Origin of the sequence: Paludibacter sp. (genome assembly GCF_009712605.1) — a bacterium.
In the GTDB taxonomy this organism is placed as follows: Bacteria; Bacteroidota; Bacteroidia; order Bacteroidales; family Paludibacteraceae; genus Microbacter.
The window spans coordinates 63,870-279,307 of the sequence record NZ_WASO01000009.1; the positions used below are offsets into that span (position 1 = coordinate 63,870).

Annotated in this window: 180 protein-coding genes, 8 tRNA genes, 1 pseudogene and 1 riboswitch; of the genes and pseudogenes, 80 read left to right on the forward strand and 109 right to left on the reverse strand. The window is 42.4% G+C overall.

Annotated features, from left to right (window positions below; genetic code table 11):
* Window positions 1–1,301 (forward strand): MBG domain-containing protein (locus F8N35_RS07380; RefSeq protein WP_293050815.1); only part of this gene is annotated, 1,301 nt, incomplete at its 5' end.
* A 104-nt stretch (window positions 1,302–1,405) separates the two neighbouring features.
* On the opposite strand, the gene pafA is transcribed toward F8N35_RS07380, so the two are convergent.
* The 17 genes from pafA to F8N35_RS07465 all read right to left on the reverse strand — a co-directional run bounded on the left by pafA (window position 1,406) and on the right by F8N35_RS07465 (window position 27,914).
* Entirely contained in the window at window positions 1,406–3,064 is a 1,659-nt protein-coding gene (gene pafA, locus F8N35_RS07385) for an alkaline phosphatase PafA (protein WP_363928368.1), read from the reverse strand.
* An 82-nt stretch (window positions 3,065–3,146) separates the two neighbouring features.
* Complete coding sequence (locus tag F8N35_RS07390; RefSeq protein WP_293050817.1) at window positions 3,147–5,432, reverse strand: GH92 family glycosyl hydrolase; 2,286 nt, start codon at window positions 5,430–5,432, stop codon at window positions 3,147–3,149.
* A gap of 96 nt (window positions 5,433–5,528) precedes the next feature.
* Complete coding sequence (locus F8N35_RS07395; protein ID WP_293050819.1) at window positions 5,529–7,925, reverse strand: GH92 family glycosyl hydrolase; 2,397 nt, start codon at window positions 7,923–7,925, stop codon at window positions 5,529–5,531.
* A gap of 145 nt (window positions 7,926–8,070) precedes the next feature.
* Window positions 8,071–9,618, reverse strand: coding sequence for a glycoside hydrolase family 28 protein (locus F8N35_RS07400; protein ID WP_293050821.1), 1,548 nt, complete (start codon window positions 9,616–9,618; stop codon window positions 8,071–8,073).
* Window positions 9,619–9,621: 3 nt separating this feature from the next.
* Window positions 9,622–11,832 carry an alpha-N-acetylglucosaminidase gene (locus F8N35_RS07405; protein ID WP_293050823.1) on the reverse strand — a complete coding sequence of 737 codons (2,211 nt, stop codon included), beginning with the start codon at window positions 11,830–11,832 and terminating at the stop codon, window positions 9,622–9,624.
* Window positions 11,833–11,915: 83 nt separating this feature from the next.
* Window positions 11,916–13,058 carry a DUF5009 domain-containing protein gene (locus F8N35_RS07410; protein ID WP_293050825.1) on the reverse strand — a complete coding sequence of 381 codons (1,143 nt, stop codon included), beginning with the start codon at window positions 13,056–13,058 and terminating at the stop codon, window positions 11,916–11,918.
* A 398-nt stretch (window positions 13,059–13,456) separates the two neighbouring features.
* Complete coding sequence (locus F8N35_RS07415; protein ID WP_293050827.1) at window positions 13,457–15,073, reverse strand: RagB/SusD family nutrient uptake outer membrane protein; 1,617 nt, start codon at window positions 15,071–15,073, stop codon at window positions 13,457–13,459.
* Between the two features lie 46 nt (window positions 15,074–15,119).
* A complete protein-coding gene (locus tag F8N35_RS07420; protein ID WP_293050828.1) occupies window positions 15,120–18,392 on the reverse strand; it encodes a TonB-dependent receptor in 3,273 nt (1,090 codons plus the stop codon).
* 397 nt (window positions 18,393–18,789) lie between these two features.
* The gene (locus F8N35_RS07425) at window positions 18,790–19,311 is read right to left on the reverse strand and encodes a FecR family protein (RefSeq protein WP_363928374.1); all 522 of its coding nucleotides are present in this window, start codon (window positions 19,309–19,311) and stop codon (window positions 18,790–18,792) included.
* A gap of 252 nt (window positions 19,312–19,563) precedes the next feature.
* Window positions 19,564–20,094 carry a hypothetical protein gene (locus F8N35_RS07430; protein WP_293050830.1) on the reverse strand — a complete coding sequence of 177 codons (531 nt, stop codon included), beginning with the start codon at window positions 20,092–20,094 and terminating at the stop codon, window positions 19,564–19,566.
* Window positions 20,091–20,654, reverse strand: a complete 564-nt coding sequence (locus tag F8N35_RS07435; protein ID WP_293050831.1) for a phage virion morphogenesis protein — start codon at window positions 20,652–20,654, stop codon at window positions 20,091–20,093. Before F8N35_RS07435 ends, F8N35_RS07430 begins: the two co-directional genes overlap by 4 nt.
* A gap of 2 nt (window positions 20,655–20,656) precedes the next feature.
* Window positions 20,657–22,510 carry a phage tail tape measure protein gene (locus F8N35_RS07440; RefSeq protein WP_293050833.1) on the reverse strand — a complete coding sequence of 618 codons (1,854 nt, stop codon included), beginning with the start codon at window positions 22,508–22,510 and terminating at the stop codon, window positions 20,657–20,659.
* A gap of 131 nt (window positions 22,511–22,641) precedes the next feature.
* Window positions 22,642–25,164, reverse strand: a complete 2,523-nt coding sequence (locus tag F8N35_RS07445) for a DUF935 family protein (protein WP_293050835.1) — start codon at window positions 25,162–25,164, stop codon at window positions 22,642–22,644.
* An 18-nt stretch (window positions 25,165–25,182) separates the two neighbouring features.
* Window positions 25,183–25,653 carry a phage protein Gp36 family protein gene (locus F8N35_RS07450; protein WP_293050837.1) on the reverse strand — a complete coding sequence of 157 codons (471 nt, stop codon included), beginning with the start codon at window positions 25,651–25,653 and terminating at the stop codon, window positions 25,183–25,185.
* Window positions 25,653–25,859, reverse strand: coding sequence for a hypothetical protein (locus F8N35_RS07455; RefSeq protein WP_293050839.1), 207 nt, complete (start codon window positions 25,857–25,859; stop codon window positions 25,653–25,655). The genes F8N35_RS07450 and F8N35_RS07455 overlap by 1 nt, the downstream gene beginning before the upstream one ends.
* A gap of 1 nt (window position 25,860) precedes the next feature.
* Window positions 25,861–27,432, reverse strand: coding sequence for a hypothetical protein (locus tag F8N35_RS07460; protein WP_293050841.1), 1,572 nt, complete (start codon window positions 27,430–27,432; stop codon window positions 25,861–25,863).
* Entirely contained in the window at window positions 27,432–27,914 is a 483-nt protein-coding gene (locus F8N35_RS07465) for a hypothetical protein (protein ID WP_293050843.1), read from the reverse strand. The genes F8N35_RS07460 and F8N35_RS07465 overlap by 1 nt, the downstream gene beginning before the upstream one ends.
* A gap of 166 nt (window positions 27,915–28,080) precedes the next feature.
* Here F8N35_RS07465 and F8N35_RS07470 point away from each other — a divergent pair.
* From F8N35_RS07470 to F8N35_RS07580, 23 genes are all read left to right on the forward strand, one after another.
* Window positions 28,081–28,155, forward strand: a tRNA-Met gene (locus tag F8N35_RS07470).
* A 17-nt stretch (window positions 28,156–28,172) separates the two neighbouring features.
* Window positions 28,173–29,312: a Clp protease ClpP gene (locus tag F8N35_RS07475; RefSeq protein ID WP_293050845.1), complete on the forward strand. Its 1,140-nt coding sequence runs from the start codon at window positions 28,173–28,175 to the stop codon at window positions 29,310–29,312.
* Between the two features lie 6 nt (window positions 29,313–29,318).
* Entirely contained in the window at window positions 29,319–30,248 is a 930-nt protein-coding gene (locus F8N35_RS07480) for a hypothetical protein (RefSeq protein ID WP_293050847.1), read from the forward strand.
* A gap of 18 nt (window positions 30,249–30,266) precedes the next feature.
* Window positions 30,267–30,488, forward strand: a complete 222-nt coding sequence (locus F8N35_RS07485; protein WP_293050849.1) for a hypothetical protein — start codon at window positions 30,267–30,269, stop codon at window positions 30,486–30,488.
* An 11-nt stretch (window positions 30,489–30,499) separates the two neighbouring features.
* Window positions 30,500–31,735 (forward strand): DUF2586 family protein, encoded by a 1,236-nt coding sequence (locus F8N35_RS07490; protein ID WP_293050851.1) that lies wholly within the window; start codon window positions 30,500–30,502, stop codon window positions 31,733–31,735.
* A 2-nt stretch (window positions 31,736–31,737) separates the two neighbouring features.
* Window positions 31,738–32,148: a hypothetical protein gene (locus F8N35_RS07495; protein WP_293050853.1), complete on the forward strand. Its 411-nt coding sequence runs from the start codon at window positions 31,738–31,740 to the stop codon at window positions 32,146–32,148.
* A 71-nt stretch (window positions 32,149–32,219) separates the two neighbouring features.
* Complete coding sequence (locus F8N35_RS07500; protein WP_293050855.1) at window positions 32,220–32,612, forward strand: hypothetical protein; 393 nt, start codon at window positions 32,220–32,222, stop codon at window positions 32,610–32,612.
* Between the two features lie 193 nt (window positions 32,613–32,805).
* Window positions 32,806–33,417 (forward strand): DUF6046 domain-containing protein, encoded by a 612-nt coding sequence (locus F8N35_RS07505; RefSeq protein WP_293050857.1) that lies wholly within the window; start codon window positions 32,806–32,808, stop codon window positions 33,415–33,417.
* Between the two features lie 3 nt (window positions 33,418–33,420).
* A complete protein-coding gene (locus tag F8N35_RS07510) occupies window positions 33,421–34,425 on the forward strand; it encodes a hypothetical protein (RefSeq protein WP_293050859.1) in 1,005 nt (334 codons plus the stop codon).
* A 35-nt stretch (window positions 34,426–34,460) separates the two neighbouring features.
* Window positions 34,461–35,021 (forward strand): hypothetical protein, encoded by a 561-nt coding sequence (locus F8N35_RS07515; protein WP_293050861.1) that lies wholly within the window; start codon window positions 34,461–34,463, stop codon window positions 35,019–35,021.
* The gene (locus F8N35_RS07520; RefSeq protein WP_293050863.1) at window positions 35,021–35,332 is read left to right on the forward strand and encodes a hypothetical protein; all 312 of its coding nucleotides are present in this window, start codon (window positions 35,021–35,023) and stop codon (window positions 35,330–35,332) included. Before F8N35_RS07515 ends, F8N35_RS07520 begins: the two co-directional genes overlap by 1 nt.
* Entirely contained in the window at window positions 35,332–35,859 is a 528-nt protein-coding gene (locus F8N35_RS07525; protein ID WP_293050865.1) for a glycosyl hydrolase 108 family protein, read from the forward strand. The genes F8N35_RS07520 and F8N35_RS07525 overlap by 1 nt, the downstream gene beginning before the upstream one ends.
* Window positions 35,856–36,080 carry a hypothetical protein gene (locus F8N35_RS07530; RefSeq protein WP_293050867.1) on the forward strand — a complete coding sequence of 75 codons (225 nt, stop codon included), beginning with the start codon at window positions 35,856–35,858 and terminating at the stop codon, window positions 36,078–36,080. The genes F8N35_RS07525 and F8N35_RS07530 overlap by 4 nt, the downstream gene beginning before the upstream one ends.
* Window positions 36,081–36,082: 2 nt before the next feature.
* Window positions 36,083–36,439 carry a hypothetical protein gene (locus tag F8N35_RS07535; protein WP_293050869.1) on the forward strand — a complete coding sequence of 119 codons (357 nt, stop codon included), beginning with the start codon at window positions 36,083–36,085 and terminating at the stop codon, window positions 36,437–36,439.
* Window positions 36,384–36,923 carry a hypothetical protein gene (locus F8N35_RS07540; protein WP_293050871.1) on the forward strand — a complete coding sequence of 180 codons (540 nt, stop codon included), beginning with the start codon at window positions 36,384–36,386 and terminating at the stop codon, window positions 36,921–36,923. The genes F8N35_RS07535 and F8N35_RS07540 overlap by 56 nt, the downstream gene beginning before the upstream one ends.
* A 26-nt stretch (window positions 36,924–36,949) precedes the next feature.
* Window positions 36,950–37,234, forward strand: a complete 285-nt coding sequence (locus tag F8N35_RS07545; protein ID WP_293050873.1) for a hypothetical protein — start codon at window positions 36,950–36,952, stop codon at window positions 37,232–37,234.
* A gap of 69 nt (window positions 37,235–37,303) precedes the next feature.
* On the forward strand, window positions 37,304–38,176 hold the full coding sequence (locus tag F8N35_RS07550; RefSeq protein WP_293050875.1) for a hypothetical protein: 873 nt from the start codon (window positions 37,304–37,306) through the stop codon (window positions 38,174–38,176).
* Window positions 38,176–38,667 carry a hypothetical protein gene (locus F8N35_RS07555; RefSeq protein ID WP_293050877.1) on the forward strand — a complete coding sequence of 164 codons (492 nt, stop codon included), beginning with the start codon at window positions 38,176–38,178 and terminating at the stop codon, window positions 38,665–38,667. Before F8N35_RS07550 ends, F8N35_RS07555 begins: the two co-directional genes overlap by 1 nt.
* Window positions 38,667–39,530, forward strand: a complete 864-nt coding sequence (locus tag F8N35_RS07560; RefSeq protein ID WP_293050879.1) for a hypothetical protein — start codon at window positions 38,667–38,669, stop codon at window positions 39,528–39,530. Before F8N35_RS07555 ends, F8N35_RS07560 begins: the two co-directional genes overlap by 1 nt.
* 2 nt (window positions 39,531–39,532) lie before the next feature.
* Complete coding sequence (locus F8N35_RS07565; RefSeq protein ID WP_293050881.1) at window positions 39,533–40,315, forward strand: hypothetical protein; 783 nt, start codon at window positions 39,533–39,535, stop codon at window positions 40,313–40,315.
* Window positions 40,316–40,324: 9 nt separating this feature from the next.
* The gene (locus tag F8N35_RS07570; RefSeq protein WP_293050883.1) at window positions 40,325–41,965 is read left to right on the forward strand and encodes a hypothetical protein; all 1,641 of its coding nucleotides are present in this window, start codon (window positions 40,325–40,327) and stop codon (window positions 41,963–41,965) included.
* A gap of 1 nt (window position 41,966) precedes the next feature.
* Entirely contained in the window at window positions 41,967–42,293 is a 327-nt protein-coding gene (locus F8N35_RS07575; RefSeq protein WP_293050885.1) for a hypothetical protein, read from the forward strand.
* Window positions 42,294–42,464: 171 nt separating this feature from the next.
* On the forward strand, window positions 42,465–43,292 hold the full coding sequence (locus F8N35_RS07580; RefSeq protein WP_293050887.1) for a DNA adenine methylase: 828 nt from the start codon (window positions 42,465–42,467) through the stop codon (window positions 43,290–43,292).
* A 38-nt stretch (window positions 43,293–43,330) separates the two neighbouring features.
* Here the strand turns inward: F8N35_RS07580 and F8N35_RS07585 are convergent, their stop codons facing one another.
* From F8N35_RS07585 to F8N35_RS07680, 20 genes are all read right to left on the reverse strand, one after another.
* Entirely contained in the window at window positions 43,331–43,807 is a 477-nt protein-coding gene (locus F8N35_RS07585; RefSeq protein ID WP_293050890.1) for a hypothetical protein, read from the reverse strand.
* A gap of 60 nt (window positions 43,808–43,867) precedes the next feature.
* Entirely contained in the window at window positions 43,868–44,488 is a 621-nt protein-coding gene (locus F8N35_RS07590; protein WP_293050893.1) for an ATPase domain-containing protein, read from the reverse strand.
* 21 nt (window positions 44,489–44,509) lie between these two features.
* Complete coding sequence (locus F8N35_RS07595) at window positions 44,510–44,704, reverse strand: hypothetical protein (RefSeq protein ID WP_293050896.1); 195 nt, start codon at window positions 44,702–44,704, stop codon at window positions 44,510–44,512.
* A gap of 11 nt (window positions 44,705–44,715) precedes the next feature.
* Window positions 44,716–45,090 (reverse strand): hypothetical protein, encoded by a 375-nt coding sequence (locus tag F8N35_RS07600; protein ID WP_293050898.1) that lies wholly within the window; start codon window positions 45,088–45,090, stop codon window positions 44,716–44,718.
* Window positions 45,077–45,367 (reverse strand): hypothetical protein, encoded by a 291-nt coding sequence (locus F8N35_RS07605; protein ID WP_293050900.1) that lies wholly within the window; start codon window positions 45,365–45,367, stop codon window positions 45,077–45,079. Before F8N35_RS07605 ends, F8N35_RS07600 begins: the two co-directional genes overlap by 14 nt.
* 3 nt (window positions 45,368–45,370) lie before the next feature.
* Complete coding sequence (locus F8N35_RS07610) at window positions 45,371–45,655, reverse strand: hypothetical protein (protein WP_293050902.1); 285 nt, start codon at window positions 45,653–45,655, stop codon at window positions 45,371–45,373.
* Complete coding sequence (locus tag F8N35_RS07615) at window positions 45,639–45,956, reverse strand: hypothetical protein (RefSeq protein ID WP_293050904.1); 318 nt, start codon at window positions 45,954–45,956, stop codon at window positions 45,639–45,641. The genes F8N35_RS07610 and F8N35_RS07615 overlap by 17 nt, the downstream gene beginning before the upstream one ends.
* Entirely contained in the window at window positions 45,934–46,140 is a 207-nt protein-coding gene (locus F8N35_RS07620; RefSeq protein WP_293050906.1) for a hypothetical protein, read from the reverse strand. The genes F8N35_RS07615 and F8N35_RS07620 overlap by 23 nt, the downstream gene beginning before the upstream one ends.
* Window positions 46,141–46,338: 198 nt before the next feature.
* Window positions 46,339–46,599: a hypothetical protein gene (locus F8N35_RS07625; protein WP_293050909.1), complete on the reverse strand. Its 261-nt coding sequence runs from the start codon at window positions 46,597–46,599 to the stop codon at window positions 46,339–46,341.
* 46 nt (window positions 46,600–46,645) lie between these two features.
* Complete coding sequence (locus F8N35_RS07630; protein ID WP_293050912.1) at window positions 46,646–46,849, reverse strand: hypothetical protein; 204 nt, start codon at window positions 46,847–46,849, stop codon at window positions 46,646–46,648.
* Entirely contained in the window at window positions 46,846–47,505 is a 660-nt protein-coding gene (locus F8N35_RS07635; protein ID WP_293050915.1) for a DUF3164 family protein, read from the reverse strand. The genes F8N35_RS07630 and F8N35_RS07635 overlap by 4 nt, the downstream gene beginning before the upstream one ends.
* Window positions 47,506–47,523: 18 nt before the next feature.
* Window positions 47,524–47,742, reverse strand: coding sequence for a hypothetical protein (locus F8N35_RS07640; protein WP_293050918.1), 219 nt, complete (start codon window positions 47,740–47,742; stop codon window positions 47,524–47,526).
* 23 nt (window positions 47,743–47,765) lie between these two features.
* Window positions 47,766–48,230 (reverse strand): hypothetical protein, encoded by a 465-nt coding sequence (locus tag F8N35_RS07645; protein WP_293050921.1) that lies wholly within the window; start codon window positions 48,228–48,230, stop codon window positions 47,766–47,768.
* Window positions 48,227–49,147 (reverse strand): ATP-binding protein, encoded by a 921-nt coding sequence (locus F8N35_RS07650; RefSeq protein WP_293050924.1) that lies wholly within the window; start codon window positions 49,145–49,147, stop codon window positions 48,227–48,229. Before F8N35_RS07650 ends, F8N35_RS07645 begins: the two co-directional genes overlap by 4 nt.
* Window positions 49,148–49,169: 22 nt before the next feature.
* A complete protein-coding gene (locus tag F8N35_RS07655) occupies window positions 49,170–51,161 on the reverse strand; it encodes a transposase family protein (protein ID WP_293050927.1) in 1,992 nt (663 codons plus the stop codon).
* A gap of 5 nt (window positions 51,162–51,166) precedes the next feature.
* Entirely contained in the window at window positions 51,167–51,394 is a 228-nt protein-coding gene (locus F8N35_RS07660) for a hypothetical protein (RefSeq protein ID WP_293050930.1), read from the reverse strand.
* A 19-nt stretch (window positions 51,395–51,413) separates the two neighbouring features.
* Window positions 51,414–51,497: transfer RNA gene (locus F8N35_RS07665), tRNA-OTHER, on the reverse strand.
* Between the two features lie 80 nt (window positions 51,498–51,577).
* Window positions 51,578–51,862 (reverse strand): hypothetical protein, encoded by a 285-nt coding sequence (locus F8N35_RS07670; RefSeq protein WP_293050933.1) that lies wholly within the window; start codon window positions 51,860–51,862, stop codon window positions 51,578–51,580.
* 158 nt (window positions 51,863–52,020) lie between these two features.
* On the reverse strand, window positions 52,021–52,179 hold the full coding sequence (locus tag F8N35_RS07675; protein ID WP_293050936.1) for a hypothetical protein: 159 nt from the start codon (window positions 52,177–52,179) through the stop codon (window positions 52,021–52,023).
* Complete coding sequence (locus F8N35_RS07680) at window positions 52,176–52,385, reverse strand: hypothetical protein (RefSeq protein WP_293050938.1); 210 nt, start codon at window positions 52,383–52,385, stop codon at window positions 52,176–52,178. The genes F8N35_RS07675 and F8N35_RS07680 overlap by 4 nt, the downstream gene beginning before the upstream one ends.
* A gap of 56 nt (window positions 52,386–52,441) precedes the next feature.
* Between F8N35_RS07680 and F8N35_RS07685 the strand changes: the two genes are divergently transcribed.
* Both F8N35_RS07685 and F8N35_RS07690 read left to right on the forward strand, forming a co-directional pair.
* Window positions 52,442–53,221 carry a S24 family peptidase gene (locus F8N35_RS07685; protein ID WP_293050940.1) on the forward strand — a complete coding sequence of 260 codons (780 nt, stop codon included), beginning with the start codon at window positions 52,442–52,444 and terminating at the stop codon, window positions 53,219–53,221.
* A gap of 195 nt (window positions 53,222–53,416) precedes the next feature.
* Window positions 53,417–53,956 carry an epoxyqueuosine reductase QueH gene (locus F8N35_RS07690; protein ID WP_293050942.1) on the forward strand — a complete coding sequence of 180 codons (540 nt, stop codon included), beginning with the start codon at window positions 53,417–53,419 and terminating at the stop codon, window positions 53,954–53,956.
* A gap of 247 nt (window positions 53,957–54,203) precedes the next feature.
* On the opposite strand, the gene F8N35_RS07695 is transcribed toward F8N35_RS07690, so the two are convergent.
* The 7 genes from F8N35_RS07695 to F8N35_RS07725 form a co-directional block, all read right to left on the reverse strand.
* Entirely contained in the window at window positions 54,204–54,770 is a 567-nt protein-coding gene (locus F8N35_RS07695; RefSeq protein WP_293050943.1) for a hypothetical protein, read from the reverse strand.
* Window positions 54,771–54,779: 9 nt separating this feature from the next.
* Window positions 54,780–55,484: a hypothetical protein gene (locus F8N35_RS07700; RefSeq protein WP_293050945.1), complete on the reverse strand. Its 705-nt coding sequence runs from the start codon at window positions 55,482–55,484 to the stop codon at window positions 54,780–54,782.
* A gap of 135 nt (window positions 55,485–55,619) precedes the next feature.
* A complete protein-coding gene (locus F8N35_RS07705; protein WP_293050947.1) occupies window positions 55,620–56,036 on the reverse strand; it encodes a DUF3997 domain-containing protein in 417 nt (138 codons plus the stop codon).
* Window positions 56,033–56,842, reverse strand: coding sequence for a hypothetical protein (locus tag F8N35_RS07710; RefSeq protein WP_293050949.1), 810 nt, complete (start codon window positions 56,840–56,842; stop codon window positions 56,033–56,035). Before F8N35_RS07710 ends, F8N35_RS07705 begins: the two co-directional genes overlap by 4 nt.
* Window positions 56,843–57,113: 271 nt before the next feature.
* Window positions 57,114–57,620 (reverse strand): hypothetical protein, encoded by a 507-nt coding sequence (locus F8N35_RS07715; protein WP_293050951.1) that lies wholly within the window; start codon window positions 57,618–57,620, stop codon window positions 57,114–57,116.
* Window positions 57,621–57,630: 10 nt separating this feature from the next.
* Window positions 57,631–63,744 (reverse strand): RHS repeat-associated core domain-containing protein, encoded by a 6,114-nt coding sequence (locus F8N35_RS07720; RefSeq protein ID WP_293050953.1) that lies wholly within the window; start codon window positions 63,742–63,744, stop codon window positions 57,631–57,633.
* Between the two features lie 83 nt (window positions 63,745–63,827).
* A complete protein-coding gene (locus tag F8N35_RS07725; RefSeq protein ID WP_293050955.1) occupies window positions 63,828–64,262 on the reverse strand; it encodes a T9SS type A sorting domain-containing protein in 435 nt (144 codons plus the stop codon).
* Between the two features lie 113 nt (window positions 64,263–64,375).
* Here F8N35_RS07725 and F8N35_RS07730 point away from each other — a divergent pair.
* Window positions 64,376–64,525: pseudogene (locus tag F8N35_RS07730) on the forward strand (epoxyqueuosine reductase QueH); the annotation flags it as partial.
* A gap of 198 nt (window positions 64,526–64,723) precedes the next feature.
* On the opposite strand, the gene pckA reads toward F8N35_RS07730, so the two are convergent.
* The 14 genes from pckA to F8N35_RS07800 all read right to left on the reverse strand — a co-directional run bounded on the left by pckA (window position 64,724) and on the right by F8N35_RS07800 (window position 84,303).
* A complete protein-coding gene (pckA, locus tag F8N35_RS07735) occupies window positions 64,724–66,337 on the reverse strand; it encodes a phosphoenolpyruvate carboxykinase (ATP) (RefSeq protein ID WP_293050956.1) in 1,614 nt (537 codons plus the stop codon).
* Window positions 66,338–66,947: 610 nt separating this feature from the next.
* A riboswitch (cobalamin riboswitch) is annotated at window positions 66,948–67,163 on the reverse strand.
* Between the two features lie 80 nt (window positions 67,164–67,243).
* The gene (locus F8N35_RS07740) at window positions 67,244–72,757 is read right to left on the reverse strand and encodes a helicase-related protein (RefSeq protein WP_293050958.1); all 5,514 of its coding nucleotides are present in this window, start codon (window positions 72,755–72,757) and stop codon (window positions 67,244–67,246) included.
* On the reverse strand, window positions 72,747–73,187 hold the full coding sequence (locus F8N35_RS07745; RefSeq protein WP_293050960.1) for a DUF1896 domain-containing protein: 441 nt from the start codon (window positions 73,185–73,187) through the stop codon (window positions 72,747–72,749). Before F8N35_RS07745 ends, F8N35_RS07740 begins: the two co-directional genes overlap by 11 nt.
* Window positions 73,188–73,338: 151 nt before the next feature.
* Window positions 73,339–75,423 (reverse strand): type IA DNA topoisomerase, encoded by a 2,085-nt coding sequence (locus F8N35_RS07750; RefSeq protein WP_293050962.1) that lies wholly within the window; start codon window positions 75,421–75,423, stop codon window positions 73,339–73,341.
* 41 nt (window positions 75,424–75,464) lie between these two features.
* Window positions 75,465–76,937 (reverse strand): DUF3945 domain-containing protein, encoded by a 1,473-nt coding sequence (locus tag F8N35_RS07755; RefSeq protein ID WP_293050964.1) that lies wholly within the window; start codon window positions 76,935–76,937, stop codon window positions 75,465–75,467.
* 50 nt (window positions 76,938–76,987) lie between these two features.
* Entirely contained in the window at window positions 76,988–77,320 is a 333-nt protein-coding gene (locus F8N35_RS07760) for a helix-turn-helix domain-containing protein (RefSeq protein WP_293050966.1), read from the reverse strand.
* Window positions 77,317–77,658 (reverse strand): helix-turn-helix domain-containing protein, encoded by a 342-nt coding sequence (locus F8N35_RS07765; RefSeq protein ID WP_293050968.1) that lies wholly within the window; start codon window positions 77,656–77,658, stop codon window positions 77,317–77,319. The genes F8N35_RS07760 and F8N35_RS07765 overlap by 4 nt, the downstream gene beginning before the upstream one ends.
* 186 nt (window positions 77,659–77,844) lie before the next feature.
* The gene (locus F8N35_RS07770; RefSeq protein WP_293050969.1) at window positions 77,845–78,243 is read right to left on the reverse strand and encodes a hypothetical protein; all 399 of its coding nucleotides are present in this window, start codon (window positions 78,241–78,243) and stop codon (window positions 77,845–77,847) included.
* Window positions 78,243–79,481 (reverse strand): site-specific integrase, encoded by a 1,239-nt coding sequence (locus tag F8N35_RS07775; protein WP_293050971.1) that lies wholly within the window; start codon window positions 79,479–79,481, stop codon window positions 78,243–78,245. The genes F8N35_RS07770 and F8N35_RS07775 overlap by 1 nt, the downstream gene beginning before the upstream one ends.
* Before the next feature lie 302 nt (window positions 79,482–79,783).
* A tRNA-Ser gene (locus F8N35_RS07780) sits at window positions 79,784–79,870 on the reverse strand.
* Window positions 79,871–79,940: 70 nt separating this feature from the next.
* Window positions 79,941–80,978, reverse strand: a complete 1,038-nt coding sequence (gene hisC, locus F8N35_RS07785) for a histidinol-phosphate transaminase (protein ID WP_293050973.1) — start codon at window positions 80,976–80,978, stop codon at window positions 79,941–79,943.
* A gap of 213 nt (window positions 80,979–81,191) precedes the next feature.
* Window positions 81,192–82,319, reverse strand: coding sequence for a nitronate monooxygenase (locus F8N35_RS07790; RefSeq protein ID WP_293050975.1), 1,128 nt, complete (start codon window positions 82,317–82,319; stop codon window positions 81,192–81,194).
* A 189-nt stretch (window positions 82,320–82,508) separates the two neighbouring features.
* Window positions 82,509–83,345, reverse strand: a complete 837-nt coding sequence (locus tag F8N35_RS07795; protein ID WP_293050977.1) for a LytTR family DNA-binding domain-containing protein — start codon at window positions 83,343–83,345, stop codon at window positions 82,509–82,511.
* A gap of 76 nt (window positions 83,346–83,421) precedes the next feature.
* Window positions 83,422–84,303 (reverse strand): homocysteine S-methyltransferase family protein, encoded by an 882-nt coding sequence (locus tag F8N35_RS07800; protein WP_293050978.1) that lies wholly within the window; start codon window positions 84,301–84,303, stop codon window positions 83,422–83,424.
* 208 nt (window positions 84,304–84,511) lie between these two features.
* Between F8N35_RS07800 and F8N35_RS07805 the strand changes: the two genes are divergently transcribed.
* Both F8N35_RS07805 and F8N35_RS07810 read left to right on the forward strand, forming a co-directional pair.
* Entirely contained in the window at window positions 84,512–85,474 is a 963-nt protein-coding gene (locus tag F8N35_RS07805) for a hypothetical protein (protein WP_293050980.1), read from the forward strand.
* 30 nt (window positions 85,475–85,504) lie between these two features.
* Entirely contained in the window at window positions 85,505–85,963 is a 459-nt protein-coding gene (locus tag F8N35_RS07810) for a hypothetical protein (RefSeq protein ID WP_293050982.1), read from the forward strand.
* Window positions 85,964–85,969: 6 nt separating this feature from the next.
* Here F8N35_RS07810 and F8N35_RS07815 read toward each other — a convergent pair whose 3' ends face one another.
* On the reverse strand, window positions 85,970–87,337 hold the full coding sequence (locus F8N35_RS07815; RefSeq protein ID WP_293050984.1) for a dipeptidase: 1,368 nt from the start codon (window positions 87,335–87,337) through the stop codon (window positions 85,970–85,972).
* 598 nt (window positions 87,338–87,935) lie between these two features.
* Between F8N35_RS07815 and F8N35_RS07820 the strand changes: the two genes are divergently transcribed.
* Window positions 87,936–89,570, forward strand: a complete 1,635-nt coding sequence (locus F8N35_RS07820; RefSeq protein ID WP_293050986.1) for a hypothetical protein — start codon at window positions 87,936–87,938, stop codon at window positions 89,568–89,570.
* A 158-nt stretch (window positions 89,571–89,728) separates the two neighbouring features.
* A complete protein-coding gene (locus F8N35_RS07825) occupies window positions 89,729–91,051 on the forward strand; it encodes a DUF5723 family protein (RefSeq protein WP_293050988.1) in 1,323 nt (440 codons plus the stop codon).
* Between the two features lie 294 nt (window positions 91,052–91,345).
* Here the strand turns inward: F8N35_RS07825 and F8N35_RS07830 are convergent, their stop codons facing one another.
* Entirely contained in the window at window positions 91,346–92,194 is an 849-nt protein-coding gene (locus F8N35_RS07830) for a bifunctional methionine sulfoxide reductase B/A protein (protein ID WP_293050990.1), read from the reverse strand.
* 541 nt (window positions 92,195–92,735) lie between these two features.
* On the opposite strand from F8N35_RS07830, the gene F8N35_RS07835 reads away from it, so the two are divergent.
* The 8 genes from F8N35_RS07835 to coaD all read left to right on the forward strand — a co-directional run bounded on the left by F8N35_RS07835 (window position 92,736) and on the right by coaD (window position 100,195).
* On the forward strand, window positions 92,736–93,638 hold the full coding sequence (locus tag F8N35_RS07835) for a GIY-YIG nuclease family protein (RefSeq protein WP_293050992.1): 903 nt from the start codon (window positions 92,736–92,738) through the stop codon (window positions 93,636–93,638).
* Window positions 93,639–93,651: 13 nt separating this feature from the next.
* Window positions 93,652–93,999 carry a hypothetical protein gene (locus F8N35_RS07840; RefSeq protein ID WP_293050994.1) on the forward strand — a complete coding sequence of 116 codons (348 nt, stop codon included), beginning with the start codon at window positions 93,652–93,654 and terminating at the stop codon, window positions 93,997–93,999.
* 339 nt (window positions 94,000–94,338) lie between these two features.
* The gene (tnpA, locus tag F8N35_RS07845; protein ID WP_293050996.1) at window positions 94,339–94,785 is read left to right on the forward strand and encodes an IS200/IS605 family transposase; all 447 of its coding nucleotides are present in this window, start codon (window positions 94,339–94,341) and stop codon (window positions 94,783–94,785) included.
* Window positions 94,786–95,148: 363 nt separating this feature from the next.
* Window positions 95,149–96,873, forward strand: a complete 1,725-nt coding sequence (gene lysS, locus F8N35_RS07850) for a lysine--tRNA ligase (RefSeq protein ID WP_293050998.1) — start codon at window positions 95,149–95,151, stop codon at window positions 96,871–96,873.
* 1 nt (window position 96,874) lies between these two features.
* Complete coding sequence (locus F8N35_RS07855; RefSeq protein WP_293051000.1) at window positions 96,875–97,900, forward strand: NAD(P)H-dependent glycerol-3-phosphate dehydrogenase; 1,026 nt, start codon at window positions 96,875–96,877, stop codon at window positions 97,898–97,900.
* 41 nt (window positions 97,901–97,941) lie between these two features.
* Window positions 97,942–99,285, forward strand: coding sequence for a glucose-6-phosphate isomerase (locus tag F8N35_RS07860; RefSeq protein ID WP_293051002.1), 1,344 nt, complete (start codon window positions 97,942–97,944; stop codon window positions 99,283–99,285).
* 45 nt (window positions 99,286–99,330) lie between these two features.
* Window positions 99,331–99,687 (forward strand): four helix bundle protein, encoded by a 357-nt coding sequence (locus F8N35_RS07865; RefSeq protein ID WP_293051004.1) that lies wholly within the window; start codon window positions 99,331–99,333, stop codon window positions 99,685–99,687.
* 55 nt (window positions 99,688–99,742) lie between these two features.
* Window positions 99,743–100,195 (forward strand): pantetheine-phosphate adenylyltransferase, encoded by a 453-nt coding sequence (coaD, locus tag F8N35_RS07870; protein ID WP_293051006.1) that lies wholly within the window; start codon window positions 99,743–99,745, stop codon window positions 100,193–100,195.
* Between the two features lie 13 nt (window positions 100,196–100,208).
* On the opposite strand, the gene F8N35_RS07875 is transcribed toward coaD, so the two are convergent.
* The 7 genes from F8N35_RS07875 to F8N35_RS07905 form a co-directional block, all read right to left on the reverse strand.
* Window positions 100,209–100,409, reverse strand: coding sequence for a twin-arginine translocase TatA/TatE family subunit (locus F8N35_RS07875; RefSeq protein WP_293051008.1), 201 nt, complete (start codon window positions 100,407–100,409; stop codon window positions 100,209–100,211).
* A gap of 167 nt (window positions 100,410–100,576) precedes the next feature.
* Complete coding sequence (gene metA / locus F8N35_RS07880) at window positions 100,577–101,494, reverse strand: homoserine O-succinyltransferase (protein ID WP_293051010.1); 918 nt, start codon at window positions 101,492–101,494, stop codon at window positions 100,577–100,579.
* A gap of 91 nt (window positions 101,495–101,585) precedes the next feature.
* Entirely contained in the window at window positions 101,586–102,431 is an 846-nt protein-coding gene (murI, locus tag F8N35_RS07885; protein ID WP_293051012.1) for a glutamate racemase, read from the reverse strand.
* 76 nt (window positions 102,432–102,507) lie between these two features.
* Complete coding sequence (locus F8N35_RS07890) at window positions 102,508–104,169, reverse strand: C69 family dipeptidase (protein ID WP_293051014.1); 1,662 nt, start codon at window positions 104,167–104,169, stop codon at window positions 102,508–102,510.
* Between the two features lie 7 nt (window positions 104,170–104,176).
* The gene (locus F8N35_RS07895; RefSeq protein ID WP_293051016.1) at window positions 104,177–104,782 is read right to left on the reverse strand and encodes a riboflavin synthase; all 606 of its coding nucleotides are present in this window, start codon (window positions 104,780–104,782) and stop codon (window positions 104,177–104,179) included.
* Window positions 104,783–104,937: 155 nt separating this feature from the next.
* Window positions 104,938–105,195, reverse strand: coding sequence for a 30S ribosomal protein S20 (gene rpsT, locus F8N35_RS07900; protein WP_068705830.1), 258 nt, complete (start codon window positions 105,193–105,195; stop codon window positions 104,938–104,940).
* Window positions 105,196–105,222: 27 nt separating this feature from the next.
* Window positions 105,223–105,294: transfer RNA gene (locus tag F8N35_RS07905), tRNA-Glu, on the reverse strand.
* Between the two features lie 333 nt (window positions 105,295–105,627).
* On the opposite strand from F8N35_RS07905, the gene lon reads away from it, so the two are divergent.
* The 3 genes from lon to F8N35_RS07920 all read left to right on the forward strand — a co-directional run bounded on the left by lon (window position 105,628) and on the right by F8N35_RS07920 (window position 111,070).
* Window positions 105,628–108,045, forward strand: a complete 2,418-nt coding sequence (gene lon, locus F8N35_RS07910; protein ID WP_293051020.1) for an endopeptidase La — start codon at window positions 105,628–105,630, stop codon at window positions 108,043–108,045.
* A gap of 146 nt (window positions 108,046–108,191) precedes the next feature.
* A complete protein-coding gene (eno, locus tag F8N35_RS07915; RefSeq protein WP_293051021.1) occupies window positions 108,192–109,481 on the forward strand; it encodes a phosphopyruvate hydratase in 1,290 nt (429 codons plus the stop codon).
* Window positions 109,482–109,573: 92 nt separating this feature from the next.
* The gene (locus F8N35_RS07920) at window positions 109,574–111,070 is read left to right on the forward strand and encodes a TlpA family protein disulfide reductase (protein ID WP_293051022.1); all 1,497 of its coding nucleotides are present in this window, start codon (window positions 109,574–109,576) and stop codon (window positions 111,068–111,070) included.
* A 90-nt stretch (window positions 111,071–111,160) separates the two neighbouring features.
* On the opposite strand, the gene F8N35_RS07925 is transcribed toward F8N35_RS07920, so the two are convergent.
* Entirely contained in the window at window positions 111,161–113,080 is a 1,920-nt protein-coding gene (locus tag F8N35_RS07925; RefSeq protein WP_293051024.1) for an SPFH domain-containing protein, read from the reverse strand.
* Window positions 113,081–113,412: 332 nt separating this feature from the next.
* Between F8N35_RS07925 and F8N35_RS07930 the strand changes: the two genes are divergently transcribed.
* From F8N35_RS07930 to thrA, 3 genes are all read left to right on the forward strand, one after another.
* On the forward strand, window positions 113,413–114,036 hold the full coding sequence (locus F8N35_RS07930) for a VTT domain-containing protein (protein WP_293051026.1): 624 nt from the start codon (window positions 113,413–113,415) through the stop codon (window positions 114,034–114,036).
* A 55-nt stretch (window positions 114,037–114,091) separates the two neighbouring features.
* Window positions 114,092–115,144 (forward strand): glycosyltransferase family 4 protein, encoded by a 1,053-nt coding sequence (locus F8N35_RS07935; RefSeq protein WP_293051028.1) that lies wholly within the window; start codon window positions 114,092–114,094, stop codon window positions 115,142–115,144.
* Window positions 115,145–115,408: 264 nt separating this feature from the next.
* Window positions 115,409–117,844, forward strand: coding sequence for a bifunctional aspartate kinase/homoserine dehydrogenase I (thrA, locus tag F8N35_RS07940; protein WP_293051030.1), 2,436 nt, complete (start codon window positions 115,409–115,411; stop codon window positions 117,842–117,844).
* Between the two features lie 93 nt (window positions 117,845–117,937).
* On the opposite strand, the gene F8N35_RS07945 is transcribed toward thrA, so the two are convergent.
* From F8N35_RS07945 to F8N35_RS07955, 3 genes are all read right to left on the reverse strand, one after another.
* A complete protein-coding gene (locus tag F8N35_RS07945) occupies window positions 117,938–118,993 on the reverse strand; it encodes an AbiH family protein (RefSeq protein ID WP_293051032.1) in 1,056 nt (351 codons plus the stop codon).
* Between the two features lie 313 nt (window positions 118,994–119,306).
* Complete coding sequence (locus F8N35_RS07950) at window positions 119,307–121,352, reverse strand: M13 family metallopeptidase (protein ID WP_293051034.1); 2,046 nt, start codon at window positions 121,350–121,352, stop codon at window positions 119,307–119,309.
* A 242-nt stretch (window positions 121,353–121,594) separates the two neighbouring features.
* Window positions 121,595–122,137 (reverse strand): hypothetical protein, encoded by a 543-nt coding sequence (locus F8N35_RS07955; protein ID WP_293051037.1) that lies wholly within the window; start codon window positions 122,135–122,137, stop codon window positions 121,595–121,597.
* A 196-nt stretch (window positions 122,138–122,333) separates the two neighbouring features.
* On the opposite strand from F8N35_RS07955, the gene F8N35_RS07960 reads away from it, so the two are divergent.
* The 10 genes from F8N35_RS07960 (at window position 122,334) to F8N35_RS08005 (ending at window position 131,908) form a co-directional block, all read left to right on the forward strand.
* Window positions 122,334–124,082: a DNA polymerase III subunit gamma/tau gene (locus tag F8N35_RS07960; protein ID WP_293051039.1), complete on the forward strand. Its 1,749-nt coding sequence runs from the start codon at window positions 122,334–122,336 to the stop codon at window positions 124,080–124,082.
* 185 nt (window positions 124,083–124,267) lie between these two features.
* The gene (locus F8N35_RS07965) at window positions 124,268–124,858 is read left to right on the forward strand and encodes a T9SS type A sorting domain-containing protein (RefSeq protein ID WP_293051042.1); all 591 of its coding nucleotides are present in this window, start codon (window positions 124,268–124,270) and stop codon (window positions 124,856–124,858) included.
* A 28-nt stretch (window positions 124,859–124,886) separates the two neighbouring features.
* A complete protein-coding gene (locus F8N35_RS07970; RefSeq protein WP_293051044.1) occupies window positions 124,887–125,831 on the forward strand; it encodes a hypothetical protein in 945 nt (314 codons plus the stop codon).
* 63 nt (window positions 125,832–125,894) lie between these two features.
* Complete coding sequence (locus tag F8N35_RS07975) at window positions 125,895–126,605, forward strand: YebC/PmpR family DNA-binding transcriptional regulator (RefSeq protein ID WP_293051047.1); 711 nt, start codon at window positions 125,895–125,897, stop codon at window positions 126,603–126,605.
* Window positions 126,606–126,670: 65 nt separating this feature from the next.
* Window positions 126,671–127,504, forward strand: coding sequence for a hypothetical protein (locus tag F8N35_RS07980; protein WP_293051050.1), 834 nt, complete (start codon window positions 126,671–126,673; stop codon window positions 127,502–127,504).
* Between the two features lie 140 nt (window positions 127,505–127,644).
* Window positions 127,645–127,992 (forward strand): 50S ribosomal protein L19, encoded by a 348-nt coding sequence (gene rplS, locus F8N35_RS07985; protein ID WP_068705856.1) that lies wholly within the window; start codon window positions 127,645–127,647, stop codon window positions 127,990–127,992.
* Window positions 127,993–128,071: 79 nt separating this feature from the next.
* A complete protein-coding gene (locus tag F8N35_RS07990; protein ID WP_293051053.1) occupies window positions 128,072–128,800 on the forward strand; it encodes a type III pantothenate kinase in 729 nt (242 codons plus the stop codon).
* Window positions 128,787–130,046, forward strand: a complete 1,260-nt coding sequence (locus tag F8N35_RS07995; RefSeq protein WP_293051056.1) for a hypothetical protein — start codon at window positions 128,787–128,789, stop codon at window positions 130,044–130,046. The genes F8N35_RS07990 and F8N35_RS07995 overlap by 14 nt, the downstream gene beginning before the upstream one ends.
* A 22-nt stretch (window positions 130,047–130,068) precedes the next feature.
* Window positions 130,069–130,647, forward strand: coding sequence for an LPS export ABC transporter periplasmic protein LptC (lptC, locus tag F8N35_RS08000; protein WP_293051058.1), 579 nt, complete (start codon window positions 130,069–130,071; stop codon window positions 130,645–130,647).
* A 7-nt stretch (window positions 130,648–130,654) separates the two neighbouring features.
* Entirely contained in the window at window positions 130,655–131,908 is a 1,254-nt protein-coding gene (locus F8N35_RS08005; protein ID WP_293051061.1) for a hemolysin family protein, read from the forward strand.
* On the opposite strand, the gene F8N35_RS08010 is transcribed toward F8N35_RS08005, so the two are convergent.
* From F8N35_RS08010 to F8N35_RS08020, 3 genes are all read right to left on the reverse strand, one after another.
* The gene (locus F8N35_RS08010) at window positions 131,901–132,446 is read right to left on the reverse strand and encodes an RsmD family RNA methyltransferase (protein WP_293051064.1); all 546 of its coding nucleotides are present in this window, start codon (window positions 132,444–132,446) and stop codon (window positions 131,901–131,903) included. The two genes, F8N35_RS08005 and F8N35_RS08010, sit on opposite strands and share 8 nt — an antisense overlap.
* Window positions 132,434–133,261 carry a DUF3822 family protein gene (locus F8N35_RS08015; protein ID WP_293051067.1) on the reverse strand — a complete coding sequence of 276 codons (828 nt, stop codon included), beginning with the start codon at window positions 133,259–133,261 and terminating at the stop codon, window positions 132,434–132,436. The genes F8N35_RS08010 and F8N35_RS08015 overlap by 13 nt, the downstream gene beginning before the upstream one ends.
* 89 nt (window positions 133,262–133,350) lie before the next feature.
* Complete coding sequence (locus F8N35_RS08020) at window positions 133,351–134,124, reverse strand: UDP-2,3-diacylglucosamine diphosphatase (RefSeq protein WP_293051421.1); 774 nt, start codon at window positions 134,122–134,124, stop codon at window positions 133,351–133,353.
* 361 nt (window positions 134,125–134,485) lie between these two features.
* On the opposite strand from F8N35_RS08020, the gene F8N35_RS08025 reads away from it, so the two are divergent.
* Window positions 134,486–134,561, forward strand: a tRNA-Pro gene (locus F8N35_RS08025).
* A 46-nt stretch (window positions 134,562–134,607) separates the two neighbouring features.
* Window positions 134,608–134,682: transfer RNA gene (locus tag F8N35_RS08030), tRNA-Val, on the forward strand.
* A 58-nt stretch (window positions 134,683–134,740) separates the two neighbouring features.
* On the opposite strand, the gene F8N35_RS08035 is transcribed toward F8N35_RS08030, so the two are convergent.
* The 5 genes from F8N35_RS08035 to F8N35_RS08055 form a co-directional block, all read right to left on the reverse strand.
* Window positions 134,741–135,229: a hypothetical protein gene (locus tag F8N35_RS08035; RefSeq protein ID WP_293051070.1), complete on the reverse strand. Its 489-nt coding sequence runs from the start codon at window positions 135,227–135,229 to the stop codon at window positions 134,741–134,743.
* A 183-nt stretch (window positions 135,230–135,412) separates the two neighbouring features.
* Window positions 135,413–137,320 carry a DUF3857 domain-containing protein gene (locus tag F8N35_RS08040; protein ID WP_293051073.1) on the reverse strand — a complete coding sequence of 636 codons (1,908 nt, stop codon included), beginning with the start codon at window positions 137,318–137,320 and terminating at the stop codon, window positions 135,413–135,415.
* A gap of 11 nt (window positions 137,321–137,331) precedes the next feature.
* Window positions 137,332–139,308 (reverse strand): DUF3857 domain-containing protein, encoded by a 1,977-nt coding sequence (locus F8N35_RS08045; protein ID WP_293051075.1) that lies wholly within the window; start codon window positions 139,306–139,308, stop codon window positions 137,332–137,334.
* Window positions 139,309–139,585: 277 nt separating this feature from the next.
* Window positions 139,586–140,791: a cofactor-independent phosphoglycerate mutase gene (locus F8N35_RS08050; RefSeq protein WP_293051076.1), complete on the reverse strand. Its 1,206-nt coding sequence runs from the start codon at window positions 140,789–140,791 to the stop codon at window positions 139,586–139,588.
* Window positions 140,792–141,032: 241 nt separating this feature from the next.
* Window positions 141,033–142,763 (reverse strand): DUF4153 domain-containing protein, encoded by a 1,731-nt coding sequence (locus F8N35_RS08055; RefSeq protein WP_293051079.1) that lies wholly within the window; start codon window positions 142,761–142,763, stop codon window positions 141,033–141,035.
* A gap of 210 nt (window positions 142,764–142,973) precedes the next feature.
* On the opposite strand from F8N35_RS08055, the gene F8N35_RS08060 reads away from it, so the two are divergent.
* The 5 genes from F8N35_RS08060 (at window position 142,974) to F8N35_RS08080 (ending at window position 152,501) form a co-directional block, all read left to right on the forward strand.
* Entirely contained in the window at window positions 142,974–144,245 is a 1,272-nt protein-coding gene (locus F8N35_RS08060) for a DUF2851 family protein (RefSeq protein ID WP_293051081.1), read from the forward strand.
* A 133-nt stretch (window positions 144,246–144,378) separates the two neighbouring features.
* Window positions 144,379–147,282, forward strand: a complete 2,904-nt coding sequence (locus F8N35_RS08065) for a TonB-dependent receptor (protein WP_293051084.1) — start codon at window positions 144,379–144,381, stop codon at window positions 147,280–147,282.
* Between the two features lie 288 nt (window positions 147,283–147,570).
* Window positions 147,571–150,477 (forward strand): TonB-dependent receptor, encoded by a 2,907-nt coding sequence (locus F8N35_RS08070; protein ID WP_293051087.1) that lies wholly within the window; start codon window positions 147,571–147,573, stop codon window positions 150,475–150,477.
* 120 nt (window positions 150,478–150,597) lie between these two features.
* On the forward strand, window positions 150,598–151,326 hold the full coding sequence (locus F8N35_RS08075) for a carbon-nitrogen hydrolase family protein (protein WP_293051090.1): 729 nt from the start codon (window positions 150,598–150,600) through the stop codon (window positions 151,324–151,326).
* 8 nt (window positions 151,327–151,334) lie between these two features.
* A complete protein-coding gene (locus F8N35_RS08080) occupies window positions 151,335–152,501 on the forward strand; it encodes a transglutaminase domain-containing protein (protein ID WP_293051091.1) in 1,167 nt (388 codons plus the stop codon).
* A gap of 8 nt (window positions 152,502–152,509) precedes the next feature.
* Here the strand turns inward: F8N35_RS08080 and F8N35_RS08085 are convergent, their stop codons facing one another.
* The 3 genes from F8N35_RS08085 to F8N35_RS08095 all read right to left on the reverse strand — a co-directional run bounded on the left by F8N35_RS08085 (window position 152,510) and on the right by F8N35_RS08095 (window position 155,740).
* Window positions 152,510–154,312, reverse strand: coding sequence for an LTA synthase family protein (locus F8N35_RS08085; protein ID WP_293051093.1), 1,803 nt, complete (start codon window positions 154,310–154,312; stop codon window positions 152,510–152,512).
* A 141-nt stretch (window positions 154,313–154,453) separates the two neighbouring features.
* Window positions 154,454–155,404 (reverse strand): aldolase catalytic domain-containing protein, encoded by a 951-nt coding sequence (locus tag F8N35_RS08090; RefSeq protein ID WP_293051096.1) that lies wholly within the window; start codon window positions 155,402–155,404, stop codon window positions 154,454–154,456.
* A gap of 39 nt (window positions 155,405–155,443) precedes the next feature.
* Window positions 155,444–155,740 (reverse strand): chorismate mutase, encoded by a 297-nt coding sequence (locus F8N35_RS08095; RefSeq protein WP_293051098.1) that lies wholly within the window; start codon window positions 155,738–155,740, stop codon window positions 155,444–155,446.
* 287 nt (window positions 155,741–156,027) lie between these two features.
* Between F8N35_RS08095 and F8N35_RS08100 the strand changes: the two genes are divergently transcribed.
* Together F8N35_RS08100 and F8N35_RS08105 are read left to right on the forward strand one after the other, a co-directional pair.
* A complete protein-coding gene (locus F8N35_RS08100; protein WP_293051101.1) occupies window positions 156,028–156,903 on the forward strand; it encodes a glycoside hydrolase family 16 protein in 876 nt (291 codons plus the stop codon).
* 85 nt (window positions 156,904–156,988) lie between these two features.
* Complete coding sequence (locus tag F8N35_RS08105; protein WP_293051104.1) at window positions 156,989–158,326, forward strand: NADP-specific glutamate dehydrogenase; 1,338 nt, start codon at window positions 156,989–156,991, stop codon at window positions 158,324–158,326.
* A gap of 255 nt (window positions 158,327–158,581) precedes the next feature.
* Here F8N35_RS08105 and F8N35_RS08110 read toward each other — a convergent pair whose 3' ends face one another.
* Complete coding sequence (locus F8N35_RS08110; RefSeq protein WP_293051107.1) at window positions 158,582–159,157, reverse strand: transposase; 576 nt, start codon at window positions 159,155–159,157, stop codon at window positions 158,582–158,584.
* 385 nt (window positions 159,158–159,542) lie between these two features.
* On the opposite strand from F8N35_RS08110, the gene F8N35_RS08115 reads away from it, so the two are divergent.
* Window positions 159,543–161,951: a TonB-dependent receptor gene (locus F8N35_RS08115; RefSeq protein ID WP_293051110.1), complete on the forward strand. Its 2,409-nt coding sequence runs from the start codon at window positions 159,543–159,545 to the stop codon at window positions 161,949–161,951.
* Window positions 161,952–162,002: 51 nt separating this feature from the next.
* Here the strand turns inward: F8N35_RS08115 and F8N35_RS08120 are convergent, their stop codons facing one another.
* Window positions 162,003–165,896: a Pls/PosA family non-ribosomal peptide synthetase gene (locus tag F8N35_RS08120; protein WP_293051112.1), complete on the reverse strand. Its 3,894-nt coding sequence runs from the start codon at window positions 165,894–165,896 to the stop codon at window positions 162,003–162,005.
* Window positions 165,897–166,070: 174 nt separating this feature from the next.
* Here F8N35_RS08120 and F8N35_RS08125 point away from each other — a divergent pair, with 174 nt between their 5' ends.
* The 3 genes from F8N35_RS08125 (at window position 166,071) to F8N35_RS08135 (ending at window position 168,652) form a co-directional block, all read left to right on the forward strand.
* Window positions 166,071–167,414: a deoxyribodipyrimidine photo-lyase gene (locus F8N35_RS08125; protein ID WP_293051115.1), complete on the forward strand. Its 1,344-nt coding sequence runs from the start codon at window positions 166,071–166,073 to the stop codon at window positions 167,412–167,414.
* Between the two features lie 210 nt (window positions 167,415–167,624).
* Complete coding sequence (locus tag F8N35_RS08130; protein WP_293051118.1) at window positions 167,625–168,362, forward strand: hypothetical protein; 738 nt, start codon at window positions 167,625–167,627, stop codon at window positions 168,360–168,362.
* A gap of 134 nt (window positions 168,363–168,496) precedes the next feature.
* Window positions 168,497–168,652 carry a hypothetical protein gene (locus tag F8N35_RS08135; protein WP_293051121.1) on the forward strand — a complete coding sequence of 52 codons (156 nt, stop codon included), beginning with the start codon at window positions 168,497–168,499 and terminating at the stop codon, window positions 168,650–168,652.
* 196 nt (window positions 168,653–168,848) lie between these two features.
* Here F8N35_RS08135 and F8N35_RS08140 read toward each other — a convergent pair whose 3' ends face one another.
* The 8 genes from F8N35_RS08140 to F8N35_RS08175 form a co-directional block, all read right to left on the reverse strand.
* Entirely contained in the window at window positions 168,849–170,156 is a 1,308-nt protein-coding gene (locus F8N35_RS08140) for a carbohydrate porin (protein ID WP_293051123.1), read from the reverse strand.
* Window positions 170,157–170,495: 339 nt separating this feature from the next.
* A complete protein-coding gene (locus F8N35_RS08145; protein WP_293051126.1) occupies window positions 170,496–173,684 on the reverse strand; it encodes a CusA/CzcA family heavy metal efflux RND transporter in 3,189 nt (1,062 codons plus the stop codon).
* Between the two features lie 121 nt (window positions 173,685–173,805).
* Window positions 173,806–174,909: an efflux RND transporter periplasmic adaptor subunit gene (locus F8N35_RS08150; RefSeq protein WP_293051129.1), complete on the reverse strand. Its 1,104-nt coding sequence runs from the start codon at window positions 174,907–174,909 to the stop codon at window positions 173,806–173,808.
* Window positions 174,910–174,930: 21 nt separating this feature from the next.
* On the reverse strand, window positions 174,931–176,223 hold the full coding sequence (locus F8N35_RS08155; protein ID WP_293051132.1) for a TolC family protein: 1,293 nt from the start codon (window positions 176,221–176,223) through the stop codon (window positions 174,931–174,933).
* Window positions 176,224–176,396: 173 nt separating this feature from the next.
* Complete coding sequence (locus tag F8N35_RS08160; protein ID WP_293051134.1) at window positions 176,397–176,801, reverse strand: hypothetical protein; 405 nt, start codon at window positions 176,799–176,801, stop codon at window positions 176,397–176,399.
* A 230-nt stretch (window positions 176,802–177,031) separates the two neighbouring features.
* Window positions 177,032–179,302 (reverse strand): cation:proton antiporter, encoded by a 2,271-nt coding sequence (locus F8N35_RS08165; RefSeq protein ID WP_293051137.1) that lies wholly within the window; start codon window positions 179,300–179,302, stop codon window positions 177,032–177,034.
* A gap of 110 nt (window positions 179,303–179,412) precedes the next feature.
* A complete protein-coding gene (locus F8N35_RS08170) occupies window positions 179,413–180,129 on the reverse strand; it encodes a response regulator transcription factor (RefSeq protein WP_293051140.1) in 717 nt (238 codons plus the stop codon).
* Window positions 180,095–180,880 (reverse strand): histidine kinase, encoded by a 786-nt coding sequence (locus F8N35_RS08175; RefSeq protein WP_293051142.1) that lies wholly within the window; start codon window positions 180,878–180,880, stop codon window positions 180,095–180,097. Before F8N35_RS08175 ends, F8N35_RS08170 begins: the two co-directional genes overlap by 35 nt.
* A 176-nt stretch (window positions 180,881–181,056) precedes the next feature.
* On the opposite strand from F8N35_RS08175, the gene kdpA reads away from it, so the two are divergent.
* From kdpA to F8N35_RS08210, 7 genes are all read left to right on the forward strand, one after another.
* Complete coding sequence (gene kdpA, locus F8N35_RS08180; protein WP_293051144.1) at window positions 181,057–182,742, forward strand: potassium-transporting ATPase subunit KdpA; 1,686 nt, start codon at window positions 181,057–181,059, stop codon at window positions 182,740–182,742.
* 72 nt (window positions 182,743–182,814) lie between these two features.
* Window positions 182,815–184,899, forward strand: coding sequence for a potassium-transporting ATPase subunit KdpB (gene kdpB, locus F8N35_RS08185; protein ID WP_293051146.1), 2,085 nt, complete (start codon window positions 182,815–182,817; stop codon window positions 184,897–184,899).
* Between the two features lie 19 nt (window positions 184,900–184,918).
* Window positions 184,919–185,359 (forward strand): META domain-containing protein, encoded by a 441-nt coding sequence (locus F8N35_RS08190; RefSeq protein WP_293051148.1) that lies wholly within the window; start codon window positions 184,919–184,921, stop codon window positions 185,357–185,359.
* Between the two features lie 54 nt (window positions 185,360–185,413).
* Window positions 185,414–186,148, forward strand: a complete 735-nt coding sequence (locus F8N35_RS08195) for a hypothetical protein (protein WP_293051149.1) — start codon at window positions 185,414–185,416, stop codon at window positions 186,146–186,148.
* Window positions 186,149–186,167: 19 nt separating this feature from the next.
* Window positions 186,168–186,743, forward strand: coding sequence for a potassium-transporting ATPase subunit KdpC (gene kdpC, locus F8N35_RS08200; protein WP_293051151.1), 576 nt, complete (start codon window positions 186,168–186,170; stop codon window positions 186,741–186,743).
* A 122-nt stretch (window positions 186,744–186,865) separates the two neighbouring features.
* Window positions 186,866–189,565: a sensor histidine kinase KdpD gene (locus F8N35_RS08205; RefSeq protein WP_293051154.1), complete on the forward strand. Its 2,700-nt coding sequence runs from the start codon at window positions 186,866–186,868 to the stop codon at window positions 189,563–189,565.
* A gap of 86 nt (window positions 189,566–189,651) precedes the next feature.
* Window positions 189,652–190,332 (forward strand): response regulator, encoded by a 681-nt coding sequence (locus F8N35_RS08210; protein ID WP_293051157.1) that lies wholly within the window; start codon window positions 189,652–189,654, stop codon window positions 190,330–190,332.
* 144 nt (window positions 190,333–190,476) lie between these two features.
* On the opposite strand, the gene F8N35_RS08215 is transcribed toward F8N35_RS08210, so the two are convergent.
* The 16 genes from F8N35_RS08215 to F8N35_RS08290 all read right to left on the reverse strand — a co-directional run bounded on the left by F8N35_RS08215 (window position 190,477) and on the right by F8N35_RS08290 (window position 210,568).
* Window positions 190,477–190,560: transfer RNA gene (locus F8N35_RS08215), tRNA-Leu, on the reverse strand.
* 167 nt (window positions 190,561–190,727) lie between these two features.
* Complete coding sequence (locus tag F8N35_RS08220) at window positions 190,728–191,105, reverse strand: RidA family protein (RefSeq protein WP_293051160.1); 378 nt, start codon at window positions 191,103–191,105, stop codon at window positions 190,728–190,730.
* A 6-nt stretch (window positions 191,106–191,111) separates the two neighbouring features.
* The gene (locus F8N35_RS08225; protein WP_293051163.1) at window positions 191,112–192,032 is read right to left on the reverse strand and encodes a 3-phosphoglycerate dehydrogenase; all 921 of its coding nucleotides are present in this window, start codon (window positions 192,030–192,032) and stop codon (window positions 191,112–191,114) included.
* Between the two features lie 93 nt (window positions 192,033–192,125).
* Entirely contained in the window at window positions 192,126–193,193 is a 1,068-nt protein-coding gene (serC, locus tag F8N35_RS08230) for a 3-phosphoserine/phosphohydroxythreonine transaminase (protein WP_293051166.1), read from the reverse strand.
* Between the two features lie 442 nt (window positions 193,194–193,635).
* Window positions 193,636–195,306: an alpha-amylase family glycosyl hydrolase gene (locus F8N35_RS08235; RefSeq protein WP_293051169.1), complete on the reverse strand. Its 1,671-nt coding sequence runs from the start codon at window positions 195,304–195,306 to the stop codon at window positions 193,636–193,638.
* Window positions 195,307–195,412: 106 nt separating this feature from the next.
* Window positions 195,413–196,987, reverse strand: coding sequence for a RagB/SusD family nutrient uptake outer membrane protein (locus F8N35_RS08240; RefSeq protein WP_293051172.1), 1,575 nt, complete (start codon window positions 196,985–196,987; stop codon window positions 195,413–195,415).
* 24 nt (window positions 196,988–197,011) lie between these two features.
* Complete coding sequence (locus F8N35_RS08245) at window positions 197,012–200,320, reverse strand: TonB-dependent receptor (RefSeq protein ID WP_293051175.1); 3,309 nt, start codon at window positions 200,318–200,320, stop codon at window positions 197,012–197,014.
* A gap of 141 nt (window positions 200,321–200,461) precedes the next feature.
* Window positions 200,462–201,655, reverse strand: a complete 1,194-nt coding sequence (locus tag F8N35_RS08250; RefSeq protein WP_293051178.1) for a FecR domain-containing protein — start codon at window positions 201,653–201,655, stop codon at window positions 200,462–200,464.
* Window positions 201,656–201,809: 154 nt separating this feature from the next.
* On the reverse strand, window positions 201,810–202,385 hold the full coding sequence (locus F8N35_RS08255; protein ID WP_293051181.1) for a sigma-70 family RNA polymerase sigma factor: 576 nt from the start codon (window positions 202,383–202,385) through the stop codon (window positions 201,810–201,812).
* A 199-nt stretch (window positions 202,386–202,584) separates the two neighbouring features.
* Window positions 202,585–204,777: a S9 family peptidase gene (locus F8N35_RS08260; protein ID WP_293051184.1), complete on the reverse strand. Its 2,193-nt coding sequence runs from the start codon at window positions 204,775–204,777 to the stop codon at window positions 202,585–202,587.
* A gap of 94 nt (window positions 204,778–204,871) precedes the next feature.
* Entirely contained in the window at window positions 204,872–205,498 is a 627-nt protein-coding gene (locus F8N35_RS08265) for a ribonuclease HII (RefSeq protein WP_293051187.1), read from the reverse strand.
* Window positions 205,480–206,802, reverse strand: coding sequence for an NAD(P)/FAD-dependent oxidoreductase (locus tag F8N35_RS08270; protein ID WP_293051190.1), 1,323 nt, complete (start codon window positions 206,800–206,802; stop codon window positions 205,480–205,482). Before F8N35_RS08270 ends, F8N35_RS08265 begins: the two co-directional genes overlap by 19 nt.
* 151 nt (window positions 206,803–206,953) lie before the next feature.
* Window positions 206,954–207,027, reverse strand: a tRNA-Met gene (locus tag F8N35_RS08275).
* A 267-nt stretch (window positions 207,028–207,294) separates the two neighbouring features.
* On the reverse strand, window positions 207,295–207,945 hold the full coding sequence (locus F8N35_RS08280) for a YiiX/YebB-like N1pC/P60 family cysteine hydrolase (protein WP_293051193.1): 651 nt from the start codon (window positions 207,943–207,945) through the stop codon (window positions 207,295–207,297).
* A 46-nt stretch (window positions 207,946–207,991) separates the two neighbouring features.
* A complete protein-coding gene (locus tag F8N35_RS08285; RefSeq protein WP_293051196.1) occupies window positions 207,992–208,975 on the reverse strand; it encodes an alpha/beta hydrolase in 984 nt (327 codons plus the stop codon).
* 123 nt (window positions 208,976–209,098) lie between these two features.
* Window positions 209,099–210,568: a tryptophanase gene (locus F8N35_RS08290; protein ID WP_293051199.1), complete on the reverse strand. Its 1,470-nt coding sequence runs from the start codon at window positions 210,566–210,568 to the stop codon at window positions 209,099–209,101.
* 340 nt (window positions 210,569–210,908) lie between these two features.
* Here F8N35_RS08290 and F8N35_RS08295 point away from each other — a divergent pair, with 340 nt between their 5' ends.
* The 5 genes from F8N35_RS08295 (at window position 210,909) to F8N35_RS08315 (ending at window position 214,600) form a co-directional block, all read left to right on the forward strand.
* Complete coding sequence (locus F8N35_RS08295; protein WP_068705917.1) at window positions 210,909–211,499, forward strand: FKBP-type peptidyl-prolyl cis-trans isomerase; 591 nt, start codon at window positions 210,909–210,911, stop codon at window positions 211,497–211,499.
* Between the two features lie 168 nt (window positions 211,500–211,667).
* A complete protein-coding gene (aroC, locus tag F8N35_RS08300) occupies window positions 211,668–212,741 on the forward strand; it encodes a chorismate synthase (protein WP_293051204.1) in 1,074 nt (357 codons plus the stop codon).
* Window positions 212,742–212,816: 75 nt separating this feature from the next.
* On the forward strand, window positions 212,817–213,506 hold the full coding sequence (locus tag F8N35_RS08305; RefSeq protein WP_293051207.1) for an SGNH/GDSL hydrolase family protein: 690 nt from the start codon (window positions 212,817–212,819) through the stop codon (window positions 213,504–213,506).
* Window positions 213,507–213,518: 12 nt separating this feature from the next.
* Complete coding sequence (locus tag F8N35_RS08310) at window positions 213,519–214,061, forward strand: O-acetyl-ADP-ribose deacetylase (protein WP_293051209.1); 543 nt, start codon at window positions 213,519–213,521, stop codon at window positions 214,059–214,061.
* Entirely contained in the window at window positions 214,049–214,600 is a 552-nt protein-coding gene (locus F8N35_RS08315; protein ID WP_293051211.1) for a nucleosidase, read from the forward strand. The genes F8N35_RS08310 and F8N35_RS08315 overlap by 13 nt, the downstream gene beginning before the upstream one ends.
* A 311-nt stretch (window positions 214,601–214,911) precedes the next feature.
* Here F8N35_RS08315 and F8N35_RS08320 read toward each other — a convergent pair whose 3' ends face one another.
* A complete protein-coding gene (locus F8N35_RS08320) occupies window positions 214,912–215,283 on the reverse strand; it encodes a DUF559 domain-containing protein (RefSeq protein WP_293051214.1) in 372 nt (123 codons plus the stop codon).
* Window positions 215,284–215,438: the final 155 nt, after the last annotated feature.

The following is a 215,438-nucleotide window of genomic DNA, read 5'->3' on the forward strand; positions in this document are numbered from 1 at the left end:
CTATTTCGGTAACGTTGGGAAGCAATCCGAATTACAGCATCACGAAAACAGACAATACACTGACGATAAATACCAAAGCAGCAACAATCACAACAAACCATCTATCCAAAACATACGGAGATGATAATCCAACACTGACGGCCACGATCAACGGTATTGTTACTGGTGGTGATGCTGTAAACTATTCATTGGCGACTACTGCTGTAAAACTCTCCGATGTTGGTGATTATCCTATCTCAATAACGTTAGGAAGCAATCCGAATTACAGCATAACGAAAACTGACAATACGTTAACCATAACTACAAAGAGTATTTCTGTAACCGCAAACGCACAGAGTAAAACGCACGGAGACCCGGATCCTGCTCTTACGTTTACGAATGCTCCTGAATTGGCAGGTAGTGACACATTTAGCGGATCATTAGTGCGCGATGCCGGAGAAAGTGTGGGTAGTTATGCTATCAGACAGGGTAGCTTAACGCTGAGCAGTAATTATTCGATCATTTTTACGGGTGCTATGCTCACGATAACTTCTGCTACTTCCGCAATTACCGTAACAGGCGTCAATAGCTACACCTACAATGGTTCTCCGCAAGGTCCGTCAACGTCCACACATACAGGATCAACCGGAGCAATCTCTTATGCATACAAAGGCACAGGTTCTACCTCATACAGCGAAAGCTCAACACCTCCGACTAATGCTGGCACGTATCAGGTTGTGGCTACCCTTGCAGCTGACGAAAATTATAGCGGAGCATCGTCTGTGCCTTTCAATTTTACGATTTCCAAAGCCAATGCCACTATCTCTGTCGTTCCTTACGATGTCAAATTCGACAACAATGAGCATATTGCAACGGGAACTGCTACCGGGGTAGTTGGCGAAGATTTGAGCAGTTGGCTTGATCTGAGTTTGACCAGACATACAACGGTAGATACATATACCGACACTTGGTCATTTGCAGGAAACAGCAACTATAATAGCGATTCGGGCACAATAACAGATCGCATTAATTTGCCTACAGGGATAATCACAACGGAAGCTCAACCCATGAAAGTTATTGTTTATCAAACGCCGGGAAGTTCTGTTGTTAATTTCAAGTTTACGCCAAAGCATTCGGGGAAGGTTACTGTGGTCATCTATAACACAACAGGCTCTGAAATAATCAGATTGGCGAATAATGAAGCTACAGCTGATCAGGAGACAATCATTCAATGCTTCTCGAGTCTTCCTTTGGGCTTGTACACTTATCGGTTAGCATGCGAAACCTATTATTATTCAGGCAAATTTATAATTTCAAGATAAAACAATCCAGTCTGGACTCTTCGCTTGAATCGACGAAAGAGGCTGCCTCAATTGAATTTGAGACAGCCTCTTGATTTTATGAACCGGCAATTATTTTTGACTTATCACTTTTCGTCCGTCACCTCCGTAACCGGCAATCCCACACACCCACTTGGCATCTGAATGTGTAATAAAGCGGCAACCGTGGCAGCAATATCCGTTATATTTACCCTACGGTTCAATGCTCCGTGTTTGATCTTCCAACCCATAAACAGCAATGGAATATGTGTATCATACGGATTCCAAAGGCTGTGATTGGCACCTTTTGTATACGAAGAGGGAGTCCATCCGGCCTGAGGTATAAACACTACAGAACCGCTACGTTGCGGATTATAACCGTTTATTGCCATTGTTTTGATGGGTTCGGGGATAGAACTAATAGCCAGTTTGTTCTGATCAGCAGCATACAAAATACCGTCCTGACGTTTTAGAAAATCAACGACAAAAACATTCAGTTTTTCTCTATCGATCTGCAAACTATCCACCACGTGATTGTTGAATGTCACCTGAAAAGTACCGACACGCGCAATAAGCTTGTCTGAACCAAACTCCTTCCCCACTCTTTTCTTAAGAGTTCCGGCAATACCTTCATCCAGCAAACCCGTCGGCATTTTATGTTCTGCCAGGTAGCCTTCCGAATTTGCTCCGGCATGGTCGGCCGTAAGGAAAACCAGATAATTGCCCTTTCCTACTTTTGTGTCCAGATAGCTGAAGAAGGAGGTCAAGTCACGATCAAGACGCAGGTAGACATCCTCCAATTCAATTGAATTCGGGCCGTATAAATGAGCCGCATGGTCTGTTGATGCGCAATTAATTGTCAGGAAATCGGTGGTACCCGATTGTCCCAGCTGATAACCGTCTACTGCTGCACGCGCAAACTGCAAGGTCACGGTATTTCCGAACGGGGTCTGTTCAAACGAACTACGATCCTGAGCGAACGCTTTTTTCAAATCGTATGGAAAGACCGGTTTTTCGGCCCCTTTCAACAAACCCTCCCAGGGCGAATCGTCTGGTGTGCTTTCTGTATATTGATTAATCGGCAATAGTGTATTCCAACCGTTTTCAATCAGTTTTTCCACCGGTTTTGTCGCATTAAAATTCTGAACCCATTCGGGCAGTTGTTGCAGGTAGTAGTTACTGGTAATAAATTGTTCGCTTGCCTCATCGAACCAAAAAGCGGCTGTAGGATTATGCCCTGCAGGCAAAATAGCAGCCCGGTCTTTTAACGACACCCCTACCACTTTAGACTGGAAATTGGTAGCCATGCGCAATTCGTCGGTAATGGTGGTTGCCATCAGGTTGCGTGGCGACATTTTACCTTTCGGCGAAGAAGCGACACCTACCGCATCGACAGTGGAATCATCCGTACAATAGACCGATTTGCCCGAAACCGGATCAATCCACGAATTACCGGCAATGCCATGAATAGAGGGTACCGAGCCGGTAAAGATTGATGCGTGTCCAACTCCTGTAATAGAAGGAATATAATTGAGCATGGTATTTTCGCACGAAAATCCTTCGTTGAGTAAACGTTTGAACCCGCCTTCTCCATATTTGTTGTAATAACGGTAGAGGTAATCCCACCGCATCTGATCGACTACAATGCCCACCACCAGCTTGGGACGTCCGAGTTGAGCTGACTGCTTGTGTGTCGTTTGAGCCGGCACCAAACCGACCATCGTCAGGGATAAAATAGTCAATAAAAAATATCGTTTGCAAAACATATCTGATTGTTTAAATAATGAATATCAATTTTATACACCAACTCCACTTATGGAAAATTGATGCAATTATGGAACGTTATACTTAAAACTCTCCAGAGGGTGGCAATTGCATTGTGCCCCACTGCGAGGGTTTATCTCCCATTTCGAGCAACAGTTCACCTCCTGCAGCCACGTCGGCATGTTCAATCCAAGCTTTATCGTATTTCACTCCATTCAATGTTGCCGCTTTGACAAAACGGTTTTTCTCGGAAAGATTCTTTGCCGTAATAACAAAGGTTTTACCGTTCTCCATATGCATTTTTGTTTGGCGGAAAAACGGTGAAGTAATCAGGTAATACGACTGTCCGGCATTGGGATAAAGACCCATCAGGTGAAAATCGAGCCACGATGACATAGCTCCCGAATCGTCATTTCCGGGAATACCACATGAGGTAGCATCGTAATTGTCGGTGATGATTTTGCGCGTCCGTTCGCTGCTCAGGTCAGGTCGGCCGATCCAGTGATAAAGGCATGAAGTGAGAAACGATGGCTCATTGCCTACGTTATAAAAGCCATTCTCGAACAATGTGTCCAGTCGCTTACGAAACATCTCTTCGCCACCACATTTCTCAATGAGTTTCTTTACATTATGTGGAATCGAGAACGAGTATTCCCACGAACCCGCTTCATAGAAAAATCCACACCACCAGCAAAGGCAGTTGGGCCAATCCTGCGCCGTGGGAGTGTATAAAAGAAACTCCCGTTGCCCGTTCGTAATATCGCAGGGTATGCTATCAATCCATCGCCCAGAGGCATCTTTGGGCATAATAAAACCACGTGCCCCGTGATCTTCGATATCGCGCCACAGATTCTGCCAGTTATCCGACTGTTTCAGAAAACGACGGTATTCGCTCATGCGATTCAGACCTTTTGCCACACGGGCAATGCAATAATCGTCGTAAGCATATTCGAGGGTACGGTTACCGGCACGCACAAAGCGGTCGGAGACATAACCCAGCGTGTTGTAATCGGTGAGGCCACCCCGACCCTCTTTCTCTTCATTTCCACCCGGAGGTACAGTAGCATCTTTGAGCATTGCCTGCAACCCAAGACCGTAATCAATCCCTTTCAACCCTTTCACATACGCATCGGCAATCAGTACTTCGGCGTTGGAACCGCCCTGCGTGCGACCGTTGCAGTTACCGCTACGGGCATCGGGCAGATAGCCGTCACGTTTGTAAATATCGAGCAGCGCTTTCACAATATCCACCTGTCGCGATTCGGCAATCAGCGTAATGAGCGGATGCGATGAACGATAGGTATCCCAAATAGCATAAAAATCGTCGTAATAAGGCTGGTCAGATGTCCATTTCGGATTCTCGCCCGTGCGGTCGACCGGCATCAGCATGGTGTGGTACAAGGCCGTGTAGAACATTTTCTTCTGGTCGGGTGTCGCCTCATCAGAGAATTCAATGCGTTTCAGCAAATTCTCCCAGCGGTTTTCCGTTTCGGCACGCAGTTGTTCAAAACTCCAGTGAGGAACCTCCTGTTCAAGGTTTTGTTTTGCCTTTTGAGTACTGATAAACGATATAGCAATCTTCAAATGCACGGTATCGCCGGAAGCATCGTCGAAATAGAGCAAAGCTCCGGTTTTCTCACCGGTATCAACCTGTACTTTTGCTCCGTTGCTCAGCTTATTTCCTTTCCATGTGGTAAAACGGACAAACGGACGATCGATTACGGCATAGAAATAGACCGTGTAAGCATCGCCATTGTTCCAGCCTCCACGAATGCGCGAATAGCCGCTAACGGCACAATCCGACTCCACCCGCACCTCCGAGCCCACAAACTGCTGCGCTTCCCGTGAATCAGGGATCGGTTTCTCACCAAGAAAATCGCCTGCGTCAATTTTCAGACTTTTTGTTTTATTTCCGTACACAAAACGGTAAAATGCCACTTTCGGAGAAACAGTAATCTCCGTCCGGATATTCCATTTTTTGAGCAACACGCTGTAATAACCGGCTTTGGCTACTTCGTTTGTCCGTAAAGAAGTTTGCTGGATGGATTCCGCTTCGCCAGAGAAAGGCATCACGGAAATATTGCCGTATTTCGGTCCACCGCCGGTACCGCTAACATGCGTCTGGCTGAAACCGTAAATCGGTTGCAAGGTATCGGCTAAATAGCCACTATTGGATCCCTTGTTGTTATCTGGTCCCGGCTTTATCATTCCGAACGGACACGACGGCCCGATGGTTACGTTTCCCAGACCGCCTTTCCCTTTGCCCGTACCGATAAACGGATCAACATATTGGAAATGGTTTCCGGCCATTAGCAATTGACCGAAAGCAATAACTCCAAGCAGGCTCAAGATCAAAAATAGACGTTTCATTTTGTAAGCAAATTAATTACGATTACAACAACAAACCATTAAGGCATTAAGCTAGTTGAGAAATCTCCTTAACACTCTTAATTTCTTAATGGTAAATCATTCTTTGCCCCAGTTTTTATTGGGTTCAGGTCCCATATCTATCAGCAAATGGGCACCGTTCACAATATCCGAGTGGCGAAAATAGAATTTATTCAACGGCTTCCCATTCAACATCACCGACTGAATATACGGCGACTGGCTATCGTTATGAGATGTTTCGATAACAAACTGTTTGGCTTTATAGTAATTGGGATTCAGCGAAATCGTTACCTTTGAAAACAGCGGGCTACCCAGTTCATATTTTGGATCAGCTTCGCAACCGCCGGTCATCTGAAACAATCCCAGTTTCATCAATACACTGAGCGAACCCATCATTCCCTGATCTTCGTCACCGTTGTAACCATAGTAAGGCGACACCTTGCTGTAAGCGCTATCCACCACCATACGACTCCAGTATTGCGTAAGCCATGGAGCACCTGCATAGTTAAAAATAAAGGCCATCTGCGTACCCGGTTGGTTGGAATAGTTGGTCCATGTGCGTTGATCGTTGATAAATTTGCGGGCTGCCGACGGTGCTTTTACGGCTCCGAATTCTACCACTCCAGGTTCTGCCATTTCCGTATGTTCGTTACTGAAACGATGCCATTCGGAGACTTCAAACTGTTTATTCAACCGTACGACTGCCGAATCGGCTCCGCCCATCAAGGTAAACAATCCCGGTAAATCATGCGGCACAAACCAGGTATATTCTGCACTGTTACCCTCCTCAAAACCTTTGTTGGTAATCAGCGGATCAAACGGTTTCTGCCAGTTGCCGTTTTTATCTTTCGGCACCATAAACCGTTCTTTCGCGTTATAGATATTCCGGTAATTTTCAGAACGAAGGGTAAAATAAGCAGCATCCTCCGTTTTGCCCAATGCCTTTGCTAACAGAGCCAGACACCAGTCCTGATAGGCATTTTCGAGCGTGATGGTACCTCCATCCTGATGCATGCCGTAAATAGTATCGGAAAGCGGATACGGAACATAACCATGCTCAATATAAAATTCCAGTCCGCCTCCTTTAGCTGTATTGTGCTCATAGCCGATCTTGCTCATCATACCGCCTGGTAAATGGTTCTTTTTCAGGCCTGCATATGCCGTTTCGATATCGAATCCACGAATTCCTTTTTGCCAGGCTGCCACAAAGAATGGTGTGGACGAGGCTCCCGTCATCACGAAGGTATAATTGCCGCCCGACGGTCCGCGGGGAATGAGCCCCCCGTTTTTGTAATATTCCACGAACGAATTGCAAAACTCTTCGGCCACTTCGGGATAAACCAATTGCCACAGCGTGTTCAACGTCCATTGGGCACCCCAGAAAGCATCGGAATTGTACATATTGAACTTCGGCTTTCCGGTTACATCTAATGGCAGTTGACTCACCTTCGGTTGCTGTCCGGTACAATCGGTATATTTTCCGTCGGCATCGCTGATGATGCGTCGCCCCTGAATAGCATGCCAAAGATCGGTATAGAAACGCTGCTGTTGTAAATCGGTTCCGCCCTCAATCTGAATACGCGACAACATGCTGTTCCATTGATTTTCGGCATCCTGCCGCACAGCATCGAAATTCCATTCCGGAGCTTCCACTTTCATGTTTTTAGCGGCACCCTCTTCGCTGGTGTAAGAGATGCCCACTTTCAGCAACAAAGGTTCTTTCAATTGATTGGCAAAGGTGAGCAGAATCACTCCCTTTTTTCCACTCCATTTGCTGATACTGTTTCGTTGTTCGGCTCCTTCTTTCAGAATAATTTCTTTGACAGGCCGATTGAAAACTGCCGAAAAATAAACGGTTGCGCTGCGACTCCGGCGAAAAGTAGGAGCATTTACCACATAGCCACGAATTTCGTAATCGCTTACCTTTACAAAGCCGCCTTCCGAAATATCCGAAGGTCCAAGATGCTTTCCAAGGTCCAAGATAATGCCTTGTTGTTTTGTATTCTGAAACGTATAACGGTGAAAACCGACCCGGTTAGTAGCTGTTAATTCGGCCCGAAGTTGATACTTTTCCAAAAATACGGAATGATAGCCCGGACGAACGGTTTCCTTTGAATGCAAGAAATGCGAAGAATAGTCGTTGAAGAGTTTGGCTTTGTCTCGTATATCAAAACTTACCGGCATAACAGCGACTCCTGCCAGTTGCCACTCGTGTACATGACTGAAATCCTGAATAGAATCTACCTCGTAGCGATAACCGCTATCCCAGTCCTCATCGGTTCTGTTGTCGGGAAAGAGGCTCACCATACCAAAAGGACGGCAAGCCGACGAAAAATAGAACCAGCGCGAATGAGCCGAATCGAGCCAGGGATAGACACGATCGACAGGACGTTGAGCAAATGCCATGAACGGAAGTATAATCCACAGCAATATTGCTAATAGACGATTCCTAAATTCCCAAAAACGTGTTGACATCGGACGACTGCTTATATGCAAACTTTTGTACTTTCTCCTAATATTCTGATCTAACCGGGTGATGCGAGTTCCAACTCGCATATCTCTTTCAGCGACTTGGAAGTCGCTGGACCCAAATGGATGACATTCCGAGGCAAAATCCAAATTATTTCAGCGTCACAATTCCCGTTGCATTATCAAACGGCAACTGCACGTTACGGGTATCGAAGCCTTTCACATTGCTGAGAACCACAGCCGGAGCTGCTTTGCCGCTCATCACATTAACATTGTCTAATTGCAACTGTTTCACATCGTCAAAAACAAATGCCGGACGGAAATCTTCCTCTTTGTAGGAGACACGCACGTTCGACAGTTGCAAACCTTCCACGTGGCGGCTGTAAAATGCCCACGAAGGCAGTTCGCCGAACATCGAGAATTCAGGATAGCCGGCGGGATTCTCGGGAACCTTCGCCAAAGAATCGATAGCAACACAAGCCACGTTTTTGTCTCCGCCACCAGGGTAAACAATTTCGATATTTTCCAGTTTTACGTTCTGTACCGGATGATTCGGAAGACCTGTCACAGAAGATGGAAATACATTGTGCGGATAGCGCAACGCCGGGCCTTCCATCGGATAACCTTTGTCCGGCTTTTCTTTAGGCACCTCCACAGTCATGTTGCGGATAGAAACATTGCGCACCTGACTGACTACCTCATCCTTGTTACGATGCCCAAGACGAACCACAAACGCATTCCCGGTATTTACCGCCTTGATGTTGTTCACGTCGATGTTTTCCAGAATGCCACCGTCAACCGATTCAATGGCTACGGCAGAGCGGAAGGTATCGTACACTTTGATGTTGCGGATAGAGATATTTTTGAAACCGCCATGAGAGGCCGTTCCCAGTTTCACGGCATTGGCACTTGAACGGACAATGCAATTTTCAACCGTAATATTCTCGCAACAGTGATTCCGTTTTTCCGATTTCAGGCAAATTCCATCATCATCGGCATTGAAAAAGCTATTTGTAACAAGCGCATTCACACAATCCACCAGATCAATTCCGTCGTTATTCCAGTAGGTGTTACTTTCCACCTTAATACCGTCGAATACCATGTTGCGGCAATTTTCGTACCGTTGCACCCAGCACGAACCGTTTTTGAGTTCAATGTTGCGAACCTGCACATCGTTACAATCCTCAAAATTAATCAACATCGGACGATTTATTTCTGCCGAACGCACCTGATGCCAGGGGTTTTCTGTTTTCCATTCATTGTCCTGTATGATTCCGGCCTCAAGCAATACCTGAAGATCTTTCAGCACACCTTCCCCTTGCCCGTCGATAACTCCATAGCCGGTTAGTGCAATATGCTCTGCTTTATCAGCAACAATAAGTGCCGAGGCAGGCCCTTTTCCATAATCAATCCGCTGGGTTGTGGCGAGCAGGTAAGCACCTTTCTCCAGATGAAGATCCACATTCGATTTCAGTTTTATCACACCGGTTACAAAACGACCGGCAGGAATAATTACCTGTCCGCCATCGGCAGCGGAAACCTGATCGATCGCTTTCTGAATCACCACCGTATTTTTTGTAACACCGTCACCTTTTGCACCTAACGAGGTAACGTTTACTATCTTCGATTGAGCAGACAAGCATACCGGTAACGATAGCATAAGAACGCATAATCCGTTTTTCAAGGTTCTTCGTATCATATTTTATTTGTTAATAAGTTGATTTCTGTATTTTTTGTATAATCGTTGCGCTTCCAGCACACTATTGCCCGAAACCTGAATAGGAAAATCCTTGTGTTGGTTTACCCATTGCCACTCCCATTGAGAGATCTCTTTCCCGAAGGCTTTCACATCTATTTCTTTTCCCGCAGCCATCGCTTTTTCGGTTTCGGCAAAGAATTTCTGCCAACGCACTTTGTAAAAGTCGTTCAGCAAGCCGCTCCACTGACGGCAGGAATATTCGTGCAGGGGACTGTCGGCATCGCCCCAAAGCGTAATCAGGTCGCGGGCGTTGCGTTCGTAAAGGGCTTTTTCCGATTCTGTCGTTCCGCAACTGCGAGCATCAGCCAGCCATTTTCCCAACAAGAAATCGGTACGGGTAGCCAGCAAACGATCCATGTCGCTTATCAGCTCCAGATAAGCATCACTTTGTTTTTTGAACGCAGCCAAATCTTTATCCTGATATGCTTTCGTCCATTTTACCTGCAACGGACGGGCATAATTAGCCAGCACCTGACGAGTCAGGTCGACCAGATCGTAACGGAAACCGTCGCTATTTGCGTAGAGCGGAGCATTTTTCACAAACAAATCCCAAGCCGGAATCAGCTCCTCGCGTTTGTAGTTAAGGCGTGTCTTTGTCCAAACGGTTGCCGAGTCGAAAGTCGGGCGACCGGTCAGGATCGATTCGGCACCATCGCGAATATCCTTGCCGTTGTACACGGTACTCTTTAATACCTGCCATGCTTTGAACATATCGGCGTTGGAAGCTGTAGTTCCCTTTCCATAACGATTGCGTATATACGATTTCAACCATTGGTCAAGATTGATAGCAGACGTACGCCAGGTATTTTCCATCATCAGTTCGTACAACACCGGAGTCTGCTCGATGGCTTCCATCGTCAGACCGATGCCTTTCAATTTGCCTGCATTTTGATCGGCAAGAGCTGCTGCCGGCTGTGTGGCGACTCTATCCATTTGTCCGAAAAGGCTGATATTGCCCCCAAAGTTGTGCAGCATGTTCCAAATCCAGGGCTTTCCGTAGTAGGCTTCGGTTCGTTTCCACACCGGCTCATACTCGGTAATCAAGTCAAGCAGAATCATCTTGTCGTTAGGCACGGCATCCAACAAAGCTTTTACTTGTGGTGCGTTCCAGAATTTACGATCACTGAAAAAGAGCCAGCCCTGCATCACCCAGACAGCCTCTGGGTCAGCCTGACGCATACCTTCATACACCCGGGCGCTCAGTTTGGAGAGAAATTCCGGTTCATTGGACGGTGGTTCGTTTTCGTTGAACGTATCGGCAGAATAGAGATGATCGGTACCGAAAAGTTCAGTCTGCTTTTGCAGGTATTTCTTCCCGATTTCAGCAAACAACGGATCTTCCGAATCGAGAATATAGGTATCGGCAAAACCGTTGTTCCAATTGGTTTGTTTCAGTTTGGCATTGGGGAAACGTTCTTTGAAAGCTGCCGGCACATGACCGGTAAAGGCTGAGAGCACGGGCTTCATGCCAAGTTCGCGTTCGCGTTGCAGAATTTTTAGTTGAAGATCCTTCTGACGATTCATCCACGACTGAGGCAGTGGGCCACCCCACCCATCCAGATTGCCCATCCAAAACCACGAGAAATAAGCCGGACCGCAGAAAAAGTTTTCCAGTTCCTTACCGGTAAAACCCATCTCTTTGTACACCTCGTTCCAAACGTATTCTTCGCCCGTGATGGCCAGCGGCATATTGATACCGTGCAATGCCATCCAGTCGATCTCCTTCTCCCAACGTTTCCAGTCCCACCAGCTCATGCTGTAGTTGTAGGTGCAATAATTTAGGTAATAGCGATAGTCGTAAGGAGATGATTTCGTTATTTTTTTTTCGATCTTCGGCAGTTGTGCCGGAAGATGCATGTTCACGCCATTCCATGTAATCTGACAATGGCAATATTCGTTCAGGTAGTAGTAAAGCGCCGAAGCGACGGCAACACCGTCGTTACCTGCCAGCACAATTTTATTGCCGCGAGACGACAATTCAAAACCGTCTTTCCCATCATTGACAGTCAACGGTTCCACTATAAATTTGTCGGCATGAGCCGGCACAATACGCTTAATCAATGCCCGGGAAGCATCCACAGACAAACCGGCAGCCTGGACAGCTAATCCGACCATCAGTAATAAACACAAAAAGAGGTTTCTGAAAGTTGTCATAAATAGCAAATTGATGATTCGAAACGCAAGGTTCAATTTTTGGTTAGATGCAAAGAAAAACAATTTTGGTTAGTGTAAAAGACCTACACTTTCAGAAACCATCTCTTTTTGTACAGAAAATAAAGCAAGGTCAGTTGCAAGGCCAGCATTCCGGTACCGATCCACACCTCCTGCCAAGCCTCTGACAAAGATTGAACCATGCCTCCGAACAGGAATGTAGAAGTATATTTGAAATCGATGACTCCGTGAGCAGCCATGTAGATAAGAATGGAATTAGTGCCGATCCATACGAATGGCATGCTCCATTTTTTCAGACCCCACACGTCAATAACCAGATAAAATACAAAGAGGAACACCAGACTCAGTCCTCCGGCAAAGAGTACGAACGAGCTGGTCCACATATTTTTATTGATTGGAAAAACGATATCCCAAAGCAGGCCGAGACCCATCAGCACCACACCGGCTCCGCCAATCATCAGACTCTTCTTAAACGGTGTGATGGAGGCAAACTCCCTGCGCAGAAACTGTCCGGTGAATACTCCCAGCATAGCAGTTCCGATAGCCGGGATGGTTGAAAGGATTCCTTCGGGGTCGTACACCACACGGTGCAACTTGCCCGGCAAAAAGAGCCGGTCGATATACCCTTCCAAATTTCCTTCCTTCGTCAAATCTCCGGCACCATAACCCGGCACCGGCACTGTTATCATTAAAATCCAGTAACCTATCAGCAATGTAAGAAAAATAACAATCTGCGTTCGCAACCCGCAGTTCATAAAAATAATAGCGGCAAAGAAACAGGACAAAGCGATACGCCCCAGCACGCTGGCAAAACGGGTTTGTTCGTAACCGTTGAATTGAAGGGCTTTATTCACCACCATACCACATAGAATCAAAATCAGTGTTCGTTTGATTAAATCTCTGTATGCATGTCGTTTGGCAATTTTCAAAACTTCATTTTCTTTCCCTTCCAGTTTTTTACCGTAAGAATACGGCATTGATACCCCGGCAATCAGGATAAACAACGGGAAGATCATGTCGTAGAAGGTAAATCCATTCCACGGCGTATGATGCAACTGGTCGGACATCCATTGAGATACGGGATCGCCGGAAGCTTTTGCCAAAGCATGAATAATAATTTCGCCACTGATAATCCACATCATATCGAAACCACGAAGTGCATCCAGCGATAAAAGACGTGAAGATTGTATCCCCTTTTCCTGTCTCATAATCAAATCAATATATAAATACCGTTTAATTTATTTCTTAAATTCAGCGTTTGACCTCTCCCCAACCCCTCTCCCTAAGAGAGGGGCTTTGCATCTGTATTAATGAGTTTTATCTCATATTTTTACTGTCGTGTTCCGCCTCTCCTTGGGAGAGGAGGCTAGGTCAGACGATAAATATCTGACTCCGACACGAAGTCGTCGTGAGAGGAGAGGTCTGAACAAAATAGTATTAATCAATATCGTAATAATTCTATTCGATACATACTCTAATATATAAACACCTTTAGCTTAAATCAGTAATAATTCTGCAAAATTTTCGATAAATAAAAGGCTGCCGACCTGCAACAACACAACTCAGCATCACACAGTCGACAGCCTTAAATATTAAATCAGTCTAATTAATAACCCGGGTTTTGGGTCAGTTTTGGATTCTTGATCATTGCAGCAGTCGGTATCGGGAAAATACGGCGATACACACTGGCATCTTTTTTAAAGCCCCATTTGCCTTCAAATTTACCGAAACGAATCATGTCGTTACGACGCCATGTTTCATACGCAAATTCGCGAGCTCTTTCTTTGTACAAATCATCCAGAGTAACAGCTGTCCACGGAGTAGACGTTGTTCTCTTACTGCGTACATCGTTCACCAATGACAAAGCTGTTTGTCCGTTTGTTGCATTGCCACCGCGAAGGATAGCTTCGGCTTTCATCAACAGAATGTCCGAATAACGGAACACCGGCATATCGTTGTTTTGGTTACGGCTGGTCGATGAAGCATCAGGATAGAACTTGATGTTACGATAACCCATATTCCAGGCAATCTCGTCGTTTCCGCAATCAAACAGGATAGAATCCTGACGTAAAACAATGTTCGGAGTTAAATTAACCTGATAAGTCATATTAGCATCAGGATCACTTCCTGAATAATATTGATCGTATGCTTTTTTCTTAACGGTTAACATAATTGGAGTAACACCATCGTTCATGTACTGCAATCCGGTCAACCATTGTTTGTTGCGAATATCATTCGGATCATCAAAGTTGGCATAAAACTCAGGCAAAGTACTTTCAGGAGCACTTGGAGTAAATGGCAATCCGAACTTCGCCTTTTCCGAACGGGGAACATCGTAACGTGCACGATACATCATACCATTAGTTCCTCCTAAAGCCGTATATGACGGATCGAAAGGAATAGCAAAGATGAACTCCGGAGTAGAAGGTCCGTTGTTCGGATAGAACATTTGCAAATAGTTGCTCGGAGTTGCCAGTGTGTATTTACCTGAAGTAATAACATTATCGCAGGCAGCAATACAATCATCATAACGTTTTGTACCTGTATAGTATTCTGCATTCAGATACATCTTAGCCAACAACGCATAAGCCATATACTTGGTAGGATAACCATATGTAACTGCGTTCACATTCGTTGTCAGATTAGGCAAACAAGCTTTGATTTCACTCTCTATAAAATTGAACACCTCTTTACGATCCGTTTTGGCTTTTTGTTCAAAATCGCCATAGGTTGTTACAATAGGTACATTACCATAAAGATCCATCATATAAAAATATGCCAATGCACGTACCATTCTCAATTCCGACAACATCCGGTTTTTGGTCGTTCCTTCCGGCATATTTGATTGCAGAATATACATGGTCTGATTGTCATATCCGATAATACGAGACAACCAGTCCCAGCAACTTACAGCCCAACCGTAGTCAGGAGTCCATTCATGATAGTGAAAATTCCGGTATCCCTTATTATCATACCAGTTACCACCGCGAGCGGGTAATATGGCTTCATCGGTACTAAGCTCCGTAACAAAATAATAATCCATCGCGTAGTTGCCTCTCAAAGCAGCATACACAACACCTGCAGACGCTACAAACTGAGCGGAATCTTTCGGATATGTATCCGGAGTAATCTGGGTTGTGACAGGCACATCCAAATCATAACATGATACCAGAAGAGTCGACATTAAAGCCGAAAACAATATGTATTTAAATCTCTTTTTCATGTGTTTATATTTTATTTTTATACTAATGCCACAAGGACTTCATATATTAAAAATTGACATTGACTCCAAACAAAATAGTTCTTGTTTTGGGATAGAAGTTGTTAGAATCAATACCCGGGGACATACCACCCATATTTACTTCAGGATCCACTCCTTTGTACTTGGTGATTACAAACAGGTTGTTTACTGTGCTGTAAAGACGAACGTTTTCGATATACTTGATCGGTTTCTTGAAGGTATATCCTAATGTCATGTTTTCCAAACGCAGATAGCTGCCACTTTCAATAAAGCGGGAAGAATATCTGAACGCATTTCCATCTTTAGCCGATTCATTTGCGGCGTCAACCAAAATATTGGTGTAAGCAGCTGTTGAAGGACGGAACAAATCTGCACGTGTTGCATTGAATATTTTGTTGCCATAAACACCGCGCAGGAAGATGCTCAAATCAAAGTTTTTATAAGTAAAGCTGTTAGACCAGCCATAGTTCAGCTTCGGTTGAGGACTGCCGGCATAACGATAATCAGATGTAGTAGGATTGGTTGTTAAAGTTCCGTCTTTTGCCAGGTATTGAGATACTCCTGCACTGTTCTTTCCCTGATAAATAAGTGTAAAGAACTGTCCAAGCGGATATCCTGTCTTACGAATCTGCAAAGTACTTCCTGTTTGTCCACCGCCGTCAGGCTGTGTATAACGAATGGAGTCTCCACCTGAAAAATAGGGATTAGAAAGACTGGTAATCGTATTTTTGTTGTGAGCCAGGTTAAGGCTTGTTTTCCAGGTAAACGATCTTGTTTTCACCGGAGTAGCCGAAACACTCAATTCAATACCCTTATTATTAATGCTACCGCCATTAGCCCAAAGACCTCCTGCAGGAACAAGAAGAATATCTGCATCGTACCAGTAAATCATATCGGTAGTATTTTTGTTGTACCAGTCAAATGTAAAGCTCAATTTCCCTTGCAAAACTGATGCATCCAACCCGAAGTTGGTTGTTGCTGTTTTTTCCCATTTCAAATCAGGATTAGCCGCTTTGTTAGGACCATACGACATCATTGAACCTCCGTTGTAATTGAAGCTACCCATTGGTCCGGAAAGGAACTGTGCGGTATAAGCACTGAAACCTGTTGAGTTACCGGTAACCCCATAGCTACCTCTGAATTTCAGGTCGTAGAAGATATTCATTTTCTGAATAAAGCTTTCCTGACCGGCTCTCCAGGATACACCCACTGATGGGAAGTAACCCCAACGGTTGTTTTTACCAAATACAGATCCACCATCACGACGCAATGACCCTTGCAGATAATATTTGTCGTTGTAGTTATAGTTCAAACGGGCAAAATTTGAAATCAAACGAGTCTTAGAGTAAGCCTGATCATAGCCAAAATCAACTCTGTAGCCATTAATTGTGGAATAGTTACCAAGTGCAAGGTTGTTAAAGCTCATATTGTTTACAGGGAAGTTTGCATTTGTTGCTTGAAAACCATCACCGTAAATATCGTTCTGGAAAGAATACCCCAAAACTGCATTGATAGAATGAGCGCCAAAAGTACGATTCCATGTCAACCAGTTTTCAAACACGGTGTTCGTGGTCTGATAATTATTTCTCAAAGCAGAACCACCCGGTTGGAATGTTACAATTGAACGTGTGCTGGGGGGATCAGGGTTGTTATAGAACACAGAACCATTGTATTGATACAAATAGGAGTTGTAGTATTCACCGTACAGTGCATTATAATTCTGGTATGACAAACTCATGTCATAAGTAAGACCGAAAGGTAATTTTGCATTGATGGTAAATGCTGCAATCAGGTTATTATTTTTAGATTGGCTCTGAGCATTATTAATAATAGCTGAAGGATTGAAATAGCCATTCTTTGTGAAGTTTTCAAAATAAGAACCATCTGCATTTTTTACCGGAGAGGTTGGCAAGTGATAAGCTGTTTGGTACAACACGGCACCCAACAATGGCACATAATCAGACACCACTCTTGCGTTTGCAACTGACAAACCGAATTTTACCTTGTCGTTGATAGCATATTGGTCGAAAGTCACACGGGCTACAACCTTGCTTTGATTACTTGTCTGGATAATACCCTGTTTGTTAGAGTAGTTCAAACTTGCACTGTAACTGTTATGCTCGCTACCACCGTTAAACGAAAGGTTGTGATTGGTAGAGTAAGCAGTGCTACGCTGAATGGCCTTTTGCCAATCTGTGTCGGCACCGGTATCTTCTGTCAGGTTCTGACCGGTTGTTTTACAGAAATCGCGCAGTTGAGATCCGTTCATAAGTTTCAGGCTGTTGGTCACATTTTCGATACCGGCATATCCATTGTATGAAATATGTGTCACCCCTTTTTTACCTTTTTTTGTGGTTACCATAATAATACCATTGGCAGCACGGTTACCATAAATAGAAGTAGCAGCAGCATCTTTCAATACGTCGATAGTTTCAATATCGTCGGGAGCTACCAGCGAAATATCTGCTCCGGGAATTCCATCGATTACATAAAATGGTTCCATCGAGCTGTTCAATGTGGATGTACCACGCAGGATAACACTTGATTTGCGGGTAGGGTCACCACTTACCGTTACGTTCAAACCGGCAGCTTTACCCTGCAACAACTGACCGACATCGGTAATGGCACCTTTGTTCAGTTCGTCTGTCTTCACAGAAGTAACAGATGACACGAGGCCTTTTTTAGTAGTTGTTCCATAACCTACAACTACGATTTCATTCAGCTTGGTATCCATTTCCTTCAGGGAAACATTCAGAATGGATTGCGAGCCAACTTTTACGCTTTGGTTGGTCATCCCCACAAAAGAGAATTCCAAAACAGCACCGGCAGGCACTTTGCTTAACTCGTAATGTCCGTTCACGTCCGAAATTGTCCCCGCAGAAGTACCTTTTACCATTACCGTTACGCCCGGCAACAGATTCCCTTTTTCATCGGTGATTTTTCCTGATACTCTTCGGGGTTCTCCGAAAGCCTGTGATTCAGAGGCTTTTTGAGATTGTGCAGTTACTTTTGTAATAACAATATGGTCGTTCTTCACTTCGAAACGAACATCTTGTCCCTGTAGGATCACTTTTAATGCTTCGTCAACCGATTTACCGTTTACGTTGACGGAAACAACTTTTTGCATATTGACATCGTTGGCATCAAACCAGTACGACAGTCCACTCTGTGATTTCAAAGCTTCTAAAGCCGCTTTTACCGTCACTTTTTCAAGCGAAAGCGTTACTTTTTTTTGCTGAGCAAACGCAGATGTTGCCATAACGAGCACCAGCAAAAATAAAAAATACCTGAGTTTTTTCATACGAAAATGATTTTGTGTTAATGAAGTTTGAAATACTTATCGCTTTATCTGTATAAAAATAAGTTGATATGATAAGAATTTCGCTACCTAATCAATTAATAGACTGAAATTTAATTATTCATCCAGATACTTACCTGATCACTTCGGAATAGGCAAGGAAATACCAGTCCGTTTCAGGGAGAGCCCCTGTCGGATAATCCAATAAATTGATGTTGATTGAGTTTCGGAAAGTTTTTGTAGCTTTGCGGAATCTAAAACAACAATCGTTCGCCAGAACGAGCCTGCCGGGGGATGCTGCAACATCGTCCGGCATTTTTTTATGAGGAAGGGTTATGTCTTTGGCATAAGTTGAGTGTTTTTATAAGGTTAGTATTCAATTATAAGGTAGATAATAAAGCTATTTGGTAACGGTAATCACACTTTCTTTAAATTTATAATGAAACTGATTACCTGCTGTCATAATATCAAAAATTTCCTGTATCGACTGTGCCTTGCGGAAATCACCGTAAAATTTACGATTCAGCAAATCACTGTCTTTTACATTGATGCTTACATTGTATTCTCTCTCCAGACGACGGATGATCTGACCGAAGCGTTCTGCGTCAAACACCAACTTGCCGCGTGTCCATTCACTCCAGTCGGAAGCCTGTACTTTTTCAATTGTCATCTGGCCGTTTTGTTTGTTCAGGGTCGCCTTCTCATTGGGCTTCAGCAAACAAGGAACCGAATTGTCAGCCAAATGATTTGTAAGACTGATTGACCCTTCGAGCAACGTAATATCCACCGTGGGATCTTCTCTGTACGAACGCACATTGAATTTTGTTCCCAGCACTTTTACCGCCATCTCTTTACCATTGACCGTAAAAGGCATATGCGGATTTTTTGCCACTTCAAAATAAGCTTCCTTAAGGGGCAGAATAAAAGAGACATTTTAATATCTAATATAAAAACCTTGATTATTTGATAGATACAAAGGTACAGAAAAAAAAGGCATTGGATATTTGATGGTAAAAGAGCGGATAAAAAACGCCTAAAAACCTCATAAATAAAGCATTTCTGCGGATACCAATAGGTAAAAGCAAAAATGCTTATTTTGTTTTGCCGAATGATAACACCTGTTATCATCAATGTATGCACAAAAGGACAAAAGACAATGATAACAAAAGTGCGTTTATTGTTTTGCTATATTTGAGCCGATTTTAAATAGACTTCCATAAATGTTCAGCCTCTTTATTTCACCCAAAACATTTGAGGCATTGCCACACATTGAACTTAAATACGCATTAAAACTATATGATTGGGTATGATAATTAACCACCGGTATTTCAACCGGAGCTTCGTCAATAAAAACGAGTCCTGTTGTGTCGCCCAATTTTGCACCTTCTAATATCTGTTGAAGCTTGTACAGATACAAAAAGCGGTTTAATCCATCATCCTTTTGCTCTGAAATATTAGAGCAATCAGGCATAGTATCCGTAATTATATGCAAGGTTAATGTAATGGTACGAGGGTTTCCTTTTCCCTGTCCGCGCATAGTGTAATCTACAAATATAGCAGGAATACCAAAGTATTCGTATAGTTCCGGGTGTAAGGGTTGACCTCTGAAAATGTCTATGTAGAAGTCAGGTGATAACCCGGCATCCGAAAACGATGCTTTTTTGCTGTCGATGAGCTTGTATAACTCTAATAATTGATTGATCATTTCAGTGCTTTTATAAATTGAACTGTCATGTGTAAATAACATCTTTGTGTCAGTGTATAACTTGGGGCTAAATAAGTACGTGCCGTTATTGTGAGATTCATCTTTCGCTGATGTGATTGTACTACATGAGCCTTAACGGTACCGGCTTTAATCTTCTCTGTACGTCCTTTTCTAGTTCGACTATATGCCTTACGTTTGTAAGCTGCTACATTATGCTGCTTGACGGTCACAGTCTCTTTAATAGTGCCTCCATTATTGTGAATTTCTGCATAAGGAACATCAGTACCGATAATGACACGATTTGTATCTGCGTAAATCTTACGAATGCTACGTTTAAGCCGTCCTGTTGCAACTAAAACGGTATTACTTCTATTCCCTTTTCTTTTGCGTTTTAATGGCCTCCATTTGGTTTTGGTTACATCCAACCATGCTTGTTCAACAAATCGTTCTTTGCTGAAATTTACGGCAATTGCGGCCACTTCGTTAGGCATACGGCTGTATGCTTTTGAAATGGCATCGCATTTGCGTATAAAGTCGCGTGTGTCTACTACTATTGACATGATTAATTAGCTAATTCTGCGCTACGTACAACACGCATAAACATTTCAGTGAGCCAACGTTCTAACTCATCGCGATTCATGCCATTTATAGACTGACTTTGCGGACTGAATTTGTCAATAAACGAACCGATATTAATAGTCGTATTCTTGGTTTGGCTGCCTCTGCTGATGGTTTTTGCATCTGCACCTGCGGCACTACTTGCAAATGAGTTATCATTACCTTTCTTACCGGTTCCTTCAGTTGCATCTGGAACTCCGTTGGCATTGGCGTCTGTCAACTGATCTGCTTTGCCTTGTGCTTTTAACTGGTGGGTTTTATCATCGGCAGCAAGTTTCTTCCTTATTTCATCAATGGACATATTTCGGATGCTATTAACGCCTCCTTTTATGTCGTTCATGTTGAAAGTTACAATGCCTCTTAGTACCTGTAATATTCCGGTAAGAAACTCTTTAATCCATACCAGATAAGGACGTATTTTGTTGTACATTGTCGTGAATCCTCCACTCATACCCGGTATTAATGAGATAACCCAATTTATTATACCTCCAAGAACTTGAAACCATCCGACAATAGCTTTCATAGGCACTAAAGCCATGTTAAACGAGAATTTAGCCACAGTACCTATAAATCCAATTATATCACGGAATGCTGCCGAAGTATTCCACAAGTTCTTAAACCAATTTATCATATCAAGGATACCCTGACCTAAAGAATTGATTAATGGTAGCGCCGATTGTCCTATTTCGATCATAGTTCCCTTTATCATATTTTGAATGATGTGGAAATTGTCAAGTGGCGTCATGGAATTTTTGTATGCTTCATTCAATTGTCCCTGACTATTGGTTACAAAGTCAATGGTTTCCCTTAATCCTTTCATGTCTTGTGTAGCGGATGAAAAGAACGAAGCCGCTTCCATGTCAAGCCCAATCTTACCAAAGAACTTTGCGCGCGAAAGGTCGCTCATGTTCTTTGTTTTGACTGAAAGTTGATCAATGATGTTGATTAATGGCTTTATTTGTCCCTGTGAATCATACAGCGATATACCCAGTTTTTTGAATGCTTTTATTTTACTTGGGTCTGCAAGTGATTTGAAAGCATTTTCGGCCAGCGTTGTAGCTCTTTCGGCGGTCATTCCGTGCGCCGTCAAAAACGCCCATGCTCCGGCGGTTTCTTCAAGTGCTAACCCGGCACTTCTAGCACCGGGTATAATTTTGGGCAAATACTGCGCTACGTCTTTAAATTCTGCCTTACCTTTATTTACAGTTGCAAAAAGAGCATCATAGACTGTATTAATGTTCCGCCCGGAAGCATTCATAACGCCTACTGCCGCATCCGCAGTTACTCCTACGTCTGTAAATCCGGCTTTGGCAGCTCTTAATGTCGGTTCTAATACCTTGAGAGATGTATTTACGTCGAGGCCGGCCGAAATAATTTTGTTGAAAGCATCCGGTATTTGCTCAATGGGCGCAACGTTCCTTTCTCCAATCTCCAAAAGTTTGTCTGATAGATTTCCCAGTTCTTTTTGCGAAAGTTGCGCTGTTACATTGATCTTTGCAAGCCCCTGTTGCCAATTCAACGCCATATCAACACATTGGTAGTACGCGACTCCGAGGGCAACCACGGCGGCAGCTATGGCCACGTATGGATTGGTAAGCATAGACAAAGCAGAACCAACGCCCGGTACTTCACTCTTTATAGCGTCAAAAACTTCAATGTTTTTCGACTTCAAAGAGCTGAGTTTGTCCTGCATACCTCCACAGGATTTGTCTACCATCTTTTTTGCTTTGTCAAGTCCTGCCGAAAGGTTATTTTTCAGGTCGATAAGTAGTTGTAGTTTGGCTATTCCTCCTGCCATGAGTATAATTTTTGAAAAGTTATCGTATATTTGTGGTCTGAAAAACGTTTGAGAGTATGATCGCGGAGGTTAATGCGTAAGCAACCACTGCGAAAGAACAACATTTAATGTTGACACTTTCAAGCGTTTTTTCATTTTATGTACAATCCCGCCCGGGCTTGTTCCTCCGGTATTTTTCTTTCATACCACGTCTGAACCTCCAAACCATCACCGGTAATAGTTGCATCAACGATTAACGTCTTATCTTTCCAGAACTTGATATAACGTATTTGCTCGCTGTCTCCTTTGGGATAATTGCGCAAATAGACTTCATCAGGGTTGGCCAAAACATCCTTTACAAATGGGAATAAACGGTGTCTATTCTCTGCTTCAGTTACATATTTACCTGTGATGTGGCTTTCAAACGTCTTTTCTTTGAGTATTACCTTGCGTTTAAGGTAATCATCAAAGCCCATTGCATTATAGCCTTTTGATGCTGCATTATTGGTATAGAACTCCCGTACATTGTCGGAAGTAATGCTTTTATCTAACTTTAGAGAGTCGAGCGTACCGTTAAAGTCTTTCCACGGCTTCAAACCGTAGTTTGCATAGGTATAATCGTTCGTTTTCTTGCTCTTTTCACCAGATAAATCGTTTAAATACATCTGATTTTGACGAAATACCACACCCGATTCGGCTCTGTTTACGGCAAAATTTTCTTTCATTTTGGGCGTTGTAAACACTTTATCAATGTAATCTTTACCCGCAACAAGATTTTTGCACGGGTCTCCCGGTTCCTGCAAGCCTTCACAGCGACATTTATAGCCATTTGGTGGCCACAATCGGCGACCATCGCCGTCGTCAAACGAGAATATACGGCCATTTAACAGCCTGTGTGAATCACGTACATGGTCATCACCAACGGTCTGATACCTCCAGTTGTGTATCTGATTCTTTTCGGCAATGAACTCGAACCAGCGTGCTGACGTTTGTCCTGTAGCTATACAAAACTCCCGTTCAGTGGCTAAATAGGTCTGATTAAAGTCCTTGTTGATCTTCAAAGCCTCGTTAATGAAGTCACGTTCCGAACGTATCTCCAGTTTATCACGGTCAATCAACAGTCGGTTGATCAGCATGGCTTCCGCTTGCGTTTTGGCCTCTGAAAAACGGAAAAGATTCATTTCCATCATTGCCAAAGCGCGGTTATCCGGTGCGTTCCAAGCTACATCTACACGACTTTTACCCCATCCTCCAAACAGACCATCTCGTAAGTCTTCTCCTATTCGTTTGGCCTTTAATAATCGTACAGTTTCGGCTTTGTCAGCATCTCCATTCCATAACAACTTGTGAAACTGTTCATCGAACCTAATAAGTTCGTCAAGCAGTTCCTTGTCAATACCAGAAGCTATAGGATAACGCATTACCGGATAGTCGGGCAGTGTGATAGCGCACGCCACCGCCATTGCCCGCACGTCGGTGGCTTTCTTAAAATTTACCGGAGGCTGTGTTGCTTTTTTGCCGATTATTGGCAACCTGAATGTTTTGGATACTTCTTGTTCGTCAAGTTCCCAAATATCAGCAGCATCTTTCACAATGCTCCAATGTTCCAACATGGTGAGTTCTTCCGTCATATCGAACTCAAAGGACATGGTTGTGTTATCGAACGGAAAACCGAGCATCTGCAACACCGGTAAAAGTTTACCGTTTACAACGAACTGCGCAAAACGTTTGTCACGGATGGATATTTTATCATCCAATGTACGTTCGTGCACTTCCGTTTGACTACGATTTGCACCCTGATCGGCCATTGTGGTGGAACCTACAAACCGCTTGCTTATCTGCTGATCGTGCAATGTGGTTTGTTTCAAGTAGCACTTTTCTGGGTCGCCTGCATTGGCAAGGTCGTGCACTTGGATGGTAGTTCCGTTTGGCAATACTGCCTGAGCGGCTTCACCCAACGTTTTTAGCTGGTTCTGAATACGCGCAATGTCCTGTTTGTTGGATGTGGTAGCCGTAATCAGAGGTTGCCCGAATTTTTCGGAAAACTCTGCCCACGATTGCAGTGCGTTTCGTTTCCAAATGATATTAGGGACTACCTCCGTTGTGATGCCAAACGGTGATTTATGCACAATTTCAATCACCGTAGGGTCGCTTTTGTAGTCAACAAACTTGTTACCTGCTACTTCTGTGTACATATATCCCTTTTGAATACATACGTTACGCCGTGGAATAATCGACAAAACGGGTTTTTCGACGTCTCTCAATACTTGGATAACGGAGTATTTTCGATACACAGCAGTCATTACCTCCTCAAGAAAATCAAAAAACCATTCTGCATTAAAAAATTCGGTTTGTTCCGGGAGCTCTTCACCTGTCTTTTTGTCTTTTACATAAAAGCGATGGTTTAGCGTTGCTGCGTTGCGGATGTCGATAACAGATGTTATTTGAGCATCCAGCATAATATCGTCATACAAGTCCTGAAGGACGTACCAGCGTGGGTCGTCAGGGTTTTCGGCTGCAAGAATGGCATTGCGCCACTTTTTAATGTCCTTTCGACTTCGGTCGGTAAATTCCTGAGCGATTTGTATTGCAATCTCGCTTGTAAATGTTTTTGCCGGTGCCGTGCTTTTTGCTTCTGCTACCGGTGTTTTCCTGAATATGTCTTTAAATGCCATTTAAATGCAGTTTACAGATTACCATTTATGATTGTTTGGTGCGTTTTGGCTCCATATACGCACATCCGACACAGCTTCCTCCGTATCTGGGTCGATGATGGCCGGAAGGTCGCACGGTGTATCACCATTTCCAACATCCTTAAGCCAGTCTATTGCGTCCTGATAGCGTTGTGAACGGTGTTCCGGTACGTCCTTACTGCCTGTTTGCGAATAGAGGTGATACAGCGTGATGTCGATGGTGATGGTCACTATCCACTGGTCGCGTGTGTCTATCTGCTCGCCTCCATTTTCAGCCGGTGATAGTAATGGTTGAAATATAGTTGCACAGTCGTATCGTGCACCAATACGGTTTTTAATTTGGGCAATAGCGGTGTTTTCGGCTCTTACCAGCTTAGCGTTTTGGTAGAAGTCGGTTTGTGCGGTAAGCAGTCGCAAAATCTCTGTGCGTATCTGCATCGCGTAGTCTGATTGAAGTATAAAGCGTGCCATTAAAAAATGTTAGGTATTAATATTAAATATCTGTCGAGTTCATTCCCTGAATAATCTTTTATGAAATCTTCAATACATGTCCATGTTTGGCTTCCGCCAAATGTTTCAAAACAATCCCTTACAGTATCGTAAAATGCAAACTCTCTTTCTCCTGAATCATAATCAATGTTGCCTGTCTGATTACCAAGGTCAATAAATCGTTTCATATTAAAAATATCTTTTACGGGTTGAACTTCGTGAGGTTGATTGAATGTCGAAATTGCCTACAAATGTTGCCACATTCACTTCTGTAAATGCTCCGTGCAAAGCATCTAAAAAGTCTTTTGGTATGCTTGCTCCTTTTTCAAATGCGAGATAAGTATCTTTAGCTAACACCATATCTGAATTATCTTTTTCAGCTTCATTTGCATAAACATTTCGACGTTCAAAAAAACCAGATATTCCCTCTATACGATCATCTTTATCTCCTTTGGCTCGATTGGATGGAACAATAGGAATGTAATAGCCTCTGACATCACCCTCTTCGTCAAAATCGTTTTGAAACTCTGACATAGCAAACATACCTTCAAACATGTATTGAATGTTTTCTTTGCTAAGATGCTTGTCCTCATACAAATCATACAGCCATTGAGCCATTTGAGTACGTGATGTTTGCCTGAAGAAAACGTGTAGAATATGAAACTGTCGGCCAATCTTACCAAGACAAACCATGGATTTATGACAAGCCGCATCTTTCCACGATAAGTCGCCATAAAATATAATAGCATCGTATTTATGATATGGTAAAATTTTAGTCCATTGCCACCACTCTGCCTTGAAAACTTTTCCCTCTTCTATGTGAGTATTCATGTATTCGCGCATGAAAGAGCGGTAAGGCATGTCTTCATACTTGTTTCTCCAATACTGAGCCGTTGTTTTTTCCGGCCAGTTTGGTTCAAATGTATTCATGTCCTTAACGGCATCAACACGTAAGTGAAAGAAGTTATGTACACGTCCTTTTTCTTTTCCCTCTTTGATTTTGTGTTTGAAATACTCTACAAGTCTATTGGTAAGAGAGTTTTTGTGAAAGTTGTTATTTGCATACACAAACCTCTCTACGGCATCATCTTCAGCATCAAAACATCCCCACACATCTTCTGTAATAAAGTCCAACGCTTCGGACATTATTTCATTGTTTTTGAGGTGCTTTTTGCTGTCGCAGTCATCTACCACAATGTAGTCAGGACGTTCGGCATCTTCGCGAGCTCCACGCGGGTCAGAACCAAATCCTAAAGAAGAAAAGCGAACGCCATCAGTGGTTAAGAATTCGCCTTCAGCCCAGTCACCGTTTGAATATTTATTGCCATAGTCATTGATAATTCTATGGTTATACCTTAACTGAGCCTGTATGCCTGATAACAGCTTCTTCGCTTTTTTGTCGGTCTGGCCGATTAAAAGCATGTAGTGTAACTCGCCTTTTACAAGGTATAAATACAATGGAATACCGAGGTCGATGTGAACGGACTTACCAGATGACCTGTAGGCCTCCATTAATGCCTTTATTTGCTTGTTGTCGCAAATGGCCTTTGCAAGTTTCTTATGAAACCATGCTGATTTTTTCTTTGCGTAGTTAGGAAAATAGTATTCAAACCAACGTATGTAATCCTTTTCGTTGAATTTGATACGGCTCAACTTATCGGCATGTTTTTCATTTATGTCGATAGATGTTGCCCGGGCAATCAACAAACAATGTTTGTCGTAGTCTGCTAATAACTTCTGATAATTGTTAGTCTTAGCCATCAAATTTCCATGTTAATACGTTCCTGTAAGAACATTTTATGATACTTGGTAAAATCATACGCCAGCTTAGGGTCTATTCCTGCCATAAACTTGTCAAACTCAATGAAAGCATCGCGAATTACCTCTACTGATAGCTTTTGAGTCATGTAATCATACGCTTTCATAACCTTGCTTAAAGAATCGGCATCAATCGGCTTTACCTCATTGCCATTATCATCAAGTCTCTTTTCTCCTTTTGCTATTCGGGTAGCCTCTTTAAGCAGAATTTTACGCAATTCAGATGGTCCGGTATCGAATAAAGCCCGGGTATCGTTCCAATTGTACTTATCCCGCCATGCGTATATGGTTTTGATGTCTCTCTTTAACTCTTCAGCAATAGATTCTGGAGCCATTCCCTTTTCGCAATAGAGCGACTCCGCGTAGTTTATTTCAGCCGGTGTGGCCTTTTGTACATTCTTCCGTGGTTTGGTTTGATTTGCCATTTTTTTATGTTTTGGAGCACAATTTTACGGCTCTTTTCCTGTACGCGCGTGGTAGGGTTTAAAGTGGCTTTAATGGTGTATAAAATAAACATAGTGTTTTATAAACGCCATTAATTAAGCATGGTGTAGATATGTGTATGTGTGTATAATTTCGCAGCATCAATATCGCGGGGTAGAGCAATTTGGTAGCTCGCCGGGCTCATAACCCGGAGGTTGTCGGTTCGAGTCCGACCCACCGCAACAAAGAATTTTCACAGTATGCTTATCAGAGAAATTGACAAAAAAACGGTAGAAGTAAAGCTGTACGGTAATATCGGCGGTTGGTTTGCAAATGGCGAAACAATCAGTGATATGCTCGACGGCTTTGAGGCGCAGGGATATGAAAACGTGAATTTTCGCCTGCATTGCTACGGCGGCAGCGTCATAGAGGGAAATGTTATTTTCAATGCCTTCCTTCGGTCAACGCTAAACATATCGGCTATTATCGACGGTGTAGCCGCTTCTATGGGTTGTTTCATTCTACCGTCTATTGCTACCGTGAAAATTGCCGATAACGCTTTCGGTATGATTCATCGCCCGACATCGCCTGCTGGCGGAACTGCCGACGACTTACTTGCAACTGCAAAATTGCTTCAAGACATGGAAGCAAATTTTGTCAAACGCGTTTCGGAACGTTCCGGGATGAGCGAAGATGAAGTAAAGGCGAAATGGTTCGACGGTGCAGATCACTGGCTGAATGCTTCCGAAATGGTAGCGATTGGATTGGCTACCGAAGTAATACCGGCAACGGCCAAGAACATGAAAGAACTCGATTCGTCGATGGTTCTGGATTTGGGTGTAGAAGGCGTATTTAATCAATTCGTTGCCTATTTGGGCGACGGCAAGGATAAACCTCAAAGTAAATTACAAATGGACAAAAAAGAACTTATTCAGACTTTAGGTCTGGAAGGGGTTGACGAAAACAGCCCCGATTCGCTTGTACTGGCAAAGGCAAAAGAAAAACAGGATGCGTTGACATCTCAAGTTGCCACTGCGCAAGCTACAGCAAAGGCTCAACGCGATGCCTCTATTAAAACTATGCTTGATAAAGCAGTTGCCGAAGGCAGGCTTATTCCTCAGGCAGGTCAAACACTCGAACAGTTGCGCGGTTCGTACGAAACTATCGGGCAAACTGCCGGTGTTGATGTGTTGGCTACCGCTTTGGCAGGTTTGGGAACAAAACAGCCTATTGCAGGTGTTATCGTGAAAGAAGGCAAAGAAGGTGTGGAAACCGACCCGAAAACATGGGCTGAAGTGATGGCTTTAGAGCCTACCGCGCTGGCAACTTTCCGTAGTGAGAAAAAAGAATTGTATGCAAATCTGTACAAGGCCGAATACGGTCATGCACCTAAATTCTAATTGAAAATGGCAAAGAATTTTCCTGAAATTTGGTTAGGCAGGGTTGAAAAACTGCTGACATCTGCCGATCAGGCTCCATGGCTTGACGGTATTCCTGAAATTGCGAGCGAAGTGGTAACATTCGGCGAAGGTACACAGACCGAAAAGAACACGATCTACATTCCGCTAACCTCGTTTGAACCTACCGTGTTGATTAACAACAACACGTATCCTATGGCACTCGAAGAGTATGATGACGAAACGGCTACTGTCAACCTCGACAAATATCAGTCGTTGCCTACATCTATCAGCGATGATGAAGCTATGGGCGCAAGCTACGACAAAATCGACGCTGCAACTCAATCGCACGTTACTGCTATCGCAAAGAAGAAATACGCGAAAGCCATCCACGCTATTGCTCCTACCTCTCACGTTGCCGGTTCTACTCCGGTAATCAAAACAACCGGAGCCGATGACGGTGAAGGTCGTAAAATGATTATTCGTGCTGACATCCGTAAGATGAAAAAGCAATTCGACGTGATGGAAGTTCCGGGAGACGGTCGCCGTTTGGTACTGAGCTCCGATCACGTAAACGACTTGCTCGAAAACGATCAGAAGTTTGCCGACCAGTATTACAACTATGCTACAGGTAAGATTGCTAACCTGTACAGCTTTCAAGTGTTTGAATACGTGTCTAACCCGTATTTCAATGCTACCACAGCTACGAAGAAAAGTTTCGGTTCTATTCCGGGTACTGGCGACTATCAGGCTTCAGTTGCCTTCTATGCTCCTAACATTGCGAAAAAGACGGGTAATACCAAACAGTATTTTACTGATGCTAAAACCGACACAAAAACTCAGGCAAACAGCATCAACTACCGTCACTATTTCATCTGTGTTCCAAAGCGTGCTAAATACATCGGAGCCATCATTTCTGATGTGGTTACAGCCGGTTAATTAAAGGAGGATTAAAGGATGAAACCAACGAAAGAACATATTGAGAAGGGTAAATACTTGGCAAAAAAACATGGCCTTAAACAGCTTTTTGTGAATGAAAGTAGCGAGTTTTTTACATCGCATAATGCGGCCTCTTTGTCGGTAGGTCACGACAAAGATAAGTTTGCCGAAGTGCCTCTGACCGGAGGAAAAGAAAAGCCTGCTAAAGGCGAAAAAGAACCCGCCAACGACGGCGAATAAACCTAATAACGATGAGTTTAAGAGGTGTTTCAATAAAAAATGGCAGTGTTGGAGCTAACTCCGACGAGGTTCGTGCATTCGGCCTCGTCGGAAATGGCATAGCTGTTGTGGGTGGTGTCCAGTTGGGCACTGCTTACAAACTGCTTCGCCCTTCCGATGCTGTTGCAATAGGCATAACGGCGGCTTATGATACGGCAAACAGCGTGAATGTTTACCGTCATATCAGCGAGTTCTACCGTCGTGCCGGTGAAGGAATAGCCTTGCATATCATTCTCGTTGACCAAACCGTAAAACCCGAAAACATGGTGGAATCCGCTAAGGTTTTAGCGGTTGAAGCCGAGGGCGCAATCAGCGACTTCGGGTTTGTGTATAATCCTGCCGTAGGTTACACTTCGGTATTGGTGGATGGTCTTGAAACTGATATTAAAGCTGCTATTCCGGCGTTACAGGGGTTTGCCGATTGGGCTGATGAGCATGACATGCCATGTCATACCATTATCGAAGGTCGCGGAATTAGCGACACGCTTTCATCGCTGGCCGATTTGCGTGCGTTAAAGGCCGGAACTGAAGATTTGGAAGCCGAAAAGGTAACGCTTGTTGTGGGTCAGGACTGGACATATGCAGACGGTTTGTGGGCTGTAGGTAAAAAGTTTGCCGATGTGGGTACGTTCCTGGGCGTAATTGCTTCGCAGGATTGGAACCGCAACCCGGGCGAACAGGCAACACAGAACCTTACCAATGCCACAAAAGGCATCTGGACGATTGGCGGACTTAGCAACCACAAGAAGTACAGCGAAGTGTACGGAAGTCTCGAAACGATGGATGCAAAGGGCTATGTATTCCCGATTAAGTACACCGGAGTTTCTGGTTACTTCTGGAATGACGGTCATTGCTGCTGTCCTATCAAGGTAGATGACGAGGGCAATATGAACCAGTACGAAATTTACTACAGCCATACTATCGACGAAAGCAAACGCGCTTTGCGTGCAGTCTATTTGCCTGAAGTAAAATCGACTGTTCTGCTTGATGATGGTAAATTGCCAGCTACGAAAGTGGATTATTACGATTCTATTGGTGATCTTGAATTTGATAAACTGGCGGGAAAAGGGCTTATCTCTGGAGGTAGCACTACCACCGACCCGGACAGTGATCTGATTACTGCTAAAACATTGAACATTGCCTTTAAGGTTGTACCTACAGGCTGTGTCGGCGAAATTGCAGGTACTATTAATCTCTCAAATAGTTGATTATGATAATTAGAAGATTAGGCGAAGAATATTCGGCTGGCGACGTAGTGGTAACTGTGGCCGGATTGGTAGATGTTGACCCATCGGCTATTGAATACGACTACAAGTATGCACACACTGCCCGTTACGGCATTAAACGCAAACCCCGTGGCTGGAATATGGGCAAAGTGGAATATACCGGCAAAATTACGCTTCCTCTCGATGTGGTTGCCGAATTTGAAAAGGTAAGTGGTGGCGACATTGCCAAAATTCGACCTTTCCCCATAAACGTGACTTTCGCAAACGAAGAAAACGACATGATTCACGACTACATTTTAGCCAAGTTTACAGGCAATGGGCGTAGCGTGAAGGGGGATGACGGGCTTGAGAAAGAACTTGATTTGTTCGTTCTCGACATGAAACTGAACCAGTAACAAAACTACATTCACCCTTCCGGGATAAACGCCCGGAAGGTTATTTAAAATCACTTTAAAATAACTTCAAAATGACACAGAAAGAAAAAACCTTGCCTGAAGGTACTACTCAGGACATGATTGACGAAGCAAAACAAACCTTGCCTGAAGGTATTACTCAGGACATGATTGATAAAGCAAAAGTAAAATACGGAGCCGACAAGGTAAAATTTGTTGACATATTAAATGAGGAAGAAAATGCGGTTGAGCTTACCGTGTTGGCTATTGTTCCTTCTCGTAATGTTACAGGTCAATACCGCAGATACAGCGACACAGACCCGAAGAAAGCCGATGAAATTCTTGTTAAAGCCTGCCTTTTAAGCCATAAAGAACAAGTCCTTGCTAATGATGCTCTTTTTTACGGGGCACTTAACGGAATTGCGGAACTTATTCCTATCCGTAAGGCTAACGTAAAAAACTGTTAGAGCAACTTCCCGACATTAAGCCGATTGAACAGTCGGTTAGTTGCGATATAGAAGAACTGATTAAAATGCACAACGCCATGATACGTTTTTTCTTTAAGGAAAATCCCGAGGCGTTAAGTGACGAAGATTTTGCACAAAGAGTAAAGGAACTGAAATGGCTCGCTGATGGCGGGTTTTTATCCGGGATACGATTATGAGTGTTGTAGAGATTGAACAGTTAGCGGGACGTTTTAAGGCTGCATTCGGATTTGTAACTGCAAACATACGCAATCGAACGGATGCAGCCGGTAACGCCTCTGTAAGTAAGCAACTCGCTTCCAACATATCGGTGTATGTGATGGATAAAAACACCGACATTGAAGATATAACGCTTAGTTACGGCAATACGGTTTATTCGTTTGGTGATTGCAGCCTTGATGGTGAATTTGCTAATGTTATTGCTACGGCTCCGATGATTAGTTTCAAACGTTCAAAGCGGCTGGTTACTACTCCTATTGACAACACAGACATTGAAGTGGTAGAGCGGTATTCTACGGAACCGTATGAAATGACATGGCGCGGCCTGCTGATTGACATGGAAAATCATTCGTTCCCACTCGACAAAATGGAGACGCTAAACCAGATTTTTGAGGTAAACGATGTGTGGAATGTGGCAAGCAAGATACTCAACAAACTAAAGGTATCGGCTATCTACATCAAAGACATCAGTATCGAATTTGTGGAGGGATACGAGGACACTGTTTCTTACACCATGACAACCCGGGCGATGCGTCCGGTTAATTATCAAATAATCAATAACAACTAACTTATGAAACGATTTATTTTAATTGCATCGCTTATGCTTTTGTATTTGAACATGACTTCTCAGGTCAGACTTGGTAATGTATTGCTTGACAATATTTCGGGTTTTGAAGTGAACGAGAATATTCTCGAAATGAGCAATACAGCAAAGATTACCATCCCGAAAAACTATGGTAAGCTGGCTGGTAAAACCATTTTGGAACAATTCAAAGTAGGAGATAAAGTAACGATTGATGCCGGATACAACGGCGAATTAGGCCGTGATTTTACAGGTTATGTCCGGGAAATAGGCACAGACTTGCCTCTCGTTATCGAATGCGATGACGAAACATATCCGCTCCGGCAAACTAATTACATTAAGAGTTATAAGAATGCCACATTAAAGCAGGTTCTTACCGATATTATACCGCCTTCCATCACATTTGAATGCCCGGCAGTAACCCTCGGAAAATTGCAGATTGATAACGCCAGTGCATTTGTTGTATTACAGGATTTGATTCAGAAATACGGGCTTTATAGCCGCTTACATGATGGTCATTTGCGCGTTGGACTTGCCTACGATTTTGGCGGAGCATCTAAGCAATATAACTACTACCTAAACGACCCGGAACATGGCAATGTAAAGAAGAATAACCTGAAGTATAAGCGTAAAGAAGACTATAAGATACGCTTTAAGGCTATTGCTATCAGTCCGAACGGAAAGAAAACAACCGTAACAGTCGGGAGTAAAGAGACAGATGCCAACGAGAGAACGCTGAATTTTGCCGGGCCGATGACAGAGGTGCAATTGCGCGAACGAGCGTTGGCTGTTATGTCAAAAACGGTGTTTGACGGATATACGGGAGATATTACAGGCTTTGGCCGACCTGCTGTACATGCAGGCGACAGTTTGGTTATTCATAATGCGGATAATTCCGAAATGGCCGGTAACTATCTTATCGAAAAAGTGGATATAACATACAACGACAGCGACGGTTACAGTCGAAAAAGTACGTTAGGATATAAGATTTAGTGTTGTGTAAGGTGTTTTTTAAGGTGATTTGATGGATGGGAGCTCTTGATCAGGCAATAGAAATGGCAATGCGTAAACATGCCGATAAGCGACAGATTAAACAGGTGTTAGTCGGAGTCGCAAAGGATGTTACGGATACTACCTGCACCGTTGAACGTGACGGAGCTCCCACCCTCAATGATGTTCGCCTGAATGCAATTGATGACAACCTCGAAACGTATCTGACCGTTTACCCGGCAGAAGGCAGCAATGTGATTGTTGCCATAATCGAAAACCTTGTAACAGAAGCGGTGGTTATCCGCTGTAGTGAAGTTGCCAAAATAGGCCTTAAAATAGGCGCTATCACGTTGGTGATTGACAAAGATGGTATTGTGATGAACGGTGGTTCATTAGGCGGATTGATCAAGATTGAGGAACTGAAAACGCAACTTGAAAAAGTTACCGACCGCATCGACGCGGTGATTAATGCTATAAAAACAGCGACTGTTACTCCGGGTGATGGCGGGGCGGCTTACAAACTGGCCATGACTGCCCAGCTTTCAACTCTTTCCAAAGAGAATTTCGATAAAATTGAAGATGATAAAATAAAGCACTGATGCAGGGAATATTACTGACAGACACCAACGACTTGCAACTATCTGTTGTAAAGGATAGCACCGGGCTAATTACGTCCGGGATGGTTGTTGGCAATAGCGACTACCAGCGTGCCCGCCTTATCACAATGTTCCGAAAAGGAGAGGTGAAGGAATACCCTACGCTTGGATTCGGTATTGAGCAATACAACAAAGCTGTAGTAAATACACAAAAATTTGCGAGCGAACTGGAGACGGAACTGAATGCCGACGGGTTTAAAAACCCACGGGTGACTGTAACCGAAAACTTAGAAACTTTTGAAATTGAATTGTAATGGCTAAAAAGGAATTATTAGCGCCCATTCTTTTTAAGTGGGAAGGCGGCTACCAATGCGATGCTTCAGACAAAGGAAACTACAACAGCCGGGGCGAACTGGTTGGAACAAAATACGGTGTTTCAGCACTTGCGTATGAGACACAGTTTGGTGTTGTCCCAACGAAAGAGACAATGCAAGGCCTCACTCCGGAACAAGCATCTTTTGTGTTGCAAGATTATTGGGATAAGTGCAAAGCCGATCAGATAACAAACCAATCTATTGCAAACGTGTTAGTAGACTGGTTCTATAATTGCGGCATTCGTGGAGTTCAGGCAGCGCAAAAAGCTCTCAACCTTACTGCTGATGGAATGGTAGGTGCCAAAACACTGGCGGCCATCAATGGAGGTGAGCAATCGGAAGTATTTGCAAAGTTGTGGAGAGCAAGAAAGCAATACTATCAGGATATTGCTACGGCTAAACCCGGATTGAAAGTGTATCTGAAAGGCTGGTTAAACAGACTAAACGATTTTAAGTTTTCCGCATGATGAAACGATTATTCTCTTTCATAGGCAACATGCTCTCTTCTGCGAGCGACACCAGTTCAAAGCGGTTTATTGCCGTCGGTTCGTTCTTTACTCTTATTGGTTGCGCTGTTGCCAGTTCGTTCGGACATACTCCAGATTTACATATTATTGATGTTTTTGCCGTTCTGGCATTGGGCTCTTCGGCTCTTACGGTAGCCGATAAACTTATCAAAAAACCCTAATTATGGAAACGTTTACGGCCTTTGGTATTGCCTTTGTGAGTGGAGGCGGTTTAGTAGCAGTTATTAACTGGTGGCAAAAGCGAAAGCTTACTACAAAACAAGAACGACAGGCAGATGCTAAAACAGATGAAATTGCCGTCAATACGTTGGCTAAGGCTTTAGAGACTGTAAACAAGCAAATAGTAGAACCGCTCAAGCAAGAACTTGAACGGGAACAAGAACAAAAAGCAAAAATCCTTAATAAACTAAACAATGAACTTACAAAACTTCGGAGAGCAATTGAAAAGATACCGGCTTGCGATCATGCTTCTGCTTGTCCTGTCAGTCGTCAGTTGCAAAACGACAAAAACGGCGACTAAAGAGACGGTTCATGTTGCTACCGAGCAACGCAACGATCTGTCGGCTGTGAATAACAATCACACCGTTTCCCACATTGAAACAAATCTAAGTGATCAGTCTTCCGAGAATGATTCTACCGTTACAACTATCGTGAATGAGCTGCTTTCTGCGCCTGATTCCGTAGGCAAACAGCATCCGACACAGCGAACCACTACAACTAAAAAACAGTACAGGAACAAAAAGAACGACGTTAAAAGTGGCTCGAAGGCAAACGTTGACAATACGAATAAATCAAAGCTGAATAAGAAGTCAGACTCAAAATCTGATGCAGATTTATTGCTCAACAAAAAAGAAGAAATAAAAACAGCTATGCCCGCATGGGCTCAAAAGGGCATAGCTGTTTTAGTAGCTCTTTTGGTTATTTCCGCATTTTGCATTTTAAGGCGCTACGGTGTGATTGAAAAGCTGCGTGGGGTAATTGGTCGTATTTTTGGCAAAAAGTGATTTTAAAGGCACGTTAAAGGCAAATTATGAAGATTCAGGAGGGACAATCGTATGTTGATGCGGCAATGTTGGCCTGTGGTGAAGCTACAGCCGCTTTTGAGCTGGCACTACTCAACGGGGTGTCGTTTACTGATGACCCTGTAGCAGATGCCGAAATTGCGACGCCTGGCATTTATCGGAAAGATGTTGCAGCCTACTATTCCAACAACGCCATTATTCCCGCTACCGGCATAACAACAGTCGCTGAAAATGCATTGATAGAGGAAGGCGTAGAGTTTTGGGCAATTGAGTATGATTTTGTAGTTAGCTGACATTTTGATTTTGGATCCCGCCAATAAAACCTCGGTACCGTAGATAAAAAGTAACAAAAAGACAGAATGATGGCAAGAACAATAAAAGAAATAAAAGCAGACCTCACAACGCAGTTCATGGCTAACAGTACGCTGGCGGCTGTATATGGTTTCACGGTAGGAGATTCTTTCGACGCTGCATTTTCAAAGGTCAGCTTTGAAAGCATCTGGCTATACATATGCGCCTACTGTGCGTATGTTATTGAAGTGTTGTTTGACACGCACAAAGAAGAAATTGACAATATTATCGTTCAATTAAAGCCAGGTGGGCGTACATGGCATGAAGGCATGGCAAAAGGCTTCATGTTTGGTTACTCATTAGTAACGGATGAAGACTACTACGATATTACTGGGTTGACAGATGCTCAAATAACTGCCGCGCATGTTGTGAAGTATTCCGCTGCCGTTGAAAAAAAGGGCGTTGTTTACATAAAAGTGGCAGGTGAAGATACTTCCGGGAACCGTCAGCCTATCACCGCTGCTCAACAAACTGCCTTTGAGGCTTACATGAAAGAAATAAAATATGCAGGTGTAGTTATTGAGGTAGTTAACTCCGACCCACAATATTTCAGACTGAGCATGACGCTATACTATGACCCGATGGTACTCGACGCTAACGGCATGAACCTTTCCGACGGCACTTATCCGGTTACGGATGCTATTAAGTCGTTTATTTCTAACCTGAAATTTAACGGCGAGTACCGAAATGCCTCGTTGGTTGACACCTTACAGGAAATCGCCGGTGTGGTTATCCCGGAACTGCATCTTTCGGAACTGTCGAGCGACGGCGTAACTTGGACTCCTGTTGATGCAAAGGCAACGCCCGACAGCGGCTATTGCAAAGTGTATGCCGATGCTGATCTGAACATTACTTACACGGCCTATCAATCTATCAGTGTATAATGAGTAGCAGACATTACATAGTAAACTTCAAAAAGCTGGTTGTTTTGCTTCTACCGGTATCGCTTCGGCAAAGCACTATCGTTGCGTTGCTTCAGGTGTCAGTTGGTGGTTTAATAACCATTTATAACAGGTTTATTACCAACCGAACAAGCAACCTGTACAAGCTAAAAATAACCGGACAAGTGTGCTATTTGCGGAAGATGCTGAACGATGCGTTCCCGGCAGGTGGCGGACAGATCACAATAGAGGACGGCTCGGCGGTGGGCGTTTGGCAATTCGCGTGGGACAAAGATTATGACCCGTATCGAAAATATCTTTTGGCCTCTGATGAAACCCTGTTGTGGGATTTGAGTGCTATTCAGGAAGGTGTTACAGGTTTTATCGTTCGTGTGCCTGTTGCCCTTAAAAATGTCAACAATGAGGCTAAGATGCGCAGTCTGTTGAACTATTACAAATTGATTTCAAGAAGTTACACGATAATTTATTTCTAATGAATAGAGCACAATACACAGGATGGCCGTCGAGCAATTTCCCTGTATCAACTTTTGGCCTCGACTTTATCCAAACTCAGATAATGACAGCGGCCGCGTTTGCCAATTCTGCCGGTGGAAATTATATACTTTCCGGTTGCTCCGTTACCGGCACAACAGCGGCCTCCGGCTTAATGGTGTTGAATGGGGAGGTAATCACATTCACCGGCGGCACTATTCAAACAACTATTCGGGTAAAGGAAACGGCAAGTGACATAACCGCAAAAGATGTTACCTATACCGGGGCATACAAAACCCGTATCGCTGAATTTGGCAGCAATGTTGGTGGCGCAGATACGTACAACTGGGCTGATATTGTGGTTTTTCCTACTGCGGCTTATTTGGCTGCTAACAAAGCCGACAAAACCGACGTGGAGGCATTGCGTAACCTTATAATGCCGAAAGGGTTTATAGGAATGTGGAGCGGAGCAATTTCGGATATTCCTACGGGATTCGCACTTTGCGACGGTTCAACGGTTAGCGGTGTTGTAACGCCAAATTTATCCGGGCGTTTTATTGTTGGCTACGATGCCGCTTCTGCCAATATTCCCGCAAATGCGACCGATACAACGGAGAATTACGGTAAAGTAGGTAATACAGGTGGTAAAGGTAGTGTGACGCTTACTATCAATGAAATGCCTTCTCATGATCATACAGCTGACAATGTTTGTGGACAGGGTGACGGGTCATATTCGGCTGACAGAGGCAGTAGCAGATGGTCAGAAGATAGAGCAACTATTAAAACAAATAAAACAGGTGGCGATCAAGCACATGAAAACCGTCCTCCTTATTACGTTTTAGCATTCATCATGAAAGTAGTATAATTATGGCAACAGATAAAAATACATTGATAGGATGGTTTGTGAAAGGCGCAAAGCCTTTAGCTTCACAATTTGCTGCGTGGATTAACTCGTATTGGCATAAAGATGAACAAATACCCGTCTCTTCTATTGAAGGTTTACAGAATGAATTTGACAAGAAAGAAAATGTCGGAGTAGCTGCATCTCTTGTATCCGAAGAAGCAACTGCAAGGCAGCAGGCCGATGAAACATTGCAGACTAATATTAACGCAAAGGCTAATTCGTCTGACGTTTATACAAAAACGGAAGTGAACAATAAGCTTGCTTCAGTTTACAAGTTTAAAGGCAATGTAGCCGATGAAGCTTCTTTGCCATCCGCTGATCAGGAAGTAGGAGATGTGTATAACTGCGCCGACACAGGAATGAATTTCGCGTGGAATGGAACGGCGTGGGATGCGTTAGGAGAATTTGCTACCGGTTTTGTTAGTTATTTGAATTATCAAAACTTAACTACTGAGCAAAAGATGAATGCAATTTGGAATACAGGGACATTTCCTAAAATGGTTCGTGCAAGTATGAATGGAAATGTTTGTACTGAATCTTCATTTATGCCAGATGATATTTTATTTCAGACTTTAAATGTGTATCTGAATGGAGTATTACAATTCCCCGGATTAGATTATGATATTGATACCACTGATACCACAAAAATAAAGGTTGTTTTTAAGGGCACATCACCTGCAAATAACCTATCAATGACAGATATAGTAGTTTTTAAATTTCTCGGTGGAACTCCATCAGGTTTATAATACAACATCATGAATTTAAGAAAAGAACAAATAAAAGGACTTACGGAGTTGTTTGGCTCTTCTTACATTTTTGTTCCCGGTAACGGAACGGCATCTGCAAACGCAACCGATTTGCAAAATGCTTATAATACTGCCAAGGCTATGACTCCATACGGTGCGGCATTATCGGCAACAAATCGCGTTAAGATAATTTGCGGGGCTGGTACGTATACTTTTGGTTCTACTTTCACTTTGAACACACAATACATTGATGTCATTTCGCTAACCGGCAATGCTGATGTAATGATTAACGGTATTGCTGTGACTGCCAATGATGTTTTTGTTAAAGGAATCAATTGCGGAACATCGGCATTTACTATAGCGAATAACCTTAATCTGCTTGTATGTGAAAAATGTATTGCTGGTGATAGTTCATTTGGAGGCCAACAATGTAATGCTTCTGGAACTTTTGTTGATTGTACAGCCGGCAATAATTCATTTGGTGGTGGATGGGTAGGTATAGCCTCCGGAACATTTATCAGATGTACTGCCGGAAATAGATCTTTTGCTGGTTATAATGATACCGGTTGGGGAAACACTGCTTCTGGCATATTCATTGATTGCACTTGTACTGGATATGGTTCTTTTGGTGGTGAAGGTACTGCATCAGGGACTTTTACTAATTGTATAGCGAAAGATATTTATTCATTTGGTAATAATGGGATTGCTTCAGGTGTATTTAGAAACTGTGTAGCAAATGGTCGTTCCTTTGGATATAATCAACCTGCTGCATCCACAGGTAACTTTTACAATTGCATTAATTCTGGAGGTTCCGGTTTTGGAGGTTCCGGTAAATTTGTAAATTGTACTAATACTGGTGATTTTGGATTTAATGATAACATATCAGGAGTCCGTACTGCTTCTGGTACTTTTACAAATTGTGCCAGTGAATCTCACTCTTTTGGTTCAGGGGATGCTGATGCTTTAGGTAGTGCATCAGGTACTTTTACAGGGTGTATAGCTACAGGAGAATGTTCTTTTGGTTCCCGAGGAACTGCTTCGGGCACTTTTGTAAACTGTGTGGGAGAGACTTATGCCTTTGGTGGATGGTGGGCCAATGAAGGAACTGGTACAACAGGTGTATTTATTAACTGTAAAGGTGGAGATAGTTCTTTTGGTTCTCATGTTACAGCTTATGGAACTTTTATAAATTGTAGAGCTACTAATTATTCTTTTGGAGCTTATGGTACAGCTTCTGGAAACTTTAATCGTTGTATAGGAGGCACAAGAAGTTTTGGTGGATATGGAGGAACGGCCTCAGGTATATTTATAGATTGCATAGGGACAGATAATTGTTTTGGTGGTACAGCAGCTCCTGGAACTTTTACTAATTGCAATGCCGGATTTTGGAGTTTTGGAGCAGGGGGTACCGCAAGCGGAACTTTCAATAATTGTACAGTGGTAGATAATGGTTTTGGTGCTTATGGAGCAGCTTCCGGCACATTTAATCGTTGCACTGCAGGTACAAATAGTTTTGGAGGAGCTACGGGAGGTACGATTACCGGAAAGTTATTTTTCTGCCGCCTATCTTCTGGCACATTTACAGTACCGACAGGATCAGGAAAATTGACTTTGTGTATAGACGGAAACAATTCAATTCAAACAACATAATATGAAGAATTTACATACAGATGACGGGCAGTTATGGAAAGAACTCAAACAAGTGACTCTTACACCGGAACAGACTGCCGTATTAGAATCCGGAAATAGCGATAAAATATCTCAAGTGATGGATTTTGTGAGAGATAACAGTATGACAGATGCCTCCGATTCTGATGTATCTGTTGCAAATGCAGCCTATGAAGCTAATAAACCGGTATTGAAAGAAAAGGATGTTTATCAGCTTATTGCAATCGATGTGACAATTGCAGATAATACGGCAAAATCCGGCATCATTAACTGTCGTATTAATGACGAACACCAACAAGTCAGGTTTTAATTGAAAGCAGGGGGTAAAACGAAGCCCCCAGCTCCATATAGCGGTTCCGACGCCGCTATATAGTAAAGGTGCAGACACACCAAGCCAGAGGCCGTTAGCCTTTGAGCGGTGTGTCTGCACCTGTTTATTTTAAATTGTCGGAAGCGCAAAGGTATTAATTTTTTTAGATATATGATGAACTATGTACAGGCTCCCCTGCCTTTTCAGGGGCAAAAGAGGCGGTTTATTACGCCATTTAAAGAGGCTTTAAACGGCTTTCAAAGTAAAACAACGTTTGTCGATCTGTTTGGCGGGAGCGGTTTGCTTTCCCATACGGTTAAACAGGCCATTCCGGGCGCACACGTGGTGTATAATGACTTTGATAACTATACGCAGCGGCTTGCCAATATAGCGCGCACAAATGCCATTTTGGACGATTTAAGGGTGTTGCTGGCCGATTACCCTGCGGATAAAAAGTTAAGCGATCAGCAACGCGCTAAAGTGCTCGAGCGGTTAAGTAAAGAGATGGGATTCGTTGACTATATCACGCTTTCGAGTAGTCTGTTATTCAGCATGAATTACGCTACAAGTTTTGAAGAGTTGGCAAAACAAACCATGTACAATGTGATCCGAAAGAGCGGTTATGCGCTTGCTCCGGAATATTTGCAAGGAGTTGATGTGGTGCAGATGGACTATAAAGAGCTGTACCGGCAGTATAAGGATGTGCAGGGCGTTGTCTTTCTCGTAGACCCTCCGTATCTGAGTACGGATGTGTCGACCTATAACAAAGAGGACTATTGGAAGCTATCGGATTATCTCGACGTATTGCAAGTTGTTCAGCATCATTCGTATTTTTACTTCACGTCGAATAAGAGTGAGATCATAGAGTTATGCGATTGGATGGAAAAGAACTTAGGACTTGACAACCCGTTCCGGGAGGCGGTGATTAAAGAGGTGTACGCGAAGCTAACACCGAATAGCGGCTATACTGACATAATGCTTTACAGACAGTTGGTATAGGTACAAAAAAAGGCAAGCAGATCTGCTCGCCTTTTTTGTTACTTTTTCAACCGGTTCCGCTTTATCCGGTACACTTCATCGTAGCTCTTTTTATCCCGGAACAGGTAGGTAAGTTCGATGTACTTTTCTTTCCAGTTCTGCGCGTATTTGGCGGCCTCTGCGGCATTCAAATAGGCACGATCGGCCATTGTGTCGAAGTTCTTTTGCATCACCACAAACACGCTCTTTTTGGCTAAAGAAGCATCGTTTAGTGGTTGCGGGTTCTGCCGGTCGTCAAGGGCAACGGCGTTGGATGGGTGCCACTCGGAACTATCAGCCTGAAAGTATAAGTTTACCTGCTGGTTGGAATAGCCTGTACGGCTGCAAAAGTGAATGCAATCTTCGGATGCGGCGTAAACCTTCACCGGTTTGTGTTGCTTGTCGAACACTACCCACACGGGCTTTGTCTGCATAGACTGACACCATGTGGAGGCTGCAAATGCAGCTATTAAAAGAAGGGTAAATAAGCGTTTCATTTTGTATGTGTTTGAGTTGCAAATGTACAAAAGCCTGTTGAAAAAACAACAGGCTTTTGATTAGAAGATAGAAGTTTGCAGTGTCTTTCGCTGTGGACTAAATAGCCTTACTTTTGTCGTTTCGCCTTTATACCTGCTGTCGATAGTGGCCACTCCGGCATCGAAGAATATCTTAATGTCGCAGGCGTGCATGATGTCGACACTGCACTTTGGCTTTTTATAACCTGTGCCGAAACTTACAAATACCCATACTATTTTTCTTTTGCGAAACGTCTCGTTAAGCTGCTTTTGCTGTGCAGGTGTAAATTCGGCAAACTGCACGCTGTCAATAATTACCATTCGATAATGGTTTTTTGTGATCTTATCTACAAGCCACTCAAAATTGGCATATTCGCAAACGTATAGCTTTGTACTTGAGATATTGAAGTTTTTAGCTCTTTCTCTCATTGTTTTCTTAAGAGCCTCCTCGTATGAACAATAAAGAGATTTGCGAGTTTTCCCGGCAAAATGATCTGCAAATTGCATTGTGAATACGGATTTTCCGCTACCGGATGTTCCGTAAATAAAGATGCTTGTTTTGCTCTCTATGTTTCCAAGAAGGCCGTTGTAGTAATCGCCCAAATCCAACTCGTCATAAGTCTTGTCTTTGAGCGTTTGAATGTTTACTAATTTGGGTTTCATGTTGTGTTGGTGTGTTGATGTTTATAAAGATCGCAATTGATTCTTTAGTTCCTCAATTCTTTGAGTTATCATTCCGTGACATGCTTCCAATACTTCTTTTACTTCCGATTCTTGTTCAAAATTAGGATGTAACTTCAGTATTTTCCGCATCAGCTCTCTATTTCGTGCAATAGCTTCCATAAGATTGGTTGCTTTTTGGTATGTTTCTTCGGTCATGTGTGTAGTATTTAGTGTGTTCCGTAAACTTCCTGAGCGCATTTGCCGCAATATCCGAATTCAGATACTAAAGGGTGTTGCTTGCCGCAATGGGGACAAATGGTGCTTTTCTTTTGTTGCTCTGGTTCGTCTATTTCCGATTGCTTTATTTCGTATTTAACAGGCTCGAATTTTACCGTAACCACAGCATCCAACCAGACAGAACCTTTGCAATTTGGGCACTCTGTTATGTCGTATTGCTCATCCTGACGGTATGGATAAATAAGAGTTCTAAGGGTTCCTTCTCCTTTGCAAAAGTTGCATTTCAAACGCATTACAGTACTTTGAGTGTCAAGGCCTGCATTTTCAGGTGTGGTTATCTCAACAAAGTGTTTATTTTGTAACATGCCAGTAGCTTTTTTCTATTGATTCAAGCATTCTCATACACATAGCGGCTGTTTGTATAACTTCATCTTTGAGTAACATCAACAATTCTGCTTTGTCTCCTTTTTCGTAAACAAAATCGTTTGCCGCTTTCACAACTTCTCCAGCCTCTTCCATCATGATACATGTTTGTTCAAAAACATTTGTCGGGAAGGTTGGATATAATTTCTTTGCCCGTATTAATTCACGGTCAATTGCTTCGTATTTAAGCAATCTATCCTCTGTACTATTTAGTTCCATGTTCTAAATAGTTAGTAAGTGTTTGAAAGCCTCCAACTGTGTGTTTACCTGTGATACTATGGAAGCATCTTCGCAGGTAGTTTTCACATTGAGCATACCGGCTATTTTATGCATGATGGTCTCATTGTCGGCATTTTCACTATCATTGCCGATAATGGCTGTTTTGTACAGCAGTTTGCCCTTTCCGGTACGTGGGTTCTCAACACATACTACGCCGTAAAACTTGTTGTCACGGCTTTTGATTGGCACAAAACGGGGCACTTTCTTTAGTTTAGTTTTCGTTGTCATCTTCTTCGTTATTAAAAAATTGTTGAATGAATTCGTTTAGTTGTCCACTGCGTTTGTTACTCACTATGCAGTGATATTTTCGTTGTCCTGATCGGTCGTCACGTTCACATATACACCCTCTGTTTTGAGGTATCAGAAGTATTAACCTCATTCTTAGCCCGGGTGCGATTTCGTAAACCTTGCCATATCCGTCCGGGTGATTGTCCCAGCAGATAAACTTCCAGCTTTCGGGAACTTTTACAGCAGCAAAAAACTCTTCAGGGGTTTCTTCAGGTTGCTTAATTCTCTTTTTTATAGTCATAAATGAAACTACCAAAGAGAAATAGCGTAAAAATGGCTATGATTGTCTCGAACATTACACACATTGCCCATTTGTCGCCATCGATGCGCCAAGGCATGTGCTTGAATAAAAAGAAACAACCTACCATCAGGCTGATGCCGCCAATAGCAGTAATAACTGCAAGGATAATACTTGTTTTTCTCATGTTTAAATAGGGTTTAAATGTGGTTTAAATGGATGCCAACATAGGGGCACACGTACTGAAATATATTGTGGAGTCGGCGAGAGTCGAACCCGCGTCCAATCCGACATTGACGGCTCCGGGTTCCGGCTTCCGCTTCACAGCGTAGGCCGGATGAGTTCAAAAAATCAAAAAAAAGAGTTTGGTTAGTGGAGGCAGAGGTTAGGATTTATCTTCACAAACTATAAATTCTTCAGGTAGCTTTTTAACTGTTATCTCGATTAGGTTAGCAATAATTTGAGGACGCTTTTTGTCAAATATGCGTGGCTGAATGTATTCCCAAACCTGCTTTTTAATCTTTGCTATTGCAGGGGGGTGTTGGCGATCTTTTTCTACATAAATCCCTTCAATAACTCCTTTTTGAAACTTGTTTGTTTCGTCGGTAGGGTCGACTGGTTGATAGATTACTCTTACCTTATACATGGTGTTGATTGTTTTAGAGAGACGCATGCAATGCGTCTCTACGGGGTTACCATCCTATTGATTTTGATATTTCGGGGGTAAATCCTCCGAAATGATTCCAAAGGCGTTCTGTGAAATATTGTCCAGCTGGATGTGTTCCATCTTTCCATTCCGATTTTCTTGTTCCAAAACGCCACATTCGGCACATCTCTTCATGTGATAAAGCATCGATATCGGCTTTATCTTCCGGTGTTAATCCTTCTATACTCATGCCTGGCTCATTGAAAGTTGTAGGTTTATTTTTTTGCCATTCTCGTCTTTATACTTGGCCAGTATATATGTGCTTGATCTTTCGGGGCGATAAGCCTCTTGAATCATCTGGACGGCTTCAATGAGTTCCTGATCTCCGTATTCTTTTGCTTGATTAGCCAAGTCTAATATTCGTGACGCTTTTAATACTCCATTTTTGTCTGGCTTAAGCAATGCCCTTGTTATATTCACAAAGCTTTCCTGATTGCCCTCTTTTATCTTATTGCTAAGCCAATCATTGATACGGGAAACCCCTGCATTAGTTACATCAATATCCCATCCATCTGTATAGTTAAAACCAAGTGTGATGGTTTTGCTATAATCAGCATTGCTAATGTCATGGCTTTGCTGTTTTCCCCATGCTTCGGCTGAAATGTTGAACACTTGTTTTTTTAGCTCAAAAATGGCAGCCGCACTTTCGAATAAATCTGCTTTTGCCAATGTGAGGTCTGATGCTATTTGTGTCAGCTTTGGGAAAAACTTCTCAACAAAATCGCTCATCAAAGCCTTGTAAGCTTGTTTGTCCTGTTGTGCTTTGATTTTGTCGGCTTTTTCTTCTGCGGCCAATTGTGCCTTTAGGGAGGCTTTTTCTTCGGGTGTTAAGTTTTTAATGTCCATAATGAAAATGTTAAGTAATTAAAGTTGTTGTAGTTGACTGTCTATTTGTTCCAATTGAAGGCGCGGGTTGGGCTCGTTAAGCATATTGTTGAAGGCTGTGTAACTGACACGAATAACAGGTTGTATGTGCTTTATAAACACACGGCGGCGAACGGTAGTTTCGTCCTCGTATTTGTCGATAAGGTCGGCCACTTCAACGCATCTGCGCAAGTATGCTGCGCGACGTCCTAACTGCATCTTCAATTGTTTTTTTTCGTCCATTAGTTCCAGTGTGCTAATCGGTTGTGTTCTTCTTTGACGGCTTCCTCTTTTTTCAGGATGCTTTCAAGCTTTTTGGTGAGAGTTTCCATCTCGGGGATGGTCATTTCGTACAGCAGTTTACCGGCTATTTTGGGCTGTTTCATAAAGGCATTGACTTTGTTCCAGTCTGTGGTATCAACCCCGTATTTTTGCAACCTTTTCAATATGCCCGACCTGAGTTTCTTTATCCGTTTTTCTTCAGCTTCTGACATCGCTACAGCCCGGTTTTTTGCTTCTTTTTGGTCATTTACAAGCCGTTTAAGGTCGTATATCATTTTGTCGTAACCTGCCTTATTCGTATTGTAGAACTCGCTGAGCGATGTGGTGAGCATTCCGCTGTATTCCCATACCACATCCTCTTTGTTCATCCTCGGCAACTGATTGATCAGTGCGAAGAATACCGAATGTGATACCGTCGCTTTCATGCTACCTGTAGTTTGATGCGTTCGCGCTTGATGACACGTTTGATGCGCCGGATGTCCTCTATCACTTTGATGGTTCTGCCGCCTTCTAGGGCGTGCTGCACCGGGTTGCATTCGTTGAAGATGGCCAGTTGTGTTTCTGCCTCTTCAATGCCGTTAACGGCGCAAATTTTGCGGGTATCTTCGAGAGATGAGCCGCGCAGGTGCAGATAGTTGCGACCAAAACGGCTGTCGAGTTCATCGTATCCATCCTTGTTGAAGCGAACACCGCGTTTAATCTCCTGTTCGAGGTTTTCGGTACCAAGAATTACGCAACCTAAAACATCTTCGAGTTCGTTGTACAGGTGAATGAGGGCAATAAGAGCCGACGGGCGCAATGAGTTTGCCTGATCAAGAATAAGTAACGGACGTATGTTTGTTTTGCCTTTGAACGCAATTGCAATAGCTTCTAATAGGTCGTTTTTGCGAGCAATGCCTTTTGGCATGTCTGCGCCCACTTCAATGGCCAGCTTGGCGAGGAACTCGCGACCGCTCCACTCTTTACAAGCGAGGTAATACACTCCTTTTGTCCGGTTGTTTTCGAGATATACAGAAGCCGGTGTAGTCTTGCCTCCGCCAGCTTTATGACTGATGCCGATAAAAAGAGCCTCACGCTTTGCATCTTCCAGTACCATGTACACGCTACGGAAGTCGTGTGTTTCGGCAATGTTCCATTTTCCTCCGCCAAAGTCGTAGCCCAAAGCCACTGCAATGGTGGAATATATGTCGTCGCCTTTGGCGGCATACACGCCTTTGCGGAGCTGGCTCAGTGCGGTTTCGCTGATAACGCATTTCTTTGCTACCTGTGCCGCTGAACCCATTCGCAAAATCTCTTCCTCGATGAGTCGGAGAATGTCGTTTTTTTGTGTTTGTGTTAGCATTTAAATTGAGTTTAAAGGTGATTTAATACTGATTTCTGATGTTTGTTTCTTCTGTCTCAGCCGCCCATTCTTCTTTTTGGAAGGCCGTTTCGGCATCTTCGTAGTTGTACTTCGGTATGCGACCGGCTGTGAGTATGCCAATCTCCGGGCTTACCTCTTCGGGTTCTGTCGGCATAGCTGCCTCTTTCCGGTTGTGAATAGCCTGTTTGCGTTTGGCTCTGTGGCTCTCCATCTTTTCGTTGATGGCTTTCAGCTTGCCAACAGCCCGCATATCTTTATCGGGGCCGAAGCGTTGTGCCGGGGTGATGGCATCGAATGAGCCCACGTATTGCGCACCATCGTAGAGGTGCACCCGGCTGTAGTCGTCGTAATCAAAGCAGTTGGTGAGTTTAACACCGGTATATCGTTCGGCTACCTCACACTCGTCAATTCCGTAGTAGTAAGGCGCGTTGTCGATTTGCGTCTGTATCATGTAGTTCCGTATCGAAACCTCTTTGCGAATGCCAAACATGTAGCAAAACTCATGTAGCTGTACAGGATAGGTGTTCGGCTTGTCGCTTGTTTCGTGCAACTGTGCCGGTGTTTGCTCAATGTTGGCAAACTTGCGGCTGTAGTTGCTGTATGGGGTGTTGCTGTAAGCATCCAGGAAACCGTCTGTTTCGCGAATTGCATCATCAAAATTGAATCCGTTTTTAATTGCCCACTGGCGCATGGCCGTAACGTATTCTTTGCTCCGGTGCGCCCAGCGGCGTGTGGAGCGAACGCCCTGACCATAGTACAGGTCACTATTCATCATAAACACGTCCTGAAGTGTACCAAACCAACGTTCGATGTTTGCCTTTGCGTTCGGGTCGTGGCTCACGGTCATTATCACGCCTTTGGTACGCATCTGCCCTTCAATCCATGCCCATTCGGCGGTATTGTGCCCGGGAAAACGGTCATAAATAAATTCGTATGGCAAATAGCCTGTATTGCGTACAGCGGCGGCCAGAGCGTTGATAACAGCCTGCGCATTTTCTTCGTAGCAATATTCCCAACCGAGTGGCATACCGCTCATCACGTCACGCACGGCAACGATGTACAGGAACTTTTGACCTGTAACCTTTTTGCCATTGCGGTCGGTGTAGGTGCCTCGATGGTCGATGATATTGACACGGGTACCGTCTATCTGCCAGCAGTCGCCTGCGTAGATGGCCGATTGCATTGGTGTGTAACCACGGTATTTGTTATTGAAGCGGCTTCCGGCTCCGTAACGCTGTTGTGCAAGGAAGTTCATTTCGCTGCTTCCACAGGCATCGCTCACCCATCGTGGTGATGGGCATTCCTTCAGATTGTATTGTGAGCAAAGAAGCCGTATTTTGCGATAAATAAAGGCGTGTGAGTAGTTGCGTTGCGTGTCCATCAATTCGAGCAACCAGCCTTTTAATAAGTCGTTATTCTTGTAGGTGGCACGGTTGGCGTTGCCTTCGTTCTTGGTGTTTACCAGTTCGTTGATGGCTGTGCCTTCGGTATATTCTCGCACTTTGTCGCGGAGGTTACGCCATGTTTTCGGCAGGTATTTCAAGCCCTGAAGGTTTATCTCTGTGGCCAACTTTTCAAAGAACGCGCTCTTTTTGAATGATATGCCGTTTTGTTGGCAATAGCGACTTGCTTCGGTAACAACAGCGGCTGACATTGCAAGCTCCATGTTGCGCGAATAGATGGAAAGAAGCTGCTTGTAGCCTTCGGTGCGAGCTGTATTAATGATTGTCTGTACATCGTTGCTGTAAGTGATTGCGACCGCCTGAAGGCTTTGGCGTGTAGGCAGCATGTTGCGGACGTTTGCTGGTAGCGCAGTGTAGTAGAAGTAACACCGGTTAAGCAGCTGTTCGTGTTTCCATGTACCGCCCGTTTTGTTGGCTCTCGACTTTGCTACACGCAGGTAGTTGTAGTCGGTTGCCTTCATGTCAAGGATATAATCCTGTGACAATAGCAATTCGGAGTCGTAATTAATTATGTGGCCTGATGTAAGCATTCAGTTCAAATATCAAATTTCTTCAGGATGTTTTTTGCATCTTTTGAAATTGGAAGATTGTAAGTGGCTACCTTCTTGATAAAGGCTAATATCTCATTTCCATTATCGACAAGTATATCAGCTCTTGTTATAGCTTTGTTTTTCTTGCTACCACATTCAGAACAAAGGATTCCAGACGGGTAATTGTAGTATCCACCAATAATTTCTTTACCGCATTTAGTACAATGTATCATACCGTTTAATATTAATTTGTGCCTTATATCGGACTCGAACCGATTACCTCCTCCGGACAATACCTGCCAGCATTAAGGCGCTCTCCCCATGAGCTAATAAGGCAATTTGCCGGGCGGTTAAAACTCACAATCGTGCTAACTATTCACATTCAATTCTCAAAAGACGCCCGGCTTTCTCTCTCTTTAGATGTGTTTTGTTGACCGCGGCAAAAAACCTTTCGTTAATTGTCCGGTTACCTTATTTATATGTTTTTCAATCCCAAATATGTCGTGAGCAAAATTTGACTCGTCGAATTCTAGAAGCTTAATAAGGTCAAGAGTGCAACCATTCAAATGCGTTGCCGTGATGTTCATTTGTGTATTAACTACATCATTGCATTTAAGCTCTTCTTTTGCTCTTAATGCAATCTTTACTATTAGTGGTATTTCTTCGTCAGAAATATCCCAATTGATTGTGTTTGGTTCCATGTGTGAGTAGTATTTAAATGGTGATTAAAATTGCCTGCTGTTCATTTACATATATGTCGATCATCTTCTTACTGTTTCTTATTCCGTCCCTTTAGACTATTGCTTTTACGCAGTCGCCGTATTATCTCTATAAGTTTTGCAGCAGGCAATTGTTTGTATTAAACCCGTTTTGATTCGCGCCAGTAGGCACGACTTAATAAATAGAGAGCACTCCCGGTGCCAATATGAAACCATGCACCTGATACAACAGCCGTAATTATCACCGCTGTTCCCATAACAGCCGCTGTAATGGAGAAGTGTTTGTCGTACGTTTTCATTTGTTTGTAGTTGATTTTGGTTTAAGTAAAACGTTCATAGTCTCTATGTATAGATCGGCAGCCTCTTTTACGTCATCTTTCAGCGTTCGGGTGCCTTTCAGTTGCGCCTCCACAGTGGCGCGCGCATACTTCCCGCCAAGCATCTCGGTGATCTTGGTGTAGTCTCCTTTTCGGAGTTTTTCTGAGTAAGGTGTTACATTGTTCATTTTTTGATATATCTTTGTCGGTGATAACGCTACAAATATACAAATGATTTCGCCACATGCAACAGGAAGTACAAAAATTTTCGCCAATCAAACAAAGAATTTTGCAATATGTTGATACATTAGGTATTAGCAAGCGAGAATTTTATGCAAAAACGGGTATTTCTAGGGGCACATTGGAGAGTCCAACCGGAATAACAGAGGAAACACTTACAAAATTTTTCGCCACATTCAAAGATGTAGACCCATTATGGATTATTAGTGGCGAAAAGAATAAGCGGAATGAATATGTAATTAAAAGCAACAATGAGGCGTTAGTTTATGATACGGATTCTATCATACGGATACCTGTCTTTGACGCTTCCTTTGCTGCTGGGCTATCCGGGTGCATTAATGGAGCTCAACCTAATGTAGAAGAATATTTGGCTATACCTCAGACAATGTTGAAGAGAGGGGCTGTATATGCAGGAATAAGAAGTAAAGGACAATCTATGTCGCCTACAATATTTGATTCTGATAGATTGATTGTAAGAATGTTGGATAAGAGTGAGTGGATGGACATGAGAGATGAGCACGTATATGCCATCATAGATAATGAAAGTCGCGGCTTTTTGAAACGTGTTAAGAATAGGTTTGAGCAAGGATTCATTGTGTGTATGTCCGATAACCTTGATAAGATAAACTATCCGAACTTCACCATGCGAGCCGATGAAGTTGTTAGCATTTGGCACGCAGACCTACACGTGTCGGCATTAATGCCCAACATAAATGAGACGTATTACAACCGCTTAAAACGCTTAGAAGATAAGGTAGATACTATTTTCGGCAAGTTGTTGTGATTTGCTTTCAGAAAAGACAAAGGCGCTTTGTTAAAATGATAACAAAAGCGCCTATTTTGTACCCCTAAAAGATAACATTTTTGCGATTATTGAACTGCCGATTGATAACAAAACGGAGTCAGATTTTTGCGATTATTGAACTGCCGATTAAGAAAGGCTATCTTTGCACTCATGCAAAAATATACTGTAAAAATTATGCAGAAGGTCTTACTTCATACCTGCTGTGCTCCCTGTTCAGCCCCAATCATTGAATGGCTACTAAACAATGAATATATACCAACACTATTTTTCTTTAATCCCAATATTTATCCGACAGAAGAGTATTTAAAGCGCAAAAAGGAATGCATTGCTTATGCTCAATTGCACAATATTGATTTTGTTGACGGAGATTATGACCATGAACGATGGTTACAACAAATTGTCGGATTGGAAGAAGAACCGGAAAGAGGCACACGATGCCTGCAATGTTTCAAGATTCGGATGAAAGCAACAGCTATTGTTGCTTCTGAAATGCACTTTTCAGTATTTACAACAACCCTTGCCGGTTCACGCTGGAAGAGCCTGTCGCAAATTACAGAAGCTGGAATATGGGCTGCCTCACACTACAAAAATGTAGATTTTTGGGATAAAGACTGGAAAAAAGCCGGCTTAACAGAACGTCGGAAAATATTATTGCAGGAAAATAATTTTTACAATCAACAATATTGCGGATGCGAATTCAGCATCCGAAAATAGAATGTATTGATAGCCACGTATTCCCCGAAGGATGGCTGTAGAGTAACGGGTTGTTCAGGCAGCAACTGTCCGATTGAAGTTTTGCTCCATGCATCGTGCCAGTAACGCGCCGCCATGTTCTTGCCGGTATCGGGCAGTGGACGAAACTACAAACAACAGCAGGCAAACCACCTGCTGTTACTTTCTTCAACTAGTCAATTATTGTTGATTTTCAGCATTTTATTAATGCAACAACAATTCTGATACATTACCATCCTTGTCTACCAAGACCTTTATTTCTATATTTCAATTTTTGTTGAGCCATTTTATATTTCAACTCATAAGAAGATGGTAATTTCTGCCTATCTGTTGTGTCTATATGTTTTATAAAACTCTCATAATCGCCCTCTTTCCAAGCCTTGTTTGCAGCATCTAAATTTTGATTGTTTCTCAATTCTGCTGTGTATTTATTGCTTTTGTTTAGGATATATTTTTCTACTGCATCTAAAATACTTATGTCTCCAATTATTAATGGATATCCCTCACCATCAAGAAAAAGTGCAAGATTATTTACAAAGACATTCGGCGTTACATGGTCAATTTTTAAAGCAGAGTTAAAAACAGTCCTGAGAATATTCTCATCAATTGGATATAAAGAGCTATTTTTTTTACCAATATAAAAAGAATTAGAGTTTTCCCTTTTATCATGGCTAACGATAAGTACGATATCGTCTGACTCTATTTTTACATAATTACTAAACTGCTCAATGATACGTAGATCGTTTTTATGAAAAATCTGCTTAAACCTATCTATTACAATTTTATTAAATTCCATAATTCTATATTAAAATGGCGGCATCCAAGCTCCCATATTGGGATTATATACCCAGCCTCGGGTTTGTAAAGTAAATCTCTCAGCATTTAAAAAGCCGCCTGTAGGAATTAGATCCCCATTTGGTAACCTATACGAATCAAAAATTGGATTCCCTAAATTCATTTCATAGCGAAGAGCACTATAGTTAGCGTTCCAGTTCAATTTAGGAGTTCCTTTATCTGGAAGATGCAGCATATAATCTCCCGCTTTCCAACCAGTAGATTCTCCTGTTTGTTCTACTCCCCACTTAAATAAATTTAGTCCACTTTCAGTACTTGTTTCTGTAGCCATCATCCCTCGCGTCATTCCTCCCATAAAAGGAGCGACCATCAGTATTGAATTTACTCCTGCATCCCGGAGTTCGTTATCGTTAGCCGATACTCCCGAAAGATGCCGACTGCCTCCACTTGAGAGATTGGTGCCCCAGACATAAAAACCGTCAAGAACGTTGTACGCTATACGGCTGACAATATTGTCATCCCTAAATTTTTCCCATCCATTAGACTGAGACGCACTTATGCTGCCATACTGCGCTATCATTGCCTGGGTTTGTGCAGCTACTCCGGCATACTGTCTCTGCAATGCGGCTTCCTGTCCCGGATACACACGCGGGTTATTGCCTACGTAATAGAACCCTCCCTGGGAAGAGTTATCTCCGGTGCCAAAACTGGGCACTCCCCATTTTTGCAACGTTTGGCTTGCACCGCCCGTGTACACGCCGGGATGACCTTTATCCGTACCGTTAAGCCAGCTCCAGGGGGTATCTCAAAATGTTTTCTTTACCTGCAATTACAAATAATACAACACAATTTATTTTGAAAAATCGAATTCAGACCTAAAAGGAATATTTACAATATTTAATTCTTTACATTTATCATTAAATTGTTGTAAGGTCAGAGGCCCCATTAGCCCATTTCTAGTCCTCCAATTCATTCCTTTCCTTAACGGTAAAATGTAATAATTAGTCTTGGCTGTGTCTGGTGGATTTGGAAATGTTCTTGGGTGTTGTTTCACTATCATGTATTTGTCATTATATCCAATTGCAAAAACCATAGCATCAATAATAGTACCAGAATTATTCACCTCTTCTTCCCTATAGTTTAATTCCAAATCATCTACAACATCTGCTGCTATTAAATAATAATGATCAACAACATGCTTTTTTATCGCAAAATCACAACTGTATATTATACAAATCAAACTGCAAAATAATACTGTATTTCTCATTTTTGGGTTCTTAAAGGTTCGGTAAAAATATACGTTTGTATCATTGTTCCCATCGGTCCATTTATCCAATTCCATTTATAAGGCCATAAATGATATGCAGCAGAACCAAATGTAGTTTGATTTGTTATCGTATATTGCAGATTATTTCCTACAACATCTATTTTATAATGATAAGAACCAACAAACTGTTCTATAGGGTCTAATCCGGCTTGAAATAATCCTTTTAATCCAAAACCGGGTGAATCTTCAGTTTTTCCGTTTCTATAATACTCTTCACGGGCTTTAACGATACCAGCAGCATTTCTAAATGAATTTGCAATATCATCATTATTATAAGACAAACTCTCGTTATCTCCAATAATCCACGCGCAAGTCATATTTACAGCTCTGTCAAATTTGTTCATATACGACCTGAATTGATCGTCAAAACTCATACCGTCCTCTATCCCGGAACTTGTTTCCACATTAGCTACATTCGTTACCTGCAACCAGCTTTGCCAAGCTATGTCTGTACCTCTTTGCTCTCTTTCCCTTGCTATCATTGCTTGTGTCTGTGCAGCTACTCCGGCATATTGCCTTTGCAATGCAGCTTCCTGTCCCGGATACACACGCGGGTTATTGCCCACGTAATAGAACCCTCCCTGAGAAGAGTTATATCCGACACCAAAACCGGGTACTCCCCATTTTTGCAACGTTTGGCTTGCACCGCCCGTGTACACGCCGGGATGACCTTTATCCGTGCCGTTGAGCCAGCTCCAGGGCGTATCCCAAAATGTTTTCTTTAACCATTTTAGCGCATCCCCCACCCACGAATCGAAGATTAGCGCCAGCTAATTTCCCAAAAGATCAAAGTCCAGTCTAAGTCAAAAAACTACAAACAACAGCAGGCAACACTACCTGCTGTTATTTTCTTCAACTAGCCAATTATTGTTGATTTTCAGTATTGTATTTATGCAACAACAATTCTGACACATTACCATTTTTGCCCCATATCGGGAACCGCTCTACGGTATGGCATAGGCACGCTTTGCAAAAGCGCACCAGCCACATATCCGCGCCATCAAGGAGGCTTTTGTATTATTCATATCCGGGATAATTAATTGGATATTTATTGCCTTTTAGAAGTTCTATAATTCCCAATGGATTTATTACTATACCGATATATGATTTTTGGTTTTCTCCTTCTAATTTTCCAACTCGGGTAAAATCCTTGTCATTGATATGCCATACATACCAATTGTTAGATACTTTGATTGGCTTTTCTCCAGCTTTCGAACCATAGTTGCTTGTATCTCTGAACAAAATATCTTTAATAGTTCCAATTTCAGTGATATTTCCAACGTTTTCCCAAAAATTCATTTTTAAACCCAACTTAGTAATACAATGAGCATAGAACTCAACTGCTCCATTTACAACTTCTACTAAATCAGGCGTTGCATTAATTGGGTATACTGTTTTAAAAGCCCTGATTACATCACTGTTTAGTTGTGTTAAATCAAATGCGATTAATTGAAAATACTTTTTACTGTTGTCATCCAGTTTAACCGAAAATACGTCTCCTATTTTTGTGTTTGCTCTTGCCATTATTTTATAATTAAGGGTAAATACCAAACATTGACCAGTTCTTAGGTGCTATTGAATTAATCTTGTTCAATAACAATCCTCCATCTTTTCCTAATCCATATTGGTTGATTAATGTCTGTTCCCAGACTCGGGCTTCTGTCCTATTTAGATTTGTAGCACCTTCAACTACACGATAATCTAATAATGACCTTGCTGTGCCAGAATTTAAATGTTCCGCAAATCTCACAGCTGCTTCCCTTTCTGTAATGCCAACATACCGGACTGTACCGGCTGCGTCAAGCCCTTCATAAACAAGGTTAGTCCCTGTTTTAGCAGCTTCAGTTCCTCGGGCAATAGAGTTAACCTCGCCACCTACTCCATCAGTAAATACCCAAAGTGCCCCCAAACACATGTTATTGACCATACTCAGATAATTACCTTGAGCATGATCCCTTCCAGCACGCATGAAGTCACCGACAAAAGGAATGTTGTAATACCATACCTCACTTACCGCTTGTTGCTCCCTTTCCCCTGTTATCATCTGTTGTGTTTGTGCAGCTACTCCGGCATACTGTCTCTGCAATGCGGCTTCCTGTCCCGGATACACACGCGGGTTATTGCCTACGTAATAGAACCCTCCCTGAGAAGAGTTATATCCGACCCCAAAACTGGGTACTCCCCATTTTTGCAACGCTTGGCTTGCACCGCCCGTGTACACGCCGGGATGACCTTTATCCGTACCATTTATCCAACCCACGGGCGTATCCCAAAATGTTTTCTTTAACCATCTAAAAATTTGCCACGTATTTCCCGAAGGGTCGCTGTAGAGTAACGGGTTGTTCATGCAGTAGCTGTACCGGTTGAAGTTTTGCCCCATGTCCGGGTCTTGCACAAACGGATCGAGCCCCAGGAATTGTGCTAGTTTGGGATCATAAAGTCGTGCATTGAGGTTGATGACTCCGAATTTATCCAGATGCTCCTGCCCGGTGTAACCCCGGTTGGTAATGTCGGTTCCGGTGGTTAGTGTCTGGTTGCCCCACGCATCGTAAAAATAGCGTGACACGATATTACCACTTGCGTCTGTTATTGTGCGGAGACTGCCCAAGTGGTCGGTGCCTACCGTATAGAAAGAACGCGTGCCTCCGGAAGTTATCGCTATGGCAGCCATCCCGTCGGGCGTGTAAATATAGTCAAATTCTTTGGTTACGCCTCCTGCTATTTCCTTCTCGTAGTTACCGTAATAGTACTGGGTCGCAGTTAAGGCATCATTGGCGCATGATGTCATTTTGTTGCGCTGGTCATCGGGATTGTAAGTGAAATTCAGACGATAGTTGACACCCCCGACATTCTGCTTCAATTCACTAATACGGTTGGACGAGGTATAAGTATTTGTACCTTGCTCCTGCGAAAAGGTCGGTTCCACGCAATTTGTTACCTTCAGCACTTGTTGCTTGCCAGTATCATATTGGTAAGTTCCTACATCACTTTTGGTATTTATACGCCCGTCGGTATAATACCTAACGGACTGCGTAACCCCGCCACATGTTACATCTGTAAGACGCAACAGATTATCATAAACAAAACCCTCGTCACGCCCGTTACTTATATCGTTGCGGCGGGTGAGCGTGCCTTTAATGCCATCGAAGGTATACTGCACCTCGTCTATGGAGGTTCCCCCGTTAAGCAATCGGATATTCTGCGGCAGGTTGTAGGTGTCATAATCATTTTTCCGTATCAATCCATTGGCGAGCTGGCTCTCGGTAACTTTACCAAGGGCATTCACTGCATTGGCCTGCCACAGGACGTTGTTGGTCGCTTTATCGCGCATCCGTTGCAGAATGCCGTAAGCGTCATACTCGTATTTCACGGTTAAACCCGATGGCGAGGAGACTTCGGATAGGCGGCTGTAGCCATCATAACTGTTGGAGGTTGTGTAGCCGGAGCCATCGATGGTTTCGGTTACTGCCGCCGGTTGCCCGTATTGCGAGTAGTTATATTGCCGAACGGTAGCTCCCCCTTGCAGTATGGCAGCCAACTGCCCGGCTCCATAACCCGTGGCGGGTTTGTAGCTATAGGAATAGGCCGCTTCGGGGGTATTTTTTGTCAACAACCGCCCCGCGGCATCGTAGGTCATGGTGGTAGTTTCACCCTTCGGCGTGGTTTGCGAAGCCAACTGCCCGTAGGCATTATAATCGTAACCCATGTTGGCGGTCATATTGGGGTCGGTAAGCGAGTTTTGGTAGCTGCGGTTGTCATACCCCAGCGTGGTGGTGAACCCGTTAGCTGTGATGGTTCTGGGTTTACCCAGGCTGGTGTAGGTATACGACACGGTACTGCCCTCCGGTTCGGTCTTCGAATCGGTGAGTCCGCTACTGTTGAGCAAGGTGGTTTCCGTGTTGCCATCGGGGCGGGTAACGGTAGTGGTTAAACCATTGTAAGCATAAGAAGTAATACGGCTTTGAAAAGTTTCGGCATTTAACCGTCCGTAGTCGTCGTACCCGTAACTCGTTTTTCTTGGGCTTTCTCCCGAATAATAAGGCAGGGAGGCGTATTCCAATTGCCCCTTAGCGTTGTAACTTTTGGTGGAGATAATAGTAACCCCGTTAAAGCCGGTGGTCTGACGCTGTACTTCGCGGGCCAGGGCATCGTACCACACGGTGGTAGTAGGAGATCCTTCCTGTGTAGTCTGGGTATAGTAAAGCCCCGTGCCGCTACCATCCCAGTTAATGGCAGTTGTTATGGTCTTACCCGTTGGTGGAGTTACTGCTGTTACCGCTCCAAACCCGTCGTACAGGTAGCCGGTAGTTTCATTATCAGGCAGTTGTTTCGACACTAACCGACCCAACGGATTATAACCGTATGTAGTTGTCAGCGAGGCAGCATCGGTCTGTGTAAAAGGGAAACGGCCAGTCGATTCAAACACTGTGGATGCAGTAGCCGAGAGTAGTCCGTTGGCCGAAATCCGGGTGGAATTGACATTGCCGAAATTGTCGTAACCGTACCCATAATTCACCGCTTTGGGGTTGCCATAAAAGTCCGTTTTACCGGTCAATCGTCCCAGTCCGTCGTATGCATAGGTCGTGGTTGAACTGTAAGTACCATACAATCCGCTATTGGTAACTGTCGACTGCGTAGCGCGGTTTTTGTAACTGCTGTTGTAAGCGCCATACAAGAAGGAGGAGGTGGTCGTAAGACTGCCCTTTGTTTCGGTTACTGAAGTAGGATTGCCATCGTTGCCCGATTCATACACAAAACTTTTAGTGGTCGAGAGCCCGGTCAGGTTATCGGTCGTAGTTTGAGCAGAGAGGTAAGGGTATATTCGTATCCCCCCCAGTGAATATACGCCGTTTGTATAGGCTGTTGTTGATATCGGCTTTCCGTCGGCAGTGGTTACTGTTTGCTGAGTGAGGTATGTATTGAAATACGTAGGGTCGAAACCAAATTGTTGTACTATTTTTCTGTTCTGGTTCGTATTAATTGCCGTAATCTCATCAAACCCCAAAAGCCCTTTTCCCTGCATGTGTATTTTCAGGTTCTTGTATTGATATGTAGTTGTTGATATATTATTCCCAGCTGTTGTCGTCAGACTGTCAACCGCAAAATATCCCATACGCAGAGTCTGTAACGGATAGGTATACTGTTTGTCTGAAGTGCCAAAATTTGGTCTGCTTAAAGTTTTATATGAAAAAGTAGTTGTATTATTATATCCATCAATAATTTTACCTACGCGCAAATAACAGTCATTGGATTTATGAGTAAATAAACCTAGTATACATCTCTGTTTTTCATTCGTATATGGTTTTGGATAGCAAATAAATGCGAGGCTCGACCTTCCTCGTTCTTTGAAATCACCAACTCCCAAATTGTCATAATATAGAGTATGATTGAAATACGTATTGGCATCACCCGGTACAATATCTGGAGTAAATTTACCTTGCCCGTCACTAATCAAATAATGAACATAGAAGGTTCTGTTGTCTGCTTGCTGTAAATCTGTATAATACCCATTACTACCTATTGGTCCCACCAAAGTAGCAAGATCTGATTTGCCATCTCCATTAAAATCACCAACAAACAACTGAGAATTATATTTATACAGATCTGGCAAAGCCAATGCTTTCTCAAATGTTTTTCCATTTGAGACGAATAGAGAGTCATTGTACGAATTCTGTCCGTTTAATGCAATGATATCGGTTTTGCCATCTCCATTAAAATCGCCGGTACATATATAATTACTAAAGTCGAAACTTGACTGATTGAGGTCATCAAGATTGGTATAAACACCGATGTTCTTATTATGAAAATTTCCCTGAGCTACAGGTTGAAATACAGGAGTTGTTCCAGCTGCAGCAGAGGATAAATGATATATAGCATATGTTGGAGAAAATTCAGCTGCAAAGATACTAGCATTGGGATTGAACTGAATGATTTTTTTTGCAACATCAATCTTCATTAAGTCGGATTTACCGTCTCCATCAAAATCTACAACTTTAAAATTAGCTGTACTTGAAAAAGAGTCTATTCCTCCCGCTCCACATATAGAAACTGAGAGATCATTATTCACTTTATATAGATTACTTGCTAATGGAGAATTATTCAAGATCAAAATTTCATATTTTCCATCTCCATTAAAATCAGCACAAAAAGCATTCTCTGAATCTGAAGTAAAATGACTCGTTATGACCTTTCCTTCTTTATAGTCATACAACCAGTTATCTTCTTTAAAATAAAAGATATCATAATTGTATACAGATGCACTTGCTTTTGATATGCAAAGTACATCCTTATAGCCATCTCCATTAAAATCGCCTATCAAAATTTTATCAAAACCACTTGGCAAATAGCAAGTAGTTTCAACAGTTTCATGGGCATCATCAACATAGAAACGAACAATTGCTATATCCCTATTCGGATAAGCAGATTTATTCGGGTAATAGATAAAGTCTGTTTTTCCATCATTATTAAAATCTTCGTAATCATAAATATAATTTGGTCTCATCCAACTTTGTTCAGCACATTGATTTGGCGTTTCAATTGCCAGCTTATCAGGTATAATTGCAGTTGAATTATACCGACTTCCATCACTACCATATTCTTCCACCTCGGACAATTTCGAATAGAGACCATCGTAAGTATAATTAAACCGGTATTCTCGGTCGGTTAGATTGCTGGTCGATACCTTAATTCGAGAAAGAATGACGGATTGTGAACTTTTGGTTCCAGCTACATATCCTGTTTGGATATCATTACGCGTTTCGTAGAAAAATTCAACACTGCTGTATGATGTCAGACCCGCCGTGGTATTACCACCGTAATCTATCCGTTTGATACGGAATTCACCTTTAGCATTATCTTCCTCATAACTATAAGTAGCATAATTACCGTTGACATCGGTTACCCGGTACAGTAACCAACAAAGCGGCGTAGAGGTTCCCTGCGCTTCGATATACGAATCGTCTGATGCTCCGTATTGAAGGATGTCACCATCTTTAGTTTTTACTTCGAAGCCAAGTTTACCGTTTATAGTTTTCATCGTGATAGTGCTGTAATTCTCTATCTCTGTATGGTACACAGCATTTTCCACGAGATTAGTCCCCCCGGTGAGCATGAGCCGTTGCCCATCCAACATCAGGTTATCATTAGTCGAAAGCTGAATACCTTCCGTTCTTCCATCATGGTAAATGGTGCTACCGGTACGGCTTATCAAAGATGTTCCACCGAGGCTCCAACCATATCCCAACATGCTATTACCCCCTTGACTACTATTATATGCAACTGTCAGGTTGGGTTGCAAGCCACCTGCCGCAACCGGCACATGAATGGGAATCGTATAGGTTGCTGCTCCGGTAGGACTAACATCCGCACTACCAGCAGTTGTGCCTACCACGTAAGAAGTATTCAGAGACCGGTTGACGGTGGGAATAGCATCGCCCGACTGATAGGCTGCATTTATCAAAATACGAGGGTCGATCGCAGCGTTAAAACTGCCGATAGAGGTGGCACTGCTTTGGAAACCAGGTAACAGACGAACCTGATCGCGGGCTTTGTACACACCACTGGTCTGACTATTGAGCGTGATGGTTTGTTGTGCTGAAACACCACTCATACAAATGGCTAATAAAAGGAAAAGTAATATTTGTTTCATATAGTTTGTCGTTTAATTGTTAGTAGATTGGAATAATGATAAACAAAGAAGCTGTATTTTTACATCTTCAAATTTCCAAATCATTATTGTTTTACAATTTTCCATTTACTCACATTCCCACCTAGCGATACATCGAGCAGATACATACCGACGGCATCCCAGGTAATATCTATCGAGGTACGGTCGGAGGTAATGCTTCCATATCGCAGTTGTTTTCCTTGCATGTTGTAAAGCACATAGTAATTCTCCGCCTGAGAATCGAGACCTGTAATCCCGATAGCGAAAATTCCCTTGGTGGGGTTGGGATAAATGGAGATGGTTTGTTGTCCGTCGGCAATCTGTGCTACGGGTTGTTGCATATCTCGCTTAAATGACGAAGCACCGGATCTTACAGAAACTATATACCGTGAAGTACGATTGCCATTGGAGTCGTATGTGTAACCTATAGTGGGTGTCTGTCCGTATATCGACGAAAAAGCGCCGGCCATAAACCATAATAATAGAATGAATTTTTGCATAGTAAGTTTTGTTTTAGTTAGTTAGTTTTTTTGACACACTATCAACTTTGTGTATTTGACATAAAAATGGGATGGAAGAGTACTAATGAATGCTACTATTTGAATAACCTGACAAATATTATGCTTCAAACTACAAAAATGAGGAATCTTGTGATAAAGACTGGAAAAAAGGCGGCTTAACAGAACGTCGGAAAATATTATTGCAGGAAAATAATTTTTACAATCAACAATATTGTGGATGCGAATTCAGCATCCGAAAATAAATTATACGGGATAAAAAAAGTGTTTGGAAAGCCGCCATAACCACTCACGTGGGTATGGTCGGCTTATCACAAACACGAGGTTTCAGTCAATCTTTAGTCTCAACAATTACTTTACCTTCACACATTTCAAGTATTTGTTAGACAGACATCAACATATTCAGATTACACTGATACCTAATGTACGAAACTAATTAGAAGTTATTCATCATATTTTGGTCCGGCATTTACGAGAGCCTTCCCTTTTTCATTACCGATAAACTTGGCAAAATTTTTAATGAACCGACCAGCCAGATCTTGAGCTTTACTATCCCAAGCCCCAACTGTAGTATATGTGTTTCTCGGGTCAAGGATATTGGTATCTACCCCTGGCAATGCTGTTGGAACAACAAAATTAAAAAATGGAATAGTTTTTGTGGAAGCTTTATCTATCGATCCGTCAAGAATTGCATCAATAATACCCCGGGTGTCTTTGATAGAGATTCTCTTACCAGACCCATTCCATCCCGTATTTACCAAATAAGCTTTTGCTCCTGAAGCCTGCATTTTTTTAACAAGTTCTTCTCCATATTTTGTGGGATGCAGTGATAGAAATGCAGCTCCGAAGCAGGCAGAAAAAGTAGGAGTAGGTTCGGTAATACCTCGTTCAGTTCCTGCTAATTTAGCCGTAAATCCCGAGAGGAAATAATATTGAGTCTGTTCCGGAGTTAAGATTGAAACCGGAGGTAATACTCCGAAGGCATCAGCCGAAAGAAAGATCACTTTTTGAGCTGCAGGCCCTTTAGATACGGGCTTTACAATATTGTCAATATGATAGATAGGATATGAAACGCGTGTATTCTCTGTTACCGATTTATCTGCAAAATTAATTTTGCCCTCGTTGTCTACCGTAACGTTCTCCAACAGGGCATCGCGTTGAATAGCCGCATAAATATCGGGTTCTGCTTCTTTACTCAGGTTAATTACCTTAGCATAACATCCGCCTTCGAAATTGAAAACTCCATCATTATCCCAACCATGCTCATCATCACCAATCAGTAAACGCTTCGGGTCGGTGGAGAGTGTTGTTTTTCCGGTTCCTGACAGGCCAAAAAAGATTGCTGTATTTTTACCGTCTTTATCTGTATTGGCCGAACAGTGCATGGAAGCCATACCTTGTAGTGGCAAAAGATAATTCATATAAGAAAACATCCCCTTTTTCATTTCACCGCCATACCATGTATTCAAAATTACCTGTACCTTTTCAGTCAGATTGAATACAACTGCAGTTTCAGAATTAAGTCCTAATTCTTTATAATTTTCCACCTTTGCCTTCGATGCATTGATAACTACAAAATCAGGTTCTCCAAAAGATGCCAGTTCTTCTTTTGAGGGTCGGATAAACATATTGGTAACAAAATGAGCCTGCCATGCTACCTCCATAATAAAGCGAATCTTTAATCTCGATGATGGATTAGCTCCGCAAAAAGCATCGACAACAAAAAGTTTCTTATTGGACAATTCTTTTGTGGCTAAAGTCTTTAACACGTTCCAGCTTTCGGGAGAAAGAGGTTTATTATCATTTTTGTATTCGTCCGAAGTCCACCATATGGTATCTTTTGTTGTTTCGTCTAATACAAAAAATTTATCTTTTGGCGAACGGCCTGTGTATTCACCTGTCATCACATTTACCGCACCCAACTCTGTTATCCGACCTTCTTCAAATCCCTGTAACCCCGCCTTTGTTTCTTCTTTAAAAAGCAATTCATACGATGGATTGTGAACAGTCTCAGTAACTCCTGTAATACCATACTTGCCCAAATCTAAGCTTGCCATTGTGTTTACTTTTAAATAGTTAATTATATAGATGAGTTCTATACCAGAAACATGTCTTTATAAAAAGGCATTCTTTAGAACATTCCTAAATTTTCATATGTAATGTGTCTGGAAAGTCGCAATGACCCCTCACGAGGGCATTAACGACTTATCACAAACACGGAGTATCGCCCTTTCAAAGGGCATCCTTACTTACCATTAGATATAAATTCAGTTTATCAATAACTAAAAAACATTCGATACTCCTTATATTTTGATTCTCTACAGAATATACTTTTTTAATATTAACGAGCTATCTTAGCAAGGCACTTCTATCACTTTTCGATAACTTCCGGTAGTTACCATCCAAGTGATATCAGTGCCAAGTTGAGTTAAGACATATGTGTGAAGGCCATTTTGTATGCAACTAATAAAGGACGCACACCGTTCATTAATTATCTCCAATATTTAGAAACAAATAAATAACAATTTATCGGAATATAAAGAAGCATTCAACTTTGCAATGCGACATGCGCAAACAAAGCATACACATTGTTATTTGTACACTTAAGACAATAAAAAATTATATGTATGAATTTGATATGCTTATGAAACCTTTATCCCGAAGTTTCAACAGTAAACAAGCATTGGCAGGTTTTCTGGCTCATCCCAGTTTCCGAAGCCTTCCCGTTTTAATAAACAGTGGCAATGGTATTTCGGATACTTTAATAGGATTTACAGCTGCGGGTACAGCTCCGGGATTATTCAGCCAAGCTAAACTCACCGGATTCCCTCTTCAATTGTTTTCCCGAATAGAAAAACAATCACCGAATGCGACAACAAAGGTACGTAAAGGAATGAAATATGCAAATATTTTTGGAGAAAATGATTTAAACTCTACCTTGAGGATTAACAATACAATTATAATTACTTGTTCATGAATGAATGAATTTGCTTTTCTCTGCTACGTTCTTTATTCGCGATAAGGATCTCTGAAGTTAATAATGGTTCTATCTTATTATCATTTTGTATTTTATGGAGTAACGTCAATTGAATCTTACGTTCCATTGTCGATAAGTCTCCTTTCAGTATTTTCAACTCATCTTCCTTTTTCCACGAGCTATGAACTATTTCGTATAACGTAGGAATATCTCGCTCCAATATTTTATTCTGAGACTTATACTGGTCAATAAGTTTCGGGATACGTTCCAATGCATTCAGAAAGTTCAGCGCTGCTGCCTTATGATCTGCCATTGCTATTTGTCCATTGTTATAGGTGTATTTATATTCTCCTCCGACAAAAAATCGATTTTGCTTCATTTCTTGTCCATCCCGTTCTATATCTTCGGTTCTGACTAAAATGGGGAATCCATAAAGCTCACCTATGGAAAGATAGTCTCCTTTGGTAGATGTATTACGTGCAATATCCTGCAACTTGCTTCCGACGCTTTTCACGTCTGTAGCTTGCAATCCATCTAATCGTAATGGATTGAGAGGATATCCATCCTGATCTGTTTGAAGACGAGATTGAAATTTTTCATAATCAGAAGTCAAACGGATGATACATTCCTTGTTACGATTCAGGGTATCAGTGTGTTCCTTCAATTTCCAGACAGAACTACTTTTGGCTTTGTGAAATGATTTACGTTCACTTTCCAAGGTCGCTACCTTCTTCTCCAAGCGGGCCTTCTCTAATAAATCAGTATTACCGGAAAGAATTGCCATATATTCGGAGAAATTCATCCCGCTTTTTTCATCCATTGCTCCTTCATCAATAGTGCGCGCACCTAATGCTCCATTTTTTAATTGAGTTATGAAAGTCTGTTTGCAATGCAAAAGATTGAACTTGTAGCTATCCAATGATTTCTCCACCGCATAAATGATAATGTCCACCTTATTATCAGCAAACAACTTGGCTATCTCATTCCCTTTCCTAACCGCCCGGCCATCCCGTTGTTGTAAGTCCGAGGGGCGCCAGGGTGTATCAAGATGATGTACAGCAATTGCCCGTTTTTGCGCGTTGACACCCGTTCCAAGCATAGATGTTGAGCCAAACAATACGCGTACTTTTCCTTCATTCATGGCATCGATGACCGATTTGCGGGCTTTTTCCGTTTTACATTCCTGAATAAACCGTATCTCTGAAGATGGAATATCATAATCTTCCACAAGTTTCCGCTTAATCTCTGAATAAACACTCCATGTTCCCGGTTGATAGGTTCCTAAATCGGAAAATACAAATTGTGTACCCTTTTGTGCTTCATATTTATGATAATACTCAGCAACTGTTTTTGCACAGCGACTCGCCTTATTATCCGGGTGGTCACTATATTTATTTTGGTCTATCATCCTCAAGTCCAATGCCATTTTACGGGCATAATCTGTAGCGATCAACATCTTTGCTTTCTCTTCCGATTCCGAAAGTTTTTCTCGTCCCAAAATGGTAGCATCTCCGGTCTGTGCAAATGCCATTAACTTTTGGATAAATTCTTCCTGTTGGGGAGTTGGAGGAATATTATGTAGAATCTCATTTTTGTCGGGGCGATCTACACCAACATCTTCTGCTGTACGATAGTCTGTAATCTCATTGTAGAATGCGGCCAATTCAGGCACCTTGATAAAGTAGCGGAATCGTTCCTTCTGGATCACCTGATTGGTGACTGAGAATTCAAAATCTGTGGTTTTCTTTGCAAAGATTGCCGCCCAGGCATCAAAACAGTGGATATTTTGTCGTTCCAATTCTTTCGGACGAAGATATTTAAATAACAAATACAGTTCCGTCAGGGAATTAGAAATAGTGGTGCCGGAAAGAAAGGTTGCTCCCAAGTCTTTACCGGTTCGCTCCTGTATGGTTCGGATGGCATACAGCATATTCAATGCTTTCAGACTTCCTTCCTGATTTCCTAACCCGGCCACACGATCATGCCGGGTGTTGAACATTAGGTTTTTAAATTGATGACTCTCATCTACAAACAAATGATCAATTCCCATTTGTCTAAAATCCACTACATCATCCGTATGTGAATCAATTGCATGAGTAATTGTCTTTAATCTCACTTCCAAATTAATTTTCCTCTTTTGTAATCCCTTGAGCATCGCCCGAGAAACCTCTTTGCCTTCATGTCTTAACACCTCTAAATTCTCCTCCACGGTATCCAATTCTGCCTGTAGAATGCGTTGTTGTAATTCAGGAGACTGTGGAATCTTACCAAACTGGTCGTGCGACATGATCACACAATCCCAGTCATTGTTTTTGATGCTATTGAAGAATTTCACCCTGTTTTGAACAGAAAAATCTTTTTCCGTTGCATAAAGTATCCTTGCATTCGGATAGGCGGTCCGATAACACTCTGCAATTTCTCCCACATTGGCCTTCAGTCCTATAATCATCGGTTTATGTGCCAGACCCAAACGATGCATTTCATGAGCGGCAATACACATGATCAATGTCTTTCCTGTTCCTACTTCGTGATCACAGATTCCCCCTCCGTTTTGTTTGAGCATCCAAACACAATCTTTCTGGCTCTTGTAAATGTCGTTTATGTTGAACCTTCTTTCAAGAGCTTTCAGGTCAATATCCGGAAAGGTCTGATAAGAGCCATCGTACTCGGGGCGAACAAAGCAATTAAACTTCCGGTTGTACAGTTCGGTCAACCGGGATTGAAACTCAGGCGACTGCTCTTGTAGCCAATCTACAAAACTATTACGTATATCATCAATCTTACTGTTTGCCAACTGGATCGCCTCACTATCTCTAACCTTTATATCATTCCCATTCTCATCTTTCCCTATGCTTTTGGTAATATCCGGAACTGTATTCAGTAATGCATTCTTCAACAGATTAATACCGTCATACGTACGATAATAGCCCTTAACCGCATATTGATCCCAGATTTTAGCATTTTTGTTCTTGCACCGTATGGAGTATTCATCCATGCTTTCCGAATACGAGATATCGATTTCCGTATCAAACAACGACCGGGCATAAGCGGTGTATATTCCAGTTGGAATCCAACGCTCTCCAAAATTAAAATCCAGCTCATCAAAGGTAATCGGACGAGGTATTGCTTCCCGAAGTGCATTCAAAGAGGCTTTTTCCCGTTCTCCATACGGATGTGTTTCCATCCATATTTGAAGTTGTTCTGCTTTTTCAACAACATTACCGGCAATGAACCGATCCCGGATCTCATAATTGCCAATTAATGGATTGAAATAAATCCGTTCGTCTAATTTATCAAGCAAGGCTTCCCGATCGTAATCGCAGAGTGCCTCCATGTATTCCAGATTGACCGATCCATATTTGTTTAAGGAGGCTGATAGTGCCTCTTCGGGAGTATCGACATGCGTAAACTCAACCTTAGAAAAGGCAACCGGATGTTGAAATATGTCGGCCTTAACAAATTGTCCATTTTCAACTCGTTCCAAGGAAAGCATATCCCGTCCGGAAGCATCCATAAGAATGAGCTTGGCATTCGCTTTGGCATTGAGAGACCCAAAACGTTGCACAAACTCATCATAGTCGGCATTTAATGCACTTCTTTGCTCTTTATTTTCTTCCTGTTTTTCTGCTTCATAAGCATATAGCCGTTGGTAGCTATCACGAACGGAGATGTAAAGCATCGCCTTTGCAGCCTGAATAGTTGGTAAATCCAAAGGATGGAATGTAGCTCCGTAACGGGTTACATCTTTCAAATACCCCACTTGTGAATTACTTTCCAAAACCAATGATCCATCCCGGTGATGAGCGGCTATTGCTTGAGCGAAATTTCGGGGAAGCATCGCCTCTTCTTTCTGACGCAGAACAACATCCCGCTGATTGATCGCTTTTACTTCTTGTTGCAAAGCCTCTTTTCTCTCTTCCGACATGCCCATCATCATCTCATAGTAACCGTTTATGGGAGGATTATCCATCCAGTTAATTCCGGCAAACATCTCATCCGAAGAGGATTTATCTGCTGATTCTTTGGATACCACGTGCTCTTGATCAATCCGAGTCTGGATCTTATTTTGACTGAATAAATTGGGTTGTGCCGGTGTTGATTTTTGAGGTATATGCACCGGTTTCTTTCTTTTTACCGTTCGCGTCTGTTGCCGTTCTGCCTGAGAGAAGCCAAACAGGTCATAGAGAGTCAACAACGGCTGTGCTGGTTTTATCTCTATTGTCTCCTGCTTTTTATCAATCACTTCACTTGTGGATATGTCCTGTGGAACTGCGATGTGTGATCGATTAATAGGTTTATTGGCATTTACATTGTGGGAGTTATCTCTTTCCACTGATTGATTGGCATGCTCTTGATATAGCTTTTCATCCAATCGTTGTGAAAAATCTTCTGAAAGCATCTTTCGCAAATCAGCGGCTATACCTTGGACTCCTCCCTCGTGAGTGTAAATCATAGCCGGTTTACCGTAAGGGTCGGTTCCCAAATAGTTTTTTGTGTGGATGATATGCTCTCCTGTTTGGTAATATTGATTATCGGTCGTTCCAAAGTCGGTTACATATCCTTTCAAAAAAGAGTGTTCTACGTCCGAGAGTTGCCCTTTACCGGTATGCTTTTGTAGTATAATCAGATCACTGCCAACCTCCGTATTAGCGACTTCCGTAAAAAGATTATTCGGCAAGCGGAGTGCAGACACCAAGTCGGCATTCTCCATTAACCATCTTCGTTGTGGTTCATATTGCGGAACATTCATTACCCCCTGCGAAGTGATAAAGGCGACAATACCTCCCTGACGAACCACATCCAATCCTTTCATAAAAAAATAATTGTGGATAGCTCTTGTTGACTGTCGTCGGGCATTGTCTTTACTACCACTGAACACCGGATCAAACACCGCTATATCTCCGAAAGGAATATTGGAGGCAACCACATCAAAATAATTATTGAACGGATGCTCAATTTTCTCAAATCCCTCAACTCGGATTCTATGTTCGGGATATAGATGAGAAAGTAATTTACCGGTAAGCAGGTCTTTTTCAAATGCCATCACTTCCGTGCGGGAAACCTGTTTCTCCAATCCGGTAATAAAAACTCCCTGTCCGGCTGAAGGGTCAAGCATCCGTTGGGGTGTAATACCGTGTTGACACAGCGTATCTGCAAGAGCAGAAACAATTTCTTCCGGAGTATAAAATGCAGTCAGGACAGAACCCTTCAGACTATCCATATGCTGCTTATACTCTGATACATTGGACGCATAGTCACGGACTATCCGGTGCAGTTCCATCGTCATCGGGAATAATTCAAGATCGGATTTCGTCCAATGCACGCTATCGGCAAGAGTGGTTGCCGGATTGAGGATACATTTTAATCCTCCGAAGCCACAGTAACGGGTCAAGATTTCCAGCTCTTCCGGTGTTGCCTTGCGTCCTGCTCTATCTAGTTCAAATAGTGTCCGTATTGCTTCAATGTTATCCCGTAGCTTCGCTTTACGGTTAAATGCCATGTTCTTCGATATAAAGCAAAACAGCACCCGTCAGCTCCGAGTATAGGGCATTGTATTCGTTGGTGTATGCAAAATCGTCTGAGAGGGAATATTTGGAAAAGACACCATTCATCGAGGGTTGTATTTTAAAGGCAACCTCTGCTGCATTCTCCGGTGGCACATCCTCTGCAAATTCATTCCAAAGAACTTCTATCAGCGTATTGAATTTTGAAAAATGAAGGTCCTTTAATAATGCGGTCATTGCCAGCTCCTGTGCTTGTTCAACGGCATGCCCCTCCCTCCTGGATTGTTCATACACATCGTCTGCCAATGCGGAACGTGTTTCTATAAAATCCGTATCAGGTAATCGTTCGGGATGATTTTCGTTGAGGAAAGAGAGCAGATACAATCCGTAATAGGACAATTCTGTGGAATTATTTCTTTGATTCATTGTACAATGGATTTTAGTGGATGATTGGGAAAGGAGGATAAATAAGAAAAGCACTCCGGGTATCCCTCCCGAAGTGCCACCACTAAAATCCACAACAAAAGAGCAAGAACCATTTTGACAGTGAACTTAGTGGCAAAGATAAACATTAATTTTATCTCCGTTTCTCTCTGTTGTGGGATTTTGATTCAGGGAAAACGAATTGGGTACTCAGATTTGCATCAAAAGTAATGGTCGCACTAAAGGCCTTGCCCTGTTTGCTATTAAAGCCTTTTATAATGCCGGTTTTTCCCTTGGTCAATAAATCCTGAATATCCTGATCCGCCAGTATTTTCCCTGCTATCTGCCGAAACACGGGAAATCCGCAGGAAGGATTGTCACAACGTACCACCTTACTAAAAAATTGCATCGAACCGGTTTTGCATTTAGGACAAGGACATTGCATCTCTTTATGGGTAAAGAATTTATCACAGGTCAACAGTTCCGACGTAATCTGAGCTGTATATTTATCAATAAACTCACGAAAGGTATCTGCCTGCAATTTCCCGTTTTCTATATTGGCTAAGGCGAGCTCCCATTCTCCAGTCATCTCAACATTGGCAATATACATATCCTTCACTACAGAATAAAGGGCCAACCCTTTTTCTGTAGGAACAAGGGCTTTTTTCTGCCGTGTCATATATTCGCGTTGAAACAGCGTTTCGATGATAGATGCCCGTGTTGCAGGCGTACCGATTCCACAATCCGATAAAGAGTGTCGTAATTCGTCATCTTCAATTTCCTTGCCTGCTGTTTCCATGGCTGCAAGCAAAGTGGCTTCAGTATGCAACGGTTTAGGTTTGGTTTGCCCTTCTGTCAGGGAACTGGCTGTAAGTGGTAGTATCTCTCCTTCCGACCATTCGGGTAATGTGATCTCTTTTTTTTCTTCTCCGTAGATTGACCTCCATCCCAGTTGCTTTACAATAGCTCCTTTCAGCACAAAGGCAATGTCCCCACACTCAGCCGAAACTGTAGTCACATCTTTTATACATTTCTCTGAAAAGGCTTCGAGTATCCGACCGATAATCATGTGATAGATCGTGGCTTCATCGGAGGAGAGGTTTTGAGGTTTTATTCCAGTTATCAACAAAGCATGGTGATCGGTAATCTTGGTGTTATCCACACTGCGCCTTGTCAATTCCCCCATATTGTCAATATAAACGGCCCATTTAGAACTCCCTTTTAGCGTGAGCAACAGCGTAGGCAATTCTGCAAAAACATCTTCGGGAATATAACGACTTCCTGTTCTGGGATAGGTTATCAGTTTTGCTTCATATAATTTCTGAGCTATATTCAGTGTCTTTTCTGCTGAAAATCCATGTTTAGTATTTGCCTCTTTTTGAAGCGTCGTAAGATCGTATAAAAGTGGCGTTCCTTGTACGGTTTCTTTATGTTCTATTTTCGAAATTGTAATCGATTGACATTTTTTGACTGGATCAAAATTCTTTTCTGCCGTTTGTTTGTCTTGCCATTTTTCAACAGAGGTAAACGTCAACGGCTCTTCATTCGCTTCATCAACCGTTGAAATGTGCATTTGCCAGAACGCTTCCGGAAGAAACTGTTTGTTCTCCCAATAGCGGGAACATACCATTGCCAAGGTAGGTGTCTGCACCCGTCCCAGGGAATAAGTTCCCCGTCCGGCAGCAAGAGTAATGGCCTGTGTTGCATTGATACCTACCAGCCAATCTGCTTCGCTACGGGCTTTGGCCGCATAGTACAATCGGTCGTATTGATTGCCACTTTTCAAATTTCCGAAGCCTTCGCGGATTGCTTTATCGGTAAGCGAATTGATCCATAGCCGGTCGAAAGGTGTAGCACAACCGATGTATTCATAGAGGTATCGGAAGATTAATTCACCTTCGCGTCCGGCATCGGTAGCCACTATGATTCTTTCGCTTTCGCTAAAGAGCCGGGCGATAATTTTAATCTGTGCCATCACATCTTTATCGGGACTATATCCCTTTTCTGTTTTTACCTGACGAGGCACTAGCGTAAAGACAGGGGGGATAATCGGCAAGTTATCCCTGTGAAAGCCTTTAATTCCATACCCATCCGGCAAAGCCGGGGCGACCAAATGTCCGAATGCCCATGTAACAGCATAACCATTGCCGGTCAAATACCCGATTTCTCTCTTGGTCGCTCCCACGATTTGGGCAATCTCGCGGGCAACACTCGGTTTTTCTGCTATAATTGTTTGCATACTAATTTATTGTTATGGATTTTAGTGGTTGAATTGAAGGATCAGATGCCAACACCTTTGGGCTTGTTTTGTGTTCCCCGAGCCTGACGTTGCTGCTGTTGTGGATTAATGGGAGCCGCTTGTCCCTGTTGGAGTGGTTCACCGATATGTTTGGTTGCTTCATTGGTTTTCCCCTCAGAGTTAACAGCTACCTGTGTTCGGCTTTCAGATGCTGGAGTGATCTGTTTTGCCTTGGAAATATCCGGATTGGAAGGATAATATTTCGGGCGGCCTTCTTCCCGGTTGAATTTGATATAGGCGGTAAATGGTTCTCCTTGTTTATCACGTACCATATCTTTTACCAGAATGGTTTTCCCGGCAGTATAATCGGATTGTTGTTCAGGTGTCAGGGCTACGCCGCCGAAGGTTTTGGGTGCCCGGATATTGCCATTAGGATCCATCCATTGAAAATAACTTGCTGATTGTTTTGGAGTGGTTTCCTGCTTTAGTTGGGAATGACGGGGCACAAATTCAATTCCTCTTTGTTCGACATTGACTTGCAGCGTGGCTATAAACATTTTCCCGTTTGCCAATACAATTTCTTTATCCCGAACCGGATGTCCGGCCCGAAGCTCTCGTTTTTCCTGATCGGTTAGCAGTGTATCGCCAATTTTGTCGGGAATACGGACTTTATACACCGGAATGGCTACGATGTTATTGGTCAAACGGTCAATGCTGATATAAACAGGCGTAGTTTCGCCCGTGTTTTTATTTGTCAATTGGGCAACATGACCCATATTGCCTGTTTTCATCAGGTTCTCTTTGTCGTCGGTTGAGAAAGTATATCCCTCAAAAGTTTTATCCAACTGGGGTTCTTTTCGGATCAGGTGAGGTATCAATTGAACTCCGCCATCAGGCAATGTTCTGAAAGCGAGGCGAGCTTCGGTCTCAAAGCGTTCTTCTCCAAATTTCGGAGATACGGTGACCAATCCCGATTTACCGTAATTCAGCATCTTTTTAAGATCACCCGATTCTTCCAAAGCCTGTCGGTTTACGCCCCATCTTTCTTCCAATTGTTGCCAGTTGATACGGTTTTCATCAATGGGTTGGTAGGGTCGGTTATTTTGTCCTGTTGGTTTATCGTCTTGGCCTTGTGCATTTGCTTCCGGATTCTTTTCTTTGAGCTGCTGCTCATATTTTGCCGTATCGACACGATGCTGGTCAAGCAGTTCCTTGTTTGCTTCCGGATCTTTCAGTAACTCTTTCATCACCGTCAACACATTTTCTGCTCCTTCTGCCGCCACACGATAAAATCCGAAATGTTTAGGATCTTTATACTGTCGGAGAAAATTGAGCATAAAATTGTCCAGCATATTGCCACCCCGGTCAAAATGCAGGAAATCCTGTACGTTACTCTTTTTCCCATTTGTTATCTGCGGTGAGCCATCTTTATTCATTCCGGCAGCAACACCTACTTCTCCGGTTCTCTCATCCTTGACAATGAGAACATCCTTTTCTTTTTTGTCCTGTTCCATAGTTGTAATTTTTTTTGATTGATAAATTCATGAGAATATTTTTCAGCTGGTTAGCTGTTGTTTTGCAAAACGAGTTCGCCTTTCCTGAACTCTTTGGAATACGTTTTGAGAAATAACTGTACATCTGATTCCTTGTAGTAGACTTTATGCCATAGCATGTGGTAGGTTAATGCTCCGGAACTCCTGTAACGTTGAAGGGATCGCTTACTGGTTTGCAGTAGTTGGCATAAATCCTGATTGTCCAGAAGGCGTTCCCCATCTAAATATTTAGCAGGTTTCACCTCTTTTGCAGATAAGGCTGCCAACATTTTTTCGTTTCGGTCAAAACGTTCCATGACTTGAGTCATCCATGCCTCAAATGTCTTGGTATCCAATAAACTCATAGGGAAGCATTTTTACGTGTCAGTAAGTAATTCTTGCGAAACTCATCCAATGTCTGTGGGTTGCAGGAAACAATTCTTTCCCGAATACTTTGCTCCACATCGGATAACCGGTACAGGCATTTATTGCGGATCATGCTATAGGCGATGGTTCTGTCTTTACGCATCCGCTGAAGGGTGCGGGTACTTATTTTGAGCAGATCGGCCAGTTCCTCACTGGTGAGCCATACTTCCCGCTCTTGTAATGGAGAGGTTTCTTTTTTGAAGACGTAATCCGCAATCTTGTCGATCTTATTCGACAAATCGCGGAATACCTGATGATCGAAGGTGATGATTTCCATTTTGTTGCTGTTTAATTGTGTGCAAAAATGGAAACTATGTGGATGGTGATTTCACAGGTGGTTACCTACCTGTGGAAGATTTTTGTTTTGGGATGGGAATAGTGGGAATACAAAAAAGCCGGTAGATCCTCCTGTAAATACAGTACGAGTCTTCCGGCTTTCTATAAATGGAGTCTCAAGTGTGAGTTAGTTCATCATGGCTGTAGTTCCTAATCGGCCAAGAATTGGGTGACTTTCTGAGAGAGAAGCGCATATCTGTTGTGCAATCCATTGCCTGAAAAGAGTACATGGATAGCTCTCGATCCGGAAACTTAAAGCAATAATCACTTCCAGATTATAATAATCAACAAAATACTGTGTATCGTTACTCAATCTATAGACTCTTACTCTTTTCACACGTTCCTCTACCAATTTATCTGATTTGAAAAGGGTTTTCAAACTTGCCTCTAAAGAAGACTGCGCCACATTAAACAATGCAGCAATCTCTCGCATTGTCATCCAAATAGTTCCGTCATCTGACAGTTCAATACTTATTTGGTAATCGTCAGAATGGAAATTTTCAAAGAATATAGAGCCTCTTTTCATCAACTCAGTTTCTTTAATATTACTTGTTCAATATCATTCAATTTCCCTGACAGCAACTGCATGTCCTGACTAATTTTCTCATTGGTTATACGAGCATAAATTTGTGTTGTCTGAATATTGGTATGTCCTAACATTTTAGACACTGTCTCTATAGGTACTCCCTTCGATAAAGTTGTAGTTGTTGCAAAAGTATGCCGAGCAATGTGAAAGGTTATATTTTTATTTATTCCACACAAGTCACCTATCTCTTTCAAATATGAATTAAGTTTTTGATTGCTTAGCACAGGAAGCAATTGACCGTCAGGGAGCTTACCTTCATATTTCTTCAAAATGGATAAAGGAATATTCAATAAGGGAACATTTACTGGAGTATCTGTTTTTTGCCTGTGTGTCATTATCCATGGTTTACCATCAAAAGACATACAAATATTATTGGTTGTTAAGTGTTTAACATCAATATATGCCAACCCGGTGAAACACGAGAAAATAAAAATATCACGTACTTGTTCCAATCTTTTAGATACAAATTTTTTCTCTACAATTATCTGCATCTCTTGATCCGTCAAGTAACCTCTATCTACACGTTTGAACCGTATTTTATAATTTGCAAATGGGTCTTTAAAGATCAAACCATTGTTTTTAGCGACAATAATAATCATTCGAAATATTTGTATAAACTTTGCAGGTGTATTGTCACTACACTTACTCACACCATGCAAGTAAGCTTCAAAATCCGTAATGAATTTGTGATTTATTTCTTTGAGTGCAATATCTGAAATCTTATACTTAGCACTCATAAATTCTTCCAAACGGCGGCATGTTCGGTCGTATTTGGCAAGTGTGGCTTCTGTTTTACTTATTCCAATAAGTTTTCTGGCATCCTCGTTATGGCTTTGAAAAAGCTCTAACAGAGTATGCAGCTTAACATCATAGCCCAAAAAGGCATTACGTATCTTCTCTGCTGTTACATACGCTTCATGGACTTCGATCTCTCGATAGTGATTTTTCAAAGACGTGCGAATGTCTTCTAATAAATTATTTAATCTACGCGCCTGCATGCTATTTCCTGTCGCTTTGCAGAGTTTCACATCCCAAAATTTCAGCTCAATATCTAATTTGGAACTGAATTGAGACACCTCACCATTAACCGATACTCGGATCATGATGTTAACTTTGCCATCTTTGTTTACCTGATTCTTCCTTACATAAAAAAGAATCTTAAACGTACTTTTACTCATAATACTTTCGTTTATGTTCCTTACAATTACAGTAACGATTTAACATTGTAAAGGAACGGTTAACACTCAGTTTATGAGCAGACACTTAAAGAACAATTGACGACATATCAGAGACTTACCTCAAAAATCGTTACTAAAACTACACCTCCATTTTTTAGTAACGATTTAGTAACGAATTGCTGTCGTTTTTTGGCTATTTAATGGAATTTAGATGTCTGGTGTAGACAATAAAAAAAACTCCATAAAACATTGATTTTATGGAGTTTATCTCAACTTGACTGCCAAATGACTTTGGTATCTTGCGGAAAGCGAGGGATTCGAACCCCCGGTACAGTTACCCGTACACCGCATTTCGAGTGCGGCCCATTCGACCACTCTGGCAGCTTTCCCTTTGCCAATTAAGCAATGCAAAGGTACACTTTTTTATTTTTTGTCCAAGATATTTTTACGCAAAATATATCAGCCATTATATTCCTCAAGTGCTTTGAGCAGTAAATCATTTTCTGTCTCTACACCAACAGTGATACGAAGACATCCCTCACACAAGGTAACAGTATTCCGGTTACGCACAATAATGCTTTTCGTTACCAGATAACGATAGACAGCATTGGCATCGGCTACCTTTACCAACACAAAGTTGGCGTCGGTCGGAAAGACTTCCTGCACCAGCTCCATTTTGCTCAGGCTATCAATCAAACGCTTCCGTTCTTTCAGCAGCAATGACACCCATTCTGCCTTGCGATCGGCCTGTTCAAGTTCATCCATTACTAAGCGTTGCGTTAGCATGTTGATGTTATAGGGATATTTCACCTTATTATAAAGATCAATGATCTCTTCGGACGCAAAGGCCATTCCCAAACGAACTCCGGCCAGTCCCCAGGCTTTAGAGAAAGTCTGTAATACAATCAGTCGAGGGTATTTCTGCAATTCGCCCAACCAGCTCGGTTCTGAAGAAAAATCGATATAAGCTTCGTCAATTACCGTAATTCCTTTGAAACCATGCACAATTTTCAGCATTTCCTTACGGTTAAGCAGGTTGGCTGTAGGATTATTCGGTGAACAAAGAAAAATCGCTTTGGTATTTTCATCCGCAGCGTCGATCACACGTTGTGCATCGAGGGAATAATCGGCATTGAGACGAACTTTACGGTATTCCACATCATTGATATCAGCGCTCACCTGATACATGCCGTAAGTAGGATCGATGGCTACCACGTTATCCTGTCGCGGTTCACAGAAAACACGAAACACAAGGTCGATCGCCTCATCGCTACCATTACCCAGAAACACCTGCCCCGGATGGACACCTTTTATCGCAGCAATACGTTCTTTTACTGTCCATTGCAATGGATCCGGATAACGATTATACGGATAATTCAATGGGTTTTCGTTTGCATCGAGATAAGCTTCGGCTTCTCCTTTGAACTCGTCGCGGGCACAGGAATAAGGCTTAAGCGACAAAATGTTCTGACGAACTAATGAAGTAATTTCTGACACGGCAATAATTATCTGTGTTAATATTCAATTGAATAGCACAAAGACTATCCGAATGCAAAGTTACGAAATATAGTGGAAAATAGAGTCCGAAGTACAGTCTATCATGCATCAACCCTTCTGATGGATAAACTCCCAATTACAAACAGTTTCCCGAGATGAAAAAAGCCCTGCAAAAATGCAAGGCTTCTATGTGTTTATGAGTCTGTTATCTATTTAAGCTACAGCTTCAACAACCAGCTCTTTTGTGGACACGCCTCTTTTCGAGACTTCAGCATTGAATTCGCCTACTATTTCATCGACCACTTCCTGTACGTACGAGATTTTTGTAGCACGGTAACCGTTAGATCCCGAAAAAGCAAAACCTTCGTGCATCCTGCCCTGCGACGCATTGTACAAGGCAAGCGCGATGCAATAAGGAGCTTTCTTGTAATCGCATGAACTCAGGCAATTCCACACACACTTGAACGGCTTGGTATTTCCTTTCAGAATTTCGCCTACAAATTCGTTACGGATAACCCTTCCCGGCAGTCCCACTGGACTTTTGATAATGGTTATGTCTTCTTCTTTACAGGCAAGATAAGTTTCTTTAAATGCCAACGCCGCATCACATTCGTGTGTAGTAACAAAGCGTGTTCCGAATTTTACTCCCTTTGCTCCCGACTGCATGATTTCGTACATATCTTTGCCGGTATAAACTCCTCCGGCAGCAATAACAGGAACCTCTTTACCAAATTTTTCTTCAAAAACTTTCACTTCTGCAACGGTATCTTCAATCAGCTGACGCAAAGGAACCACATCGCCCACTACTTCGTCGGCTTTGAATCCAAGATGACCTCCGGCCAACGGACCTTCAACCACTACAGCATCCGGGATACGATTGTATTTATTGGCCCAGTACTGGAAAATAAGTTTGGCTGCTTTACCCGATGATACTTTTACGGCAAGCTTGGTATGAAAGTCGGTAAGGCCGGCTTCTGCGAGCATTCCAGGAATACGCAAAGGCAATCCGGCACCCATAATTACAAGATCCACCTTTTCTTCAACAGCAACCTGAATCAACGCTTCGTGATCGGTAAGCGCCATCATAATATTGACTCCGATTAGGCCGTCGGTAAGACTGCGGGCTTTTCTGATTTCTCGCTGTAACGCTCTTTTGTTTGCTGCACGGTAGTTACGCATGTAGTCTGGCTCGGTCATTCCAATGGCCGCAGCCGAGATTACTCCTATTCCACCTGCATTAGCAACAGCAGACGCTAATCCTGACATCGAAATGGCAACTCCCATTCCACCTTGTATAATTGGCAAACGTGCCTCAATATCCCCTATTCTCAATGGTTTCATAACTGATTTTGAAATTTCGCACAAAAGTAGCGGCAGATAAAATCACTCTGAAAAAATAGGGTCGATCGAATGGTTATTAGGGGTAAAAAATCGCTTTAGGGACGAATTTCGTTGCTTTAGGGACGAAATTTGGAGACAAAAAAAATGCCCGAAATGATTTACTCGGGCACTGAAGCGGTCAAAAAGGAGTCAAATCAACTCCTGCAGTTTTGCTACCGATGGTTTGGAAACCGGAATCGGATAAGATATATTTTCTATAAAGAGTTTGTAGCCCTGAGAACTTCCTTCTATGCGGTCAATAAAATTGATGTTGACCAAATATGAACGGTGGCATTTCACAATAAACTTGTATTCTTTCAGAAGATTTTCGGCATAAACCAAACTACACCGCACCATCTGGTTTTTGATATTTTCGCCCTCTTTCCAAAAAACCTCAACATAATTGTTTGCCGAACGGATAAACAACAGCAAGCTTACCTTCACGGCCAGACTATCTTTTTGATAATCGGAATTAAAATAGACAATCTTGTCCTGAATGGACTTATGGTCTTTCAGCTTTTTACTCAACTCGTCGGCCACTTTCAGGTGCGCACGCAGCATCTTATTATGATTCAACACAATAACAAGCGTAATTGGAATAACAGCCACCAATACAAGCTTCACAACCAAATCGAAACCTATCTTGAGGACACCCAGCATATTGTTGAGTATAAAATAAGAGGCCAGAATGGTAAACAAGATCCACACATCCCACAACACCTCTTTCCCGATATTCCATTTAGACGATGCGAAAAATTTCGGGAAGAATGAAGGCAACAACAACAAGTGAAAGCTCAACGACAGAAATGTCACAATCGACAAGCCGGCAATCAGATACAACTTCGGCTTAGCCGGCAACAAGCTAATGTTAAACGGTTGAAAAAGCCACAAGAAGCCAAGAATAACAATGCTGATAAAAAAGACAATCTTGCTGTTGTAGCTCAAATCATCGTTGAACGGATATGGTTTTTTGAAAATATTCTGCATGTAATGGTTGTATCGTAATGACACTGTTATAAATCAATATATTAAGACAACACGCTAAACGGAAGCAAAATCCGGTTTAGCAAAGAACCTGAACCAGTTTACGGATATGTTCGGGTGTTGTACCGCAACATCCGCCTATAATATTAGCTCCGGCAGCGGCAAGGCCGGGAGCAACGGATGCCATCATGTCCGGCGTTTCAGGAAACGAGGTGCACCCATCTTTGAAAACCGGCATCCCGGCATTGGCATGAATCAGCACCGGAATATTCTTATCTACCGAGCGAATCTCTTCTGTAATTTTTACCATTCCCTCAATACCGTTGCTACAGTTGGCTCCAATGATATGAGCACCTGCTTCTTTCAGTGCATCAACCATTTCGGTCGGCGAAACGCCCATCATGGTACGGTATTCGTCGGTAACGGTTTTATCAAATGTCATGGTACAAATCACTTCGCAGGGTGTATTTTCACGTGCAGCTTTTACGGCAATCGTGGCCTCGTCAATCGCTGTCATCGTTTCAATCACAATGGCATCAGCACCACCTTCATACAACGCCACCGATTGTTCTTTGAAGGCTTCGTATAATTCTTCTTCGGTGACATCACCCATCATCAGCATCTTTCCGGTAGGACCAACAGAACCCAACACATATTTGTCTGCGCCCGCCGCTTTGCGCGAAATTTCGGCAGCCTTACGGTTAATCTCCGTCACGTTTCCTTCCAAACCGTAATTTTGCAGTTTGAAACGATTGCCCCCGAAGCTGTTGGTTTCTATCATATCGGCACCTGCGGCAATATAGCTTACAGCAATATCGAGCACATCGTCCGGACGATCAACATTCCATTGTTCGGGACATTCGCCCGGGTTCAGACCCTTTGCCTGCAAAAAAGTTCCCCAAGCGCCGTCGGATATCAACGTCTTGCCTTCGGCTACAAGTTGAGATAAAGATTGTTTCATGATTGATGCTGTCGTTTTAAAGCGTGTGCAAAAATACGATATTTACTTCACAGAAAAACATCAATTTTGTCTCCTGATATTTTTCGCAAATCAAATACACATATTATGTTAATATTCCATGCAGTATTTTGTTGTTTTAAATAAATATCATCATATTTGAAAAACAGAAAACACTTAGTACTAACTATCAATAATCTAACACACCATCATGAATCTATTTTACAAATTTCTTTTCATATGTGGTTTCTTTGGCCTCGTTCATCAAACTACATTAACCGCTCAAATCAAAGACATTAACATCACATGTAAATACAACGCGACCGACAAGAACTTTATTGTTTCATATGAAAAACGAATACCCGGCACTTACATGATTTACGTCAAATTCACTCAACTGGAAAATGCTTTTGACCCTCACTTTAGCGATGCAATTGATGGCAATACCGGCACTTTGTTTACCCTGAAACCAATTGACAGCAATCATCCTATTCGTTTCTCGTATCAATTTTCTTACTTAATGGGAACAACCATCAGCAAAGCCGATAGTATGTTTACATATACGTTGCCTTTCAAACAGGGTCGTGAAGTGAAACCTAATGAGATGTCGTATCTGTGGAAACAGTACATGAATAAAGTACCGCCGAAGAACTGGAAATCCTTTATGTTTTTATCTAACAAAGCGGATACTGTTTGTGCTGCACGTAAAGGAATTGTAATCAAAGTAGATGTTAGCAAGGATGCGGACTCTCTTACAACCCAATATCATAGCAATGCAAATACCATTTTAGTAGAACACGCAGACGGAACACTGGCTGACTATACCGGCTTTGCTAAAAACGGCAACTTTGTGAAGGAAGGAGATACTGTGTATCCACAAACCCCACTTGGAGTATTGGGCTATTATGATGCGCAGAAAAATTATCAACTCCGCTTTTCGATCTTTCATTTATCAGGAGAAAGACCTAAATTCGAAGAAAACAGAACGCTACAAAATATGCAATGCTATTATGAATATATCAATCCATTTTTCATGACCGGAGAAGGAATTACTCGCTTGACCAATGGCAAAAAATACACTACAGTTGTAAACGAGACTGCAATTATTGCCGAAATGACGAAACGTGAAAAAAAGAAACGACAAAATCAGCTGACTATTCCTGAGAAAAAATGATGTAATTTTGCTGTTCAAAACAGACACGACATGAATCAAAACTTTCAACCCGAAATTACAGACAATTTTTTTGAAGTACAAGAATCCCGTACAAAATTCATGATTTTGGGGTGCGGTGCGCTTGTTGTTGCTGTTTTTTTGCTTTCATTTACTCCCCGTATCATCTCTGTGGTAACCCTGATAGGAGGACTTATCGCTTTTGTGGGTTTAGTAATGGTCTATAAGGCATTTCACATTAAGACGCTTTTACGGATAGACCGCAACGGCATCCTTACTTCCAGACAAGGAATGATTCCCTGGTCACAAATAAACGGCTACTCTTTTGACAACATATCCAAGAGCGCTGTACTGACGCTTCAGTGTCAGCCTCCACACGAAACAGTGCTCATTGATCTGTCAATGAGCACTGTCAAAAACCTAAAACAGGTAACGGATGCCATCGCATACTATTCTGACAACCTGTTGACTAAAAACAAAGAAGAACAATAACCTGCTTTATTTAACCACGGTCCCAATCTGGTTGTAGAATTCAACGATAGCGGTTATTCCTTTGAAATAAAGATCGACAGGAAAATTTTCGTTCGGCGAGTGAATTGCATTCGACTCCAAACCGAATCCCATCAGTACGGTTTTAATGCCCAGCACCTTTTCAAAAGTGGCAATTACAGGAATACTTCCACCACGACGCACCGGAAGAGGCTTTTTACCGAATGCTTTTGTATAACCGGCTTCTGCGGCTTTATACCATGGCATATCCACAGGACAAACATAGCTATCACCGCCATGAATCGGGGTCACCTCTATAGCAATTGACTTCGGAGCCATGCTTTCCAGATGCTTTTTCACCAGCAATCCTATCTGCACGTGATCCTGATGCGGCACCAAACGACAAGAAAGTTTGGCGTATGCTTTTGAGGGCAACACCGTTTTGGCACCTTCGCCGGTATACCCGCCCCAGATTCCGCACACATCAAATGTCGGACGAATACCGGTGCGTTCGAGAGTTGAATACCCCTTTTCTCCCTGAACCTCTTTAATGTTCAACGATCGCTTATAAGCCTCCTCGTCAAAAGGAATTTGCGCCATTGCAGCTCTTTCATCAGCCGACACCTCTTCCACGTCATCATAAAAACCCGGCACGGTAATACGTCCCTGATCATCGGTCATGGAAGCAATCAGTTTGCATAATTCGTTAATCGGATTGGCCACCGCGCCCCCGAAAATCCCTGAGTGCAAATCACGGCACGGGCCTGTTACTTCTACCTGCCAGTAGGCCAAACCGCGCAGCCCGGTGGTAATACTTGGCATGTCAGCACCCAGCATACTGGTGTCAGACACCAGAATCACATCTGCTTTCAGCAACTCTTTATTGGCCTGGCAAAACGCTTCGAGACTACCGGAACCGATCTCTTCTTCGCCCTCCAGAATGAACTTAACATTGCAGGGAAGTTTATTTTCCGAAAGCAAAAATTCCACCGCTTTGGCATGCATAAACGACTGACCTTTATCATCATCTGCACCGCGCGCCCATATTCTTCCGTCTTTAATCTCCGCTTCAAAGGGGCTGGTATTCCACAGCTCCAACGGTTCCACGGGCATTACGTCATAATGTCCGTAAATCAATACGGTCGGCAGTGCCTCGCCCACCCTCTTTTCAGCAAAAACGACCGGATTTCCTTCCGTGGGCATCACTTCTACACGATCCATTCCCAGTTGCTGCAACAATTCTTTCCAGCGTTCTGCACACTTCAGCATATCCGGTTTATGTTCACTTTTAGCACTCACAGACGGGATTGCAATCATCGAAAAAAGTTCGTCAAAAATTCGCTGTTGATTCTGAGAAAGATATTCTATCAATTCCATACTATTAGTTATATTTTCAGTTAATATTCAATTACAATCAATTACACCGACATAAAAATACGGCCTCAAGATTGAAACCTTCAGGCAAAGATAAGCAAATCAACAACAGGAATGATATTCACTTTCAAAAAGAGAACATCCTATTCACTTATTGCAAACAACACCGAACAACAAAAAATTAACACTTTAACTTAAAAACACCATTCGGAATAGTTGCAAAAAACAACTAAATCATTATCTTTGCATCCGTAATTTTATAAATCAAAAAGATAAAATTACACCTCGCCACTGACACTTATCCGGTCAGTTTTTACTCTGGATGGCAACCCCCAATGTCTCCTAAGAGAAAAATATCAAAAAAGCTTTGTAAAGAAGCCTGTTATTTCATTTCTGAATAATAAGGCTCAACAAATCTGGTAGACGAATACGATCAGTCATCCTCATTGATCTAAAGAAAAAAATCTCACAATTTTTCGGTGATGGCGCCAAGAACAAATGACGCCGTCGATTTTTCTCCTATCAATTGATCGGGAGCTTCATGCCTTTTTCAAACATATTTGATCAAACAAAGAACATTAATAAACCATAGACTTATATTATGATCGCCAAAACAAAATTCGGGTATCTGTTAGCAGTTATCGCTTCGATCACCTTATTTTCTTCCTGCGTCAACGACATCAATTTAAAAGATGTTGACGACACCATCTCGATGAATGGAGCAGTGGTATTTCCGTTAGCACAGTCGACTATTACGCTGAAAGACTTCATCGACAAGCTCAACATTGAGAACATGACGGTGAACAGCAATAACGTCTTAACAGTGAACTACAAGCCAAGCACAAGCTATAGTTTCAATCTGAACATTTCGCCTTCCGACGTTTCAATCAACACCACGACCCCGGCCACTTTATCGTCTAAAGCCGGGACAACCATTTCCGCGGCTACTTTCAACTCGCTAAGTCCATCCCAGGTTGCAGAGATTGACCTGCGTTCACTAGCATCTACCAACATTACACGGCTTGACAGCATTTACATAAGCAATGCTACCTTAAGCTTCACTCTAAACACGAATATCAACTTCGCAACCAATCAGTTACAACTGACCGTTACACCTACGGCGGCTTGCTTTCCAAGCCTATCGCCAATTACTTTTACAAACGTAAGAAATGGTTCGGTTTGCACCATTCCGCTCACCAATTGCTGGATTAAACCGCAATCCTCAAAAATATCGCTTTCAATAGCAACACACGCAACTTCCGGCAATATTTATGTTCCGGCATCTCCATCCCTGAACAGCTCTGCGGCCCTAAAGAATATCAGCTTTAAGTATGCTTTCGGTCAGTTTGCCTATAACCTTGCCTCTCAAACCGGCACATTCGATTTAGGATTTCTGAATGATGTTATCTCGCAGACCAGCTATTTGCCCTTTCAAAATCCTTCATTTAAGCTGACCTGCTATTCTAACGCGCGTATCCCGATGCAACTGAATATCGATTACATAAAGAGCTACAACAACAGTTCTCCGTCAAATGTCCGTTACGCCTCTTTCAGCGGATCGACGAGCACTTCCCAGTCGTTTTCAAAGATGCCATCCTCGCCCGGTAAAAGCGCAATCGATTCATTGATATTCAACAAAGCAAACGGAAATATCGACAATCTTTTCACCTTGCCCGGAATCAATACCATCGCCTATTCCTTTGGTGCACAATCACAAACCGGCGGCATCACCAATCAATTCATAATGAGTAAGGATACGTTCACTATCTCTCCTTCGGTGAATATTCCGTTTGCCTTTAACGCGGGAGTAAATGTTCAAATGACTGACACTCTATCATTAGGCGATTCATTTACCGATTTCCTGAACAAAAATGACCTGCAAAACGTCAAACTCTGGCTGATTGCCAACAACTTCACATCCACTAAGGTAGTCATCGGATTAACCCTCCTCGATGCGAACAAACAGTCTTTCTCGACTACACAAAACCTGACTCTCAACACAACTCTGAATATCAACAACACGACAGGCCAGGCTAATCAAACATCGACGACTACCGATCAACAGCTTAGTCTGGCATATTCCGCCGCTGACCTAAAAAAAGCACAGTACATCAAACTAAGTTATTCGCTTGCAGGGAAAGATCTAACAACGCCTCTCACGCTAACCTCTACCGATTTCATCAAAGTCAAGCTATGCGCTTACGTCAAAGGAAGTGCAAAACTGAACGACAACTAATTGTTGTACTGACTTGTATCAACTCAAATAAAAATTACATCAAAATAAAGCCGTCATATATGCATGCACTAAAAAAAACCGGAATATTCCTCTTTGTTCTGTCCGTTTTTCTCACATACTGTCCCCAGACCCGTGCGCAAGGCAACACCTTATATTACATGGAAAACGTACCGTTCCGCAACTCGCTCAATCCGGCATTTGTACCGACACAAACCTGGTATCTGGATCTGCCTTTGCTCTCAAACATTAATATTTGGGCAGGTAACAATTCGGTTTCTGCTGCAGATCTGTTTTTTAAGCAAAACGGAAAACTGATTACACCTTTTCATCCCGACGCAGACAGAGATGCTTTTTTGAAAGTGCTTCAACCCACCACTGACATTAACCTGAATTACGATCAACAATTGCTGGGCTTCGGCTTCAAAGCGCACAAAAATTATTTCACTTTTGGTGTCAATCAACGAATCGAAAGTTCGATAGGCATTCCCAAAGATTTACTAAAACTATTATTGAAAGGCACGCCCGACTCAACCGGAGTCAACAATTTCAATTTCCAGTCGCTACGGGCAAACGTGACAGCTTATCTTGAAACTTCAGTAGGATTCACTCGTTCTGTCAACAACAAACTGACCATTGGAGGCAAAGTAAAATTCCTTCTGGGAGAAGCTCATGCTGACTCCAAATTCAGCAACCTGAATTTACGGGTAGACAAACAAGCGGCAATACTCACGGGGAACGGTTATGGAAGGATTACAGCACCATACGATATTTCTCAAAACGCAGACGGCACTCCCAAAGAATTACTAACAAAAGAAGCATTGCAAATGCCCATTGGATGGGGTTTGGCCACCGATTTGGGAGTTGTGTATAAATTACAGGATAACTTCACACTTTCTGCATCTCTTTCCGACCTTGGTTTTATTCGCTGGAAAAAGACCAGCTGGAAAGCAGATATGACCTACAAAGCCACTTTTACCGGAATGGATTTTAAAATCAATGGAGACAACAATGACTATGGCACACAAATGAGTGATTCGCTCAAAAATGCCTTTACCTATTCAGGAAACGGAGCCGGATACACCACTTATCTGACAGCAAAAGCTCGCCTGGGAGCCGAATATGGTTTAGTGAAAAACAAGATCAGTCTCGGGCTTCTATGGGAAAACACCCTCGGCGGCAACTACAAATACTCTGAATTAACAGGCTCTGTCAATTTCCGACCGTTTTACTTCTTCAACACATCATTTAGCTATGGAGCTATTAACGGACGATTAGGCACCTTTGGAGTGGGGGTAAACCTGATTGGAGGTCCATTCAACTTATACTTTGCCAGCGATTATGTGCCTGCCTATTTTACAAAAGACGGCATCCCGTACAATTCGAAATATTTTGATGCTCACATCGGATTGGTGCTTACTTTCGGACACGGGAAAAAGTCGAAAAAAGAGAAAATTTACGATCAAATCATTGATGTACGCTAAAGTTCCCAATTTCCTCACAAAGACGTGTAAATTAGACATTGCATCGATTAAGTGTATATAAATCTCAATTATTGACCTCTCCTCCCAACCTCCTCCCCAAGGGAAGGAGGAGCAAGATAGTGAAATATTTAGAATTCAATTCATTTTGCAGATTTTCCCCCTCTCTTCGGGAGAGGGGTTAGGGGAGAGGTCAAATGCAAAAATCAAGAAATGAATTAACTGGTATAATGTCTATTATAAAGATGAATAACAAAAGAGCTGGAAAATCAATTGAATTTTCCGGCTCTTTGTAGTTTAGAATATCTTGCGATAGATATGGCAATAAGGCGTTGTTCCCTTATGGTCGTAGTAGTCCTGGTGGTAATCCTCGGCCGGCCAAAAAGGTTCCGCAGGACGCAACGAGGTTGCCACTTTATACCCTTTTTCATTCAATATCCGGATATATTTTTCAGCAATGGCTTTTTGCTCTTCATTGGCATAAAAGATAGCCGAAAGATACTGCGACCCAATATCGGGACCCTGACCGTTGGTTTGTGTGAAATCGTGTGTTTCAAAGAATAGCTTCACCAGTTCTTCGTAACTGGTTTGCTGCGGATCGAAAACAACTTCGGTCGTCTCCAGATGCCCAGTTTCGCCGGTGCATACCTGTTTATAACTTGGATGATCGACATGGCCACCCATAAAACCAACCGTAGTTTCCATCACTCCCTTTGCTTTGCTAAAATGATACTCTGTGCCCCAGAAACAACCGGAGGCAAACCAGGCTTTCTGAAACGCCTGTTTATCGTCTGGAATAAAATTCATAGAAATAGAGTTAACGCAATGACGTGTATTTTTGGAAGTAAAACCCTCACCGAGAAAAACATGACCGAGATGCGCTCCGCATTTGGCACAGGTTATTTCAGTACGTTGCCCATCGGCATCAGGTATACGCAGAACAGCTCCGGGAATCTCATCATCAAAACTGGGCCATCCGCAATGCGACTCAAACTTACTTTCTGACCGGTAAAGCGGAGCTCCGCATTGTTTGCACACATAAGTACCTTTCGCCTTCACATTCAATAATTTGCCCGTAAACGGGCGTTCCGTTCCCTTATGAAGAATTACATATTGTTCTTCCGGGGTCAAATCTTTATGTTGCATAACTGAAGATTGTAACAGTAAACTAATCAAAATGAATAATATAGTTCTCATACCAAACAAGTATTAAAGTAAAACACTCCCATAAAACATGTTTCGTAAAAGGGCTACAAATATACCATCACGGCATAAGCGATTCCAAAAAATCAACTACAATAAAGCATAAATAACAGGAGAGATCACCTCACAGAATTTTCCTTCTTTCAAACCAAAAATAAGTCATTGGCCACAATCAGCGCAAGAAGAAAGACGTAATTTTAATTTAATATCTGTTAAAGTTTTCCCGTAAAAATCGTTCTTTACCTTTCCAAAAGACTATATTTGCACAACAAAACATATTAGACAATACTTAATTTAAGTAATTACAAACGAATTTAGATAAACAATTCATACACCATACAGCATAAACTACAGTTTAAATGCAGATAACTCTAATAGACAAACTAATCTGACTCCTTCATCAAAATACTAATTCATAAATAATACTCTTTTAAAACCGTATCCGAAGCGTACGACAAAACTAATCACATAACAACAATCAAACATGTATAATCTAAATAGCATTCCAATTGTCAAATATGATAATTTCTTAAAATCAAAACATATAACATGGAGTAGTGTTGGAGGTCGAGTTGAAGATTATCCGCAATATGACTTTGGAGACAGTATTATATGCAATTTTGATGAGAGGTTCAATTTGATTTTTTCTTTTAGATACTATGACAATAAAATATATTTGGTTCTGAAATTCAAGCCAAAGGATTACAAACTAAATATCAATGACAGTGTAAATTTTCTTTTTGAAAATGACACACTATTAAATTACACAATATCTAATGAGCCTTATAAAGGAGGAGTATATTACGAGTCTGATGGCTCCAAATCTACATTTGTCAATTATTTTGAAACACTAATACAAATTAGCATGTCTGATTTAGAGATATTTTCAACTTATAAATTGTGTAATTATGCTCTCAATCTAAAATCATACAAGCTCATTGGAGGAAATAGAGAAAATGGCGCTTTTTGGCATGCAGGACGTAACTATAACAGCAATGATCCTATTAAAAGTAAAGCTGTATTTCAAGAAGCATTAAGACTATTTGCCTCAACATTTATAGATGTAATTAATCAAGAAGTACCAGATTATATTGAAACGACGATATCTTCCACTGATGAGACCTGCTATGTTTATCTTATGCATGATCTAAAAACCAATTTCTACAAAATCGGTATTTCAAATAGTCCTTCATATAGAGAGAAAACATTGCAAAGCGAAAAACCGACAATTATTTTAATGCGTTGCAAGCGATTCCCCAAACGAAAAATTGCCGAAATACTGGAAAAAACTTTGCACAGTACGTATAGTAACAAACGAATAAGAGGAGAATGGTTTTCTCTTGATACAGAAGACACAAATGACATTTCTCAAATTTTAAATGACTAATAAAAAGCAGAATATGGAACTTAAAGATTTCATCAAAGAGACTTTAGCACAAATTACAAATGGTGTGGTTGAAGCACAAGAGCTAATTAAAAACACTGGTGCTTACATTAATCCAGAGGGTCGTCTCGAAGGCAATCAAGTTAGAACTGGTTTCGAAGGAGAATACAGATCTATTCAAAACGTAAAAATGAGTATTGCCGTCAAGGTTATCGAGAATACTCAAACAAAAGCAGCATTAGGAGTAGTCTCTGCATTTATAAATGCCGGAGCAGCAACCGCAAACTCAGATTCCAACAGCGTAACGAACAGAATTGAATTTGAAATTCCTATTAGTCTACCAATTACGAATGTTACAAAATAAGCACCATTGCTGGTGCTCTTTTGCAAAGCGAGCCCGAGTCATATACATAGCGAAGCATTAGTGAACAGTACCCTAATCAGGGAAACGCCTGACAGCGTTTAGCTCTGTATTGCGAGTCTTCCACGCCCCGATGAATCGGGGCGTTATTATTGGACAACGGCTACGCCGTTTTGTATCTGCATAATGTATGAGCACACTAAAGACAAAAGAACAACACAAAGACTGACAGACTAAACGCCATCAGGCGTTACCTGTGAATAACCTCCGGATTCATCCGGGGGAAAAGACAGCGAATAGAAGCGACTGAACGCTGTAGGCGTTCCCCTAAAACAACCAACCATGAACAGCTACCGGCAAATTCTCTATCACATTGTATTCTGCACTTATAACCACGAAAACGCTCTTCCGGAAACAATGCATGAAGACCTTTATCGTTACATTTGGGGCATCGTCAAAAAGCGAAATTGTGTCCTATATCGGGTTAATAGCACCGAAAACCATATTCATATTCTATCTGACCTCCATTCAAGTATCTCGCTGGCCGATTATATCAAAGAGATCAAAACTGCCACCAACCGATGGATAAAAGAGAGCAGACAGTGTCCCAGTTTCATCTCGTGGGCAGACGGATATTGCGCTCTGACGTATACCTATCGCGATAAAGAAATGATTCTGAATTACATCAAAAATCAGAAGGAGCACCACAAAAAAACCAATTTTGAGGATGAATACAAAGCACTCCTCAAAGAGTTTGGTATAGAAGCTGACGAGAAATATATCTTCTAAGTTCTCAGGGAAACACCTAACGGCGTTTTGATTCTTTATTCCGGCTCTCTTCCACCACGATAAATCGGGGCGTTATTCACAGGCAACGGCTATCGCCGTTTTATTAACCCATAGATAATGCAGGAACAAAAAAACAATGCCATCAGGCATTGCCTGTGAATAACCCTAGGATTCATCCAGGGGAAAAGAACATGAGCAAGCGTGACACAACGCTGTAGGTGTTAACCTATCGGATATCTGGTGACAACAGCACTTCTATAATACGATTGCAGTACGATTCCAGCACATTGTAGCCCAATTCCATCCGCTTTTGCCCAAAAAATTGTATCTTTGCGCCACTAATATTGACTGACTTATAAACCTATGGAACTTAGCGAACAAGAGCAACTGCGCCGTGAAAGCTTAAACGGACTGAGAGCTCTGGGAATAGAACCCTACCCCGCCGCAGCTTATCAGGTTACGGCTCTTTCGGATAACATCAAATCTACCTATCAGGATGATGCCCCCCAACGTGAAGTAACTATCGCCGGTCGTATAATGAGCCGTCGTATAATGGGGAAAGCCTCATTTGTAGAGCTTCAGGACTCTGCCGGTCGCATCCAGATTTATATCACCCGCGACGACATCAGCACCGACGAAGAGAAAACCATGTACAATGTTGTTTTCAAAAAACTGCTTGACATCGGCGACTTCATCGGCATCAAAGGGTATGTTTTCCGTACACAAATGGGCGAAATTTCGGTTCATGCTCAGGAATTGACCGTATTGAGCAAATCGCTTCGTCCGCTTCCTATTGTTAAATACAAAGACGGCGTGGCTTACGATGCTTTCGAGGATCCCGAGCAACGCTACCGTCAACGCTACGTCGACCTCGTGGTAAACGACGGCGTAAGAGATATTTTCATGAAGCGCACCAAGGTGTTCAACTCCATGCGTAACTTCTTCAACGAACAGGGTTACGTCGAAGTGGATACTCCTGTGCTTCAACCTATTCCGGGCGGTGCTTCGGCACGTCCATTCATTACACACCACAACGCACTGGATATTCCATTGTACCTGCGTATTGCCAATGAACTCTATTTGAAACGCCTTATTGTAGGCGGTTTTGAAGGGGTGTACGAATTCTCTCGCAACTTCCGTAACGAAGGTATGGACCGTACACACAATCCTGAGTTTACGGCCATGGAAATCTATGTTTCCTACAAGGATTACAACTGGATGATGGACTTCACCGAAGCCATGATCGAAAAAGTATGTCTGGATGTGAATGGCACAACCGAAGTAAAGGTGGGCGACAAGACCATCAGCTTCCAACGTCCGTTCAAACGCATCACCATGATCGACGCCATCAAAGAACATACCGGTATCGACATCAACGGAATGAACGAAGAACAACTGCGCGATGTTTGCAAGCAACTGGGTATCGAAGCCAACGACACCATGGGTAAAGGCAAGCTGATCGACGAAATCTTCGGCGAAAAGTGCGAAGGCAACTACATTCAGCCGACCTTTATCACCGACTATCCAATCGAAATGTCGCCACTCTGTAAACGTCACCGCAACAATCCGGAACTGACAGAACGTTTCGAATTGATGGTTAACGGCAAAGAGTTGGCTAATGCATATTCAGAGCTGAACGACCCGATCGATCAGCGTGCCCGTTTTGAAGAACAATTGCGTCTGAGCGAAAAAGGCGACGACGAAGCAATGTTCATCGATCAGGACTTTTTGCGCGCACTCGAATACGGTATGCCTCCAACATCGGGTATGGGTATCGGCATGGATCGTCTGGTAATGTTGATGACCAATCAGGTGGCTATTCAGGAAGTATTGCTCTTCCCGCAAATGCGCCCCGAAAAGGTGATCCGCAAAGACAGCGCCGAAACTTTCATGTCGGTCGGCATTCCCGAAGCATGGGTAGAAACTGTCAACAAAGCAGGTTTCGTCACCGTAGCATCATTGAAAGAGCAAAACCCGAACAAACTTCATCAGGATTTGTGCGGACTCAATAAAAAACTAAAATTAGGACTGACCAACCCGACCAAAGACGACGTAACTTTGTGGGTTGAAAACGCTAATAACCGTTGATATGGCTACTGATAGTGAAAAACAGTGCTCCGAGTTTTCTCCCGGACGAATTGCCGTCTGCGGAGGTGGAAGTTGGGCAACTGCCATAGCTAAAATTCTCTTAAGTTCTCAGGATAGCATCAATTGGTACATGCGTCGTCAGGATCAAATCGACGATTTTCTGAAATTGAGCAAGAACCCTTCATATCTGACAGGGCTCAAATTTGACACTGAACGCATCAACTTCACAAGCAAGATAAACGAAGTGGTAAAAAACTCGGACACGCTGATTTTTGCCACTCCGTCGCCATTTCTGAAGATGCACCTGAAAAAGTTGCGTCAGTCGTTGAAAACCAAGACCGTCGTTACTGCTATCAAAGGAATTGTACCGGACGAAAACTTAATCGTCACCGACTATTTTCAACAGTTTCTGTCGGTTCCGAAGGATAATCTGGTAGTTCTTGCCGGTCCTTGTCATGCAGAAGAAGTCGCATTGGAACGTTTGTCATACCTGACAATCGCCTGTAGCAACCGCGAGAAAGCGCGCAAACTGGCCTGCGTATTTACCAACAACTACATCAAAACCAGCACAACAGACGACGTCACCGGCATTGAATATGCCTCGGTACTGAAAAACGTTTACTCCATTGCCGCCGGCATTTGCCACGGTTTGAAATATGGTGACAACTTTCAGGCTGTGCTTATTTCGAATGCTATTCAGGAAATGCAACGCTTTTGCAACGCAGTTCATCCTTTGCACCGAAGCATCGACGAATCTGCATACCTTGGTGACCTGCTGGTAACAGCTTATTCCAAGTTCAGTCGCAATCGTACTTTCGGCACCATGATCGGGAAAGGATATTCGGTCAAAACCGCCCAACTCGAAATGGAAATGATTGCCGAAGGCTATTACGGCACAAAGTGTATCAAGGAAATCAACGAGTGTTACCACGTGAAGATGCCAATTATGGATTTTGTCTATAACGTACTCTACAACAGAGCATCTCCCATATTACAGGTAAGAGCGCTCACTGAACTGATACGTTAATTCATTTTGCACACATCAATTTCAAATAACACACATCAAAAATGAGAACCATCAGCATTAACATTGACAAAACCTTTGGATTTATTTCCAAAGAAGCTGTTTCGGGCTACGAAGCAGCAGTAAAAGCAAGCAATGCTGCTTTACACGCCGGAACCGGCAAAGGAAATGACTTCCTGGGTTGGCTCAACCTACCCTCGTCAACAACAGCAGAACATCTGGCCGACATCGAAGCTACAGCCAAAATCCTGATCGACAACTGCGAAGTAGTGGTTGTGGTTGGTATCGGCGGCAGCTACCTCGGTGCAAAAGCAGTAATCAACGCTCTTTCCAACAGCTTCGACTGGTTACAAACCGAACGTAAATATCCTGTAATCGTTTATGCCGGTCAGAATATCGGCGAAGATTACTTGTTCGAACTGCAATCTTTCCTGAAAACAAAAAAATTCGGTATCATTTCCATCTCAAAATCGGGAACAACTACCGAACCTGCATTGGCTTTCCGTCTGTTGAAATCACAGCTTGAAGCTCAACAAGGCAAAGAAGCTGCAAAAAAACTGATCGTTGCAATCACAGATAAAGCCCGTGGAGCTCTGCGTACATTAGCTACTCAGGAAGGTTACAAAACATTCGTCATCGAAGATAACATTGGTGGTCGTTACTCATTCCTGACTCCGGTTGGTTTGTTGCCAATCGCCACTGCTGGTTTCGACATCAAACAATTGGTTGCCGGTGCTGCCGATATGGAAAAAATTGCCGGTTTGGAAACTCCGTTTGCAGAAAACCCTGCTGCCATCTACGCTGCAACACGTAACGAACTCTACAAAAGCGGCAAAAAGATCGAAATTCTGGTGAACTTCCATCCGAAACTTCACTTTGTTGCCGAATGGTGGAAACAGCTTTATGGTGAAAGCGAAGGTAAAGAAAACAAAGGTATTTTCCCTGCTGCCGTCGACTTCACTACCGACCTTCACTCTATGGGTCAATGGATTCAGGAAGGCGAACGCACTATTTTCGAAACTGTCATCTCAGTAAAAGAAGCTAACCATAGCGTTAGTGTTCCTTCTGATGAAGCAAACCTCGACGGACTGAATTTCCTTGCCGGAAAACGCGTTGACGAAGTAAACAAAATGGCTGAACTGGGCACCATGCTGGCTCACGTTGACGGTGGCGTTCCCAACATCAAAATCGAATTGCCTAAACTGGACGAATACAACCTCGGCCAATTGCTTTATTTCTTCGAAAAAGCATGTGGTATCAGCGGTTACGTTCTCGGCGTGAATCCTTTCGACCAACCGGGCGTTGAAGCATACAAAAAGAACATGTTTGCTCTGCTCGACAAACCAGGCTACGAAGCCGAAAGCAAAGCTATTAAAGCGAAACTTTAATTCAGAATAAAGAGCAAAGAACAAAGAGTAAAGATCTAAAACCACATGCACAATTTCAGGAATCTTGAAATATGGAAGAGATCAATTAGTTTAGTTACAGAAATATACAAACTAACAAATTCTTTTCCTCAACAAGAACGATACGGGCTGACTTCGCAAATGCAAAGAGCCGCAGTATCGTGTCCTTCAAATATAGCAGAGGGTTCTGCAAAATCAAGTAAAAAAGAATTTGCTCATTTTTTAGAAATTTCTCTTGGTTCTTTGCTTGAATTAGAAACCGAACTTATTGTTTCATTAAATCTCGAATATGTTGATTCTGTTCGTTTTAATGAAATCCAGACCAGTCTCATTGAACTTCAAAAAATGATTAACGGATTCAAAAATCATTTGGACAAGGAATAGTCTCTGATTTTTGATTCTATCTTTATTCTTTTCTCTTTATTCTTTGTTCTAAATTATGAAACGTGCCATCTTTCCCGGAACATTCGACCCATTCACTATCGGTCATTACGACATTGTGAAACGCGGACTAAATCTTTTTGATGAGATTATCATCGGTGTGGGTGTAAATCAGGCAAAGAAGACTTTCTTTACCGTTGAAAAACGTGTGGAAATTATTCAGATGGCGTTTAAAAATGAACCTCGTATCAAGGTGCAGGAATACAACACACTGACCGTCAATTTCGCCAAAGAAGTGGATGCTCAGTTTATTTTGCGGGGATTGCGCTCTGTAAGCGACTTTGAATACGAACGTACCATCGCTGACGCCAACAAACATCTGGAAGGCATTGATACTGTAATTCTCAACACCGATCCGGCCTATTCGTTCATTTCATCAACAGTGGTACGCGATCTACTGGCTTACGGGAAAGACATTTCTGCCTTTTTACCTCCCGATACCAGTCTATAAGTTTACAGAAGAATTACTTTGTGGTTTCGTCTTTCACCTCATCCACACTTTTTTTCACTTCTTCTTCTACGTCTTTCATGCCGGATTTGAAGCTTTTCACTCCTTTGCCAAGGCCGTGCATCAATTCCGGAATTTTCTTCCCGCCAAACAACAGCAACACAATCAACGCAATAATGAGCAAATGCTCGTAGCTAAGAAATAATAAGGTATTCATATAAATATTTACAATTAAATCATTTACGATTTACAATTCAGCCAGCTTGCATCCGTTGTCTGATAGTAGATTAAAACCGTCACACAACGTTACAAAGTTAATACATTTATCGGGTTTGAATAGTTGCAAACTGCAAATATTTTCCATCGTAAACGGATCATTTCCGGTCAATGAATATCTTGTGCATTGAAAGGCGTAGCCTGATACACAAAATAGTTCAGCCAGTTGGAAAACAACAAATTAGCATGTCCCCTCCAACGTACCAGCGGAGCTTTTTTCGGATCATTATCCCTGTAGTAGTTTTGTGGAATTTCAATGGATGCCCCTTTAGCTACGTCGCGTTTATACTCTTGCCCAAGGGTATTGGGTGCATATTCCGAATGGCCGGTAATAAAGAACTCGCGGCCATTACGCGCCATCACTATATATACGCCTGCATCTTCCGACTCAGACAAAATGGTAAGATCCGGACATTTTTCAATATCCTCGCGCCGAATTTCGGTATGACGACTGTGTGGAGCATAAAAAACCTCGTCAAATCCTCTGAAAATAGGATTCAGAGGATCATTCAACGTATGTTCGAACACACCGAATTTCTTCTGATCCAATTGATATTTGGGAATATCGTAAAAATGGTACAAACCGGCCTGAGCCGCCCAACAAATGTAAAAAGTCGATGTCACATGCGTACGGGCCCAATCAAATATTTTAGTAATCTCGGGCCAATAACTCACGTCTTCATACTCAAACTGCTCAACAGGCGCTCCCGTAATAATCATCCCATCATACTTCTGATCCTTGATTTTGTCGAAATTCTTATAAAAAGCAATCATGTGCTCGATGGGAGTATTCTTCGAAGTATGACCTTTGATTTTTATAAAATCGATTTCAATCTGAAGAGGCGAGTTCGATAGCAAACGAATCAGGTCAGTCTCTGTCGTTATTTTTAGCGGCATCAGGTTAAGAATCGCAATCTTCAAAGGACGAATATCCTGCATGGAGGCCTGAAGCGAATCCATCACGAAGATATTCTCACGCTTCAACTGCTCAATGGCAGGCAACTTATCAGGAATATTTACAGGCATATATTTATTTACAATTTTCCCGATTGCTATCGGGGTTACAATTTACGATCGGAAGAAGCTCTCCTCCCTTCATCTCACCTTCTCACTACCACTATAACTGAATCTGCCGGGCATTGACATCTTCTGCCATAAAAACAGAAGCCGAAGCAGTAAATTTTTCTTCTGCCTCCGTTGTAAGAAAACGGCATTCTCCACCGTGTGAGCATTTTTGCTCTATTTCGGGATGACGGTTCAGATAATCGGCAAGACTATCGGCCACAATGTCACCCTGAATAACCAATGCAACATGCTTGGGCAGGTATTTCTGAATTTTATTCACCAGTAACGGATAATGCGTGCAACCCAAAATGAGAGTATCGATTGCCGGATCGACAGAAAAGAGATGATCCAGATTTTTCTTTACAAAATAGTCGGCGCCGTCGGAGTCGTACTCTCCGTTTTCAACCAATGGTACCCACATCGGGCACGCTTCTCCGGTCACTACAATATCGGGAAACAGTTTGGCTATTTCAAGCGGATAAGACTGCGATTGAATGGTTCCAGTCGTACCTACCAAACCCACATGACGCGTTTCTGTAAGGCTACCAATAGCCTCAACCGTTGGACGAATGACACCAAGAACACGCCTATTCGGAGCCAAACCGGGCAAATCGCGCTGTTGAATCGAACGTAAAGCCTTTGCAGAAGCCGTATTGCAAGCAAGAATAACCAGAGGACAATCCAGTTCAAACAGTTTCTTGACACACTCCAGCGTGTAGTGATACACCACCTCAAACGAACGCGTTCCGTAAGGAGTACGGGCATTATCACCGAGATAGAGATAGTCATACTGAGGCAGGCGTTGACGGATGGCATTCAAAATTGTCAACCCTCCGTAACCTGAATCGAAAACCCCGATCGGGCCAATTCCTTTATGAGATAAATCTGCTTGAGACATATTCTTTATTCCAAAATTCCGGATTTAGCTTCGCTGATTTTCAATTCAGGATTCAATCTGGCACTATTGTACTTTATTACTTTCTCTGATCCAGTTCTTCTTTACTCTTCACTCTGAATTTGTCCGGTTCCGGATCAACAATCTGGTGTTTATAAGCATCCGGATAACCGACACGATTGATTGCCGGTGGAATTCCATATTCGTTTTGCACGAATTTACCATCCTTTTCAATCTTGATATTTCCGTCCATATATTTCACCATCATGTATTCGCCCAGTTCTTTCCAGGATGCAGTTACAGCCTCAGCTTGTTTGTTGCTGAAATCAGTGAGGTAAGCTCTGGCAGCAACCGGATCTTTGGCATACATTTCCAAAGCTGTTTTATCGATTGCCGGTACTGTATCCGAGAATTGTTTTTCCCATTTTGTCTGCAGCTTACGAATATCTTCAATCATGTACGAATATTTGGTGTATGCCATATTCGACACCCAGTTGAAAATCCAGAACGAAGACGTCCAGGAGAATTTCAGCAAACTACCGTTATGTTCGTCAAAGCACAGAGGCACTTTGGTGATTCCGCAATACATCGGCACATATTCCGAACATGCAGCATCGTCAACTCCGAACCAAAAGATTCCACCCACAGGGTCGGGCATCCAGTGACGCATTTGTGCAATAAACGAGAATCCGGTCTGATAAGTTGCCGTTGGACGTTCGTGTACGTATTCTTTGCCATCGAGTTTCCATGTCAGCGGGCTACAACGCATAGGCGATCCATAAGGGCCGGCTCCTACTCCTTTTGTAATATCCAGTTCGGTGCCTTCATAACGATCGCGCATGGCAAAAATAAGATCTTTCAACTCCACTTTCTTAGTCGGTTTGATCCATAATGGCATCCGTTCTTTGGTTTCGCCTTTCACATACGAAAGATATTTATCCATTGCCGGATCCATTTTGCGGAAAAACGACCACACGCGGGCTTCGCAGGCACGCAACGCTACATAGTCGAGAGGTGCGTATGTGTCCGAGAAACTGAATTCTGTATTGTTTCCATTGAAATATCCCTTTTCCCGTGCAAAAGAGATTACATCGGGAGAAAACAAACACTCATCCGGTTTGTCAAGAGGAAAAGTTGTAATACGTGCCTGATTAGCATGAGCACTCACGCAATCGTCGGGAATACGGCGGGCAACCCACACGGCTCCTTTGCCCTTCGGTCCTTTGCCCACCATCTCCATAATCCATATCTCTTCCGGATCGGCAATCGAAAACGATTCTCCTTCGCTTGCATAGCCGTATTCTTCGACCAACGAAGTCATCACCTTTATCGCTTCGCGAGCCGTTTTTGAACGCTGCAAGGCCGTGTATATCAAGGTTCCGTAATCCATTACCGAGGTAGTATCCACCAATTCTTCTCTTCCACCGAAAGTAGTTTCACCAATGGCCACCTGATATTCATTCATATTGCCCACCACAGAATAGGTATGAGCCACCTGTTTGATTTTGCCCATATATTTACCGGTATCCCAGTCGTGTACATCCACCATTTCACCGGGTGCATGGTCGGCAGCCGGTCGAAACGCCAGCGCTCCGAACAAGAAATAGGAGTCGGCTGCATACGAAATAAAGGTTGAGCCTGTAGTAGAAGCATTCTTGCCCACTAAAAAATTGGTACAGGCATACGAGGAACCGAGCAAAGTCTCGGCTATTAAAAAGAGGGAGATAAAAATCTTCTTCATAAAATCATCAATGGTTTATATTCATCATGCGACTCAGGTATTTTCCGATAATATCGAATTCGATATTGACAACCGAACCTTCCACGATTTGGTCGAAGTTGGTATGTTCGCGTGTAAAGGGGATAATAGCAACAGAAAAACCGTCCGTCTTCGAGTTGACCACGGTAAGGCTCACACCATTCACGCAGACCGAACCTTTTTCGACGGTAACATAACCCTGCGCTGCCATTTCGGGAGCCACCGAATAAGAAAATGTGTAGTACCAGCTACCATTATTTTCCTGAACCGATGTACAAACAGCAGTTTGATCCACATGTCCCTGCACAATATGACCGTCCAGACGACCATTCATGATCATACTGCGTTCAAGATTCACTTTACTACCAATCGTCAGCAAACCCAGATTTGATTTATCCAGTGTTTCTTTTATGGCTGTGACGGTATATACATCACCGGCAATATCAACAACTGTGAGACATACACCATTATGAGCAACACTCTGATCAATCTTTAATTCACCTGTAAATGAGCAGCGTAATGAAATATGCAGATTATCCTGCTCTTTTTGCAGGCCAACTACAGTCGCGGCTTCTTCTATAATACCTGAAAACATAATTTATTCTTCAAATTATACAATTAATATCCTGACTTCATTCATTTTTAAGGAATGCAAATGTACAAAAATTGCAGTTCACGAGCAACTTAATAAAAACAAACCCCCCGCCACAAAAGTGACAGGGGGCATATAGAACTTTAATTAAAAAGCTATTACTTCGACAACTTATTCACATGCTTTGCCAATTTCGATTTCAAATTGCTGGCTTTGTTTTTGTGAATCATGTTGCGTTTTGCCAATTTATCCAACATTGCAGCCACCTGAGGCAACAATGAAGCAGCCGCATCAGCTTCTTTCGTAGCACGCAAAGTTCTTACAGCGTTGCGGGCAGTTTTAGCATAATAACGGTTGTGCAAACGATTTTTTTGCGTTTGACGTATTCTTTTGACAGATGATTTGTGGTTTGCCATAGTTATGTTTCAAAAAGTATATCTTAGTAGCCCATAGGGGAATCGAACCCCTCTTTCCAGAATGAAAATCTGGCGTCCTAACCGATAGACGAATGGGCCATGTGTCTCTCACAAAAGCGGTGCAAAGGTAAGGGACTTATTTTAATCTTCCAAATATCCTGAGCATTTTTTTCGCATTTTCCTTCATTTTTTTTGTAACAAACTCATTATCAATAGTGAATTTCATCACTTTTTTCACCTTTCAATTTTGCCTCATTTTGGCACGGCTATTGTTACAAACAGCAGTCTTTGTTTTGTAATTTAATTTATAGTATATTTGAATGGAATTTCCCTGTTGGAAACCAACGAATTAATATAAATATTTGCAAAGATAAATTTTTATCTGCCAAAGTAAGGCTGCTGCCAAACTGACAACGCAACTAACATTTTGACATGGATATTATCATCAACAACCTTCAAGAAGAACTTTCTGACGAGCAACCGGGCTATCTCTCGATCGTAGCGGACAGCAATGATTTACCGGCTATCAATATAAAGCCGGATGAATTAGTTCCTGTTTTGCCCTTACGAAACACTGTAATGTTTCCAAACATTGTAATGCCGATTGCCGTAAGCCGCAACAAATCGTTACGACTTATCCGTGAGGTGTACCAAAAAAACGGGATACTGGCAGCAACCACGCAAAAAGATGCAAAGGTTGAAGACCCTGCAACTAATGATGTTCAGCCAATCGGTACGATCGCCCGTATTGTACGTATTCTTGAAATGCCGGACAACAGCACAACGGTTCTGCTTCAGGGTATACAACGATTCGAATTAAAAGAAATAGTTACCTCAACGCCTTATCATCAGGGATTGGTAACACTGCTGGAAGATAAAGTGCCTGCAGAAGACAATCGTGTATTTAATGCCCTGATCGAAGCTATCAAAGAACTGGCGATAAAAATCATCCAGAATTCGGGGATGATTCCACCCGAAACCTCTTTCGCAATCCGCAATATTGACAGTTCCGAACAACTCGTCAACTTCATTGCCGGAAATTTTGCTTTGAAAGTTGCCGAAAAACAACGCTTACTTGAAATAGAAGATCTTGAAGAAAGAGGCTATCAGTTGCTGGAAATCCTGAACAAAGAATCCCAACTACTGGAAATAAAAGCCTCCATACAATCGAAGGCTCGCGAAGACATTGACCAGCAACAACGCGAATACTTCCTGCAACAACAGATGAAAACCATTCAGGACGAACTGGGTGGCGGCATCAACGAACAACAAATCAAAACGATGCGTGAAAAAGCGCAGGAAAAGAAATGGAGCAAGGAAGTTGCCGAAGCATTCAATTCTGAACTGGAAAAACTGGAACGAATGCATCCGCATTCTCCGGAATATCCTACCCAGATGAACTATGTGGAAACAATGCTGGCATTACCCTGGAACGAATATTCAAAAGATAATTTTGACCTGAAACGGGCACAAAAAATACTTGATCGCGATCATTTCGGATTGGAGAAGGTAAAAGAACGCATTATCGAACATTTGGCTGTATTGCGACTGAAAGGTGATATGAAGTCACCAATCATCTGCCTGTATGGCCCTCCGGGTGTGGGTAAAACTTCTTTGGGCAAATCCATTGCCGAATCGCTGAACCGCAAATACATACGAATTGCTTTAGGTGGTTTGCATGACGAAGCCGAAATTCGGGGACACCGTCGTACATATATCGGCGCTATGCCGGGCCGTATCATTCAAAACCTGAAAAAAGCAGGCACAGCAAATCCAGTTATGGTACTGGATGAAATCGACAAAGTGAATGCTGACTTCAAAGGTGATCCTTCATCCGCGTTACTGGAAGTGCTCGACCCGGAACAAAATTCAACTTTCCACGACAATTATCTGGATATTGACTTCGACCTGTCGAAAGTGCTGTTTATTGCCACCGCAAACACCACTCAAACCATCTCTCAGCCCCTACTCGACCGTATGGAAATGATTGATGTCAGTGGTTACATTACGGAAGATAAAATAGAAATTGCACATCGCCATCTGGTTCCGCGTCAGCGCGACAACCACGGCATCAAGAAAGATCAGATTACGATTCCGAAGGTCACATTGAAACACATCATCGAATCGTATACCCGCGAGTCGGGAGTGCGTGATCTGGAACGCAAAATTGCTAAAATCATGCGTCAGGTTGCAAAAAAGATCGGAACCGAAGAGCCCTACGATATTATCGTTCAACCGGATGCTCTGAAAGAATATTTGGGTACTCCGCCGTTTACCCGTGATATTTACGAAGGCAACGACTATGTGGGTGTGGTTACAGGCCTGGCCTGGACATCGGTAGGTGGAGAAATTCTCTTTATTGAAACCAGCCTGAGCAAATCGAAAGCTCCTTCATTAACTCTGACCGGCAACCTGGGTAATGTGATGAAAGAATCTGCCATCCTGGGCTTGGAATACATCAAATCGCATGCCGCACAAATCGGCATCGAAGAGAGCAAATTCGAAGAAATGAGCGTCCATGTGCACGTTCCGGAAGGCGCCATTCCCAAAGACGGTCCTTCGGCTGGTATCACCATAGTAACAGCTTTGGCTTCTGCTTTTACTCAACGTAAGATAAAAAAAGCATTGGCCATGACCGGAGAAATGACCCTGAGAGGCAAGGTATTGCCCGTGGGCGGCATCAAAGAAAAAATTTTGGCGGCCAAACGAGCCAACATCAAAGAACTGATTCTTTGCGAAGACAACCGGAAAGACATTGAAGAAATCAAACCGGCTTATCTGAAGGGGCTGACATTCCATTATGTAACCGACATAAAAGAAGTTCTTGATATTGCTCTTTTGAAGAAATAATGAAGAAACGGCGTTAATAATCAAAACACTTTGATTTCGCTATTTCGTAATGTATCTTTGTACAAACATCCACGTAGGTTGTATCTCAGCGCATGAGGTTCGCCTCATGGATGTTTTTTGTTTATTAATATATAAACCAACTAATTATGTCAACTATAAAAAAAGTTCATGCACGGCAAATTTTAGATTCGAGAGGGAATCCGACCGTGGAAGTGGAAGTAACAACCAATGAAGGTTATGTAGGGCGTGCAGCTGTTCCATCGGGTGCATCAACCGGAGTTCACGAAGCTGTAGAATTGCGTGACGGCGATAAGTCAAAATATCTGGGCAAAGGTGTTTTGAAAGCCGTGAATAATGTAAACTCAGTTATTGCTCCGGCTCTTGAAGGCCATTCAGTACTTGACCAAAGAGGCATCGACAACGCAATGTTGGTACTAGACGGCACTGAAAACAAAGGGAAACTTGGTGCAAATGCCATTCTGGGCGTTTCGCTGGCTGCTGCTCATGCCGGAGCTGCCGTTACCAAACAACCATTATTCCGCTATGTTGGTGGTGTTAATGCAAACACAGTACCTATCCCCATGATGAACATCCTGAACGGAGGTTCTCATGCCGACAACTCGATCGACTTTCAGGAGTTTATGATTATGCCGGTGGGTGCCAGCCGTTTCAGCGAAGCACTCCGCATGGGTTCCGAAGTATTCCACCATCTGAAAGACGTATTGAAAAAACAGGGATATTCTACCAACGTAGGCGATGAAGGCGGTTTTGCTCCCAACCTGAAATCGAACGAAGAAGCTGTTACCGTCATTCTTCAAGCCATTGAAAAAGCCGGTTACCGTCCGGGTGAAGACATCTGTATCGGTCTCGACCCTGCTTCTTCAGAATACTACATCCCCGAAGAAAAAGTCTATCACCTGCACAAATCGTCGGGCGAAAAGCTGACTCCTGCTCAAATGGTGGCATACTGGAAAGAATGGACTTCAAAATATCCGATCATTTCTATCGAAGACGGTATGGCCGAAGATGATTGGGATGGATGGAAACTACTGACCGACACTATAGGTGATCATGTTCAGTTAGTAGGCGATGATCTTTTCGTAACCAACGTAAAACGTCTACAGATGGGTATTGATCGCAAAGTAGGCAATTCAATTCTTATCAAGGTAAATCAGATCGGTTCGTTATCGGAAACCATCGACTCGGTCAATCTGGCTCAAATCAACGGCATGACCACTATCATGAGTCACCGTTCGGGCGAGACCGAAGACAGTACCATTGCTGATTTGGCAGTTGCACTGAACACAGGCCTTATCAAAACCGGTTCAGCATCTCGTAGTGACCGGATCGCAAAATACAATCAATTGCTCCGTATTGAGGAAGCTCTGGGTGACCAGGCCATCTACTGGGGCAAAAGCTATAAATATGCCAGATAGTTTTTAAGTTTAATTTTCACCGTTCGAATATCGGGGTTTCTTCACAAAGTTTCCCCGATATTTTTTTATTTTTGCTCAAAATTTAAACAACGATGAAGCAAAACAAACTCTTAACAAAAATTCTTTTGATCAGTTGTATTTCGGTTACCACATACGCTAAAAGCGGTTATGAAATAAAAATCAAAATCTCCGGACTGAAAGACTCTTCTGTAGTTCTGGCTCACTATTTTGCAAAAGAATCTCTCACTTTTATAAAAGACGACTCAACCAAGCTGAACAAGAAAGGTGAAGCCGTCTTTGCAAATACCAAACCGTTGACCGGCGGAATGTACATTGTCATTCTTCCGCAAAAAAAATATTTCGACCTTTTTATTGGCAATAACCAGCAATTCAGCGTGGAAGCAGATACCACAGATCTGGTTCGGAACGTTAAGTTCAAAGGTTCGGAAGAAAACACGCTATTCTACAACTATCGCAACCTGATTACCGGCAAAACAAAGGAAATGAAGCACCTTAACGAACAGTTTGCCAGTGCTAATCCGGCTCAAAAAGATTCCATCACCAAAGCTCGCAACGCTCTCAATACCGAAGTTAAAAACTACATTCGTCAATCGATAGATCAAAACAAAGGAACCTTTTTCGCCACATGGCTTCAGGCGCTGCAAGAGATAGAGATTCCTCCACTGCCTCGTGACGCAAAAGGCAATATTACAGATCCGAATTTTCAATACAAATACTGGCATCAGCACTTCTTCGACAATTTTGATCTGTCGGATATAAGACTCCTGCACACGCCCTTCTACGAACGCAAGGTGATTGATTATCTCGACAAAGCCGCCATCCAGCATCCCGACTCGATTCAAAAAGAGGCAGACCGGCTCATGTCTATGATCGGCACCAACGATGAAGTTCGTCGTTATATGCTGGGCACCATCTACAATCATCTGGCAGAAAAGGCGAATCAATATGTCGGAATGGACAGTCCGTTTGTCTATTTTGCCGAAAAATACTACCTGTCGCAAGCAACGTGGGCCGATCAGAAATTCAGAGATAACCTTCAAAAAGACATTGCCAAAATCAAGCCCAACCTGATTGGGAAAGAAGCGCCCAATTTACCACTCGCTGAAATTCCGGTTGAGCATTTTATAACTTCAAAAACAGATTCGGTTGCCCGCAAAAGCCTTCAAATAGGACGGATGATGAGATTACAGGACATCAAAGCTAAATTTACCGTACTCGTTTTCTGGGAAGTCGATTGCGGTCATTGCCAGAAAGAGATGCCATTACTCTACGATTCAATCTACCCCATTATCAAAAATAAAGATGTAAAAATTGTAGCTATCCACATGCTTACCGGAGCAGATGCAAAAGCAAAATGGGTGGACTTTGTAAACGACCACAAACTCTACGACTGGATCAATGCCACTCCGCTCGAATATACTTACAAAGACACCTACAACATCATCTCCACTCCCACCGTATACCTGTTGGACGAAAACAAGCGCATTCTATCCAAACGCATTGGCATCAAACAACTTCCAGAGGTGATTGATAATGAAATAAAAAGGCTATCCACAAAACAGCCTTAAGCGACACTTTAAATAATAAAAAATGGGTTTATCGAAATAGAAAAGAACTTTTCTATTTCGATAAACCCATTGACTAATAACAGGTGATAATTATTTTTTATCTTTTCCTCTCAGAGGCTCTTCCGTTGTTTTTACAGCTACCACATCCTTTTTCTTTTCCGGATCCATCATTTCCATTAGCTTAAGTCCCAACAGACCATCCATTGCATTTCCTCCGTTACTACCATTGGCGCCGATTAAAACATCAGGTATTAATTTAATGTTCCCTTTCGAAAGTTCTTCCGTAATTTTATAACGGGTAAAGTTTTCTCCACCCAACGCCTTCACCGCTAATTCGTAAGCTTCTGCAGTAGACTTACCAACTGCTAAAATTTTCTGAGCCTCTGCGTTACCGGTCAAAGCAATTTGTTCGGCCTGGGCAGCAGCTTTCAGACGAATAGCTTCCGACTCGGCCTGGGCACGCATTTTGGTTGCTTCTGCTTCAGCGCCCACTGCCACTTTTACGCTGGTAGCATCCCCCTCTGATTTTTTTACGGTTGCATTGGCCAAGCGTTCTGCAATTTCAACACCCTGTTGAGCTTTTACAATTTCTTTCTGCATATCGGCAATAGCCGTTTCTTTTTCCATTCCCTGGCGTGTTTCCTGAGCCTTTTTTTCCGTCTCATAGGTGATTTTCTGTTCTTCCGCCAACTTTCTATCCGTAAGAGTTTTCATCAGAGAATCAGGAGGTACAATATCACCAATAAGAGTGTCTACGGCATTCACATTGTATTCGTCGAGTACCATTTTAATGTGGGCTTTCGCTGATTCCTGACGTTCCTTACGCGTACTAAGGAAAGCAATCACATCACTATCCTGAGCCGAATTACGGAAATAGTTACCAATGGTTGGCTCAAGAACCTGAGAAACCAGATTGACCATATTACCGAAACGGGCAATCACTTTAGGAGCCTCCGTTGTAGGTACATGAATAATTTGTGCCACGTCGAGGTTGAATGGGAATCCGTCCTTTGAGCGAACCGTTATGGTTGACAGGTTTTTATCCAGATTATGAGCTTCACTTCTTGCTGTAGCCCAGTTTAGTACAAGATTGGTAGTCGGTACCAGTTCTACTTTCATAGTATAAATATTGATCGGGTATTTGCCGGGACCAAGCGGTTCAATCCACACACCTTTATTCCCTTTGTCTACAATGTTACCATGCTTAAAATCAGAACCGGTCAAATCTTTACCTTCGTTGCCAATAAACGAAATCACCACACCAACATATCCAATTGGAATTTCAGTCATTGGGATTTCTTCAATTTGAAGAGCCCATGGATTAAGGTTATACGATCCTGCCAGAATTACCTGAGGTTGTAGTCCTCTGTTACCTCCATTTTGCAAGAAAGCATCAAAATTCTGAAAATTATTGTGGCCATCGACCAATTTTCCTGCAATCTGACCAGCTTCGATAGGAAGCCCATCAAGAGTAGTTACTATTCCAACTCGGCTTTCCTGAATCCGCACCATATCGGTGATTGAAACTTGAAAAAGCATTGTATTGATACGATATGAACCTGCTGTGATATAAGCTGTTTGCCGACCTCTTTGACCTCCATTAATCAAAAACTTCTCTGCATCCTGAAAATTATCGCAATCTACTGAATGCCCCAGAATACTTCCGGTCGGTATTGGCTCTCCATCTTTTGCTAACACCAACCCGATTTTCCCTTCCGGAATAACCGTAAACTGCTCCATGGTAACATCATATTGCCAGAACCATTTCCCGAAATAAAGCCCAGGAGCCAAGGTTTTAGCTTGAAAACCAGCTTCTCCTTTGGTTGCAATAATGCGTCCATCAGGCAATGCTTTATCGGAGCCAAACAACACAAACTTCTTGGTTACCAAACCAATCCGATCTTCTGGAACGATCACCATTCCACAGAGAAATCTTAGAATAATCTTATAAAGCACAACACACAGGACAATTGGAATTATCCACCAATATCCGATTAAAATATCAACCATAATTTCAAAAATTAAAATGAGAGTTAAAAACAATTTTTACAATCGTCAAATATATGAATTTTTCAAATTATACAAACAAAATAATAAATGTTTAGTATCTAAATTTAAGTAAAATAATCCTCCGCTCACATCTAAAGACACAAACATCAATCCACCTTCCCCATTAAAATAATAAATAACAACACATTACAATATTCACAACGACTAAACAGCAATAAAACTCTTAGCAATATCCTCTTCAAATCGTAATAACTTCGCAATAGCTCCACCCTAATTTTGCATGTGTAAAAAGGCAATCAACGCTTCGGCTGGTTGCTTAAAACAAACAACAAATGCCCGACGATTTAGTCTTTTATATCAGTCAATATGGCTATCTGGCCTTATTCTTCTTCATTTTCCTTCAAGAGATCGGAGCTCCCACTCCCCTGCCCAACGAACTTATTCTTATATTTTCCGGCTATCTGGCTTTTACCGGAATTCTGAAATTGCTTCCGCTGATTCTTACAGTGGCTGGAGCCGATTTACTGGCGGCAGTCACTCTTTACGTAATTTTCAACCTATTCGGAACTTTTTTGCTGAGTGCAAAATCTCGATGGATTCCCATTTCTCAACAAAGCATCCACAAACAATCGCAAAAAATAGCCCGCCTTGGATTTAAGGGAATCGTCATCGGACGACTATCTCCCTTTATCCGGGGCTATGTGGCTGTTATCTGCGGCCTGCTGCATATCAACCCAAAAAGATACGGCATCACCATACTAGCCACCTCGGTCATCTGGAGCTCGTTCTACATTGCAACTGGTTATCTTTTAGGACCGTACTGGAAAAATATCGATACACATCTCGAAGAATTCAAATACATGCTAATGGCAATACCAGCCGGAATTTTCCTTTGGATTGTTACCCGATACATTATCGGCATAGTATACAAGCGACATGCACCAAACACTTTATAACAAACCATATCCACATAGTTACTTACAACAACCATTTTATAAATATTGTAGCAAGATGAAAGTACACGTAATATCCGAAACCGCCTACATGATGAAAGGCAATGGAGTACACACTGCATTTGTTGATCATGTGGAACTCCTCAAGGCAAATCAGGATCTTGAAACCGTAGTAAACAATGAAGAGAGAGGCGATGTGATGCACAGTCACACATACGGCCCCTTCTATTTCTGGAAAGGTCTCCGATATAAACATAAAAGAGTATTCACCGCCCACGTTATCCCCGATTCCATAAAAGGTTCGCTACCCGCCTGGAAACTCTGGATGCCTTTCGTGAAATGGTACTTCAAACAGGTCTATTCGTATGCCGATGTCTGCATTGCCATTTCGCCGCGGGTGGAAGAAGCCATCATCGAGACCGGAGCCAAAACAAAAATAGAACGGGTATACAACCCGATTCCCGTTGACCGATGGATATGCTCTCCCGAAAAACGCCGTCAGGGACGTGAAATACTGGGAATCAAAGAGAACGAATTTGTTGTTTTGGGCGTGGGACAGCTACAAGCCCGCAAAGGAGTGGAAGACTTTATGGATGTAGCTGCTTCCATACCTGAAGCACGCTTTGTGTGGGCCGGCGGTCGTCCTTTCGGTCCGATGACCGAAGGCATCACCCGTATCGACACCCGCATTGCCGAAAGCGAAGGCTCCAACATACAGTTTACCGGAATGTTGGGCTTAGACAAAATGCCACTTATTTACGCCGCCGCCGACCTGATGCTCTTCCCGTCGTATCAGGAAAATTGCCCGCTGGCACCCATCGAAGGAGCTGCCTGTGGACTGCCGGTAGTTTTCCGCGACCTTGCGGAATACACGACGCTTTACGAGCGCCCGTACATGAAAGCTTCCACCACCGACGAATTTATCCGACTGACTCGCGAAATGATGTCGGATTCCAAAAAATTAGAGGAAGGAAGAGCCATTTCGCAGGCACTGATACGGCAATTCGACAAGCATGAAATACGCGAAAAGCTGTTGAATATTTATCAATATCTCTACGAAAGCGACCTGCAACGGGCTGCATCAAAATTTCCCTCATTCCAGACAACCTGATTTTTCTATCTCTTTTCCGGAAGCGGATACTCATTCGGGTATCCGCTTTTTTGCTTCATTTCCACATCATGTTGTTTATAATAAACAGATTACCGTTATTTTGGAAGGAGTAAGGCAAAAACGTATCTTTGTACTGAGATTTATCCGAAGCCATTTGTCTGCATTTATTCTCACCGCAGGCCGGGGAATGGATTTGTAACCATTTCCTTGTTGGAAGAAGAAAATCATCACTAAAACTATTTATTTACTTAAAAAACAAAACAAATGAAGGTCTTAAAATTTGGTGGAACATCCGTAGGTTCCATCGAAAGCATTCTGGAGGTAAAAAAAATCGTTGAAGCCCAGCAGGAGCCGGTAATCGTAGTAGTTTCCGCACTGGGTGGCATCACCGATCAACTCTACCATGTTTCTAACTTAGCCGCTAGCGGCGACCCGACCTACATCGATGCCATGCAGGCAATTGTCAAAAGGCATATCGATGTGGTAAATGGCGTTGTTCCTGCCGAAAAACGAACTCAGGTCACTACAACTATCACCGACTTACTGGAAGAACTCACCAACATTATGAAAGGGATCTTCCTGCTTCAAGACCTTACTCAGAAAATCACCGACTCTATTGTGAGTTATGGTGAACGCGCCTCTTCGTCCATTGTCGGACAGGTGATTGACAATGCCGTTACGTACGACTCTCGTAAATTCATCAAAACTGTTCCGCAGTTTACCAAACATATCGTCGATTTTCACACCACCAACGCGCTTATCAAACAGCAGTTTGCCAACGAGCAAAAAGTGGTTGTGTGCGGAGGATTTATCTCTTCCGACACCCGTACCAATGTGGTGACCAATCTTGGTCGCGGTGGTTCCGACTACACGGCTGCTATTCTGGCGGCTGCTTTGAAAGCTTCCGTACTGGAAATATGGACCGACGTGGACGGCTTTATGACAGCCGACCCACGCATCATCAGCAACACCTACGTGATCGATAAGCTTTCGTTTATTGAAGCAATGGAGCTGTGCAACTTTGGTGCCAAGGTGATCTATCCGCCGACCATCTACCCTGCATATCACAAAAATATTCCAATCCGGATCAAGAACACGTTCAATCCGTCAGCTCCGGGAACTTATATTTCCAACGATCGCACCACCGATACAGTGAAAGCGATCAAGGGTATCTCGTCCATCAACGACACCTGTTTGATTACCGTTCAGGGATTGGGCATGGTAGGCGTAATCGGCGTGAACTACCGTATTTTCAAAGCATTGGCCAAAAACGGAATCAGCGTATTCCTCGTTTCGCAGGCAGCTTCGGAAAACAACACTTCGTTTGCTGTTAAAAACAGCGATGCCGACCTGGCCGTAAAAGCGCTCGACGAAGAGTTTGCACGTGAGATAGAACTGGGCGAAATGAATCATGCAGTTGCCGAAAGAGATTTGGCTACCGTTGCCATCGTTGGCGAAAACATGAAACGCATCCCTGGTATCGCAGGTAAACTGTTCGGCACGCTAGGCCGTAACGGTATCAACGTCATTGCCTGTGCACAGGGTGCTTCGGAAACCAACATCTCGTTCGTTACCGACCTGAAATCGCTGCGCAAAGCGCTGAACGTAATCCACGATTCGTTCTTCCTCTCCGACTATCAGGTGCTCAACGTATTCCTCACCGGTACGGGTACCGTGGGTGGTAGCCTACTCGACCAAATTCGTCAGCAACAACCCAAACTGATGGCTAAAAAAGGATTAAAGCTTAACGTGGTGGGTATTGCCAATGCCGAGAAGGCACTCTTTACCCGCGAAGGCATCGATCTGGAAACTTACAAGGAAGAAATCGAAGCGAAAGGCAAACCGACCTCTCCGCAACTGTTGCGCGACGAGATTTTGGGCATGAATATCTTCAACTCGGTATTTGTAGACTGTACGGCGAGTCCCGAGGTTGCAACCATCTACAAAGACTTGTTGTCGAACAACGTTTCGGTGGTAGCTGCCAACAAAATTGCCGCTTCATCGGAATACGAAAACTATGCCGAGCTAAAATCGATTGCCAGCAAACGCGGCATCAAGTTCCTCTTTGAAACCAATGTAGGAGCCGGGCTGCCGATTATGAATACCATCAACAACCTGATTAATTCGGGCGACCGTATTCTGAAAATGGAAGCCGTGCTTTCGGGTACACTCAACTATATTTTCAACACGCTGAGTGCCGAAAACACACTGAGCAAGACCATCCGCATGGCAAAAGAGGCCGGTTACTCCGAACCCGATCCGCGCATCGACCTGAGTGGCAAGGACGTGATTCGCAAGCTGATTATCCTGTCGCGCGAAGCCGGTTACCGGGTAGAACAATCGGATGTAGAGTGTAACCTGTTTATCCCCGAAAACTATTTCAAAGGCTCGCTGGAAGATTTCTGGAACACCATCGGCGAAATGGATGCGCAGTTCGAGCAACACCGTCAACGCCTCGAAACCGAGCACAAACGTCTCCGTTTTGTGGCTACCATGGAAGAGGGCAAATGCAGTGTAGGACTGCAAGAAGTTGACCAACGCCATCCGCTGTACGATCTGGAAGGCAGCAACAACATCCTGATGATTACCACCGAACGCTACAACGACTATCCGATGATTATCAAAGGATACGGCGCCGGTGCCGGTGTGACAGCTGCCGGTGTCTTTGCCGACATCATCAGCATCGCCAATATACGGTAATCAATTGAACTGATTGCGCGATTAAAAATCGCGCCACCCAACAAAACTCCCCGCTTTCGAACGAAGGCGGGGAGTTTTTGTTTGCGATCAAATCTAATTTTGATTCATTACAAAACTTGAGGATTCTACCTGTAAACTTGTATGTAAAGATGCTTCTTTGTCTTTTTTAGTCAAATCTATTTTGAACATTTTTGTATTAAATCCGATATGAATCCGATCAGATATGGAATCCGTCTGACTAATATTCATAGCATTAAAAGCCTTCTCCAACACCTCTTCATTTTTTTCAATACTATCTTCCGGATGAACAAGATTCCATTCATTTTCCTTTACAAATAATAATAACCGGCGTTGATCATGTCCTTCTAACCATTCTCCAACAATGTGCCACCATCGTTGATCTGTAGCTCCCAATGAAAGTCCAAAAATACATATTAAACGACTTTTCATGATGAGAGATTCTCCTATTCGATTATTCAAGTTTTTACGCTTGTCATTAATAACCGGTTTGATAATTGTCCGTTGAAGCTTCTTATCTGTTGCAATATTTTCATTTGTTATTTGAGATACATTATCCACTCCCATAATAAGGTCTTCTTCTGTCGTGCCATGTAGATGTAATATTTGGCTAATACTATCAATGTAATTTAATCTGCTAAGCGAAAATTTTTCTTTAAGAATTGACAAACAGTTATCCAAAACGCTCGTATAATTGAAGGTTATAAAATTGTACTGTATAGTTTCTGATATATTTAGGATTGGACTCCGGATGGTTAAATCTAATGGTTGTAATTCATTTTGAAATTTTTGCATTGAATATCTAAAAACCGAAATAATGTCATCTTCAGATTGTTGATAATCTATATGAGATTCCTGGTTCTTTAAATGCAAAACCAAGAATTCTCTAAAATTTTTAATACAAAAATAATAATCATCAATCGTGTCTATTGTGAATTTTTCCGTATAAACACCCATCTGCTTTTCAAAATCAGACCAATCTTCCAAATCAAGATTAATATCCTCTTTAAACTTGCAAAGCCGAGGATCGGTATCTTTTCGCTTTAAGTATGCTTCCAACACATCCTTAAAACGAGTCTTCAGGCCGACGTTCAAGTCACACCCATTTCCTATTAAAAACAAAACTTCCATGATGATTATAAGATTATATGTTGTCTATCAGAATTCTTATCTACTTAAAGTAGAATGTACATTCTTATTTTTAGTCTAAAAAATCCCTTCAAAACTAAAGTATTTTTTTTATTTCATCAAACTTTTTTTATTCCTTGAGAAATACGGTTTTTCATCAAGACGAATTAGCCATAACCGCTAATGTTATTTTTGAATCAAACAATAAAACCAAGATAAAAAGAAGCCTTCGCAAACATTAAGAAAGCCCCGCCGGAATCTATCCGACGGGGCTTTGGCTTTCTTTACTCTTTGATCTTTATTCTTTGCTCTAAACTTACCAGATCAGAGCCTGTTTTTCTTTCGGCAAATACATCTTGTCGCCCGGTTTCACACCAAAGGCTTCGAGGAACATGTCGATATGAGGCAATGTGCCGTCGACACGCCATTTGGCCAGCGAGTGAGGATCGAGCTTTGTGAGACGCAGTTTTTCCTGATCGCGGATATTGCTTGCCCAAACGGTAGCATAACCGAGGAAGAAACGTTGAGCCGGTGTAAAGCCGTCCATCTTTTCAGGATTGATATCGCCTTTTTTCATAGCATTCTGCATAGCAACGTATGAAATATGAAGACCACCGTTATCAGCAAGGTTTTCACCCAGTGTCAGTTTACCATTAGCTTTGGTGCCGGGAACCACTTCGATGTTATTGAAATAGTCAACCAACACAGAAGCGCGGGCATCAAATTTCTTCGAATCTTCGGGCTGCCACCAGTCTTTCAGGTTACCTGTCAGGTCATACTGGCGACCTTCATCGTCGAAACCGTGTGTCATTTCGTGACCGATTACCACACCGATAGCACCGTAATTGGCAGCATCGTCAGCCTGTTGGTTGAAGAAAGGAGGTTGCAGAATAGCTGCCGGGAAACAAATTTCGTTAGTTGTCGGTTGGTAGTAAGCATTTACAGTTTGCGGAGTCATCAACCATTCGTTCACGTCGGTCGGTTTGTCCACTTTGTTGAGCATGTAAGCCAAATCAAACTGGTTGGAACGAAGGATGTTTGCAAAATAGCTGTCGGTCGACACCTTCAGATTGCTATAATCGCGCCATTTGTCAGGATAACCGATCTTCACGTGAATTGCTTTCAGCTTTTCAATAGCTGTATTTTTGGTCTGCTGATCCATCCATTCTGAAGCCTGAATGCGTTGCGCAAAGGCATCCTGAAGATTGTGAACCAGTTCCACCATACGTTTTTTTGCTGCGGGTGGGAAATATTTTTCCACGTACATCTGACCAACAGCTTCGCCCAGTGAACCATTGATGGTAGTCACCACACGTTTCCAGCGCGGACGCATCACTTCGCGACCCGACATTGCCTTTCCGAAGAAAGCAAAGTTGGTTGTCACGAAATCTTCGCTCAAATAAGGAGCAGCTGTACTGATAACGTTCCAGGCAAAATAAGCCTTGATGGCATTGGGTTTCGCAGTTTTCAGAACATTTTGAACTGCCTTGATAAATTCGGGCTGAGCCACATTCAGGCTTTTCAGGTTCGGCAAACCGATACTTTTGAAATAGGTATTGAAGTCAACATCAGGAGTCATTGCCACCAGTTTGGGCAGCTCCATTTTGTTGAAGTTTTTGTGCGGATCGCGGAGTGTTACACGGTCGAACGATGCTTTTGCCAGTTCGGTTTCGAGAGCCATCACTTCTTCTGTCAGTTTTGCGGCCGGAGTTTTAGTCAGCTTGGCGTAACCCGAAAGATCGAACATCTTGGTCATCATCTCCTGATATTTGGCACGGATTTCTTTGGTATGGTCGTCATTTTCGAGGTAATAGTCGCGTTGTCCCATACCGATTCCACCCTGATACAACCATGCAATAGTCATTTTACTATTGGTATAGTCGGCCTCGGTAGTCAATTCGAAGAACGGGAAAATACCATTTTTGTGCAAGGTAATCAACTCACCCTGAATCTGTTTTTTGGTCGCCAGTTTCGAGATAACTTCAAGCAATGGTTTGATAGGTGCAGCTCCCTGTTGTTGCAGTTTCACGCTGTCCATACCCATATTATAGAGAGTGGCAATTTTGTCGGGAATAGAACCCGCAGCATGTTGCTGAGTTGCCAAAGTGGTAATAAGTTCTTTCAACTTCGACTGGTTTTCTTCAGCCAGTTTGTCGAAACTACCGTAACGGGCATATTCAGCTGTCAATGGGTGGTTTTTCATCCAACCGCCACAGGCATACTGATAGAAATCGTCAGCCGGATTGGCCGTCGTGTCCATATTGGCACGATCAATTCCCGAAGTCTGATTCGGAGCCGGGACTGGCTTAGAGGCTGTAAAAAGGGCAAGAGCACATCCTGCCAGAATCACAAATTTCTTCATTCGCGAAAAATTAAATGTAAATAAATATTCTACAAGAAATGCCATTATCCGGCAATAATCACTTGGGATAACAGCATTTTAAGGTTTAATGTGCAAAGTTAAATGAAAAAACAGAAAGGCAAACTTTTTTATGAAATTATATGCATGGAATATCTTATTCTGAAAAATAAAAAAGAGCAAAACCGAATTGTTTTCAGTTTTGCCCTTAGCTTATTTTTGACTCAAAAAAGAGATGATTATTCTCAGTGTTGCGCTTCTTCCTCAAAGTTTACATCTCCAAACCCTTCACTATCAAGTTCGTCAGCATTAAACTCTTCATCACCGTAAAACTGTTCATCAATATCGCCGGTTCCCTGCACAACAGCCATTTCATTAAAATCAACAAACTGTTTCGGAGGTTGTCCTTCAGAGCGTGTACACACGGCTTTATCGCTGTTTTGGCGGGGGATCAACTCCTGCATGGTAATAAAAAATGCACGATCGGCCATCAGATCAAAATAGTACAAGAGTTTTTGCTTCTCATCGGTAATATAATCCTCAAGAGAAGTTGTATCCATTACCAAATTATCATATTCGGAGCTGGTTTCCATTTCAATCAGGGTAATCTCCTGTTGTTTTTCCCATTCGTCATCGCAAAGGAAAAACGAGGTGATCTGATCTTTTTCATAGTTGACGGACTCTAAAATTGCATTATGCAAATCAAAAAATGTAGCACTTGCATCAATGGTAATTTCGCGCATAAAATCATCAACTTCGTCCGATAGAATAAGGAATTTGTAGAGCATAAAAACTAGGTTTGAATTCGGCTGTAAAGATAGTACATTTTTAGATGCTCTCAATAAAATAAGCTCACTTTTACTTTCCCGACACTCTTTGTTGTTCCAATTTTTTGGCCTATATTTGCCTCCGTCTTCAGGCAATATCCATGCAACAAATACACAGCATGATAAATACTGAAGACCGCTTCAAATCGTTGTAAAAATGGAGAATTTTATCGTTTCGGCCAGAAAATATCGCCCTGCCACATTTATGTCGGTAGTGGGTCAGTCTGCGTTAACCGCAACGCTCAAAAACGCCATCAGAAACAATCATTTGGCTCACGCTTACCTCTTCTGCGGACCCCGCGGAGTAGGCAAAACAACCTGTGCCCGTATTTTTGCAAAAACAATCAACTGCGCACACCTGACGCCCGAATTTGAAGCTTGCAACGAATGCGAATCGTGCCGTGCCTTTAACGAGCAACGCTCCTATAATATTCACGAACTCGATGCTGCTTCCAACAACTCGGTTGACGATATTCGTACGCTGATCGATCAGGTGCGCATACCGCCACAAATCGGACACTACAGCGTTTATATTATCGATGAGGTTCACATGCTATCGGCTTCGGCTTTCAACGCTTTTCTGAAAACGCTGGAAGAACCACCGGCTCACGCCATTTTCATTTTGGCCACCACCGAAAAGCATAAAATTTTACCGACCATTCTTTCCCGCTGTCAGATATACGACTTCAACCGCATCAGCGTAAACGATACGGTGGAACATTTGCAGCATGTAGCGAAAAAAGAAGGCATCAACGCCGAACCGCAAGCGCTGAATGTAATTGCTCAGAAAGCTGACGGTGGTATGCGCGATGCGCTTTCCATCTTCGACCAGGTGGTTAGTTTTTGCGGAAACGACATCACCTATCAGGCTGTAATCCAAAACCTGAATGTCCTCGATTACGATTATTATTTCAAGCTGACCGACGTTTTCCTCGAGAATAAGGTAAAGGAAGCGCTGCTCATCTTCAACGAAATTCTGAATAAAGGCTTCGACGCCCACAATTTCGTAGGAGGCCTTAGTTCTCATTTGCGGGATGTGCTCATGTGCAAAGACCCCGAAACAGTACAACTGCTCGAAGTGGCTGATTCGGTAAAAGAATCATACGCCTCGCAGGCACAGAAGTGCCCCAACGATTTCCTCTATTCGGCGCTGGCAGTCATAAACGACTGCGACATGAATTTCAGGCTCAGCCGAAACAAGCGATTACTTACTGAACTCACTCTTATCCGTCTCTGCCAATTGACGGACAAAAAAAAAAATGAGTTAAACGAAGATTTCGCACTACCTCCAATCGAACTTATCCCGGAAATGCATCTTGGGCAACCTGATGCACAACAAGCTAATGCCGCTCCGATACAGAGAGCCGGTGCAACCATCGCACAACCGGTAGCCACAACATCGCAACCAGCCGCGCAACCGGCGAAGAAAAACATCGTTTCAGCACCGCCTCCCATCAGCATTTCGATAACAAAACCGCCTGTAAAAAAAGAAGAAGCAGGCACTAGAACCACTGTCAGAAGCCAACAAACCGAGAAACAAGACAACAGCTTCACTGTTGACTCACTCGAAAAAGCATGGAAACATTTTGCGACAGAAGTCATTCCGGAAAAGACTCATGCAAAAAACATCATGCTTAACAATCTGCCTACGACTGAAAGTAAGCACAAGCTAAAACTCGTTCTGGATCAGATTCTTCAGGAAAACTCCATGAACGAAGTGCTGTATGATTTAACGTCCTTTCTCCGACGGAATCTGATGAATGATTTTGTTGAACTGGAAATCATTGTCGACACCACGAAGGAAAACACCAAAGTAATGTCGCCTCAGGACAAATTCGCCAAAATGGCAGAATCCAATCCTGCTTTGCTGCGTTTAAAAAAAGAATTCGGGTTGGAAATTGACTGATTCTTAGGACTGATCGGCCTTTTTAGCTTTTTTATCGTAGCACTTGAAATAAAATATGTACATTTGCATACTCGTTGTCACATTTCATTTTTCCTGTCAAAACGTTGTGCAGTTCGAGCAGCAAAACTGGGTGTAAACTTGTAAACAAGAGCAACAACACAATTCTATTAATTTTAAAAATTCAAATGAAGCGTATTTTCTTGCTTTTCTTTGCTTTGGGTTTCATTGCTTGTTTGGCTCAGGCACAAACAACTCCGAAAATCTACTCCCGTTGGAGTGGTCGTGTTATTATATGTAGCGACCCACAAAGCATCTATAAATCTTACCAGTGGTATGCCGATTCACTTTCTTCGGTAGGAATCGATTTAACCAAAACGAAACCGACTCAATTTGGCCCAATAAAAGGAGCTACTTCTCAATATTACTCCAAAAACGGACAAGGATTGTATGGCTATTATTATGTAGTTGCAAAGTTGGCCGACGGCACCAGTGTCACCTCAGACACTATTGCACTTCACGTAAGCCAATCAGCATCAAAAGTGTCTATTGCCCCCAATCCGGTTTCAAAAAGCAGTGCTCTTAATGTTGAAACAATCTCACCTGATATTCAGTTAGCTAAAGTTCAAATTTACACTATGAGTGGAATAATGGTGCGTCAGTACACAACCACAGACGCAAGTGCTGCCATTGAAGCTCCATCAGCTACAGGTTGTTATATGGTACGTATTCAACTTGCCGATGGTAGCACATCAACACAAAAGCTGTTTGTAAAATAAACCATTTATCCATTTTCTTATCAGACAAATGAAAAAAACAGTCGTCTCTTTATTAGCAATACTATTTTCCATTTCCATGTTTGCCCAAAAAGCCAATTTCAAAGGCTTTGAATTATATGGAACTGCAGCTACCGGCATGTTTGGAACTAACTACTGGCCTGCCAGCGGTTCTCAATTCAATGGTCCCGGTTTACGAGTAGGTATCGGCGGAGGATTTTTCATTACGCCGCACTGGGGACTAACTACAGGAATAAACGTCTCTACCTACAGTGCATTTTCAAGCATTAAAGCCGGAACTGCATATTCTTATACAACCTACGATAGTGACGGACTGCCATATACAGAAAACATCAAAGTTGACAGCAAGATAAAGGAACAGGACATAATGTATCGGATCGAGTTTCCGTTTTTGTTGAACTACCGTTACTATCTTCCGTCAGGCAATGCGCTTTATGCTGCCGGAGGTATAACAATATCGCTCCCCATGGCCGGATATTACCATGTCAGCAACGGAGCTTTCACAACAACCGGAAAGTATGAGGATTTAAATGCCACATTATCCAATATGCCTTGGTTAGGTTTTACTTCCACAGACATCAGCGGCACTCATGGCATGATCCCTTCTAACAAGTCATACAATGCATCTCTTGAACTCGGATACTTATACCGCTTAAAGAAAACCACATATTTAACCGTTGGTATTTTTGGAGATTATGGATTAAAAGATTTACGCCGCACAGTGGGAGCTTCTTATCTGATTTATCCTTCCTCTCAATATATTGGCATTCCGAATTCCGGAACTGTAAACTTTAACCGTTTAATGTCATTTGGAGTAAAAGCCGCATGGCATCTGAATATTTCAGGAGAACCGATGCCCAAAGGAAAGAAGAAAACATACGAACAACCACAAAAATCAGTTGATCCACCATCCTTCAACCACACAAAAGGCGGACACCAACGTACTGGCAAATAATAACTAAAATATTATAAATTCGTTCAGGTTGATACAAAATCAATCCTCTAGTCAATTTAAGATATGGGAAGAGCATTTGAATACAGAAAAGCACGTAAGATGAAAAGATGGGGCAATATGGCCCGCGTGTTTACAAAATTAGGTAAAGAAATTTCTATTGCAGTAAAAGCCGGTGGCCCTGAAGCGTCAAGCAATCCTCGCCTTCGCGCATTAATTCAAAATGCGAAAGCAGCGAATATGCCGAAAGAAAACGTAGAGCGCGCCATCAAAAAAGCTATTTCTAAAGATGAAGCCGACTACAAAGAAATGGTGTATGAAGGATATGCTCCTCATGGTATTGCCGTAGTAGTTGAAACAGCGACAGACAACCCAACAAGAACGGTAGCCAACGTTCGCAGTTACTTCAACAAACTGGGCGGTTCTTTGGGTACAACCGGTAGCTTATCATTTTTATTCGACCGCAAGAGCGTTTTCAAAATCGTACCTAAACCCGATCTTGACCTCGAAGAACTGGAACTGGAATTGATTGATTACGGTGTAGATGAAATATTTGCAGAAGAAAATGAGGTGATTCTGTACGGAGAATTTGAATCGTTCAACAAAATTCAAAAACATCTGGAAGAAAACGGATTCGAAATCATCAGTTCCGAGTTTGAACGAATTCCTAATGACACAAAAGAATTGGGAGAAGAAGAACAAGCTCAGGTAATGAAACTCATAGAAAGAATTGAAGAAGATGAAGACGTGCAAAACGTTTTCCACAACATGAAATAATTTTCTTTCCAATTATAATAACAAAGCCCTTCGTGTTGACTCCGAAGGGCTTTTATTCTTATGATATGCGACGTCTATTTCTTGTAATGATACTTGGATGTACTCTATGTTCATCATTCAGCGCCGCCAGAATATCCCAGGATGAAATTTCACTGAAAGGGTTATTCGGACGACTCTACAAAGCACCGTCAGATTCTGTCAGAAGCATTCTGAACGACTCGATATGCCATCAACTAAATACCACACTTCATAACGATTCTTCGTTTCAATACGCATTCGATTCGCTGGCATATCTAGGCAAGATATACTCCACAGACCATCAGCTCAGAATCTATTCCTGGAATTACATTTCAGATGCCGGCGACTATCGTTTCTTCTCCTATTTTCAGTTCGCTACAAAGAAACTCATTCAACTCGTTCAGAAACGTCCGTGTTATCTGCCTGACGAAGATAAAGCCACAACAGCAAATAATTGGTATGGAGCGCTTTACTACAATGCGATTCCCATCAACCATGGCAATCAGATTCAATATATTTTATTAGGATGGTCGCACCTGTCTGAATCCGAGAATTTCAAAATAATAGATGTGCTTTCTCTCAAAGACAGTACAATCGAGTTTGGAGCTCCCATATTTAATACAGAAAGCCGGTATAGAATTGCAATGCCCTACTCTTCCTCTCATTCATTAGCATTGCAATATGATGCCAAACGCAGCCTCTTTATCTTTAATCACCTGCATGAAGAGAGCAATAAAAACAACAAGATACCGGATGAATCGTTCTCCGGATATCAGCTCGTGAATAACAAACTAATCTACAAAGAAGAGGTAACATTCGACCACAAAGAAGAAAGTCCACCCCGAACAAAAGTTGAATATGGTCTTGAACCCAACAAATAATTCGAAGTAATTTACGCGCTGTCTCTTTGGAAATTACAAGAAAATAACTTACCTTTGCAGCTCATTTGGTCGCAATCGCTGGCAGAAGAGAGAGAACTGTTATGTTGCGTACTAAGTCTAAATTAATTAATTGAAAAACAATGGATTTAGTTAAAGTTGCAGAACAAGCTTTCGCCCTTGAGCGTAGCCTTCCTGCTTTCAAAAGTGGTGATACAATCACTGTTGCTTATCGTATTATTGAAGGAAACAAAGAACGTATCCAGCAGTACAGAGGTGTGGTAATCAAAATCACAGGATCTGGCGACAAAAAACGTTTTACTGTTCGTAAAATGTCTGACAATGTTGGTGTTGAACGTATCTTCCCAATGGATTCTCCATTTATCGACAGCATCACAGTGAACAAAGTTGGTAAAGTTCGCAGAGCAAAATTATACTACTTGCGTGCACTTACCGGCAAAAAAGCCCGTATCAAAGAAAAACGTGTTTGATTTGTTTTTCAAGCAATCAACTATAAAAAGGAAGCTCAAAGCGAGTTTCCTTTTTTTGATTGAGGACTTCCGAACAGCTATGAACTTAATTATTGATCAGGGCAATAGCGCTGTAAAGATTGCTATATTTGAGCAAGACAGACTACTCGTGGTTGAAAGATATCCGCTTTTAACTGCAGAAATTGTGGCTGATTTTTTGAGTCGGTTTCCGGTGAAAGCAATCATCCTGTGCTCTGTCATTTCCATTGATCTGCATACGAGACAATATTTACAAAATCTTCCCGTATACTTTACGGAACTCACACACCACACACCTCTTCCCATTCAAAATGAATATGAAACTCCCGAAACATTGGGAAAAGACCGAATTGCAGCTGCTGTTGGTGCCAATTGGTTACTTCCAAACGCCAATCTGCTTATAATTGATGCAGGAACAGCAATCACTTACGATATTGTTTCTTCTGAAAATACATTTCTGGGCGGAACCATTTCGCCGGGAGCAAAAATAAGGTTTAGAGCTTTGCATGAATTTACCGGCAAATTACCTTTGGTAGAAGAAAAAACAACCGATTTGTTGATCGGCAGAAATACAATTGAAGCAATTACTGCCGGAGTTATGCAAGGCATTGAATTTGAAATAGAAGGGTACATAACTTTGTTTATGCAAAAGTATTCAAACCTTTCAGTTTTTTTAACTGGTAGAGGCTCAATTCCTTTTGTGGCAAAGCTAAAAAACCCCATCTTTGTAGAGTTAAACTTAGTATTGATAGGACTTAACCGCATATTAACTTATAATGTACAGCTATAGAATTGTTTGCGCACTTGTTGCCTTAACCATTGGTGTTGCCGTCATGGCACAGAACAACACGAATTCACCTTATACCCGTTATGGACTTGGAGAATTGCGAGAACCCGGCTTCGGTCGTAGTCAGGCAATGGGTGGAATTGGTTTCGGAGTAAGAGATCACGCTTCAATCAACCCTGCAAACCCGGCTTCATACAGCGCTATCGACTCTATGACGTTTCTGTTTGATCTTGGCATTTCCGGTTTAGCCTCACATTTCAATGACGCCACAGGAAGTCGCAATACCCACAATGGAAACTTGGATTATCTGGCAATGCAAATGCCGTTAAGCAAATTTATGGGTGCAAGCATCGGCATCATTCCTTATTCTTTTACAGGTTACGACTATTCATTAACCGGAACAACCAAAATTAACGGCCTTTCCGATACAATTAACTATGCTCAACAATACAAGGGCACTGGCGGTATTTCTCAAATTTACGGTGGATTATCGTTTCGTTTATTCAACCATATATCCCTCGGGGCAAATGCCATTTATCTTTTCGGAAGTAACTCTTACAACAGAGCTTTTAGTATCGTTGATATATCCAACACATCACTTACAACTCATTCAACCTCTGAAAAGATCAACATAGACGTCAGCTCTTTCAATGTTCGACTTGGAGCTCAAGTTTTTGGGAAAATCTCAAAAAAAGGATATTTAACCGTTGGTGCAATGTTCGAACCCAAAATGAACTTACACGGGACATATGACAAGTTGATTCTGGGAGTCGACAGCACGAAAGACGCACTCACTTCAAATGTTTTTGAAACTCCCATGCAATTTGGGGTCGGAACAAGTTATACCTATGACAACCGCTTAACCTTGGGCGCCGATTTCTTGTATCAAAAATGGGGTGACGCAAAATATTTTGGCCAGACCGGAGCATTGAAAAACCGAACTAAAATATCTGTCGGTGGTGAATACATCGATAATCCCTATGGAAAAACTTATTTCCAGCGTATGAGTTTCAGGTTCGGAGCTTATTATTCTGACTCATACATCAATGTTAACGGATATACACCCAGCCAAATGGCTGTAACCTGTGGCTTTGGATTTCCTTTGCGTTCTTCAAAAAGCATGATTAACACATCTTTTGAGTATGGTATTAAAGGAAAAGCGACAGACACTTCAATAAAAGAAAATTATTTCAGATTTACATTGGGTCTTTCACTTAATGAAATCTGGTTCTTTAAACGCAAACTTTAATTGGAATAAGCGGGTCGCATAAATGTATAAACCACATATAAAATACAACATCAAATGCTTAACAATCGTCCTTGGGGCGGTTGTTTTGTGCTTTTGTACAGGATGCAAAAAAACGGACTCTGAGATCCCCGTAAAACCTATTGACAGAACCAAACTACCGAGAATGTATGCTGAAAATGTAACCACGTTGATTTCCGACTCGGGAATTACGAGATACAGAATCACAACACCAGTTTGGTATATTTACGACAAATCATCGGAACCATACTGGGCTTTCCCAAAAGGCGTTCACTTACAACGATTTGATCCGTCATTCCACGTTGATGCTGAAATCACCTGCAAAAAAGCCTATTATTATCAGGTACGCCAGCTTTGGCGACTGGACGGTAAAGTCCGGATGATTAATTTGCAGGGAGATATGTTTGAAAGCGAACAGGTATACTGGAACCAGCGGGATCAAAAAATCTATTCCGATTCCCTTATCAAAATCACGCAACGCACAAAGATTATTACCGGATTAGGGTTTGAGTCCAACCAGACTCTAACGCAATATGCCATTAAAAAACCGCAGGGTATTATTCCGGTCAGCCCTGCAATGTAGGTCATAAATGGAAATTTACCTTATAATAATTATCTCATTGCTATTTTCCGCCTTCTTTTCGGGAATGGAAATAGCCTATATATCTTCCAACAAACTGAGATTTGAACTGGAAAAAAGTCAGAGTCATGCAACCGACTTTTTCCTTTCCATTTTTTATCGATATCCCGAACAGTTCATCACAACCACCTTAGTTGGCAATAACATTGCATTAGTCATTTTCAGTATCATGACTGCTCAGCTAATGCACCCTCTTTTGCTTACAGTCACTAGTAGCGACCTTTTCATTACATTAATTGAAACTGCATTAGCTACTGCTTTTATCTTATTGGCCGGAGAATATATTCCGAAGATTATCTTTCGCTCAAATCCAAATCTCTGGTTACGCATATTCTCTCCATTATTCTTCCTGTTTTACATTGTCCTCTACCCTATTTCTAAAATCAGTGTTTGGGTCTCCATTTTCCTGCTTCGAACAGTGGGTGTAAAAGTGAATTCGAAGCATCATCATGTATTCTCGCGCATAGACTTAGACCATTTGATTCAGGAAAGCATAGATCATCAGGATGACGAGCAAGATTTGGATACCGAAGTGAAAATTTTCCAGAACGCACTGGATTTCTCCTCCGTTAAGCTGCGGGATTGTATGGTGCCCCGTACCGAAATTGTTGCAATTGATGAAGCTGAAGCATCGTTACAGCAGCTAAAGCAACTCTTTATTGAAACCGGGCATTCAAAAATCCTGATTTACAAAAACAATATCGATTCTATTATTGGATCTATCCATTCATCGGAAATGCTGCGCCATCCGGATTCCTGGACAGAACATGTTAATGACGTACCTATTGTCCCGGAAACTATGCAAGCTAATAAACTGATGAAGCTATTCAACCAGCAAAAAAAGAGTATTGCCGTAGTGGTGGATGAATATGGCGGAACTGCCGGAATTGTAACCCTGGAAGATATTCTTGAAGAAATATTTGGAGAAATAGAAGACGAACATGACCGTAGTGGGCTGATCGCCAAGAAACTTGAAAACGGGGACTATGTTCTTTCCGGAAGAATGGAAATTGATCAGGTTAACGAGCTTTTTGACCTCGGGATTCCCGAATCTGATGAATACAGCACGATAGCCGGTTTTATATTAAGCCACTATCAGAACCTGCCAAAAGCTAACGAAACAATAAAAGTTATGCATTTTACATTCCGGATCCTCAAAGTAGAAAACAACAGGATCGACCTTGTAAAACTGACGCTTAATTGACTTTCTTAGTAAACAGGGAAAAATTCACATTGCCATACTGGCGATGTTCCAGAAAATTCGGTTCCTGACTAAAGTCCTGCTTTGCCGAATGTTCAAGAATAAATATTCCATCCTCGCTTAACAGATTACCCTGCAACACTAAAGCCGGCAATTGAGGCAATTCTTTCATTTCATAGGGAGGATCTGCAAATATCACATCAAATTGCTCTTTTCCCTGCTGAATATAGCGAAACACATTCATTTTAATCGGATAAACGACTTTCGTCAGCCCCAACTCCTGTCTGATTTTATGTATAAAATCAAGATGCTTATCGCTCATCTCAACACTCACAACCCGTTTTACTCCTCTGGAAGCAAATTCGTAACTGATGCTCCCCGTTCCTGCAAAGAGATCAAGAACAACACAATCCTCAAAACTAATGTAGTTATTCAGGACATTAAATAAAGCTTCTTTGGCAAAATCCGTTGTAGGACGTGCCGTAATGTGGGTTGGCGGGCTAAACCGACGACCTTTGAATTTTCCGCTTACAATTCGCATATAGGAAGATAAAACAAGTCTGTAAATATTTCTTTGGCTTCTGCCTTTATTTCCGGAGTCAATTGAAACATATCAGGCAAAGGAAGTAAATTCAGCTTTGCAAAATGTTGTTTCAGAGCAACAATCCGTTCGTCCAGTAAATTATCGACTCCCTGAAAATAAATACGCACTTTAGAGGTCTGGAAACCAAACTGTTCACAAAGACGCAAAAGCCAATAAACAATATCATCACAAGTCTTAATCGCAAAATAGTTGGACAGGATCAATTTTCCATTATCAAACACACATACATACAAATGATTATCTGTGATGCGTATTCCCATAGTAGGGTTCGAATCAACCGATCGAGACAAATTTGCAGCTGCAATCAGCATTGCAGAAGAATTATGAATAAGATTTGCCTTGGGAAAATAAGGAGCAATAAATGATTTGAAAGAAGGAGCAACAGCAAAAAGATTCACCATTGACAAAGAGGGAATAAACTGCTCAATCACTTCATGTTCCTCATTGAATTCGGCTGTAAATGCCAATAAATTCCGTTTATTTTCCTGTCGGAATAAAGCCGTGGGAATCATCAGACTCGGCTGTGCGTCAAGGGCCATAGAAACACGAGAGAAAGGAATAGCAGATAGCTCATCAAATAATTCGATGGTTTTTGTCAAAGAGATATGACTAACTCTCTTGATACCAACAAACAACTTTAAAGTGTCGTCCAGAATAACAAACGAGCAATCATTATCGCTAAGGTATAGCCATAAACTATAGCGATTAGCTTGTTGAAGCCTGAATTCGTCTGAAATAATTTCAATATCCATTGTACTTTTCTTCTTAGGTCTGTTGATCCCTTTCTTTCACAAAAGTACAAAAATATCTTCATTCCGAAGAACATCTCTCTGACGACATATCAGGCAAAAACGGCTTCAACTTCGGCAGGAACCGTTTGATAATGCAACACGCTCCAGTTCCCCTGAGCATCTTCTACCAATGCCGAAAGACTTTCCACCCAATCGCCGGAATTCAGGTAATGAATGTCACCATAATAACAATTTGCCGGAGAGTGAATATGCCCGCATATCACGCCGCTGCAATGTTTGTGCTTAGTAAGCCTGACCAGCTCTTTTTCAAAGTCTGATATATAAGAAACAGCACTCTTAACTTTTTGTTTCATGTGCTGAGCGAGTGAAAAATATGGTTTTCCCCGCTTTATTCTGAAATAATTGTATATGCGATTCAGATTCAAAAGAAAATTATAGCCGACATCTCCAATCATCGCCAACCAACGCATATTTACAGTAATATTATCAAAGACATCACCATGCAGTACAAAATAGCGCTTGCCATTCGACTCCAGCATATAATCTTTCACCACCTGAATATTAGGAAACGCGAAAGGCACAATCTTATCCAGAAAATCGTCATGATTCCCCCTGACATATACCACATCGGTTTGTTCTTTGACAATTTTAGATATGATTTTCTTTATAAATTGCGTGTTCTTTTCGCTCCAGTATTTTTGCGATTTACGCAATTGCCAACCATCAATAATATCTCCATTGAGAATTAGCTTTTCGCATGAAAATGAAGAGAGGAATCCCAGCACCTCGTGTACTTTACTATGTTTAGACCCCAAGTGAATATCTGAAAGTACAATAGTGCGATATCTGGTTTGCGAAACAATTTCTCCGCATCCATTAATCATTTGAAAGTCTTTGTTTAATTCCAAAACCTGAATAATTTTACGATTAACATCATTCAACACATTGACTATCAACACAAATCAATAGTGTTGATTACAAATTAAAAATAGACTTTACTCATTGCGATTTTATTACGGCAATATTACCTTTATGTTATCATGAAAAGAGAGTATAGAGGGAGTATAGAGGAATTGTACCGCTTTGCAAGATCCCACGATACATAAAGATCAATGTGAATACGGAACCAATAGAAGATTAATCCGAACAAGTTTTTTTCTTTTAGTTTTCGGAGAAACTATTTGCGAAAAAGAAAAAAGATATTACCTTTGCACCACAATTGAGCGGGGTGTAGCTCAGCCCGGTTTAGAGTACGCGTCTGGGGGGCGTGTGGTCGCAAGTTCGAATCTTGTCACCCCGACTTAAAACCTTCAAATACCGCCTTTTATGGGCGGTATTTTTGTCTTGAGATATTAGCTCAGCTGGTTTAGAGCGCTTGCTTGACAGGCAAGAGGTCACTGGTTCGAATCCAGTATGTCTCACACAAAAAAGCCACTTACAAAGAATTTTGCAAGTGGCTTTTTTGTATACTGTTCTATTTTATTCTTTCTCTGATCCTACAACTTTAGTCAGCCTTTTATCAAAGAAAAACTTATATGTGACCATTCCTTGTGACGGAGTTTGGAAAGTATGCGACATTTTCCATCCGACATACTGTCCTTTGAAAGCTTTTGCATAAATATCAGCCTGCGTTTTGAGCAATGCAGAAGAATCTTCGTATTGCTTTACTTTCTCTTGCACAGCTTCCTGTTCTTTTGATGTAGGAGCCAAAATAGCATTACCTGTTTCTGTCACAAATAAGTTATGATAATATTCTGCTTTTCGTGCAAGATCTACATAACCTGAATCAGTTTTATAAGAAGAGAATAAAGAATCAAGGCTTCCAAAACTAATAGGATGATAGCTTTTATAGTCACTTAACGTGTGCGATAACTCTTCATCAATCAACTTCTGCGCTGTTTCTTTATTATTACCACACGATGACAAAACAGCAACAACCACTACAAATAAAAAGAGTCGTTTCATCATAAATTCAGATTTAACGCGCTTGAAAACTGCGATTCAAACACTCATTGTAAATCGCAAAGATACAATGATTCTATCGATTCGTCTGCTTGAAAAGCGGAAAATATTGTTGTTCAAGCAAAAATAAATATAACGACTTGCGTTCAACGGGGAAACTCTTCACAAACAATTCATCACAAATAACTACTAATCAGCCTTCAAAACAATCTGCGCAGAGAATGCATTATTTATTGCCACCATAAAATCTTTCATTTCATTATTCATATTGGCTGGATAAGTACCTCGCTTAATGTTTATCTTTTGAACTATCATCAACTTACCATCGTGTTGTTGAATAGTAGAATGGAAACTTCCAAATGTTTTTTTCAAAGACACGTTTGACGGACAAGACTCAATCCGTACTCCTTCGGGCAGTGCAATTTGAATAGTATCAACTTCCAAACCTCCATTCTCAAAAACGAATGGATATTTCCGGTTTCTTTTTGAAAATAATTTCATACTATTCTTCAAAGGATTGACGGGACAAAACAGGCGTGTACCGGATTTAGCCGCATACGTTTCTGAATTCAACTTATATTTTACAGTCATCCGTGGGAGCTCGTCTCTTTTTTCCACACATGAGATGTCAGATATTGTCATATTCGGCAAGTGAAAATCAGCTTTGATATCTTTGACACGTTCGTCATTATTCATATTTTTCTCAAAATCGAGCATCCCTCTAAATTCATGCATCTCATATCCGCACTGTACATTCGCCTTCATCATACCGTTCTTATATACACTCACTTGCAAATATTTATGCGTATAAGACAAAGTATCCGCATATTGAGGTAGTTTATATAATTTACCTCCCTCTGGTGTGACCAAAAGAGCATTATGCCCTGCAATATTATCATGCACATACCCAAAAGGAGTATACTGACTTGTACATTCCAACGGTATTGTATCCGTTTTAAAAGGCACTGTAAGAATGGCATGATTAAACTGTGCGGGAGTTGCAAATTCTTTTATAAACTGCTTCTTATCTCCGCTATAGATTATCGTAAAATAAGATTCGATACCTACGGCTTTCAACATTGCCCTCAAATAGTTGCTTAAACCTTTGCAATCACCGAATCCTGTTTGATGAACACTGGATGCTGCAATAGGCTGCCAGCCACCGACACCTAACTGTATACTCACATAACGAGTGGATTTTTGCAAAAATCCATAGATTTTTTTCACCTTTTCTTTATCTGAAGTCAGTCCAGAAACCATACCTTTAAGTTTTTCAACAAATTGATCAGGTAAAACATCTCTGTCTTTGATAAGATTCCATTCAAATTTACCGACATCATTCCATGAATTCAATGAACCTGTGAACTTATCATAAGCAAACTCACACGGTTTTATCATCATCAAAGGCACAAAGCTATCTATACCTGCCATTACAGGCTCTTCATCAATAGCTTTAAATCCCACGGACTCCCACCGGCACACATCGGACCCGTCTTTGCTTGTCTTCACTGCCTCTTTTGAGAAATTACGTGTAAAGACATTATATTCAACTCCTTTTGGAATTTGCAAAACATACTCCGCATTCTGCAAAGATTGATTATAATTATGTACCGGAGCAAAAACAGGAAACATTACAATCCCGTTTTTAAATTTAATCTCATACTCATATTTGATAGTATATGGGTAATTGGGCTGACTGTAACTATATATGTTTTTAATTTCATCAGATGCTACTTCCTGAGAAAATGAAGATGTAATCAAGTCTGCATTCCGTATTTTTTTCACCAACTTTCCATTTGCATCGTATACTTCTCCTGAAAACTTTTTAAGTTCCCAAAATTGACCTGTTCCTTCAAAAAAATCCGCTTCATCTTTTCCTTTTTCATCCAGTATCGTTACAACACGAACCACTTTTTGCAATCCATTATGTTGATCATAATACTCGAAGTGCGTAGATTCATACCGAACAACTGAATATGCATCCGTTTTTAATGAATCCGGAATCTGACTAACCGGGTAATTCAGAGTTTCTGCCCCGGCGACAGAAACAGAAACTCCAAACAAAAAGGCTATTACAACAAAATACGACTTCCACATACAACCCATTATTACAAATTGATTTTTTTCAAGACTACCTGCTCGTTGTTTTTTGCCACAATATGAGACCAAAAATCTTTAAGGTTCACGTACTCGTTTGTAGGATAAAGAGTCTGATTAAATGTAAGAGAAGATACGAGCTGTATTGATTCTCCCGCATTCTGTACCAGATAACTGTACAACGCGTCTTTGTCGTTAATTGCTACCTTTTCCGATTTGGGCATTTCTTCAACCGCAAAACCAGTTGGGACAACAATAGATATGGCATTTCTGACTGTCCGTGGATATGACAGCTCTACCGGCAATTCTCTTTTATCGGCTGTAAATGGGTTGGATTTTTCCTGGAATAGAGTTAACAGATTAACATAAAGCTTCGAATCTGCAAGAGAAGCTGCCTTGTTAAAAGTAAATTTCTCAAAAATGGGTTTATTTATACTATCAAGCCCGACAATTTCGTAATTATCAATATTCACCCCATATTTATTCTGTAAAGATTCAATCCATTCATCTCTGTTTTTATACTTTTTATACTGTTCCCGAAAATCATAAGCCAGCTGATTGGTTTTTAACGACGAGACCTCAACAATCATCTTATCGTTTTCAAATTTAATCAGTGAAACGTTTCTCTCCGAACTGGAGTTAATATGAGACAAATTGACCCAATCTGACAAATTACTTTCCACACCTCTGAATGAACGAGCCATGTCCACCAAATATTCATCATCCAACACATTTATCGGAGCATTTTTTCGGGACACGTCCATAAAATATTTATTATCATCCACATCTACCCCAACCACAAAATAATTAATACTATTGATTGAAGGATTAGCTCTCGGAAGCCTACCTTCACTCCTACTGCTCATAACTATCGGATAGGCATCAAATCCGGCATCCTTAAGGATATTAATTAAAATAAAATTCATATCAGCACTATTGCCGACGCCATCTTTCAAAGCTTTCTTCAGAGACGCATTATATACCGACGTTTTTTCATTCCACTTCACTTTCGATTTGACTAATTCATATAATGCCTGTATTTTTTCGACATTCGTCATTTTTGAGTCTTTAATTGCTTTCACTTCCTCTTTCAGCAAACCCGATTTCTTAAGATTGCCACCAAAGTCACTATCATCCATCAATTGTTTTTCAACATCTTTCCAGCTATACGCAAATGATTTATAGACTGCACCAGGTATTTGCACCCCTGATATTTCAAAAGAGACAGAAGTGATATAATCATTCATATAAGCAACAAACTTATCTTTTTTAAGAGCCGGAAGGTTCTTTGCTTTCAGCAAAATATGCTGACTGGCACATGTTAAAGTGCCGCCATTTAGTAGCAAGGTTTGATTTTCCGGTTCCCGAATAGTTTCCAGTGGGCAATATCCTCTGGTATTGATATTAAACGAAAAATATTCAGGAATCAACACATCATAAATACTTTGGCAAACAGGAATCTCTCTTTGAAAGCGCCAAGAGCGAATACTCCCCTCAAAATCGGACATAACAGTATACTTATATTCAATTAATGTCCCTGCCTTTACATTCGGCAACGTAATTTTTTTCTGGAAAACTTTTTCTTTAATATTCTCGGTGAAGATATATTCTTTTGATAATCTTGTCTTTTCAACCTTTCCACCTACATAATTATAAGAATAACCGTCAATACTTTGCACAGTTTCCCTGCTGTTAGGCCCGTAATCTTCATATCGAATTTTTATATTTGCACAATCAGCTCCTTCCGGCTTGAGGATTTTTATTTTGGCATAAACATCAAAACACACTTGAAGATTATTATTATTCACCTGATAATAAGTACTCCCTTTTTCGTAAAGAACAACAGCCACAGCACTCGTATCTGCGGCAAAGGAACTCATCTTCACTTCTTCTTCTGATACTTTACCAAATTTATTGGTATCTTTTTCTGCTGCTAGCATAAACACATAAGATAAACAGCAGACCAGGCACACGAAAATTTTCTTCATCTTAGCATGTTTTTAATTAGTATGTAAATTCAAGGTTATTCTTGTAAATAAAATTAAATATCTATTTTACAGGATTTTAAATATAAAAAGCAAAAACACTGAGTATTAAATTTTATCGGGATAAATATACTATATTTTTTATAATTAAAACTATATAAACAAATTTTTCCTAATTAACCTTGTAATGTATTTTCAAAGCAACAGCAACAGGCACAAAAAAAAGGAGTCATTTATTATTACAACAAATGACTCCTTCAACAAAAAAAGCAGATATCTATCAGTTCAACAATATTTGCATAAATTCCTGACTTTGCAGCATTCCGTACGAACCTTTTTGCGCTTCAAACTCATCATAAATCAACACGGAATCAGACTGTTGCCCCGGACGATAAATCACGAACGGCACCGGATTTGCAGTATGGGTTCTTATACTGCACGGCGTAGGATGATCTGGCAGTATAGCAATTGTGACCGGCTCTTCCCACTTGGAAACTTCGTCAAATATTGGCTTCACCACCCTGCTATCCAAATATTCTATGGTTTTCACCTTCAAAGCCACATCTCCTTCATGGCCGGCTTCATCGCTTGCTTCGATATGAAGATAGACAAAATCATCAGTGCGTAATGCGTCAATAGCAGCCTGCGCCTTACCTTCGTAATTAGTATTATAAAGTCCGGTAGCACCTTCCACGACAATAGGCCGTAATCCGGCATACACACCAATACCCTTAATGAGGTCTACAGCAGAAATAACCGCCCCACTTTTCACTCCAAACAACTGATTTATAGTTTTCATCTGAGGGCGATAACCGGGAGACCATAACCATATACTATTCGCAGGATCTTTACCCGCTGCCTTTCTTCTAATATTCACCAGATGATTTTCCAGTAGCTGTTGAGATTTCAATGTTAGCTCATTCAATCTTGTTGCGGTTGCTTCAGCTTCGGCTGCCAATGCTTTTATCATTACATTCGCAAAAGGAGTTCCCGGTACGTCGTGCGGAGGTGTACATTCGAGATGTTTATTTCCACCTTTCATCTTCAACAAATGGCGATAAGAAACCCCGGGAAAGAATCTGACAACTTCATCGCTAAGCTCTTTATTCAAAAACTCAATCAGTTCGGAAGCCTCTTCGTTTGAAATATGGCCTGCCGAGTGGTTTTTTATTTTTCCATTCTCAATGCAAATTAAATTACATCGCATAGCCATTTCTCCATCTTCAATATCAATGCCCATACTGGCAGCCTCCAAAGAACCTCTTCCTTCAAATACCTTCGGAACATCGTAGCCTAATACAGCCAGATTTGCTATTTCGCTACCGGGAGTAAAACCTTCCGGAATAGTCTTCAGCATACCCGAGCAACCCAATGCTGCGAGCTTGTCAATATTCGGTTTGTTAGCCGCCTGCAACGGAGTTTTTCCTCCGAGTTCAGCAATCGGCTCATCGGCCATACCATCACCGAGAATTATAATATATTTCATTTGCAAATAGTTTTAGTTTAGAAGGACATGTGGAACAAAATGTTGCTAAAAGTTACATTCTCATCAATCAGAGTTCGAAGCAACATGTTCATTTCATTCTGTGATATTTCAACCAAAAAATATTACAGATAGCTATTTTTACCCCTCGTATTTTTAAAAAACAACTCTTTTTTGTACCACAAAGATACAAAAAAGAGTTATGCCTGACTGCCCCAAATTGCAGCCTTTCGAATTTTATCAGTCAATACATCAGGTACGCTTTCAAATAGCCAACATGGAATGAGCGGGTCTTTCGATTATAATCACCAGATACAGAAAGAATAATGATTCTATAATTTGGTCCATTCAACGTCATTTCATCTTTAGTGTATTTATTTCGTTTTTCCGTTCCGGCATTCACAAACTGCTGTAGTTTGGATTCCAGCGAAATCGTTATTTGTTTGGACGGCTGAGTTTTGGTTTGAACAGAAACAACCGCACCTTTAACTTGCAAAACAACATTCTCATCCTCATATGGATTATCCGGAGTGAACGACTTATTAATTGCTACTATTGTTGAATACGGTGCAACCTTGGCAGACCATGTACCCTCTCGCTGCCAGGCATCAAACGATTGAATAGTTTTGGAGCTCGTTTCCTGCATTCCGAAACGATTAATTATTTCCCGCGAACTCATTTTCCCAACCGGAGATGCAAACAAATATTGTAAGCTTTCATTTCCATATGTCTCAACAAGATAATTTGTAATTTCAGCTATTCTGTTTCGCGAAATTGAATCTACAGCCATAACCGGAATCGTCATTTTTACCGTTCCTCCTTTTTCCAACAAATGCAAACCAGATAAACGATTTTTCAATTCTTTCTGTAAGCTATGTTTCGTAACATTTCCAATACTCCATGGACCTACCGATGATAGAAATGCAACCAAAGCAAACGACACCACAATCCACTTAATATATTTTGATTGCACTATAAACAACCAGATACTCACTCCAAACAGCCACAAATTCAGCAGCAAGACATAGAGACGATTGATTGTCGTGCCGTAATCATCCAATCTTCTTACTATGGCAATAAACATCAGCACCAACAAAGGAAGAAGAACCAAGGGGAAATACTTAGCCTGCCACACCACGATCTTGTTTTCCCCGCGGACACGAAGCGGATAAAGAATGATTATTGTAAGTAAACCTCCGATTCCAAGTGCAGACACCAACGTAGAAACCCAACCGTTGGGCAATTCCCACTTAGCAATAATCTGAAACATGTACACATACAAAATCGACAAATAGATACAAAGGATAGGCAACAGGATATATAGTCCCAGGATTTTAAGCACCTTATTAAATTGAACATGATTATCAAATTTATCGTCTGCATAAGGAATAGACGCCAACCAATAAACCGGAGCAAAAATAACAAAACAAAAAACATTAAGGTATCCGTAGACTTTTTCGTTTATAACGACATGAAATAATTTATCGAGAGACAACAGCGCCAAGCCCAATCCTCCCATCAATACTGATGCAAAAAGATACGTTACCAGCAACAGTACAATAATATTATACACAAAGTTCCAAAATGGAATTTCACGGGCTTTTTTCAGGAATGCAATAAAAAATATGGATAATGCAAAAGAGACAGAGATAACAACAACCTGATAAATATGAACCGCCTGCAAGTGTTTCGGCAAGGTTAAACAGTAAACAAGCCAGATTACCACAACAAGAATCTCCACAGAAATAGCCATAAGTTTATTCCGCATCTCCTCACATAGCAGTGTAGTAGCAATAGACAAGAAGATTCCCCCCAAAAACAAAGGCCACATAAATTCGCTGATTTCCACCTTATAGTCATGTATTTTCAACACAAACAACACACTTGTTCCTAAAACAAGCAATAATGACAATGGAAAGCGGACTAATACCAGCTTAAGCTTTTCGTTCCAGTTCTTAAAAAGATAGAGTTTCATAGTCTGGCAGGTTTAATATAGGTACTAAGACAGAATTTGCACATCAAAGCTAAATAAACAACTGACTTCAAAGATACTACCAAGAGTAACAAATCCGCAAACACAAAATCATTTTACCAATAAACAAACACATATTTTTCAAATTAAACAAAATCTGCTAACTTTGAATCACTACACAAAGAGAAAAATCTAAACATAAATTACTTACGGATGAAGGAAGCTCTACTCCAGTATGCATGGCAGCATAAACTTTTCTACACTGGTAAACTGGCTACAATTAAAGGGGAAAAAGTGGAAGTCATAGATCCCGGACAACTCAATAAAGATGCAGGTCCTGATTTTTTCAATGCAAAAATTAAAATCGGAGAAACTTTGTGGGCCGGTAATGTTGAAGTGCATGTAAACTCGTCCGACTGGAAAAATCACCATCATTCCGAAGACTATGCCTACAACAATATCATTCTGCATGTTATAGCCAAACATGACGCTGACATTTTCAGAACTTCCGGTGCAGAAATAGAACAATTGATACTCCCCTGCCACGAAGATCTTGAATCCCGGCACGAAGCATTGATGGAGCCAAAATCGTTTGTTTCGTGCGCTAAACATTTAGACAAAGTTCCACGTATTCTTCTTTCCGGCTGGAAAAACTCTTTACTAACGGAACGGCTTGAGCTAAAAGTAAACGATATTGAAATACTTCTTCAAAACACGCAGAACAACTGGGAAGAAGCCTTTTATATCACGCTAGCGCGTAATTTCGGAACAGGCATTAATTCCATTCCATTTGAGCTTTTAGCTAAAAGTTTACCACAAATATACCTTGCAAAGCACAAAGAGAATCTGACACAAATTGAAGCAATGCTATTCGGTCAGTCCGGATTATTAAACCAATCTCCAACAAGCGATTACGCAAACAAATTAAAACAAGAATACTCCTTTCTGAAAGCCAAGTATAAGCTTCAACCCATTGACGCCCATCTCTGGAAACTGCTCCGCTTACGCCCACAAAACTTTCCTCACATGAGGATTGCCCAGTTTGCTACCCTAACAAGCAAATCCTCAAAACTCTTTTCAAAAGTTGTCAACGCAAAGTCCATCGAAGAAATGGAATCATTGTTTGAATGCTCCACATCCGAATACTGGCAATCGCATTACACTTTCAACAAAACATCACATCCGAAGCAAAAACCTATCGGTAAATCAACGATCAAAATTCTATTAATCAATTCTGTTGTACCTTTGCTTTTCACTTACGGACGATACAAAAGTGACGAAAGAATGCAAGAAAAAGCACTTACATTATTGGAGCAAATCACGCCCGAACAAAACAGTATTATAAAAAAATGGAAGCAATACAACATCGTTGCAACCACTGCATTTGACAGTCAGGCGCTAATTCATCTCAAGAAGCAATATTGCGACTGTAAAAAATGTCTTCAATGTCGGATTGGACATTATGTGTTAACACAAAATCCATAACAAAGACCGTTTTACAAAATAACTTAAATACAAAATCTGACATTAAACTATTTAGCGTTCTTACCATCATAAATAATGATTGTTAACTGGAAACAATGCGCCTGCAAGAACATCAACACTAAATCATACACTGATGAAAAATCTGATTTTTTTTCTGTTTCTGTGCTGGTCAGCAACTACTTTTGCTCAAAGCCTTACGGTAACCGGATATGTGTTTGACTCTAAACACAAACCTCTCCCCGGTGCAGCGGTATACTTGTATACCAAGAATGATCCCAACCACAGAATGGGAAATGTTGCCAATACTGATGGTTCTTTTTCAATTAATGGACTTGGTTTTGGCCCATACATAATGCAGATTTCATTTGTTGGATTTAACAACCTCACACAAAATGTCGTAATATCAAAAAACAATCAAAACCTGGGTAGTTTCATACTTCAAGAAGAAACAATTAACCTCAAGGAAGTAACCGCTGTCGGACGTGAAAGCCGTGCCGTGCAACTGAATGACACTATGCGATACAATGCAGATGCTTTCAAAACCATTCAGGGCGCAAACGTTGAAACGCTTATATCGAAAATGCCTGGCATTGTAGTGGATGGATCGGGGAACGTACAGGCTCAGGGTGAAGCTGTTCAAAAGGTTTTAGTTGATGGAAAACCATTTTTTGATGGAGATCCGACCCTTGCTTTACGAAACCTCCCGGCAGAAATTGTTCAGAACATTGAGGTATTTGACAAAAAAAGCGAGCAAGCCGAATTTACTGGCTTTGATGATGGAAATTCTGTGAAAACCATTAATGTCGTGACACGTCGGGGAATGCAAACCGGTGTGTTCGGAAAGCTAACAGGCGGAATAGGAATGGATCAGGACAACAAAGTAGATTATCAGGGGTCTGCATCCGTGAATTTATTTAATGGAAACAGACGGATCACTCTATTGGGAATGTCTAACAATATCAATCAACAAAACTTTTCACAGGAAGACCTTGCCGGCATTATGAGTGGAGGTGGTGGCCGTGGTGGCCGTGGTGGAGGTAGTGGAGGTAGTGGAGGTGGTGGAGGAAGGAACAGCGGTTCCTCTCTAATTTCCGGCGGATCTGGCGGATTAACAAACACGAATGCCGGAGGATTTAATTACACTGACAAATGGGGTAAAAACATCGATATTACCGGAGGTTATTTCTTCAATATGACCGACAACACATTAAATAAATCAAGTCTCGGAACCTATTTCAAGCCCGATTCAAAGGGTCGTATCCAAACCTATGACGAACTGGATCATTCCAACACGACCAACATCAACCATCGGTTCAATCTGAAACTGGATTACACAATAGACAATAACAACTCATTGACTTTTATGCCAGCCCTGAGTTTTCAAAAAAACACAGGCAACAGTTCCATGTTGTACAATACCTATCTCAATGCGCTATCGTCAACCAACACAAAAACAAATTCAAACAACGATGTTACGGCAAACAATCTGTCTGCATCTTTGTTGTTCCGTCATAAATTTAGCAAAGCAGGCCGAACAATCTCCATATCATTGAATGGAAGCTCCAATCAAAACAACAATGACGGGTACGCTGAAAAGCATTTTATTAATACTGCGCTGACAGAAAACGATTATCAAACTATTCTCAATAATTCGAACGGGTATAGTCTGGGATCGAATGTTATTTATACCGAGCCCTTAACCAAAAATGCAATTCTACAAGCTGCTTACCGCATCAATTACAATCATCGCGATATTGATAAAAAAACGCTCGATTATTACACGATGGTACTGGATACGGCTTTGTCAAACCTTTATAACAGCGACTATCTGACTCAACAGGCTGGTTTAGGTTATCGTCTGCGCAGCAGTAAAGGACTGATGTTGATGGCAAATCTTGATTTTCAACATGCCTCACTCACCGGTGATCAAACCTATCCTCTTAATGTTCAGACAGACAAATCATACAACAGTCTCTTACCCAGCTTTATGCTGAATTACAGGCTAAATTCTTTCAATTCACTCAGAGCGTCGTTCCGTTCATCAACATCGGCACCATCTATTCAACAATTGCAAAATGTCATTGACAATTCCAATCCGGCAGCCATTACAGGAGGAAATCCGGGTCTGAATCAACAAATTTCAAACAGGGCAATGGTACGATATACGTTTACCCCAAAAACAGGGCAGACATTAATCGTTATGCTCAGCGCCGGCAACACCCTGAATTATATAGGAAACTCCACTTTTCTTGCCACAAAAGACAGTGTACTGCAAAAAGGTATAGTTCTTCATAGTGGAGCACAATACAGTTCTCCGGTCAACCTTTCGGGCAATTGGAGTGCTAATTCATTGGTTACATTCGGATTTCCCATCGATTTCCTTAAAAGTAATTTGAATTTATCCGGCAATTTCGGATATAACCAGCTGCCATCTCTATACAACGGAGTCAAACAAATTACCCGCAATTACACCATCACCCCAAAGGTAATTCTGGGCAGCAACATCAGCGACAAACTCGATTTCACACTTTCTTACAGTTCATCTTTTAACATTGCCCGTAACAGTCTTTCGTCAGTATCTAACAATACATACCTGAACCAAACTACCGGTTTCAAAATCGACTGGATCTTCTGGAAAGGATTTACACTCCAAAACAATATGACTTATCAGAATTATACTGGCCTTTCGGCAGGTTTTTCACAAAATTATTTCCTGTGGAATGCCGGAATAGGCAAAAAAGTTTTTAAAGGAGACCGGGGAGAAATCAAATTGCAGGCCTACGATATTCTTCATCAAAACAAGGCTTTGGTTCGCAACGTCACGGATAACTATTACGAAGATGTAACAACCAACGTACTCAAACCATTCGTGATGTTGAGTTTTACATACGATTTACGAAACTTCAAAGGCCAACAGTATCAAAAGCGTCAGCAACAGGAAAACCAGCAACGACGCCAGCAGTGGCAAAACGGAGGAATGCCAGACAACAGCCAACCTCCTGCAGGAGGTAAGCCGGGAGTTGGGCCTATGATGTAGTTTTTTCAAAACTAATAAAACGGACAGCATAATCATGTTGTTCGTTTTTTTTTGTTTTTTCACCATATTCCCCGAAATTTACGCATATCAAAAATTCCAACAATAATTATCTTCCATACGAAATTAGCCTCCACATGCTATTACTAAAAGCCGGAATCAGATTGTTTTGCAAAAATAATTTAAATTATCATGACTATATTAAACTTTTCAGCGTTCCTCGCATCTCATTAGTGACCTTTATTTTGAAATACTTCTCTTTTTTTAATTAAACGCAAAATCCAAGACCTAATGAAAAACCTTTTTCTCGCTCTGTTTTTTTTACTCTCGGCGACAGTTTCGGCTCAAAACATCACGGCAACCGGATCTATTTTTGATTCAAAGCACCAGCCACTCATTGGCGCCACCGCAACTCTCTTTAGCAAAAATAACCCAAGCCATAAATTAGGTGATGTCGCAAATGCCAACGGCAATTTCACCGTTAGAGGGCTATCGGTTGGTACATACACCATACAAATTTCGTTTGTGGGATTTACGACTTTGACCAAGAGTATTGAAATAAAACAAAACAACCAACGCTTAGGTAGTTTTACACTAAAGGAAGAATCTATAGACCTAAAAGAAATAACGGCTGTAGGACGAGCCACCCGCGCACAACAAACAGAAGATACTATAAAATACAATGCCGATGCCTTCAAGACTATTCAAGGCGCCGATGCAAGCACACTGATTTCCAAAATGCCGGGCATCGTAGTGGACGGTTCCGGAAAAATACAAGCTCAGGGTGAAACCGTACAGAAAGTACTTGTAGATGGCAAGCCTTTTTTTGATGGAGACCCAAATCTGGCTTTAAAAAATCTGCCTGCAGAAGTTGTACAGAATATCCAAGTATTCGATAAAAAAAGCGAACAGGCCGAATTTACAGGATTTGAAGATGGAAACTCGGTAAAAACGATCAACGTAATCACGCGAAGGGGTGTGCAAACCGGAGTATTCGGAAAATTCAATGCCGGCATAGGTATGGATGAAGATAACAAAACCGATTATCAGGGATCAGCATCGATGAATATATTCCGAGGTGACCGACGCATCACTCTGTTGGGTATGTCAAACAATATCAATCAGCAAAACTTTTCACAGGACGATTTAGCCGGTATTATGGGTGGTGGAATGGGAATGGGAAGAGGTGGTCGTGGCGGTGGCTTCGGAGGCGGTTCCACTCTGGTTTCCGGAGGTAGTGGCATAACCAAAACCAATGCAGGTGGTTTGAACTATACTGACAAATGGGGAAAGAAAATCGATATTACCGGTGGTTATTTCTTCAATATGACTAATAACACTTTAATCCAGACTAAAAACGACTCCTATTTCAAACCGGATGCTTTGGGTCGCTTCCAAACGTCTGATGAAAACGATTTTTCCAAAACCAGAAATATCAATCACCGTTTCAATCTCAAGCTGGACTATCAAATCGACCCTAATAACTCGTTGACATTTATGCCAAGTTTAAGCTTCCAATCCAACAACGGGACCAGCTCAATGCTTTATAATACTTATCTGAACGGACTTTCATCGACGAAAACCAACACAGCCTCATCCAGAGATGTTACTGCCAATAACCTATCGGGCATGTTATTATATCGTCACCGATTCAGTAAGTCGGGGAGAACTATTTCGCTTACCCTGAATGGAAGTTCCAACCAAAACAATAATGACGGCTCTACCGATCAACATTTTCTCAATAATGCCATAACGATTGATAACTACCAGACAATTCTGAATAACTCAAACGGCTATAGTCTGGGTGCAAATGCTATATACACCGAACCATTGGGCAAGACCGCTCAATTGCAGGCTACCTACAACGTTAATTACAATCACCGGGATATCGACAAACAAACATTAGATCGTTTGACAATGGTATTGGACACAGCATTATCCAACTTATACAATAGTGATTACCTAACTCAATCCGGCGGTTTGGGATATCGCCTCAGCAGTAAAGGATTAATGTTAATGGCCAACCTTAATTTTCAACATGCAGCTCTCACCGGAGATCAAACCTACCCTTTACTTGCCAATACTGACAAGTCATATAACAGTGTATTACCCAACATGATGTTGAACTACCGTTTCAATGCATACAATACGGTAAGAGTATTTTTACGCTCGTCAACGGCAGCCCCTTCTATTCAACAGCTACAAAACGTAATAGACAACTCAAACCCGGCAGCTATTACGGGAGGAAACCCAAATTTGAACCAACAAATATCAAACAATGCATTGTTCCGTTACACTTTCACCCCAAAATCGGGTCAAACTCTGATTGTGATGTTCAGCGCAGGCAACACAGTTAACTACATTGGAAATTCAACTATTTTGGCCACCAAGGATAGCGTACTGCAAAAAGGCATCATTCTTCGAAATGGCGCTCAATATAGCTCTCCGGTCAACTTATCCGGTAGCTGGAACATGAACTCGATGTTTACATTCGGATTTCCGGTAGATTTTCTCAAGAGCAACCTGAATATTTCGACCAACTTCGGATTCAATCAAATCCCCTCTCTTTACAACGGGGTAAAACAGATAACAAAAAATTACACTATTGCGCCTAAGGCAATCCTTGGCAGTAATATCAGTGACAAACTCGACTTTACTCTTTCGTATGGTGCTGCCTATAACCTTGCCCGCAACAATGTGTCCTCGATATCGAATAATACCTATTTGAATCAAACAGCAAGTTTCAAGCTCGATTGGATCTTCTGGAAAGGACTTACTTTCCAAAACAACATGTCCTATCAAAACTACCGCAGTTTTGCTAATAGCCTTTCAAGTGGTTTTACTCAAAACTACTTTCTTTGGACTGCCAGTGTAGGTAAAAAAATAATGAAGGGCAACAGAGGCGAAATCAAATTACAGGCTTATGACATCCTGCGCCAAAACAAATCATTGACTCGCAATGTTTATGACAACTATTACGAAGATGCAGTTTCGAATGTACTTAAACCATTTGTAATGGTAAGCTTCACTTACGACTTGCGTAATTTCAGCGGACAAAAATACCAACAGCAACAACAGAATCAGAATCGTCAGCGTCAGCAGATGTGGCAAAACGGCGGAATGCCTGGTGGTGGAATGCCTCCTGCCGGCAGTATGCCTCCCGGAGGCGGTATGCCGGGTGGAATGCCAATGATGTAATCCTAAAATTTATCCTCAAGGCTGTAAGTAAAATCTGATTACTTACAGCCTTTTTCTTTTATTCGCATTTCAGGAGGCAGCGGCTTTTCTTAACTTTGCACAAAAATCAACACGAATAAAATGAAAATTTGTGCCGCCCAGACATGCGCCGTCAAAGGTGATATTGAAAAGAACATTGTCAAACATCTGCAATTTATTGAACTTACCATTGCAAATCAATGCGATTTGATACTTTTTCCGGAACTATCCCTCACCGGCTATGAACCAACGCTAGCCAATGAACTTGCAACGACCAGCAAGGATGATCGGCTCAACTGTTTCCAACAACTAAGCGACCGACACAAAATCATTATCTGTGTTGGGTTGCCAACCAAAATAGAGGCAAAACTTTTCATCAGCATGATTATTTTCCAACCAGATAAAGAGCCCATCACGTATTCAAAACAACACCTCTACCCTACAGAAACAGACTATTTCTCCCCGGGAATTACGCCTGTTTATCTTCAGGTTGAAGAAACAGTTGTTGCACCGGCTATTTGTTATGAGCTTTCCATCCCAGCGCATTCAGCAGCTGCGCATCAAAACAAAGCTTCCATTTATTTAGCCAGCGTCTTGAATTCCGTTGCGGGAGTTGATGCGGACTTGCAAAAGCTTTCGGGAATTGCCCGCAAATACCATATGATTACATTTATGGCAAACTATGTTAGCGAATCGGGAGGATATAATTGTGCCGGTAAAACTTCGGTCTGGCATTCGGATGGCTCACTGGCAGCTCAATTAGATAGCACAAACGAAGGAATTTTAATCTACGACACAATAACCAAAGAAAGTGTTTGTAAATACATCTGATTATAAATATGCGCATTTACCTTTTTATCCTGATTTTAATCGGTTATTCTCTTTCTGCTCAAGCCCAGAATGACTATTCTTCGGTTGACAAAATTGCTCTTCAGCTAGCAGAAGCCGACAGTCACAAAACCGATGACATTGCCCGCTATATCAACACTCATTTCAATACACCGGACGACAAAGCCTGGGCTATTTTCTGCTGGATCACCCACAACATTGCCTATGATGTGGAAAATATGTACAAAGCCAATCTTTACCAAAACACAAATGAAATTGTAGAGCGGACATTGAACACTCGAAAGGGAATTTGCATGTCTTACACTGAACTATTCAATGCCATTGCCGCAAAAACGGGATTAAAAGCGTTTGCTGTACAAGGATATACAAAGCAAAACAATAAAGTGGATATATTGCCACATGCGTGGAATGCCGTTCTGATCGGATCGGAATGGTATCTGATCGATGCAACCTGGGGTGCCGGATATATACAAAACGGGAAATTTGTCCGCCATATCGAAAACGGCAATTTCAAAGCAAATCCTCATCAATTAATCAATACGCATATTCCATTCGATCCTCTGTGGCAAATGCTGGATTATACCGTTACCAATCAGGATTTCTATGATGGCAAAACAGGACCTGCCAACAAAAAGACCTTCAACTATAAAGATTCGCTGTCGGAATATCAAACTTTACCGGAGAGTAAACAACTCAGCGATGCCGCCCGGCGAGTGGAAGCCAACGGCGTAAAAAACGCTATGATTTACGAACACCTGCAACACCTTCACCAGCAGTTGGAATATTTGCATAATTACAAAATGACCGATCTTTTCAATAAGGCCGTTGCTCATTACAATAACGGTATTGCCCTGCTGAATCAGTTTATCAATTACCGGAATAACCAATTTAATCCTAAAAAAGAAGAGAAAGAAATCCGGCAAATGGTGGAAAGTGTTAGCATAGAGCTTTCGGCATCACAAAGTCAGTTGAATGAAATTCAAAAGCCGGATGCACAAACAGCGGCATCCTTAGCTCAGTTAAACAAATCGTTGGAGCAGGCTACCGCCGGAATGAACGAACAAAAAGCCTTTGTCGATAAATATTTCAAAACAGGTAAACTGTTCCGCAAAACATTGTTTTACAAATACACTTTGATGGGTATACCCGTTCGTTGACGTTCAGGCTACTGTTTACCGAAATAATCGCGCGTTACCATCAAATCAGAAACATTCCAGGCCGATTTGATATGCTCACGGATGTTAGGAGCTGCCGACTGTGCCGCGCCAAACTCATGCATACGGGCATTGACGGCAAAAGGAGTTTTTTCGGATGCAAAAATACTCGTTCCCAAACCATGCCACTGGTATTTTTGCAAGCCGAGAATGGAAATTAAAGAAGGATAAATATCGATTTGTCCCATAACCGGAGCGTAAGTTTGTTGCCGGTTTCCATTCACTACGATAAACGGTGTAAGTGCAGTCTCTACATTCCAGCGTTTGGCATATACCCGCCATTGTGCCGGCTGCCGTTTGTTACAATCATGATCGCCGGTAATAACCAACACCGTATTGGCAAGCAGTCCGCCACTGCGTAATCCCTGGACAAACCGGCCAATACATTGATCCACGTAATGAATAGCATTCAGGTAAGCGGCCATATCAGCAGGACAATCGGCCGGTACTTTCAGATAAATGCGGTCGTTCGGCAATTTATAGGGATCGTGCGAACTTAGCGTAATCATCTGCGCCATAAAAGGCTGTTTAAACGCCTTCAGCTTTTCAACCGACTGAGCCAAAAAGGTACTATCGGTAAGTCCCATCTCGTAATATTCGTCGCAATTATATTGATCGACAGCAATCAGATCATCGTACCCCAATTGCTTTGTCAAAACGCCCTGATTCCAAAAAGAGGCATTACCTCCCAGCATTGTATGGGTATTATAACCTTTTTCTTTCAACGCTTTTGCCAATGTAAAATAGGTATTGCGGGCATACCGAAAACAAGCAGCTCCGGTATGAGGCGGAAGCATTCCGGCATTGAATATCAGCTGAGCGTCGCTGGAATGTCCACCGTTTACCTGAGGCACCACATGAGGAGCATACAGGCACGATTCGTCTTTCAACAACCGATTAAGATTGGGTGTAATTTCAGTTCCATTAAGCGAATTCCCAATGGGGAAAGATTCAAGCGACTCAACAATCAGGAAGATTACATTTTTGCTTCCGACTTCGTGAACCGTCACCGGACTCATATCCTTCTTATTATCCTTCAACCATTTTTCCACAATTCGTTTCTCCGCCGCTGTCATTTGTGCTTGTTCGTGCAGGAGACTTTTAGCCTGATAAACCCAACAATGAAAAAAGCCATAGGTAGAAGCGCCTTCCACTAAATCGTATCGAAACTCATTCTCTTCCGACAGCAAATTACTTACCTGATTCCTATCCTTAAAAAGGTTATAACCAATAGTAATTACAATTGCAGCCAGGACAACCGAGCCACTTATTGCCCTCAGACGAATCGACTCCGGGATGATTGTTTTGCGAAAGAAGAACAGATAGCTCAATAACAGCAAAACAGATGGAATCGGGAAAAACCAGTCGACTTTTCTGAAGGAACCGAGAATACTGTCGCCCAAGCCATTCAGGTTATTCACCATAGTAAATGAGTCGAAAGGCAACAAAGTAAAATAGGTACGGTAATATAACAAGTTACTAATGCAGTAAAAGTTGAGCAGAAAAAGCACAACCAATAGAATCTCCTTATGCCTGCGCATTAAAAAATAAGGCAAGGCTAGGATTAACGCCGATGTAATATGAAGGAAGACCGACGAAGGAATATCCGTACTAATCGGTTGTTCTACAATATCCAGAAACAACCAGAAATTGTAATAAAAAGCAGTTGTGAACAAGAGAAAAAACAGAAGATTGTAGCGATATGGCAACAAGTTCTGTAAAAGAAATTTACACCGAAGGAAGAAGGTTCTCATCTGATAGTTTGGGCCCTGATTTTGGCGCGACAAAGATAGATACATTTTCGCTTCTTCAATACGAAAATTGGTTAAAAATAAATGCACAAAAAAGCTGTTGCACAGGATAGTACAACAGCTTTATATATTGCGATACGAAGACTATTCCAGCACTTCGTTATCGTGCATTTTACGCATAAAAGTCACGAAATCGTTTCTCTGATCAGAATCCATCCATTCAAGCCCACTGCGAGGGTGTTCGTTCAATGCACCGGTAATCAGGTAAGGAATGTGATAGCCCCAATCGATACTCTTTTGCATGGGGTGAATATGATCCTGAATAGCCTGCAACAGAGGCAACAAACGGTATTTCGGATTCTTGAGAAAAGCAATTAGAATTTCGATCGGACAGTTACCTGCTCCACGACCTAACCCCATCAGTGTCGCATCCAGCATGGTACAGCCCTCTTTCAAAGCTGTAATGGTATTCGACATAGCCAACTGCATATTGTTGTGTGCATGAATACCAATCTCTTTCCCGGGCAAAGCATTAATATATTTGCGTACCAGATGCTCTACCGAATCCACGAACATACTGCCAAAACTATCGACGGCGTAAAATACGGGAACGCGTGATTTGGCAATATCTTTCAACGCCTCGTCGAGATCGATTTCATTCACCTTCGACACAGCCATCAGGTTGATACAGGTTTCGTAACCCTTATCCATACAATGATGTGCCAGTTCAACCGCTTTATCCACCTGATGAACATAACAGGCAACACGAATCATATCGAGAACGCTTTCCGATGCCGGTGGAATGTCCGACAACTCAATACGACCGATATCGGCCATGGCCGAAAGTTTCAGGTTGGTCTCGTTTTTGCCGACAATGCGCTCCAGGTCTTTCTGATGACAGAATTTCCAGGGACCCATTACATTGCGATCAAAAGCCTTTTCACTACTCAGGTAACCGATTTCCATATAATCAATTCCGGCTTCCACGCAGGCATTGTAGACTCCGCGTACAAAGTCATCGCTAAACTGCCACTTGTTCATCAGACCTCCGTCTCGCACAGTACAGTCCATTACTTTAACGTTCTTCAAGTACATCGTTTTTAATATCTGTTATTTTAGTTTGTCTTTAATATCTTATTTCAGCAATTTCATCTCTTCTTTGATGAAATATTCAATAAGTATGGCATATATCTGCTCAAAAGCCTCTTTATCAAGTCCCAACTCCTGAGCCCATTCACCACGAACGCGGATCACTTCGTTTTTGCGATCTTCGGCAACTACACTGACTGCATCCGTTTTAAATTTCACAATTTCCTTGACGTACTGAAACCGTTGCGAGAAGAGAGTTATAATCTCTCTGTCAATCGCATCAATTTGAGAACGGATATCTTCTTTACTGGCACATTCAGACGGTAATTTTGATAACTTCATCGAGTATTCTATTGAATATTTCTAATTTTACTCCGCATTATCAGCTCCCGGCGAATAACAAACGAAATATTATTCATAAAGTCAAGCCCTATCGCGAAATTGTTACAAAGATAATAGAATTTCGCCATTCAGGTATAATTTGTCAATTATTTAATCGATTATTCTTACAATTAATAAGCATTACGACAAAAAACGCTTGAAATAAAATTCATCACAACTTGCATGTATTTTGAACATGAATCCATTCAAATCTTCCTAAATTTGCAAACCAACAAACCGGATTAAACATGAAAACACTACTCTGCTTTTTAATTTGTCTATCAACTTCTACAATTCAAGCATTTGGAATCTCTCCCTACGCTCCCGATTTTTCAAAGCCGAAACCACTTGCTGGCATGAAACTGGTTTTCAACGAAGAGTTTAATAAAAACGGCAAACCCGACTCCTGTATATGGTCATATGAAAACGGATTCAAACGCAACCAGGAACTACAATGGTATCAGAGCGATAATGCTTACTGCAGAAATGGATGTCTGATCATCGAAGGTCGCAAAGAAAGCCGCCCTAATCCGATCTATAAAGAAGGCAGCTCCGACTGGAGAACCAGCCGCAAAGAAATTCAATACACCTCAGCAAGCATTCAAACTGCCGGAAAGAAAAGCTGGCTTTTCGGACGCTTCGAGATACGTGCCCGAATCGATACCGCAACCGGATCGTGGCCGGCCATCTGGACTCTTGGCTCCGGTCGTGAATGGCCTTCGTGCGGAGAAATCGACCTGATGGAATTTTATCGACCGCAAGGAATTCCGACCATTTTAGCCAACGTTGCCTGGGGCACTGACGTCCGCTACAAAGCAAAATGGAATTCGGTCAGAAAAGCCATTGCCCCGTTCATTACTAAAGACAAAAACTGGCCCTGCAAGTTTCACGTATGGCGTATGGACTGGACCAAAGAGTACATAAAGCTCTATATTGACGACATTCTCCTCAACACCACATTGTTAAGCGAAACCATCAACCCGGACGGCAGTAATCCGTTCCTTCAACCACAATATCTGTTGCTCAATCTGGCTCTTGGAAGCAATGGCAGAGACCCGGCAAACAGCATCTTCCCCATTAAATACGAAGTGGATTATGTAAGAATTTACCAACAGGCACAATAAATTTTCTTTCCATAATTTGAACATTTTTTACATTCAGATTGTATCTTCGTTGCATCGGAACATCAACCATAAATGATTAATCACCATGCAAGTAGAACAAGTCCTCAACGATCTGAAGCAACGGTTTCCAAACGAACCCGAGTATCATCAAGCTGTAGAAGAGGTACTACTTTCAATCGAAGATGTGTATAATGCCCATCCCGAATTTGAAGCTCAAAACATCATCGAACGCATATGCATACCGGATCGCATCTTTACTTTCCGTGTAAGCTGGGTCGACGACAAAGGCAAGGTACGTACCAACATGGCTTATCGTGTTCAACACAACAATGCCATCGGACCCTACAAAGGAGGAATGCGTTTTCACGCCTCCGTTACTCTCTCTATTCTTAAGTTCCTTGCTTTTGAACAAACCTTCAAAAATGCACTCACCACGCTACCTATGGGCGGTGCCAAAGGTGGATCGGATTTCAGCACTGAGGGCAAATCGGATGGAGAAATCATGCGTTTCTGTCAGGCATTCATGACCGAATTGTGGCGTCACATCGGCCCCGAAACTGATGTACCGGCCGGTGACATCGGAGTCGGTGCACGTGAAGTGGCCTACATGTATGGCATGTACAAAAAGCTGGCCCGCGAAAATACCGGAACCTTTACCGGCAAAGGACTCGAATTCGGGGGATCGCTGATTCGACCTGAAGCAACCGGTTACGGCAACATCTATTTTTTGATGAACATGTTGAAACGCAAAGGGATTACCGATCTAAGCGGTCAAACCATCGCCATTTCGGGATCTGGTAATGTGGCAACCTATACTGCACAAAAAGCTTTAGAGTTGGGAGGAAAAGTCGTGACAATGTCGGACAGCAACGGTTATATATATGATCCGGACGGTATCAACAAGCAAAAGTTAGATTACATATTCGATTTGAAGAATATCCGACGGGGACGCATCCACGAATATGCCGACACATACGGTTGCAAATATGTTGCCGATGATACGCCATGGAAAGAAAAATGCACCATCGCCCTACCCTCTGCCACACAGAATGAAATCACCGAAGAAGACGCAATTGCATTGGTAAACAATGGCTGTATTGCCGTATCCGAAGGTGCCAATATGCCAAGTACTCCCGAAGCTATCGAGGTTTTCCTGAAAAACAAAATTATGTTCGCCCCGGGCAAAGCAGCCAATGCCGGTGGTGTTTCCGTTTCGGGACTGGAAATGAGTCAGAATTCCATGAAGCTCAGCTGGCCGAAAGAAGAAGTAGACCAACGCTTACAACACATTATGGCCAGTATTCATGATGCCTGTGTAAAATATGGCACCGAATCCGATGGTTATGTGAATTACCAGAAAGGAGCCAATATTGCCGGTTTCATGAAAGTAGCAAGAGCTATGATGGCACAGGGAATCCTTTGAGAATAATGAATAATAAATGGTTAACGGTTAATAGAACCGCCCGGAGAAATTCGGGCGGTTTTCGTTTGTTTTTTGTAGAGCCGCATTGCATGCGGCTAATAATTCGTAGGGTCATCCTGTAGAGCCACATTGCATGTGGCTCACATTATTCGCTGGTTTGGTCTGTTTTTTGAGCCGCATGCAATGCGGCTCTACAGGAGTAATTAAACATTTTGAATACCAATCAAATGCCATTTTGTTCTCCAGCCATTGGGGTTATTCTATATTTTGATAAAATGTATCAAATTCCCAATTTTCGACATTGGTGGCAATGTAATAGGCAATACGTGCATGTTCAAAATCGTCACGAATAATATGATCGTGGAAACGGGTTTGCCAGCCAAACAACGGTTCAATCTCACGTGCTCGACTTGTAACTACTCCCTTAAACCCACGAATAATAGCAGAAAGACTTTTCGATTGCGAGCCAAAACCATTGGAACGCCTGGATATGCCGGAAACTGGAGCAGCAATGCTATCCATAGCATCTTTAGAACGAACATTGTATTTATTTTCTCCAATAATGACAATGGCGTGAAAGTGGTTGGGCATGATAACATATTCGTCCATTATCAGGTTCATATCGGCGCGTACATTAAAGCTTCGCTTCCATTCTTCATCCACAATCTGGCCTATTGCCGATAATGTCATTTTTCGGTTTGCTATATCTCCCAAAAACTGATTCCTATTTTGGGTACAAATGGTTATGAAATACGCAGCCTCATGCTTATAATTCCACCAACCGGCACGAGCCGTCGGAATCCGATATCTTCCCTGATATTTTTCAGCCATAAATAATTGTTTTGTTTATTCATTTTCCGTAGAGCCGCATTGCATGCGGCTTATATAGTTTGCTGGTTGTGTTTGTTTTTTTAGCCGCATACAATGCGGCTCTACTGTAATGTTTGGGTATTCTGTTTTTTAGCCACATACAATGTGGCTCTACTACTGCGATAACAAATTACAGATTATGAATTATTCGCTAAATATAAAATCTTCCAAAAACAAATCTCAAATGTAAATCTTAATTTTTCAACTAACAACAACTCTATTTTTATAAATTGCATCAATAGCTCTATTGAAACATTAAATAACATTTTTATTGCAAAGAGATGACTAGGCACGTATATTTGCAACCAAAAAACAACATACTACAAAAAACATAAACCTTATATCAATGAGAATATACTCCATACTAATTTTCTTATCGTTACTGGTTATCTCTCCTTTACGAGCTCAGCAACAAACACATGCCATCCGGGGCAATGTATTGGACAAAACCACTCGCGAAACGCTGCCTTTTATCAACGTAGTGATTTGGGAAACTACCAAAGGCGCCACTACAGACAGCGCAGGCAATTACGCCATTGGAGGTGTAAAGAGTGGCACTTACCGTCTTCAAGCTTCTGCCGTAGGTTACAAAACTTTTATATCGCCCGAATTTTCTGTGATCAATAAAGATGTGGAGTTCAACATAGAACTGGAAGAGAATACTGAAACGCTAAAGGAGGTCAAAGTGGTTGCTGGCCCGTACCGTAAACCCGCCGAAAGTCCGGTTTCACTCCGGGTGATCGGTTTCGCCGAAATTGAAAAAAGTGCGGGAGCCAATCGGGATATTTCACGCGTGATTCAATCGTTTCCGGGGGTATCGTCCTCTCCGGCATCCTACCGCAACGATTTGATCGTACGCGGCGGTGGTCCGTCGGAAAACAAATATTACATCGATGGAGTGGAGATTCCCAACATCAACCATTTCTCGACACAAGGAGCTTCGGGTGGTCCCATCGGCATCATCAATGCTGAACTGATACGCGAAACGGACTTTTATTCAGGTGCTTTCCCCGCCAGCAAAGGTAATGCGCTCAGCTCTATTCTCGATTTTCGGCTGAAGGATGGCAACAATACCACCCGAAATTACAATATTGCTCTCGGTTCGTCCGAAGCTGCTTTCACTACTGACGGCTATATAGGAAAAAAGACGACCTATCTCTTTTCTGCCCGTCAATCGTACCTGCAATTTCTTTTCAAAGCATTGAAGCTCCCGTTTTTACCGGCTTATACCGACAGTCAGTTCAAAGTCAAGATCAAATTCGATAAAAAGAACGAACTGACTCTCCTCGGCCTGGGTGCTATCGACAACATGTCATTGAACACCGATACCGCCGGACAAACGGAAGGCAATAAATATATTCTGACCACCATTCCGGTGATACGCCAAACGACCTACACGCTGGGAGGCGTATGGAAACATTTTGCAGGCAATTCAGTACAGAGTTATGTACTGAGCATCAACAATCTCGACAACAAACAACACAAATACCGCAACAACGACGATAGTTCGGAAGCCAATAAAATACTCGATTACTCCTCGTTTGAACGCGAAATCAAGTTACGCTTCGAGAATAGCAGCCAACTGAACCATTTCCGGCTCATTACCGGTGCAAATACTGAACTGGCTCGCTATTTCAATGATACACGCCAAACCATTTTTGTAAATGGCATCTCCGTCAACCAGACTTACAACACCGACATATCGTTCTTCAAATGGGGAGCATTCTCTTCGCTAAGCTATGATAGTGGAGACGGACGGCTGCTTGCATCGGCAGGAGTACGCACCGATGCCAATACGTATGCGACATCCATGTCCAATCCGCTGCGCCAACTCTCGCCGCGCTTATCGTTTGCCTATCGTCTCACCGATAGCTGGTACATCAACGGAAATATCGGGCGTTACTATGAACTCCCTCCTTATACGACGCTTGGATATAAAGACACCTACGCAGTATGGGTCAACAAAAACAACTACGGAGTATTGGTTAACAAAAACAACAACATTCGTTACCAACGTTCCGATCAGGCTGTTATTGGCCTTGAACAACGTCCGACCAATTACATACGGCTCACGATGGAAGGATTCTACAAACGATACAGCAATGGACTCATCTCCGTTTCTGACGGCATTCCACTCTCATCCAAAGGAAATGACTACACGCTGTTTGGTAGCGAGGAGGTAACATCCACGGCAAAAGGGAGAGCCTACGGCATGGAGCTACTTGCCCGTTGGTTCGGTCATAAAAATCTCAACTTTATTGCTTCGTATACGTTTGTGCGCAGCGAGTTTTTGCAACCATCCACAGACAAGTATATTCCCACGTCATGGGACAACCGGCACCTATTTACCTTTACCGGAGGATATAAACTACCCCGCAACTGGGATATCGGCACCAAACTACGCGTGGTAGGTGGCGCGCCGTACACACCTTATGACGCGTCGAAATCATCGCTGAAGGCTGCCTGGGATGCGCAGAACCGTCCCTACTACGACTATTCCAGATTCAACACCGAACGCAACGCAACTTTTTGCCAACTGGACATTCGAATCGACAAAACATATTATTTCAGAGGCTGGATGCTTGGCTTCTATTTGGATATACAGAATGCAACAAACAGTAAAAACAGACAGGCTCCGGTATTGAATAGTACCGGAATAACAGATCCTTCGGACAACACCCGTTACCTGATGAGAACCATCAATATCGAAAATGGATCGATGGTGCCTTCCATCGGCATCATGATGCAATTTTGAAAATAAAATGCTCTGTGAATATAAAACCCACAGAGCATTTTGGTTACACTTCTATATTGCCTTCGCCGGTGCTCCCACAAATTCAGTATCGGCTGGCAAAGTTTCGCTCTTCATCAAAACAGACAAAGGATGCAGCACGGAATGTGTTTCCATCTTAGAATCGTAAAGTACTACCGACATACCTCCCACACTACATTTATCCGCAATATCCACATACGACATTTTCATCACGCGGTCTTCAAACAGGTGCGTTTGTAATGTACAGTTATCGTTTACCGTCACATCGTCGCCCATACGAACAAGATCAAATTCTGTAATCTGGGTCGTAAACATGCAAGCCCGTTTGCCGATCTTACAACCCAACAAACGCAATGGATATTTGATAAACGGTGTTCCCGTAAGCAAATTGAGAAAGAAAAGCACAAGAAAGTTCTCATAAACGCCCGTTATCAGCTCGCTTCTCCACACATAGTTACTCCATAGCGGTTTTCGGGCCGGTTTGTACTTTCCGATAACAATCCACTTCAAAAGAGCTGTAACCAGCGTTCCAAGAATAGCGGCACCAAGATAGAGAAACGGGAAAACCAGGAACAGCTCCCACAAAGACTTCTCTACCTGAAGATAAGAGACAACGTTGGTAATCAGAGCCGCGCAGGTAATAAACAGAGTTGAAGGTAAAACGACACGAAAAAACTCGATAATATAGCGTTGTACAAAAAGCTTTCGTGTCGGTTTATAGGTACGTTCAGCAGAAAATTCATGATTGATATCGCGTTTAGGCAGAAAGACAGCCGGTGAACCAAACCAAGATGTGCCATCTTTTGCAGGAAGATTTTCGGCATCCATTTTCGAGAGGACACCTACCAATACGTCGTCTCCGAGTCGTGTACCCGGGCTCACTACCGCGCTGTTACCAACAAATGTTCTATTGCCAATACGTGCCTTAGCAATGGTGATATAGCCGTTCCGCACATGCGAAGCTCCCACCGAAACCGAATCAGCCAGAAAACATTCGTTTCCGGTTTCGAGCAGGTCGGGAGAAATGAATTCGACAGTCGATATTTCTACCCGTTTTCCCATCTTTACACCCAGCATTTTGAACCAGATTTGCAAATAAAGCGTAGTGTACAACGTTCCGATAACTTGCAGACTCAGCTTCATCAGCTGATCGAAAAACCATTTCTTATAATAGAAAAAGCTGTTGACGGGATATTTTCCTTCTTTGATATTTCCCAGCATTGACCATTTCAGAAAGACTATGATTAACGTCAGCAACACAACGAATGAGAAACCCACGCCAATAGTGGTCCAAAGAAAATGGTAATGTTCTGAAATATAGTCCAGATGAGTAATCAGCATCAAACCGGGAAAATATGCCAGCATGGTAATCAACGGAATGATAAAAATGCTGACAAAAAAGAGGAATGAATTGCGAACAGACCACAATTTTCGGGAAGTCTGTGCTTTATTTTCGGATATTTTCCCGGCAGGCGAGCCTCCCCAATGTTCATTGGCCGGAATAACGGCCTCTTCCGGAACTAAAGTCAGGTCCTCGATGGAAGAGTTGGCTTCCATTCTGGTGTCGGGAGCGAGACAACAACGCGTTCCCACAAAGCAATCTTTCTCAACCGTTATTTTGCCGATAATTAGATAACCGTCAACAATAGTGTATCCCCGCAAGTGAGTATCGGTACAAATGCTCACATTATCGCCCACTGCGAGCAGGTCGAAAACCGAAATGGCCGAAGTATTGATATATACATTCTTGCCGATTCTCGCACCCAACATTCGTAGAAAAGCATTCATGATAGACGTTCCGGTAAAATAGGTAACCGGACAAATATTGATAACCTTATCGACTATCCAGAAACGAAAGTAGTAGCTACTCCACATTTTGTATTTTCCCGGCTTTATTTTTCCAATCACTGCCCATTTGAATGCAATGGCAAAACAAGACAAGATCGGCAATAGAGCAAAATACATCCATAGCATCGTAACCAGCGAATCAAAAACTCCATTATCTGCCTGATAATAATAAGAATACACAAAGAATGGGCCTAACCATTCAATTCCAAACAAAAGCAGCAGAAAAAACATAGCTACGCCCTGAAAAAAGACACATGTGTAGTACTTCCATTGGGGAGGCGTATAAATTTCACGCTCTTTTTTATGCTTGTCCTCTTTGGGTCTTTTTGTTTCGAGCTCCGAGGCAAGATCTGCCAACACCGGATGTTTGTATATATCTACCACCGACATAGTTTCAAAAACCGGATTCAACCTCATCTCCGACACGATTAAAGCCGCCAGCAAAGAATGTCCGCCCAGGTCATTGAAAAAATGGTCATCCATCGAAATATCGTCCCGACCGAAGTTTTTGGCCATTACTTCCACCATGGCCTTCTCAAGTTCTGAAACAGGTTCTTTTATCTCTCTTTCGGATGAAAAGGTTAGCGGTGTTTGGGGTAATGGCAAACGTTTCCGATCTATTTTCTGGCTGGATGTCATCGGTAGTTCCGGCACAACATCAAGTGTAGCCGGTATCATGTAATAAGGCAATTTGACACGCAGCAATTTGGCAATCGTTTCCCGGTCGGGTTCTTCATTATTTTGCATCACTGTGTAAGCTGCCAATTGCTGTGTATCGCTATTGAGCGCCACGGCAGCAGCCTGCACTCCGTTGAATTTGACCAGCAAACCTTCGATTTCTGTAAGTTCTACCCTGAATCCTCGCACTTTCACCTGTGCATCAGCTCTGCCCAGAAAGATGATATTGCCATCATCTGCATATTTGGCAAGATCTCCCGTCCTGTAATATCGTTTATTTTCATCATCAAAACGATCCGTTTCAATAAATTTCATTTTTGTCAGGTCATCACGATGAAGATAGCCACGGGCAACACTCTCCCCTCCGATGATAATTTCTCCTTCGGCTCCGGGGCCAACCGGTTGCAGGTTTTCATCCACGATATGTACCGAATAACGCGGCAGTTGTTTCCCGATAGTAACCGGCACATCCGGTTGAAGAACAGAATAAGTCGCTATGACAGCTGCCTCTGTAGGACCGTAAGTATTGTAAACTGTACGACCTTTTCTGCACCAGCGGTGAGCAATATCCGGAGAACACACCTCACCTCCGAAGATCAAGGTTTTCAGAGATGGAATATCTTCTTTTACCATCGACAACAAAGTAGGTGCACACGATAGGAAGGTAATTCCAAGGTTATTCACAACAGAGGCGAACCGATCGCCCGAACGCATAATATCAAAAGTTCCCACCACCAATGTTGCCCCCGAAGCGAATGCCATCCAAATTTCTTCCACTGATGCATCGAAAGCAACGGAAAAACCCTGTAGAATCCGTTGATTATCGTCAACATCATAGATTTGTTTGGCTGCTTTGATGTAATTAGCAACGTTCCTGTGTTCCAACAAAACGCCTTTGGGTTCTCCACTACTGCCTGAAGTGTAAATGATATAACACAAGTCTTTACCGTTTCTATTCTCCACGATCGGTTTTTGTATTGAGAATGACGTCAGCTTATCAGCGTCGCCATCAAACCGGAAAATCGTTGTTGATTCAGGTTGAGACTCAATTTGACGAAGAAATTGTTCAGAAGAAATCAGCACTTTGGCTTCAGAATCTTTCAGTATAAAATTAACCCGGGCAACCGGAAGTTCAGGATCAAGAGGGATGTAAGCCCCACCGGCTTTTAATACGGCCAACATTGCAATGTATACTTCCGGGCAACGGGGCAGCCAAATCGCCACTTTCTCTTCCGGTTGTACCCCTTGTTGTTGCAGCCAACCTGCCAGTTGATTTGACATCTCATCAACCTCTTTGTAGGTAAATGATTGTTGCGAATACTCTATTGCTATATTTTCCGGATATTTTGCAGCAGATATTTCAAAAATCGAATCCACAAAAACAGTTTCTTCATCCATCATCGTATCTTTTATGTGACTTTACATTTCCTGAACCAAAAACAGCCTTAATTTTCTATCTTTGACACTATAAAAACAGAGCCCTTAAATTACTAAAAGTTTTAATCCCAACGACTCATTTGTATAAAATTTTAAAGACAAGACGAATTTATATTTATCCTTAAAGCGATGAATGATTTGCGCATCAAAATACACAAGCCGGAAACACAAACGGGTGGTATGGTTATCTACCGTATGAGCCGCGATCAACGGGTAGGCGATAACTGGGCAATGCTGTTTGCACGCCAGCTGGCGGAGTCGACAGGAAGGAGTTTAGCCGTAGTATTTACACTCATACCCTCCTACCCCGGAGCCAACCTGCGCCATTTCGACTTTATGTTGCGCGGACTCGAAACCGTAGAACAAAAGCTGCACGCACTCAACATCCCGTTTTGCGTGCTTCTCAACAACGATGTTTCTGTTGCACTGAAATCTTTTATAAGACAAAATAACGTTACGGCGGTTGTCTCAGACTTCGATCCATTGCGACACAAACAGAAGTGGATCGCAGACATCAACAATATCAAAGGAGTGGCGCACTACGAGGTAGATGCCCACAATATAGTCCCTTACTGGAAAGCCTCACCCAAAGCCGAATTCGGAGCTTATACGCTACGGCCAAAGATCAAACGGCTTTTACCCGAATTTCTGACCGGATTTCCGGAACTGAAGCCTCAACAGAATATCCCTGTAATAACCGGGAATTATCCATCAGTTCGGGAAGCGTATACGTTAGCTACCTTCGATTCGTCGGTACCAGTTATTAAAAATATTGTTCCGGGGGAGGAAGCTGCGCTGAATGCTCTGCGTGATTTTATTTCACGCAAACTGGAGGGTTATGCCGTAAACCGCAACAATCCCTGCATCGATGGACAATCAGATCTGTCGCCTTATCTGCATTTCGGGCAACTGTCAGCTCAACGGGTAGCATGGGAAGTCTCTCTTCTACCCGATTCGCCCGATAAGGAAGCCCTGCTCGAAGAGTTGATCGTGCGCCGCGAACTGGCCGATAACTTTTGCTTCTACAATCCACATTACGATTCGCCCGAAGGTTTTCCCGAATGGGCACGAAAAGACATTGACCTTCACAGGAAAGACGAACGGGAATATTTATACACCCAGAATGAATTGGAAGCTGCAACAACGCACGATCCGCTCTGGAATGCCGCACAAACGGAGATGGTTCGTACCGGCAAAATGCACGGTTACATGCGGATGTACTGGGCAAAGAAGATTCTGGAGTGGACACCGTCGGTTGAAACAGCCATGGAGTATGCCACCTGGCTCAACGACAAATATTCACTCGACGGCCGCGACCCCAACGGATATGCCGGCATTGCATGGAGCATAGGCGGGGTGCACGACCGTGCCTGGTTCTCGCGTCCGGTCTTCGGCAAAATACGCTACATGAGTTATTCGGGTTGCAAAAGCAAGTTCGACATACAAAAATACATTCTGAAATGTATGTCACTTCCACTTTAACCTTATTCGTATCCATATGTTTTACAAAGGCATATTTAAAGAGTTAAAATCAAACTCTAAAGAACATTTTTTACAAATCACCTGTACATTTGAATAGGGAAAAGAGACTGCAGAAGAGCAGTTAAAAAAATACGGGTCCCACCTGATTTCGGGTCGCTTAATGAGATTAATTTGGGTTCTATTGTGGCTCACCCTGTAAAAATGAATCCTATGAAAGCGCAACTTTACCACTGGTCTCTTGCCAAGGGTATTTACAGCCTAAGCAAGGTTATTGTAATGACTGTCATGGTAAATATTTTGCTTATAGCATGTCAGTTGAATGAAACGCCAAACAAGCCAGTTGCCTCCGACAAGAGAATCTCTTCCTTTTGTCAGGCTATAATACCGGGATTGGTTACTATAGAAAAGACGGATGTTTTCTCGCAAGCTCAAGATCCGCCTGTTGATCCGCAGGAAAAAGCACGAAATGAAATCAACTCTTACCGCAAAGTCGTTGTAATAGTTTTTTTCAGCTTTGTACTATTATTCCTCTTTCGAGACTTTTTCATCTTCATTATCTGGGCGATTAGTAGTCACAACAGTAAATTACAAAAAAGTAACATGCTTGCCTTAGAAAATTTAGTAAGAAGCCATAAAAAAAGAGTTTTATTCAGGGCTCATCGGCGTAGGATTCACTCAAAATGGAATACTTTTAAGCTAACGTATTGGGGAAGAAATATTATTTGTATTTTATTCTCTATCATTGCCTGGATTGTGATGTTTGTACTCTTTCTGCACCAAGCACATCCTTACTCCGACCTCACCCCTTTATGGAAGGCTATAGCTTATGCCCCGATAGTTATTGCATTGGGTTACATCATCCAAAAAGTGATCAAGGGGGCAAATGACATTATGCACCATGCCAACAAAAGCAATTATGAGAAACATGCTTTAGGCCTGGATAACTAACTAAACAAAAGAGCGATAATTTTCATTTCTGAAAATCATCGCTCTTTTTAATATCCGGCACACAAACCGGTTATAGAAGCTTGATTTCAGACAGTAAGTTGTGAGATAAAATTACATGTAGGGGTTCTAATAATATGGGAGGTATTGCCTTTAGTGGAGAAAACATTAAAACGCTTCCATTCGGAGAAGGTACTTATTCGGTAATGCACTTTGCAATTTCTGCCGATGGACTGGTATGGGTATTCCATTGTAGTAAAGCTGAACATCAGACGAACCGTAGAACAGAATAAAAGTTCTATATCCTGAGAGACTTCATTTTTTCACTTTGATCCGTATTAGATCATTAAAAATCAGAGCTTAAGACTGAAAATTACAAAAAAACATTCTTGCAAGGAAATGGAGATTGTAAGATACGATTCTATTTATTGTGGATATCGTCCAACCTAAAATCAATCAGCATATACAAATAACAGGAAAACAGACGTATTACATCCGAATATGTAATCGTACGGAAAATACATTGACCGGTCCGCTGCGGTCTTTGTTATATCCGGGATTGAAAAGCAACTGATAAGCTGCAGTAAGATAAATCAGGTCTTTTTTCATTTCGGCCGAATAATAGAGTTCGGCCAATTGTTCAGGCGCGTAATTCAGGTTGCCGTCGCCCAATTCGAACCCATAACCGCCTGCTTGAAGAAAGTCGCGGTGATCTTTTGAGAGCCCCGAAATGACATACGCCAGTCCGATATTATCATTACTGCGCTTCCACCGTTGCCCTGTCAGTACAAATCCGCCGCTCAATGTGCGGTCAATTTCGGTAAATGCCCAGGTTTCATTATGTCCGTCGTTCCATCCGGCACGCAGAAAACAGCCCAAATCGCCGGTGATGTTTTGTTCGGCGTTGATGCCGAAACCATATTTGGTATGTCCGTAAACACGGGTTGAGGCGATGTCGGACGGGTTGACAAGACTCTGCCTGTAACTCCCCATATTGGCGGTGGAGAAATAACCCAATAGACGAATTGCTCCCTCCTGACCGGCTATCGTATGCTTATGCGTGTATTCTAGGCTGTGCGAAAGAGCTTTGCCTATATTCCAGTTCAGTTCTTCACCGTTGGGAGCTTTCGGAAGCAACGAAGCGGCATAACGCAATTCGTGCGTGGGAGAAACATATTCCAGTATAACACTTTCGGTATAGCCATGCGTATTGGCAGGATAGTCCCATGCCCCGTTGTCCATCAGCGACCATGCCATAAACTGCGAACGTGGATCGTGACTGAACTTATTTCCATCAAAAAAGTCAGCAATAGCAGATTTTCCGATAGTAATGGAAACATAACGTTCAGGAATCCATCCTCCAAGTTGATTTATATCACTGTTTTGATAACTTCTTTTGTCAGAGAGGGCAATGAGTTGTCTGACGTAAAGGCGGGCCAGCGATAGTTGAGGTGCGGGATTCCCAATGCGGTAAGTTTCACCATTCAATGCGTCAGCAACTCCCACGGCTCCGCTTAACCCCGATCCGCCACTCAATTCGGGATTGAAATAGAAAGAAGCACCATCCCATAAATGTAGTCCTAAAAAGAGCGTGGATGTAAGCGAAGTCTGAGCATCTTCACGGGTCGAAAGGCTGTTACTGCCGGAATATGCCGCATGAAAAGCCGGTTTCATTTGTCGAATCACTGTCGACTGAAAATGAACCGAGAAGCGTTCCGCTTTCAGCGAATCGGTCGTTTGTGCACTGACCATTATACTAAAAAACAAAAATCCCAAAGTAAGAATATTTCTGATCATAAGCGTTATTTATTGACAAAGGCACTCTATTCTGCATATAAAGATAGTCGCGTTTATCGTGATTATTAATTTGCTGCAAAATTATCCGGATTTTGACCATGAAACTATCCCTACAAAAGAGGATAATGGCTTGTTTCAGTAACCTTTTATGGTGAATTGGTATGCCGCAAAAAATAGTTTGCAAAGGTATGACTTTTTTGAATTGGGATAAAACAGTCTGATCCCCTTTAATAAAATCTTCAATTCAGAACAGAACCGTCATGAAGATTCAAGCTGATACACACAAAAGCCGACCCATAAACAGACTGGGTCGGCCTCCGTATTGATATACTTTAGTTGTTATTCAGCTTCGTCCTTCACATCGTCCCACAGTTTTTTATGATGGAACTTATCGATATTCCGGTATGCCAACGAAAAGATAAGCGGAAAAACAAGCAACGAAAAGAACATAGCGCACAGAATACCTCCGATCACCACACGAGCCAGCGGTTGAGCACTTTCGGATCCGATACCATGCGACAGCGCCGCCGGTAGTAACCCAATAGCAGCCATCAGCGCCGTCATCACCACAGGGCGGATCATTTGCCGGACTCCTTCGCGAACAGCGGGCTGAAGAATCTTTTTCTCCTTCTTCCGTTCATGGATATTCTCTTTGAAAGCGCTTATCAGCAACACCCCGCTTAGGATGCAGATACCGAAAAGCGCGATAAATCCGATGCCGGCCGAAATGCTGAAGCTGGTATGCGTGGCAAACAGCACCGCAATACCGCCCACAATGGCAAAAGGCACATTGAGGAACACCAGTCCGGCATCCTTCATATTGCCGAACATGATGAAAAGGAGCAGGAAAATGAGAATCAGGCTGACCGGAACCACCTGAGCAAGACGTTTGACGGCACGTTGCTGATTCTCAAAATCTCCCTGCCAAACCATGTCATATCCTTTTTTAAGATGCACGGCCCGACCTACCTTAGCACGGGCTTCCTGTACAGCGCTGCCCATATCGCGGTCGCGAACCGAGAATTTGACAGCAGAATAACGGCGGTTATCATCACGAAAGATAAGACATGGACCGGTTTTCATGGTAATAGAAGCAATCTCTTTGACAGGCACCTTCGACCCGCTTGACGTAGGAACCATCAGGTTACCGATATCATCCACAGAGGTGCGGTATTGCTCGGGGAAACGGATACGAATATCAAACTTCCGAATGCCTTCATACAGGGTTGAAGCCACCTTACCACCGATTGCCATCTCAATAACGGCATTGGCATCGGCTGTAGAAACCCCGTAGAATGCCATTTTTTGTTGATCGAGTTCGATGTCGAGCTCCGGTTGCCCGATGTTGCGAATAACGCCCAGATCGGAGATGCCTCGCACAGTTTTTAGAATGTTGCACACCTCTTTCGACTTATCTTCCATGTAGTTGAGCGAATCGCCGAAAATTTTGACACAAATAGAGCCTTTTACCCCCGAAACTGCCTCCTCTACGTTGTCAGTAATCGGCTGCGAAAAGTTGAAATCCACACCCGGGATCCCAGAAAGCTTGCGGTTCATCTCATCAATCAGTTCATCTTTGCTCATGCGTGGCTTCCACTCTTTTTCGGGATAAAGCTGAATGTCAAATTCATTATTATAAAATCCGGCCACATCAGTACCGTCATCAGGTCGCCCTGTTTGTGCCACAATACTTTGCACCTGCGGAAACGTCATTACAATGCTGCGTATCTGCTTCGATACTTCGATGGATTTGTCGAGTGAAACAGAATAGGGAAGCTGTGCCCGCAGCCAGATAGCGCCCTCATTCATTTCGGGAATGAATTCCGAACCCAGAAATTTGAACGATCCCAGTCCGACGACAATGATAATGGCAGCAGTAATCAGCGATATTTTTTTGTGACGATAGGTATAGTCGAAACCCGACATCAGTTTCCGGCTGATGTAATCGACGATTGGATTGTGCTTCTCCTTAACGTTCTTTTTCAGCAGCAATCTGATCATTACGGGCACCAGTGTCAAAGTGGTGATTAATGCTCCCAGCAAAGCGAATCCGAGCGTGTAAGCCAAGGGCGAAAACATCTTACCTTCCACCTTCTGAAAGGCAAAAATGGGAAGCAAGCCGGTAATGATAATCAGCTTGGAAAAGAAAATGGCTTTTGCCAGACGGATACTGTTGTTTTTAATAAGGCCGGTCTTAATCAGCTTATTGAAACGCTCCATCCCTATCTCTTTTGCCTGCCGGTCGAGTACCACAAAAAGCCCCTCGACCATTACCACCGCTCCATCGATGATGATACCGAAGTCGACGGCACCCAACGACAGCAGGTTGGCACTCATGCCCATCAGATTGAGACAGATAAAAGCAAACAACAATGCAAGCGGAATAATGATGGAAACAATGAGCGTGGTGCGCCAGTTGAACATGAAAAGCGATACCAGCAACGTAACCAGCAGGATACCTTCAATCAAATTGTGCAATACAGTGTTGGTCGCAAAGTTAATAAGCGTTTCGCGGTTGTAGAAAGGAATGATTTTAGTGTCGTGAGGCAACACGTGTTTATTTATCTCTTCCACCTTGTCCTTCACGGCGTTGATGACCTGTGTCGGGTTTTCTCCCTTGCGCATCACCACAATGGCTTCCACCACGTCATCCTCTTTACTTACCGTTCGTTTGCCCGACGCATCGGTGTGTGAATCGGCACGACTTACCAATCCCAGTCGCGGAAGATGAGATATTTCCACGTCGGCAACGTCTTTCACCAGCACGGGAATGCCGTTAATATTTTGCACAACAACATTTTTAATTTCGTTGATGTCGTTCAACAAGCCAATACCCCGTACTACATAAGCCTGATTATTTTTGGTGATGACATCACCACCAATATTGATATTACTCTTGCTGAGTGCCGAATAGAGATCAAGAGGCGTGATACCGAGCGTACTCAGTTTGCCGGGATCGACCTTGATCTCGTAGGTTTTCACCATGCCGCCGAAGCTTACCACATCGGCCACGCCGGGCACCGCACGAAGCTGTCGATCGACTACCCAGTCCTGCAGTGTTTTCAGCTCCCGAGGATCGCGGAAAGTGCTTTGCAATGTGTAACGAAATACCTCTCCGGTAGGTCCGGTGGGTGGCTGCACTGATGGCTGTACGCCTTCGGGCAGGTTAGCATTAGCCAGTAAATTGTTTACCTGCATACGGGCATCCTTGTCGGGTACACCGTCGTCGAAAACCAGTTTGATGTAGGAAAGCCCAAAAATACTGCTCGAACGCAGACTCACCTTTTTTTGAACCGGATTCATGGCAATTTCGATGGGAATGGTAACGAACTTTTCCACCTCTTCTGCGCTACGTCCCGACCATTGGGTGATGATCGTTATTTCGGTATTGGTAACGTCTGGAAATGCCTCAATGGGCATGTTTTTGAAAACGATAATTCCCGAAATAAGCAATAACAATGTCGCTCCGAAAATGAAATATTGATTTTTGAGCGAGAAGGTTATAATGTTTTTTATCAGTTTATTCATAATTCAAATGTGAAAATGTGAAGATTTGAGGATGTGGGGATGTTGAATTCCAGAATTTCATAACGTTCCTCACTTCTCAGAATACTTTCTAATAGCTATCGACTATTATTTATTCTGATTATTAGCTGTTCAGCGCTTCGTAAATCAGAATGGCTTGTGAAGCTATGACCTTTTCGCCTGGCTGTATGTTGCCCGAAATGAAAGTTTTGTTGCCGATGGTATTGAGAACATTTACCTTTACGATACGAATATCGGACGGACTTTTGTAGACCAGCACATAGTCCTGGCTCTGATCGAAAACCACGGCTCCCGACGAAACGCACATCGCCGCGTGATGGTCGTTATCTTTTAGTGCCACTTTGGCAAACATTTCCGGTTTTAGCAGGTAGCCCGGATTGGATAGCACAATACGCACTTTCATCACTTTATTGACAGGGTCGAGCACATTCATAATCTTATCGACTTTGCCCTTAAACGACTTGCCGGGATAAGCCAGAGTCGTCACATTCACATTGTCGTTTAGGTGCACCAAACCGATGTTCGATTCGTAAACATTGGCAATTACCCAAACATTGTTCAGGTCGGCAATCGTAAAAAGGTTAGTGGCGTTATCGGCACGGATGGACATATTGTCGGTGACAAACTTCTCAACCACAAAGCCGCTCACCGGTGAGCGCACAATATAGTCACCGTTGGTATTGCCGCCGTTGATGTGCAACACGCGCTTCACCCGGTTCAGTTCCGACAGCGCCTGTTCGTGACCGGCCTGAGCTGCCAAAAGATCCTTCTGCGACGCTAACCCGCTGTTATACATATCACGCGTGGCATCCAGATTCTTTTTGGCAACATTCAGGTTGGTTTGTGCATTGACAAGCTCGTTGCTGAAGCCTGCCATTTCAGAGCTCTTTATCACGCCCAGCACCTGACCGACACGGACATAATCGCCCAACATCACTTTGACGTGCTGAATAGTTCCGCTCACCATCGGGTAGATCTTGGCTACCTTGTCTTCGTTAAACCCAACCTTGCCGGTCAAGGTAACAGTGTTGGTTAGAGGAGCCGTATTCACAACGTCGAGTTGTAACGTTTTTACTAAAGAATCAGGCAGTACATATTTCGACTGTTGAGTTGCGTTGTTGCTGTTGCTCTGGCACGAAATCAAGAGGGCTGACATCAGCAGCGCTGACGGTATTGACTTGAAAAAGAATCTATTTATTTGTTTCATTTCGGTAGTAATTATATTGTTTTATTTCAACGGAAACAGATCCGTTCCGGTATAAAAATTAAGATCTTCGAAGGCACTCAGACGATTGTACTTAAGGGTTTCGGTCTGGACTTTGTTTTCCTTGTACGAATCGTAGAAATCGAGGAAGTCGAGCATACTCATATTGCGCGAGCGGTAGTTTTTCAACACCTCGTCCGACAGACGGTCAAAATCCCGATCGAACGACGGATCGCGTTTTTGCAGCAGTTCGCTGTTCTCCATTGCCCGTTGCAGTGCATTGAAAATCTGCTCGTCCACACCGGCTTTCGCTGCCAGATAACCTGCCTCGTTTTGTTTCACGGTCGCTCGCGCCGATTTGATATTCCCCTGATTACGGTTCAAAAACGGGAGGTCGATGCTGAATCCTACTGTTGCCAAATTGTGAATATAACTGCCCTGCTGGTCGTAATTCATTTGAAGCGTTACATCGGGCACCGCCATTGCTTTCTGCAATTGCAGGTTAAGGGTGCTGATCTTCGTATTCAAACCGGCAATCTTCAGGTCGGGGCGTTCAGTGTAAGCAGTGTCAATCAGTTTGGCTATTGGGTACTGCTGCGCATTCAGAACGTCAATATTTTGCTCATTCACTTCTGGGACAACAACTATGGAAGGAGTTTGCAACAACAGCCGCATCTCGCTTTCCAACCCTTCGATCTGCTGCTGCAGGTCGTTGAATTCACTTTGCAGACTGTATAGCTGAGCCTTGATACGCACCACCTCTTTTTCGGAAACGTATCCCTTTCCTTTCTGTTGGTCAAAGGCATCCGACATCCGCTGCAAGCCGTCGATTTCGGTTTGATACACTTTGGCTGATTGCATCAGGTAATGAATATTGAAAAAGTCGCTTCGCAAGGTATGTTTAAGCGTCCGAAGCAGGTCATAAAACTGGTATTCCGACAATTCCGCATTCGATTGTGCAATTTTCAGTTGTTTGTTGTGTTTGTTGGCCAGCATAATGACCTGAGACAAACCCATGGATATCTCGCCCTCTTTTCCCATCGGGAAATATTTGTGGGTAGCTGTCTGATAAAGCGGTGTGCCGAAACTGAATGTCGGATTGGGGAAAAGCTTTGCCTGTAACACCAGCGCCTTCTGAGCATCGATGTTGTAACGCTGCGCCAGCAAGGTGAAATTTTTGCGGACAAAAATATTTTCTGCGCTGTCCAGTCGCATCTTTATCGTATCGGTCCGAAGGCCGGTGATGTCTTGTGCACGGCTATTGTAAGAATACAGCAAGCTCAGGCAAGTCGTTAAAACTATTACAATTTTTCTCATAGTCAATCTAAAATGAATGATTAATGGGTATAATTTCATATCGCTACATAACCTTTTTATGTAGCAAATTTAATACACGTTTTGAATGTATATGTAAGCGTCGGTTCACTTTTCGATCAGGGAAAGAGCGACGGCACAAAAGATGTATAAAGAGATGGATCCCGATCGGAAGATCAGGCAAAGATGAATTGCGGAGGCTTGGGACTAACCTCTCTGTAGTAAAGTGTTACAGCTTTATCGTTGGTGATAAAATAAGATAAGCGATTGTCGGCCAATTCTTTTACAGCCGATTTGGGCGTAGTGGTATAAAAGAGTTTCACATCCCAGTGCATACTGTTCTGCTGCATTTTGGAGGTGCTGTCGTTGTTGGCTTTGTCGTGAAGGGTATGTTTGGAGAAACCGAGCATATTCTCCACCACAAATTCGAGCATGGAGTCAGTATAATCCTGGTCATCCATAGCAGAATGGTTGTCGACCTGAGTATAGAAATCGACCGAATCGACACTGAGATTGACAACTTGCAGGGCAATCAGCAGGATGATAAAGGTGCTTACAATATTTTTGACAGATGCTCTCATATTCACGCTGCAAAGATAACAACACTTTTACAATAAGTAAGTGTTAAATTTTAACAATTCGAACAATGTCCTCAATAGTTAGCCCTAAAACAAATCATCTTCAGACTTACAACGAAGTTAAAACCAGTATTTTTAAATCAACCCGTACAAAAGACGCAATAAACGTATGTCTAAATGTATTTTATGCATATATTTCAACATATAAAAGACTTAGAGAAAACAAGAATCAATCACGACTTAAGAATCAACGTACTTGGGATATCTTTTAACCACCGGCTTTCTCGGTCGAGTTCCGCTTTCCAGCTATTAATACTTATCAGCAACAGGTCATGATGACGCATCATTTCGCGGGTCACCTTCGATTCATGAACCGTCTGAATATGATTCGGAGCTATTTGTTCTATATTGCGAATCGTTTCCCGAATATCCGATGAATGTTTCAACGCCTGACGGCTGTCTATCACTGTCACCTGCGAATCTGCATTCGAGATCAGCTTCTGAGCATAACCGATTAAAAACGAATCTTCCGGCGACAACAAAGCGACCATCACCCGGTCGGGTTTTACAAAATTTTTATCGATCAAAATCCCTACGGGCACTTCGCTTTTGGCCACAATCAATCGTGTTTTTTCATCAAAAGGAGAGTTTTCGAACAGCTTCTCACGTCGGGTCACTTTATTGAGCAAAAGATCGGGATTAATGATGCGTGCCGTAAAACCGAGGATTTTCCCCAATATACTCCCCTCAAAAATTGATTGTCCGATACCGATCAGCAACAAGTCATAATTGCCTTTATTCGCCATCTGGGTTATTTCCGTCTCAATATCATTGGACGCTTTGAACAAAGTGGTAACATCCACATTCAGCCGGTTCGATTCTGCTATTATCGGGGTAAAGCTTTCTTCTTCGTACTCGGCAGCATTAAACTGATTCAGGTCGTTATTCGGAGAAAGGTGCATGGCTGTAATCATAGAATTGCCACTCTGTTTGCTGGTAAGGCTATAGGCCAGACGGAGCAATGCCACACTTCGCTCCGGATTCGCAAACGACACCAGTATTTTATACTTACTAATACGACTAATGGTCGTCGAAGGCTCTTCTTTGCCCGGTTTAAAGAGTTTATTTATAAGATTGAGTGCCGGGCCTGTAATAAATGTAGTTACCAACGCCATTATCACCATCATGGCAAAAACCGAAGGTGACAAGACTCCCAGATCGTAACCGATATTCAACACCACCAGCTCCATCAGCCCACGGGTATTCATTAATGCGCCAATCGACAAACTGTTGCGCCAGTTCTGTCCTACAAAACGGGCAGCGACAGCACTCCCCACAAACTTTCCGACCACCGCAACAAGAATAACACACCCTGTTACCTGCCAAAGGTAAACATCGTTGAGCAGTCCGATCTGCGTACGCAAGCCGGTAAACACAAAATAGAGAGGAAGCAAAAGTACCAGTGCTATATCTTCAATTTTTTCAATAAAAATATTACGGAACTTCTCGTTATCAGGCATCATGGTGCCTGCCATAAACGCGCCGAATAAAGCATGAATGCCAATCAATTCTGTGGCATACGACGAAAGCAGTAAAATCAGGAAGAATATGGCAACAATTGGTTTACTCAGGTTTTCGCGCGAAGTATGCAAGTCACCGACCCGTTTCAAAAAAGGACGCACGCCTTTGATCATGATAATCACGTAAACAATAGCCAACGCAATTACATACAGCGAACTGGCAAAGGACCCGGCTTTCACAATGGCAATAACCGCAGCCAACAGGCACCATGCCGTAATATCATCGACCGCCGCGCAGGTAATCACTACCGAACCAAGATGCGTTTTATGCAGTCCCCGCTCCTGCACTACCCTAGCCAGCACAGGGAAGGCCGTTATGCTCATAGCAATTCCGATAAAAAGTCCGAAAGAAGTAAAAGGCACACCGGCCGGTGCAAAGCTCCGGTAGATGGCATACGCAAGTCCGAGACCCAGTGCAAACGGGACGATGATGCTGACCTGACTGATAACAAACGCATCGCCTGCATTTTTTTTCACCACCTTCAGATCGAGCTCCATCCCCACCATAAACATGAACAAAATCAACCCTATCTGACTAATAAACTGAAGATTGCCCAACGACGCGACGGGAAATAACGTTGAAAAGAAATGGGGAAAGTAATGACCGACAACAGAAGGACCCAACACTACGCCAGCAATGATTTCGCCAATTACGGTAGGCTGTCCAATTTTGGTACAAATCCAACCGAACAGTTTCGCTACAAGGATAATGGTAACAATCTGCAACAAAAGAATAGCCAACGGATGACCGAAGTTCACACCCAGCGATTGCAAAAAAGCCGTCCACATGCTACTATCGTTGACATGCGTCACAACCGCCTTTCCGCTCTCCAGCCCTTTTCCGGCATGAAAAAACCACACCATCAATGCAGAAAAAACTGCCATAACCACAACGTAAAACCCTGTATTTTTTAAGCGATGCATAACGACCTCCTTTTTTGTGCAAAGATTATGCAAAAAAGATGATAAAATCAAGGCTGGAGAGTCCTGCCAAAGGGAATTTTGCAACAAGACAGGAAAATTTTGTAAGGAAATCAGTGCGTGGTTTTCTGCACAAAAACGCTACGGTAAGCCTCGCTCAGATGAAGCGTCAGCAAGCCTTCGTCCGCAGGAAGATTCGTTACGATTTCGTCGTGAGAAAAATACCGGATTGCCCGTAGCGCAATAATTTCCTGTTTATTAATCTGGCAGAACTTATCGGGAGGTAACAGAGCCAGGAGTTTTTCGAAAGAAATATTCTTCAAAATCAATACAGAACCATCATCGAGCGTTGCAGCTTTATCGCGGCTATCAATGGCAGAAGTGGCAATATAGAGCACCTTATCGAAAAACAACAAAGCCCTGCCTTTATCCGTATTCAAACGCACAAAAGCGGGCTGATTCTGTAATTGTTCGAGACGCTTAGCCGCCTTTTCCACGGCAATTTGCAGGCGCTCTTTTTGGATCGGCTTCACAAGGTAATCCACCGCATCGATATCGAATGCATCCGTAGCATATTGTTTATACGCGGTGGTAAAAATCACCGGCTTACCATTCAGGCATCTGGCAACCGACAATCCATCCATTCCGGCCATTTCAATATCGAGAATTGCAAGATCAAAATCGGTTACGGCAGCCTCTTTTAGAAAGGCTGCAGGATCAGCAAAGGCTTTCAGCACAACCAAACCTGATATCTGCTCGCAAAGCATTTTCAGATAAGCCAACCCCGGCAGTTCATCATCGAGCAGCAGACACTTCAGTGGCTTTTCCATTAAGATCAATCGTTAAATGAGCTGTGTATGTATTGTTCTCCACCTCGCGATCCAAACGATAGTGTCCGTTGTAAAGTATTTGCAGGCGTTGCTCCAGCGTTGCCGAGCCGATACCACTCTTCTCTTTGTGCAGAGCCGTACGCGAAGAAATTTTATTGGCGACTGTAAGCGAAAATACTCCCTGTCTGAATTCAAACGAAACTGCAATAAAAGCATCGCCACTTTGCAAATCGGCATGTTTAAATGCATTTTCAATCAGATCGACCGAAATAAGCGGAGCCATTACCTTCGCCCGGTAAAGCGGATCGGATTCGTCCGTTTTATTTTTCACATTCAGGGCAAACAGAGGGCTCACCTTTATCTTGTTAATTTCAATCAGATTGAGAGCAAACTCAATTTCCTCCTGTGGCGTAACAAAAGACCCGTTACTTTCATACAAAATATAGTCAAGCACGTTTGCCAGCTTATCCATGGCATAATACGTCTGGTAGGCATGCGACTGAATAGAGTTGAGAATATTCTTAAAAAGATGGGGATTCAGCTTAGCTTCAATAGACGGCAATTCGGTTTTTTCTATCTTTTTCGTCAGTTCTCCGCACAATTGCTCCAAGCGCTGTTTCTCGGTTTTAGCACGACGTGCTGCTTTGTAGAAATACACAGCCGTAAGGCTCAGAAGCAACAATGCCCCTGCACTTAAAATAATATATATGATGACAAACGTATTATCCATTTCCATTATAAAACAGTTCAAAGATAGCGGATTTTTCATCAGCAACCACAATAATATTCATCTACATCGATTTGCAAATAGAAATCTTTATAAAATCTTTATACTCTGCTTTTGCTTCTTTACAATCCCCTTATGACTTCCGCTTTACTTTTGCAGTGAAATCCTACTAAGATTATTTGCTGTAAAATAAACAAACAATGAACACTTTTATTCAACTGGCCCTCTTCTTCGGGGCACTTATCCTTCTGACTCCCGTTTTGGGAAAATATATAAAGAAGGTAATTGGCGGAGAGAAGCACCTCCTGACACCGGTTTTCGGATGGCTCGAACGGTTAATCTATCGCTTTTGCGGTGTCGATCCGCAACAAGAGATGAACTGGAAGCAATATCTGTTTGCTTTGCTTTGGTTTAATTTCTTTGGCTTTGTAGTTGTATTTGCCCTGCAAATGACTCAAGCCTGGCTGCCACTTAATCCTGCAAAAGTACCGAATACTTCCTGGCACCTTGCGTTAAACACGGCAATCAGCTTTGTTACCAATACCAACTGGCAATCGTACAGCGGCGAAACCACGATGAGCTATCTCACGCAAATGGCAGCGCTTGGCGTACAAAACTTTTTAAGTGCGGCAACCGGTTTGGCGGTATTAATCGCACTAATGAAAGGTCTGATAAAAAACACGAAGCAACAGCTCGGAAACTTCTGGGTCGATCTGACCCGTTCGGTCATTTACATTCTGCTACCGGTATCTATCCTCTTTGCTGTGGTCTTAGTAAATCAGGGCGTTGTGCAAACATTCTCGTCCTATACCGATACTACAACGCTGGAAGGCGTTAAGCAGGTGATTCCGCTCGGTCCGGCAGCATCTCAGATTGCCATCAAGCAGTTGGGAACCAATGGCGGAGGCTTCTTCGGAGTAAACAGCGCTCATCCGTTCGAAAACCCGACACCTTTCTCCAACTTTTTGGAAATGCTTGCCATCTTACTTATTCCGGCAGCATTGACATACACTTACGGACTCTTTATCGGTTCTAAAAAACAGGGATGGACACTTTTCGGTGCCATGCTGATTGTTTTGTGCATAGGTCTGGGCGTGTCGCTCTATGCCGAATACGCGGCCAATCCAGCACTCCACATTACCGGTTCGATGGAAGGAAAAGAGACCCGGTTTGGCATCGTGAACAGTATTATCTGGTCGACATCCACCACGGTTGCTTCCAATGGTTCGGTGAATGCCATGCATGACAGCCTCTCTCCGCTGGCCGGTTTGGTTGCCATGTTCAATATGATGCTGGGTGAAGTGGTTTTTGGTGGTGTTGGTTCCGGCTTGTACGGCATGATAGCTTTTGTGATCCTGACCGTCTTTATTGCCGGACTGATGGTAGGACGGACACCTGAATACTTAGGTAAGAAGATCGAATCGTTCGAGGTGCGGATGGCGCTGATTGCCGTATTGGCTCCGGCTGTCTGTATTCTTGCTTTCACGGCGATAGCCGTCAGTACACATGCCGGGCTTGCCGGGTTAAACAATAAAGGGCCGCACGGCTTGTCGGAAATTTTGTATGCCTTTACATCAGCCTGTGGCAACAACGGCAGCGCTTTTGCCGGACTCACGACCAATACTCCGTTTTACAATGTGCTTTTATCGATATGCATGCTGGTGGGACGTTTCGGAGTTATTATCCCAATGATGGCCATTGCCGGCAGTATGGCCGGAAAGAAAGTAACACCGGTATCTTCTGGTACGTTTCATACTGACAACGGGATGTTTCTTATCCTGCTGATCGGGGTAATTATCATCGTGGGCGGATTGACATTTTTTCCGGCTCTCTCATTGGGACCCATTCTGGAACATCTTCTGATGCAGGCGGGAATGACGTTTTGATTTGAGAATTTGAAAATGTGGAAATAAAATCTGTAATGTCTGAAAAATTGAACATTAAACTTTGAATAATCAATGAGCACAAAAGATAAAAAATCATCGCAACTGTTTAACCGGAGACTATTGATTCCGGCACTGAAAGACTCTGTCTTAAAGCTGCATCCGGGCAAACTGATCCAAAATCCAATCATCTTTATCGTTGGACTGGGTGCCGTACTGACAACCGGAATTGTTGTCGCAAATCTGTTTGCGAGTCACTTTTCTTCCTTCGACTTCCAGATTACCGTCTGGTTGTGGTTTACCGTTTTGTTTGCCAACTTCTCCGAAGCCATTGCCGAAGGAAGAGGCAAAGCACAGGCGGAGACCCTGAAAAAGAGCCGTACACAAACCAAAGCCCGTCGCATGAAAGGAGATAAGGAAGAGGTAGTTTGGGCAACCGAACTGACACGTGGCGATCTGGTTGTGTGTGAAACCGGCGACCTGATTCCGGCCGATGGCGATGTGATCGAAGGTATTGCCAGCGTGGACGAATCGGCCATTACCGGTGAATCGGCACCAGTAATCCGCGAAAGTGGTGGAGATCGTTGTGCTGTGACCGGCGGCACCAAGGTATTAAGTGACAAAATCATTATCAAGGTAACTTCCGAACCCGGAGATACTTTCCTCGACCGTATGATTGCACTGGTGGAAGGTGCCAAACGGAAGAAAACTCCAAACGAAATTGCCCTGAACAACCTGTTACTCGGACTGACGGCCATTTTCCTGATTGCGGTTATTACCCTGCCTCCGTTGTTCAACTACAACCTTACAGGGCAGCAATCGACTTTAAGCCTGACTATTTTGGTAGCATTACTGGTCTGCCTGATTCCAACCACCATTGGCGGCCTGTTGAGCGCAATCGGTATCAGCGGCATGGATCGTTTGTTGCAAAAGAATGTGATTGCCACCAGCGGAAAAGCGGTTGAAGCTGCGGGCGATGTGGACGTATTGATGCTCGACAAGACAGGAACTATCACGCTCGGCAACCGCATGGCAACCGATTTCGTACCTGCTGACGGCATATCGAAAGAAGAACTGGCGGATGCAGCGCAGCTTTCCTCTTTGGCAGACGAAACACCGGAAGGCCGCTCCATTGTGGTATTGGCAAAAGAGAAGTTTCATTTGCGCGAACGCCATATTCACGAAAACGACATCACGTTCGTTCCTTTTACAGCTCAGTCACGGATGAGTGGAGTTGACATTCGACTTCCGAACGGGAAAGTGCGTTCCATTCGGAAAGGAGCAACTGACGCTATTCGTAAATTCGTGCAAAACAACAACGGATTCTTTCCTCAAAATGTAACGGATAAGGTAGTCGAACTTTCGGGACAGGGAGCCACTCCTTTGGTGGTAGCCGACGGCGATCGGGTGCTGGGTGTAATTCATCTCAAGGACATTGTAAAAGGCGGCATCAAACATCGCTTTGCTCAGTTGCGTGCCATGGGCATTAAAACCGTGATGGTAACGGGCGATAATCCGCTGACTGCAGCAGCCATTGCGGCCGAAGCCGGAGTGGACGATTTCATTGCCGAAGCAAAACCGGAAGACAAGCTCTCCCGCATTCGTCAGGAACAGGCCAACGGCCACCTTGTGGGAATGATCGGCGACGGAACCAACGATGCTCCTGCTCTGGCACAGGCCGATATTGGCATTGCCATGAACAGTGGAACACAAGCAGCACGCGAAGCCGGGAATATGGTCGATCTGGACAGCAATCCGACCAAATTGATTGAAGTGGTGGAAACCGGCAAACAATTGCTGATGACCCGGGGTTCGCTCACAACATTCAGCATCGCCAACGATGTTTCGAAATATTTTGCCATTATTCCTGCTATTGCAGCCGGACTCTATGCCGGGACCAACGGCCAGGGAGTATTGTCGGCCCTCAACATTATGCATCTTGCCACCCCCCAAAGCGCCATACTCAGCGCGGTTATTTTCAATGCCCTGATCATTGTCTTGCTCATTCCGCTGGCATTGAAAGGTGTAAAATACCGTCCGCTTTCGTCGAACCGTATTTTGGCCAAGAACCTGCTGGTATATGGCTTGGGGGGGCTGGTGGTGCCGTTTATAGGGATTAAACTGATAGATATATTGTTGCAAATATTACATTGTGTTTAAGATTATAACAGATAAACAGATGAAAACTAACTTATTGTCAATCACCCTAATGATGAGTTTTTCGCTAATAATCTCATCTTGTTCTTTGTCCAATGGGCAGCATGGGAAAGGTAATATCTTTGAGTCGGAATGGGGACTGGTATCTGTCAAAGCCAAATCTATAGATTCATTACTAATTGCACGCCAGGGAAATACCGCAACGCTACATGTGTTGCAGGATGGAACTGTTAAAGGAACAACCGGTTGCAATAGCTTTGAAGGGCAGGTTGCCATTGACGGATATAGCCTGAAATTCGGCAATTTAATTTGTACGCAACTAACCTGTGCCGACTCAACTCTAACAACGGCTTTTTACGCTATGCTTGATTCTACTGATAATTATACTGTCGATCACGGCCATCTGTTGTTGAGAAAAGGAGATAAGGTGCTAGCTAAACTTATGCCGCTGGATATGCGTTAAATATCAAACACCGCAATTCGGGGCTATTCGTTTTAATAAATAAACTTTGAAATAATGTATAAGATTCATAGATTTTCGATGCTGAAATTTTGTGCAGTTGTTGCATTTACTGTTGTGTGCTTTTCATCAAACGCTCAAAACAACACCAATCACTTCTCCATTGCTGCTGATGTTGTTAGTTCCTACGTCTGGCGTGGTGTAGCACAAGAAGGTTCGCGGGGCGGTTCTCCCAATATTCAACCGACCGTTTCATACACCAACGGGGCGTTTAATCTTGGAGCATGGGGCTCGTACGCATTTTCAGGCAATGTCAAAGAAGTTGACCTGTATGCAACCCTGTCGTTACCCGATGCACTCTCTGTTACCGTTACAGATTACAACTGGAATAACGGAAACGATGGTAGTGTCGGATATTTCAACTATAAGAATGGGAAAACAGGTCACGTTTTCGAAGGTACGCTAGCTTACGGTGGAACAAAATCTTTTCCTTTGTCAATCACTTGGAACACTATGTTATACGGTGCAGATAAAAAGACGAACGGCAATCAGGCGTTCTCTACTTATGTGGAAATAGGCTTGCCAATTACTTCGAACGTCAAAGCTTTTCTCGGAGCATCTTTGTTCGATAGCCCTAATTATTATAACAATGGTTTTTCTGTTATCAACCTTGGTCTTAAAGTGTCGAAAGAGATAAAATTCTCCGATTCTTTCAGCCTGCCGGTTTATGGAATTGTCGGTGCGAATCCTCAGTCCGAAAAGGCCTTTTTTATAGCTGGCATTACATTATAAAACAACAAATTATTAACGTATGAAAAAGTCTATATTATCCGGTTTAAAAATATTACTGGCATTCACCCTGTTGACCGGAATGGTTTATCCTTTAATAATCACGGGAATTGCACAAGCGGTATTTCCCCGTCAGTCAAATGGCAGTCTGGTTTCCATCGGACAAAAAGCTTGTGGCTCGGAGTTGCTGGGGCAAGAGTTCAAAAGCGACCGTTACTTTTGGTCGCGACCATCGTCTTGCAATTATGCTACGCTGCCATCGGGAGCTTCCAATTGGGGACCAACCAGCGACACTTTGCGTAAGGCAATTGAAATGCGAAAGGCCGATTTTATCCGTTCCAATCGCTTGCCCTTGAACACTGTCGTGCCCGTCGAAATGTTGACGGCTTCCGGCAGCGGACTCGACCCTCATATTTCGCCCGAGAGTGCCGAACTACAGATTGGAAGAATCACTACTGCGCGTCATTTCACAACAGCTCAGTCCCAACAATTGCGTAGATTGGTAGCATGTCATATCGAACAACCTCAGTTTGGGTGTTTGGGCGAGAAACGGATTAATGTATTGCAATTGAACCGGGATTTGGATTTGTTGCGATAAATCGATCTATATTTGCATAAGAATAGGAACAAAACGAGGATTAAAATTTTACCATTAAGAAATTAAGATTATTAAGCTGTATCTTCACTCTCTTAATATCTTAATGGTGAATAGATATTGATATGAATATTTACGACGAAAACCGCCCCGATCCCGACGAATTGCTGGCTTCACTGAAAGAGCAGGAGGATAAGAACAAACTGGGCAAGCTGAAAATCTTTTTCGGAATGTGTGCCGGTGTGGGTAAAACTTACACCATGTTGCAGGCTGCCCATCTGGAGAAGGGGAAAAAGGTGGATGTGGTGATCGGATACGTGGAAACGCACGGCCGGCCCGAAACGGATAAACTGGTAGAAGGACTGGAAATTATTCCTCCATACCAGATCAGTTATCGTGACACACTGTTTCGCGAGGTGGACATTGATGCTATTATTGCCCGCAAGCCGCAGGTGGTGCTTATCGACGAACTGGCACATACCAATGCACCCGGAAGTCGTCATACCAAACGTTATCAGGATGTGCAGGAGCTCATCAATAATGGTATCGATGTGTATACGACACTGAATGTGCAACACATCGAAAGTCGTACCGACACGGTGACGCAAATCACCGGAGTATCTATTCGTGAAACAGTGCCTGACGATGTATTGGAAGCGGCAGATGAAATAGAACTGGTGGATCTGACCGCCGATGAACTGTTACAACGGCTTGCCGAAGGTAAAGTTTACACACCAGAACGCTCGCAGGAAGCAATCCGTAATTTCTTTCGGAAAGGGAATATTACGGCATTGCGCGAAATGTCGCTGCGGTTGGTGGCCGACCGGGTCGATAAGCAGCTGCGGGAATATATGCAAACCCGCCGCATCCCCGGTCCCTGGAAATCGGGATTGCGCCTGATGGTAGCCATCAGCCCCAGCCCTTATTCCGCATGGCTGATTCGCTGGGCCAAAAGCCTCTCTTACACCATGGATGCTTCGCTGATTGCCGTTTATGTACAAAAAGAAGAAACTCTTTCCCCCGAAGATCAGGAACAACTTAACAAAAACATTGCCCTGGCAAAACAGTTGGGAGCACACTATCTTTCCACTACAGACACCGATCTTTCAAGAGGAATCCTCAATATTGCCCAGCGAGAAAATGTAACCCATATTCTGGTGGGAAAATCACAACGGAAAGGTTTGCGCGAACTGCTGCGGGGTGATCTGGTCTCTAAACTGATTCACGATAGTGGCGATATAGATATTTACGTGGTAGGAGCCAAGGAGATGAAGAAAAGACAAAAGCATTTTACCTTTGCTTCGTCCGAATTCCGGTCGTCACCGAAAGCCTATCTGGCAAGTGCTGCCGTGATGCTGCTGGCAGTGTTACTCTGTTATTTGTGCAAAGGTTTTGTCGGTTATCAGGTCGTATCTTACATCCTGCTGTTTGCCGTTTCGTTGGTAGCTCTCTTTTTCAGTACCGGTCCTATTTTGCTTGCTGCCGCACTCGGAGCTATGCTGTGGGATTTCTTTTTCATCAATCCACCGCTCACGTTTTATATTGCGAAACCCGAAGATCTGATGATGTTCGGAACTTTTTTCTCGGTAGCCATCATCAACGGGGTATTAACAGCCCGATTGCGCAGTCAGCAACGACTGGCCCGCGACCGTGAACAGCGTACAAGCGCCCTTTACGAACTTTCGAAAGTGCTGGCTTCGGCTTCCGGGACACAGGAAGTGATTGAACAGGCAGTGACACACATTCGCAAATATTTCGACATCGAAAGCGCTATTCTGTTGAGTGAAGACGAAACCGGTTTGCAAACTACTTTATTGCCCGCCGATTCTAAGATAGAGCTACAGAGCACAGAACACAGCATCGCCGCGTGGGTCTATAAACATGTAAAGAAGGCCGGAAAATATACCGATACCCTGCCGGCAACCGATCTCACATTTTATCCGTTAAAAGGGAAACGAATCAATACGGGAGTCTTGTTGGTAAAGCCACAAAAGCCTTTCCGGGGGGAAATGGAGATGTTTTGGGATACGTTTCGGGTGCAACTCACCAATGCTCTGGAACGGGAATTATTGAACGAAATTGCCCGACGGGCTTCGGTACTCAATGAGTCTGAAAAGCTCTACAAGACACTTTTTAATTCAATTTCACATGAACTGCGCATTCCGGTTTCTACGCTCATGGGGGCATCCGAAACGCTGCTGCAGAAAAATAGCGATCAGGAGCAACAGCAACAACTGGCACAGGAAATCTTCATAGCCTCCGACCGCCTCAACAGACTAATTGAAAACTTGCTCAACATGTCAAGGTTGGAATCGGATCGCATCACTCCTTCCATAGATTGGAACGATGTACACGATTTAGCTAATAAGGTACTCACCAACCTGCACGATGAGCTGAAGCCATTCAACGTGGAGTTGGTCATTCCTTCAGACATGCCTTTGGTAAAATTCGATTTCGGACTGATGGAACAAGTGCTGCATAATCTGGTGTACAATGCCACGCAGCATGCAGAACCTAAGACGACCATTCGTATGAAGATTTATTACGACCATCATCACATGGTGTTACAGGTAATGGATCGGGGTAGTGGTTTCCCTCCTGAATCTATTCCCTATCTTTGCAATAAGTTTTATCGTGCCAACAACCGTGTGGCAGGTGGTATCGGCCTAGGACTTTCGATAGTGAAAGGTTTTGTGGAAGCTCATCACGGTACTATAAAATTTGAGAATCGTTCACACGGTGGAGCTTTGGTAACGGTTAAAATTCCAACAGGAAAATATACGATAGAAAATAAGGAAGACAACGAAGCACACGGAATACACTAACTATTCCTATATTATTTAGGCGTTTATCTGTTTCTTCCGTGCATTCTGTGTGTGAGAATAGTTCGCTATCTTTGTTCAAAAAGAATATGTCCGAAACAATACTGATTATCGATGATGAAAGCGCCATCCGGCGATTGCTCGAGATTTCCCTGAAGCCAGGTGGTTACTCCATTCTTGAAGCTCCATCAGGCAAAGATGGCCTCGCTTTGGCGGCCAGTCATAATCCACAACTCATTATTCTCGATTTGGGTCTGCCTGACGAGGACGGACAAATAGTACTTAAAAAGTTACGTGAATGGTACACTGGACCAATTATTATCCTTTCGGTACGCAGTTCTGAAGAAGATATTGTACAAGCACTTGACAGCGGCGCCAACGATTATCTTACCAAACCTTTCCGCACGGGTGAGCTGTCTGCCCGCGTACGTTCATCGCTTCGGTTCTCTATGCAGTCGGGAAAACCTCAGACTGTTCTTGTATTCAATCAACTTGAAGTTGATTTGGTGAACCATATCGTAAAAAAGAATGGAGAGTTGGTAAAACTTACCACCACCGAATTTTCACTGTTGGCATTGATGGCGAAAAATGCAGGAAAGGTTCTCACTCACACTTTTATCCTGAAAGAGATCTGGGGCTATAGCTATTTGGAACAAACACAATATCTGCGGGTATTTGTGGCCCAGCTTCGCAAAAAGATCGAGGATAATCCCTCTCAACCAGTCTATATCAATACAGAATCGGGTATCGGCTATCGTTTCTGCGAATAATCCGCAGTTAAAATTTCAAAGTATCAAATCAATATTATATTCATTTTTTGTAGGTGATCCATAACTTTGTTACTATTTTGTTACCCACAAAAAGAAAAACGCTTACAACCATTCGATTGTAAGCGTTTTGTACTTCTAAAAAAGTACCCAGAGCCGGGATCGAACCGGCATGGAAATGAATCCACTGGTGTTTGAGACCAGCGCGTCTACCAATTCCGCCATCTGGGCTTTTGCGGTTGCAAAGGTAGTCATATTTTTCAAATTAACAAACGATATCGGCGTATTTTCTGCATTATATTTAACCAGCCATCATAACCAACTGTTTACTAATACAATAAAAAAGCCACAAAGGAAGATATAGTATCCTTTGTGGCTTTCCATATAAGCTAAAATCCTTATTTCACTGCGATTGTTTCAATTTCAACAAGCGATCCAAGGGGCAACCCTTTGACTGCAAAAGCAGCCCTCGCAGGGCATTCCGCCTGATAATACTCTTTGTAAACAGCATTTACATCCGCAAAATAGCTCATATCGGACAGGTATACGGTCGATTTGACCACATCAGCAAAAGAATAGCCTGCTTCATCCAAAATAGCCCTGATATTGCTAAAAACCTGCTTAGCCTGGGCAGAGACATCGCCTTCCACCAGTTTTCCTGTGGCTGGATCGATAGGAATCTGACCCGAAACATACAAAGTTCCATTTGCTTCTACCGCCTGACTGTATGGGCCGATAGCCGCAGGAGCATTGGGGGTTGAAATAATTCGCTTCATGATTGATTACTTATTAACCTGAAATTTCTTATCGCCAGTCTTCAGGAAAGAAACGATCTGGTTAGCGGCTGCCAAACCTGCATTGATATTGGCTTCAGCTGTTTCTGCACCCATTTTCTTAGGTGTAGAGAAATAACGTGCACCAAATTTTTCTGCAAGTGCTGCATGTGAATCCGGCATGATATCGGTCACATATTTCAAATCAGTACGTTCTTCCAACAACTTAGCCAAACCTTCTTCGTCAATTACTTCTTTACGGGCTGTATTTACCAAACAACCGCCTTTCGGCATTTTTGACAGCAAGTCGTAATTGATCGATTTTTTAGTTTCTGGTGTTGCAGGGATATGCAATGAGATATAATTACAGGTACTGTACAATTCTTCCACCGAAGCAACGGCTTTCACGCCTTCATTTGCCATTACATCAGCAGGAACAAAAGGATCGAAGGCATAGATTTCCATACCAAAACCTTTGGCAATATGAGCAACCAGTTTACCTACGTTACCGTAAGCGTGAATACCCAGCTTTTTACCTTTCAGTTCGCTACCGGTACCTGGTTGGAAATTATTACGAGCCATGTAAACCATCATGCCCAAAGCAAGTTCAGCAACGGCATTTGAATTTTGACCCGGAGTGTTCATTGCTACAATGCCACGAGCAGTACAAGCCGCAAGGTCAAGGTTATCATACCCGGCACCCGCACGAACAACAATTTTAAGTTGTTTTGCGGCATCAACAACTGCCTGAGTAACTTTGTCGGAACGAACGATCATAGCGTCAGCATCAGCCACTGCTGCATAAAGATCATTCACGTCGGTATACTTTTCCAGCAAAGCAAGTTCATAACCTGCTTCTTCAGTAATTTTTCTGATTCCGTCTGTTGCTGCTTTGGCAAACGGTTTGTCGGTTGCTACAAGAATCTTCATAGTAGTATAAAAATTTAGTTGTAAGAATGACAAAACCCTCCGCTATATCATATTTATGATTTAGGAGGGTTTCGTATTCACTCGAATATTGTATTAATGTAACTTTTCGAATTCTTTCATTGCGTCGATCAGGGCAACAACGCTTTCTTTCGGAAGAGCATTGTAAGTAGAAGCTCTGAATCCGCCTACCGAACGGTGACCTTTGATACCTACCATACCTTTGGCAGCAGCAAATTTACCGAATTCGTCTTCAAGTTCTTTGTATTCATCTTTCATTACAAAGCAGATGTTCATCAATGAACGGTCTTCTGTTGCAGCTGTTCCGACGAACAATTTATTGCGGTCGATTTCATCATACAACATAGACGCTTTGTCGATGTTCATTTTTTCCATCGCGCTCACGCCGCCTAATTCCTTAAGCCATTTCAATGTTTGCAAAGAAGCATAGATAGGAACTACAGGAGGAGTATTAAACATCGAACCTTCTTTGATATGAGTGCGGTAATCCAACATTGTAGGAATAGGACGACTTACTTTGCCCAGCAATTCGTCTTTTACGATTACAATGGTAACACCGGCAGGTCCGAGATTCTTTTGTGCACCGGCGTAAATCAAACCATATTTTGAAACATCCAAAGGACGAGACAAAATGTCAGATGACATGTCAGCTACCAAAGGAACGGGAGAATCGAGATCTTTACGAAGCTCTGTACCGAAGATGGTATTGTTCGTTGTAATGTGGAAATAATCTGCGTCTGCAGGAATAGTAAAATCTTTAGGAATATAATTAAAGTTAGCTCCTTTAGAAGATGCAACTTCAACAACTTCGCCAAACAATTTTGCTTCTTTTTCTGCTTTGCTTGCCCATGTACCTGTGTTAAGATAAGCAGCTTTCTTTTCTAACAGGTTGAAAGGCACCATACAGAATTGAAGACTCGCGCCACCTCCTAAGAAAAGCACCGAATAACCTTCCGGAATCGACAACAGTTCTTTAACTAAAGCTACAGCTTCATCAACTACCGGTTGAAAATCTTTCGAACGGTGGCTGATTTCCATGATTGAAAGTCCGATACCATTAAAATCGAGAACAGCTTTCGCTGTGTTTTCAATCGTAAACTGAGGCAAAACAGAAGGCCCCGCGTTAAAATTGTGTTTTTTCATACGAAAATAATTTGTTTTTAAAATGCCGTATGTAGCGCATCCCGACAAACCGGAATTCTGTTTCATACGAGAAACAATATTTAATGAATTATGGATGCTAGGAGTAATATTTCAAACCTCTTAAAAACAAAGAAGTCATTGAAAATAAGCAAACTACACAAAACCGATCACTTTTCCGAACGGTTGCTCAAAGGTACAATAATATTTTGAGAAAATTGCCACCGAATTTACATTGTTTCCGTTTCTGCTGTCTTATAGCAGGTTGACGCTCAAAATCTTGACGAATCCATCTATCGATTGTCATTTTTTAGACTAAATATACAATTCTACAGACATCAGCCCCCTTCAAAAAAACCTTGAGCGGCAAGAGTCTTATAAAATTCTCTTTTCCACCCAAGGTTACAATCACATTTTGGCTAGCGGTTAAAACTACAACAATCTGCTAATTGACACAAAACAATGCAAAACCTGACTTTTCTGTTTTCAGGCTCATTGCAGAACCTATCTTATTCACATTCACTCCATTCACGAAAACAGGTGTCAATTTACTTTCACCAAAAGGATTTTCTATTTCAACCGTTCGTTCTTGACCCGAAGGATTAATCACAACCAGAAAACGTTCGTTACCTAATTTTCTTTCATATACCAACGGATAGGCAAATGGCTTTGCATACAAGAACTTTATTTCACCACAAGAACCGAGAGCCGAATGATGTTGCCTGTAAGCAAGCAGTTCCCGTGTAAAATTCAGCAAGGATTCCGGATTCTTTTTTTGAGTTTCAACACTCGAACGGTTAGTTGCCGTATCAACAGGCAGATAAAACCGAGACAGGGGAGCCGATGAAAAACCAGCTCCTTTAGTATCATCCCATTGCATAGGAGTGCGTGTTCCGGCACGATTGTGTGTCCCGAGTAAACTTCCTTCTTTATCTGGCAGACCCGACATAAACCGTTGACCTATTTCATCACCATAATAAATTAGTGGAACACCGGGCAGAGTCATCAGAAAAGCCATCACTGGCTTGAGTTGCTCGTCACCCATGCGTTCGCCACAAGCAGGCCTCTGGAAATCGTGATTTGCGGTTGGCACACATATGTATCCAGCATTACCGACACTTTTGAGTTGGCGCATGTAATAGTCAACAAAAATGGTGGGCGTACCATTCCCTTTGAGGCTAAAATAACAGGTGTCTTGCGGATACGTTCCCTCATTATTAAAGAACAGAGAACTGTAAGCTTTTCCGAAATGAATAATAAAGTCCATCATAAAACCGGCTTTTACAGCAGCTTCCGGATTCCCCCACTCTGCAATTAAAATGCTTTGAGGATGGCGTTTTTGCACATGATTACGAATCTCAGTCCACAATTTGTTTGTCTCGACCTTATCCGGATCGTTCTTGATTAATGACGGAGCCATATCAACCCGAAATCCGTCACAACCCATATCAAGCCAGAAATCCATTATTTTCATCAGTTCTTTTCTGGTTTCTTGTGGTCCTTTTGCTGTCACCGGTTGTTCCCAGGGATGAGCAGGGTCCGGTTGTCCGAATCCATAATTAAGAGCAGGCTGACAATCGAAAAAGTTTTTGCGGTACGCTCCATTGCGCTCAAATTTCCCCGACACATATTTGTAGGGCTTTACTGTTGAATCATTCGACCAGATATACCGATCCGAATATTCATTTTTCACCTTCTTTTGCGACTCTTTAAACCATGCATGGTCTATGGATGTATGACCGGCAACCAAGTCAAGGCACACTTTCATTCCGCGTTTATGAGCCTGCTGAAACAGATGTTTCAAGTCGGCATTGGTTCCGTATCTCTTTGCAACTTTATAATAATCTGTCACATCATAACCTGCATCCTGAAAAGAAGATTCAAAACAGGGATTAAGCCATAAGGCATTACATCCCAGCCATTGGATATAATCAAGTTTCTCTGTTATTCCTTTTATGTCGCCAATACCATCACCATCGGTATCTTTGAAACTTTGCGGATAGATCTGATAAAACACAGCCGTTTTCATCCATTCCGGAAGTGGCGGATATTTTTGAGCCATCAGTCCAAAAGAGAAACAAAACAAAATTAATGTAGCTATAATAGATTTATACATAAGATATTCAGATGAAATGTCTTATAGAAAAGACAATATTTAACCAGGAGGAAAAGAGTTTTTCTTTTCCTCCTGATAGATTTTTTACAATAAATTTAATCTGTTATTATTGAAATGCAGGATAACCCGGATTCTGAACAATATTCTTATCTGCATCATAAGCAGTAAGAGGAACCGGGAATAGAATTTTATAAGAAGGTGTTACACTGGGCTTTTCATAACGAGCTTCGCAATATTTGTTAAAGCGAATCATATCGTTACGTCTGGAATTTTCCCAATAGAATTCATATCCACGTTCGTTGTAGATCTTTTCAAGCGTCAGATCGGAGAGCACATAAGCTGCCACACCACGTTTTGTTCGAATGGCATTAATATCATTCAAAGCACCCGACGCATCTCCATTCCGGAACTTAGCTTCTGCCCGCATCAGGTATGCATCCGTGAGACGATAATACTGAAAATCATTCTCACTTGAACCCGGATAAGTTGTTGTGGGATTAGGAGCATATTTCACAACTCTCACGCCCTGTTCTTCCGCAGAATTAGCTACGCTGAATTCAGGTGTAAAAATCAAGGAACGACCACCATCTTTTGTCACAAGAGCAGTGCCTGCGGCATTGTATTGCTGACCGACAAGAAAACCAAGGTTGAATCCGGTGACACTTTTCAGACGATTATCTTTAAAGCGTGGGTCTGAAGGATCCCAAGTGTTATAAAAGGTAGGAGTAGTACAACATCCATTCCAAAGATTGGATGTAAGGTAGTTTCCAAAGGCCTGATTATAATCTAATGTCATATTAATCCATGGAATGCCTCCAATTCCAACAGACGAGTTGTAAATGATCGGCAGAATAGTTTCTGTGGCATCCGAATAAGCCGCATTATCCGACAGGTAAAGTTTCCACCAATCATCTGCCAACGTGTATTTGCCAGAGTTTATAATGTCGTTACAAAGACTTATCGTTTCAGTCCATTTAGCGGTACCATCAGAAAACGCCGGTGCTGTACCGGTATAAACCTGATAGTTGAGGTAGGTTTTTGCCAACAACATTTGAGCTGCAGCTTTAGTTACACGTCCGTAAGGAACACTTCCTTTGGTTTTCAGAACAGGAATAATTTCATTCAATTCCTGAATCACTCGATCGACAATCTGCTTCCGGTTGTAATAATGCGGATCTGCGGCATAATCGTATTCTGTATATTCGCGAAAAGGCATTTGTCCGAAACAGTCGTTCATCAAATACATCGAAAGTGCACGAATAAACTTAACCTCTGCAATATACTGTTTAATATCATCCGACTGAGGCAATTTTGCCATATAAAACAACGCCACATTACAGCGTGCAAATCCAATCAGATAACTATTCCATGTATTTTTGATATAACTATTGGATGCTGCATAATCATGCGTAAACAATGTGCGGTAATCTGCACTGTTCCAGTTAGCACCACGGGTTGGGAATGCGACCTCGTCTGTACAAGTTTCCTGCGCAAGCCATCCGGCACCCCGACTCTGTAAATCGCGCAGGAATGCATAAGTAGGAGTCACAAGCATCTCCACATTAGTAGAATCGGAAACTATAGCCGTACCATTTTGTTCATCCAGAATCTCCTCCTTTAAGTCGGTACATGAGGTTATACCAACCACCAGAATAGCAAGAAGTATATATAGTTTTTTCATAAAATATTCTCTTTTAACGCTTAATTAAAATTCAACATTTACACCCATAGTAATAGTCCGTGCTTTAGGATAGGTCGTCCAGCCGATACCTAGTGCTGGCACACCGTTAGACACACGGGTTGTATTCACTTCAGGATCGTAACCACTGTATTTGGTAATACAGAACAAGTTATTTGCGTTCAAATAAACTCTCAACTTGCTGATATATTTCTGACTTGTCAATTTGAAGTTATACCCTAAAGTTGCATTTGACAAGCGCAGGTAAGAACCATTTTCGATAAAACGACTAGAGAAATTCAACACATTATTTGTTGCTTCACCTGAAGTAATTGCTTTTGGAGTTGTATTCCAGCCGCTAGAGAACAATGTCATTTGATCCATAATGTTAGCAAGGTTATTGTAAACATCATTTCCATAAACGCCATTAAAGTTTAGGCTCAGATCAAAGCGGTTCCAGCCTATTGTCGTACCGAAGTTATAAGTAAAATCAGGCAATGCATGACCAATCACGCCTTCAATATCATTACCGTTTGCATCCTTTGCAAAGATACTTTTCCCACTCGAATCGAAGCCGAGGAATGTTTTTCCCCAGAAAGAACCCAGAGGTTCATTATTGATAATGTATTGCGAAGGAGTACCGGTAATACCGGGGCCACTAGGATAACCTGTTGCAATCTTGGAGACATCCATATGCCGCACGCAGTTATTAATGGTTGAGAAATTTCCATTAACACTCCAGTTCCATTTTTTATTACTGATAATGACGCCATTCAGAGACAACTCCAACCCTTTATTTACAATATCCAAGTTCTTATTTGTCCAGAATGTAGCTGTAGGAGCCGGCATCTTTGTAGAAACACTCATCTGAACATCCGTTGTCGTTTTGTAATAAAGATCTAATGTACCACTCAAGCGACCGCCAAAAAATCCGAAATCAACACCCCAATCGTACTGTGTGGTTTTCTCCCATTTCAGATCAGGATTCGGAGTCCGCGTCAGCGTATAACCCGGGATCAAGGTTGAACCGCCATTGAGCACAGCACCTGTGACAGATCCGAGAGTTGCTTGTGAAATTTTAGAAGTAATTTCCTGGTTCCCGGTTATACCCCATCCCAGTCTCATTTTCAAATTACTAAACACATTCAATTTCTTAATAAATTCTTCTTCTGTCATTCTCCAGGCTAAAGCCGCTGAAGGAAAATAGCCATATTTATTATTGGCTCCAAACTTTGTAGAACCGTCAGCACGGAAATTCACTGTAAGAAGATATTTTTCCCACAAGTTATAATTTACACGGCCGAAGAAAGATTGTAGTTCGTTAACCGTAATATCGGAAGCATTGATTGCCTGAGTATATTTGCCTAAAGTCAGATCATAAAGGTTATCTACAGCACTGCTCGCGAAACCGGTTTCAGCTGTTGAGTATGTATAAATACGGAAACGTTGGTAAGAGTGTCCTGCCAATAAATTGAATTTATGATTTTTGTTGATATTGAAATCATATGTCAGATAGTTTTCGATCATACTACTACCCATTTCAACGTTGCTGATGGTTGCAGTACCTTTATCAGACATATAGTACAACTGTGCATCCTGCGTAACCTTCCTGGTTGCTTTGGTTTGATCTACAGAGAAATTTGCTTTATAATTCAAATTCTTGTAAAGATTCAGGGTTGCAGTTAAATTAGACAACACTCTGTCAGTCTGAGTATTATCATTAGTCAGTTTAATCATTGCAACCGGGTTGCGAACCTGATCACTCACCTGATAGAAAGTTCCATCTGAATTATAAACCGGATAAGTAGGATTCAACTTGAGAGCAGACAAGAGGAGGTCGCCTTCCACACCACCGCTTTCACCTAACGGTGCACGTTGGTCATTTGTACGAGCAGCTGTCAGACCAGCTTCCAGAGTCAGTTTGTTATTCAGAGCTTTCGTTGAAAAGTTCAAACGACCTGAATATTTTTCCATCCCTGTTTTATTGATGATCCCTTGTTGATTCATGTAGCCGAATGATGCACGATAGTATGAATTTTGATTTCCACCACTCATCGAAAGGCTGTGATTATGCGCAAATGAGGTACGAAAGATCTGATCCTGCCAGTCAGTATTATAGCCTTTATCGGCAGATGCAAGGCCTAGTTTAGCACGGGCAGCATTGTATTCTGATGCGCTCAACACATCGTATTTTTTCGGTAATTGTGAAAAGCCGGCATAGGATGAGTAAGAAATTGTATTACGGCCTTCTTTCCCTTTTTTTGTGGTTACAATGACCACACCGTTTGCACCGCGAGAACCGTAGATAGCAGTCGCTGAAGCATCTTTCAAAATATCAATAGATTCTATATCATCCGAATTGATAAAATTCAGAGGATTTTTATTGGAGGTAGAACCCACTCCTGCTGTAGATGCACCGGCAGGCTGAACATCGGTAATGTCGAGGGGAATTCCGTCGACCACATATAATGGATCCTGTCCCGAACGGATTGAATTGGCTCCACGTACACGCACGGTAACTCCGGCTCCAGGTTCACCCCCGTTATTAATCACCATTACACCTGAGACACGTCCCTGAATCATATCCGTTGGAGACGCAATCAGCCCTTTATTAAAATCAGCCTCTTTCAGTGATGACACAGAACCTGTTAGGTCACGTTTTTTTACTGATCCATAACCAATGACTACAATTTCATCAATAGCTTTAGAATCATCGGACATTATAATCATCAACGGATTCCTTGTTGCTACAATGTGTTGTGTCTTAAAACCGATATAAGAAAAAACAAGCGTGGTATTGTGTGGCACCAACATGGTGAAATGCCCCTGCGCGTCGGTAATGGTTCCTTTGGCACCACCTTCAATAGTAACACTTACGCCAGGCAAAACTTGCTTACCCTCATCGATTACAGTCCCCGACACTGTCATACTTTCTGTTTTGTCCAGGTCGGCCACCTCCTTTTTTCCATCTTTCTGTTTTGAAAAGAGAATAATTTGTCGGTCATTAATCTTGTAAGTTGCATTAGTCCCCTTAAGAACTTTCAGCATCACCTGATCAATGGTCTCGCCTTTTGATTCTATATCAATCTTTTGTTTTGGATTGATAATAGCATCATTGTACACAAAAATAAATTCACTTTGCTTTTCAATCTCGTGAAGTACAGCCTTAATGGTAGTGTTTTTCATTGAAATCGAAAAACGGGTTTGCTGACTATATGCAACACTTGCATTCGCCGAAGTCAGTCCGGCAATCAGGAAGAAAATCAGAACATTAAATATTCGTAACTGAGCAAACAATCCCTTCCCACATGAGTCGAATTTTCCGTTTTTTTTCATAATTTTGCAACGATCTTGATAAAAAGATAATAGATTTAATTCTCTGTTGACTCTATTTTTTGTCAAAGTCATTTACCGGGGAATAGGCCAATATTTCCCGGTTTTTTTGTCTTAGTAGTTATCCTGTCATACTCATTTGTTTTAGGGTTTAACATTAACGACGTATTGTGAATTTTGGTTCTTAATTTCAATGGGAGCCACTGTGGTTAAGACTTTTAATGCGCCTTCAATTGTATTATTCAGGTCTAGTTTTCCTGAAAGCCTTATTGTATTCATTGTTGAGATACTGTACCGTAGCGATACATTATAATAATTACTAACCTTTTCCAGAATCTGAGATAGCGGTTCACTACTAAAATTGAGCACTCCGTCTTTCCAACCAGTATATTCATCAGTGCTCACTGTCTCAATTTTGTCAACCAACGCATTTTTATCAAAAGTATAGCATTGGTTTGGTTCGATTCTACGCTCTTCTCCATTTTCCGATTTCACCTTTACATGTCCTGTAACCAGCACTACCGATTGCGTGTTTTGTTTCGGATAAGCCATCACATTAAAACTGGTACCCAACACACTAACTTCCATTTGTTTGGTTTGCACGAAAAATGGCCGGCTCGGATTTTTAGTAACCTCCAGAAAAGCCTCACCTTCCAGATAAACTTTTCTTTGCTTCAGAGCAAACTGGATGGGAAACACCACTTTACTTCCCGGGTGGACGCTTATTCGTGTTCCATCAGTTAGAACCAGGTACGCCCTCTTTCCTCCCGGGACTATAAGCTGACAAATGTCTTTCGAATTACCTTCCGTCTCCATCACTATGCGATCACCTTTAGGCATATCGACTTCCATATCGCCTTTTGCATTCAACTTGACTTCTGTCTGGTTTGCCAAAGTCATCTGCTTTTTGTCCGGCATTACCAATTGAATTTCTTGAAGGCTATCGACAGACAGATACTGGGCAAAATGTTGCAATTCGTTATTGTTTCGGAAAATCCATACAATTGAAACTGCCAAACAAAGCAGGATTACTGACGCTACTGCAACCGTCTTTGTATATAATGCTTTCCAGATGCGTGGTTTATGTATTGTACTTTGCGAGATTTCACGCCACATGTGCGCAACTTCTATATCCGAAAGTCTTTTGCCACTGCCAGTTATTGCTTCAAGAACAGCTTTTGCCTGTTGTAAAGTTTCCGCTGCCTCATCTTCTCCTTTCAGAATTTGAGCAAAGTATTCATTGCTGTTCTCTTCCGGATTCTTAATCCATTGTATAAAATCCGGATCATCAAGCCAATTTTCCACTGTGTAATGTTGATAAATCTCAAAATTCTTCATTCTCAAAACGTTTTAAGGTTGAGATTTCTGTTATTGTCAATAAAATAGGTTGTGATTTTTTTCTAAAAAACGAAAAGAAGAACGACTTAACTTCCGCTTTATATAATTAATAACGGCAATTAAGAGATTCTGTACTCACTTTTTCTGAAAAAAATCAGAAAATGAGAAAGAAAATAATCAAGGAGACTAAAAGAAGGGTTTTCCGAAGCTTGTCAATACCCCGGTGAATAAGATTTCTGGCAGACTGATAGTTCATGTCCAGAAGTTCTGCAATTTCTTCGAGAGACATTTCAGCCTCGTAGCGCAGATAGATAGCTTCTCTTTGACGTGGAGATAATTGTGAGAGAGCGCTTTTCAGCTTTTTCTTCTTCACAACGGTTTCCCACTCCTCCTCTTCTTCGTCGGGAGAATGTTCTAAATCGAAAGGAAGTGATAAGGTCGAAAGAGAGATCGTGTTTGTACTTTGGCTCAATTCGTCTATCAGCCGACGTTTGAGAGCCTTGAATAAATAAAAGCGGATATTATCAGTAGAGCCCAGATTTGAACGATTGTTATATAGTTTGATGAAAAGCTCCTGAATGGCATCCTTCACCAGCTCCGAGTCTTCAGAAAAACGGGAGCCATATTTATACAGTTCCTGCACATAGCTGTTGAAGATGGAAGAAAATGATTTTTCATCCCCATTACGAAACGCTTCCCATAGTATGTAATCGTCACTTTTATCAGCCATTACAGGTTGCTCAACAAATGTTTATATTAACCGGATTCTCATATCATTCACAATATCAATCAAAACACCAGATTTGATTTCGTCACAGCATTACAAATATAACACCATCACTACACATTTGCCTAATTATACCTTTACAACAAAACTACTTAAAAATCGCAATTCGGGCATTTGAACCACGAATCGATTTGAGTATTTCTTACAAATTTTTCTTCAGAAAGTCGGACATCCTTTTATAAAGATGGAAACGGGTATTGCCCCCGTAGATACTGTGATTACGGTTGGTATAGGTCTGCATTTCAAATTGTTTATTAGCCTGTACCAGCTTTTCTACAAATTCGAAAGTATTTTGGGGATGCACGTTATCGTCAGCCAAGCCACAAACGATCAACAAATTTCCCTGCAAATTCGCTGCATTATTCAAAGGAGAATTTTTAGTGTAGCCGTCTTCATTTTCCTGCGGTGTCTTCATAAAACGCTCTGTGTATGCCGCATCATAGAAGTGCCAGTCTGTTACAGGAGCAACAGAAACGCCGGCTTTGAACACATCACTTTGCGTCATGCACATCAGGGTCATAAAACCACCGTAACTCCAACCCCAGATGCCAATTCTCGATTTATCGGCAAAAGGCAAGGTACCCACATATTTTGCCACTGCTATCTGATCCTGCGACTCGATATTTCCAAGCTGTTCATACGTACATTTTCTGAAACGTTCACCACGAGCTGCCGTGCCGCGTCCATCGACACAAACAACGGCATAGCCATTAGCCGCAAGATAATATTCCCAGTCAACTTTCCATTTATCGGTTGCTTCCTGCGAATCGGGTCCGCTATACTGCACCAAAAGCACAGGCAATTTAGCTCCGCTGCCCGCATTAGCCGGTTTTACAACCCAGCCATACAACGGTGTTCCGTCGGCAGCATTGCAGGTAAAAGACTCTTTTTGAGGAAGGCCAAGTGCCGCAAACTCTTTTTTAAGCGCAGAATTGGATTCCAGAGTTCTAACCGTCTGTCCCAAATGATTGTACAATACAAACTCATCTGGCGAATTCCATGACGAATACTGGTCAATAAAATACGAGAAATCATTACTGAATGTTGCAGAATGCGAGCCTTTTCCATTGGAAAGTCGCTTCATAATTCCCTTGTCATCAACCGCATAAACATCTCTTCCGGTTGATGAGCTTTCCGCTGCCTGAAAATAGCTTGCTTTTTTCACTTCATCATAACCATAAAAGTTGGTCACATCGAATTTTCCCTTTGTAAGTTGTTGCACCAAAATGCCGTTGGTATTATACAGATAGGCATGACGATAACCATCTTTTTCGCTCACAAATGTAAAATAATGACCGTCAGGCAAAAAACGGAAATAATTCAGATTTTCATAATCAACATACGAATTGCTTTTATCGGTCAGAATCAATTTCGAAACCGTAGAACGTGGATTGGCAAAAAAGAGCTCCAAGGTGGTCTGATCTCTGTCAAACTTCGGAATAGCCAGTTCTTCCACTTTGTTTCCCCACACGAGCTTCGGATAATATGCATCCAAATCACTGCCAAGATTCATCTTTTTGATCGTCTTGTAATAAGTATCGTAAACCTGCACACTGGCCTGCGGGATAGGTGTTCCGGCTTTGGGATATTTAAATGTTACCACCTCCGGATATTCTTCCGCATTCGCGTACTCAGGATTAGATCCCTTATAGCGAATGTAACTATAGCTCTGAACATTGCTCAAATCCAGTCGCACAAAAGCCACCAGCTTGCTATCAGGTGACCAAACGAACAATTTGGTACAATCAAATTCTTCCTCGTACAACCAATCAGGCATCCCGTTGATTATCTTGTTTTCTTCACCATCTTTGGTCATGGCAATTTCAGTTCCATAATCCAGTTTATTAAGGTAAAGATTATTATTTCTGGCAAACACCACCATTCGTCCGTTTGGAGAGAATGTTGCAGCTTGCTGGGGACCACCTTCCGAAACCGGTTTCATGTTACGACGTTTGATGTCGTACACGTAATAATCGGCTGCAAAAGCGCGACGATAGGTTTTCTTTGAATTGAGATACACCAACATCTTTACTTCTGCAGAGTCCAGTTCATATCCTTCAATATGTTTGATTGGACAATTGATAACGCGTTTGATATTAAACAAGGTATCGACTACCCGCCCTGTCTTGAAACTATATTTCAACACCAGTTTACCGGAATCCGACATCTGAGTATAAAATTCACCATTACGCATCGAGCGAAGTTCCTGAATTTGTTTCGGTCTAAAATGTCCGGAAACAATTTGACGAAGGAAGCTGTCATCAGAAGTTTTTTGTGCAAAAGAAGAGAAACAGCACGAAAGAAGTAACACTAACAGAGAAGTAATACGAAGCATATGCAATTATAATTTTGTTTAGGCCACGCAAAGGTAAGGAATATTTATCTTCAATATTCCCGCAAAAACAGCTTTAATTATCAATATAACGCGATTAAAATTCAAGGAAAGTCTGGTTTTCGAGCAGACGAAAACTTTTCCGGTGATGAGGAGTAACGCCGAATTCACGAATGGCATCTCGATGTTTTACGGTAGGATAACCTTTATTTGACAACCAGTTATATGCAGGAAAATCCTGATGAATGGCATTCATATAATCATCCCGGTAGGTTTTTGCCAGAACTGACGCAGCCGCAATGGAAAGATATTTGCCATCACCTTTCACAATACACTGATGAGGAATGTCTTTATATTTTTTGAAACGGTTACCATCAATAATCAGATGATCGGGCGTCAGTTTCAGCCCAGCCACAGCTCTATGCATAGCCAGTATCGAAGCATTCAGAATATTGATCTGATCAATTTCCTCTGCAGAAACAATACCGACTGCCCATGCAACAGCGCTCTGTTCAATTTCGGGACGTAGTTGATAACGCACTTTCTCGGACAACTGTTTTGAGTCATTCAAAACATCATTATCATAATCGGGAGGTAAAATTACAGCAGCCGCAAAAACAGGACCGGCCAGGCATCCACGCCCGGCCTCGTCACATCCTGCTTCGTTACAATCTGCTAACAAAAAAGGAGCTAGCTTTGTATGTTCTATGCTGTTTCTTGACATGTTTCTTTACCTTCACTTTCAGGCACCTGATCTTTCAGCAACAAGCGCAACGACTGGTCGTAAGTGATATAACTCCACATCCAGTTGATAAACACCATCAGACGGTTTTTAACTCCTACGATGGTCATAATGTGAACAAACAACCATAACACCCAGGCAAAAAAGCCGCGGAACTGCGCATATGGCAATTCAGCAACTGCCGAGTTACGTCCAATTGTGGCCAACGACCCTTTATCTACATATTTAAATGGCTTAAATGGAGAACCCTTAGCTTCGAAATTATTCAAATTATTTGCAACGTTCACTCCTTGCTGTATCGCCGGTTGTGCCACCTGAGGATGTCCATTGGGAGTATCCGGAGTGCTCACAAGAGCTGTGTCACCGATAGCAAACACATTCTTAAATCCATTGACCTGATTATATTCATTGACTATTATACGGTTACCTCTACCATACAACTCTTTTTCGAAACCTTCAATACTATTACCTTTAACACCTGCAACCCAAATCAGATTTTTTGATTTGATAACGTCGCCGTTGCTCAGTTTCACTTCATCATTTGCATACGAATCGACTGTTGCACCCAGCACAATATCAACATGAAGGTCGGTTAGGTGATCATACGCTTCTTTCGAAGCTTTTTCTGAAAAAGCATTCAGCAAACGGGGCAATCCGTCCACAAGGTAGATACGCATACGCTGAACCTTGAAGTCGGGGTAATCTTTGGGCAATACGAACTTACGCATTTCTGCAAGAGCTCCTGCCAGTTCAACGCCTGTTGCACCACCTCCTACAATTACGAAATTCAGCAATTTTTCGCGTTCGTCAAAATCGGCGGTACTGGCAGCACATTCAAGAGAAAAAATAATTTTATTTCTCATCTTGATAGCTTCCGTTGTTGACTTAAGCACCATACTCGACTTTTTCAATGCATTATTGCCAAAAAAGTTTGTATCACAACCGGTGGCAACCACCAAATAATCGTAACGTACACGACCAATAGTCGTTTCAACACAGCTCAGTTCTGTATCGACAGACAAAGCCGAGCACAAGCGGAAATGTAAATCCGGTCTTTTTTGTAGCACTTTGCGAAAAGGGAACGATATTGTACTTGGTTCAAGACCCGAAGTTGCAACCTGATAAAACAAAGGTTGAAACTGATGATAATTCCGCTTGTCTAACAAAACAATCTGAAAATACTTTGGGTCCAATGTTGTAGCCACTTTCAGGCCACCAAAGCCACCGCCAATAATAACAACACGTTTTTTGTCTTTCGCTGGGGGAATGTTACAAATGGTAGTCATAATAAGGAAATAGTTAAAAGTTAAAACTCACACAAATCTAAAATATACACAATCTCAACGTGATTTACACGGATAGGAGAAAACAAAAAGAAGGAGGGTTAACAAAAAAGCAGAAAGGCGCCTATTGAAGGGATTCAACAGGCGCCTTTAGTAGCGACTCGGGGACTTGAACCCCGGACCTCATGATTATGAATCATGCGCTCTAACCGGCTGAGCTAAATCGCCGTTTCGCAGTGCAAAAGTACAACAATTTCGTTAATTTCAAAATAGATTGACGACTTTTTTTGCTGTATTTTCAACATAAATCATAAACACAAGATAATCAACATATCATCCATTTTCAGTATATTCCGGATTGCAAACCCGGGTTTGCAAAACCACACTTTTTCTCCTTACCAGATGCAGCATGGTAAATAAATTTATCGGGCTATCCCTGTTTTTTTATTCAAAATTGATCGGTTAATCGCGTTATTTTTGAATAAAAAATAAATTTTACTCAGAAACGGGGATGATAATGAGTCTGGATGAACAGGAAAGTAAACCCGGATTGATGCCCGGTTTCCCCTGAGGAATGGAGAAATTCAGATTTTTATAATAATCTACCCACGATGGGAAAAGCTTTCCTGTATCCGGATCCTTAAAAGTCATCGGTTTCAGTACAAAAAAAGGCTTTCCATCATTAGCAATTTTGAATGCTTCATAGATTAACTCGCTGCAATAAAGCCGTCCGTTATCCATTTCAAAATAGTCATCATAAGACACTCCCTGATATGCTAAAGCTGCTTTTTCCGCTTTCGTTATCAACGAGCTGTATTTCGGCTTCAATCTCCCTATAAGCAAATTACTGACCGCACATCTGCCCTCAAATTCTTTAATGGCTGTAAGATGAACATTTTTACCGATCGCCTCAACCACTTTCAACGAATCCCCCACCCTGACGACCAATCCGCAATGATTATAATCCCGACCTCTATATCCTTGCGTCACTTTATCAATGGCGCGCCCGAGTTCACCACCATTCAGATGCTGAAACACAATATCGCCTTCTTTCACCAGAGTTGCAAAATTCGTTTGCTGAGCAAAGCAACTTCCGGTTATGAAAATGATTAAAAAGACAATTTGGAAAGCAGTAAATCTTTTCATCTGCATACAAAATTACAATTCAACGACTTACAACAAAGAAATTTTCTCACTTCAATGTCTTATTCAGAAAATTAATCACATACGGCATTGCCTCTTCAAACCAGGGGTGAAACAACCAAAATGTATGGGGCGTATTTTCAATTGTATGCACTTCGTTGTAAATACCGAGTGTGTTCAGCTTTTTAATCATATCGTCGCGACCGGCATGAAATCGGGGCAAAGCACTATTCACAAACAAAAATGGAGCAGTTTGCTTTCCTACATGTATAAGAGCAGATGCCTCATTAAAGAGAGCCGGATTCTCTTTCGGAGAAACGCCAAACCACAAAGTCGCTGCCGATAACTTTCCCGGTTGATCCTGTCCTTCGGAGGATTCAGGATGCAAAAAGGCAAGTACGCCGTCCATATCAACAGCCGCCTGCACTTTATCCGAATACTGTTTATAGCCGCCTGTTTTGTACAACGATACAGTGCCATTCTCACTTCCGATCAAAGCTGCCAGCTGACCTCCGGCAGAAGTTCCGAAGATGGCGACTTTATTACTATTCAAATGATATTTACCAGCATTGGCACGCACCCATCGAATCGCTGTTTTGACATCCTGAACACCGGCCGGATATTTAGCCTCCATCGACAAGCGATATTCCACACATACCGTTGCAAATCCATTTCTGGAAAGTTCGTACGCGATATGACGATCCATATTCTTTTCACCCGAACGCCAGCCGCCGGCATGAATAATCACCACTACAGGAACCTTTTTCACGCCTTTGGGTCGTACCAGGTCCAAATGCATTTTCCGTTGTCCATACATTGCATACACCAAATCATTGTTGATGGTCAGCTTACTCTGATCACCCAACCCGACCAAAGATATCTCAGGATATTTTTTGCGGTTTTTGATTAACTCATTCTGAGCATTATAAGAACTATCCGTTGGAATAGTTGGATGCATCCGGTAATGTTGTGCAAAAGCATTACCAAACATACCAAGCAGTACAATCACTATCAAACAAACATAGAAACGCATAAGGATAAAATTTAGGGATGCAATTGTAGCAAAATTTAACGACAGCAACAAAAAAAATCCCGCAGAGCAATTAACCCTGCGGGAGCGAGATATTTCAAAGATATTAGATAATTACAAATTGAATTACAGGCTATCACCGAAATCGGCACGGAATTTAGCCACCAGTTTTTGCGGCCAGTCGGATGTCGGTTCCAGTTTACCCATAAAGAAGCGCAGCACCGGAGGTTCGTAATAGAATTTCAATCCACCGATCATTTCTCTGTTGTCATACAACCACTTCAAACGGTCGATAACATATTTCACCTGCGAAAGGGTGAACACGCGGCGCGGCACAGCCAAACGAAGCAATTCCATATCGGCATATGTCTCGTTGCCGTTTTCATCACGCTGATTGGAAACAGAACCACGTTCCATACCACGAACTCCTGAAATAAGGAAGAACGCAGCGGCTAAAGCTCCGGCAGGATATTCTGTTTGAGGAATATGGCTACAGAATGACATTGCATCCACGTGAGCTCCCAACACACCCGGAGGTGTTATCATCGGGATGCCCAGTTTTTTAGCCTCTTCCACCAGATATTTAATAAACGAAGGACTTTGCGAAATCATCGTTTCATCCAGTGTTTCGTACAAACCTACGGCCATCGCTTCCACTTCGCGAATTGAAATGCCGCCATAAGTCAGGAAGCCTTCAAACAGAGGAACCAAAGCCTCAAGCTCCTTGTATACTTTGATGTCGTTGGTACAAATACCTCCACCTCGGGACGAGCTTAATTTCCGAGCTGAGAAATAAATAATATCAGCCATACCGGTAAAGGTAAGAATGACTTCTGCCATCGATTTACCTTTGAATTCGTCTTCACGTTGCGTTACCAGGTAAGCATTTTCGCCCAGCAAACTAGCATCGAGCACCAAGCGAATACCATATTTATCGGCAATTGCACGTACATCACGCATATTCTGCACCGAGAATGGCTGTCCGCCAATCAGGTTGGTCGAGGCTTCCATACGGATATAAGGAATATTTTCTTTCCCGTATTTTTGGATGCACTCTTCGAGCGCCTCGATATTCATATTGCCCTTAAAAGGGTGATCCGAGTCAATTTTATAAGCTTCAGGATAAAGCAATTCGGCAATCTGACCGCCACATTCGGTAATGTGAGCCAGTGCTGTTGTGAAGTGATAGTTCATCGGAACCATGCTACCCTTCTTCACATACGCCACACCCAGAATGTGCTCGGCAGCACGACCCTGGTGAACAGGAAGCAGGTATTTTTTCCCTAAAACATCGTCAACAGCTTTTTGCAGACGGATAAAACTCTGCGAACCGGCATAAGCATCATCAGCGACCATCATTGCAGATAACTGATTGTCACTCATAGCATTTGTACCGCTATCCGTCAACATATCAAGGAATACATCGGTTGTATTTAGTTGGAATGTATTAAAGCCACCTTCGTATAAAGCTTCCAAACGTCTTTCGATAGGTACTAAATGAAGTTTTTGTACGATGCGCACTTTGTGCAGTTCAAGAGGAATATTTTCTCCGCTATAAAACTTCACTGCACTAGAATTCTGTGATAATGAGTCCATTGGTGTAATTTATATTAGATTTATCAGTTAATTTGTACTGTTCGCAAGTTAAAGAAAATATCTTGAATTTTTCAATCAACTCCTCCTTAAAAGTTTCATTTATCAATAATTTTATATTAAATGATTCATTTTTTCAAGACATAGATTCAAAAGCTGCATATCAACGACTTGTTTCAAATCAACACTCAAATACAAAACGGAAAATTTCCGAAACAATATGAATTAACAACTCTTCTGTCACTTCGTAAAATTTATTGTCGGACATTGAATTTCATCATTTATGCGCTATCTTTGCACCGTTTTTATGAGATTGAGCAAAACAGACAAATAATTGATTGATATGAGTATTCAAAACAACAAAATGGTTTCAGTTACCTACGATTTATATGTCGGTGGTGAAAACGAGGAACCCGAATTAATGGAGCAGGCAACAGCGCAAAATCCGCTTACCTTTTGCTTTGGTATCGGCATGATGCTTGCTGAATTTGAAAAGAATTTACATGGGCTTAAAGTTTCAGATACATTCGATTTCAAGATTGACAGCAAAGACGCTTACGGAGAATATGATGACGAAAATCTGGTTGATCTGCCCCGTGAGATCTTCGAAGTAGACGGCAAACTGGATGAAAATATGGTTTTCGTGGGTAATGTTGTTCCTTTGATGGACTCTGACGGCACCCGCATTAACGCTCAGGTTGTTGAAATCAGCGACAAAACTATCAAAGTTGACTTCAACCATCCTCTTGCAGGCGAAACTTTGCACTTCAAAGGCTCTGTACTGGAAGTTCGTGATGCTACAGAACAAGAACTGGCTTCATTCATGGGAGGCGGTTGCAGCGGTGGCTGTTCAGGCTGCGGCGGTGGCTGCGGCGACGACCATGATGCTGAAGGTTCAAGCTGTGGCTGTGGCGGCGATTGCGACTGCAAATAAGCATTCCACAGAATAATCTTACACGAGGTGAGAGGTGAACAATCCTGTTGCAGGATGCCGTTTCACTTCTCACCTTGTTTTTTAGGGTTAAGTTCCACAAAGTGCGCTTTTGCAACAATCTGATAACAGAATCCCCGTTACTCATTATTCACTTCTAATTACTACATTATGTCCAACACTTTCGGAAATATATACAAATTAACCTCTTATGGCGAATCACATGGTGCTGCTGTAGGCGGAGTAATTGACGGATGCCCTGCCGGTATCGAAATCGACATGGAGTTTATTCAGAACGAACTGAACCGGCGTCGTCCGGGGCAATCAAACATTGTGACTCCCCGTAAAGAACCCGACGAAGTGGAATTTCTTTCCGGTATTTTTGAAGGCAAAACAACGGGGGTACCTATCGGATTCATCATTCGTAACACCAACCAGCATTCATCCGATTACGACAATCTCCGCGAGACATACCGTCCTTCTCATGCTGATTTTACGTATCAGACCAAATATGGAGTACGCGATCACCGAGGAGGAGGCCGCAGCTCTGCCCGCGAAACCATCGCACGAGTGGTTGCCGGTGCTATTGCCAAACTTGCACTCCGTTCAACCGGAGTTCAGATCAACGCATTCACCTCGCAGGTAGGTTCAATTGCACTTCCGGGCCGCTATACCGATTACGATCTGAGAAAAACGGAAGAGAGCATTGTTCGCTGTCCTGATCCTGCCACTTCCGATAAAATGGAAGAGTTGATTCGCGAAATACGCAAAAACGGAGATACCATTGGTGGCATTATTACCTGTGTGGCCAAAAACGTTCCTGTAGGTTGGGGAGAACCTGTGTTCGGCAAACTTCATGCTGCACTGGGAGGCGCCATGCTCTCGATCAATGCTGTAAAAGGGTTTGATTATGGAAGTGGCTTTGATGGCATCCCCTACAAAGGTTCGGAATCCAACGACGTTTTTGTCAATCAGGATGGCAAAATAACAACGACCACCAACCGTTCGGGTGGTATTCAGGGTGGCATTTCCAATGGTCAGGACATCTATTTCCGGGTGGTATTCAAACCGGTTGCCACGATCCTGATGGAGCAAGACACCGTAGACATTCATGGCAATGAAACGACACTAAAGGCTCGCGGTCGCCATGACGCATGTGTATTGCCCCGCGCAGTACCTATCGTGGAAGCGATGACAGCAATGACACTGCTCGACTATTGTTTACTGGCAAAAACAAACCACTGAACAATTGACAATTAAAAAATTTACCATTTATCATTGAACAACCCATTTGTTGAATGGTAATCAAATACTTCCGCCATGAAAAGTTTTATTGTCAAATCCGGCATTATCGTTGCCTTATTGCTTAGTTGCCATTTTACTCACGCGCAGGATTGGCCTAATTTAAGCCGATACTCCAACGAAAATGCAGAGCTGAAATCGCCTGCAAAAAATGAAGCAAGAGTTGTCTTTATGGGGAACTCCATCACTGAAGGATGGATTAAGAAACATCCCGAATTTTTCGCCGGCAAACCTTATCTCGACAGAGGAATCAGCGGGCAGACCACCCCGCAAATGCTGGTTCGTTTTCGTGCCGATGTAGTCCACCTGCAACCCAAAGTTGTGGTGATACTTGCAGGCACGAATGACATTGCAGGCAACACAGGCCCGTCTACGCTTGAAATGATAGAAGACAACATTGCCTCGATGACTGAAATCGCTCAGGCCAATGGCGTTAAAGTGGTTCTTTCGTCTGTACTTCCCGTATACGACTATCCATGGAGAAAAGGCCTGGAACCTGCCCAGAAAATCATCGCTCTCAATGCATGGATCAAAGAATATTGTGCAAAGAAAAAGATCATTTATGTGGATTATTTCAGCGCAATGGTGGATGAACGCAAAGGATTAAAAGCCGAACTGACCTACGATGGCGTTCACCCTAACCTTGCCGGCTACATGGTGATGGAACCTTTGGTTGAAAAAGCAATCCAAAAAGCATTGTCAAAATAAAAACCGTTGTCTATGCAATCTTCCAATAGCCGCATAGAAGTGCTACAGGGCGACATCACAAAGGTTCACGTTGATGCCATTGTAAATGCAGCCAATTCGTCGCTTATGGGAGGCGGAGGAGTGGATGGAGCAATACATCGTGCCGGAGGAGCGGCCATTCTCGAAGAGTGTAAGCTAATTGTTGCCCGGCAAGGAGGCTGCCCCACCGGTGAAGCAGTAATCACAACAGGAGGAAATCTGCCCGCGAAACATGTCATTCATACCGTCGGACCGGTTTGGCACGGCGGCAGCTATCACGAAGCAGAAAAACTTGCCGAATGCTATCAAAATTCATTGACACTTGCCGTCCAAAACAAATGTAAAACCATTGCGTTTCCGAACATCAGCACCGGAGTTTATCACTTCCCGAAAGAAAAAGCTGCTCATATTGCAGTCCGCACCGTACTGGACTTCCTTCAAAAAGAGACGTCAATCGAAAAGGTTATTTTCGTCTGTTTCGACGAAGAGAACGCTTTATTAACTCAACAAGAAATCAAAAAGACATGCATATCTTAGTCACTTACGCCATACCACAGGAACGCGTTACTGTTTCTTTCCCCGATTGCACGATCACCTACTGCGAAACCGGCATTGGCAAAGTAAACGCCCTGCTGTCCGTAATGGATGCAATCGCAAATAAAAAACCGGACTTGATTCTCAATATTGGCACAGCCGGGTCTGTCGACCGCGAGGTTGATTCTATCGTAATTTGCGATACGTTTGTAGATAGAGACATGAAGAAGTGCAAGGATTTTGGCGCAACGTACCACATTGATTTCAAAGAAGAGCTAAGCTCCATTCCGGTTATCAATCATTGGAATAAGAGCAATATCTGCAATACGGGAGACTCGTTCGTAACTCAGATCATTGATGAAGCCGATGCTTTCGACATGGAGAATTTTGCTGTAGCTGCATTGTGCAAACGGCGAAACATCCCGTTCGTTTCGGTAAAATACATCACCGACAAAATCGGCGAAAACTCCGTTAAGCATTGGGAAGATAAGCTGGAAGATGCCAACGCCGGCTTACAGGCTTTTTTCAATAGTCAGAAATAAGTCTCATTTGCAACAAGAAGCCGGTTTTCACCCTCTTCGACACAGGCGGAGCCATACGCAAAACTCCAATCTGTTATATACATCACAAAGAACCTGAAGATCATAACTCCGTCCAGAGCGGAGTCTCCGAGACCTTAACCTGTTCGGGCTTTAGCCCTGATGGCTTTGTAGTTCTACCCCAAACCCCTACAGGGGCTTCAATCTGCTTGTCAAGACCAATCTCATCTCTCAAACTCTCCTGTTTGCACTGGCTCCAAGTCCCCTGAAGGAAATCGAAGATCAGCGAAGCCTGTTTATTTACGATCCAGCTCTCATAGTTTCTGCTTAATTTCCCTTATTACTTTGTCAATATCATCAAACACTTCTTCATTTCGAAAACGAATGACTGTAATACCCAAACGCTCAAGTTCGGCAGTACGGCCGTCATCATAATCTTGTTGAGATGTATGAATTTCCCCGTCCACCTCTATAACCAGTTTTGCAAAATGACAATAAAAGTCGGCAATAAAAATATCAATCGGATGCTGAGGCTTAAACCGAACTCCCAGTTGATTCCGCCTGAGTTTCTCCCAAAGCATCTTTTCCGCCTGAGTCATATTTTCCCGTAACTCTTTTGCCTTTGCAAAAACCGAAGGCAAAGCGTTATAATACATGGTATGTTCTACAGTGTTCTTTTGAAGCATAGATGTAATATTCTGTTCTACCCCAAACCCCTACAGGGGCTTCCATCTGCTTGTCAAGACCAATCTCATCTCTCAAACTCTCCTGTTTGCACTGGCTCCAAGTCCCCTTAAGGGGATGTAGGGGTACATAATACCAGACAGTTTCTTCTGATTAA

Coding starts and splice junctions, on each gene's coding strand:
- pafA (WP_363928368.1), bottom strand. CDS start 3,064: ATGTTTTGCAAACGATATTTTTTATTGACTATTTTATCCCTGACGATG.
- F8N35_RS07390 (WP_293050817.1), bottom strand. CDS start 5,432: ATGAAACGTCTATTTTTGATCTTGAGCCTGCTTGGAGTTATTGCTTTC.
- F8N35_RS07395 (WP_293050819.1), bottom strand. CDS start 7,925: ATGTCAACACGTTTTTGGGAATTTAGGAATCGTCTATTAGCAATATTG.
- F8N35_RS07400 (WP_293050821.1), bottom strand. CDS start 9,618: ATGATACGAAGAACCTTGAAAAACGGATTATGCGTTCTTATGCTATCG.
- F8N35_RS07405 (WP_293050823.1), bottom strand. CDS start 11,832: ATGACAACTTTCAGAAACCTCTTTTTGTGTTTATTACTGATGGTCGGA.
- F8N35_RS07410 (WP_293050825.1), bottom strand. CDS start 13,058: ATGAGACAGGAAAAGGGGATACAATCTTCACGTCTTTTATCGCTGGAT.
- F8N35_RS07415 (WP_293050827.1), bottom strand. CDS start 15,073: ATGAAAAAGAGATTTAAATACATATTGTTTTCGGCTTTAATGTCGACT.
- F8N35_RS07420 (WP_293050828.1), bottom strand. CDS start 18,392: ATGAAAAAACTCAGGTATTTTTTATTTTTGCTGGTGCTCGTTATGGCA.
- F8N35_RS07430 (WP_293050830.1), bottom strand. CDS start 20,094: ATGATCAATCAATTATTAGAGTTATACAAGCTCATCGACAGCAAAAAA.
- F8N35_RS07435 (WP_293050831.1), bottom strand. CDS start 20,654: ATGTCAATAGTAGTAGACACACGCGACTTTATACGCAAATGCGATGCC.
- F8N35_RS07440 (WP_293050833.1), bottom strand. CDS start 22,510: ATGGCAGGAGGAATAGCCAAACTACAACTACTTATCGACCTGAAAAAT.
- F8N35_RS07445 (WP_293050835.1), bottom strand. CDS start 25,164: ATGGCATTTAAAGACATATTCAGGAAAACACCGGTAGCAGAAGCAAAA.
- F8N35_RS07450 (WP_293050837.1), bottom strand. CDS start 25,653: ATGGCACGCTTTATACTTCAATCAGACTACGCGATGCAGATACGCACA.
- F8N35_RS07455 (WP_293050839.1), bottom strand. CDS start 25,859: ATGAAACGATTTATTGACCTTGGTAATCAGACAGGCAACATTGATTAT.
- F8N35_RS07460 (WP_293050841.1), bottom strand. CDS start 27,432: ATGGCTAAGACTAACAATTATCAGAAGTTATTAGCAGACTACGACAAA.
- F8N35_RS07465 (WP_293050843.1), bottom strand. CDS start 27,914: ATGGCAAATCAAACCAAACCACGGAAGAATGTACAAAAGGCCACACCG.
- F8N35_RS07475 (WP_293050845.1), top strand. CDS start 28,173: ATGCTTATCAGAGAAATTGACAAAAAAACGGTAGAAGTAAAGCTGTAC.
- F8N35_RS07480 (WP_293050847.1), top strand. CDS start 29,319: ATGGCAAAGAATTTTCCTGAAATTTGGTTAGGCAGGGTTGAAAAACTG.
- F8N35_RS07485 (WP_293050849.1), top strand. CDS start 30,267: ATGAAACCAACGAAAGAACATATTGAGAAGGGTAAATACTTGGCAAAA.
- F8N35_RS07490 (WP_293050851.1), top strand. CDS start 30,500: ATGAGTTTAAGAGGTGTTTCAATAAAAAATGGCAGTGTTGGAGCTAAC.
- F8N35_RS07495 (WP_293050853.1), top strand. CDS start 31,738: ATGATAATTAGAAGATTAGGCGAAGAATATTCGGCTGGCGACGTAGTG.
- F8N35_RS07500 (WP_293050855.1), top strand. CDS start 32,220: ATGACACAGAAAGAAAAAACCTTGCCTGAAGGTACTACTCAGGACATG.
- F8N35_RS07505 (WP_293050857.1), top strand. CDS start 32,806: ATGAGTGTTGTAGAGATTGAACAGTTAGCGGGACGTTTTAAGGCTGCA.
- F8N35_RS07510 (WP_293050859.1), top strand. CDS start 33,421: ATGAAACGATTTATTTTAATTGCATCGCTTATGCTTTTGTATTTGAAC.
- F8N35_RS07515 (WP_293050861.1), top strand. CDS start 34,461: ATGGGAGCTCTTGATCAGGCAATAGAAATGGCAATGCGTAAACATGCC.
- F8N35_RS07520 (WP_293050863.1), top strand. CDS start 35,021: ATGCAGGGAATATTACTGACAGACACCAACGACTTGCAACTATCTGTT.
- F8N35_RS07525 (WP_293050865.1), top strand. CDS start 35,332: ATGGCTAAAAAGGAATTATTAGCGCCCATTCTTTTTAAGTGGGAAGGC.
- F8N35_RS07530 (WP_293050867.1), top strand. CDS start 35,856: ATGATGAAACGATTATTCTCTTTCATAGGCAACATGCTCTCTTCTGCG.
- F8N35_RS07535 (WP_293050869.1), top strand. CDS start 36,083: ATGGAAACGTTTACGGCCTTTGGTATTGCCTTTGTGAGTGGAGGCGGT.
- F8N35_RS07540 (WP_293050871.1), top strand. CDS start 36,384: ATGCTTCTGCTTGTCCTGTCAGTCGTCAGTTGCAAAACGACAAAAACG.
- F8N35_RS07545 (WP_293050873.1), top strand. CDS start 36,950: ATGAAGATTCAGGAGGGACAATCGTATGTTGATGCGGCAATGTTGGCC.
- F8N35_RS07550 (WP_293050875.1), top strand. CDS start 37,304: ATGGCAAGAACAATAAAAGAAATAAAAGCAGACCTCACAACGCAGTTC.
- F8N35_RS07555 (WP_293050877.1), top strand. CDS start 38,176: ATGAGTAGCAGACATTACATAGTAAACTTCAAAAAGCTGGTTGTTTTG.
- F8N35_RS07560 (WP_293050879.1), top strand. CDS start 38,667: ATGAATAGAGCACAATACACAGGATGGCCGTCGAGCAATTTCCCTGTA.
- F8N35_RS07565 (WP_293050881.1), top strand. CDS start 39,533: ATGGCAACAGATAAAAATACATTGATAGGATGGTTTGTGAAAGGCGCA.
- F8N35_RS07570 (WP_293050883.1), top strand. CDS start 40,325: ATGAATTTAAGAAAAGAACAAATAAAAGGACTTACGGAGTTGTTTGGC.
- F8N35_RS07575 (WP_293050885.1), top strand. CDS start 41,967: ATGAAGAATTTACATACAGATGACGGGCAGTTATGGAAAGAACTCAAA.
- F8N35_RS07580 (WP_293050887.1), top strand. CDS start 42,465: ATGATGAACTATGTACAGGCTCCCCTGCCTTTTCAGGGGCAAAAGAGG.
- F8N35_RS07585 (WP_293050890.1), bottom strand. CDS start 43,807: ATGAAACGCTTATTTACCCTTCTTTTAATAGCTGCATTTGCAGCCTCC.
- F8N35_RS07590 (WP_293050893.1), bottom strand. CDS start 44,488: ATGAAACCCAAATTAGTAAACATTCAAACGCTCAAAGACAAGACTTAT.
- F8N35_RS07595 (WP_293050896.1), bottom strand. CDS start 44,704: ATGACCGAAGAAACATACCAAAAAGCAACCAATCTTATGGAAGCTATT.
- F8N35_RS07600 (WP_293050898.1), bottom strand. CDS start 45,090: ATGTTACAAAATAAACACTTTGTTGAGATAACCACACCTGAAAATGCA.
- F8N35_RS07605 (WP_293050900.1), bottom strand. CDS start 45,367: ATGGAACTAAATAGTACAGAGGATAGATTGCTTAAATACGAAGCAATT.
- F8N35_RS07610 (WP_293050902.1), bottom strand. CDS start 45,655: ATGACAACGAAAACTAAACTAAAGAAAGTGCCCCGTTTTGTGCCAATC.
- F8N35_RS07615 (WP_293050904.1), bottom strand. CDS start 45,956: ATGACTATAAAAAAGAGAATTAAGCAACCTGAAGAAACCCCTGAAGAG.
- F8N35_RS07620 (WP_293050906.1), bottom strand. CDS start 46,140: ATGAGAAAAACAAGTATTATCCTTGCAGTTATTACTGCTATTGGCGGC.
- F8N35_RS07625 (WP_293050909.1), bottom strand. CDS start 46,599: ATGTATAAGGTAAGAGTAATCTATCAACCAGTCGACCCTACCGACGAA.
- F8N35_RS07630 (WP_293050912.1), bottom strand. CDS start 46,849: ATGAGTATAGAAGGATTAACACCGGAAGATAAAGCCGATATCGATGCT.
- F8N35_RS07635 (WP_293050915.1), bottom strand. CDS start 47,505: ATGGACATTAAAAACTTAACACCCGAAGAAAAAGCCTCCCTAAAGGCA.
- F8N35_RS07640 (WP_293050918.1), bottom strand. CDS start 47,742: ATGCAGTTAGGACGTCGCGCAGCATACTTGCGCAGATGCGTTGAAGTG.
- F8N35_RS07645 (WP_293050921.1), bottom strand. CDS start 48,230: ATGAAAGCGACGGTATCACATTCGGTATTCTTCGCACTGATCAATCAG.
- F8N35_RS07650 (WP_293050924.1), bottom strand. CDS start 49,147: ATGCTAACACAAACACAAAAAAACGACATTCTCCGACTCATCGAGGAA.
- F8N35_RS07655 (WP_293050927.1), bottom strand. CDS start 51,161: ATGCTTACATCAGGCCACATAATTAATTACGACTCCGAATTGCTATTG.
- F8N35_RS07660 (WP_293050930.1), bottom strand. CDS start 51,394: ATGATACATTGTACTAAATGCGGTAAAGAAATTATTGGTGGATACTAC.
- F8N35_RS07670 (WP_293050933.1), bottom strand. CDS start 51,862: ATGGAACCAAACACAATCAATTGGGATATTTCTGACGAAGAAATACCA.
- F8N35_RS07675 (WP_293050936.1), bottom strand. CDS start 52,179: ATGAAAACGTACGACAAACACTTCTCCATTACAGCGGCTGTTATGGGA.
- F8N35_RS07680 (WP_293050938.1), bottom strand. CDS start 52,385: ATGAACAATGTAACACCTTACTCAGAAAAACTCCGAAAAGGAGACTAC.
- F8N35_RS07685 (WP_293050940.1), top strand. CDS start 52,442: ATGCAACAGGAAGTACAAAAATTTTCGCCAATCAAACAAAGAATTTTG.
- F8N35_RS07690 (WP_293050942.1), top strand. CDS start 53,417: ATGCAGAAGGTCTTACTTCATACCTGCTGTGCTCCCTGTTCAGCCCCA.
- F8N35_RS07695 (WP_293050943.1), bottom strand. CDS start 54,770: ATGGAATTTAATAAAATTGTAATAGATAGGTTTAAGCAGATTTTTCAT.
- F8N35_RS07705 (WP_293050947.1), bottom strand. CDS start 56,036: ATGAGAAATACAGTATTATTTTGCAGTTTGATTTGTATAATATACAGT.
- F8N35_RS07715 (WP_293050951.1), bottom strand. CDS start 57,620: ATGGCAAGAGCAAACACAAAAATAGGAGACGTATTTTCGGTTAAACTG.
- F8N35_RS07720 (WP_293050953.1), bottom strand. CDS start 63,744: ATGAAACAAATATTACTTTTCCTTTTATTAGCCATTTGTATGAGTGGT.
- F8N35_RS07725 (WP_293050955.1), bottom strand. CDS start 64,262: ATGCAAAAATTCATTCTATTATTATGGTTTATGGCCGGCGCTTTTTCG.
- pckA (WP_293050956.1), bottom strand. CDS start 66,337: ATGGCAAGCTTAGATTTGGGCAAGTATGGTATTACAGGAGTTACTGAG.
- F8N35_RS07740 (WP_293050958.1), bottom strand. CDS start 72,757: ATGGCATTTAACCGTAAAGCGAAGCTACGGGATAACATTGAAGCAATA.
- F8N35_RS07745 (WP_293050960.1), bottom strand. CDS start 73,187: ATGAATCAAAGAAATAATTCCACAGAATTGTCCTATTACGGATTGTAT.
- F8N35_RS07750 (WP_293050962.1), bottom strand. CDS start 75,423: ATGCAAACAATTATAGCAGAAAAACCGAGTGTTGCCCGCGAGATTGCC.
- F8N35_RS07755 (WP_293050964.1), bottom strand. CDS start 76,937: ATGGAACAGGACAAAAAAGAAAAGGATGTTCTCATTGTCAAGGATGAG.
- F8N35_RS07760 (WP_293050966.1), bottom strand. CDS start 77,320: ATGAGTTTATTGGATACCAAGACATTTGAGGCATGGATGACTCAAGTC.
- F8N35_RS07765 (WP_293050968.1), bottom strand. CDS start 77,658: ATGGAAATCATCACCTTCGATCATCAGGTATTCCGCGATTTGTCGAAT.
- F8N35_RS07770 (WP_293050969.1), bottom strand. CDS start 78,243: ATGAAAAGAGGCTCTATATTCTTTGAAAATTTCCATTCTGACGATTAC.
- F8N35_RS07775 (WP_293050971.1), bottom strand. CDS start 79,481: ATGAGTAAAAGTACGTTTAAGATTCTTTTTTATGTAAGGAAGAATCAG.
- F8N35_RS07790 (WP_293050975.1), bottom strand. CDS start 82,319: ATGAAACCATTGAGAATAGGGGATATTGAGGCACGTTTGCCAATTATA.
- F8N35_RS07795 (WP_293050977.1), bottom strand. CDS start 83,345: ATGCAGAATATTTTCAAAAAACCATATCCGTTCAACGATGATTTGAGC.
- F8N35_RS07800 (WP_293050978.1), bottom strand. CDS start 84,303: ATGAAACAATCTTTATCTCAACTTGTAGCCGAAGGCAAGACGTTGATA.
- F8N35_RS07805 (WP_293050980.1), top strand. CDS start 84,512: ATGAATCTATTTTACAAATTTCTTTTCATATGTGGTTTCTTTGGCCTC.
- F8N35_RS07810 (WP_293050982.1), top strand. CDS start 85,505: ATGAATCAAAACTTTCAACCCGAAATTACAGACAATTTTTTTGAAGTA.
- F8N35_RS07815 (WP_293050984.1), bottom strand. CDS start 87,337: ATGGAATTGATAGAATATCTTTCTCAGAATCAACAGCGAATTTTTGAC.
- F8N35_RS07820 (WP_293050986.1), top strand. CDS start 87,936: ATGATCGCCAAAACAAAATTCGGGTATCTGTTAGCAGTTATCGCTTCG.
- F8N35_RS07825 (WP_293050988.1), top strand. CDS start 89,729: ATGGAAAACGTACCGTTCCGCAACTCGCTCAATCCGGCATTTGTACCG.
- F8N35_RS07830 (WP_293050990.1), bottom strand. CDS start 92,194: ATGCAACATAAAGATTTGACCCCGGAAGAACAATATGTAATTCTTCAT.
- F8N35_RS07835 (WP_293050992.1), top strand. CDS start 92,736: ATGTATAATCTAAATAGCATTCCAATTGTCAAATATGATAATTTCTTA.
- F8N35_RS07840 (WP_293050994.1), top strand. CDS start 93,652: ATGGAACTTAAAGATTTCATCAAAGAGACTTTAGCACAAATTACAAAT.
- tnpA (WP_293050996.1), top strand. CDS start 94,339: ATGAACAGCTACCGGCAAATTCTCTATCACATTGTATTCTGCACTTAT.
- lysS (WP_293050998.1), top strand. CDS start 95,149: ATGGAACTTAGCGAACAAGAGCAACTGCGCCGTGAAAGCTTAAACGGA.
- F8N35_RS07855 (WP_293051000.1), top strand. CDS start 96,875: ATGGCTACTGATAGTGAAAAACAGTGCTCCGAGTTTTCTCCCGGACGA.
- F8N35_RS07860 (WP_293051002.1), top strand. CDS start 97,942: ATGAGAACCATCAGCATTAACATTGACAAAACCTTTGGATTTATTTCC.
- F8N35_RS07865 (WP_293051004.1), top strand. CDS start 99,331: ATGCACAATTTCAGGAATCTTGAAATATGGAAGAGATCAATTAGTTTA.
- coaD (WP_293051006.1), top strand. CDS start 99,743: ATGAAACGTGCCATCTTTCCCGGAACATTCGACCCATTCACTATCGGT.
- F8N35_RS07875 (WP_293051008.1), bottom strand. CDS start 100,409: ATGAATACCTTATTATTTCTTAGCTACGAGCATTTGCTCATTATTGCG.
- metA (WP_293051010.1), bottom strand. CDS start 101,494: ATGCCTGTAAATATTCCTGATAAGTTGCCTGCCATTGAGCAGTTGAAG.
- murI (WP_293051012.1), bottom strand. CDS start 102,431: ATGTCTCAAGCAGATTTATCTCATAAAGGAATTGGCCCGATCGGGGTT.
- F8N35_RS07890 (WP_293051014.1), bottom strand. CDS start 104,169: ATGAAGAAGATTTTTATCTCCCTCTTTTTAATAGCCGAGACTTTGCTC.
- F8N35_RS07895 (WP_293051016.1), bottom strand. CDS start 104,782: ATGTTTTCAGGTATTATAGAAGAAGCCGCGACTGTAGTTGGCCTGCAA.
- rpsT (WP_068705830.1), bottom strand. CDS start 105,195: ATGGCAAACCACAAATCATCTGTCAAAAGAATACGTCAAACGCAAAAA.
- lon (WP_293051020.1), top strand. CDS start 105,628: ATGGATATTATCATCAACAACCTTCAAGAAGAACTTTCTGACGAGCAA.
- eno (WP_293051021.1), top strand. CDS start 108,192: ATGTCAACTATAAAAAAAGTTCATGCACGGCAAATTTTAGATTCGAGA.
- F8N35_RS07920 (WP_293051022.1), top strand. CDS start 109,574: ATGAAGCAAAACAAACTCTTAACAAAAATTCTTTTGATCAGTTGTATT.
- F8N35_RS07925 (WP_293051024.1), bottom strand. CDS start 113,080: ATGGTTGATATTTTAATCGGATATTGGTGGATAATTCCAATTGTCCTG.
- F8N35_RS07930 (WP_293051026.1), top strand. CDS start 113,413: ATGCCCGACGATTTAGTCTTTTATATCAGTCAATATGGCTATCTGGCC.
- F8N35_RS07935 (WP_293051028.1), top strand. CDS start 114,092: ATGAAAGTACACGTAATATCCGAAACCGCCTACATGATGAAAGGCAAT.
- thrA (WP_293051030.1), top strand. CDS start 115,409: ATGAAGGTCTTAAAATTTGGTGGAACATCCGTAGGTTCCATCGAAAGC.
- F8N35_RS07945 (WP_293051032.1), bottom strand. CDS start 118,993: ATGGAAGTTTTGTTTTTAATAGGAAATGGGTGTGACTTGAACGTCGGC.
- F8N35_RS07950 (WP_293051034.1), bottom strand. CDS start 121,352: ATGAAGAAATTTGTGATTCTGGCAGGATGTGCTCTTGCCCTTTTTACA.
- F8N35_RS07955 (WP_293051037.1), bottom strand. CDS start 122,137: ATGCTCTACAAATTCCTTATTCTATCGGACGAAGTTGATGATTTTATG.
- F8N35_RS07960 (WP_293051039.1), top strand. CDS start 122,334: ATGGAGAATTTTATCGTTTCGGCCAGAAAATATCGCCCTGCCACATTT.
- F8N35_RS07965 (WP_293051042.1), top strand. CDS start 124,268: ATGAAGCGTATTTTCTTGCTTTTCTTTGCTTTGGGTTTCATTGCTTGT.
- F8N35_RS07970 (WP_293051044.1), top strand. CDS start 124,887: ATGAAAAAAACAGTCGTCTCTTTATTAGCAATACTATTTTCCATTTCC.
- F8N35_RS07975 (WP_293051047.1), top strand. CDS start 125,895: ATGGGAAGAGCATTTGAATACAGAAAAGCACGTAAGATGAAAAGATGG.
- F8N35_RS07980 (WP_293051050.1), top strand. CDS start 126,671: ATGCGACGTCTATTTCTTGTAATGATACTTGGATGTACTCTATGTTCA.
- rplS (WP_068705856.1), top strand. CDS start 127,645: ATGGATTTAGTTAAAGTTGCAGAACAAGCTTTCGCCCTTGAGCGTAGC.
- F8N35_RS07990 (WP_293051053.1), top strand. CDS start 128,072: ATGAACTTAATTATTGATCAGGGCAATAGCGCTGTAAAGATTGCTATA.
- F8N35_RS07995 (WP_293051056.1), top strand. CDS start 128,787: ATGTACAGCTATAGAATTGTTTGCGCACTTGTTGCCTTAACCATTGGT.
- lptC (WP_293051058.1), top strand. CDS start 130,069: ATGTATAAACCACATATAAAATACAACATCAAATGCTTAACAATCGTC.
- F8N35_RS08005 (WP_293051061.1), top strand. CDS start 130,655: ATGGAAATTTACCTTATAATAATTATCTCATTGCTATTTTCCGCCTTC.
- F8N35_RS08010 (WP_293051064.1), bottom strand. CDS start 132,446: ATGCGAATTGTAAGCGGAAAATTCAAAGGTCGTCGGTTTAGCCCGCCA.
- F8N35_RS08015 (WP_293051067.1), bottom strand. CDS start 133,261: ATGGATATTGAAATTATTTCAGACGAATTCAGGCTTCAACAAGCTAAT.
- F8N35_RS08035 (WP_293051070.1), bottom strand. CDS start 135,229: ATGATGAAACGACTCTTTTTATTTGTAGTGGTTGTTGCTGTTTTGTCA.
- F8N35_RS08040 (WP_293051073.1), bottom strand. CDS start 137,320: ATGTGGAAGTCGTATTTTGTTGTAATAGCCTTTTTGTTTGGAGTTTCT.
- F8N35_RS08045 (WP_293051075.1), bottom strand. CDS start 139,308: ATGAAGAAAATTTTCGTGTGCCTGGTCTGCTGTTTATCTTATGTGTTT.
- F8N35_RS08050 (WP_293051076.1), bottom strand. CDS start 140,791: ATGAAATATATTATAATTCTCGGTGATGGTATGGCCGATGAGCCGATT.
- F8N35_RS08055 (WP_293051079.1), bottom strand. CDS start 142,763: ATGAAACTCTATCTTTTTAAGAACTGGAACGAAAAGCTTAAGCTGGTA.
- F8N35_RS08060 (WP_293051081.1), top strand. CDS start 142,974: ATGAAGGAAGCTCTACTCCAGTATGCATGGCAGCATAAACTTTTCTAC.
- F8N35_RS08065 (WP_293051084.1), top strand. CDS start 144,379: ATGAAAAATCTGATTTTTTTTCTGTTTCTGTGCTGGTCAGCAACTACT.
- F8N35_RS08070 (WP_293051087.1), top strand. CDS start 147,571: ATGAAAAACCTTTTTCTCGCTCTGTTTTTTTTACTCTCGGCGACAGTT.
- F8N35_RS08075 (WP_293051090.1), top strand. CDS start 150,598: ATGAAAATTTGTGCCGCCCAGACATGCGCCGTCAAAGGTGATATTGAA.
- F8N35_RS08080 (WP_293051091.1), top strand. CDS start 151,335: ATGCGCATTTACCTTTTTATCCTGATTTTAATCGGTTATTCTCTTTCT.
- F8N35_RS08085 (WP_293051093.1), bottom strand. CDS start 154,312: ATGAGAACCTTCTTCCTTCGGTGTAAATTTCTTTTACAGAACTTGTTG.
- F8N35_RS08090 (WP_293051096.1), bottom strand. CDS start 155,404: ATGTACTTGAAGAACGTTAAAGTAATGGACTGTACTGTGCGAGACGGA.
- F8N35_RS08095 (WP_293051098.1), bottom strand. CDS start 155,740: ATGAAGTTATCAAAATTACCGTCTGAATGTGCCAGTAAAGAAGATATC.
- F8N35_RS08100 (WP_293051101.1), top strand. CDS start 156,028: ATGAAAACACTACTCTGCTTTTTAATTTGTCTATCAACTTCTACAATT.
- F8N35_RS08105 (WP_293051104.1), top strand. CDS start 156,989: ATGCAAGTAGAACAAGTCCTCAACGATCTGAAGCAACGGTTTCCAAAC.
- F8N35_RS08110 (WP_293051107.1), bottom strand. CDS start 159,157: ATGGCTGAAAAATATCAGGGAAGATATCGGATTCCGACGGCTCGTGCC.
- F8N35_RS08115 (WP_293051110.1), top strand. CDS start 159,543: ATGAGAATATACTCCATACTAATTTTCTTATCGTTACTGGTTATCTCT.
- F8N35_RS08120 (WP_293051112.1), bottom strand. CDS start 165,896: ATGATGGATGAAGAAACTGTTTTTGTGGATTCGATTTTTGAAATATCT.
- F8N35_RS08130 (WP_293051118.1), top strand. CDS start 167,625: ATGAAAGCGCAACTTTACCACTGGTCTCTTGCCAAGGGTATTTACAGC.
- F8N35_RS08135 (WP_293051121.1), top strand. CDS start 168,497: ATGGGAGGTATTGCCTTTAGTGGAGAAAACATTAAAACGCTTCCATTC.
- F8N35_RS08140 (WP_293051123.1), bottom strand. CDS start 170,156: ATGATCAGAAATATTCTTACTTTGGGATTTTTGTTTTTTAGTATAATG.
- F8N35_RS08145 (WP_293051126.1), bottom strand. CDS start 173,684: ATGAATAAACTGATAAAAAACATTATAACCTTCTCGCTCAAAAATCAA.
- F8N35_RS08150 (WP_293051129.1), bottom strand. CDS start 174,909: ATGAAACAAATAAATAGATTCTTTTTCAAGTCAATACCGTCAGCGCTG.
- F8N35_RS08155 (WP_293051132.1), bottom strand. CDS start 176,223: ATGAGAAAAATTGTAATAGTTTTAACGACTTGCCTGAGCTTGCTGTAT.
- F8N35_RS08160 (WP_293051134.1), bottom strand. CDS start 176,801: ATGAGAGCATCTGTCAAAAATATTGTAAGCACCTTTATCATCCTGCTG.
- F8N35_RS08165 (WP_293051137.1), bottom strand. CDS start 179,302: ATGCATCGCTTAAAAAATACAGGGTTTTACGTTGTGGTTATGGCAGTT.
- F8N35_RS08170 (WP_293051140.1), bottom strand. CDS start 180,129: ATGGAAAAGCCACTGAAGTGTCTGCTGCTCGATGATGAACTGCCGGGG.
- kdpA (WP_293051144.1), top strand. CDS start 181,057: ATGAACACTTTTATTCAACTGGCCCTCTTCTTCGGGGCACTTATCCTT.
- kdpB (WP_293051146.1), top strand. CDS start 182,815: ATGAGCACAAAAGATAAAAAATCATCGCAACTGTTTAACCGGAGACTA.
- F8N35_RS08190 (WP_293051148.1), top strand. CDS start 184,919: ATGAAAACTAACTTATTGTCAATCACCCTAATGATGAGTTTTTCGCTA.
- F8N35_RS08195 (WP_293051149.1), top strand. CDS start 185,414: ATGTATAAGATTCATAGATTTTCGATGCTGAAATTTTGTGCAGTTGTT.
- kdpC (WP_293051151.1), top strand. CDS start 186,168: ATGAAAAAGTCTATATTATCCGGTTTAAAAATATTACTGGCATTCACC.
- F8N35_RS08205 (WP_293051154.1), top strand. CDS start 186,866: ATGAATATTTACGACGAAAACCGCCCCGATCCCGACGAATTGCTGGCT.
- F8N35_RS08210 (WP_293051157.1), top strand. CDS start 189,652: ATGTCCGAAACAATACTGATTATCGATGATGAAAGCGCCATCCGGCGA.
- F8N35_RS08220 (WP_293051160.1), bottom strand. CDS start 191,105: ATGAAGCGAATTATTTCAACCCCCAATGCTCCTGCGGCTATCGGCCCA.
- F8N35_RS08225 (WP_293051163.1), bottom strand. CDS start 192,032: ATGAAGATTCTTGTAGCAACCGACAAACCGTTTGCCAAAGCAGCAACA.
- serC (WP_293051166.1), bottom strand. CDS start 193,193: ATGAAAAAACACAATTTTAACGCGGGGCCTTCTGTTTTGCCTCAGTTT.
- F8N35_RS08235 (WP_293051169.1), bottom strand. CDS start 195,306: ATGTATAAATCTATTATAGCTACATTAATTTTGTTTTGTTTCTCTTTT.
- F8N35_RS08240 (WP_293051172.1), bottom strand. CDS start 196,987: ATGAAAAAACTATATATACTTCTTGCTATTCTGGTGGTTGGTATAACC.
- F8N35_RS08245 (WP_293051175.1), bottom strand. CDS start 200,320: ATGAAAAAAAACGGAAAATTCGACTCATGTGGGAAGGGATTGTTTGCT.
- F8N35_RS08250 (WP_293051178.1), bottom strand. CDS start 201,655: ATGAAGAATTTTGAGATTTATCAACATTACACAGTGGAAAATTGGCTT.
- F8N35_RS08255 (WP_293051181.1), bottom strand. CDS start 202,385: ATGGCTGATAAAAGTGACGATTACATACTATGGGAAGCGTTTCGTAAT.
- F8N35_RS08260 (WP_293051184.1), bottom strand. CDS start 204,777: ATGCTTCGTATTACTTCTCTGTTAGTGTTACTTCTTTCGTGCTGTTTC.
- F8N35_RS08265 (WP_293051187.1), bottom strand. CDS start 205,498: ATGTCAAGAAACAGCATAGAACATACAAAGCTAGCTCCTTTTTTGTTA.
- F8N35_RS08270 (WP_293051190.1), bottom strand. CDS start 206,802: ATGACTACCATTTGTAACATTCCCCCAGCGAAAGACAAAAAACGTGTT.
- F8N35_RS08280 (WP_293051193.1), bottom strand. CDS start 207,945: ATGAAAAGATTTACTGCTTTCCAAATTGTCTTTTTAATCATTTTCATA.
- F8N35_RS08285 (WP_293051196.1), bottom strand. CDS start 208,975: ATGCGTTTCTATGTTTGTTTGATAGTGATTGTACTGCTTGGTATGTTT.
- F8N35_RS08290 (WP_293051199.1), bottom strand. CDS start 210,568: ATGGACTCATTATCACAGAATTCTAGTGCAGTGAAGTTTTATAGCGGA.
- F8N35_RS08295 (WP_068705917.1), top strand. CDS start 210,909: ATGAGTATTCAAAACAACAAAATGGTTTCAGTTACCTACGATTTATAT.
- aroC (WP_293051204.1), top strand. CDS start 211,668: ATGTCCAACACTTTCGGAAATATATACAAATTAACCTCTTATGGCGAA.
- F8N35_RS08305 (WP_293051207.1), top strand. CDS start 212,817: ATGAAAAGTTTTATTGTCAAATCCGGCATTATCGTTGCCTTATTGCTT.
- F8N35_RS08310 (WP_293051209.1), top strand. CDS start 213,519: ATGCAATCTTCCAATAGCCGCATAGAAGTGCTACAGGGCGACATCACA.
- F8N35_RS08315 (WP_293051211.1), top strand. CDS start 214,049: ATGCATATCTTAGTCACTTACGCCATACCACAGGAACGCGTTACTGTT.
- F8N35_RS08320 (WP_293051214.1), bottom strand. CDS start 215,283: ATGCTTCAAAAGAACACTGTAGAACATACCATGTATTATAACGCTTTG.